At 71.0% G+C, this 230,686-nt stretch carries 173 protein-coding genes and 3 pseudogenes (1 of these 176 cut by a window edge); 84 read left to right on the forward strand and 92 right to left on the reverse strand.

What is annotated here, in order from left to right:
• Nucleotides 1-92: 92 nt before the first annotated feature.
• The 4 genes from ACFYM6_RS15975 to uxaC form a co-directional block, all read right to left on the reverse strand.
• The gene (locus ACFYM6_RS15975; RefSeq protein WP_387276043.1) at nt 93-1,043 is read right to left on the reverse strand and encodes a hypothetical protein; all 951 of its coding nucleotides are present in this window, start codon (nt 1,041-1,043) and stop codon (nt 93-95) included.
• 244 nt (nt 1,044-1,287) lie between these two features.
• A complete protein-coding gene (locus ACFYM6_RS15980; RefSeq protein WP_387276045.1) occupies nt 1,288-2,790 on the reverse strand; it encodes a glycoside hydrolase family 28 protein in 1,503 nt (500 codons plus the stop codon).
• Between the two features lie 917 nt (nt 2,791-3,707).
• Complete coding sequence (locus tag ACFYM6_RS15985) at nt 3,708-5,393, reverse strand: glycosyl hydrolase family 28-related protein (RefSeq protein ID WP_387276047.1); 1,686 nt, start codon at nt 5,391-5,393, stop codon at nt 3,708-3,710.
• Between the two features lie 430 nt (nt 5,394-5,823).
• Nucleotides 5,824-7,275, reverse strand: a complete 1,452-nt coding sequence (gene uxaC / locus ACFYM6_RS15990; protein WP_387276049.1) for a glucuronate isomerase — start codon at nt 7,273-7,275, stop codon at nt 5,824-5,826.
• Nucleotides 7,276-7,451: 176 nt separating this feature from the next.
• On the opposite strand from uxaC, the gene ACFYM6_RS15995 reads away from it, so the two are divergent.
• The 9 genes from ACFYM6_RS15995 to ACFYM6_RS16035 all read left to right on the forward strand — a co-directional run bounded on the left by ACFYM6_RS15995 (nt 7,452) and on the right by ACFYM6_RS16035 (nt 17,327).
• Nucleotides 7,452-8,441 carry a LacI family DNA-binding transcriptional regulator gene (locus ACFYM6_RS15995; RefSeq protein ID WP_387276051.1) on the forward strand — a complete coding sequence of 330 codons (990 nt, stop codon included), beginning with the start codon at nt 7,452-7,454 and terminating at the stop codon, nt 8,439-8,441.
• A gap of 65 nt (nt 8,442-8,506) precedes the next feature.
• Nucleotides 8,507-9,727, forward strand: coding sequence for an ABC transporter substrate-binding protein (locus ACFYM6_RS16000; RefSeq protein WP_387276053.1), 1,221 nt, complete (start codon nt 8,507-8,509; stop codon nt 9,725-9,727).
• A complete protein-coding gene (locus ACFYM6_RS16005; protein ID WP_387276055.1) occupies nt 9,724-10,869 on the forward strand; it encodes an ABC transporter ATP-binding protein in 1,146 nt (381 codons plus the stop codon). Before ACFYM6_RS16000 ends, ACFYM6_RS16005 begins: the two co-directional genes overlap by 4 nt.
• Nucleotides 10,866-11,792 (forward strand): ABC transporter permease, encoded by a 927-nt coding sequence (locus ACFYM6_RS16010; protein ID WP_387276057.1) that lies wholly within the window; start codon nt 10,866-10,868, stop codon nt 11,790-11,792. Before ACFYM6_RS16005 ends, ACFYM6_RS16010 begins: the two co-directional genes overlap by 4 nt.
• Nucleotides 11,789-12,679, forward strand: coding sequence for an ABC transporter permease (locus ACFYM6_RS16015; RefSeq protein WP_387276059.1), 891 nt, complete (start codon nt 11,789-11,791; stop codon nt 12,677-12,679). The genes ACFYM6_RS16010 and ACFYM6_RS16015 overlap by 4 nt, the downstream gene beginning before the upstream one ends.
• Complete coding sequence (locus ACFYM6_RS16020; RefSeq protein ID WP_387276061.1) at nt 12,676-13,290, forward strand: bifunctional 4-hydroxy-2-oxoglutarate aldolase/2-dehydro-3-deoxy-phosphogluconate aldolase; 615 nt, start codon at nt 12,676-12,678, stop codon at nt 13,288-13,290. Before ACFYM6_RS16015 ends, ACFYM6_RS16020 begins: the two co-directional genes overlap by 4 nt.
• 76 nt (nt 13,291-13,366) lie before the next feature.
• Nucleotides 13,367-14,320 carry a sugar kinase gene (locus ACFYM6_RS16025; protein WP_387276062.1) on the forward strand — a complete coding sequence of 318 codons (954 nt, stop codon included), beginning with the start codon at nt 13,367-13,369 and terminating at the stop codon, nt 14,318-14,320.
• A complete protein-coding gene (locus ACFYM6_RS16030; protein ID WP_387276064.1) occupies nt 14,317-15,837 on the forward strand; it encodes a UxaA family hydrolase in 1,521 nt (506 codons plus the stop codon). Before ACFYM6_RS16025 ends, ACFYM6_RS16030 begins: the two co-directional genes overlap by 4 nt.
• A complete protein-coding gene (locus ACFYM6_RS16035) occupies nt 15,834-17,327 on the forward strand; it encodes a mannitol dehydrogenase family protein (protein WP_387276066.1) in 1,494 nt (497 codons plus the stop codon). Before ACFYM6_RS16030 ends, ACFYM6_RS16035 begins: the two co-directional genes overlap by 4 nt.
• A gap of 70 nt (nt 17,328-17,397) precedes the next feature.
• Here ACFYM6_RS16035 and ACFYM6_RS16040 read toward each other — a convergent pair.
• Nucleotides 17,398-17,556: pseudogene (locus tag ACFYM6_RS16040) on the reverse strand (IS110 family transposase); the annotation flags it as partial.
• 219 nt (nt 17,557-17,775) lie between these two features.
• Between ACFYM6_RS16040 and ACFYM6_RS16045 the strand changes: the two are divergent.
• A complete protein-coding gene (locus ACFYM6_RS16045) occupies nt 17,776-19,629 on the forward strand; it encodes a xylan 1,4-beta-xylosidase (RefSeq protein WP_387276067.1) in 1,854 nt (617 codons plus the stop codon).
• A gap of 215 nt (nt 19,630-19,844) precedes the next feature.
• On the opposite strand, the gene ACFYM6_RS16050 is transcribed toward ACFYM6_RS16045, so the two are convergent.
• From ACFYM6_RS16050 to ACFYM6_RS16070, 5 genes are read right to left on the reverse strand one after another with little or no spacing between them, the layout of a single operon-like run.
• Nucleotides 19,845-21,389, reverse strand: coding sequence for a glucoamylase family protein (locus ACFYM6_RS16050; protein WP_387276069.1), 1,545 nt, complete (start codon nt 21,387-21,389; stop codon nt 19,845-19,847).
• A 29-nt stretch (nt 21,390-21,418) separates the two neighbouring features.
• Complete coding sequence (locus ACFYM6_RS16055; protein WP_387276071.1) at nt 21,419-22,267, reverse strand: carbohydrate ABC transporter permease; 849 nt, start codon at nt 22,265-22,267, stop codon at nt 21,419-21,421.
• Nucleotides 22,268-22,269: 2 nt separating this feature from the next.
• A complete protein-coding gene (locus tag ACFYM6_RS16060; RefSeq protein ID WP_387276073.1) occupies nt 22,270-23,232 on the reverse strand; it encodes a carbohydrate ABC transporter permease in 963 nt (320 codons plus the stop codon).
• A 1-nt stretch (nt 23,233) separates the two neighbouring features.
• Nucleotides 23,234-24,502 (reverse strand): sugar ABC transporter substrate-binding protein, encoded by a 1,269-nt coding sequence (locus tag ACFYM6_RS16065; protein WP_387276075.1) that lies wholly within the window; start codon nt 24,500-24,502, stop codon nt 23,234-23,236.
• A 44-nt stretch (nt 24,503-24,546) separates the two neighbouring features.
• Nucleotides 24,547-25,578: a LacI family DNA-binding transcriptional regulator gene (locus ACFYM6_RS16070; protein WP_387276076.1), complete on the reverse strand. Its 1,032-nt coding sequence runs from the start codon at nt 25,576-25,578 to the stop codon at nt 24,547-24,549.
• A 119-nt stretch (nt 25,579-25,697) separates the two neighbouring features.
• Here ACFYM6_RS16070 and ACFYM6_RS16075 point away from each other — a divergent pair, with 119 nt between their 5' ends.
• Nucleotides 25,698-28,118: a beta-galactosidase gene (locus ACFYM6_RS16075; protein ID WP_387276078.1), complete on the forward strand. Its 2,421-nt coding sequence runs from the start codon at nt 25,698-25,700 to the stop codon at nt 28,116-28,118.
• 480 nt (nt 28,119-28,598) lie between these two features.
• On the opposite strand, the gene ACFYM6_RS16080 is transcribed toward ACFYM6_RS16075, so the two are convergent.
• The gene (locus ACFYM6_RS16080; protein WP_387276080.1) at nt 28,599-29,870 is read right to left on the reverse strand and encodes a glycoside hydrolase family 28 protein; all 1,272 of its coding nucleotides are present in this window, start codon (nt 29,868-29,870) and stop codon (nt 28,599-28,601) included.
• 560 nt (nt 29,871-30,430) lie between these two features.
• Here ACFYM6_RS16080 and ACFYM6_RS16085 point away from each other — a divergent pair.
• Nucleotides 30,431-31,444: a LacI family DNA-binding transcriptional regulator gene (locus ACFYM6_RS16085; RefSeq protein WP_387276082.1), complete on the forward strand. Its 1,014-nt coding sequence runs from the start codon at nt 30,431-30,433 to the stop codon at nt 31,442-31,444.
• Between the two features lie 2 nt (nt 31,445-31,446).
• Here ACFYM6_RS16085 and ACFYM6_RS16090 read toward each other — a convergent pair whose 3' ends face one another.
• The 3 genes from ACFYM6_RS16090 to ACFYM6_RS16100 all read right to left on the reverse strand — a co-directional run bounded on the left by ACFYM6_RS16090 (nt 31,447) and on the right by ACFYM6_RS16100 (nt 38,441).
• Nucleotides 31,447-32,463, reverse strand: a complete 1,017-nt coding sequence (locus ACFYM6_RS16090) for a LacI family DNA-binding transcriptional regulator (RefSeq protein ID WP_387276084.1) — start codon at nt 32,461-32,463, stop codon at nt 31,447-31,449.
• Nucleotides 32,464-32,502: 39 nt separating this feature from the next.
• Entirely contained in the window at nt 32,503-33,942 is a 1,440-nt protein-coding gene (locus tag ACFYM6_RS16095; protein ID WP_387276086.1) for a glycosyl hydrolase family 28 protein, read from the reverse strand.
• A gap of 284 nt (nt 33,943-34,226) precedes the next feature.
• Nucleotides 34,227-38,441 carry a HEAT repeat domain-containing protein gene (locus tag ACFYM6_RS16100; protein ID WP_387276088.1) on the reverse strand — a complete coding sequence of 1,405 codons (4,215 nt, stop codon included), beginning with the start codon at nt 38,439-38,441 and terminating at the stop codon, nt 34,227-34,229.
• Between the two features lie 302 nt (nt 38,442-38,743).
• Here ACFYM6_RS16100 and ACFYM6_RS16105 point away from each other — a divergent pair, with 302 nt between their 5' ends.
• Nucleotides 38,744-39,700: an SCO2521 family protein gene (locus tag ACFYM6_RS16105; RefSeq protein WP_387276089.1), complete on the forward strand. Its 957-nt coding sequence runs from the start codon at nt 38,744-38,746 to the stop codon at nt 39,698-39,700.
• A 6-nt stretch (nt 39,701-39,706) separates the two neighbouring features.
• Here ACFYM6_RS16105 and ACFYM6_RS16110 read toward each other — a convergent pair whose 3' ends face one another.
• The 11 genes from ACFYM6_RS16110 to ACFYM6_RS16160 all read right to left on the reverse strand — a co-directional run bounded on the left by ACFYM6_RS16110 (nt 39,707) and on the right by ACFYM6_RS16160 (nt 54,137).
• Nucleotides 39,707-40,672 carry an SCO2522 family protein gene (locus tag ACFYM6_RS16110; protein WP_387276091.1) on the reverse strand — a complete coding sequence of 322 codons (966 nt, stop codon included), beginning with the start codon at nt 40,670-40,672 and terminating at the stop codon, nt 39,707-39,709.
• Complete coding sequence (locus ACFYM6_RS16115) at nt 40,669-41,598, reverse strand: SCO2523 family variant P-loop protein (RefSeq protein ID WP_073837225.1); 930 nt, start codon at nt 41,596-41,598, stop codon at nt 40,669-40,671. Before ACFYM6_RS16115 ends, ACFYM6_RS16110 begins: the two co-directional genes overlap by 4 nt.
• Entirely contained in the window at nt 41,599-43,440 is a 1,842-nt protein-coding gene (locus ACFYM6_RS16120; protein WP_387276094.1) for an SCO2524 family protein, read from the reverse strand.
• 376 nt (nt 43,441-43,816) lie between these two features.
• Nucleotides 43,817-44,512 carry a GntR family transcriptional regulator gene (locus ACFYM6_RS16125; protein WP_387276096.1) on the reverse strand — a complete coding sequence of 232 codons (696 nt, stop codon included), beginning with the start codon at nt 44,510-44,512 and terminating at the stop codon, nt 43,817-43,819.
• A gap of 293 nt (nt 44,513-44,805) precedes the next feature.
• Nucleotides 44,806-45,702 (reverse strand): dihydrodipicolinate synthase family protein, encoded by an 897-nt coding sequence (locus ACFYM6_RS16130; protein ID WP_387276098.1) that lies wholly within the window; start codon nt 45,700-45,702, stop codon nt 44,806-44,808.
• A 549-nt stretch (nt 45,703-46,251) separates the two neighbouring features.
• Nucleotides 46,252-48,408, reverse strand: a complete 2,157-nt coding sequence (locus tag ACFYM6_RS16135) for an alpha-galactosidase (protein WP_387276099.1) — start codon at nt 48,406-48,408, stop codon at nt 46,252-46,254.
• Nucleotides 48,398-49,507, reverse strand: a complete 1,110-nt coding sequence (locus ACFYM6_RS16140) for an ABC transporter ATP-binding protein (protein ID WP_387276101.1) — start codon at nt 49,505-49,507, stop codon at nt 48,398-48,400. Before ACFYM6_RS16140 ends, ACFYM6_RS16135 begins: the two co-directional genes overlap by 11 nt.
• The gene (locus ACFYM6_RS16145) at nt 49,504-50,523 is read right to left on the reverse strand and encodes an ABC transporter ATP-binding protein (RefSeq protein ID WP_387276103.1); all 1,020 of its coding nucleotides are present in this window, start codon (nt 50,521-50,523) and stop codon (nt 49,504-49,506) included. Before ACFYM6_RS16145 ends, ACFYM6_RS16140 begins: the two co-directional genes overlap by 4 nt.
• A 5-nt stretch (nt 50,524-50,528) precedes the next feature.
• Nucleotides 50,529-51,470: an ABC transporter permease gene (locus ACFYM6_RS16150; RefSeq protein WP_387276105.1), complete on the reverse strand. Its 942-nt coding sequence runs from the start codon at nt 51,468-51,470 to the stop codon at nt 50,529-50,531.
• Entirely contained in the window at nt 51,467-52,471 is a 1,005-nt protein-coding gene (locus ACFYM6_RS16155; RefSeq protein ID WP_387276107.1) for an ABC transporter permease, read from the reverse strand. The genes ACFYM6_RS16150 and ACFYM6_RS16155 overlap by 4 nt, the downstream gene beginning before the upstream one ends.
• A gap of 7 nt (nt 52,472-52,478) precedes the next feature.
• Entirely contained in the window at nt 52,479-54,137 is a 1,659-nt protein-coding gene (locus ACFYM6_RS16160) for an ABC transporter substrate-binding protein (protein ID WP_387276109.1), read from the reverse strand.
• Nucleotides 54,138-54,539: 402 nt separating this feature from the next.
• Here ACFYM6_RS16160 and ACFYM6_RS16165 point away from each other — a divergent pair, with 402 nt between their 5' ends.
• The 3 genes from ACFYM6_RS16165 (at nt 54,540) to ACFYM6_RS16175 (ending at nt 57,710) form a co-directional block, all read left to right on the forward strand.
• Entirely contained in the window at nt 54,540-56,639 is a 2,100-nt protein-coding gene (locus ACFYM6_RS16165) for a M6 family metalloprotease domain-containing protein (RefSeq protein WP_387276111.1), read from the forward strand.
• A 73-nt stretch (nt 56,640-56,712) separates the two neighbouring features.
• Complete coding sequence (locus ACFYM6_RS16170) at nt 56,713-57,153, forward strand: hypothetical protein (RefSeq protein ID WP_387276113.1); 441 nt, start codon at nt 56,713-56,715, stop codon at nt 57,151-57,153.
• Entirely contained in the window at nt 57,150-57,710 is a 561-nt protein-coding gene (locus ACFYM6_RS16175) for a redoxin domain-containing protein (protein WP_387276115.1), read from the forward strand. Before ACFYM6_RS16170 ends, ACFYM6_RS16175 begins: the two co-directional genes overlap by 4 nt.
• Nucleotides 57,711-57,839: 129 nt before the next feature.
• Here the strand turns inward: ACFYM6_RS16175 and ACFYM6_RS16180 are convergent, their stop codons facing one another.
• The 3 genes from ACFYM6_RS16180 to ACFYM6_RS16190 all read right to left on the reverse strand — a co-directional run bounded on the left by ACFYM6_RS16180 (nt 57,840) and on the right by ACFYM6_RS16190 (nt 63,846).
• A complete protein-coding gene (locus tag ACFYM6_RS16180; RefSeq protein ID WP_387276116.1) occupies nt 57,840-59,966 on the reverse strand; it encodes a peptidase M6 in 2,127 nt (708 codons plus the stop codon).
• A gap of 300 nt (nt 59,967-60,266) precedes the next feature.
• Nucleotides 60,267-62,354: an OmpL47-type beta-barrel domain-containing protein gene (locus tag ACFYM6_RS16185; protein WP_387276118.1), complete on the reverse strand. Its 2,088-nt coding sequence runs from the start codon at nt 62,352-62,354 to the stop codon at nt 60,267-60,269.
• 301 nt (nt 62,355-62,655) lie between these two features.
• Entirely contained in the window at nt 62,656-63,846 is a 1,191-nt protein-coding gene (locus ACFYM6_RS16190; protein ID WP_387276120.1) for a cytochrome P450, read from the reverse strand.
• Between the two features lie 728 nt (nt 63,847-64,574).
• On the opposite strand from ACFYM6_RS16190, the gene ACFYM6_RS16195 reads away from it, so the two are divergent.
• The 9 genes from ACFYM6_RS16195 (at nt 64,575) to ACFYM6_RS16235 (ending at nt 78,064) form a co-directional block, all read left to right on the forward strand.
• Nucleotides 64,575-67,610: a beta-L-arabinofuranosidase domain-containing protein gene (locus tag ACFYM6_RS16195; RefSeq protein WP_387276122.1), complete on the forward strand. Its 3,036-nt coding sequence runs from the start codon at nt 64,575-64,577 to the stop codon at nt 67,608-67,610.
• 391 nt (nt 67,611-68,001) lie between these two features.
• Nucleotides 68,002-69,699 carry a ribulokinase gene (gene araB, locus ACFYM6_RS16200; protein ID WP_387276124.1) on the forward strand — a complete coding sequence of 566 codons (1,698 nt, stop codon included), beginning with the start codon at nt 68,002-68,004 and terminating at the stop codon, nt 69,697-69,699.
• Nucleotides 69,696-70,427, forward strand: coding sequence for an L-ribulose-5-phosphate 4-epimerase (locus tag ACFYM6_RS16205; protein ID WP_387276126.1), 732 nt, complete (start codon nt 69,696-69,698; stop codon nt 70,425-70,427). The genes araB (ACFYM6_RS16200) and ACFYM6_RS16205 overlap by 4 nt, the downstream gene beginning before the upstream one ends.
• Nucleotides 70,428-70,535: 108 nt before the next feature.
• Nucleotides 70,536-71,540, forward strand: coding sequence for an ABC transporter substrate-binding protein (locus tag ACFYM6_RS16210; protein ID WP_387276128.1), 1,005 nt, complete (start codon nt 70,536-70,538; stop codon nt 71,538-71,540).
• 180 nt (nt 71,541-71,720) lie between these two features.
• On the forward strand, nt 71,721-73,265 hold the full coding sequence (locus tag ACFYM6_RS16215) for a sugar ABC transporter ATP-binding protein (RefSeq protein WP_387276130.1): 1,545 nt from the start codon (nt 71,721-71,723) through the stop codon (nt 73,263-73,265).
• On the forward strand, nt 73,262-74,332 hold the full coding sequence (locus ACFYM6_RS16220; protein WP_387276131.1) for an ABC transporter permease: 1,071 nt from the start codon (nt 73,262-73,264) through the stop codon (nt 74,330-74,332). Before ACFYM6_RS16215 ends, ACFYM6_RS16220 begins: the two co-directional genes overlap by 4 nt.
• A complete protein-coding gene (gene yjfF, locus ACFYM6_RS16225) occupies nt 74,332-75,327 on the forward strand; it encodes a galactofuranose ABC transporter, permease protein YjfF (RefSeq protein ID WP_387276133.1) in 996 nt (331 codons plus the stop codon). The genes ACFYM6_RS16220 and yjfF overlap by 1 nt, the downstream gene beginning before the upstream one ends.
• 29 nt (nt 75,328-75,356) lie before the next feature.
• A complete protein-coding gene (gene araA / locus ACFYM6_RS16230) occupies nt 75,357-76,862 on the forward strand; it encodes an L-arabinose isomerase (RefSeq protein WP_387276134.1) in 1,506 nt (501 codons plus the stop codon).
• A gap of 182 nt (nt 76,863-77,044) precedes the next feature.
• On the forward strand, nt 77,045-78,064 hold the full coding sequence (locus tag ACFYM6_RS16235) for a LacI family DNA-binding transcriptional regulator (RefSeq protein WP_387276136.1): 1,020 nt from the start codon (nt 77,045-77,047) through the stop codon (nt 78,062-78,064).
• A 141-nt stretch (nt 78,065-78,205) separates the two neighbouring features.
• Here ACFYM6_RS16235 and ACFYM6_RS16240 read toward each other — a convergent pair whose 3' ends face one another.
• The 11 genes from ACFYM6_RS16240 to ACFYM6_RS16290 all read right to left on the reverse strand — a co-directional run bounded on the left by ACFYM6_RS16240 (nt 78,206) and on the right by ACFYM6_RS16290 (nt 99,133).
• Nucleotides 78,206-81,130 carry a beta-L-arabinofuranosidase domain-containing protein gene (locus ACFYM6_RS16240; protein ID WP_387276138.1) on the reverse strand — a complete coding sequence of 975 codons (2,925 nt, stop codon included), beginning with the start codon at nt 81,128-81,130 and terminating at the stop codon, nt 78,206-78,208.
• Between the two features lie 352 nt (nt 81,131-81,482).
• Nucleotides 81,483-86,747 (reverse strand): PxKF domain-containing protein, encoded by a 5,265-nt coding sequence (locus ACFYM6_RS16245; protein ID WP_387276140.1) that lies wholly within the window; start codon nt 86,745-86,747, stop codon nt 81,483-81,485.
• Between the two features lie 508 nt (nt 86,748-87,255).
• A complete protein-coding gene (locus ACFYM6_RS16250; RefSeq protein ID WP_387276142.1) occupies nt 87,256-89,178 on the reverse strand; it encodes a glycoside hydrolase family 127 protein in 1,923 nt (640 codons plus the stop codon).
• A 2-nt stretch (nt 89,179-89,180) separates the two neighbouring features.
• The gene (locus ACFYM6_RS16255; protein WP_387276144.1) at nt 89,181-90,098 is read right to left on the reverse strand and encodes a carbohydrate ABC transporter permease; all 918 of its coding nucleotides are present in this window, start codon (nt 90,096-90,098) and stop codon (nt 89,181-89,183) included.
• A 4-nt stretch (nt 90,099-90,102) separates the two neighbouring features.
• Nucleotides 90,103-91,014, reverse strand: a complete 912-nt coding sequence (locus tag ACFYM6_RS16260; RefSeq protein ID WP_387276146.1) for a carbohydrate ABC transporter permease — start codon at nt 91,012-91,014, stop codon at nt 90,103-90,105.
• Nucleotides 91,015-91,121: 107 nt separating this feature from the next.
• Nucleotides 91,122-92,420, reverse strand: coding sequence for an ABC transporter substrate-binding protein (locus ACFYM6_RS16265; protein ID WP_387276148.1), 1,299 nt, complete (start codon nt 92,418-92,420; stop codon nt 91,122-91,124).
• A gap of 162 nt (nt 92,421-92,582) precedes the next feature.
• Nucleotides 92,583-94,091, reverse strand: coding sequence for an L-arabinose isomerase (gene araA / locus ACFYM6_RS16270; RefSeq protein ID WP_387276150.1), 1,509 nt, complete (start codon nt 94,089-94,091; stop codon nt 92,583-92,585).
• A 5-nt stretch (nt 94,092-94,096) separates the two neighbouring features.
• The gene (locus tag ACFYM6_RS16275) at nt 94,097-94,798 is read right to left on the reverse strand and encodes an L-ribulose-5-phosphate 4-epimerase (protein ID WP_387276152.1); all 702 of its coding nucleotides are present in this window, start codon (nt 94,796-94,798) and stop codon (nt 94,097-94,099) included.
• Nucleotides 94,795-96,477 carry a ribulokinase gene (gene araB / locus ACFYM6_RS16280; RefSeq protein ID WP_387276154.1) on the reverse strand — a complete coding sequence of 561 codons (1,683 nt, stop codon included), beginning with the start codon at nt 96,475-96,477 and terminating at the stop codon, nt 94,795-94,797. The genes ACFYM6_RS16275 and araB (ACFYM6_RS16280) overlap by 4 nt, the downstream gene beginning before the upstream one ends.
• 144 nt (nt 96,478-96,621) lie before the next feature.
• Entirely contained in the window at nt 96,622-97,701 is a 1,080-nt protein-coding gene (locus ACFYM6_RS16285) for a LacI family DNA-binding transcriptional regulator (protein WP_387276156.1), read from the reverse strand.
• A gap of 400 nt (nt 97,702-98,101) precedes the next feature.
• Nucleotides 98,102-99,133, reverse strand: a complete 1,032-nt coding sequence (locus tag ACFYM6_RS16290) for a LacI family DNA-binding transcriptional regulator (protein WP_387276158.1) — start codon at nt 99,131-99,133, stop codon at nt 98,102-98,104.
• A 528-nt stretch (nt 99,134-99,661) separates the two neighbouring features.
• Between ACFYM6_RS16290 and ACFYM6_RS16295 the strand changes: the two genes are divergently transcribed.
• Both ACFYM6_RS16295 and ACFYM6_RS16300 read left to right on the forward strand, forming a co-directional pair.
• Nucleotides 99,662-103,066, forward strand: coding sequence for a family 43 glycosylhydrolase (locus tag ACFYM6_RS16295; protein WP_387276160.1), 3,405 nt, complete (start codon nt 99,662-99,664; stop codon nt 103,064-103,066).
• 395 nt (nt 103,067-103,461) lie between these two features.
• Nucleotides 103,462-105,468, forward strand: coding sequence for a beta-propeller domain-containing protein (locus ACFYM6_RS16300; protein ID WP_387276162.1), 2,007 nt, complete (start codon nt 103,462-103,464; stop codon nt 105,466-105,468).
• Between the two features lie 50 nt (nt 105,469-105,518).
• Here ACFYM6_RS16300 and ACFYM6_RS16305 read toward each other — a convergent pair whose 3' ends face one another.
• A complete protein-coding gene (locus tag ACFYM6_RS16305) occupies nt 105,519-106,313 on the reverse strand; it encodes an SCO2525 family SAM-dependent methyltransferase (RefSeq protein WP_387276164.1) in 795 nt (264 codons plus the stop codon).
• 356 nt (nt 106,314-106,669) lie between these two features.
• A complete protein-coding gene (locus ACFYM6_RS16310) occupies nt 106,670-107,311 on the reverse strand; it encodes a GNAT family N-acetyltransferase (RefSeq protein WP_387276166.1) in 642 nt (213 codons plus the stop codon).
• Nucleotides 107,312-107,523: 212 nt separating this feature from the next.
• Here ACFYM6_RS16310 and ACFYM6_RS16315 point away from each other — a divergent pair, with 212 nt between their 5' ends.
• A complete protein-coding gene (locus tag ACFYM6_RS16315) occupies nt 107,524-107,814 on the forward strand; it encodes a hypothetical protein (RefSeq protein ID WP_387276168.1) in 291 nt (96 codons plus the stop codon).
• Here the strand turns inward: ACFYM6_RS16315 and tnpB are convergent.
• The 3 genes and pseudogenes from tnpB to ACFYM6_RS16330 form a co-directional block, all read right to left on the reverse strand.
• The gene (gene tnpB, locus ACFYM6_RS16320; RefSeq protein WP_387276170.1) at nt 107,794-109,110 is read right to left on the reverse strand and encodes an IS607 family element RNA-guided endonuclease TnpB; all 1,317 of its coding nucleotides are present in this window, start codon (nt 109,108-109,110) and stop codon (nt 107,794-107,796) included. The genes ACFYM6_RS16315 and tnpB overlap by 21 nt on opposite strands.
• A gap of 54 nt (nt 109,111-109,164) precedes the next feature.
• Nucleotides 109,165-109,749: an IS607 family transposase gene (locus ACFYM6_RS16325; protein WP_387276171.1), complete on the reverse strand. Its 585-nt coding sequence runs from the start codon at nt 109,747-109,749 to the stop codon at nt 109,165-109,167.
• A gap of 220 nt (nt 109,750-109,969) precedes the next feature.
• Nucleotides 109,970-110,097, reverse strand: a pseudogene (locus ACFYM6_RS16330).
• 85 nt (nt 110,098-110,182) lie between these two features.
• Between ACFYM6_RS16330 and ACFYM6_RS16335 the strand changes: the two are divergent.
• Nucleotides 110,183-110,860: a hypothetical protein gene (locus ACFYM6_RS16335; protein ID WP_387276172.1), complete on the forward strand. Its 678-nt coding sequence runs from the start codon at nt 110,183-110,185 to the stop codon at nt 110,858-110,860.
• An 8-nt stretch (nt 110,861-110,868) separates the two neighbouring features.
• On the opposite strand, the gene ACFYM6_RS16340 is transcribed toward ACFYM6_RS16335, so the two are convergent.
• Nucleotides 110,869-112,509 carry a RecQ family ATP-dependent DNA helicase gene (locus tag ACFYM6_RS16340; protein WP_387276174.1) on the reverse strand — a complete coding sequence of 547 codons (1,641 nt, stop codon included), beginning with the start codon at nt 112,507-112,509 and terminating at the stop codon, nt 110,869-110,871.
• Between the two features lie 151 nt (nt 112,510-112,660).
• Between ACFYM6_RS16340 and ACFYM6_RS16345 the strand changes: the two genes are divergently transcribed.
• Nucleotides 112,661-113,953 carry an exo-beta-N-acetylmuramidase NamZ domain-containing protein gene (locus ACFYM6_RS16345; protein WP_387276176.1) on the forward strand — a complete coding sequence of 431 codons (1,293 nt, stop codon included), beginning with the start codon at nt 112,661-112,663 and terminating at the stop codon, nt 113,951-113,953.
• Nucleotides 113,954-114,205: 252 nt separating this feature from the next.
• A complete protein-coding gene (locus ACFYM6_RS16350) occupies nt 114,206-114,424 on the forward strand; it encodes a hypothetical protein (RefSeq protein ID WP_387276178.1) in 219 nt (72 codons plus the stop codon).
• Nucleotides 114,425-114,505: 81 nt separating this feature from the next.
• Here the strand turns inward: ACFYM6_RS16350 and ACFYM6_RS16355 are convergent, their stop codons facing one another.
• Nucleotides 114,506-116,203 (reverse strand): carboxylesterase/lipase family protein, encoded by a 1,698-nt coding sequence (locus tag ACFYM6_RS16355; RefSeq protein WP_387276180.1) that lies wholly within the window; start codon nt 116,201-116,203, stop codon nt 114,506-114,508.
• Nucleotides 116,204-116,308: 105 nt separating this feature from the next.
• Here ACFYM6_RS16355 and ACFYM6_RS16360 point away from each other — a divergent pair, with 105 nt between their 5' ends.
• The 3 genes from ACFYM6_RS16360 to ACFYM6_RS16370 all read left to right on the forward strand — a co-directional run bounded on the left by ACFYM6_RS16360 (nt 116,309) and on the right by ACFYM6_RS16370 (nt 119,046).
• Nucleotides 116,309-117,085 (forward strand): aminoglycoside adenylyltransferase domain-containing protein, encoded by a 777-nt coding sequence (locus ACFYM6_RS16360; protein WP_387276181.1) that lies wholly within the window; start codon nt 116,309-116,311, stop codon nt 117,083-117,085.
• A gap of 214 nt (nt 117,086-117,299) precedes the next feature.
• Entirely contained in the window at nt 117,300-117,746 is a 447-nt protein-coding gene (locus ACFYM6_RS16365; protein ID WP_387276183.1) for a hypothetical protein, read from the forward strand.
• 13 nt (nt 117,747-117,759) lie between these two features.
• Entirely contained in the window at nt 117,760-119,046 is a 1,287-nt protein-coding gene (locus ACFYM6_RS16370; protein ID WP_387276185.1) for an MFS transporter, read from the forward strand.
• 72 nt (nt 119,047-119,118) lie between these two features.
• On the opposite strand, the gene ACFYM6_RS16375 is transcribed toward ACFYM6_RS16370, so the two are convergent.
• Nucleotides 119,119-119,493, reverse strand: a complete 375-nt coding sequence (locus tag ACFYM6_RS16375; protein ID WP_387276187.1) for a VOC family protein — start codon at nt 119,491-119,493, stop codon at nt 119,119-119,121.
• 554 nt (nt 119,494-120,047) lie between these two features.
• Here ACFYM6_RS16375 and ACFYM6_RS16380 point away from each other — a divergent pair.
• The 3 genes from ACFYM6_RS16380 (at nt 120,048) to ACFYM6_RS16390 (ending at nt 122,187) form a co-directional block, all read left to right on the forward strand.
• Nucleotides 120,048-120,437, forward strand: coding sequence for an MmcQ/YjbR family DNA-binding protein (locus tag ACFYM6_RS16380; protein ID WP_387276189.1), 390 nt, complete (start codon nt 120,048-120,050; stop codon nt 120,435-120,437).
• Nucleotides 120,438-120,492: 55 nt separating this feature from the next.
• Nucleotides 120,493-120,936 (forward strand): MmcQ/YjbR family DNA-binding protein, encoded by a 444-nt coding sequence (locus ACFYM6_RS16385; protein WP_387276191.1) that lies wholly within the window; start codon nt 120,493-120,495, stop codon nt 120,934-120,936.
• A 225-nt stretch (nt 120,937-121,161) separates the two neighbouring features.
• Nucleotides 121,162-122,187 carry an alpha/beta hydrolase gene (locus ACFYM6_RS16390; protein WP_387276193.1) on the forward strand — a complete coding sequence of 342 codons (1,026 nt, stop codon included), beginning with the start codon at nt 121,162-121,164 and terminating at the stop codon, nt 122,185-122,187.
• A 72-nt stretch (nt 122,188-122,259) separates the two neighbouring features.
• Here the strand turns inward: ACFYM6_RS16390 and ACFYM6_RS16395 are convergent, their stop codons facing one another.
• Nucleotides 122,260-124,902: a M36 family metallopeptidase gene (locus ACFYM6_RS16395; RefSeq protein WP_387276195.1), complete on the reverse strand. Its 2,643-nt coding sequence runs from the start codon at nt 124,900-124,902 to the stop codon at nt 122,260-122,262.
• A 624-nt stretch (nt 124,903-125,526) separates the two neighbouring features.
• Between ACFYM6_RS16395 and ACFYM6_RS16400 the strand changes: the two genes are divergently transcribed.
• Together ACFYM6_RS16400 and ACFYM6_RS16405 are read left to right on the forward strand one after the other, a co-directional pair.
• On the forward strand, nt 125,527-127,242 hold the full coding sequence (locus ACFYM6_RS16400; RefSeq protein ID WP_387276197.1) for an LVIVD repeat-containing protein: 1,716 nt from the start codon (nt 125,527-125,529) through the stop codon (nt 127,240-127,242).
• Nucleotides 127,243-127,515: 273 nt separating this feature from the next.
• Nucleotides 127,516-128,190, forward strand: coding sequence for a DUF305 domain-containing protein (locus ACFYM6_RS16405; protein WP_387276199.1), 675 nt, complete (start codon nt 127,516-127,518; stop codon nt 128,188-128,190).
• Between the two features lie 57 nt (nt 128,191-128,247).
• Here ACFYM6_RS16405 and ACFYM6_RS16410 read toward each other — a convergent pair whose 3' ends face one another.
• Nucleotides 128,248-128,730: a MarR family winged helix-turn-helix transcriptional regulator gene (locus ACFYM6_RS16410; protein WP_387276201.1), complete on the reverse strand. Its 483-nt coding sequence runs from the start codon at nt 128,728-128,730 to the stop codon at nt 128,248-128,250.
• Nucleotides 128,731-128,810: 80 nt separating this feature from the next.
• Here ACFYM6_RS16410 and ACFYM6_RS16415 point away from each other — a divergent pair, with 80 nt between their 5' ends.
• Complete coding sequence (locus ACFYM6_RS16415) at nt 128,811-129,215, forward strand: nuclear transport factor 2 family protein (RefSeq protein WP_387276203.1); 405 nt, start codon at nt 128,811-128,813, stop codon at nt 129,213-129,215.
• A gap of 88 nt (nt 129,216-129,303) precedes the next feature.
• Here ACFYM6_RS16415 and ACFYM6_RS16420 read toward each other — a convergent pair whose 3' ends face one another.
• Nucleotides 129,304-130,098 carry a S1 family peptidase gene (locus ACFYM6_RS16420; RefSeq protein ID WP_387276205.1) on the reverse strand — a complete coding sequence of 265 codons (795 nt, stop codon included), beginning with the start codon at nt 130,096-130,098 and terminating at the stop codon, nt 129,304-129,306.
• A gap of 118 nt (nt 130,099-130,216) precedes the next feature.
• Here ACFYM6_RS16420 and ACFYM6_RS16425 point away from each other — a divergent pair, with 118 nt between their 5' ends.
• Nucleotides 130,217-130,483 (forward strand): LysR substrate-binding domain-containing protein, encoded by a 267-nt coding sequence (locus ACFYM6_RS16425; RefSeq protein ID WP_387276207.1) that lies wholly within the window; start codon nt 130,217-130,219, stop codon nt 130,481-130,483.
• Between the two features lie 84 nt (nt 130,484-130,567).
• Nucleotides 130,568-131,956 carry an MFS transporter gene (locus ACFYM6_RS16430; RefSeq protein WP_387276209.1) on the forward strand — a complete coding sequence of 463 codons (1,389 nt, stop codon included), beginning with the start codon at nt 130,568-130,570 and terminating at the stop codon, nt 131,954-131,956.
• Here the strand turns inward: ACFYM6_RS16430 and ACFYM6_RS16435 are convergent.
• Nucleotides 131,892-133,526 carry a hypothetical protein gene (locus ACFYM6_RS16435; RefSeq protein ID WP_387276211.1) on the reverse strand — a complete coding sequence of 545 codons (1,635 nt, stop codon included), beginning with the start codon at nt 133,524-133,526 and terminating at the stop codon, nt 131,892-131,894. The two genes, ACFYM6_RS16430 and ACFYM6_RS16435, sit on opposite strands and share 65 nt — an antisense overlap.
• 584 nt (nt 133,527-134,110) lie before the next feature.
• Here ACFYM6_RS16435 and ACFYM6_RS16440 point away from each other — a divergent pair.
• Entirely contained in the window at nt 134,111-135,142 is a 1,032-nt protein-coding gene (locus tag ACFYM6_RS16440; RefSeq protein WP_387276213.1) for a hypothetical protein, read from the forward strand.
• 94 nt (nt 135,143-135,236) lie between these two features.
• On the opposite strand, the gene ACFYM6_RS16445 is transcribed toward ACFYM6_RS16440, so the two are convergent.
• Complete coding sequence (locus ACFYM6_RS16445; RefSeq protein WP_387276215.1) at nt 135,237-136,409, reverse strand: ROK family transcriptional regulator; 1,173 nt, start codon at nt 136,407-136,409, stop codon at nt 135,237-135,239.
• Between the two features lie 117 nt (nt 136,410-136,526).
• Here ACFYM6_RS16445 and ACFYM6_RS16450 point away from each other — a divergent pair, with 117 nt between their 5' ends.
• From ACFYM6_RS16450 to ACFYM6_RS16460, 3 genes are read left to right on the forward strand one after another with little or no spacing between them, the layout of a single operon-like run.
• Nucleotides 136,527-137,846, forward strand: a complete 1,320-nt coding sequence (locus tag ACFYM6_RS16450; RefSeq protein ID WP_387276217.1) for an extracellular solute-binding protein — start codon at nt 136,527-136,529, stop codon at nt 137,844-137,846.
• Nucleotides 137,843-138,820, forward strand: coding sequence for a carbohydrate ABC transporter permease (locus ACFYM6_RS16455; protein ID WP_387276219.1), 978 nt, complete (start codon nt 137,843-137,845; stop codon nt 138,818-138,820). The genes ACFYM6_RS16450 and ACFYM6_RS16455 overlap by 4 nt, the downstream gene beginning before the upstream one ends.
• The gene (locus ACFYM6_RS16460) at nt 138,817-139,665 is read left to right on the forward strand and encodes a carbohydrate ABC transporter permease (protein WP_387276221.1); all 849 of its coding nucleotides are present in this window, start codon (nt 138,817-138,819) and stop codon (nt 139,663-139,665) included. Before ACFYM6_RS16455 ends, ACFYM6_RS16460 begins: the two co-directional genes overlap by 4 nt.
• A gap of 168 nt (nt 139,666-139,833) precedes the next feature.
• On the opposite strand, the gene ACFYM6_RS16465 is transcribed toward ACFYM6_RS16460, so the two are convergent.
• The 19 genes from ACFYM6_RS16465 to ACFYM6_RS16555 form a co-directional block, all read right to left on the reverse strand.
• Nucleotides 139,834-142,512 carry a hypothetical protein gene (locus ACFYM6_RS16465; RefSeq protein WP_387276223.1) on the reverse strand — a complete coding sequence of 893 codons (2,679 nt, stop codon included), beginning with the start codon at nt 142,510-142,512 and terminating at the stop codon, nt 139,834-139,836.
• Nucleotides 142,513-142,566: 54 nt separating this feature from the next.
• On the reverse strand, nt 142,567-144,162 hold the full coding sequence (locus ACFYM6_RS16470; RefSeq protein ID WP_387276225.1) for a beta-N-acetylhexosaminidase: 1,596 nt from the start codon (nt 144,160-144,162) through the stop codon (nt 142,567-142,569).
• Between the two features lie 184 nt (nt 144,163-144,346).
• A complete protein-coding gene (locus tag ACFYM6_RS16475) occupies nt 144,347-144,757 on the reverse strand; it encodes a hypothetical protein (RefSeq protein ID WP_387276227.1) in 411 nt (136 codons plus the stop codon).
• Nucleotides 144,754-145,200 carry a hypothetical protein gene (locus ACFYM6_RS16480; RefSeq protein ID WP_387276229.1) on the reverse strand — a complete coding sequence of 149 codons (447 nt, stop codon included), beginning with the start codon at nt 145,198-145,200 and terminating at the stop codon, nt 144,754-144,756. Before ACFYM6_RS16480 ends, ACFYM6_RS16475 begins: the two co-directional genes overlap by 4 nt.
• Nucleotides 145,201-145,555: 355 nt before the next feature.
• A complete protein-coding gene (locus tag ACFYM6_RS16485; RefSeq protein ID WP_387276231.1) occupies nt 145,556-146,329 on the reverse strand; it encodes an NAD-dependent deacetylase in 774 nt (257 codons plus the stop codon).
• 132 nt (nt 146,330-146,461) lie between these two features.
• Nucleotides 146,462-148,069 (reverse strand): glycoside hydrolase family 13 protein, encoded by a 1,608-nt coding sequence (locus ACFYM6_RS16490; protein ID WP_387276233.1) that lies wholly within the window; start codon nt 148,067-148,069, stop codon nt 146,462-146,464.
• Nucleotides 148,066-150,087 carry a hypothetical protein gene (locus ACFYM6_RS16495; RefSeq protein WP_387276235.1) on the reverse strand — a complete coding sequence of 674 codons (2,022 nt, stop codon included), beginning with the start codon at nt 150,085-150,087 and terminating at the stop codon, nt 148,066-148,068. The genes ACFYM6_RS16490 and ACFYM6_RS16495 overlap by 4 nt, the downstream gene beginning before the upstream one ends.
• A gap of 14 nt (nt 150,088-150,101) precedes the next feature.
• Complete coding sequence (locus tag ACFYM6_RS16500) at nt 150,102-151,349, reverse strand: Gfo/Idh/MocA family protein (RefSeq protein WP_387276237.1); 1,248 nt, start codon at nt 151,347-151,349, stop codon at nt 150,102-150,104.
• A gap of 31 nt (nt 151,350-151,380) precedes the next feature.
• Nucleotides 151,381-152,451: a hypothetical protein gene (locus tag ACFYM6_RS16505; protein ID WP_387276238.1), complete on the reverse strand. Its 1,071-nt coding sequence runs from the start codon at nt 152,449-152,451 to the stop codon at nt 151,381-151,383.
• Between the two features lie 4 nt (nt 152,452-152,455).
• Nucleotides 152,456-153,268: a carbohydrate ABC transporter permease gene (locus tag ACFYM6_RS16510; protein WP_387276240.1), complete on the reverse strand. Its 813-nt coding sequence runs from the start codon at nt 153,266-153,268 to the stop codon at nt 152,456-152,458.
• Nucleotides 153,269-153,360: 92 nt separating this feature from the next.
• Entirely contained in the window at nt 153,361-154,287 is a 927-nt protein-coding gene (locus tag ACFYM6_RS16515) for a carbohydrate ABC transporter permease (protein ID WP_387276242.1), read from the reverse strand.
• Nucleotides 154,287-155,570 carry an extracellular solute-binding protein gene (locus ACFYM6_RS16520; protein WP_387276244.1) on the reverse strand — a complete coding sequence of 428 codons (1,284 nt, stop codon included), beginning with the start codon at nt 155,568-155,570 and terminating at the stop codon, nt 154,287-154,289. Before ACFYM6_RS16520 ends, ACFYM6_RS16515 begins: the two co-directional genes overlap by 1 nt.
• 68 nt (nt 155,571-155,638) lie before the next feature.
• Nucleotides 155,639-156,679, reverse strand: coding sequence for a LacI family DNA-binding transcriptional regulator (locus ACFYM6_RS16525; RefSeq protein ID WP_387276246.1), 1,041 nt, complete (start codon nt 156,677-156,679; stop codon nt 155,639-155,641).
• Nucleotides 156,680-156,845: 166 nt separating this feature from the next.
• The gene (locus ACFYM6_RS16530) at nt 156,846-157,523 is read right to left on the reverse strand and encodes a DedA family protein (protein WP_387276248.1); all 678 of its coding nucleotides are present in this window, start codon (nt 157,521-157,523) and stop codon (nt 156,846-156,848) included.
• 31 nt (nt 157,524-157,554) lie between these two features.
• Nucleotides 157,555-158,103, reverse strand: a complete 549-nt coding sequence (locus tag ACFYM6_RS16535) for a phosphatase PAP2 family protein (protein WP_387276250.1) — start codon at nt 158,101-158,103, stop codon at nt 157,555-157,557.
• 103 nt (nt 158,104-158,206) lie between these two features.
• Nucleotides 158,207-159,619 (reverse strand): sensor histidine kinase, encoded by a 1,413-nt coding sequence (locus tag ACFYM6_RS16540; protein ID WP_387276252.1) that lies wholly within the window; start codon nt 159,617-159,619, stop codon nt 158,207-158,209.
• Between the two features lie 61 nt (nt 159,620-159,680).
• A complete protein-coding gene (locus tag ACFYM6_RS16545; RefSeq protein WP_073835446.1) occupies nt 159,681-160,358 on the reverse strand; it encodes a response regulator transcription factor in 678 nt (225 codons plus the stop codon).
• 120 nt (nt 160,359-160,478) lie between these two features.
• The gene (locus tag ACFYM6_RS16550; protein ID WP_387276254.1) at nt 160,479-161,267 is read right to left on the reverse strand and encodes a hypothetical protein; all 789 of its coding nucleotides are present in this window, start codon (nt 161,265-161,267) and stop codon (nt 160,479-160,481) included.
• 78 nt (nt 161,268-161,345) lie between these two features.
• Nucleotides 161,346-161,891, reverse strand: a complete 546-nt coding sequence (locus ACFYM6_RS16555; protein WP_387276256.1) for a hypothetical protein — start codon at nt 161,889-161,891, stop codon at nt 161,346-161,348.
• Nucleotides 161,892-162,052: 161 nt separating this feature from the next.
• On the opposite strand from ACFYM6_RS16555, the gene ACFYM6_RS16560 reads away from it, so the two are divergent.
• Nucleotides 162,053-162,646, forward strand: a complete 594-nt coding sequence (locus ACFYM6_RS16560; RefSeq protein ID WP_387276257.1) for a nitroreductase family protein — start codon at nt 162,053-162,055, stop codon at nt 162,644-162,646.
• Between the two features lie 64 nt (nt 162,647-162,710).
• Here ACFYM6_RS16560 and ACFYM6_RS16565 read toward each other — a convergent pair whose 3' ends face one another.
• Nucleotides 162,711-162,998: a DUF1905 domain-containing protein gene (locus tag ACFYM6_RS16565; RefSeq protein ID WP_387276259.1), complete on the reverse strand. Its 288-nt coding sequence runs from the start codon at nt 162,996-162,998 to the stop codon at nt 162,711-162,713.
• Nucleotides 162,999-163,002: 4 nt separating this feature from the next.
• Complete coding sequence (locus ACFYM6_RS16570) at nt 163,003-163,656, reverse strand: DUF998 domain-containing protein (RefSeq protein WP_387276261.1); 654 nt, start codon at nt 163,654-163,656, stop codon at nt 163,003-163,005.
• A gap of 197 nt (nt 163,657-163,853) precedes the next feature.
• On the opposite strand from ACFYM6_RS16570, the gene ACFYM6_RS16575 reads away from it, so the two are divergent.
• Together ACFYM6_RS16575 and ACFYM6_RS16580 are read left to right on the forward strand one after the other, a co-directional pair.
• Nucleotides 163,854-165,080, forward strand: coding sequence for a histidine kinase (locus ACFYM6_RS16575; protein WP_387276263.1), 1,227 nt, complete (start codon nt 163,854-163,856; stop codon nt 165,078-165,080).
• On the forward strand, nt 165,077-165,745 hold the full coding sequence (locus ACFYM6_RS16580; RefSeq protein ID WP_387276265.1) for a response regulator: 669 nt from the start codon (nt 165,077-165,079) through the stop codon (nt 165,743-165,745). The genes ACFYM6_RS16575 and ACFYM6_RS16580 overlap by 4 nt, the downstream gene beginning before the upstream one ends.
• A 173-nt stretch (nt 165,746-165,918) precedes the next feature.
• On the opposite strand, the gene ACFYM6_RS16585 is transcribed toward ACFYM6_RS16580, so the two are convergent.
• Together ACFYM6_RS16585 and ACFYM6_RS16590 are read right to left on the reverse strand one after the other, a co-directional pair.
• The gene (locus ACFYM6_RS16585) at nt 165,919-166,566 is read right to left on the reverse strand and encodes a response regulator (RefSeq protein ID WP_387276267.1); all 648 of its coding nucleotides are present in this window, start codon (nt 166,564-166,566) and stop codon (nt 165,919-165,921) included.
• Complete coding sequence (locus ACFYM6_RS16590) at nt 166,563-167,759, reverse strand: sensor histidine kinase (protein WP_387276269.1); 1,197 nt, start codon at nt 167,757-167,759, stop codon at nt 166,563-166,565. The genes ACFYM6_RS16585 and ACFYM6_RS16590 overlap by 4 nt, the downstream gene beginning before the upstream one ends.
• Before the next feature lie 134 nt (nt 167,760-167,893).
• Here ACFYM6_RS16590 and ACFYM6_RS16595 point away from each other — a divergent pair, with 134 nt between their 5' ends.
• Nucleotides 167,894-168,946, forward strand: coding sequence for an FtsX-like permease family protein (locus ACFYM6_RS16595; protein ID WP_387276271.1), 1,053 nt, complete (start codon nt 167,894-167,896; stop codon nt 168,944-168,946).
• Nucleotides 168,943-169,656 carry an ABC transporter ATP-binding protein gene (locus ACFYM6_RS16600; protein ID WP_387276274.1) on the forward strand — a complete coding sequence of 238 codons (714 nt, stop codon included), beginning with the start codon at nt 168,943-168,945 and terminating at the stop codon, nt 169,654-169,656. Before ACFYM6_RS16595 ends, ACFYM6_RS16600 begins: the two co-directional genes overlap by 4 nt.
• A gap of 29 nt (nt 169,657-169,685) precedes the next feature.
• On the opposite strand, the gene ACFYM6_RS16605 is transcribed toward ACFYM6_RS16600, so the two are convergent.
• Together ACFYM6_RS16605 and ACFYM6_RS16610 are read right to left on the reverse strand one after the other, a co-directional pair.
• A complete protein-coding gene (locus ACFYM6_RS16605; protein WP_387276276.1) occupies nt 169,686-170,771 on the reverse strand; it encodes a prenyltransferase in 1,086 nt (361 codons plus the stop codon).
• A gap of 263 nt (nt 170,772-171,034) precedes the next feature.
• Complete coding sequence (locus ACFYM6_RS16610; protein WP_387276278.1) at nt 171,035-172,219, reverse strand: peptidase M23; 1,185 nt, start codon at nt 172,217-172,219, stop codon at nt 171,035-171,037.
• A 282-nt stretch (nt 172,220-172,501) separates the two neighbouring features.
• Between ACFYM6_RS16610 and ACFYM6_RS16615 the strand changes: the two genes are divergently transcribed.
• The 4 genes from ACFYM6_RS16615 (at nt 172,502) to ACFYM6_RS16630 (ending at nt 177,172) form a co-directional block, all read left to right on the forward strand.
• Entirely contained in the window at nt 172,502-175,084 is a 2,583-nt protein-coding gene (locus tag ACFYM6_RS16615; RefSeq protein WP_387276280.1) for an SDR family oxidoreductase, read from the forward strand.
• Nucleotides 175,085-175,207: 123 nt separating this feature from the next.
• Nucleotides 175,208-175,618 carry a hypothetical protein gene (locus ACFYM6_RS16620; RefSeq protein WP_387276281.1) on the forward strand — a complete coding sequence of 137 codons (411 nt, stop codon included), beginning with the start codon at nt 175,208-175,210 and terminating at the stop codon, nt 175,616-175,618.
• A 16-nt stretch (nt 175,619-175,634) separates the two neighbouring features.
• Nucleotides 175,635-176,231 carry a cell wall protein gene (locus tag ACFYM6_RS16625; protein WP_387276282.1) on the forward strand — a complete coding sequence of 199 codons (597 nt, stop codon included), beginning with the start codon at nt 175,635-175,637 and terminating at the stop codon, nt 176,229-176,231.
• Between the two features lie 74 nt (nt 176,232-176,305).
• Nucleotides 176,306-177,172: a MauE/DoxX family redox-associated membrane protein gene (locus tag ACFYM6_RS16630; RefSeq protein WP_387276284.1), complete on the forward strand. Its 867-nt coding sequence runs from the start codon at nt 176,306-176,308 to the stop codon at nt 177,170-177,172.
• 81 nt (nt 177,173-177,253) lie between these two features.
• On the opposite strand, the gene ACFYM6_RS16635 is transcribed toward ACFYM6_RS16630, so the two are convergent.
• A complete protein-coding gene (locus ACFYM6_RS16635; RefSeq protein WP_387276286.1) occupies nt 177,254-178,273 on the reverse strand; it encodes an ornithine cyclodeaminase family protein in 1,020 nt (339 codons plus the stop codon).
• Between the two features lie 57 nt (nt 178,274-178,330).
• Here ACFYM6_RS16635 and ACFYM6_RS16640 point away from each other — a divergent pair, with 57 nt between their 5' ends.
• On the forward strand, nt 178,331-179,038 hold the full coding sequence (locus tag ACFYM6_RS16640) for a histidine phosphatase family protein (RefSeq protein ID WP_387276288.1): 708 nt from the start codon (nt 178,331-178,333) through the stop codon (nt 179,036-179,038).
• Here ACFYM6_RS16640 and ACFYM6_RS16645 read toward each other — a convergent pair.
• Complete coding sequence (locus ACFYM6_RS16645; RefSeq protein ID WP_387276290.1) at nt 178,948-180,219, reverse strand: barstar family protein; 1,272 nt, start codon at nt 180,217-180,219, stop codon at nt 178,948-178,950. The genes ACFYM6_RS16640 and ACFYM6_RS16645 overlap by 91 nt on opposite strands.
• A gap of 298 nt (nt 180,220-180,517) precedes the next feature.
• Here ACFYM6_RS16645 and ACFYM6_RS16650 point away from each other — a divergent pair, with 298 nt between their 5' ends.
• A complete protein-coding gene (locus ACFYM6_RS16650) occupies nt 180,518-184,858 on the forward strand; it encodes an ExeM/NucH family extracellular endonuclease (protein WP_387276292.1) in 4,341 nt (1,446 codons plus the stop codon).
• A 159-nt stretch (nt 184,859-185,017) separates the two neighbouring features.
• Here the strand turns inward: ACFYM6_RS16650 and ACFYM6_RS16655 are convergent, their stop codons facing one another.
• Together ACFYM6_RS16655 and ACFYM6_RS16660 are read right to left on the reverse strand one after the other, a co-directional pair.
• Nucleotides 185,018-185,284 carry a GlsB/YeaQ/YmgE family stress response membrane protein gene (locus ACFYM6_RS16655; RefSeq protein WP_387276294.1) on the reverse strand — a complete coding sequence of 89 codons (267 nt, stop codon included), beginning with the start codon at nt 185,282-185,284 and terminating at the stop codon, nt 185,018-185,020.
• Nucleotides 185,285-185,413: 129 nt separating this feature from the next.
• The gene (locus tag ACFYM6_RS16660) at nt 185,414-186,481 is read right to left on the reverse strand and encodes a sporulation protein (protein WP_387276296.1); all 1,068 of its coding nucleotides are present in this window, start codon (nt 186,479-186,481) and stop codon (nt 185,414-185,416) included.
• An 832-nt stretch (nt 186,482-187,313) separates the two neighbouring features.
• Between ACFYM6_RS16660 and ACFYM6_RS16665 the strand changes: the two genes are divergently transcribed.
• From ACFYM6_RS16665 to hpnH, 11 genes are all read left to right on the forward strand, one after another.
• Nucleotides 187,314-189,755, forward strand: a complete 2,442-nt coding sequence (locus ACFYM6_RS16665; RefSeq protein ID WP_387276298.1) for a hypothetical protein — start codon at nt 187,314-187,316, stop codon at nt 189,753-189,755.
• A gap of 161 nt (nt 189,756-189,916) precedes the next feature.
• Complete coding sequence (locus ACFYM6_RS16670) at nt 189,917-190,666, forward strand: hypothetical protein (protein ID WP_387276300.1); 750 nt, start codon at nt 189,917-189,919, stop codon at nt 190,664-190,666.
• 183 nt (nt 190,667-190,849) lie between these two features.
• The gene (locus ACFYM6_RS16675) at nt 190,850-192,313 is read left to right on the forward strand and encodes an MFS transporter (protein ID WP_387276302.1); all 1,464 of its coding nucleotides are present in this window, start codon (nt 190,850-190,852) and stop codon (nt 192,311-192,313) included.
• Between the two features lie 274 nt (nt 192,314-192,587).
• A complete protein-coding gene (locus ACFYM6_RS16680; RefSeq protein WP_387276304.1) occupies nt 192,588-194,441 on the forward strand; it encodes a 1-deoxy-D-xylulose-5-phosphate synthase in 1,854 nt (617 codons plus the stop codon).
• Nucleotides 194,442-194,481: 40 nt separating this feature from the next.
• Nucleotides 194,482-195,339: a squalene synthase HpnC gene (gene hpnC / locus ACFYM6_RS16685; RefSeq protein ID WP_387276306.1), complete on the forward strand. Its 858-nt coding sequence runs from the start codon at nt 194,482-194,484 to the stop codon at nt 195,337-195,339.
• Nucleotides 195,336-196,208 carry a presqualene diphosphate synthase HpnD gene (hpnD, locus tag ACFYM6_RS16690; protein ID WP_387276308.1) on the forward strand — a complete coding sequence of 291 codons (873 nt, stop codon included), beginning with the start codon at nt 195,336-195,338 and terminating at the stop codon, nt 196,206-196,208. Before hpnC ends, hpnD begins: the two co-directional genes overlap by 4 nt.
• A complete protein-coding gene (gene hpnE, locus ACFYM6_RS16695) occupies nt 196,205-197,584 on the forward strand; it encodes a hydroxysqualene dehydroxylase HpnE (RefSeq protein ID WP_387276310.1) in 1,380 nt (459 codons plus the stop codon). Before hpnD ends, hpnE begins: the two co-directional genes overlap by 4 nt.
• Complete coding sequence (locus ACFYM6_RS16700) at nt 197,581-198,588, forward strand: polyprenyl synthetase family protein (RefSeq protein ID WP_387276312.1); 1,008 nt, start codon at nt 197,581-197,583, stop codon at nt 198,586-198,588. Before hpnE ends, ACFYM6_RS16700 begins: the two co-directional genes overlap by 4 nt.
• On the forward strand, nt 198,588-200,537 hold the full coding sequence (gene shc, locus ACFYM6_RS16705; protein WP_387276314.1) for a squalene--hopene cyclase: 1,950 nt from the start codon (nt 198,588-198,590) through the stop codon (nt 200,535-200,537). The genes ACFYM6_RS16700 and shc overlap by 1 nt, the downstream gene beginning before the upstream one ends.
• Nucleotides 200,534-202,096: a 4-hydroxy-3-methylbut-2-enyl diphosphate reductase gene (gene ispH, locus ACFYM6_RS16710; RefSeq protein ID WP_387276316.1), complete on the forward strand. Its 1,563-nt coding sequence runs from the start codon at nt 200,534-200,536 to the stop codon at nt 202,094-202,096. Before shc ends, ispH begins: the two co-directional genes overlap by 4 nt.
• A gap of 2 nt (nt 202,097-202,098) precedes the next feature.
• Nucleotides 202,099-203,097 carry an adenosyl-hopene transferase HpnH gene (gene hpnH / locus ACFYM6_RS16715; RefSeq protein ID WP_357435968.1) on the forward strand — a complete coding sequence of 333 codons (999 nt, stop codon included), beginning with the start codon at nt 202,099-202,101 and terminating at the stop codon, nt 203,095-203,097.
• Between the two features lie 19 nt (nt 203,098-203,116).
• Here the strand turns inward: hpnH and ACFYM6_RS16720 are convergent, their stop codons facing one another.
• The gene (locus ACFYM6_RS16720) at nt 203,117-203,866 is read right to left on the reverse strand and encodes an SDR family NAD(P)-dependent oxidoreductase (protein WP_387276317.1); all 750 of its coding nucleotides are present in this window, start codon (nt 203,864-203,866) and stop codon (nt 203,117-203,119) included.
• Nucleotides 203,857-206,421, reverse strand: coding sequence for a wax ester/triacylglycerol synthase domain-containing protein (locus tag ACFYM6_RS16725; RefSeq protein ID WP_387276319.1), 2,565 nt, complete (start codon nt 206,419-206,421; stop codon nt 203,857-203,859). Before ACFYM6_RS16725 ends, ACFYM6_RS16720 begins: the two co-directional genes overlap by 10 nt.
• 176 nt (nt 206,422-206,597) lie before the next feature.
• On the opposite strand from ACFYM6_RS16725, the gene ACFYM6_RS16730 reads away from it, so the two are divergent.
• The 4 genes from ACFYM6_RS16730 (at nt 206,598) to ACFYM6_RS16745 (ending at nt 210,138) form a co-directional block, all read left to right on the forward strand.
• Nucleotides 206,598-207,473: a hypothetical protein gene (locus ACFYM6_RS16730; RefSeq protein WP_387276320.1), complete on the forward strand. Its 876-nt coding sequence runs from the start codon at nt 206,598-206,600 to the stop codon at nt 207,471-207,473.
• Between the two features lie 156 nt (nt 207,474-207,629).
• Nucleotides 207,630-208,445 carry a phosphatase PAP2 family protein gene (locus tag ACFYM6_RS16735; RefSeq protein ID WP_387276321.1) on the forward strand — a complete coding sequence of 272 codons (816 nt, stop codon included), beginning with the start codon at nt 207,630-207,632 and terminating at the stop codon, nt 208,443-208,445.
• Nucleotides 208,439-209,314 (forward strand): DMT family transporter, encoded by an 876-nt coding sequence (locus ACFYM6_RS16740; RefSeq protein ID WP_387276323.1) that lies wholly within the window; start codon nt 208,439-208,441, stop codon nt 209,312-209,314. The genes ACFYM6_RS16735 and ACFYM6_RS16740 overlap by 7 nt, the downstream gene beginning before the upstream one ends.
• Before the next feature lie 77 nt (nt 209,315-209,391).
• Nucleotides 209,392-210,138 (forward strand): N-acetyltransferase, encoded by a 747-nt coding sequence (locus ACFYM6_RS16745; protein ID WP_387276325.1) that lies wholly within the window; start codon nt 209,392-209,394, stop codon nt 210,136-210,138.
• A 106-nt stretch (nt 210,139-210,244) separates the two neighbouring features.
• On the opposite strand, the gene ACFYM6_RS16750 is transcribed toward ACFYM6_RS16745, so the two are convergent.
• Both ACFYM6_RS16750 and ACFYM6_RS16755 read right to left on the reverse strand, forming a co-directional pair.
• Nucleotides 210,245-210,577, reverse strand: a complete 333-nt coding sequence (locus tag ACFYM6_RS16750) for a nuclear transport factor 2 family protein (RefSeq protein WP_387276327.1) — start codon at nt 210,575-210,577, stop codon at nt 210,245-210,247.
• 39 nt (nt 210,578-210,616) lie between these two features.
• Nucleotides 210,617-213,085, reverse strand: coding sequence for a glycoside hydrolase family 65 protein (locus tag ACFYM6_RS16755; protein WP_387276329.1), 2,469 nt, complete (start codon nt 213,083-213,085; stop codon nt 210,617-210,619).
• A 112-nt stretch (nt 213,086-213,197) separates the two neighbouring features.
• Between ACFYM6_RS16755 and ACFYM6_RS16760 the strand changes: the two genes are divergently transcribed.
• Nucleotides 213,198-213,866, forward strand: coding sequence for a spermidine synthase (locus ACFYM6_RS16760; RefSeq protein ID WP_387276331.1), 669 nt, complete (start codon nt 213,198-213,200; stop codon nt 213,864-213,866).
• 50 nt (nt 213,867-213,916) lie between these two features.
• Here ACFYM6_RS16760 and ACFYM6_RS16765 read toward each other — a convergent pair whose 3' ends face one another.
• The 4 genes and pseudogenes from ACFYM6_RS16765 to ACFYM6_RS16780 form a co-directional block, all read right to left on the reverse strand.
• The gene (locus tag ACFYM6_RS16765) at nt 213,917-215,476 is read right to left on the reverse strand and encodes an FAD-dependent monooxygenase (protein WP_387276333.1); all 1,560 of its coding nucleotides are present in this window, start codon (nt 215,474-215,476) and stop codon (nt 213,917-213,919) included.
• 294 nt (nt 215,477-215,770) lie between these two features.
• Nucleotides 215,771-215,896: pseudogene (locus ACFYM6_RS16770) on the reverse strand (transposase); the annotation flags it as partial.
• Nucleotides 215,897-216,043: 147 nt separating this feature from the next.
• Nucleotides 216,044-216,538 (reverse strand): SRPBCC family protein, encoded by a 495-nt coding sequence (locus ACFYM6_RS16775; protein ID WP_387276335.1) that lies wholly within the window; start codon nt 216,536-216,538, stop codon nt 216,044-216,046.
• A 30-nt stretch (nt 216,539-216,568) separates the two neighbouring features.
• Entirely contained in the window at nt 216,569-217,909 is a 1,341-nt protein-coding gene (locus tag ACFYM6_RS16780) for a nicotinate phosphoribosyltransferase (protein WP_387276336.1), read from the reverse strand.
• Nucleotides 217,910-218,122: 213 nt separating this feature from the next.
• Between ACFYM6_RS16780 and ACFYM6_RS16785 the strand changes: the two genes are divergently transcribed.
• The 3 genes from ACFYM6_RS16785 (at nt 218,123) to ACFYM6_RS16795 (ending at nt 220,449) form a co-directional block, all read left to right on the forward strand.
• Complete coding sequence (locus tag ACFYM6_RS16785) at nt 218,123-218,788, forward strand: hypothetical protein (protein WP_387276338.1); 666 nt, start codon at nt 218,123-218,125, stop codon at nt 218,786-218,788.
• Nucleotides 218,789-218,820: 32 nt separating this feature from the next.
• On the forward strand, nt 218,821-220,050 hold the full coding sequence (locus ACFYM6_RS16790; protein ID WP_387276340.1) for a M23 family metallopeptidase: 1,230 nt from the start codon (nt 218,821-218,823) through the stop codon (nt 220,048-220,050).
• Nucleotides 220,051-220,116: 66 nt separating this feature from the next.
• Nucleotides 220,117-220,449 carry a putative quinol monooxygenase gene (locus ACFYM6_RS16795; protein WP_387276342.1) on the forward strand — a complete coding sequence of 111 codons (333 nt, stop codon included), beginning with the start codon at nt 220,117-220,119 and terminating at the stop codon, nt 220,447-220,449.
• Between the two features lie 7 nt (nt 220,450-220,456).
• Here the strand turns inward: ACFYM6_RS16795 and ACFYM6_RS16800 are convergent, their stop codons facing one another.
• Nucleotides 220,457-222,031: a Na+/H+ antiporter gene (locus ACFYM6_RS16800; RefSeq protein ID WP_387276344.1), complete on the reverse strand. Its 1,575-nt coding sequence runs from the start codon at nt 222,029-222,031 to the stop codon at nt 220,457-220,459.
• Nucleotides 222,032-222,152: 121 nt separating this feature from the next.
• On the reverse strand, nt 222,153-222,773 hold the full coding sequence (locus ACFYM6_RS16805) for an L-threonylcarbamoyladenylate synthase (RefSeq protein WP_387276346.1): 621 nt from the start codon (nt 222,771-222,773) through the stop codon (nt 222,153-222,155).
• Between the two features lie 128 nt (nt 222,774-222,901).
• Here ACFYM6_RS16805 and ACFYM6_RS16810 point away from each other — a divergent pair, with 128 nt between their 5' ends.
• Nucleotides 222,902-223,243 carry a hypothetical protein gene (locus ACFYM6_RS16810; protein ID WP_387276348.1) on the forward strand — a complete coding sequence of 114 codons (342 nt, stop codon included), beginning with the start codon at nt 222,902-222,904 and terminating at the stop codon, nt 223,241-223,243.
• Nucleotides 223,244-223,275: 32 nt separating this feature from the next.
• On the opposite strand, the gene ACFYM6_RS16815 is transcribed toward ACFYM6_RS16810, so the two are convergent.
• Nucleotides 223,276-223,812 carry an alpha/beta hydrolase gene (locus ACFYM6_RS16815; RefSeq protein ID WP_387276350.1) on the reverse strand — a complete coding sequence of 179 codons (537 nt, stop codon included), beginning with the start codon at nt 223,810-223,812 and terminating at the stop codon, nt 223,276-223,278.
• 196 nt (nt 223,813-224,008) lie between these two features.
• Between ACFYM6_RS16815 and ACFYM6_RS16820 the strand changes: the two genes are divergently transcribed.
• The 7 genes from ACFYM6_RS16820 to ACFYM6_RS16850 all read left to right on the forward strand — a co-directional run.
• Nucleotides 224,009-224,746 carry a GntR family transcriptional regulator gene (locus tag ACFYM6_RS16820; RefSeq protein ID WP_387276352.1) on the forward strand — a complete coding sequence of 246 codons (738 nt, stop codon included), beginning with the start codon at nt 224,009-224,011 and terminating at the stop codon, nt 224,744-224,746.
• A gap of 152 nt (nt 224,747-224,898) precedes the next feature.
• Nucleotides 224,899-226,296, forward strand: coding sequence for an extracellular solute-binding protein (locus ACFYM6_RS16825; protein WP_387276354.1), 1,398 nt, complete (start codon nt 224,899-224,901; stop codon nt 226,294-226,296).
• Complete coding sequence (locus tag ACFYM6_RS16830; protein ID WP_387276356.1) at nt 226,271-227,218, forward strand: carbohydrate ABC transporter permease; 948 nt, start codon at nt 226,271-226,273, stop codon at nt 227,216-227,218. The genes ACFYM6_RS16825 and ACFYM6_RS16830 overlap by 26 nt, the downstream gene beginning before the upstream one ends.
• 114 nt (nt 227,219-227,332) lie before the next feature.
• Nucleotides 227,333-228,202: a carbohydrate ABC transporter permease gene (locus ACFYM6_RS16835; RefSeq protein ID WP_387276358.1), complete on the forward strand. Its 870-nt coding sequence runs from the start codon at nt 227,333-227,335 to the stop codon at nt 228,200-228,202.
• A complete protein-coding gene (locus ACFYM6_RS16840; protein ID WP_387276359.1) occupies nt 228,202-229,338 on the forward strand; it encodes an ABC transporter ATP-binding protein in 1,137 nt (378 codons plus the stop codon). The genes ACFYM6_RS16835 and ACFYM6_RS16840 overlap by 1 nt, the downstream gene beginning before the upstream one ends.
• Nucleotide 229,339: 1 nt before the next feature.
• Entirely contained in the window at nt 229,340-230,548 is a 1,209-nt protein-coding gene (locus tag ACFYM6_RS16845) for a CehA/McbA family metallohydrolase (RefSeq protein WP_387276361.1), read from the forward strand.
• Nucleotides 230,539-230,686 carry the 5' end (the start) of a sugar phosphate isomerase/epimerase family protein gene (locus ACFYM6_RS16850; RefSeq protein WP_387276363.1) on the forward strand. It continues 764 nt past the right edge of the window, so 148 of the gene's 912 nt are visible here — the first part of the coding sequence; the start codon lies at nt 230,539-230,541; its stop codon lies beyond the right edge, outside the window. Before ACFYM6_RS16845 ends, ACFYM6_RS16850 begins: the two co-directional genes overlap by 10 nt.

Here is a 230,686-nt window from a genome sequence, read left to right on the forward strand (position 1 = left end):
CCGAGGACCCCACGTCCACTTCCACCACTGTCCGGTCTGAACGCCTTCATCCGTGTCGCACCAATCAACACATTCGCGTTGCTGAGATCAGCTCAGTAGCCCTTCTTCCACGGTCGCCAGTTCCACATGTCCTCCTGGCCGTCAAGGGTCCCGCCGCCTGTGACCGCGATGTTCGTCTGGTTGAGCGCGTAGATCAGCGGAGAGAAGTTGTAGAAGTCGGTCCCCTCATAGCTGCTCAGGACGATCGGGTAGTACTTGTTGGTCTTGTTCCGCATGAACTTGACCACGGCACCGGTCTCGATCCGCAGGTTGACGTTGCTCAGGAGGGTTATCGCCCCCGAGTAGTAGGCGCCGTTGGCGTTGCGTGAACCCATGGCGGGGATGACGACGATACCGCCGCCGCTCTCGTGGCAGTCTCTGATCGCGGCATGAATCGCCTCGGTGTAATACCACACCTCCTGCGAGCTTGCGACCAACGGTGACGTCTTGTTCGCCGGGTTGTCGGCCTGATTTCCGACGTAGAATGTCTCGGTGGCGCGTCGCACCAGGCCGGCATACTTCGGGTCGGTGATGTCGCAATAGTTGTCTTTGAAGGTCGGCGTGTTGGCGTTGACCGTCTGGTCTATCTCGTTGTACTGGTCCTCGTTCCAGTACGCGCCGTCTCTTTTCTTGGCGTCCGGGTCGTAGATTGCCAACCGATAAGCGAATCGGTCCTCGCCGTTCTCGGCGGTAACCTGGAGCTGATCGCCGTCGGCAATAGCGCCCGACCGCTTCTCCTGATGATCTTTGTTCACCACGATGTGGCTTTGTCTCGACGTGTCCTTGGCGACGATCTGCGCCTTGAGCTGTTGAACGGTCACGCCGTTCCTGACAGTGATGGTCGAGGTCCCGACAGTTTTTATCATGCCGGATTCGTTCTGTTTGGCGACAACGACGGTCCCGGTGGAACGGAGTTCCGCCGTGCTCGCCTGAGATTCGACGGGATCTGCCCATGCCACGCGTGGCGCGCTTGCGACCACCAGCGCGGCCACCGCGACGAGCATGACCCGTCTCCTACCTCGCCTCTTCATCGGTATGACCTCCGGTGTGCGTGTCGTTACCGTTCATGTTTCGAGGAACAGCCGAACTGATGGCTGGCGCGTTCGTCCCGCGTCATCCAGTCGGCGCGGCCACCTCGCTGCGCCGGGCCCCAACAGGCCCGGCGAGCGCGACGGTCTCCGAAACCTTTCCGGAGCACCGTGGGACCGAGCACCGCAGGGCCGCTCTTCGGCTCGGGTCCGGGCCAGCTCAGATCACCAGCTCCACGCCGTTCTGGCGGACGTTCTTAAGGACGAGGTCGTCGACGTATTCGACGACGTTGGGCTGGCTGGTGGCGCCGAAGTCGATGTCGGTCAGGGTTATCCCCCTGATGTGGTCGTCCGCGTAGCCGCGGAGGTTCAGCGCCCGGGTCGCGCTCCCCACGATGACGTTGCGGACGTCGATGTCGCCGACGATCGGGTTGAAGCCATGGCCGGCACCCTCCTCATAGAAGAAGTTGATGTCAATCACGGATCCACCGACCTCCCCGATGGTCAGGTCACGGGCATGGAATGCCTCGATGAAGCCGCCGCGAACACTGTTGGTCTTGAACCGCAGCGCGATGTTGAGGTTGGGGCTGGACATCTCGCAGTCCCGGACGAATACGTTGCGGGCACCGCCGGACATTTCGCTGCCGATCGTCACGCCGCCGTGGCCGTCGCGCATCGTGCAGCCCTCGATGAGGATGTCCTCGCTCGGCACGTTGACGCGGCGACCGTCGGCGTTCCGCCCCGACTTGATCGCGATGCAGTCGTCTCCCGTGTCGAAGGTGCAGTCACGGATGACGACCATGCGGCTGGACTCCGGGTTGCAGCCGTCATTGTTCGGCCCGTGCGAGTTGACGGTTACACCCTGCACGAGCACGTTCTCGGACAGCACCGGATGTATCTCCCACATCGGTGACCCGACGATGGTGATTCCCTCGATGAGGACGTTGCGGCAGCGGTAAGGCTCGACGAAGGACGGCCGCAGGTAGCCGCCGTCGCCGAACACCCGTTGCTCGACGGGAACACCCTGCTCGGCCTGCGCGAACAGCGCATTCCTGGCCTCGGTCTGCCGCGGGTCACCCGGCTTCCAGCCGAACTTGGCCGCACCGCACCAGGGCCACCAGTTCTCCATGTCGGCCTGCCCATCGAGGACGCCGGAGCCGGTGACGGCGATGTTCTCCTGCTCGTACGCGTAGATCAGCGGCGAGTAGTTGTAGAGTTCAACCCCTTCGAACCGCGTGAGCACGGCGGGCAGATAGTCGGCGGGGCGCCGGCTGAAAAGCACCACCGCGTCGGCAGTGACGTGCAGGTCGACGTTGCTGAGCAGGTGGATCGGACCGGTCAGCCACCGACCGGCTGGCACGACCACGTGGCCGCCTCCTGCGGCGTGGCAGGTCTGGATGGCCCGCTTGAACGCTTCGGTGCAGTTGGTGACGCCGTCGCCGACGGCACCGAACTGCCGGATGTCGTACGAGCGGTCGAGGAAGTGGGGGCGGCGCACCTTGCCGCTGATGTACTCGGCCCGGGCCCACGGGTTGCCCGGCGGCAACGGGGACGCCGCGGCGCTGCCGGACTGCAGCGCATAGGCCGCCAGACCCATGGCGCCGATGCTGCGGAGAAACGTGCGGCGGCTCGGTTGGCTCGGCATGTGCAAGTCTCCTCGGTCGGTTGACAAGTGGATGGGTAAACCTTTTCCTTCGTTGGCGTCGTTTCCCTTACTCGGCAAGACCCTTCAAGAGCGGAGCGCTGCCCCGACGAGCTGCGGGGCTTCGGCAATTCACAACGCGGGCACAAGTCCCGCCCAGCGCACCACCCGGCATGGTGCCGGCAGCCTGGCCGCCCCCGTCGGTTGCCAGTGCTTTTCAGCCCGGGGCGGGCGCGCACGCCTAGCCGGTGCCCGGCTTCCGGCGCGATGGCGCAGGACGACACGTCGGGCAATCCTGCGAGCCAGAGTATCGAGCCATCGAAGCGAGTCGCTAGTATATGACCGGATGTGGCCAAATCCCTTCCTCTGGCCGGCTTCTCCGGCCATCCGCCACAGAACTGGCCCGTGTCGGCTCTCACGTCCGTTCCAGTTCCGCCGCGCAGCGGACGGCGTCCGAGGCGACCTGCAGCCCGGGAGGCAGGACGTGACACCGGCGGCTGCGATGCCCACCGCAGGCACCGCCGAGCGGGCCCCGGGCTCCGGGGCGACGGCGGTGAGTCCGGGGCCGCCGAGCAAAGTCGCCGGCTGAGGTTTCGTGGCGGGCTGAACGTCTCCTGCGTTGGAGTCCCTCTGGTCCGGCTCCCTGGCGCAGCCGCGGTACCGCGACGCCGCTGCCGTGGTTACTCGGCGTGGCCCGCAACGTGCTGCCCGAGCGCTATGGGGACGAGGTCCGGCAGGCCAGCCTCGCGTCCGAGTTGCGCGTCGCGGCCGACGGGGCGGCGGCGGACGTGACGCGGAGCGCGGGATCCAGGTGCGACGGTCCGGCCGAACACCGAATACAGCGGCACCGCGTACGAGCGCGGGAAGACCGCCTGCCACGAACTCGGGCACGTGCTCGGCCTGGGTCACAACACGTCACCCCAATAGCTGCGTGTACGCGTACCGCAGCTCGCGGCGGTATCCGAACACCGACGACTTCAACCTGTGCAGCTGCCGTATTAGCGCCGTCCGCGCTGCGCCACGTACAGGTCCTCGACCGACGGTGCTGACCCGTGGGCGGCGAGCAGCGATTCCAGGTCGCCGGAGAAATCACGGGACAACCCGCTGCTGGTGTTCTCGACGCCCTGCACGCCCACCGTGACGCTACGCGGCGCCACGTCGGCGATCGTGACCGCGTACTGGCGGCCGTTCGTGATGCGAACGTTCCAGTGCGTCATCCGCGCGCCGAAGAGGGGACCCGACGCGGCGGAGCCACCGACCCGCCCGTTGTTCTCGAGCGTGATGTTGGTCCGGACGTTCTCGAAGGGCATGGCCCGGTGGGAGTCGAAGGTCCCCTCGGCCATACGGCCGCCTCGGTAGACGTTTCCGGCCGACAGTCCCTCCAGGTTCAGCCCGTGATGGATGGCGTCGGAGGGAACGGGGACGGTGAACCGTTCGATCTCGAAGTCTTCCACCAGGTTGTCGTTGGACTGCATGCGGCAGGCGAAGCTGTGGTGGGCGGCGCGTCCGCCGACGGTGACTCCCGTGATGGTGATCGACTTGGCGGAGGTGAGTCCGAATCCGAGGTCGCAGTTCTCCACGCGGACGTCCCGCGCCCAGCAGTCATGGACCGCCTGGAAGCACACCCCGTTCGAGCCCGGATGCCTGTTGTGCGCGGTCTGCGGAACGAGTTCGTTCCTGATCGTGAGGTGCTCGACGCCGGCGTCGTGGACGGTGGGACCGATGGCGCGCAGCCGGGCCGGCCATCCGGGCCGAAGGTCGTACTTGAGTGGCTGGGCCAGCCGGACGGTCCGCTCGCCGAGCACCGCTTCGACCCGCACCGGCCACTGCAGCGTCGCGTACTGCACGTACTGCCCGCCGGATCCGGTGACGAGTTGGGGCGCCCCGCGTGGCCAGTCGTAGTCCCGGGTGCCGGGGACGTCGCCGGCGAGATGCTTCAGCAGGCTCGCGTCCGGCGGGTTCTGGCACTCCAGGACGACCACGTCTCCGGGAGTCAGCCGGCTCGTGCTGGACACCATGAGGGTCCGCTGACCGCGGGAGGCGACGCCGACCTCGGCGAGCATGTCACCGAGCAGCCACCCTTCGGTTCCTGCGTAGTCCTCGGCCTCCGAGCGGGCCCGGCGCTCGGGCGAGACGAACCAGATCTGGCCGCCGGTCCAGGACCAGCGGCTGTTTCCGTTGGGCTGGCGGTTCGGCCGGTAGCCGTCATCGAGGTGACGGGTGAAGTGCCGCACGGTGGAGTCGCTACCCGCCCCGCGCAGCACCACTGCGGACCAGTGCATCCAGACCGGCCCGGACAGCGTGTAGGTCCCCGGCGGCACGAGTACGACTCCCCCGCCGCGCTCGCCGGCGTGGCGTACGGCGGCGTTGAATGCCGCCGTGCAGTCCGTCCCGTCGGGGCGGGCGCCGAAGTCGGTGACCTTGGCGATGACCGGGGGCGTCGGTGGCCGCTCGCCGAGCCGGTAGCCGGCGGCGGACACGTCCGGCAGCAGCGGGTGGCAGCCGGGGGCGTCCCGCCACTGTTGCAGGAGTTCAATGGAGGCGTCCTTCGATGGCCCGGCGGTCTCCTCGGCCGCCGCCGGCGCCGGCCGAGCGGTGCCGGCGAGCGTCGTGGCGGCGGTGGCGGCTGCCCCCAGGCCGAACAGCCCTCGTCGCGTGATGGCGGGATGCGTGATCGGCGGCATGGCAGCTCCTCAGAACCCTGGTCGCGTACGGCAAAGGATTGCAATCGTTTGCGGTGCGAGGTTCACGACACCAAAGGGTTGGCCAGCGGTCAATGCGTAACGGGACTGAAACTTGTTTCAATATCGGTATTCCTCCGCCGTCGTCGGTCCACCCGCGGGCAGGAGTTGTTGGGGGGTGCAGGCGACAGCTCCGGACGGCAGCTGACGTCCGTCCCACCGTGGCCCCCGAATCCACGCCGGCCACCGGCATGTCACCCTCGGAGCGGCGAAACGGCGGTGGTGACGTTGCACGGCCGCAACGTCTGAGACTGCCGCCCGCGCCTCGCTCCCGTTGCCGCGAACCGGCCCGGCCCGGCCCGGCTCACCTGAATTGTCCGGGCCGGCCGGGCCGGGCCGCGTTGCGCGACTGTCAGGGCGCGGGGCAGTCCGGCTATTCCCCAGCAGCAGCGTGGGTGCCGGCTCGGCCGGCGGCGGGGGCGTACGCCTGTTGCGGCAGGCGGTATGCCAGGTCGATCGCGGTTTCCACGGCCTCGTCCTCCGACAGCCGGTGCTCCAGCACGAGCCGGGCCAGGTAGCCGGCGTCGATGCGGCGGGCGAGGTCGTGGCGGGCGGGGATCGAGAGGAACGCGCGGGTGTCGTCCACAAAGCCGGAGGTGTTGTAGAAGCCCGCGGTCTCGGTCACCAGTTCGCGGAAGCGGCGCATCCCGTCGGGGCTGTCCAGGAACCACCACGGCGCCCCGAGCCGCACGGAGGGGTACACGCCGGCGATCGGGGCGAGTTCGCGGGAGTAGACGGACTCGTCGACGGTGAACAGGATGAGCCGGAAGTTCGGGTCGCGCCCGAACGCGTTGAGCATCGGCCGCAGCGCGCGGGTGAACTCGGCGCTGACCGGGATGTCGAATCCCTTGTCGGCGCCGAAGGCGGTGTGGATGGCGGTGTCGTGGTCGCGGAGCACGCCGGGGTGGATCTGCATGACCAGGCCGTCGTCGCACGACATTCGCGCCATCTCGAACAGCATGTGACCGGCGAAGGCGGCCGCGTCGTCGTCGCGCACGCCGCCGTCGCGCGCGTCGGCGTAGATCCGCCTCGCGTCGGTCAGCGGCAGGGGCTCGGCGGCGGCGGTGAGGTGACCGTGGTCGGTGGCCCGCGCTCCGGCCTGCGCGAAGGCTTCGCGGCGGTTGCGCAGTGCGGCGAGGAAGCCGTCGTAGTCGCCGGTGTCCACTCCGGAGAGTTCCTGCAGCTGCTGGAGCCGCCGGGCCCAGCCGGTGGAGCCGACGTGGGTCAGGGCGTCCGGGCGGAACGTCGGTATCACCCGGGCGCCGAGGCCCGCCGCCGTCAGCCGGGCGTGGTCGTCGAGGGTGGAGGTGGCCGGGTCGGTGGTGGAGATCAGCTCGATGTTGAAGGTGTCGAGCAGCGCCTGGGGCCGGAAGCCGGGTTCGGCCAGGCGGGCCTCGATCAGGTCGTATAGCAGGTCGGCGGTGTCCGGGCCGGGAGCTATGTCGATCTTGAGGACCTCGACGATCTCGTGTTCGAGCCAGTAGCGGCTGGGTGTGCCGCGGAAGAGGTGCCAGTGGGCGCAGAAGCGCCGCCAGATCTGTCGAGGGTCGCTCTCGACCGCGCCCCCGTCGGCCCGGGGGACGCCGAGGCTCTCCAGCGGAACGCCCTGGGACACGAGCATCCGGGTCACGTAGTGGTCCGGCACCACCAGCAGCTGCGCCGGGTCGGCGAAAGGGTCGTCATCGGCGAAGACGGCCGCGTCGACGTGTCCGTGCATGCACAGCAGCGGCAGCGCCTGCGTCGCCTGGTAGATCCGGCGGGCGACGGTGCGGAGTTCGTCTCCGGCTGGCAGGGCTCGGTCGGGGTGCAGACGCAGCTGGGCCACGCAAATCTCCTTGCCGGCTAGGGCTGAACAACTCCTGCAAAGGATTGCATCGACCTCGCCCCACCTACAAGGGGAAGCTGGGTCCGTCTCCCGGAACATTCACGTAACCGAGTATTGACACAGAACTGCAATCGGTTTCAGACTGCGAGGCACGCCACGGAGCAGGGAGGTGAGCCGTGCGAGCGACGATCCGCGAGGTGGCCCGCGAGGCGGGCGTCTCGGCGTCGACGGTGTCGCGGGCGTTGTCGACGCCCGAGATGGTCAACGACGCCACCCGGGAGCGGGTCCTACGAGCAGCCGAACGACTGGGTTACGCGCCCAATCGGGCTGCCCGTGGTCTGATCACCGGCCGCACCGGCAACCTGGGACTGATCGTCCCAGACCTGACCAACCCGTTCTTCCCCAGCGTGGTCAAGGGGGTGCAGGCCAAGGCGCGGGAGGCGGACTACGCCGTCTTCCTCGCCGACACCGACGAGGACCCGGCCGCCGAGATCGGGCTGGTGCGGGTCCTCGCCAAGCAGGTGGACGGCCTCATCCTGTGCTCTCCGCGGGCCCGGGAGGAGGAGATCCACGAGCTGACCGAGCACACCACGCTCGTCATGGTCAACCGCCGCTTCGGCAACCTTCCGTCCGTCGTCTTCGACAACGCGGAGGGTGTGCGGCAGGCGATCGCCCATCTCCAGGCGCTCGGTCACCAGCGGGTCGCCTGGGTCGGCGGGCCGCGGACCTCGTGGTCCACCCGGGACCGGATGCGTGCCATGCGCGCCGCGACCGGCGCCGCCGGCATGGAACTGTACGTGGCCGGTCACTTCCCGCCCTACTTCGAGGGCGGGGTCGCGGCGGCCGACCTCGTCATCGCCTCCGGCGTCACGTCGGTCATCGCCTACAACGACGTCATGGCACTCGGTCTGCTCAGCCGGCTGCGGGACCGTGGCGTCGACGTGCCGCACGACATCAGCGTGATCGGCATCGACAACATCCAGATGTCGGCGATGTCCTCGCCGGCCCTCACCACCGTTTCGCTCGTCAAGGAACAGGCGGGCCGAGCCGCGGTCGACCTGTTGCTCGCCCTGCTGTTGCAGCCCGACAGCGTGCGCAACACGCGTCGGGAACTGCCCGCTCAACTTCTCGTGCGCGGCTCCACCGGGGTTGCGCGGACCACCTGACCACCACCTCCCCGACCGCCGGGCCACGGCCGCGACCTTCGGGGTGACCGAGGAAGGGATGTTTCATGGGTATCACCCGGCGCAGTGCCTTGATTGCCACCGCATCATCCGTGCTCACGTTCGCCGTCGGCTGCGGGGCGCCGAGCGGCCCCGGCTCGGGCAGCGGCGACAGCAGCGGGCCCGTGCCCGACAAGCCGAAGAAGGCCGTCACGCTCAATGTTCTGGACGTGGCGGGCAACCTGCAGCTGACGCAGGGGATGATCGACGAGTTCGTGCAGAAGAACCCCGACGTCATCTCGCGGGTCACCTACTCCAAGTCGCCTGCCCCGGAGCTGGCGGGCAAGATCAAGGCGCAGCAGAACGCCAACCGGGTCGACATCGGCCTGGTCCTGACCGGCGTCGACGGCCTCGCCGCCGGCATCGACCAGAACCTGTGGATGGACCTGCTGCCCACCTACGCGGACCGGTTGCCGGGGATGAACGACTACCAGGAACCGGCCGCCGCGATGCAGAAGTTGGCCGGCAACGTGGGCGTGACGGTCACCTACTACCCGTCCGGTCCCCTCCTGGAGTACCTGCCGGCGAAGGTGTCCAACCCGCCGACCAGCGCCGAGCAGCTCCTCGCGTTCGCGAAGGCGCACCCGGGCAAGGTCCAGTACGCCCGCCCGGCGAACTCCGGTCCGGCCCGAACCTTCCTGATGGGGCTGCCCTACATCCTCGGCGACAAGGACCCCAAGGACCCGGTGAACGGGTGGGACAAGACCTGGGCCTACCTCAAGGAGCTCAACCAGTACGTCGAGTACTACCCGAGCGGCACGACCGAGACGATGAAGAACCTCGCCAACGGGTCCGTCGAGGTGATCGCCTCGACCACCGGGTGGGACATCAACCCGCGGGTGCTCGGCACGGTGCCCAAGGAGGCGAAGGTCAGCTCGCTGCAGGGCTTCCACTGGGTGACCGACGCCCACTACGCCGTCGTCCCCAAGGGTGTCTCCACCGACACCCAGGCCGCCGTGCTGGCCCTGCTGAAGTTCATGCTCACCCCCGAGCAGCAGGCCAAGGCGTTCGACCAGGGCTACTTCTACCCGGGGCCGGCGGTGAAGGGCGTCGACCTGTCGATGGCGCCGCAGAAGAGCCAGGACGCCATCAAGGAGTTCGGCCGTCCGGAGTACGAGCAGCTCATCGCCAGCAACCCGACCGAGGTTCCGCTGGACGCGAAGGCGCTCGTCGCGGCGTTCGACCGCTGGGACCGCGAGATCGGCAGCGGAAAGGTGAAGCAGGGATGAGCACCGCGACCTCAGGCTTCTCCGAGCTGCGGCTGGACGGTGTGTCCCGCCGCTTCGGAAGCCAGGACGCGCTCAGCGACCTCGACCTGACCATCCGGGCGGGCGAGTTCATCGCCCTGCTCGGCCCCTCAGGCTGCGGCAAGTCCACCGCGTTGAACTGCCTCGCCGGGTTGCTGCCGCTGACCGCGGGCAGCATCTGGCAGGACGAGCGCCGGGTCGACACCCTGCCGCCGGAACGCCGCGGGTTCGGGATGGTGTTCCAGAGCTACGCGCTGTTCCCGCACATGTCCGTCCGCGGCAACATCGCCTTCGGGCTGCGGATGCGGCGGCTGCCGAAGGACGAGATCCGCCGGCGTACGGCAGAGGCGATCCGCCTCGTCCGCTTGGAGGAGCACGCCGACAAGCTGCCCGGTCAGCTCTCCGGCGGACAGCAGCAGCGGGTGGCGATCGCCCGCGCTGTCGTGCTCGAACCGTCGCTGGTGCTCATGGACGAGCCGCTGAGCAACCTGGACGCGAAGCTGCGCCTGGAGATGCGCACCGAGATCCGCCGGCTGCACCAGTCGCTGGGGCTGACCACCGTCTACGTGACGCACGACCAGGAGGAGGCGCTGTCACTGGCCGACCGCCTGGTCGTGCTCCGGGGTGGCCGGGTGCAGCAGATCGGGCCGCCCGAGCAGCTGCACACCCGACCGGGAAACTGGCACGTCGCGGACTTCATGGGCTACCGCAACCTGTGGCCGATGCGGGCCCAGTCCGTACGGAGCGGCCTGGTCACGGTGGAGGCCGACGGCCTGCGGCTGGTCGGCGACCCGGTCGGTGACATCTCGCCGGGTGACGCGGTGATCGCCGGGGTCCGCCCGGAGGACGTCCGGGTCGCCGAGCCGGGCGCGCCGGACGGCGTGCCCGCCGAGATCGAGGTGGTCGAGTACCAGGGCCGGGAACTCGCGGCCGAGGCCCGCACCGCCTCCGGCCTGCAGGTCCACGTCCGCACCGAGCAGCGCCTCGCCCCCGGCGACGCGGTCTCGTTGCGCGTGACACCGCACCGGCTGCTGGTCTTCCCGACCGACTCACCCGAGCAGCCCCCCACCGCCCCCGGTGACCCGGCGGACGCGGTGGTCGAGGAACCGAGGCTCGTCGGATGAGTGCCACGGCAACCCGCCCCGCGCCGCCCGCCGGTGCGCCGCAGTCTCCTCGGGCGCACTGGCGGCACCGCCTGGCCGAACGGGGCGTCGATGCGCAGTTGTGGCTGCTCGCGCCGGCAGTGCTCTTCGTCGTCCTGCTGTTCCTGTACCCGTTCTTCTACGGGCTCGGCCTGTCCTTCCAACCCACCGAGGGTGGCCCCTTCAGCGACTACGCACGCTTCTTCGGCGACGCCTACCAGCGGGACACCATGTGGATCACGCTGCGCCTCGCCCTGCCGGCAGCCCTGCTGAACGTGCTCGCCTCGGTGCCCATCGCCTACCGGATGCGGGGGCGGTTCCGAGGCAAACGGCTGGTCACCATCCTGCTGGTCGTACCCATCACGCTCGGGACCGTGCTGACCGCCCAGGGCCTGCTCAACTTCCTCGGTCCCACCGGCTGGTTCAACCGCGTGCTGCTCGCGCTGCACCTCACCGATGAGCCGGTACGGCTCGTGCACAACTACTGGGGTGTCTTCTTCTCCCTGGTCATCACCGGGTTCCCGTTCGCCTTCCTGCTCGTGCTCTCCTACCTCACCGGCATCGACCCGACGCTGGAGCGCGCGGCGGCCACGCTCGGCGCAGGTTGGTGGCGGCGGTTCCGCATGATCACCCTGCCGCTGCTGGCGCCGGGGCTCGCCACCACGTTCTGCCTGACGTTCGTGCTGGCCTTCAGCGTGTTCCCGTCCGCCGTGCTGGTCGGCAACCCGGCCGGTGAGACCCGGGTCATCTCCATCGCCGCGTACCAGGCGGCCTACGAGCAGTACGACTACCCGTACGCATCGGCGATCGCCATGATCATGGGCCTGATCGAGCTGGTCGTCATCTCGGTGGTGCTGCTGGCCCGCACGCGCCTCTACACCGGATCGACGGGAGGTAAGGGATGAGCACCGTCACCGGCATCCGCCGCGGCGACGCCATCGCCGGCAAGCCTCGGCCGCGACGGCGGATCGTCGCGCGCCCCGCCGCCTGGCTGGTCTGGGGTGTGGTGGTCTTCTTCTTCCTCAACCTGCTCGGTGTGGTCGGATCGGTCCTGGTCAGCTCCTTCGGCCAGCGCTGGTTCGACACCTGGCTCCCCGACGGCTACACCGCCAAGTGGTACGGGCAGGCGTGGCACGAGTTCGCGCTCTTCGACGTCATCGTGGTCACCCTGCAGGTCTCCCTGCTGGTCGTGGCGCTGTCGCTGGTGGTCGGGGTGCCGGCAGCGTACGTGCTGGCCCGCCGAAACTTCCCCGGCAAACGGCTGGCGTTGCTGGTCTTCCTGCTGCCGATCCTGATGCCGCCGATCACCTACGGCATTCCACTGGCGACGGTGCTCTACAAGTTCGGCCTGGCCGGTCACCTCTCCGGCGTCGTGCTGGCGAACCTCGTGCCGTCGGTGCCGTTCGTGATCCTCACGATGACGCCGTTCATCGAGCAGATCGACCCGCGGATCGAAAGTGCCGCCCGGATGTGCGGCGCCGGGCTGTGGTCGGTGTTCCTCCGGGTGCTGTCGCCGCTGCTGCTGCCCGGGATGCTCGCCTCGGCCATCCTCGTCCTGGTGCGCACCGTCGGCATGTTCGAGCTGACGTTCCTCACCGCCGGCCCGGACTCGCAGACCCTGGTGGTCGCCCTGTACTACTCCATGTCCGCGGCGGGTATCCGGGCGCAGCAGTCGGTGGACGCCATGGCCGTGATCTACACGTCCATGATGTTGGTGCTGCTCGTGGTCAGCCTGCGCTACGTCAACCCGACGCAGCTGGTCGCCCGGGTCAAGGAGGAGCCGGACTCGTGAGCGACCTGATCACGCTGCTGCGCGGGCAGCGGGTCCTGCCGGTGCTGCGGCTACCGACGGCGGCCGAGGCCACGGCCGCCACCGCCACCATGTTCGGTCACGGCCTGCGCGTGGTCGAGTTGACCGCGACGACCCCGAACTGGGCCAGCGCGGTGCGCGACGCGCGCCGCGGCGCGCCCGACGGCACGCTGGTCGGCCTCGGCACCGTCACCAGCGGGGCGCTGGCGGCGCAGGCGGTGGAGGCGGGCGCGCAGTTCCTGGTCAGCCCGTGGCCGGCGCCCGACGTGCGGGCGGTCGCGGCAAGCGCCGGGCTGCCGTTCCTGGAGGGCGCCTTCACTCCCGGCGAGGTGGCGGCCGCCGCCGCGCGGGGGCCGGTGAAGGTGTTCCCCGCCCATGTGAGTGGCCCGGCCTTCCTGGCCAGCCTGCGGCAGCTGCTTCCGGACGCGGACCTCATACCCACCGGTGGGGTCGCGCTCGAGGCGGTGCCGGACTGGCTACGGGCGGGTGCGTGTGCGGTCGGCGTCGGCAGCGACCTGCTGCGCCCGGGCGCGGCGGACCGGCTGCGGTCGCTGCTGGCAGCGTTCGAGGACGCGGGCGAGGAGACGCCATGAAGATCGTCGACGTCACCCTGAAGATCATCACCGATGAGGGTGCCACCGTCGCCCTCGAAGACAGCACGGTGCACCCGTGGTGAGCATTGCCCCGGACGTACTCGTCCTCGGCGAGATCCTCGTCGAACTGACCGCGCTCGAACCGCTGCGCGACGGCGCGGCGCTGCGGTTGGGATTCTCCGGAGACGCGCTGAACGCCGCCGCCGCGGCCGCCGCGGCAGGCGCGCACACCTGCCTGCTGGCCCGGGTGCCCGACGACGAACTCGGCGACGAACTGGTGGCCCGGGTGGCCGCGCTCGGCATCGACCCGTCGTGCCTGATCCGCACCCCGGGGCAGCACGGCCTCTACCTGCAGCACGCCGACCCGTCCGGGCAGCGGGAGTTCGTCTACGTCCGGCGCGGCAGCGCCGGCTCCTGCCTGTCCCCCGCCGACGTGCCGCCCGACGTCGCCGAACGCGCGGGCGTGGTGCTCTCCAGCGGCGTCGCCTGCGCGATCTCGACCACGACGTTCGAGGCGGTACAGGTGGCCGCACGCGCCGCGAACTGCTTCGTCTACGACCCGAACTGGCGGCCACGACTCGTCGACGCGGACACCGCCGCCGGCCACCTGCGGGCGCTGGCCCCGCACGCCCGGCTGGTCACCCCGGCGTGGCCCCGCGAGGCCGCAGCGCTGCTCGGCGCCGCGGTGACGGATCCCGCCGAGGCGTGCGCCGCGTTCCGCGCGCTCGGGGCGGCAGCGGTCGCCCTCACCCGGGGCGCCGACGGCGTGCTGCTGGACGACGGCCGGCAGCAGACCGAGCTGCCCGCGTATCCCGCCGAACGGATCGTCGACCAGACCGGCGCCGGGGACGTGCTGGCCGGCACCGTCGCCGCCCGGCTCGCCCTCGGCGACGACCTGCCCGACGCGATCCGGCTGGGCGCGGCCGCGGCGGCGCTGTCGCTGCGCGGCCACGGCGGCACCGGATACCTGCCGGCGCTCGACGAGACCCGCCGGCTGGTCGCGCAAACCGAAGTGGAGGTGTCGGGATGAGCCTGGTGGTGTTGCACGAGGGCGACGACGTCGCGGTGGCGATCACCGCGATGCCGGACGGGACGTCCGTCGCGGTCCGCGGCGGGGGCGAGGTGACGCTGCGCGGTGACCTGCCCGCCGGGCACAAGGTCGCCTTGCGGGACCTGCCCGTCGGGGCGCTGGTGCGCAAGTACGGCCAGGTGATCGGGCGTACCCTCGCCGAGGTCCGTGCCGGGGAGCATATGCACGGGCACAACCTCGGCATGCCGCAGGACACCGCCGCCCGGACGGCGCAGGGACAACCGGCGCCGGCCGCGCCGCTGCCCGCCGACCTGCGGCGGACGTTCCACGGCTACCGCCGGCCGGACGGCCGGGTGGCCACCCGCAACTACGTCGGGGTCCTGACCACCGTCAACTGTTCGGCGACCGTGGCGCGCAAGGTCGCCCGGCTCACCGAGGACGTGGCCGAGGAGGTCGACGGAGTCGACGGGGTGGTTGCCCTGACCCACGGCACCGGCTGCGGCATGGCCGCGCAGGGTGACGGCTGGGAACTGCTGCGCCGCACCCTGGCCGGCTACGCACGCAACCCGAACATCGGTGGGCTGGTCGTCGTCGGGCTCGGCTGCGAGGTCAACACGGTGACCGGCCTGATGGCGGACCTCGGCGTGGCCGAGCACGTACCGGTGTCGTCGTACACCATCCAGGAGCTGGGCGGCACGTCCTCGGCCGTGCGGCGCGGCGTGGAACTGGTCCGGGGCATGATCGACGACCTGGCCGGCGGGGCCCGCACCGAGGTCGACGTGGCGGAGCTCGTCCTCGGCCTGCAGTGCGGAGGGTCCGACGGCTGGTCCGGCCTGACCGCGAATCCGGCCCTGGGCGTCGCCTCGGACCTGCTGGTCGCCGCCGGCGCGACCAGCGTCCTGGGTGAGACGCCGGAGGTGTACGGCGCGGAGCATCTGCTGGCCGCCCGGGCCACGGACCCGGCGGTGGCCGACGCGCTGATGACGCGCATCCGCTGGTGGGAGGAGTACACCCGGCAGCAGGGCACGACGCTGGACGCGAATCCCTCACCGGGCAACAAGGCCGGCGGCATCACCACCATCCTCGAGAAGTCGCTGGGCGCGGTCGCCAAGGCGGGCCACAGCCCGCTGGCGGCCGTCCGGGAGTACGGCGAGCAGATTCCCCGGCCGGGCCTGGTGTTCATGGACACCCCCGGCTACGACCCGGTCTCGGTGACCGGCATGGTCGCCGGCGGGGCGAATCTGATCTGCTTCACCACCGGCCGCGGTTCGGTCTTCGGCAGCCGCCCCGTGCCGACGGTCAAGCTGGCCACCAACGCGGAGCTGGCCACCCGGATGGCCGACGACATCGACCTGGACTGCTCTGCGGTGGTCGAGCAGGGCGTACCGCTGCCGGAGATGGGCCGCCGGGTGTACGACCTGCTGCTCGACGTGGCGTCGGGCCGGCGCACCGCCAGCGAGGAGCTGGGCCTGGGCGGCGAGGAGATCGTGCCGTGGCAGCTGGGAGCGGTGCTGTGACCGACCGGACGGGAACCGGGCAGCGGCTGCGCCTCGACACGCTGGAGCGGCTCACCGGGCCAGGCCAGGGCTGGCGCGGCCCGGAGGTGAATCCGCGCGCGCTGCGCGTCGGGATCGTGCACCTGGGGATCGGCGCGTTCCATCGGGCCCACCAGGCCGTCTTCACCGAGCTGGCCGCCGCGGCGACGGGCCGCGACGACTGGGGCATCACCGGCGTCACCCAGCGGTCGGCGTCCGTGCGGGAGCAACTGACGCCGCAGGACGGCCTCTACACGGTGCTCGAACGGGCCGCCGACGTGGCATCGCTGCGTGTCATCGGCAGCGTCCGGGAGGTCGTCTTCGGCGGCGCCGACCCGGCGGCGGTGGTCGACCGGATCGCCGACCCGGCCGTACGCGTGGTCACGCTGACCGTGACCGAGAAGGGATACCGGCGCGACGGCGCCGGCGGCCTGGACCGGGCCGATCCGCAGGTCGCGGCCGACCTCGCCGGCCAGCCGCCCGCAACCGCCGTCGGCCAGCTGGTGCGCGGGCTGCAGCATCGCCGGTCGCGAAGCGGCGCACCGATCACCATCCTGTCCTGCGACAACCTGACCGGAAACGGGCAGGTGCTGCGCGCACTGGTGGACGACTTCGTGGACGCGCTGCCGCCGTCGCAGGCAGCGGGGCTCGCCGACTGGATCGCGACGTCGGTACGTTTCCCGTCCTGCATGGTCGACCGGATCGTGCCGGCCACGACCGAGGAGGACCGCGCGGACGCCCGCCGGATGCTCGGCCTCGAGGACCGGGGCGTGGTGGTCGCCGAACCGTTCAGCCAGTGGGTCATCGAGGACGACTTCGCCGCCGACCGACCCGCCTGGGAACGCGTCGGCGCGGTCCTGACCAGGGACGTCGCCGGGTGGGAGGCGGTGAAGCTGCGCATGCTCAACGCGAGCCACTCGCTGCTCGCCTACCTGGGCGCCCTGTCGGGATACGACACGATCGCGGGCGCGCTGTCCGACGACCGGCTCGCGGCGGCTGCCGAAGCGCTGATGGTGCAGGATGTGGCGCCCACCCTGCGGGTGCCGGACGGGCTTGATCTCGACGACTACCGGCGTCAGGTGCTGACCCGCTTCGCCAACCCGGCGCTGCGGCACCGCACGGTGCAGGTCGCGATGGACGGGTCGCAGAAACTGCCGGTGCGGCTGCTGGGCACGGTTCGGGACCGCCTGTCCGCCGGGGAGGTGCCACGGCACGCGACGCTCGCGGTCGCGGCCTGGATGGTGTACGTCGCGCGGGGCCGCGACGTGCGGGGGCGAGAGCTGCCGCTGGACGATCCCCTAGCTGACCGGCTGCGTGCCGCGGCGGCGCCGGCCGACGGTGATCCGCATCGTCTCGTCGACTCGCTGCTGGGAGTACCGGAGATCTTCGGCGCGGACCTTGCCGAGCACGACGGCTTCCGGGCGGCGCTGATCGACCACGTCGCGCGGTTGCTGAAGGGCGAGCCGGTCTGACCCGACGGTGGCGCTGTCCCCTGCGGGGTCAGCGCCACCGTCGGTTGTCTCCCGGGCGACGTAGCCCAATGAGGCAGCGCATGATCTCGAGCTTGGACATGCCTTCGGCGGTGCGGCGGGCGACGTATGCCTTGGTGCGGTCGTCGACGCGTAGTCGGGAGATGACGGCCATGTGCAGGGGCTGTTGGCGGCACGGTCGGTGGCCGGGGCGAGAAAGACCTCGCCTGCGAGGCGATCGCCGCGATCGTCGCCGCGCGACCGGCGGCACGGGTCCGTAGCGAACATGGCGTATCCGGCGCTGGCCCGGAGGAAGCCCTCGTGGGTGAGCAGGGGCCGCCGCCGCAGCCCGCGAGGGGACCACATCCGTACGTCGGCGGGATCGCGCGGGCGACGGTAACCGGTTACAGTCCTCGAAACCGGATCAACCACGACCGCCAGGAGGCACCCGGTGACGAACGCCAGCGGAACCCGGCCGTCCGACGCCCGGACCGATTGGGAAGCCCGCATAGCGCGCCGCAGCGACGAAGGCGGCACGGCCGCGCTACCCGACCTGCCCCCGCCTGCCGGGCTCACCGCCACCCCGGGCCACGGACACGTCCGCCTCTCCTGGCAGCCCGTCGACGGCGCGGTCGGCTACCTGGTGCACCGTGCACCGCTGGACGGCGACCGGGTGTCCGGGCCGTTCACCCCGGTGGACCACCTCGGCGGAGACGTGCTCTCCGTGCCCGACACCTGGTACGTCGACACCACCGGCACCCCGGGCGAACGGTACGCGTATGCGGTGGCCGCCGTACCCGAGGTGACCGTGACCGGCGCGCTGAGCGGCCCGGTCCCGGCGGCCGCCCTGCCGGCCGCCGGTGAACCGCCCACCGTCACGCTGCACCTCGACGCGGACGCCGCGGGCACCACCCTGCACCGGCCCTGGCAGCCGATGATCGGCAGCGAGCGGCTGTCCCAACTGCTCTGCCGGGACCGCTCCGGCGGCCGGGAGATCGGCGCCGAACTGCTGGCCGCGCTCCGCCGGGTACGCGACGAGATCGGCGTGACCACCGTGCGGGCGCACTCGATCCTGCACGACGACCTCGGCGTCTACCGCGAGGTCGACGGCGAGCCGGTGTACGACTTCAGCCGGGTGGACCAGGTCTACGACCTGCTGCTGAGCATCGGCATGACGCCGGTGGTGGAGATCGGGTTCATGCCCCACGACCTGGCCAGCGACCCGGACCGCACCGTCTTCACCTACCGCGGCATCATCTCCCCGCCGCGCGACTGGGACCGGTGGTCCGGGCTGGTCCGGGCGCTGGTGGCCCACCTGCTGGACCGGTACGGCGAGCAGGTGCTCGGTTGGGACTTCGAGGTGTGGAACGAGGCCAACCTGGAGGTCTTCTGGTCCGGCAGCCGCGAAGAATGGATGCGGCTGTACGACGTGACCGCCCGCGCGGTCAAGGACGTCGACCCGCGAATCCCGGTGGGCGGCCCCTCGTCGGCCGCCGCCGGTTGGGTGGACGCGTTGCTGGAGCACGCCGCCCGGTCCGGGGCGCCGGTGGACTTCGTCTCCACCCACACGTACGGCAGCCCGCCGCTGGACCTGCGGCCCACCCTGGCCCGCCTCGGCTTCCCCGACGCGCGGATCCTGTGGACCGAGTGGGGAGTCACCCCCACCCACTTCCACCCGGTCAACGACGGCACCTCGGCCGCCACCTTCCTGCTCACCGGCATGCGGTCGGCCGCCGGCCGGGTCGACGCGCTGTCCTACTGGGTAGCCAGCGACCACTTCGAGGAACTCGGCCGGCCGCCGAGGCTGCTGCACGGCGGGTTCGGCCTGCTCACCGTCGGCGGCATCGCCAAGCCGCGCTACCACGCCCTGCACATGCTCGCCCAGCTCGGCGAGACCGAACTTCCCGTGCGGGCCGCCGGCGACGGCGCCGACGGCCTGGTGCAGACCTGGGCCAGCCGGCGCGCCGATGGCAGCCTCGCGATCCTGGTCTGGGTGGCCACCCTCGACCAGGACAAGCGGGACGGTGATCCGGCGCTGGCCCGGCGGATCCGGCTGGTCATCGACCACGCTGCCGGCCGGCCCGCCGTGGTCTCCCGGCTCGACCGGGAACACGGTGACATCACCACCCTCGCGGACCGGTTGGGCGTCGCCGACTGGCCGACCGACGAGCAGTGGGCCGCGCTGCGCGCCGCTGACCAGCTCCCGGTGGAGAAGGTGCAGCCGGTCGCCGAGGCCGGGGCCGCGGTGATCGAGCTGGACCTGCCGCAGCCCGGGGCGGTGCTGGTCGAGGTCTTCGGGGCCTGAGGCGGGCCCGCCCCCGGGCCGGGTTAGGCCGTGCCGGCTCGTGCAGGTCCCCGCAAGATCATACTTCCGTGAGGTAGGCCCTCAGCCGGTGGCTGAGGGCCTACTTCCCGGATCAAACGTGACCAGGGCATTTGCTAACCGAACGACGCACGCCCCCTTTGGCACGATCCACGGGTTCGACAGGTGCTACACCTGGGCCGCGATGTCACTCGCCGTCATGAAGCGGCCCCGCGCAGCTGCGGAAGGTCCTGGTTGGCCGGAACGTTGAACGTCTCCTGTGCGATCAGTGGACGGATCCGGCGTTCGAACTGCGGCGAGACGAACGCGCGGCGGACGAGGTCGTCGGCGAGCTCGTTGCCGAGCGCCCCCATGATCATGGCCTGGTCGAGCGAGAGGTGGCGCTTGGCCACGGTGCCGCTGCCGACCGCGATCGCGTCGTAGAAGCCGCCGGGGCCGTACGAGTCGAAGTTGGCCTTGAGCCGGGCGAGGTTGTCGACGACCGCTCCCTTGGCGTACGGGAGAGCGAGGAACGCCGCGTGCGGGGTCACCACGCCGTCGCCGTAGTCGGGGTCCGGGCCGGCCGGGCGGCAGTCGCCGAACCCCGCGTCGTACTTCGAGCGCTCCATATCGGACGGGTAGCCGTCGGTGTCCATGCCCATCGCGTCGACACCCCAGGCCATGTAACCGCCGGCCGGGTCGCTGGCTGGGGAGAAGCCCCAGTAGCCGTACCCGGCGTCATTCATCCCGTGCTCGATCTGGCCCGCGACCGTCGCGGGGTGGTTGCGGCCCCAGCTGTTGGGTGCCCACCTTGCTTCGGGCACGAACAGGTCGGGCATCAGCGCCTCGAACATGTCGCCGCCCCAGCTGGGTACGAACTGGATGCCGCGGTACTGGTACGCGCCCTCGTACACCGGAACGCCCTCGTAGGTGGTGTTGAAGCCGACCGGCTGCATCTCGTGCCAGCTCCAGTCGCAGGTGGCCGGCAGGGTGCGCATCGTGTTGTAGTAGGCCTTTGGCGGGATCTGGCCCATCGCGATGCCGAGGTACGTCGCGATGCGCGGTTCGGTGACCGTGATGTCGTAGTGGTTGCAGGTGAACCAGACGCCGTCGCGCTGCCGTGAGCATCCCGGGGGCGGCGCGTCCCAGAAGCCGCCGGCGATCAGGCCGCTGGCCCCGAACGGGGTGGCCGCCGCCGGGTTGTAGTAGAAGCCGAAGTTCATCTTCCGCAGGATCGCGTCGGCCTTGCCACGCAGCTCCGGCACGGCGCCCTTGACCACGTTGAGCGCGGCCGCGAGCCAGCCGTTGTCCACACTGGACAAGAACGGGTAGACGGTGCTGCCGTTGTCGGGCCAGACCGTGACGACGGAGCCGTCCCGCGGGTCGTACCAGTTGTAGTACATGCCTGACGCGGTGTGGTGCTTGAGCCCGGCGAGCGTGTCGAGGGTCTTGGCGATCCGGTCGCGGGCTTCCGCCTTGGAGATGATGCCGAGCTCGCGGGCGACCACCGCGGACCACATGTATCCGCCGATGTTGGTGGGGGACGTGTAGGTGGAGCGGCCGCCCGCGGCCAGGTCACCGGTGATGTTGTCGGCGACCAGGCCGGTGCCGGGGTCGGTCATGGCGACCATCGACCGCCATGTGTCCTTGGCATAGCCGAGCAGGGCCCGGTCGGCGCCGCGCTCGTCGGGTGCCGCGACGGCGGCCGAGCCGCCTGCCAGCACGAGTGCCAGCGCGAGGAGTGGTGCGAGAAGGCGTCGCATGGGTCTCCTTGTCTGGTTCCGGGGATGGACTATTTGATTCCAGTGGTCGCGATGCCGCGCAGGAAGTGCCGCTGGAGGAGCAGGAACACGATGAGCACCGGAAGCACGACGACGACGGCTCCCGCGAGGAGCAGACCGTAGTTGCGTTCGTTCTCGCCGACGCTGTAGAGCGCGAGGGCGACCGGCAACGTGTACTTGTCCTCCGTGGTGGCGACCACGAGGGGCCACAGGAAGTTGTTCCAGGAAGCGAGGAACGTGAGGATCCCGAGGGTGGCCAGTGCCGGCCGGCACAGGGGCAGCACCACCCGCCAGAAGATCCGGAACTCGCCGGCGCCGTCGACCCGGGCCGCCTCGATGAGCTCGTCGGGGATCGACTGGAGGAACTGCCGCATGAGGAACACGCCGAACGGTCCGACGAGGAACGGCAGGATCAGGCCGGCGTACGTGTTGGTCAGGCCCATGTTGCTGACCAGCACGAACTGCGGGACGAAGGTCACCATGCCAGGCACCATGAGCATGCCGAGCACGGCTAGGAAGAGCGCCCGCTTGCCGGGGTACCGCAGTTTGGCCAGCGCGTACCCGACGAGCGAGCAGAACAGCAGGTTGCCGACCGTGACCAGGGTCGCGACCAGCGCGGAGTTGAAGAAGTAGAGCGGGAAGTCGAGCCGGGAGAACAGCCCGCGGAAGTTCTCCAGGGTGAGCGTCTCGGGCCACCAGGTGGCCGGCACATCGCGGATCTCCCGCTCCGGCTTGAGCGACGAGAGCGCCATCCAGACGTACGGTCCGGCCACGGCAAGCAGCCCGAGGACCAGGACGACATAGAGCACGGCCTTCGCGACCCGGTCACGGGTGCGCGGGGCGGCGTTCATCATGACCATCGTCAGTTCCTCTCCCCCAGCAGGCGGAACTGCACGACCGACAGCGCCACGATCGCCAGGAAGAGCACGTAGCTGGCGGCGGCCGCGTAGCCGTAGTTGCCGAAGCCGAACTGGTTGTAGATGTGGAACGAGACCGACAGCGTTGAGGAGAGCGGGCCGCCCTGCGTCATGACGAGCGGCTCCTCGAAGAACTGGAGGTAGCCGATACCGGTGACCACCCCGCCGAAGAGCAGCGCCGGCCGCAGCATCGGCAGGGTGACGTTGCGGAACTGCTGCCACCGCGTCGCGCCGTCGAGCGTCGCCGCCTCGTAGAGGTCGGCCGGCACCGCCTGGAGTCCGGCCAGGAAGATCACCATCAGGAAGCCGAAGTTGCGCCACGCCGCCATGACGATCAGCGACGGCAGCGCGAGCCTGGTGTCGTACAGCCAGCTCGGCCCGTCGATCCCGACCAGTCGCAGCAGGTTGTTGACCAGCCCGACCTCCGGGTCGAGCAGGAAGCGCCAGATCACCGCGAGCGCCACGATGCTGGTCACGACCGGCAGGTAGAAACCGACCCGAAACAGCACGCGGAAGCGTACGAGCCCGGAGTTGAGCGCCGTCGCTGCGGCCAGCGCCAGCACCATCGTCAGCGGCACCCCGACGACGACGAAGGCCAGCGTGTTGACCGACGACCGCAGGAACAGGTCGTCGGAGAACAGGCGGGTGTAGTTGTCGAGGCCGACGACGTTGACGGCGAGCGGGTTACGCAGGTCGGTGGAGCGCAGGTCGGTAAAGCTCATGACCAGCGACGCCACCACCGGCAGCGCCATAAACACGAGGAACAACACGGTGAAGGGCGCGGAGAAGGCCCAGCCGGTCAGCGCCCGCCGCAGGCGTTGACGCCGCCGGACCGACCCGGCGGGCCGGTCGGGGCTGGTCGCCCCGACCGGTCGCGCCGGTGCCGTCGCCGCGGAGGCGCCGGTCATGTCAGCTCCCGGTCCCGATGGCGCTCACCTGCTGCTGGATCGCCTTCGCCGTCGCGGCCGGATCAGCGTTCTGCTTGCACAGCTTCTCGGCCTCGAGGTCGAAGGCGGCCGCGATCTGCTCCCAGGTCGTGATCGTCGGCGGCGCCTTGGCACTCTTGAGCTGCTGGCCGAACGCGGTCAGGAAGGTGTCGCCAGAGAGCGTCGAGTCGGTCCAGGCCGACTGCACGGCGGGCAGGTCCTTGACCGCCTGGTACCACTTGACCTGCACCTCGGGCTTGCTCAGCCACTGCACGAACTTCCAGCCGCCGTCACGGTTCTTGGCGTCCTTGAAGACCGCGAGGTTGCTGCCGCCAATGAACGAGGTCGACGACTTCTTCATCGGCATCTGCGCGACCGCGTACTTGTCCTTGAAGCCGGGACCGCCCTGCTCCTCGACGATGCCCATGTGCCATGGGCCAGAAATGAACGCGCCGATCTCACCCTTGACGAAGCCCGGCTCGAGCGAGCCGTCCGGCAGCGCGGTCGGGGACAGGCCCTCCTTGAAGAAGGACTGGTAGTAGGCGAGCGCCTCGGTCATCTCCGGGGTGTCGAAGCTCAGCTTGTCTGCGCTGGCCACGTCGGCGCCGTTGGACCAGGCGAACGGCAGGACCGACTGCCAGCTGCCGGTCTTGCCGGGCTGGAGGTTGAGGCCCCACTTGGCGCCGGCCTTGTCCTTCATGCCCTTGGCCATGGCCTTGAGGTCGTCCCACGTCTTCGGGCCGTCCGGGAACCCGGCCTTGGCGGCCAGGTCCTTGCGGTAGTAGATCAGCCGGGTCTCGACGTACCACGGGACGCCGTAGGAGGTGCTGTCGACGATCGTGGTGTCCCAGGCGCCGGGGAAGAAGTCGTCTTTCTTGATCAGATCCGACGGGGTCGGGTCGAGCGCGCCGGTCTTGGCGAACTCGCCCTGCCAGGTGGTACCGATCATCGACACGTCCGGCGTCTGCTTCGCGGCGATGGCGCTCGCGATCTTCTGGTGCGCCGCGTCCCAGGGCACCGCCGTCACGGAGACCTTGGCGTCGGGGTTCTCGGTGGAGAACTCCTTCGCGAACTCGGCGAGCTTCTCGCCTTCGGTGCCCATCGCCCAGACGGTGATGTCCCCGCTCGCCTTGCCCGCGCCGACGGACTTCGCCTCTTCCTGGCCGCCGCCCGAGTCACGGCCACAACCGGCCAGCGCGACCGACGCGGCCAGGACGATCCCAGCCGCGGCGGCTAACCGCCTACTTCTCATGTCGTACCTCCAGGGGGTTGGTGGTTTTCCAGGGGGTGAGCTGTTCACCTGCCGGTGCCTCCGGTCGGGGGCGCCGGGCAGCCGCAACTGCGGCGCAGGACGAGTTCGGTGGGCAGCACGAGACCGCCCACAGGGGTGTCGCCGGGCTGGCCAGCGGCACGCAGGATCAGCCGGGCCGCTTCGGCGGTGAGCTCGCGGACGGGTTGCCGGACGGTGGTCAGGGCGGGGGTGACGAGAGCGGCGGCCGGCATGTCGTCGAAGCCGGTGATGATCAGGTCCTGCGGCACCCGCAGGCCCCGGCCAAGGGCGCCGACCAGCACACCGAGAGCGGTCTCGTCGTTGGCGCAGACCACCCCGGCGGGCCGGGGCGTGTCGCCGCCCAGCAACTGGTCGGCAGCGAGCACCCCGTCGGCCTGCTGCATACTGACCGCGACCGGCTCGGCGGGCGGCTCGATGCCGAGGTCGTGGTGCGCCCGCCGGAAGGCGGCCCAGCGTTCACTGACGTCGGGCGAGCCCGCCGGGTTGCCGACGAAGACCAGATCGCGCAGGTCGTGGTCGGCGAGCAGGTGTCGGGTGAGCGCCAGCATGCTGCCGGAGTTGTCGGCGCGTACCGAGGGGATGTCGCCGGGGCCCTCGCCGGCGACCACCACCACGGGGACCATCTCGGCAAGCCGGAGCAGCGTCTCGTCGGAGATGGTGCCGCCCATGACGGCGACACCGTCCACCCGGCGGCCCATCTCCAGCACCTGGTCGTCGGAGTCGGACCGCAGGTGCGTGCAGAGGATGTGCACGCTGGCCCGGGACGGCACCGCCTCGGACTCGAAGCCTTGGATCAGTTCGGTGAAGTAGGGGCCGGACAGGCCGGGGAAGACCAGGCCGAGAGCGCCGTGCCGGCCCGCGGCCAGGGCCCGACCGAGGTGGTCGGGGCGATATCCGTGCTTCTCGATCGCGTCCAGCACCCGGCGGCGCATCTCCTCGGAGACCTGGCCGGTGCCGTTGGAGACCCGGGAGACGGTGGCCACGGAGACGCCGGCGAGCTTTGCGATCTCGCGAACCGTCATGCGGCTGTTGCTCATCGCTCCCTCGATCCGTAACGTGCGGTTAACAGAAACCGGTTTCAGCCGACCATAGGCAGCCGAGACGAAGTTCACAAGCCTCTGATCCACAATCTCCCGCGTGAGGAGCTCTGCCCCATATGACAGAAGTGCTGCTCCGGGATCGCAGGATCCTCATCAACGGCCGGCCCGAGCTGCTGCTCGCCGGTGAGGTGCACTACTTCCGCCTCGCCCAGGCCGACTGGGCGGACCGGCTCGACCGGCTCCGCGACTGCGGCGCCGACACCGTCGCCACATACGTGCCGTGGCTGTGGCACGAACTGCCCGACGGCTCGGTCGACCTGACCGGGCGTACTCACGAGCAACGCGACCTGGCCGGCTTCCTCGACCTCGCGCACCAGCATGGGCTGCGGGCCGTGGTCCGCCCCGGCCCGTTCGTCATGGCCGAGGTCAAGAACGAGGGCATCCCCTACCGGGTGTACGACGAGCACCCGCACCTGCTGCCCACCACCTGGGACGGCGCGCCGATCAGCACCCGCACCATCGACTACCTGGCGCCGGAGTTCCTCGCCGCGGCCGACGGCTGGTACGCCCAGGTGATGCCGCTGGTCGCGCAGCGGCTCGCGCCGCGCGGCGGCCCCGTGGTGGCGGTCCAACTCGACAACGAGATCGGGATGCTGTCCTGGGTGACCAACTCCCCCGACCTCACCGACGGCCTCTGCGCCGACCTGGCACGATGGGCCGTCGAACGGTACGGCAAGGACACCGCCGCGGCGCGGATCGGCGCCGACCCGGCCGATCCGCCGGCGTGGGCGGCCGCCCTGCGTACCCCGGTCGAGGAACGCTCCCTGGCGCTGCACGACGACCTCGGGCGCTACATGCGGGACCGCTACCGCCGGTACGTGGCGGCGCTGCGAGCCAGCGCCGAGCGGTACGGGGTGAGCGGGGTGCCGTTCCTGGTCAACGTGCACGGCACCGGCGGCGGGCGGGGACGCACCTTCCCGATCGGGATCAGCCAGCTCATGGAGTCGTACCGCGGGCAGCCGCAGCTCACCTCCGGCTCGGACTTCTACCTCGGCGACCTCACCGTCAGCAACGTCGCCGACCTCTACGTGTGCAACGCCTTCCTGGCCGCCGCGCACGACGGCGACCAGCCACTGACCTGCCTGGAGTTCGAGGCCGGCAACGGCGACTACGGCGAGGACCTGTCGACGCGCTACCCGCCCGAGGCGATCGACCTGAAGACCCGGATCTGCGTGGCGCAAGGCAACCGGCTGCTCAACCTCTACCTGTTCGCCGGCGGCCACAACCCGCCGCTGGCCGAACCGGTCGGCGACGGCAACGACCGGATCGCGTTCACCGGCGAGCGGCACGGCTTCGCCGCCCCGGTCGGCCCGGAGGGGCAGCTAAACCCGACGTATCCCGCAGCCCGGCGAGCGCTGCACGCCGTACGCGGGGTGGCCGACCTACTCGCCGACGGCGACGAGGAACACGACGGGCTCGCCCTCGGTTTCGTACCCGACCACTACCTGACCGAGTACCACCACCCGGCGTCCACCAACCGGTCCGAGCAGGTCGCCGAGCTGGAACGGTTCCGCGGCATGGGCGCGCGGGACGTGCTGGCGCGGGCGCTGCTGCTCGCCGGGTACTCGTTCCCCGCAGTGGACCTGCAGGCTCCGGCGGGCGGCGCAGCACAGGGGCCGGCCGGCACGCCGCCGGTGCTGGTGCTGGCCACCGCCCCCACCCTTGGTTCGGACGTCCAGCAGCGGCTGGTCGACCATCTGCGGGCCGGCGGCCGGCTGTTGCTGCACGGACCACTGCCCACCCGCGACCACGACGGCACGCCGTGCACCCTGCTGGCCGACGCGCTCGGGGTGCGGGCGGACGGTTGGCTGGAGGGCGGCCCACACTACTTCCCGTCGGTGGTGGGCCACGCCTGGGCGGCCCGCGCCGCCGAGGTCCGGGTCGGCTACGCCCAACTGCTCACCGGGTCGGGTGAACGGCTGCTCACCGAGGTCGGCTCCGGCCGGGCATGCGGCGTCGAGGTGACCGTGGGCGCCGGCCGAGCCGTGCTGATCGCCACCGACTACCCGTGCCACCTGGACTTCTGGCGAGCAGCGCTGGACCGGCTCGGGGTGCGGCCCCGGCTCCGGCACGACGCAGACGAACCCGGGCTGCTCCTCACCTCGACCGTAGACCGATCCGGCCAGCGGCTGCGCCACCTGATCAACGTCGCGCCGTCAGCGATCGAGTTCACACTGTGGCACCGGGACGAACCGGTACTGTCCGGCCGGCGGCTGCGGATCGGCGCCCGCGCCGGGCTGATCCTGCCCGCCGGGGTCCGTGTCGGACCGGCCACGCTGCTGGAGAGCAGCTGCGAACTGGTGGCCCGCAACGGCTCGGAGGTACTGCTCCGGCCGACCCAGACCGAGGATGTCGCGGTCTTCGCCACCGACCGGCCGGTACACGCCGACCGGGGCGAGGTGGCCGTCGCCGACGGCCGAACCACCCTGACCGTCCGGGCCACGGATGGCGAACCGGTCCGGGTCAGAATCGGCTGACCGCCGCTCCCCGGTGGTCAGGGTGTCGATCCCGGTCGACGTGCGCAGCGTCGCCGTAGCCGCGCTGCCCACCAAGGGATCGGTGGCGGATCGGGAAGATCGTGCCGTATGTCATCTGCGACGTCGACGGCACGACGTGGCGGGACGGGCGGCGGCCCGCTCCCCAGGGGGTGGGTCGGCGGCGGACAGTGAGGATGGTGGGGTGGGTCGCCGGGTTGGTCTGACTCACCGGCAGACCGACGATCCTCATCCCGATTCGTCGGCCGGCCCGGTGGCCCCGCGAGCTGCATGTCACCGGCCAGGCGTCGTGACCTGATAGGAGCCCGTGCGAGAGGCGCCCACCAGTGTGTTGTCCGTACGGCCTGACCGGTGACGTGTCCACGTGTTGTCGACGCGGCCGAGAAGGGCGGACCTCACCAGCATCGCAACGAAGAAGCGATCGGTCATCGGTGGTGTCGACGCCCCGCCATGGTGGAGCACCTACTTCCAGTCGAGATTGCCGTCGATCCGGTCGCCGTTGATCATGAGGTTGTCGAAGCGGAGTCGCTCGACGTTCTCGAGGACGAACGGCTTGTCCGCCTTCTTCACCACGATGTCCTTGAGCAGGACGTCCCGCAGCGGCGCGGCCTGCGGACCGTGGACTTCGAGCACCTGACCGGCGGCCTCGACGGTGATGTCGGAGAACACGATGTCGCGGTACACCGGCGGGAAGTTGCCGCCCAGTTCACCGGGGTAGTTCAGCTGGAACCAGATGAGGGTGTCGAAGGACTCGACTGTCATGTTCCGCACGCGGATGTGCTCGACCGTGCCGCCCCGGTCGAGGTTGCCCTTGAACCGGATGGCGGAGGCGCCGGTGCGCAGCACGTTGTCGGTGAAGTAGACGTGGCGGATGTCGCCCGACATCTCACTGCCGAGGGCGATGCCGTCCTCGCCACCCATGTCGTTGTTGCGCACGACGATGTATTCGCTCGGCCGGCCGATGGTCCGCCCGTCGAGGTCTCGGCCCGACTTCACCACCACGGAGTCGTCGCCGGTGCGGAAGGTGTTCTTCTCGATGAGCACGTGGGTGCTCGAGTCGACGTCCACGCCGTCGTTGTTCGCCCGGTGGCTGTCCACGACGAGGTTGCGCACGATGGCGTCGTCCGTGTACACGAGGTGGTTGATCCAAAACGGGGAGTTGTGGATCGTGTAGTCCTGCAGGAGCACCCGCGTGGCGTGGAAGAACTGGACAGCGCTGGGCCTCAGGTAGGTGCCGGAGCCGAAGATCCGCTGCTCGACCGGCACGCCGGTGAAACCCATCTGACGCAGCCGCAGCTGGTCACCCTGCTGCTTCCCCGTCCAGCTGTGGAACTCGTGCTGCTCGTTGCCGTCGATGACGCCCTTGCCGGTGATTGCCACGTCGTGCACGTCATTGGCGTAAATCAGCGGTGAGTAGCCGAACAGCTCAGTGCCCTCCCAGCGGGTGCGCACGACGGGCAGGTAGTCCTTGGCGGCCGGGCTGAACAGCAGCGTGGCTCCCTCGGACACGTGCAGGTCGATTCGGCTGGCCAGATGGATCGGCCCCTTGCTGAACCAACGGCCGGCGGGCAGGACCACCCGCCCGCCACCATCCTGGGAGGCTCGCTTGATGGCGGCCATGATGGCCGGACGCGCGTCGGCGCTGCCGTCGCCCACGGCACCGAAGTCGGTGACCACATAGTCCCGCTTCGGAATGGCGGGCGTCTCGATCTTGTCGACGATCCGCTGGATCATCGCCGAGTCGGCATTGGCGCTGGCTCTGGGGCTCGCGTCGGCTCCGGCGGCCGCGGTGACTATCGAAGCGAGAGCCAGGGCCAGCAGGACGAGGACGGCACGGGGACGGCGTCGGCCTCGTGGTGCTCGCTTCGGTTCCGGCGGTTGCGTCGTCACGGCATTCCCTTTCGGTTCGGGGGAACGGACAGGTGGTGACGGTGGTGCGTTGCGTCGTACGGCGTCGGTCCGGGACTGCCCCGCAGAAACCCGGTCGGGGTCTGCTCATTGCGGGGCGTCGGGAGTTCGGAGGTGACCGTCCACCGACGATCGACCATGCAAACGTTTGCATGGATTATTTCGACCATCACCGCTCCTTGTCAACGGCTGAGGCAACAGATCCGCCGGTCAGCGCAGATCAGGGCCGACCGCCCCCGGTGCCGGGGCGTGCGACGCTCCAGACCCGCGTCGGACGCCCGAACTGCTCCGATCAAACGTTTGCATCGAATGGCGGCTGAGGTGGTCCGCGCATCGATCGCCCCGGTCGTACAGTGGCGACCAGCAATCGGAGCAGGAGGTGCGGTGTGACGGGCGGAAGGCGGGTTCGTCTCGTCGACGTCGCACGCGAAGCGGGCACGTCGGTGTCGACAGTCTCCCGGGTCCTCAACGGCTCGGAACAGATCTCGTTCGAGGTGAGCAACCACGTCCGCTCGGTCGCCGCGCGGCTGGGTTACCGGGCCGACGGCGCGGCGAAGGAGCTCAAGCTCGGCCAGGTCCGCACCATCGGCGTGACCGTGCCCGATCTGGCCAACCCGTTCTTTCCCGAGGTACTCAAGGGCCTCGGCGCCGGGGCGCGCGCGGCGGGCTACCGACTGCTGATCAGCGAGAGTGGGGAGGACCCTGACGAGGAACTGCGGCTGGCGGAGGAGTTGACCAGCCATGCGAGTGCGCTGGTGCTGTGCAGCTCGCGGCTGCGCCCGAAGCACCTCGCCAGGATCCTCGACGGGCCGATCCCGGTCGTCTGCGTCAACCGGACGGCGAAACAGGCGGGGGTGGTCTGCGTCGACTACCGCTCCGGCAGCCGGCAACTGCTGGACCACCTCGCGAACCTCGGCCACCGGCGGATCACGTACGTGGGTGGGCCGCCTGCCTCCTGGTCGGACGGGCAGCGTCGCCGCACGTTGCGCACCCTGACCCGCAAGATGGGCATGCACCTGGCGGAGATCACCGGGGGCTGGTCCGGCGACCACGGGTACAGCGCCGGGCCGGAGCTGCTGGGCACCGGCGCCACGGCGGTGATCACCTTCAACGACCTGGTCGCGATCGGGCTGCTCAGCTGGTTGCACGACACCGGTGTCGCAGTGCCCGGCGCGGTGTCGGTGACCTCGTACGACGACATCCCCATCGCGGCGTACGCGCGACCGCCGCTGACCTCGCTGCGCAACCAGCGCGCACAGCTCGGCCGGCTGGCCTGGGATCACCTGTCGGCGCGCCTGGCCGGTGACCAGTGGCCACAGCCGGTCATGCTCACCCCGACGCTGATCGTCCGCGCCAGCACCGGGCGCCCCTTTGAAAACGGCGGGGCCGATCCCGCCTGAAACTAGCTGCGCCCCCGGCGGGGTGGGGCGGTCGAGCCGCGGACGGCAAGCTCGACCGGCACGCTGGTCGCCGTCGTCGACGGTCCGGTTCCCTCGGTGGCAAGCCGCTGCCAGGCCAGCCGGCCGACGGTCCGCTTGGGCACGGCTACCGTGGTGAGCCCGGGCGGGGTGAGGGCGCTGAGCGGGATGTCGTCGAAACCGGTCACCGAGACATCGCCCGGCACCGTGACGCCGAGTTCGGTGAGCCGGCTCAGCACGCCCAGCGCGACGTAGTCGTTGAAGGCGACGATCGCGGTCGGCTTGTGCCCCAGTGCCTCCTCGGCCACCCGGTGACCGTCCGGGGCCGTCGAGCCGCACGGGATCTGCACGACGTCGAGTCCCCGGCCGGCGGCGGTGCGCAGGGCGCGCCGGCGCTGCCCGTCGGACCAGGCGTGGGGCGGCCCCTGCAGGTAGACGAGACGGCGGTGCCCGAGCGACGCGAGGTGGGCGCACAGCTGTGTCATCCCCTGGTGGTAGTCCACCAGCACCGCCGCCACCGACGGGTGTCGTACCAGGCGGTTGACCAGGACGAGGGCCGGGAGCTTGGTGGCCAGTTCCCGGAGTCGGAGAGCGCTCATCCGGGGTGAGCACAGCATCACGCCGTCCACCCAGCGGCCCAGTTCGGTGGCGGCCCGGTACTCGACCTCGGGATCCTCGTCGGTGTCGGCGACGAGGGTCCGCCAGCCGCGCTCGGCGGCCGCCGGCGTCGCGCCCTTGAGCACCTCGGCGAAGTAGGGATTCGCGAGGTCCGGGACGACGACGCCGACGGTGTGCGAGCGTCCGCTGAGCAACACCTGCGCCGCGGGGTTGGGCCGGTAGTCCAGGTGCGCCGCGGCGTCGCGTACCCGTTGGGCCAGGTCAGCCGAGACCGGCTTGGCGCCGGTCAGCACCCGGGAGACGGTCGCGGTGGACACCTGCGCGAGTCGGGCCACGTCGTGGATGGTCGACCGGGTCGGTGAGCTGCGGGGCGTTCGCTGCACCGCCACATTTGACCATGCGGCCGCCGGTGCTTCGGACACTCAGGCCGACGCGAGCACGAGCGGTTGCCCGTTCTCGACGACGTTGCGTAGCACGAGGTTGTCGACGTACTCCACCACGCCCGGCTTACCCGTGGTGCCGAAGTCCACGTTCGTGAGGGTCACGTCGGTGATGTGGTCGTCTGCGTAGCCGCGAAGATTGAGGGCGCGCCCGGCATGGCCGACGGTCAGGTCCCGGACGTCGATGTTGCGCACCACCGGGTTGAACCCGTAGCCGGGACCCTCCTCGTAGAAGAAGTTGACGTCGATGACGGCGCCGGCGACCTCGCCGATGCGGATGTCGCGGGCGTAGACGTCGGTGATGAAGCCGCCGCGGACGGAGTTCGTCTTGAACCGCAGGGCGATGTCCAGGTTGGGGCTGGACATCTCGCAGTTGCGGGCGAAGACGTTGCGCACCCCGCCGGACATCTCGCTGCCGATCGTCACTCCGCCGTGGCCGTCGCGCATCAGGCAGTCCTCGATGAGGATGTCCTCGCTCGGGGCGTTGACCCGGCGCCCGTCGGCGTTTCGCCCGGCCTTGATCGCGATGCAGTCGTCGCCGGTGTCGAAGGTGCAGCCGCGGATGACGACCATGCGGCTGGATTCGGGGTCGCAGCCGTCGTTGTTCGGGCCGTGGGAGTTGACGGTGACGTTCTGCACCAGCACGTTCTCGGACAGGGTCGGGTGGATCTCCCACATCGGGGAGCGGACGATCGTGACCCCCTCGATGAGCACGTTGCGGCAACGGTAGGGCTCGATGAAGGACGAGCGCAGATAGTCGCCCTCGCCGAACACCCGCTGCTCGACCGGCACGCCCTGCTCGGCCATGGCGAACAGCCGGGCCCGGGCGGCGTCCTGCTTCGGGTCGCCCTTCTTCCAGCCGTACTCGGCCTTGCCCTTCCACGGCCACCAGTGCTCGTTGTCCGCCTGTCCGTCGAGCACGCCGGCCCCGGTGATCCCGATGTTCTCCTGCTCGAAGGCATAGATCAGCGGTGAGTAGTTGTAAAGCTCGACGCCCTCGAACCGGGTCAGCACGGCTGGCAGGTAGTCGGCGGGGCGTTGGCTGAACAGCACCACCGCCTCGGCGGTGACGTGCAGGTCGACGTTGCTGAGCAGGTGGATCGGCCCAGTGAGGAACCGGCCGGCCGGCACCAGCACGTGCCCTCCCCCGGCGGTGTGACAGGCGGCGATCGCCTGCCTGATCGCCTCCGTGCAGTCGGTGGCGCCGTCGCCGACGGCGCCGTACTGCCGGATGTCGAACCAGCGGTTGGGGAAGTGCGGGCGGCGTACCTTCGCGCTGATGTACTCGGCGCGGGCCCAGGGGTTGCCGGGAGGCGTGGGATCGGCGCTTGCCCGGCCGGCGACCAGCGGCGCGAAGGCTGCGGCAGAGGCGGTCACCCCGGCCCATCGGAGGAAGTCACGTCTGCTGTGCTCGGTCGTCATGAAAGCTCTCCTGGTCTGGCCGGGACGGGTAGGTAAAGCTTTTCCTACCGGCCAAACGCATCGGCGTCAACGGATTGGCGGATGGGACATGCTCTGCGACGATGGTGCGGGAGAGCTTTGCCTAGGGCTGCCACGTGCGCCCGGACATCACCACACCGCCACCTTCGACCAAGGAGCGTCCTGGCGCTCACCGGAACCTTGCTGGTCACCGCCGCCCTGCTGGGATCAGATGGGTGGTTACCGCCGGCCATTGGACGCCGGGCGGGGCCCCGTACAGCGGCGGGTCACGGAAAGTCGTCGGGTTTGGTGTCGGGCAGCGCGGCGAGCAGTTGGCCGGCGAGGCGCCGTACCGTGCCGTCGTCCTCCTGGTGGGCGAGCCGGACGAGCACCTCCCGGGTCCGGCTGTCCCCCCGGTAGTGACGGGTCAACGCGAGCAGCGCGGTGCGGCGGATCTCCCAGTCGTCGTCGTCCGCCAGCCGCAGCAGCAGTTCCCGTACCCCCATCCGGTCGGCCAGCGTCGCTCCCAGCTGTTCCACGGCCCGGCGTCGGACCTCCAGGTCCGGGTCGTCGCGGACCAGCCCCACCAGCAGTACCCGAACCTCCGGATCGGCCCCGAAGTGCTCGCCGAGCGCGGCGGCGATGCGGGCGCGGATCGCCGGGTCCTGGTCGGCCAGGCGGCGCATCAGCCGCAGCGTCACCGCCATGGACGCCGAGCCCCGTTCGGTCAGGCAGCGCACCGCCGCGTCGAACACGGCCGGATCGCTGTCCGATTCGACGCATTCCAGCAGCACGTCGGTCACCACGTCGGGGCTGCCGTACGCGCACAGGGCCTGCACAGCGGCCAGCCGGATGCCGGCGTAGCTGTCTCGGCGGGCCCGCCGGCACAGCGTCTCCACCAGGCCGTCGGTGTCGCCGTGGCGGGCGAGTGCCTGCGCGGCGGCGCGCAGCACGTTCGGGTCGGGGTCGCGGCTGACCTGCTCGGCGAGGCATTCGTGCACCTCGGTCTCCGGCGGCTCGCCGAGGTGGGTCAGGCTGCGGGTGACCCGCAGCCGGACGATCGGGTCCCGCTCCTGGGAGGCCCGGCTGATGAGCAGGTCGCGGGTGGCGTGGCCGAGCAGCGGCCGGCCGGTGAGCAGGTCGACCGCGGCGAGCCGGACGCTCGCGGTCGGGTCCCGGCGGGCTCGTTCCAGCAGCAGTTCCCCGGTGCGGTGGTCGGGGTATGCCTCGGCTAGGGCACGCACCGCGGCGAGGCGCACGGTCGCGTCGTCGTCGGCGCGCGCGGCGTACGCCGCTACGGTCCATCCGGAGTCGTCCGCGCGGTCCTGGTCGAGCAGTGCGGTCACCGCCGCGGCCCGCACGGACGCGTCCTCGTCCTGCTCGATCTGGTCGACCAGCCGGGCTCGGCAGCGCCCCTCCGGATCGGGTACGAGCGCCAGCCGCTGCACGGCGACCGCGCGCAGCCGCGCGGAGGAGGCTGAGCAGGCCAGCTTCAGCAGCAGTTCGGTGCCGTCGGGGCTGGGCCCGCCGGGCAGCAGTTCGGTCACCAGGCCGCGCCGCACGTCGTCCGGGGCGTCGCTGGCGACCCGCTCCAGCGCCCGTGTGCGGGCCGTGTCGGCGTGCTCCGGCAGTGCCAGCAGGCCTTCCAGCGCGCACTGGACCACTGCGGGGTCGGTGTCGGTGTCCAGTAGTCGCTGCAGCGTCGCGGGTACGTCGGGCAGGTCGGCGCAGCGGGCGGCGAGGACTCCCACGGCGGCGCGCCGCACGGCGGTGGCTGGGTCTTCGGTGGCCCTCGCCAGCACCTGGCGGACGTCCTCGGACAGCTCGGCCCGGCCGCCGAGGGACTGCACGGCGAGCGCGCGTACCGCGGGGTCGGGTGATTCGGTGAGGTCGCGCAGCACGTCGACGAGCTCGGGGTCGGCGCTGAAGTGTGCGACCAGCGCCCGGACGGCGGCCTGCCGTACCGCGGTCGACACTTCCGCCTGTGCCTGGGCGAGGAGCAGGTCCCGGCACCGGCGGCGGCTGGGGCTGGTGGTGTCCAGCCGGCCGGCGGCCTCGGCCAGCCCGGCGACCATGGTGAGGTGGGCCTGCCGTTCGCGGCCCTGCCCGAGTTCCCGGACCAGCAGCTCCTCCAGCTGTTCCTCGGCGGTGGACAGCACCGCGGCGATCCTGGTCGCGAACGCGGAGCCGGAGCGCCAGCTGGTGCGCACTCCGCGGCGGCGGTACCAGTGCAGGAAGGCAGCCCGGCCCGGCCAGTGCGGGCCGAGCGCCCGGATGGAGGACAGCAGTTCCTGTTCGGTGAGTTCCACCAGGTTGGGGTCGTCGGCGGAGATGCCGTGTTCGACCAGCAGCACGATCTGGCCCAGCACGGCGTCACCCGCGCCGGCCAGCTCGGCCGGCTGGGGCGCTTCCGCCACGCACTGCGCGGCCAGCACCAGGTTCCATGGTGGGCCGGTGAGGTTCAGCGGCGGCCAGGGTTGGTTGACCTCGGTGGCGAGGACGGTGACCAGGTCGTTGGCGGCCGGGGCGGGCAGCGCGCTGGCGACCAGCCGGAGCACCTCCCGCCAGGACGGGTCGGCCCAGTGCTCGCGGAACAGCGCGCGCAGCTGGTCGAGGCCCCAGGCGTCCGGATCGTGCTCGAACCTGTCCACGATCTCCTCGGCGCAGAAGAACTCCAGGAACGTGCGGTGCACGAACCCGAACAGTCGCAGGCCGTACCGTTCCAGGATGAAGCTTCGCTGGCGCAACTTGTCGATCATTGAGTAGGCCATGGCGAGCGCCCGCTCGTTCTCGAATCCGTAGAAGTCGACCAGGTGGTCCCGGAAGATGCGCGCCAGTTCGTCGGATTCAATGTAGTTTCCCGCCGGTCCGGACTCCCGGAACTGCATCCGGAACGCCAGGTGGCGCAGCAGCCGCCGCTTCGCCTGCGGGTCCAGCGGCGGTACGTCGCCGTGGCTTTCCCGCAGTTGTTTGGTCACATCCCACTCGGAGATCAGCACGTCGGTGACGTGGGCGTAGAGTCGGCGCCGGTTGCGGGGCAGTGGGTGGCCCCGGCCGACGATCGCCATGAGCATCAGCAGCAGCGGGTTGCCGGCGATCTCGTGCATGGCCCGAGATCTGCGCACCACGTCGAGGATCTGCCGCCGCTGCCGGTCCGCCTCGGCCGCCGGGGTGGGCATGACGTAGCGGTACCAGTTGCCGAGGAAGCGGGCGATCCGTTCGTCGTCGAGGTCCTCGAGGGTGAAGTGGTCGAAGCCGGCGTTGGCGAAGGTGTGTCGCAGGTATCCGGCTGCCCGTGAGGTGACCACCGTCCGTACGCCGGGGTATTCGTTGGCAAACGTGGCGATCTGTGCGGCCACCTCCTCCCGCTGGGCCGGGTCGAACACCTCGTCGAGGCCGTCGAACAGGAACAGCGCCTGGCCGCCCTGGCGCAGGTACGACTCCAGCACGTCCTGGTCGATTCCGGCGAGTCCCTGCTGGTGGCGGTGGCCGACGTAGTCGAGCAGGCCGTCGCACCGGCCGTCCCCGCAGTGCACGGCGTACGAGCGCAGCTCGATCAGGACTGGCAGGTAGCGGTCCAGCGCGGCCAGTCGGGGCTCGACGCAGGCGCCGGCCAGTGCCAGCGCCAGATAGCGTGCGGTCGCTGACTTGCCGGAGCCGGGGTCGCCGAGCAGCACGATCGCCCGTCGGCTCGGATCGCACACCACGTCGAACAGGGCGAGTGCGTCCTTGGCCGCGTACTCCTCCCAGAGCCGCTCCACTTCCTCCGGGTCCACCACGCCGGGCAGGCCGCCGGTGTCCCCGTCCGGTGTGGAGCCGGCCCAGCGCCACCACGCGAGGGGCATTTCCGGCCGGGCGTCCTCGTGTACTCGCGGTTCCACGAACACCTTCGGCAGGCCGACCGTGAGGTATCCGATGGTGGGTCGTGGCGACACCCCGTCCAGGGGCACCGCCTGGTAGCGCAGCGCCAGCTGCTTGTAGTAGTGGTTGCGTACGGCCTCTGGCAGGTGGGTGTCGGGGTCGGCGGGTTCGCGGGCCGGGGAGCGGCCGCTGCGCACGTCGGCCAGCGCCACGGTGACCTTGGCGGACAGGTCGTCCACACTGGAGAAGAAGGCGCACAGGTGGCGTTCCTTGAGTTCCCGGCGCAGCGCGACGATCTGCTGCCAGTCGGCGTCCCGGTCGATCATGTCCACCGGCCACGGCGTGTCCTCGGCGAGCAGGAAGATCAGGCAGGGTTTCCCGGCCGCGAGGGCCTCACGGTATTCCAGTTCGGTGATGGAGGATTCCTGGCCGGGCGGCCGGAACCCGTACCGCCAGGCGAACAGCCCCACGTAGAGGTCGCAGCGGCGTACGTCGGCCAGGCAGCGTTCCAGGGGTGGCCTGATGTCGGCGCCGTACGCCTCCATGGCCACGTCCTCGATCTCGAGGCGGCGTGCCGCGGCGTGCACGGCAGCGCGATATTCCAGCAGGTCCTTTTGGGTGGCCGAAATGTAAACCTTCATGAACGGCAAACTCCAGGGGGTGGCTGGGGACCGCACCATTGAAAATATCAGCCGACGTCACATCCCTCTGACCCGTGAACGCCTGGCAACCCCAGCCACACATGGGATTCCCGCCAGCGGGGGGCCTATGATGGCCTCTGGACAGATTCGGGCCCGGAACGGTAGGAATCCCGTGCCCACGGGTGTTTCGGCATTTCCCGCACGGGTCCGTGTCGGTGCGGGTCACGGCGGCGTACGTCAATCACCATGGGACCGCATTCCGCGGGCGACCGCGGACCGGTGGCGGCGATGCGGAGGAAGCCATGCTCACGGTGGGTGAGGTGCACACCAGCCTGCTGCAGCACAGCACTGCGCTGGCACAGGAGCAGAGCGCCGAGGTGCTCAGCCTGGTCGAGGGCGAGGCCGTGCTGACATCGCGGCGCCCGTCGCTCTACGCGGTGTCACCCGACGTGCGCACCGGCGTGGACTGTTGGCTACCCAGCGCCAAGAAGCGCCAGCTACGCGGCGTGGGCGCGGTGGTCACCCGGGCCATCATCACCGGCGGCCGGATCGGCCAGGCGTCCTCGGTCATCCAGGTCGTCCCCGGGGAGCGCCGCCAACCGTGGTCGCACTACCTGGCCAATCCCGGCGTCCTGGAGACGGTCGGGAAGCTCGACGCCGCGGACCTGGCGGCGGGCTTCCTGCACGGCAACGCCGCCGACGTGCTGAACCTGGAGGCGATCACCGGCCGGGTGCTCGACGGCGTGCAGATGTCCGACCTGCTGGACCGACGCCCGCCACTACGCGCGGCGCGCACCCGGCTGCGCTGGACCGCGCGGGTCGCCGAGCGACCGGACCAGGTCTCCTCGGCGGTGGTCACCGTGGACTCCCCGACGCTGCGCACGGTCGAACTCGTGGTCGGCCCGCAGGACGTGCCGGCCGCCGTGGCCGGCCTCTGCGAGGATCTCGCCCTGCACGACTGGCTGCTCACCATGCTGTCCGCCGTCGTGGAGGCCGCGGTCACCCGATCGGTCTCCGGACAGGAGCACATCGAGCGGCTGCGGCCGGTGCTGGAGCACCTGCTGCACCTGTGGCTGCCCGGCGCGCGGGTGGACCCGCGGCTACGGCCGATCTGGGACCGGCTGGAGCAGGTACCCGGGTTCAGCAGGCAGTGGAAGTCGTCGGTCAACTGGATCCGGGATCAGATCAGCGTGAGCAACCAGGCCCTGCTGCGCGACCTGGCCGGCCGCGTGGCGGTCAACCAGCCGTGCCCACGCTGACCACGCTCACTCGCCGATGAACACGTAGCTCAACCGGTCGACCAGCTCGCTGGGCAGCTGCAGGCCCTCCCCGCCGGCCCGCTTGGCGACCTGCCGGGCCACCGGCGGGGGCACCGCGACCTGACCGAGGATGGTCCGCACGGCCAGCTCCACCGGCAGGTACCGGGTGTCCATCAGGGTCAGCGTGCGATACGCGCAGAACGGCGCGGCGACCGGGTTCAGCTGGACGACCGACGGCAGCTCGTCCCAGTCGGCGGGCAGTTCGCCGGCAAGCCGGCACGGCTGCGTGATCGTCTCACCCCGGTGCCGTAGCACGCCCAGCCGAGTCATCTGCCAGACCGAGGCGAGCAGCGCGCAGGCCCACACCCGCGTGTTCGGCTCGTCGGACCACAGCTCGACGTCGACGAAGATGGAATGCTGGGGATCGCCGGACTGCACCGGCGGGGACCACGGCAGTGGCAGGGTCATCGCCGGCGCGTCGACGTGCCCGGGCGAGCGCTTACCGTTGGACAGCCAGCCCGACTCGCTCAGCGGCGGGCGGCTCCCGGTGGTGTGCCGGGGCGGCTCCACCACCAGCGTGTCGACCACCAGTTGGGCCAGCTCGACCCCGTCGTGCCGGGCGAAGCTGGACTCCCGGGCCACGTAGTCCAGCGTCAGGCCGTGCTCCGCCGCGGCGCTCTGCACCTGCGGGATCACCTCGCGCGGGGTGCCGAACCGGTGGAAGTAGTCGTCCACCAGGAAGCAGGTGCTGATCCGGGGCTGCCGGTTCGGCGGCAGTCCTCGTCGGGCCAGCGCCGGGATCGCCCCCGCCCAGTCCGCGATCCGTTCGAACTTGCGCCGCAGCTCGTGGCACCCGTCGCCGAAGTCCTCCGCGTAGAAGTGCCCCAACTCCACCGACAGATGCGAGTACGCCACGCTCTCCGTACGACGCACCGCAGCCGCCTCCTGGAACCTGACATCCACGCCGATCACGCGGTCTCCCATGCCGTTTCGTCGAAGAGCTTCTCGGTCAGATCCACGAAGGCGTCCACCGTCTTGGCGTTCGCGATCTTGGTCTGCACGTCGTGGTCCGAGATGAGCTGCTCACGCCACTGCAGCAAGGGATCCAGCGGCACCGCGCCGAGCAGTGTGGTGCGCCCGACGCCCCGCCGTCGGGCCAGCTCCGACAGCTCCGCGTCGCACTTGCGCAGGAAGGCCTGCTGCGCGAGGTCGAGGTGGCCGACCTCGGGACCGCGCGAATCGATCACCGCGGTGCGGATGAACCGCAACGACTCCCGCAGCCGCTCCGGCTCGTGGCCGTACTCCTTGCCCATGGCCAGGATCCCGCCGGCCTCGAAGGCCAGGTCCGCGGCCGCCGTGACGTGCTGGGGGGTCCACCGGTGGAAGACCAACCAACGAACGGTCACCTTCCGCAGGGTGGGGGTGGCAGTCGCCGCCAGCGCGATCTGGCTGGCGTAGGACCGGCCGGCGCTGAGGTCCACCAGAGTCAGGTCGAACTCCTCCTCCAACCGGAGGAAGAGTTCGGCGCAGCGCTTGGCGATGTCGTTGGTGAAGCCGAACTCGCTGCCGTTGCGCTGCCCGGGCAGCAGCACCAGCGGACCGGACCCGATGGGCCGCTGGCGCAGGCTGGCCCGCTCCGAGGTGCCCCACACGTCCAGCTGTTCCGGCGACGGGATTTCCCCGCGCAGGTACCGATGCAGGCCGCCGCCGTTCGGCCCGGCACCCTCCACCCCGTTGACCGCCTGCGGGATCTGGAACGTGATGCCGGCCGTCGGCGAACCGAAGTCGTAGTCCAGATAGCAGGTGGGGCGGCCGGACAACGCGCTGCGGTAGGCGATGTTCGCCGCGGTCACCGAACGCCCGGTGCCGCCCTTGTGCGACGTGACGAAGACCAGCATTCAGATCCCCTCGCTGGCTTTCTGCTGCCCGGTGGTGATGTCGTTGAGCAGCAGCAGCAGGGTGTTCGCCAGAGCGGCCGCCGTGCCGGGCCGTTCGTCCACCAGCATCTGCGCCCGGCGCAGGCTGGCCCGGATGCTGCGCATGCTGCGCTGCATCGCCTCACCGGCGAACGTGCCGCGCATCAACTCCCGGTCGAACAGGTACTCGGCCTCGTCGATGAGATCCTGCGCGTACGCGGCGAGCCGCCCGGCTCGTGGGAACGGCCGCTCCCAGAGCAGCTGACCGGCGCTGACCAGAGCCTGCACCACCCGCTCGGTCAGATACCAGGAGGGTGCGTCCGGCTTCGGCGCCAGCCCGGGGAAGGCACCGCCGGCGTGGTCCCACAGCCCGCGGTGCCGGCCGTCCGGGATACGCCGCAGCAGCAGGTGCTCCCACACCTCGTCGGCAAGTTCGAGCAGCTCGCTGCGCTGCCGGGCGTTGCTCAGCAGACCGGCGACGGTGGCCGCCCGCTGCAGCAGCACCGTGGAGAATTCGTTGACGTTCCACGTCATGATCGGCTTCGACGTGTCGTCGTTCAGCGTCACCCGCTTGCCCGGCGCATGCACGATCAACGCCGGCTCGTCGGGCGAGGCACGCCGGGTGATCCGCGACCGCTGCGCCAGCTCCACGAGCACCGCGGCGATCCGCCCGAGCTCCTCGTCGGCGCCGCGCCCACCGGCGAGCAGTCCCTTCACCGCCAGCGACGTGGCCTGCAGGGTGTAGTAGTCGGTGCGGTCACCGTCAGTCGTCCGCCACGGGATGTCCTCGATGGGCCACCGCCGCCGGTTGCCGAAGGTCGCCACCGTCGCCCAGTAGGTGCGGGTCAGCTCCCAGCGCAGTTGCAGTGCCCGGGACAGCCGCTGCTGCTCCTCGTTGAGCAACCCGAGCAGGCGGGTGCGCTCGGAGTTCAGGTCTTCGATGGCGTCCATCGCGATGACCGTGAAGTAGAGGTAGGGAGCGTTCTCCGCCGAGCCCTCGCGCTGCTGGCCGATCGGTTCGGTGGTCGGGACCTCCTCGGCGCCGGCGATGGTCCCCCACGACCAGCCACACTCGAACAGCATCTCGCTGTTGTCCAGATCCTCGGTCACCCGGCCGGACCCGATCACCACGCTGCGCAGGCTGGCCATGGTGTCCCGCAGCTGTTCACGCAGCGCCGCCACGAGTTCGCGGCGGGGCAGCTCGTCCTGGTTGACCATGTCGCACAGCCGGACGCCGTACTCGTCGGTGGCGGTGAAGACGAAGGTACTGAAGCTGCGCAGCAGCCCCACCATGGCCGCCGTGAGGCGCGCGCTGGCCATCGCCTCGAGGTTGTCCAGTTGGGCCAGCAGGTCGCGCCGCTGGGTGGAGCCCCGGTAGACCTTGACGAAACCGATCGTCGCCAGGGTGAGCGTGACAGACACCGCGAACGAGTCGACGATGTCCTGGGAGCGCTGCTCGTCGGTGAGGTCCGGGCCACCCTCCAACGGGTTGAGGTAGCTGCCACCGTCGAACAGCGGGGTCCCGGTGTCGTCGGTGTACCGGGTGTAGTAGTCGATCATCACGCCGACCAGCCGACGGGGAATCTCGATCGCACCGCCGATCGGACCGAGTGCCTCGATGACCTCTTCGTCGGTGCGGTCCGGGTCGTCCAGCGACAGCACCGGGACCTTGGCCGCCGGGAGCAGCAGAGTCAGCAGTTGCTCTGCGTCGCTGATGGAGTTGCTGCCGCTGCGGCCACCCCAGTGCCATTCACCGTCCTGCCAGCAACTGCGTACCGTGGCCCGCCAGATGTCGAGGATCTCCTGGCGCGGCTGTATCCGCATGATCCACCGCCGTCTGCTGTAGTCGTCGACTCGAAACTGCTGGTGTTGCCGTGCGCACGAAGATCCACGATGGTGTGTGCCACCACATCGTATCGGTCGCGTCGAGTACCGCTAGAGCCGCTTCGATGGCCGCGTGTCGGCGACGGGAACCGGCCGTCCAGGTGCGACCCGCGCCCGGATCCGGCGGAACAGTCCACGGCAAGATGTGAGTCCACTTTCGGCGCCAGCCCCGTTGGACCCGGGATGAAAGCGAGCCAGCTTCATCGTGGGAAGTAGCCCTGAGCGGCGCAACGCAGCACATCGACCCCAGCCGCACGGACCGCCACGATGACGCCACCGTGGACGTGGATCAAACCCTCGGCCAACCCGGCCGAGATCAGTGCCCGTTCTTCTGGGCTGCCGCAGCTCGTGACCGCTGCCTGCGCGGGCGTTCCTCCCGGCCGGCCCAACTGCCGCGCACGTGGCCGATGTGCGCCTTGATCAGCCGCTCGAGGCCACGCCGGTCGTTCGCGGCGATGAGATCGAGCATCTGGAGGTGTTCTGCAGCCGAGGAGGCCAACTCGCCGTTGGCGGCGAGCCGGGTGAGGCCGTACAGCCTCGTCCGGGAGCGCAACTCGCCGACGAGCGAGACCAGGTTCGCGTTGCCCGCCAGTGCGAGCAGCTCCAGGTGGAACACCCGGTCCTGCTCGATGTACGCGATCAGATCTTTCTCCTGCGCCGCCTCGACGATCCGTTGCGCGATCGGCCGCAGGCGAGCCAGGTCATCGGCGCCTGCCACGCCAGCCGCCCGGATGGTCATCGGAACCTCGAGAAGCTGTCGGATCTCGGTGATGTTGTCCAGTTCCTCGTCGGAGAGTTCGGTCGGCCGGAAACCCTTGTTGGGCACCGTCTCGACCAGGCCCTCTTTGACCAGGTCCAGCATCGCCTCCCGCACCGGCGTGGGCGACACGCCGAACTGCGCGGCAAGGGCGGGCGCGGAGTAGATCTCCCCGGGGCGCATTTCACCGGCCACGAGGGCCGCACGCAGGGCGTGGGCGACCTGGCCCCGCACGCTGCGCCGCGCCTCGAGCATCGGCAAATGTAACGACTGCGCCATTACTGCACCCCCTCCGCTTGGAGGATAGTTGGACCGGATCCACCGCCTCGCGCCACCCGGATCGTGTCGCATCCCCAGGTCGGTGCGACCGCCATGGGGACCGGGTGCAGCGCAGTGTAGAACCCCGGCGCGGCCCGGCCCTGCTCCCGGTGGCCGATGCGGGAAACCCGCTGTCCACCGAGCGGGAGGACATCGTTCGGCATGCCCCCGGTGTGCGAGCAGATCGCGTGGAACAGCCGCTTGCCGCACACGTGTCTACCACCCTTCCACTACCGGCACCCGGCGGCGCTCGCCTTCTCGGTGGCCTCCCGCACGGCGCGCTGCTGCTCGGCGGTGAGCGGAACCCGGGGCGGCCGGCACGGCCCGCCATACCGCCCGACGACGTCCATCGACAGCTTGATCGCCTGGACGAACTCCGTCTTGGAATCCCAGCGCAGCAGCTGATGCAGCATCCGATAGAGCGGCAGGGCGGTGGCCAGGTCACCGTTGGCGGCGGCATTGAACAGCTGCACACTCGCCCGCGGCAGCGCGTTGACGTAGCCCGCGACCCAGCCCCGCGCTCCGGCGAGGCACATCTCCAATGCCACGTCGTCAGCGCCGACCAACACGTCGAGGTCCGGGGCCAGCTCGGCGATCTCGTAGCTGCGCCGGACGTCGCCGGAGAACTCCTTGACGCCCACGATCAGGCCCTCGCCGCACAGCTTGGCGAGCAGGGCCGGGGTGAGATTGACCTTGGTGTCGATCGGATTGTTGTACGCCACCACAGGTATGCCGACCTTCGCCACCTCGCGGTAGTGCTCGACAACGGCCCGCTCGTCGGCCCGGTAGGCGTTCGGGGGCAGCAGCATGACCGCCACACAACCGGCCTCAGCGGCGTCCTCGGCCCATCTGCGCGCCTCCAACGCACCGTACGCGGCAATGCCGGGCATCACGGTGAAGCCGTCCGGAGCGACGTCGACCGCCGTACGCACCACGACGCGTCGCTCCTGCTCGGTCAACGTCTGGTACTCCCCCAGCGACCCGTTCGGGGTCACGCCGTCGCAGCCCTCGGCGGCCAGCCACCGGACATGCTCCGCGAACCGATCGAGATCGACCTGCAGCCGGTCGTCGAAGGGCAGCGCCGTGGCGACCAGCACCCCGTGCCATGGCTTCAATCGCGCGTGCATCCCGTACTCCCTGTCTTGTGTCGCATCCGTCCGACCGAACCCGGCCTGAATCCCGTCGCCGTCGCTGAAGGCACCACCACGACGGAGGAGCGTACAATGTCACAGTACAACAGCGCAGGGGAAAGACTCCAGCCGTAACGTCGCATAAGGTGCACCTGCCCGATCACCGCCCCGCACCCGACGGCGGGACGGCACGCCGCCGCACGACCATCGCCGCCACCGCGACCTGGTCGTCATCAAGGGCGCGAATCGCAGGCGTCGCCGCCTATGACGTCACCGAACCGGTTTGCCGACCGGCCTGGACCGAGGACCGGACCACCGGCCGGCCAACCGGAGCCGGCAGCGAGAACCTCCTCGTCTCCGAGGCAGGGGCCCGGCGCGGAACGACCTCACGCTGCTGTCTGGTCAGCAGCGGCGCGTCCTGGCCGACCAGCCGCTCGACGATACGGCGTTCGGCCGGGTGGTGGACGACCACCACGCCGCCCGTCGCGCCGGACGCCCACGATCGTGGCCGGTTCGCGTACGCCTGGCCCACGTCGCGCCGGCGCCTCACCGTTGGCGGTGCGGCTCCCCGACGGCGTCGAGCCGTACCAGCACGGCCTGCTCGGGTGCCAGCAGTGGTGGCGGCAGCCCCAGCACGCCGAGCACCCGACCGCCCACGTCGACCGAACCCGATTCGAACCAGGCAGGGTCGGATCGACCAGCCGTGGCGGGCGGGCCGATCTGATCGAGGAGGGTGACCCGGTACGAGCGGTCCGGATCGAGGCCCGGCATCCGCCAGGGGGCGGGCACGGCGTCCACGGACGTGGCCAGCTGTACGTAGGCGAACACCGCGGCCGAGCGGTCCGCCGACACAACCCCGTGCACCCAGGCTGACGGGTCCGGGTGGTCGACGCGGACGACGGTTCCCCCGTGCAGCAGCGGGCGAAGCGCCCGATAGGTGGCGATCGCCCGGCGCAACTGCCGTCGCTCCTCATCGGTGGCGGTGGAGACGTCCCATTCCAGGCCGAGATGGCCGAAGATCGCGGTCGCCAGGCGGAAGGACAGGTCGTGGGTACGCGAGGTGGTGTGTGAACGCGACGGCCCGACATGCGAACCGATCAGTTCCGGGGGCAGGAACAGCCCCGTCCAACGCTGGATCGCCTGGCGCTCCAGCGCATCGTTGCAGTCGCTCGCCCACACCCGGTCGGTGTACTCCAGCATCTGCAGGTCGATCCGTGCCCCGCCCGAGGAGCAACTCTCTATCTCCACCCCGGGGTGTCGCCGGCGCAACTCGGCGAGCAACCGGTACACGGCGAGCGTCTGGTCGTGTACCGACGCCAGGCCGTCCTGGCCGGCGTCGACCAGGTCGCGGTTGTGATCCCACTTGAGATACCTGATGTTGTGGTCCCGCAACAAGCTGTCGAGCCGGTCGAGGATGTACCGGTACGCCGCCGGATGCGCCAGGTTGAGGACCTGCTGGCGGCGGATCGTGACCGGCAGCACGCCCGGCGCCGGGCCGAGGACCCAGTCCGGGTGCGACCGGAACAGGTCGGAGTCCGGGTTGATCATCTCCGGTTCGACCCACAGCCCGAACTCCATGCCCAACGCCTCGACGTGGTCGATCAACGGCCCCAGGCCGTCGGGCCAGACGTCCGGATCGACGAACCAGTCCCCCAGGCCGGCGCTGCTGTGCCGGCGCCCGGCGAACCAGCCGTCGTCGAGGACGAACCGTTCCACGCCGACATCGGCGGCCGCCTCCGCCAGCGCGCGCAGCCGGGCGTGGTCATGATCGAAGTAGACGGCCTCCCACGTGTTCAGCACGACCGGTCGCGGCCGGTCCGGCACCGGATGCTGCGGCCGCGACCGTAGCCACCGATGAAACACCGCGCTCAGGCCGTCGAGACCGGAGGGGCTGTAGGCGCCGTAGATCCAGGGTGACCGGTACGCCTCCCCCGCGGCCAGGATCACCTCACCGCTGAGCAACAACTCACCGCCGCCGAGCGTGGACCGGCCGTCGGGCAGACGCTGTGCGTAGGTGAGATGGTTGCCGCTCCACGCGACATGGATGCCCCACACCTCGCCGCTGCGGAACCCGAAGCCTCGGGTGCCGGCCACCAGGCCGATGGTCGCGTCATGGCCGGTACGGCCGTGTCGGCTCTCCCGAACCCACGCGCCCCGGTCGAACGCCCGACGCTGCGGGTGGCGTTCGCGAGCCCACCGGCCGGTGAAGTCGAGCAGCTCGTCGGCGTGCGGCGGCACCGGAAGGGCAACCTCGAGCCCCTCCAACACGTACGCCGTGGTGCCGCGGTTGGTCAGCTCGTGACGCACCCGCGCCAACCCCGACGGCGCCAACTCCACCTCGGTCACCAGCTCCAGGTCGGCGCGGTGATCGACTGCGGTGAACCGGCTCGTACCGGCGGTGACCGCGACGCCGGTCAGTGCGAAGGCCGACGACCAGCATGTTCCCGTGCGGTGCCCGCGCAGACCGGGTCGGCCCATGTGTCCGGTGGCCGCCTCGGGCAGCATCGCCAGTGGCACCACCGGGTCGGGCGAGTTCACCGGCAGTGATTCGCCGAAGCCGAGACCGACGATGTGGGCGTCCGCCTCGCTCAGCTCGGGGCCCCAGTACCGCAGCACCGGCAGCCCCGGTCCGCTGGCGTCGATGACGATGCTGACGGCGCCGCCGCGCAGGTGCACGACCTTCGGCTTGAGGTCACCGTCCATGGGACTGCCGGCCAGTCAGGAGCTCCGCGGTTCGCGCCGCAGCGGGCTGCGGCTGTCTCGGTGCCGCCACCCCGGACCTCGGCGTGGCGGTCGCCGCCGGCTGGATCCGGCCGGCCTCGATGTCCTTCGCGTAGTGGCAGGCAACCTGATGCCCCGGCGCGACCGTGCGCAGGGCCGGCCGCTCGTCGGCGCAGCGAGTGGGCTGGCGCCACGGGCAGCGGGTGTGAAAGCGGCACCCGGCGGGCGGATTGGCCGGCGACGGCAGGTCGCCCCGCAGCAGGATCCGGTTGCGGGCCACCTCGACCGCTGGGTCCGGCACCGGCACCGCGCCCATGAGGGCCTTGGTGTAGGGGTGGGTCGGCTTGCGGTAGAGCGCCTCGGACGGCGCCTGCTCGATGATCGATCCCAGGTACATCACCGCCACCGTGTCGCTGATGTGCCTGACCACGGCGAGGTCGTGGGCGATGACCAGATAGGTCAGCGAGAACGTCTCCTGCAGTTGCTTGAGCAGGTTGATCACCTGTGCCTGGACGGACACGTCCAGCGCCGACACCGGCTCGTCGGCGACGACCAGCTTGGGGTTCAGCACCAGGGCCCGGGCGATTCCGATCCGCTGGCGCTGACCGCCGGAGAACTCGTGCGGGTAGCGGTTGAGTGCGGCGACCGGCAGTCCCACCACGTCCAGCAGGTGCCGGATACGCCGCGCGTGTTCCGCCGATCCGCCCGGGATCTTGTAGGCGCGCAGCGGCTCGGTGAGCAGTGACTCCACGCTCTGCCGAGGGTCCAGACTGGCCATCGGATCCTGGAAGACCAGCTGGAAGTTCCGCCGCGACGAGCGCAGCCGCCGTTCGCTGAGCCCGAGGAGGTCCTCGCCGTCGAGGGTGACGGTGCCACTGGTCGGTTCGATGAGCCGGGTGACAGCGCGCGCGAGGGTGGACTTGCCGCAACCGGACTCCCCCACCAGGCCGAACGTGGTCCCGGCCGCTACGTCCAGGTCCACGCCGTCCACGGCCTTCACGGAGCCGTGCTGGCGGCGGAGGAGTGTTCCGCCGCGGATCGGAAAGTGGACCTTGAGATCGCGTACCTGAAGCAGGCTCATTCGGCGCCCCCCTCGTGACGTCCCGCAGCGGGGTGTGCCGCCGGCTGCAGCGGGCGTGGACAGCGGACCTCGCGCGGCGGGAAGAGGCTGAGCTCCTGCACCGGCGGTGCCGCGCCCAGGCACGCCTCGACGGCGTGGCCGCAGCGGGGTTGGAACGCGCAACCGCGATCCCACGGCACGACGTCCCGCACCGAGCCGCGGATGGTGTGCAACAGGCCGCCCCGCTCGCCGTCCATCCGGGGTATCGAGCGCAGCAGACCGTCGGTGTACGGGTGGGCGGGCTGCCCGAACAGGCCGCCGGCCGGGGCGGATTCCACGATCCGACCGGAGTACATCACGTGCACCCGCTCGCACAGTCCGGCCACGACCCCCAGGTCATGCGTGATCATCACCAGCGCCGAGCCGCTCTCCTCGACGAGGTCACGCAGCAGGTCAAGGATCTGCGCCTGGATGGTCACGTCGAGCGCCGTGGTGGGCTCGTCGGCGATGAGCAGCCGGGGTCGGCAGGCGATCGCCATAGCGATCATGACCCGCTGCCGCATCCCGCCGGACAGTTGGTGTGGGTACTCCCGAAGCCGGCGCGCCGGGTCCGGGATGCCGACCCGGTCGAACAGGGCCCGGGCATCCTTTCTGGCCTCGGCCGCCGACCTGTCACCGTGCCGGACGATCACCTCGACGAGCTGCCGCCCCACGGTGACCACCGGGTTGAGAGAGGTCATCGGGTCCTGAAAGATCATGGCCACGTCCCGACCCCGGACGTCGCGCATCTGCCGGGCGGACAGGGACAGCAGGTCCTGCTCGCCGAGCATGATGCTGCCGGTCACCCGCACGTTCCGCGCCGGCAGCAACCGCATGATGGCCAGCGACGTGACGGACTTGCCGGAGCCGGACTCGCCGACGATCCCCACCGACTGCCCCGCCTCGACGTCGAAGGTCACGCCGTCGACGGCCCGCACCGGCGGATGCCCGGGCCGGGTGAAGGTGACCGTGAGGTCCCGTACGCGCAGGAAGCTCATCCTGTTCACCGCCGTAGCTTGGGGTCGAGTGCTTCGCGCAGCGACTCGCCGACGAGAGTGAAGCCGAGCGCGGCGAATACGATCGCCAGCCCCGGGTATAGCGCCAGTTGCGGGGCGGAGGTCAGCGCGACCTGGGCGTCGGTCAACATGCGTCCCCATTCCGGCGCCGACGGATCGCTGCCGGACAGACCGAGGAAGGCCAGGCCCGCTGCCTCGACGATGGCCAACGCGAGGGTCAGGGTGCCCTGGACGATCACCGGGGTGAACGAGTTCGGCAGCACGTGGCGGAAGACGATGCCGGCCCGGGAGATGCCGAGTGAGCGCGCCGCCAGCACGTAGTCGGCGTTGCGTTGCCCGAGCATCTCACCGCGCAGCAGCCGCGCGAAGATCGGCACGTTGACCACCGCGATGGCGATCATCACCGAGGTCAGGCTCTGCCCGAGCAGCGCGGCGACCGCGATGGCGAAGAGCAGGCCCGGTACGGAGAGCATGATGTCGACCAGCCGCATGACCAGCACGTCGACCCAGCCGCCGAAGGCGCCCGCGAGCAGCCCCAGGAACACCCCGACGGTGGCGCCGATCGCCAGTGACACCACGCCGATCAACAGCGACTGTCGAGCCCCGTGGACGAGCCGGGAGAAGACGTCCCGGCCCAGCGGGTCGATGCCCAGCCAGTGCTCGGCCGAGGGCCCCGGGTATGCGCCGGGCCGGACCTGAGACAGCCACGAGTTGTCCTTCGGCGAGTACGGCGCGATCCACGGCGCGAAGACGGCGACCGCGACAAACACCAGGATCAGCGCGAACCCGACCATCGCCATCGGATTCCGCACCAGCCGGCGCAGGGCCTCACCGCGCAGGCCACGCGCCGGGGTGGGCTCGCCGACCACCGCGCCCACGCCCGCCGGCCCGGCCGGATCCCCGGGGCGAGCTTGCTCCGCGACGCTCACGACACCCTCACCCGCGGATCGAGCAGTCCGTAAACAAAATCGACGATCATGTTGATGAGTACGTAACTCACGGCAATCACCAAGATGAAACCCTGAATGGTCGGGAAATCGCGTGCGACGATGCCATCGGCCATGAACTTCCCGACGCCGGAGAAGGCGAACACCGTCTCGGTGAGGACGGCTCCGGCGAGCAGGACGCCCATCTGCAGGCCGATGACGGTGGTCACCGGCAGCATCGAGTTCCGCAGGACGTGCCGGCGGGTCACCGTGCCGGGCAGCAGGCCCTTCGCCTCGGCGGTGCGCACGTAGTCCTCGTGCAGGACGTTGACCACCGAGGCGCGGGTCATCCGGACGATCACGGCGAGCGGTATCGAGGCCAACGCGGTCGCTGGCAGGATCAGGTGGATCAGGGCATCCCCGCTCGCCGGCAGGTTGCCGGTGAGGATGCCGTCGAGGACGTAGAAGCCGGTGGGATGATCAGCGCTGGCGCGTGGATCCGCCCGGCCCGCCGTCGGCAGCCAGCCGAGCTGGACGGCGAAGACGAGCTTGAGCAGGTACGCCAGGAAGAAGATCGGGACGGTCACCCCGAGCAGCGAACCCGAGACCAGCACGTTGTCCAGCCAGGTCCCGTACCGGCGAGCGGCCATATAGCCCAGCGGAATGCCCACCGCGACGGCGATGACGAGCGCGGCGACGGCGAGCTCGATCGTGGCCGGGAATCGGCGTGCCATCTCCTCGATGACCGGCCGCCCGGTCTGCAGGGACGCGCCGAAGTCCAGCCGGACCGCCCGCCCGAGGAACTGGAGGTACTGTTCCCAGAGCGGGCGGTCCAGGCCGAGCTGCGCCTCGATCTGTTCGATGGCCGCCGGTGTCGCCTTCTCCCCGAGCAGCGCCTGGGCAGGCCCACCCGGGAGCGCGCGGACCCAGGCGAACAGCAGGATCGACAACCCCAGCAGGATCGGGATCAGCTGAAGCAGCCGTCGAACGACAAAGCGAAGCACGAGATCATCAGCCTTCGATCTTCACGAGCTTGAAGTACTCGAGGCTCACCGGTGACGGCTGGTAGCCGGTCACGTTCTTGCCCAGGGCCAGCAGCGGCCGGTTGTGCACGAACGGCACGCCGGGGATGTAGTCGAAGATGAGCTGGTTCGCCTCCTCGTACAGCTTCTGGCGGGCGGCCTGGTCGGTCTCCGTCAACGCCTTCTTGAGCAGCCCCTGGATGTTGGGCTCGGTCAGGTTGAACTGCGGGGTGGTCTCACGGAAGAAGGTGCCCACGAAGTTGTCCGGGTCGGCGTAGTCGCCGCTCCAACCGAGCAGGAAGAGCTGTCCCTTCCCGTCTGCCTGGATGTTCTGCAGGTAGTCCGGTGTCCACGGGACCGTCTTCGGGACGATCGTGAAGCCGACCTTCTCCAGGTCCGCGGCGAAGGACTCGTAGACCGCCTGCGGGTTCGGCATGTACGGACGCGACACGTTGGCCGGGTACCAGAACTCCAGCTTCAGGTCCTTCTCCCCCGACTCGGCGATGAGCTGCTTGGCCTTGTCCGGGTCGTACTCATAGCCCTTGATGCTCGTGTTGTAGCCCCACTGCGACGGCGGCAGGAACTGGTTGGCCACCTCGGCGCCCTCGGGGTACGCCGCGGACAGCAGGCCCTGGCGGTTCACCGCGTGCGCGATCGCCTCGCGGATCTTGTGGTTCTTCAGCAGCGGCACCTTCTGGCTCATGCCGATGTACCCGACGTTGAAGGCCGGACGCTCGACCACCTGGCCGACGTCCTTGACCGCCTGGATGTCGGCCGCCGCGACGCCCTCGTAGGCGTCGATCTCGCCAGCCTGCAGCGCCTGCATCCGCGCGGTAGCATCGGCGATCGGCCGGAAGATGATCTCGTCCAGCGGGGGCTTGCCCTCGCGGTAGTTCTCGTTGGCCGCCAGGACCAGCCGCTCGCCACGGTCCCAGCTCACGAACTTGAACGGTCCGGTACCGGCGACCACCTTGGTGCCGAAGCCGCCGGTGTAGGCGATCGAGTCACCGCTGACGGCGAGGTCGGTCCCGCCCTGCTCGATCGCCTTCGGGCTGGCGATGGAGAAGGCCGGCAGCACCAGGCCGGACAGCAGCGCCGAGGACGGCTCCTTCAGTCGCAGCGTCACCACGGAGTCCTCGGTGGCCTCGCAGGAGCCGTAGCGGCTGGTCTTCGGCGCGGCTTCGTTGTCCTGGGTGGCGAAGCCGCCGAAGATCGTCTGCCAGTAGTACGAGATGTCGCCGTTCTGCTGGGCGCCCTTGAAGTGGTACCAGCGGTCGAAGTTGTAGCAGACCGCCTTGGCGTTGAACGGCTCACCATCGTGGAACGTGACGCCCTTGGCCAGGTTGAAGGTGTAGCTCAACCCGTCGTTGCTGACCTTCCAGTCGGTGGCCAGCGACGGGACGACCTCGGTCGTGCCCGGCTTCAGCGCCACCAGCGTCTCGTAGACCTGGAAGATGACGCGGAAGGACTCGCCGTCGGACACGTACGCCGCGTCGAGGGTCTTGGGGTCCTCGGAAGCGCCGAAGACGAAGGTCTTGCGATCTCCGTCCCCGGTCGATTTGGCCCCGCTGCACGCGGTGACTGCGGCGAGCAGCCCCACGCTGGCCGACAGGGCGACTATCCGCCCGACCTTGCCGTACACACGCATTATCTCCTCCTTGGCTGTCCGTCGCGCGGGCCGCTGGGCACGCTCGGACCTCCCCTGTGGAATAGCAGAGAGCGCTCGTGCCGGGACGGTTGTCGCCCGACGCAGGACCCCGAGGTCCCGGCGGGCGTGAGGCGTGGCGGACGGGTGGTCACCGCAAACATGTCGAGGGTGCGGAGCACCTTCTGGGGCTGAGCTTTGTCAGGGAGACTAGTCACCGAATCCGGCTGGTGCAATGTACAATTGCAACCTCGTTTCTCAATCGTGACCCCGAAGTCCGGGGTCACACCCCCGTCGATCGCCACAAGCGACCAGCCCCCCGTGCGACCACTCACGTCCATCAGCGACCCCGGCCGCCAACGCTGGTGCGCCGGGACCCACCGAGCCACCGCAGGGAGGACCGCCGTGTCCTGGAGACCACGACCAACCCGACGGCGCTGGACGACCATCGTCCTGGCCGCACTCACTGCCGGCACCCTCGTCGCGCCACAGACCGCCGGTGCCACGCCACCACCGGCAGCAGCCGGCGCACCGGCCATCGTTCCGCTCGACCCGCAGAACTGGGACAACCAGTACGACCTCACCTGGGACGACTTCGCCCCCGTGCCCGGGACGGATTGGAGCGATCCCGCCCGCCAGCCCTCGGTAAAGAGGTGGAAGGCCGCACTCGTCGTCCTCGACTACCCCAACATGCCGTTCCAGATCAGCCAGGCCCCGGGCTCGACGGTCTTCGGCAATCCGATCGGCGTCGGCAACGTGCCACGCGACGACGTCGCGGCCTTCTACCGCGACCTGCTCAACAAACCCGGGCCGCTAAACCACGGGCAGACGCTGAACTCCTACTGGATGGAAGTCTCGTACGGCAAGTACGGCGTCGACCTCGATGCCTTCGGCTCCTACCGGCTGCCCCGCAACCACTTCGAGTACGGCAACTCCCCGTACGGCAACGCGAGCAGCTGCCCGCCCAAGTTCACCTGCAACGGAAACTTCACCCAGGACGCCCGCAACGCCTGGATCGCCGACGTCGGCCAGGCCGTCGCCAACTCCTACGACCAGGTCTTCTACATGGGCGCCGGCCTCGACGAGTCGACCGCCTGGCAGGTGTTCGGCGAGATGATGTTCCAGTCCCCCGAGGACGTGCCGGACGAGTTCGGGCCACCGCGGGAGTTCGACCCGGACGGCACCATGAAGAACTGGATGCCGACCCGGTACATCCCGTGGACCTCCTGGGCGGCCGGCTCGTTCACCTGGGCCAGCGCCGGCAACCGGTCCGCCAACATGGCGGAGTCGTCCGGCACCGCCGGCTACGCGCACGAGTTCAGCCACCTGCTCGGCATCGGCGACAATTACAACGGCGCGTTCGCGGTACCCACGCAGCGGACCTTCACGGGGCAATGGGACATGATGAGCCAGGGGTCCTGGAACGGCCCCACCGGCATGCACACCCGCTGGAAGGTGCCCGCCGACGGAGGATCAACCGTCGGCCCCCACCACAACCTCCGCAACAAGCTGCAACTCGGCATGATCACCACGAAGGACATCGTCGACCTCAGCCGGAACGGACTGGCGAAGTCGGGAGTCGTGATCGCCAAGGTCCGGGCCCGGGCGGTCGGCCCGCTGGCCGACGAACTACTCGGCGTACGGATCACGCTGGACGGTGCGCGTCCGGTCGACCGGACACCCTCGTGCCACCCGTCCACCGGCGGGCTGAACTGCGCGGGAAACAGCGACTACACCGCCTACACCATCGAGACGGTGCAGCAGATCGGCGTCGACTCCTTCATCCCCGGCAACGGGGTGATCATCAACAAGACGAAGCCGCAGGCCACCAACTGCGGCACCGCCACGTGCTTCGCCTGGACCGTCGACCCGAAGCCCGAGGACATCAACATGGTGGACTTCTATCAACCGGACGGCACACCACGCATGGTGGTGCCGGGTGACCCGCGGCAGCTCAACGACGCCACCTTCAACGCGGGGACCAACTCCGGTACCGAGTACGAGTGGGTCGACCGGGACAACCGGCTGCACTTCTACATCATCGACCTCTCGGTCGACGCCGACGGCATCCGAACCTACACCGTGGGCGTACGCTCCCTCGACGGCGCCGGGCCGCACCAGCGAGGCGTCCGAGTCGACGCCGGCGAGGCCGGACGGCACACCCCCGGAAAGGCCGCCACCTGCACCTTCCAGCTAAACAACACCGGCCAGGCAGCCGACATCGACCGCACGCTGCACCCCAGCGATGTCAGCGACAAGGTGCGCGGCGACGTTTACCGGCTGTCGGTCGAGTCGTCCGGGTCAGGCTGGCGCGCGGAACTCTACAACGAACTCGCCGCCGCGCAGTTCGGGCAGAGCGTGACCGTGCCGGTCTACGTCACCCGCGTCCCAGGGGCGGCGAACAACACCACCGTGACGCTGAGCGCCGTATCCGAAAGTGATCCGACCGCTCGGTCGACCAGCACCTGCACAGTCACCCCCGCGGACACCGGCCGCCACGCCTGACCGTCGGAAGCTGACAGGTGGGTGGCGGGAAGCCCACCCACCCGTCGGCCGGCCCCGCAATGAGAGGGAAGCGATGAACCCACCACGAGCGCTCCTGCTCGGCACCGCCATACTGGGCGCAACATTCGCCAGCGGCTGCTCCGACCCACCCGCCGCTCCCGTCAAGACCCAGGTCATCCGCCTGACCGTGCCCGACTGGAACCTGCGCCCGCCCGGCACCAGTTGCGCCGGGGCCGGGCCCTACCGCTTCGCCCACGCCGAGGCGCCGTTCGTCATCAAGGACGGCAACGGCCGCGAGGTCGCGCGGGGCAAGCTCCCCACGGGAACCTCGGAAAAGGCGATGGACGTCGACTTCAGCAAGGTCAAGCGCGAGCCGACGCTCTGCGTGATGCTGCTCAAGGTCGAGGCGAAGGAACAAGTCGAGGGACACGTCCTGATCCTGGAGGATCGCCCGGGCGTACCCATCAAGAAGAGCGATGCCGCGGACATCGCGGGCGAGGTGGTGGTGTCGTGAGGTCCCGCAGTTGTCTTCCGGCGTTGCTCGTCCTCACCCTGTCCCTCGCCGGCTGCACCGGCTCGACGGACCAGGCCGACCAGCCCCCGCCGGCGGCCCTCCCCGGCCCGGTACCCAAGGGCGTCACCTTCGTCGCCCCGCCGACGAACGCCCCGCGGGCACCCGGATTCACCCTGGAGCTGCTCGACGGCACGGTTCTGAACATGGCGGAACAGTGGGACCGTCGGCCGGTCGTCCTGGTTTTCCTCGAACCCTGGTGCACGCTCTGCGCCGACCAGCAGAAGGAGATCAACCGGCTCGCCGAGGAGTACCGAGATGTGGTCCTCTTCGTGGGTGTGGGCACCGACTCGACGGTCGAGCGCATGAGCCAGTACGTCCGCGACAACGGAGTCAAACATCCGGTGGGGATCGATCGGACCGGACAGGTCTGGCGGACGTACCGGGTGGAGGAGCCGCCGCTGGTCGCGTTGGTGAGCAAGGGGGGCAAGCTGCTGCGCGGCTGGCCCGGCGGCACCGACACGCTGGGCGCGCAGATCAAAGACCTCGTGACCAGGTAGCCCGTCCCCGCAGGCTCGGTGCCGAGACCTCCCTGGCGCTTCCCGACGCACCCGCAACGATCCCGGAAACACCACCGGCGGCAGCCCTATCGGGCTGCCGCCGGTCGCGTCTGGCGAGCTACCTCCGGATCATCGCCCCTCGCCCTGGCCGGCGCCGGGAGTGGTGTCCTTGACGTGCACCTGGCAGGTCACGCTCGTCGACTTGCTCGGGTCGCTCTCCGAGGTCGCCGTGAGGGTGACCGTGGCCTGGTTGGCCGATCCCGCCGTCCGGGAGGCGTAGACCGGCACCTGGACCGTGCCGCCCGCGTTCGCCGCGACGACCTCGTACGGCATCCAGGTCGTCCAGCCGGCGCCCGCGGAGTCCGCCGAGAGACGGTAGACGTCGGAGCCGACGAACTTCGTCACGTCGCGCGGGTGGCCCGCCGTGACGCCCGCCGCGCCGGTGTTACTCAGCGGGAACGTGCACTGCGCGGTCCGCGACGGCTCGACGCCCTGCTTCACCGGCTGTCCCAGCGCCACACCGCGGGCGTTGGGCCCGGATCCGTCCAGCGACCGGATGGCCACCGTGTACGACAGGATGCCGTCGGCGTCGCGCTGGACGTCCAGCACGTAGATGTGCAGCCGGTTGGCCTGGTCGACGTACTCGTACTTGGAACCGGAGTCGGTACCGGCGTGGAACAGGGCATCGTTGAGCTGCCGGTGGTCGGCGATGGTGGCCATCACCGGGGTGCCGTCCGGTGAGTAGTAGTCGACCATCTCGATGTCCTGCGGGTTGGCGTCGATCACCCAGTCGAAGCAGTTGTAGCCGCAGGTGTTGCCCTCGCGGGTCTTGTTCTTCGCGATCAGGACGCCGTTGTCCGGGGTGAACGAGTCGAAGCCCATCCGGTCCACGACCTCGACGGTGTAGTCGTCCCAGCCCGTGTTGCCGTGGCAGAACGGATCCGTGTTGATGCTGCAGTCGGGGGTGCGGTCAGGGCGCCCCGGGCCGTCCAGGGCGACCCGGATGCCGGAGACACCCTGCGCCCCCGGGTCGACCGCCCGCGCGGTCACCTTGGCGACGACGACGCCGGAGTCCGCCAGTGCCTGCCGGCTGACCCGGAGCACATTGTCCGCCGGCACGATGTTCATCGCTATCTTGTTCCGCAGCATCAGGCCGGCCGGGCTCCAGCCGCCCTGGTTCGGCGGGACCACCCAGCGCATGTGGTGGCCGCCGGGGCCGTTGAACGAACCCCGGTCCATCATGTCCCACGGGGCCGAGCCGACCCGGTGGAAGGGCGACGGGGGGTTCTCCCGGTGGGAGAACGGGTTGTTGTTGTTGTCGCCGATGCTGAAGAAGAAGTGGCCCATCTCGTGGGTGATCGTGCCGGAGCTCTCCCCCTGGCGGATCGAGGACTGGCCCCACTGCTGGGCCGCCGCCTTCCACGAGGTCCACTCGACGTAGCGGGTCGGCGCCCAGTTCGGGAGGCTGCCGTCCTTGTTGAACTCGGCCGGCGGGCCCCACTCGTCGGGGATGTCCTCCTTGTTCTGGAACATCATCTCGCCGAATTCCTGCCAGATGCTGGTCTCGTCGTAACCGGCGTAGACGCGCAGGATCACGTCGTACCCGCAGTTGCCCGTGCAGCCGCGCGCGGTCCGCCACGCGTTGGCCGCGTCGTTGTTGAGGTTGCCGTTACAGGTGTAGCCCTTCGGGCAGGCGGGTTGCTGGTTGAACTCGTTCAGCCCGTACTCGAAGAGGTTGCGCGGCATCTTGTAGGGGCCGAACGCGTCGAGCTGGGCAACCCCGAACTGGCCACGGCTCTGTTCCATCCAGTACTCGTGGATGGTGCGCCCGTGGTTGAGCTCGTTGGGCTCCATGTAGTACTGGCGGTAGAACTCGGGGACCTCATCGCGGCTGATCGGGTCGATCTGCGGGTTGCCGAACAGGTCGCTCTTCTTGGGCTGGGTGATCACGAAGGGTTGGTCGGGGAAGTCGACCGCGACCAGGGCGATCTTCAGTCCCCGCACGGACGGCTTGACGTTCGGGTCGTTCCACTTCGTGTTCGGGATGTCCTTCCAGTCCGCCCAGGTCATGTCGTACTGGTTTTTCCAGTTCTGCGGGTCGACTGGCTGGAGCTTGCCCGAACCGTCCGCGGTGGGTGCGGCGTACCCGGGTTGGATCGGGGTGGCAAGCAGGAGGGCGACGGCACCCGCCGCGGCAACCAGGTGCCGCCACTTCCGCCGCCAGGGCGTCCGTCTTGGGATGAGCTGGTCTGTCACAACGTCCCCTTTCTGTGTGACGCTCGTGCGTGACATCCGGGAGAACTTCGGATCATTGCGCCGGAGGTACAACCCGGTCGGGCACCCGAGAGCCGGGCCCGACGACCTGTGGACGGCGTAGGGCCCGAGCGAGCGAGCAGAGTGCTATTGCACTATCACACCGCAGCAGGGTGAGGTGGTCAAGAACTTAACTCCCCAGACCCTCGATTCGCGTCCATAATGGCCGGCGGCAGCGCGCGATGGACGCGGTCAGCAGCCGGGCCCACCTCGGCAAGCTGACCGAGGTGGGCCCGAAGGTGACTACTGGTACACCGGCACCTGCGGGTTGTTGAAGGTCAACGTGTTGGCCTTCTCGACATTGCCCTTGGTGTCGGTTGCCCGGTACTCGATCGTGCGCTGGCCCGGTCCCTTCACCCGGAACGGCGCCTGGTACTCCGTCCACGGCCCGCCGTCGATGCGGTACTCGATGCGAGCGACACCGACGCCCCAACCGTCGTCGGCCCTCAGGGTCACCAGCGGGTTGGCCACCGGGTCCACGTCGCTGTTGGCGTGATGGCTGAGGGCGATGGTCGAAACCGGCGCGTCGACCTCGATCATCTTGAGGGCGGCCTCCAGGTTGGGCAGCGGCCCGATCTGCTGACCCGCCGTGTTCGCACCCTGCGGCGTGCCGGTGGCCCTCAGGACCTCGACGATCTGCTGGGCGGTCCAGGGAGCCTGGCCGGTGGCCTTGAGGTACGACTGGATGGCCACGACGGCGTTCGTCACGATCGGCCCGGCGCCCGACGTGCCCCCGAACGACTGCGTGTAACGGACGTTGAGGTTGGCGGGGTTCGTGCCACCCTGCAGGTTTCCGTTACTCCCCGTGGTGGTGATGTTCTGCCCCCAGCCCTGCAGGTCGAACCGGGTGCCGTAGTTGGAGAAGCTGAGCCGCTCGTGGTCCGTGCTGCTACCCGCACCGACCATGATCGAGCCGGAGTGCTGCACGGCCGGGTCGAACCAGCGGATGCCGTTGCGGGTGTACATCGGGTCGTCGGAGTTGGTGTTGCCGTTACCGCCGGTCGAGACCACGGTGACGCCCAGCCCGGTCAGCAGCTTGATCGCGTCGAACACCGCCGGGATCCATTCCAGCGGCGCGTACCGGGTGCCGCCGAGTGGGCTGGAGGTCTGCTGCTCCAGCAGCACGACATCCCCGGGTCGCAGGCTGCCGTTGGCGGCCAGGTAGACCAGCGCCGGCCCGGGGTTCCAGGAGGTGCGACCGGAGGGCAGCCGCTCGTTCGGCGAGATGCCGTAGAACTGGGCGTCGGGAACCCCACCGGTGACCCCGTACTCGTTGTCACGCCCGGCCATGATGCCGAAAACGGCCGTGCCGTGCTCGTCGGCGAAGCCCGTGTAGCGCGGGAAGGCGTCGCCGCCCAGGTCGCTCGACCAGTCCAACTGCAGATCCTCGTGGAACGGGTTCCAGTCGTACTCAAGGTCGGCGACCGTGATCCCCGCGCCACGCAGTCGCGGGTCTCGCCGGCTGAAGTCGGCGTCGATCCCGGTCGGGGCCGGGCGGAGGTATCCCTGCCGGCCGGTGAAGTCCGGCGTGGTCGACGGCGGTGGCACCGGCTCCGGTACCGGATAGACGTGCGCGACCTCCGGCAGCGCCGCGAGCTCGGCCGTGACGGCCTCGGCGTCCACCCCGGACGGCATGGTGAGGCGGTACCACGACGACATGTCGGGCACCTCCCCGCCGGTGCGCGCCTCCGCCTCACCGACGAGTTCGGTCAGCTCCGCGGACGAGACACTCTGCACCATGGGCACGAGGTCCCGGACCTGGCCGTGCCGGTCGAGCACGCTCTCAACCCGCCCCAGGCTCTGGCCGCGCGCGCTGTGCAGGCCGGCGTTCGCACCGCGGATCGCCAGCGACTCGGCAAACTTGATCTCGAATGCGATTTCGGTGTCGACCTGGTCGGACCCGGTGATCTCGCGACCGTCGGACAACCGACCGGACAAGTTCAATTCGGTACTGTCCGGGCCGAGCCCGCCGGCGCTGGTGAGGTCCGCTTTGTCGAAATGCAGCACGAGATCTATACGGCCGTCGCCGTCGGCATCTCTTTTCGTCGCCATCACCGCACCGTCCGCCCATTTCGCGGGCGATGCACCACTGACCCCGGACGCACCGAGCAGGACGCTTCCGGCGTCCACGGCGGTGGCGTCGAAGGCCGGGGTGCTCCGCACGACCGCCGGCACCAGCCCCGTTCCGGCCAAATTGATGTGGTCGGACAGCCCGACGGCGAGGTCGACCCGCCCTGCCACCGACTCGTTCGCGTACGCTGGCTCGACGGCCAAGGCGCCGGGCACGACGAGTGCACCGAGCGCGATGGCGGCCGAGAAACGCCTGACCATAGCGGCTCCTCCGTTTCTGGACGCAGCAGACCTGCGTGGTGCCCGCCACATGACGGCCGCCACCGCGACAGGAATCTTGCTCAGAACTGTATTTCCTCATTCACTGCGATAACTATCTACAATCGTCGCGTGTTCTTGACTGTGGATCGAACCGATGTCGCAACAAACCGGTTCTCCGCTGTCTCGCAAAACGATTCCTGGCATGGTGCGACCACCGCTTGGCACGCATATTGGTGTCGGCTGTCGGGGCAGTGCCGTTGCCCCATCGAATCTGGCGTCCGGCCAGATTGAACGCCCCCCGTCAAACCTGCAGCGGCAGGCCGTCCTGATGAAGACGGAAACCGTCGAGGTCGGCAGGATCGACCGCGAGGCGGAGGCCGGGAAGCTGTTGCGCGATCCGTTCGAACATGATTCGGCTCTCCAGCCGGGCCAGGTGAGCGCCGAGACAGAAGTGGATCCCGTGCCCGAAGGCGATGTGCTTGCGAACGTCGGGTCGGTGGATGTCGAACACGTGCGGCCGGTCGAACACCGCGGGGTCGCGGTTGGCTCCCCATAACGACATCCCCACCCGATCGAACGCGGGGATCCGCCCACCGGCGATCTCCAGGTCCTGGAGGGCGAATCGCGGTGGCACGATCTCGACCGGGCCCCGGTACCTGAGGGTCTCCTCGACCACCGCCGCCGCCAGCGACGGATCGTCTCGCAGCGCCTGCCACTGTTCGGGGTGGGTGAGCAGGAGACGAATGCCGTTGACGATCAGGTCGACCGTGGTCTCCTGGCCGGCGACGAGCAGCAGCTGCACCAGCGCCACCAGCTCATCGCGGTCGAGTGGTTCACCCCGCTCCGCCAGGGCCACCAGCTGCGACATCAGGTCGTCGGCCGGAGCCGCCCGGCGCTGGGCCGCCAGCTCGTCGAGGTAGGCCGCGAATTCGACCGTCGCCGCCGGGCCGTCGATGCTGGCCGACACGATCGCGGCCGACCAGGCCCGGAACCGTGGTCGGTCCGGCTCGGGGATGCCGACCAGCTCCGCGATGACGTTGACCGGCACCGGGTCAGCGAGGTCGCTCACCCCGTCGATGCGTCCCCGCTCGCGTGCCCGTGCGACCAGCCGATCCGCGAGGTCGGTGATCCAGGGCTCCAACCGGGCCACCGCTCGCGCCGTGAAGCCGCCGCTGGCCAGCCCCCGTAGGCGGGTGTGGTCGGGCGGGTCGAGGTTGATGAGCTGGCGAGCCTCGATTCTCGCCGCCTCCGACAGTTGTCGTGGGGCCGACTGCTGCATGCCGGGGCACAGCCGGTGAACCTCGTGTCCGATCGCCGGGTGACGCAGCCCCGCCAGCACGTCGGCATGTCCGGCGATCACCCAGAAGCGGTTGCCCGCGGGATCGACCTGCAGCACCGGCCCACCACTGTCGCGTACCCGGTCGTAGAACCGGTGCGGGTCACGGCGAACCGCCGGATCCCACAGCTCCGAGATGCCGAACTCGGCGGCCACGCTGCCTCCTCGAGCAGGAAGTCCACTGTGCGCTGCCGTCGCCCTGCGCACCCCGCCGGCGCCCACCTGGCCGCCACGTCGTGAGCCACGCTGCGGCACGGCTGCCGGCGCCGGGCCAACCCAAGTTGAGCGCTAACATAGATAGGTTTCCGGCAGGTGTCAATCGTTGGGTTTACTGGTACGTAGGGATTGACGGCGCCGCGAGTTAGCGCTCACACTGCCTGTCATCAGGGGCTCCGTAGCCGATGCCCCAGCCCCCTTTCGTGGCGGCCGTGGACACCGACTCCCGCGGTCCGGCGCAATGGAGGACGATCGATGAATTAGGTCAGACCTGACGATGAGCCTCGTCCCGGCCTGAGGGCAACCGGCAGGCACTGGACCGCGCACCTCACGGGACGGCCACGGCCGGGCCGCTCCGTACACCTGCCGGCGCGGTGGCATGCCGTCGCGCCGGCGGGCGCACCCGTCGCCGGCCGAACGCCGGTCATCCCCGCCCGTGGACGGGGCGGCGTCCGGCGTGCCCGGTCCCTGCTGGTCACGGTCGGTACGGGAGGAGCAACGTCCACCTGGCCGGGCGATTCCATCCAGCGGTTCTCGATCCAGATACAGCGAGCAGGAGCCTGGCCGTGCGGTCAGCCCACACCCACGTGGAAGGACGGTCCTCAGTGACTCAATCCGACAAGCCCTCCGTCAATCGACGTCAGATTCTTCAGGCATCAGCCATCGGTGTGGCTGCGGTCGCCGGCGCCAGCGTTCTCCCGGGGACCGCTGCCGCGGCGGCGACAACCACCGAGCCGGCAACCGGCCCGACCGCGCTCGGCTCGACCCCACCGGACCTCGGTCCCGGTGGGACCGCGCCGGTCAGGCCCTTCCAGCTGCGGGAGGTGAAGCTGGGCAACGGCCTGCTGCAGGAGAAGCGCGACCGCACGAAGAACTACCTTCGCCAGTTCGACGAGCGGCGCTTCCTTGTCCTGTTCAACAACCAGGCCGGTCGGCCGAACCCGGCGGGCGTCTCGGTCCCCGGCGGCTGGGAGGACGGCGGCCTGCTCAGCGGCCACTGGGCCGGTCACTTCATGACGGCTCTCGCGCAGAGCTACGCCGACCAGGGCGAGCCGATCTTCAAGAGCAAGCTCGACTGGATGGTCAACGAGCTCGCGGCGTGCCAGGCAGCGATCGCCGCGCGGATGGGCACCGGCGGCTCCGGCGGCGGGGATCCGCAGCAACCGCAGATCGGCCGGGTGGCGGGCCGCTTCGGCAACGGGCTGCGCCTGAATGGACCGAGCAAGGCGCAGCACGTCACCCTTCCTCAGGAAGCCATCAGTCAGCTCACCAGCTTCACCATCGCCACCTGGGTGAACCTCGCCTCCGCCCAGAACTGGAGCCGGCTGTTCGACTTCGGTCAGAACACCACGGTCAACATGTTCCTCACCCCGCGTGCCGGCGTCACCGGCAACGTGCCGAGATTCGCCATCACCGTCGGCGGTTCGGGTCAGGAACAGCAGATCAACGGTAACGCGGCGCTGCCGACCAACCAGTGGGTGCACCTGGCCGTCACGCTGTCGCAGAACACCGGCACGCTGTACGTGAACGGTCAGCAGGCCGGCCAGAACACGAACATGACCCTCAGCCCGGCCAACCTCGGAAACCCCGGGAACCGGTGGATCGGGCGATCGCAGTACGGCGACCCGTTCCTCGACGCGACCATCGACGAATTCCACGTCTTCGACCGCGCCCTGAGCCAGCAGGAGGTCCAGTCCCTGCTCGACTCGCCGGCCGGGAGCACCAACGGTGGGACCATCGCCTGGTACCGGTTCGACGAGGACGGCGGCACCACCCTCAAGGACGCCTCGCCCAACGGCCGCGACGCCGGCATCGTGCCGGCCCAGGACGGCGGCAGCACCCTGTGGACCCCGACCCACCCCGGCTACCTCGGCGCGATCCCGGAGGACGCGGTGCTCCGGCTCGGGCCGCCGCGCTGGGCCGTCTACGGCGGCAACGCGAACACCAACACCTGGGCACCCTGGTACACCCAGCACAAGATCATGCGCGGCCTGCTCGACGCCTACTACCACACCGACAACGAGCAGGCGCGCGACGTCGTCGTCAAGATGGCGAACTGGGCCCACCTCGCGCTGACCGTCGGGGACAAGAACCACCCCAACTACACGGGCCCCATCACGCGGGACAACCTGAACTACATGTGGGACCTCTACATCGCCGGCGAGACGGGCGGGGCAGGCGAGGTCTTCCCCGAGATCTACGCGCTCACCGGCGACGGGAAGCACCTGGAGACCGCCAAGTTCTTCGACAACCGCGAGTCGTTGTTCGACGCCTGCGTCGAGAACCGGGACATCCTCGTGGTGACGCCGCAGAACCGGCCCGGCCGGCGCCGCCCGGACCGCCTGCACGCCAACTCGCACGTGCCGCAGTTCGTCGGGTACCTGCGCGTCTACGAGCACAGCGGCGACCGGGAGTACTTCCAGGCCGCGAAGAACTTCTTCGGCATGGTCGTCCCGCACCGCATGTTCGCCCACGGCGGGACGGGCGGCAACTACCCCGGTTCCAACAACAACATCGAGATGTTCCAGAACCGGGACAACATCGCGAACGCGATCGCCCAGGGAGGCGCGGAGACCTGCACCACCTACAACATGATCAAGCTGGCCCGTAACCTGTTCCTGCACGAGCACGACCCGGCGTACCTGGACTACTACGAGCGGGGCCTGCTCAACATGATCGTCGGCTCGCGCGCCGACAGCACGAGCGTCAGCAACCCGCAGGTCACCTACTTCCAGCCGTTGACCCCGGGCACCAGCCGCAGCTACGGCAACACCGGCACCTGCTGCGGCGGGACGGGAGTGGAGAACCACACCAAGTACCAGGAGACGATCTACTTCAAGTCGGCCGACGGCAGCACGCTGTGGGTCAACCTGTTCGTACCGTCCACGCTGACCTGGGCCGAGAAGGGCTTCACCATCACCCAGGAGACGAGCTACCCCCGCGACGATCGGACGAAGCTGGTCGTCGACGGCAGCGGCCAGCTCGACATCAAGCTGCGGGTACCGGGCTGGGTGCAGCGGGGCTTCTTCGTCACGATCAACGGAGCCGACGCCCAGGTCACCGCCAAGCCGGGGACCTACGTCACGCTGAGCCGGACCTGGCAGCCGGGCGACACCATCGAGATCAGGATGCCGTTCAGCATCCGGATCGAGCGGGCGCTGGACCGCCCCGACACCCAGGCGATCTTCTGGGGTCCCCTCGTCATGCAGATCCTCGGCAACCCGGGCGGTGGCAACTATCGCGAGTTGTCCCTCTACCGCCACCTGAAGCGGGACGGCGACTACGCCCGCTCGGCCATCACCCACGCGAGCACCACCGCGGCGGGTGACATGCTCTTCACCACCCACGGCTTCACCCTGCGGCCGTACTACATCAGCGACTCGCAGGCCGCCTCGTCGTACTTCCGCCGGGTGGAGCCGACGATCGTGTTCGGGTCCATCGACACCGGCGTGCCCAACTACAAGCGCAACGACGGCCTGCCGAACTTCGACGTTCCGGTGACGGGTATCCCCTCACCGGGCACCGACGGCCTGACGTTCCTCGACCTGGTGTGGGACCAGGCGCCCTTCACCAACCACGGCGGCTTCCAGTCGGCGGTCGCCCGTACCGCCGACGCGTTCCTCGCGGCCGGCATCTTCACTCAAGCGGAGAAGGATCTCGTCGTCTCGAGCGCGGCCCGCGCGAAGAACGAACTCGCCCCGTAGGTGACGCCCGGGGCTGTCCGCCCCACCGAGTGAACGGCCGCGGCCCGGCCGAGTTGAGTCGACCGGGCCGCGGCTGTTCCGATGGGTGCGCCGACAGCCAGCTGAGCAGGAAACGTCTGTCGCTGCCGATCTGGTCCGGCGAACCACGCGTCGGCCGGCTCGTGCACCAGCGCCAGCGCCAGGGAGCCGGCCGACGAAGCGGCGTGCCACGGCCATGAATGTGAGCGTGCACAGGGCGGCAATCACAGGCGGGTCCACCGGGCTCGCACCCCACGACGAGTCACAGGCTCCCGGGCACGGAAACAGAGTTGCGAGCAGGTTTCCGGAGAGCTCTTGACGGATCGAATGTGAGCGCTAACACTGTGGCGAGAAGGTGAACGGGGAGGATCTCATGACTGCTTCGGCTGGACCCGGCGACCAGGTCGTCGTCGGCGTCGACTTCGGCACGTTGTCCGGGCGGGCACTGGTGGTACGGGTTCGCGACGGCGCCGAACTGGGCACGGCGGTCCACGCCTACCGGCACGGCGTCATGGACTCCGTGCTGGCCGCCGACGGGCAGCCGCTGCCGGCCGACTGGGCCCTGCAGGACCCCGACGACTACCGGGACGTGCTGCGACACGCGGTGCCCGCCGCACTCGCCGCGAGCGGTGTCGCCGCGCAGCAGGTCATCGGTATCGGCATCGACTTCACGGCCTGCACCGTGCTGCCCACCCTGGCCGACGGCACCCCGCTGTGCGAGCTGCCCGACCTGCGTACCCGCCCGCACGCCTACGTCAAGCTGTGGAAGCACCACGCCGCCCAGCAGCAGGCCGACCGCATCAACGCCCTGGCCCACGAGCGCGGGGAGGCCTGGATCGGCCGTTACGGCGGCAAGATCTCCGCCGAGTGGCAGTACGCCAAGGCCCTGCAACTGCTGGAGGAAGGCCCCGAGATCTACGCCCGGGCCGAGCGGTGGATCGAGGCCGCCGACTGGATCGTCTGGCAGTTGTGCGGCGCCGAAACCCGCAACGTGTGCACCGCCGGGTACAAGGGCATCCGCCAGGACGGCCGCTACCCGTCCCGGGACTACCTAGCCGCGCTGAACCCGGGGTTCGCCGACTTCGTCGAGAAGATCGACGGCCCGCTGGCCGCCCTGGGTGCGCGCGCCGGCGGACTGACCGCTCAGGCCGCGGCGTGGACCGGCCTGCCCGCGGGCATCGCCGTGGCGGTCGGCAACGTGGACGCCCATGTCACCGCCGCCGCCGCGCAGGCCCTCGAACCGGGCCGGCTGGTCGCCATCATGGGCACCTCCACCTGCCACGTCGTCAACGGCACGGAGTTGGCCGAGGTGGCTGGCATGTGCGGCGTGGTCGACGGGGGCATCAGCGCCGGCCTCTGGGGGTACGAAGCCGGCCAGAGCGGGGTCGGCGACATCTTCGGCTGGTACGTCGAGCACGCCGCGCCCGACGGGTTCGCCTCCCACGAGCTGCTGACCGAACAGGCGGCTGCCCAGCCCGTGGGCGCCCACGGGCTGGTGGCGCTGGACTGGTGGAACGGCAACCGGTCGCTGCTGGTCAACCACGACCTGAGCGGGGTGATCGTCGGGCTGACCCTGGCCACCCGGCCGGCCGACATCTACCGTGCGCTGCTGGAATCCACCGCGTACGGGACCCGCATGATCATCGAGGCGTTCGCCGCTGCGCGGGTGCCGGTGCACGAGCTGATCGTCGCCGGTGGATTGACCAGCAACCGGCTGCTGATGCAGATCTACGCCGACGTCACCAACCGGCCGCTGGGCATCATCGGCTCGGCCCAGGGCCCGGCGCTGGGCTCGGCGATCCACGCGGCGGTCGCGGCGGGGGCCTATTCCGACGTGTTCGCGGCCGCCACGGCGATGGGCCGGGTGGACCGCGACGCCTATCTGCCCGATCCCGGTCGGGCCCGTGCCTACGACGCGCTGTACGCCGAGTACCGGCGGCTGCACGATCACTTCGGTCGCGGCGGCGACGACGTCCTGCTGCGCCTACGCGCCATCCGTAACGCCGCCCGGTCGGCGGTCAACCACGCGCGGGCCGACGAGGCCCCGCTCCCCGCGAAGGTCATGGCATGAGCAAGCAGTTCAGCACGAGCGCCGAGGTGGCACAGCTGTGCGAGACGGTGGCCGCCCTGCACGCCGAACTCGTCCGGTACGGCCTGGTGGCCTGGACGGCCGGCAACGTCTCGGCGAGGGTGCCGGGACGGAACCTGATGGTGATCAAACCGAGCGGGGTGTCCTACGACGACCTGCGGCCCGACCACATGGTCGTCTGTGACCTCGACGGAATCGTGGTGGAGGGTGACCTCTCGCCGTCGAGCGACACCGCCGCGCACGCCTACGTCTACCGGTCGATGCCGGACGTCGGTGGCGTCGTGCACACCCACAGCAGCTACGCGACCGCCTGGGCCGCGCGGGGCGAGCCCATCCCCTGCCACCTCACCGCACAGGCCGACGAGTTCGGCGGTGAGATCCCGGTCGGCCCGTTCGCCCTCATCGGCGGTGACGACATCGGCAAGGGCATCGTCGCCACCCTCTCCGGGCACCGCTCCCCCGCGGTGCTGATGGCCAACCACGGCGTCTTCACCATCGGCCCGGACGCGAGGGCGGCGGTCAAGGCCGCGGTGATGTGCGAGGACGTGGCCCGCACCGCACACCTGGCCAGGGCGCTCGGCCAGCCGGTGCCCATCGCCGCCGAGGACATCGACTCGCTCTACGAGCGCTACCAGAACGTCTACGGGCAGGCCCGGTTCCGTCCACCAACCGGTAGCACGAGCCGGTGCCAGCCGGCATCTCACGAATGACTCGCCAAACCTGAACAGCGCGCATCGTCCATGGCCCGGCCTTCCGGCACGTCCGGCGCGGCCAGGCACAGCCAGGTACCCCACCACACCCCCGTAAGGAGTCATCACATGAACACCGGCAATTCGATCAGCCGCCGCGGGTTCGCCACCATGCTGGCGGCCGGGCTGCTCGCCACCGGGCTGACCGCCTGCTCCAACAGCGACACCGGCGGCGACGGCGGCACGAAGGCCGACGGCAAGATCGTGCTCGGGTTCTCGCAGGTCGGTGCCGAGAGCGGCTGGCGCACGGCGAACACCAACTCCATCAAGGAGGCCGCCGGCGCCGCGGGCATCGAGCTGAAGTTCGACGACGCCCAGCAGAAGCAGGAGAACCAGATCAAGGCGATCCGCAACTACATCCAGCAGAAGGTCGACGTCATCGCCTTCTCGCCGGTCGTGGAGTCGGGCTGGGACACCGTGCTCAAGGAGGCCAAGGACGCCGGGATCCCGGTGATCCTGACCGACCGCGCCGTCGACTCGGCCGACAAGTCGCTCTACAAGACCTTCCTCGGCTCGGACTTCGTCAAGGAGGGCCGGCTCTCCGGCGAGTGGCTGGTCGAGCAGACCAAGTCCGCGACCGGCCCGGTGAACATCGTGGAGCTGCAGGGCACCACCGGATCGGCACCCGCCAACGACCGCAAGAAGGGCTTCGCGGAGGCGATCGCCGCCAACCCCAACCTGAAGATCATCGCGTCGCAGAGCGGTGACTTCACCCGCGCCGGCGGCAAGCAGGTCATGGAGCAGTTCCTCAAGGCCAACCCGAAGATCGACGTGCTGTTCGCGCACAACGACGACATGGGCCTGGGCGCGCTGGAAGCGATCACCGCCGCGGGCAAGGTGCCGGGCAAGGACATCACCATCATCACCGTCGACGCGGTCAAGGACGGCATGCAGGCCCTGGCCGACGGGAAGTTCAACTTCATCGCCGAATGCAGCCCGCTGCTCGGGCCCCAGCTGATGGACCTGGCGAAGAAGGTCCACGCCGGCGAGACGGTGCCGACCCGGATCGAGACCGAGGAGACCACCTTCACCCAGGAGCAGGCCAAGGAGGCCCTGCCGAACCGCAAGTACTGACGGGCCGGGGCACCGGCACAGCGCCTGCGCCGCGATGCCCGCCGGCGCACCGAACGGGCCGGCGGTGGACCACACCGCCGGCCCCGACCACTCTCCCGCACCGTGAGCCGACGGGCCGGGACCGCCGTGAACGGTCGCGGCGGCAGGGCACCTGACGACAATCACGAAAGGTCTGGTGGGATGTCGGATAGGCATCCGGTCCTGACGATGACCGCGATCAGCAAATTCTTCCCCGGAGTCCGCGCCCTCGACGGCGTCGACTTCCGGATGTTCCCTGGCGAGGTGCACGCCCTGATGGGCGAGAACGGCGCCGGCAAGTCCACCTTGATCAAGGTGTTGACCGGGGTGTATGCCAGCGACGCCGGAACCATCACGCTCGACGGCGCCCCGGTCTCCTTCACCGGCCCAAGGCAGGCCACGGCAGCCGGGGTGAGCACCGTCTACCAGGAGGTGAACCTCTGCCCGAACCTGTCCGTGGCGGAGAACATCTTCATCGGGCGCCAGCCGCGACGGTTCGGGACCGTGAACTGGCGCGAGATGCGCCGCCGCGCGAAGGCCCTGCTGGCCCGCCTCGACCTGGACATCGACGTCACCGAGCTGCTCGGCAGCTACTCCCTGGCCGTACAGCAGATGGTGGCGATCGCCCGCGCCGTCGACGTCCGCGCCCGGGTCCTGATCCTCGACGAGCCCACGTCCAGCCTCGACGCCGACGAGGTCGCGCAGCTCATGCGCATCATGCGCCAGCTGCGCGACGAGGGCATCGCGATCCTCTTCGTCACGCACTTCCTCGACCAGGTGTACGAGGTCGCCGACCGCATCACCGTCCTGCGAAACGGCCGCCTCGTCGGCGAGTACCCGACCCCGGAGCTACCGCAGTTCGCCCTGGTGGAAAAGATGATCGGCAAGGAACTCGACACCCTGGAGCGACTCGACGAGCAGGCCGGGCGGGACCTGGCGGCCGTCGAGACGGGCACCCCGGTCGTCGAGGCGACCGGGCTTGCCCGAACCGGCTCCGTGGCACCGTTCAGCCTCACCATCCACCAGGGTGAGGTGGTTGGCATGGCAGGCCTGCTCGGGTCGGGCCGCACCGAGGTCGCCCGGCTGTTCTTCGGAGCCGATCGGGCCGACCGGGGTCAGCTCGCCGTGGATGGCCGGCCCGTCACCATCCGGGGACCGGTCGCCGCCATCGAACAGAACATCGCGTTCTGTTCCGAGAACCGGCGCACCGAGGGTCTGGTGGGCGACCTGTCGGTGCGGGAGAACATCATCCTCGCTATGCAGGCGGCCCGCGGCTGGCTACGGCAGGTGCCCCGACGCCGCCAGGACGAGCTGGTCCGGCGCTACATTGAGACGTTGAGCATCCGCCCGGCCGACCCGGACATGCCGGTGCGCAACCTCTCCGGGGGCAACCAGCAGAAGGTCCTGCTCGCCCGCTGGCTGATCACCGAGCCGCGGCTGCTGATCCTCGACGAGCCGACCCGCGGAATCGACATCGGCGCGAAGACCGAGATCCAGCGCCTCGTGGTGCAACTCTCCGATGGCGGGATGGCGGTGCTGTTCATCTCCGCCGAACTGGAGGAGGTGCTGCGGCTCAGCCACAAGGTCGCCGTGATGCGCGACCGGCAGCTGGTCACCCAGCTGGCCAACGACGACAGCCTCGATGCCGAACGCGTCATGCGCGTCATCGCCAGCGGAGCCGAGCAGAAAGGGCAGGACGCGGCATGACCACCTGGAAGACACGCCTGTCGGGCGCCGCCGGTCACCGGCTGTTCTGGCCGGTCGTGGTGCTCGTGGCGTTACTGGCGGCGAACGCCGTCTACCGGCCGAGCTTCCTGGCCGTCGAGCTCAAGGACGGGCACCTCTACGGCAGCCTGATCGACATCGTCCGGCTCAGCGCCCCTCTGATCCTGGTCGCCCTGGGCATGACCCTCGTGATCGCCACCGGTGGGATCGACCTCTCCGTGGGGTCCGTGGTAGCCGTCAGCGGCGCCGTGGCCTGCCTCTACATCAGTCGCCAGCCGGACCAGAGCAGCCTCGGCACCGTACTGGCCGCCCTGCTCATCGCGTGCGGGGTCGCGCTGCTCCTCGGCGCCTGGAACGGGGTGCTGGTCGCCGTGATCGGCATCCAGCCGATCATCGCCACCCTGATCCTGATGGTCGCCGGGCGCGGCCTGGCCCAGCTGATCACCTCCGGACAGATCATCACCATCAACAGCAGTCCCTATCGGATGATCGGCGTCGGACACCTCCTCACCCTGCCGTTCGCGATCATCATCGCCCTGGCCGTGACACTGATCGTGGCGGTACTCACCCGCCGCACCGCACTCGGGATGATCATCGAGGCGGTCGGCGGCAACGCCGAGGCCAGCCGGCTGGCGGGCATCCGCGCGCGGCGCATCAAGCTCCTCGTATACGTCGTCAGCGCCGCCTGCGCCGCCGTGGCCGGGTTCATGATGACCGCGAACGTGTCCAGCGCCGACGGCAACTCCGCCGGGCTGTGGGTGGAACTCGACGCGATCCTCGCCGTGGTCATCGGCGGCACGGCGCTGACCGGCGGCCGTTTCTACCTCAGCGGCACCGTCGTCGGCGCGCTGATCATCCAGACCCTGACCACCTCCGTGTACGCCATGAACATCGACCCGCAGACCTCCCTGCTGTTCAAGGCGATGGTGGTGATCGCGGTCTGCCTCATCCAGGCACCGGCGTTCCGCGCCAGGTTCCGCCGTCGGCGAGTGCCCGGGGCGCCGCCGTCGGTCCCGGTCGAGCAGAAGAAGGAGCAGGTGGCAGCCTGATGAGCACCCCGCAACTGACCGCGCGGCTGGGCCGACCGACGTGGTGGCGCCTGCCCCGGCGGCAGGTCCCGGTACTGGTCAGCCTCGGTCTGCTGCTCGTCATGTACGGCATCGGCGTCTCGCAGTACCGTGCCTTCTCCAACATCCAGGTCATCTTCAACGTCTTCATCGACAACGGGTTCCTGCTCGTCGTCGCGGTCGGGATGACCTTCGTGATCCTCACCGGCGGCATCGACCTGTCGGTCGGCTCGGTGGTCGCGATGACCGCGATGGTGTCGGCCGCACTGCTGCGCGAGGGCCTGCCGTCCACGCTGGTGCTGCTGATCGCGCTGCTGATCGGCCCAACGCTCGGGTTCGTGATGGGCTGCATCATCCATTTCTTCGACATCCAACCGTTCATCGTCACCCTGGCCGGCATGTTCTTCGCCCGTGGCCTGTGCACCTGGATCAGTTCGGTCTCCGTACCCATCTCCGACGGCTTCTGGACCGCAGCGGCACAGGAACGGATCAGGATCGGCGACAACTTCGTGACCGTCAGCGTCCTCATCACGGTCGTGGTGGTCGCCCTGGCCGCGTACACGCTGGCGTACACCCGACTGGGCCGCGACGTGTACGCCATCGGCGGCAACCCGCAGTCGGCGCTGTTGATGGGCCTGCCGGTCGGCCGCGCCCGGATCGCCGTCTACACGATCAGTGGTCTCTGCTCGGCGATCGGGGGCATTCTGCTGTCCTTCTACACCCTGTCGGGGGCCCCGCTGATCGCCGTGGGCATGGAGCTGGACGCGATCGCCGCGGTGGTCATCGGCGGCACCCTGCTCACCGGCGGCGCCGGCTACATCGTGGGCACCGTGCTGGGTGTGCTCGTGCTCGGTGTCATCCAGACACTGATCACCTTCGACGGCACGCTCAACTCCTGGTGGACCAAGATCGTGATCGGCGGCCTGCTGTTCGCGTTCATCCTGCTCCAACGCCTCATCGCCATCGGCAAGAAGTAACCCACGATCCGCACATCGGAAGGCACCCCATGACTAGCCCATCCCCGGCCGCCGAGGTCTGGTTCCTCACCGGCAGCCAGGGCCTCTACGGCCCCGAGACCCTGCGTCAGGTGGCCGATCAGTCCCAGCAGATCGCCGCGCGACTCGACGCCGATCCCGCCATCCCCGCCCGGGTGGTCTGGAAGCCCGTACTCACCTCCAGCTCCGAGATCCTGGCCGTCTGCCGCGACGCCGCCGTACAGGGGGTCGTGGGGATCATCGCGTGGATGCACACCTTCTCCCCGGCGAAGATGTGGATCTCCGGTCTGGACGCGTTGCGTACCCCGCTGTTGCACCTGCACACCCAGGCGAACGTGGCGCTGCCGTGGTCCGAGATCGACATGGACTTCATGAACCTCAACCAGGCCGCCCACGGCGACCGGGAGTTCGGGTACGCGCAGACCCGCCTCGGCGTCGCCCGCAAGACGGTCGCCGGGCACGTCAGCAACCCGCAGGTCACCGCCCGAATCGCGGCGTGGACCCGAGCCGCGATCGGATACTCGGAGATGCGCTCGCTGCGGCTGGTCCGCTTCGGCGACAACATGCGCGACGTGGCCGTCACCGAGGGTGACAAGGTCGAGGCTGAACTGAGGTTCGGGGTCTCCGTCAACACGTACGGGGTGAACGACCTGGTCCATGCCGTCGACGCCGTCGCCGACTCGCGGATCGACGAACTGGTCAAGGAGTACGACGACAGCTACCGGCTGGACCCGACGCTGCGCCCCGGCGGTGAGCGCCACGATTCCCTGCGCTACGCCGCCCGGATCGAGGCCGGGTTGCGGGACTTCCTCGAGGCCGGCGGGTTCGGCGCCTTCACCACGAATTTCGAGGACCTCGGCGGGCTGCGGCAACTGCCCGGCATCGCCGTGCAGCGGCTGATGGCCGACGGCTACGGCTTCGGCGGGGAAGGCGACTGGAAGACCTCCGTGCTGGTGCGCACGCTCAAGGCCATGTCGGTGGGGAGCGGCGGTGGCACGTCCTTCATGGAGGACTACACCTACGACCTCACCCCTGGGCGGGAACTCGTCCTCGGCGCACACATGCTGGAGGTCTGCCCCAGCATCGCCGCCGCGACGCCGACCGTGGAGATCCACCCGTTGAGCATCGGCGGGCGCGAGGACCCCGTACGGTTGGTCTTCGACGCCACGCCCGGCCCGGCGGTGGTCCTGGGGCTGGCCGACATCGGCGAGCGGTTCCGGCTGGTGGCCAACGAGATCGACGTGGTCGCCCCACCACAGCCGCTGCCCAAGCTGCCGGTCGCCCGGGCGGTGTGGCGGCCCCGCCCGAACCTCGCCGCCTCCGCGGAGGCATGGCTCACCGCGGGCGCGCCGCACCACACGGTCCTGTCCCAGGCCATCGGGACCGAGGAACTGCACGACCTCGCCGAAATGACCGGCACCGAACTTGTCGTCATCGACGCCGACACCACCCCTCGGCGGTTCGCCCACGAGATCCGCTCGAATCAGGCCTATTTCCGACTGGCCAGAGGATTCTGAACCGGAATCACAATTCACAGGCGTCAATCGATATTCGGCGCAGCCCGGTGCCGGAAACGCGCCGGCACTCCCATCCGCAACCGAGCGCCGCACGGCCCTCCCCACCGCTATCGCCGGGGAGGGCCGTGCGCCTCTCCCCGCCGAAAGCGGCAGGACTACGATGACCTCGACAGGGAGGTGCCATGATTCAACAGCCGGCCGTGCGCGCCGCAGTCATGAGCGATGTCGCACGTCTTGCCGGCGTCTCCCATCAAACCGTCTCCCGAGTGCTGAACAATCATCCGAGCGTCCGGCAGGAAACCCGGGAACGGGTGCTCCGGGCCGTGCATCAGCTCAACTATCGACCCAACGCCCTGGCCCGCGGGCTGGCCTCACGGCGCTCCCACGTCATCGGCGTGGTCAGCTTCGACACGATCCTCTACGGCCCGGCCGCCACCCTGCTCGGCATCGAGCGCGCAGCCCGCGCCGCCGGCTACGGCATCAGCATCGTCACCCTGGAACGGCTCGACCGGTCCGGGGTGACTTCCGCCATCGACGCCCTGGCCGAGCAGTCTGTGGCCGGGGTCGTGCTCATCGCCCCGATGGTCAGTGCCGCGGTGCACGGCCTACCCACCGGCGTACCCGCGGTGGTGGTCGAGCCCGGCGGCGACGGCGAGTTGCCCACCGTCGCGGTCGACCAGGTTGCCGGCGCCCGCCTCGCCGTCGAGCACCTCCTCGAGCTCGGGCACGAGACCGTGTGGCACATTGCCGGGCCGCGCGACTGGCTGGAGGCCCGCGACCGCACCGACGGGTGGCGTCTTGCCCTGGAGACGGCCGGCCGCCGCGTCCCGCCGGTCATCGCCGGAGACTGGAGCCCGCGGTCCGGCTACGAGATCGGGCAGACCCTGGTCGACCGCCCGGACATCACCGCGATCTTCTGCGCCAACGACCACCAGGCGCTCGGCCTGCTCCGCGCCCTGCACCAGCGGGGCGTGCGGGTGCCGGACGACGTCAGTGTGGTCGGATTCGACGACATTCCGGAGGCTGCGTACTTCTCCCCGCCGCTGACCACCATCCGGCAGGACTTCGACGAAGTCGGCCGCCGGTGCGTCGCCGCACTGCTGGATCTGATGACCGCCGGCCCGTCCCTCGGGCGGGCGAACCCGCCCCCGGTCGCGCCGACGCTCGTGGTCCGGGACAGCAGCGGCAGCCGAAAGTCCTGAGCAAAGACCCCGAACGGCCCGGCGGAAGCTCCGCCGGGCCGTTCGTTTCACACGCCGCTTGAGCCACCTACCGGAGACCCCGCCAGCCATCCATGACCCGGCACGGCCCGGCCTCGATCGACCCTCGGCAGACAGGAACGGTCACGGGGCCAGATCCCGCTCGGACCTGGCGGCCGCGAGGAAGATGGCCTGCCGCTGCGATTCGGTGTGCCGCCCGGCCGTGACCCATTCGTCCGAGACCGCCATCACCCGCTGAAGGAACTGTCCGTGGTTGCGGAAGGGCGCCGTCTCCCAGACCCGGTCGAGGAACGTCTCGCCGCCCTCGTCCCGAATGCCGTCGTTCGGTACGCCGGTGGCGGCCGACCCGAAGACGACCTCGGGTTCGACCCGCTTGACGTACGAATGGTAGGCGTTGAACTGCCCAGGCACCGGGTCGGAGATGTAGTACGGCGCCAGGGTGTATCCGTGCGTCGTGAAATGCATCGGGACATTCGTCGGCTGGATGGCACTGGCCAGGTCACCGTCCAGCTTCAGATCCTTGAAGAAGGTGAACTCCCGGTAACTGGGCGTGTCGTCGCGGACGACCATGAGGGTGGGGCCGTAGAGAATGGACTGGATCGACTTGTTGTCGAGCGCCTTTTCCACGCGGAAGCTGAACGGCATCGAGATGTCGATCGTGTCGCCGCGGGACCAGTGCCGGTCGAGGGTCACGTAGCTGCCGGGTGTCGCGGTCAACTGCTGGCGGAGGCCGTTGATCCGGACCGTGTAGCCCTTCACGGCCCACGACGGCACCCGAAGGCTGATCTTCAGCCGGCCGCTGCCCTCGTCGATCCGTAGCCGGCTGGCCCCTTCGGTCGGGTACTGCGTCTCCTGGGTGATGACGAACCTGCGGCCGGGCCAGGTCAACGTCGAGGCGATGAAGAGGTTGACGTAGAGCGTCGACTCGTCCGCCGACTGGAAGTAGATCGACTCCTGGTACTTGGTGTGGCTCTCCAGGCCGGTGCCGTTGCAGCAGCTACCGTTTCCGCCGTACCGGCTGTATTCGATGGTGCTGCCGATCCTCCGCGAGCGGCCGGGCCACATGTTCTGGTGGTAGGTCACCTCGGTGGCGGTGACGCTGTCAATGTCCCGGCGTGAGCTGAGGATCTGGTTGTGCAGCGCCTTCTCGTAGAAGTCCAGGTAGGCCGGATTCTGGTCGTGGAAGAACAGATTCCGCGTCAGCCGGAGCATGTTGTAGGCGCAGCAGGTTTCGGCGTGCCGCGGGTCCGAGGACGAGGTGAATCCGGAGGTGATGATCCCGCGTACCCCGAAGTGCTCGCTGCGGCCGGCGCCGCCGTTGCTGAAGGTGCGGTGTGGGACGACCATGGCCCAGAAGTTCCTGGCGGCGGTGTGGTACTCCTCGACGCCGGTCTGCTCGAAGATCCGCAGGTAGCCGATGTTCGGGGCCATGTACTGGTTGGCGTGGCGCCCGTTCAGCTCGTCGCGCTCGGCGAGCGAGGCGTCGAACAACGTGGTGAAGGTGAACGCCTTGGCGGCCTGAAGGTACCGAGCCGAGGCTTCGGCATTCGGGGCGAGCGCCGAGAGTTCGGCCATGACCTCGTTCATCGAGCCGGCCTCGCCGGCGCTGTAGATGTTCCACATCCGATCCAGCTCGGCCTGGCTGTACCGGCTGAGCCGGTGGTAGGCCCAGTCCCCCATTCGGAAGGCGATGTCCAGCGCCTCCTCGTTTCCGGTCAGGTGGTAGGCGTTGAGCAGTCCCCTCATGATCTTGTGGCAGGTGTACCACGGCGCCCAGACCGCGTTGGCGCCGCTGTTCGGCTGGAGTGTCGGTGGTTCGAGCCGGCTGAACTGCCCCTCGGGGAAGGCGGCGAGGAAGCCGGGATAGCTCGTGCCGATGATGGTGGCGTCACGGCCGTTGCCCGAGTGGTCGACGGCGGTCTCGCCCTCCTCCTCGAAGCGGTACCAGGCCACCATGCCGGTGCGGTCCGGCGACTCCGGTGCCGGGTCGGCGGTGGCGAGTGCCTGCACCTCGGCCGCTGTCAGGGCGCGGCGGTAGACCCGGAAGTCGTCCACCGTCGCGTTGAGGTACGGGTCGTTGGCGCTCTGCGACCGCCCGATCCAGTTGTTGGTGGTCGAGCCCAGGTTGGCCGGGGTCAGTCGGATCGTGTTCGCCCCGACCTCGATCCCGTTGACGTAGAGCCGGCCAGTGCCGTCCGCGGTGGAGATCGTCACCGCCACGTGGGCCCACTCGCCGACCGGGACCGAGTTGCTCGCGCCGTCGATACGCTGCTCGTTGCCGCTGCCGCTGGTGGTGATCGCGAACCGCGGGCCCAGGTTGGCCGAGACCCACGGCGACAGCGTCAGGTAGGTGCTCGAACTGGCGCCGAAGGTGAAGATCTTGGCGTTGGTCTGGGTGGTGGCGAGCTTGATCCAGACCGCGATCGTCACGTCGCTGACGCCGGCGAGAAGTCCCGCGGGCAGCAGGATGTACTGGTTCGGGTGCGGGTCGCTGAGCCGTACCGCCTTGCCGGACCGGCCGGCGACCCGGCCGACCTCCCGCCCGTCCAGCGCGCGCTGGCACTTGCCCAGTTCCTCGACCAGGTAGTCGAGCTTGTCGAGGAAGACCTCCTCGCCGGTGGCGGCGTAGGCCTGGGACAGGAGCGTCATGTAGTGCCCGGTGAAGTGCCCGCGTAGCAGGTGGTTCGGGGTGTCCCAGCCGCCCGGCCAGGTGCCGGGGGCAGGCAGGCCGGCGTTGACCCGGAACAGGTGCAGCATCCGGTCCGGTCCGTCAAGGACGTTGGCTGTGCCCGGGTAGTTCCTGGCGTAGTTGAGCATCCGGTCGCGCTTCTGCTGGAAGATCCCCTCGTGCAGGGCCACCTGGCCGAGGTCGAACGGCTTGGCTGTGGTGCGGCCGAGCTGCACGGGAGTATTCCCGGTTCCGGCGCCGCCGCCGTTGGCGCTGGCCGCCGAGACTCCGGTGGCCGACGCGATGGTCATCGCGGCGGGGGCGGCGGAGGCCAACGCGCCCAGCCGGAGCAGATTTCGCCGGGAGAACTGCTTGCCCACTTCTCACTCCCTTGGTTTGGCCCGTGGTCGGGCCCGCTGACGAGGGATTCACCGGAAGCCGCCATCGCAGGACAGGCGCAGGCGGGTGTCCGGAGGTGGTGGCCTCGGCACGTGGTCGTCCACCGTCGCGGGCGAGCCGGGCATGTGAGCGCGCTCAAGGCCGTTGCCTGAGTACAACCTGCAGGTAACCGGGCAGGTAAGGCGGTTCAAGTGTTACCGCTCACATCAGCATTGTCAATGCAGCTGCGCGGTCCGGCGCGGCCCGCCCACCGTTTCCGGCCGACACGCCCGCTGCCGATAAAGCAGCGAAGGGGCTGCCGAAAGCAGCCCCTCCGCGTACCTCAGTTCCCCGTCATCGGAGCTTGAACAGCGCGGTCAGGCTCGACCCGTCACGGGTCGTGGCGGTGACCGCGTAGCAGGCGCCGGGGGTGGCCGGCGTCTTCCAGTTGTACTGGAACTGGCCGTCCGCGTACTTCAGCGAGGTGGCACCACTGCCGAGCACCTCGATGTCGGCCGTCGGGGCGCCAGCCGCGCAGGTGACCTGCTTGGCGTCCACCGTGACCAGTGCGGGGTCGGTCAACTCGGTGTCACCCGAGAAGACCTGGAACTTCATGGGCACGGTGCTGCCACCCTTGACGGTGTTGAGCACCCCGCCCATGTCGACCGGGCTGTTGAAGCCCTTCACCGTCCACGGCAGCACGGTGTACGTCTGGGTGGCGGTACCCACGTTGCCCGCGGCGTCGGTCGCCGTCGCGGTCAGGGTGTGCGTGCCCACATCGGTGCGGTAGCCACTGACGGCGCAACCCGCCGGACCAGAGGTGGTGTCGCTCGCGGTGCACGCGGGGGCGGCCGGAACCGCGCCGAAGTACACGATGCCGACCGTGGCGGAGAACTCCGCCCTCGGCGCGACCGTGTCGACCTTGACCGTGGCCGCCTTCAGCTCCTCGACGTTGCCGCTGGTGTCGGTCGAACGGAACTCCACCCGGTGGGTCCCCTGCTGGTCGACGAGGACCGGTGCGTCCCCGTAGGTGGTCCAGTCACCGCCGTCGAGCCGGTACTGCGTGCTGGCCACGGCGAACGCGTCCTTCACCTGAAGCGTGAAGGACGGGACCGCCTTGTACCACCCGTTGTCGCCGTTCGGCTCCGCCGGCGACCAGGTCAGGGTCGTCGTCGGGGCCACCGTGTCCGTGCCGACGGTGAGGGTCAGCGTGGTCTGCGTGGCACCGGCCTGGCTGACGTAGTCGGGCAGGATCAGATCGCCGATGACGACGTACCGGCCCGGGGTGTTGACGATGTTCCCGTCGAAGCGCCAGTCGACGCCGATGGCCTGGTTGTCCCGGGATCCGTCGTTGTAGGACACCTCCACCTTGTTGGGCAGGTAGGGCTGCTCACCCACGTCCACGGTCTGTTCGAACGTCTCGGCACCCTGGATCGAGATGCCGCCCTGGGACATCTCGGGCCGCACGTAGATGCGGGCCTCAGCGATCAGGCCGTAGGCGTCGTTCGTGCCGTAGACCACGAACGGGTCGACGTTGGGCTCCGCGACCATCGCTGGCGTGATCTCCTGCCACTTGAACCCGACCTTGCCGCGGGCGCCGCTGGCGTAGATCCCGTCGAGCTCACTCGGCAGCGTGGGCACGTCGCCCACGCCGGTCCGGATCAGCACCGGCGAACGTACCGAGTCGACCGTCTCGCCGTTGGCGCGCCAGCGCAGCACACCCGTGCCCGCGCCACTGCCCTGAACGCCCCAGATGCGGATACGCAACCGGCTCGTCGTGATCGGTTCGAAGTCGAAGTGGTTGTAGGCGTTGATGGCCACCCCGTTGGCGTACGTCGACCCCTTGGTGAGGGTGACGGGCGTCCAGGTGGTGCCGTCCGAGGATGTCTCGATGGCGTAGGTCGTGCCGTTGGGCCGGCGGGTGCCGCCGTTGTCGTCGTACCAGTAGATGTCGGTCGACGACAGCCGCACCGGCGAGGTCCAGCTGTACTGGATCCACGCCTCCCGGGCGGTGCTGGTGCCGTTCTGTGTCTGGCCCCAGTTGCCCCAGCCGTTGCCGGCGCCCGGGTTCGAGCTGCTCGGGTTGCTGGCTTCGTTGACCCGCTGGTGGTTCTCCCACGACGCCGTACCGCTGGTGGTGACCGTCGCCGAGGAGCCGAACTCCGCGGTCACCGCCCGCTTGGCGAGGGTCACCGCAACGGTTGCCTCGGACCGCTTGTCGCCGTCGTCGGCGACGAACCGGAACACATAGTCACCGGCGACCGTGCCGGTCACCCGGGTCGCCAGCGCCTTCGGGTCGGCGAAGATGACGCCCGCACCCTGCGGCGCGGAGACGGTCTCCCAGCCGAAGCTGAGCTCGTTGTCGTACGGGATGCCGTCGTCGGACGCCGTGCCGACCAGCCTGGTGGACAGGTTGCCGTCCGCCGAGCCGTCGCGCGTGGCGGTGACGACCGGCGCCTGGTTGGAGACGGCCGGCACGTCGCGCCCGGAGTTGAACACCTGGACCTCGGCGATCGCCGTGTAGTAGGTCGGGCTGTTCGTGAACGCGATGCGCACCTTGTTCGACGTGACGGTCTTGAAGAGCGCCTCGTTGAACTTGGCCGCCGGGACCGTCGGGTTCTTGAACTGGTCCGGCACCTCCTTCCAGCCGCCGCTGCCGTTGGGCACCTGAACCCACCAGCGCGCGGGCTCGTGGTAGCCGCCGGCCTGCCGGTCGCTGACGAAGGTCACCTTCACGTTGTCGAAGGACTTGGCCGACCCCAGGTCGAGCTCGACGTAGCCGTTCTTCTCGGTGGTGCCGTAGTTGCCCCAGAACGGCTCGTTCGCGGTGACGCCGTCGGTCACGGCGGCCAGCGACACCGGCCGCTCGGGCTCCGCGATCGCACCCGGCGTGTAGTTCATCGAGGTGGTGCTCCAGCCCGGCGTGTGGAACTGCCGCCACGGCGTCGGCCGCGCGCCCTGCTGGGTGTACGACGAGCTCAGCGCGGCGCCCGTCGCCAGGTTCGGCGCGTTCTGGCTGAGGTCGATGCCGGCCGTCTTGAGGTAATCGACGACGCGGTCGTCCTTGATCGTGGTGTTCACCGCGCTCGGGAAGTTGCTCCCGCTCCCCGCGGTGAAGGTGACGGTCACGCCGTCCTCGGCCTGGACCTGGTTGGTGTTCGGGTCGTAGGTGAGCTTGCCGAGCTTGTCGGTGCTGACCTTCTTCTCACCGTCCAGGAACAGGCTGTAGCCGGCGCCCAGGCCGTACTTGCTGCCGTCGGGGTCCCAGACGATCGTCACGTCGTGCCCGTGGTAGCGCAGGTTGTTGGCCATGAAGTGGTCGTAGCCGAACTTGATCGGCCACAGCTCGATCTTGTCGTCGGACCGCGGCTGGAGGCCCGCCATGTCCTCGACGAAGATGTAGTTCATGTTCCCGAGCATCACGTGGTTCGGGTTGTTGCGGTTGTAGGTCTTCGCGGTCGCGTTCCAGTTGGAGTAGTACTCCGCCTGGTTCGGGACCCGCACGTCCGCACCCGGGTAGATGCTCCAGGCCATCCAGTCCAGCAGCCGCTTGGCGTACTCGGGGGTGACGTACTTCTGCTGCGGGTCGTAGTGGCGCAGCGCCGAGCGGACACCGCGGTACTGCACGGTGAAGTTGATGTTGGAGAAGTTGTTGGAGCCGCCGATCCCGTAGGCCGCCCGGTCGTACTGGTTGGCGGTGTAGAACGGGAAGATCGGGAAGTTGTCGCCGTAGGTCAGGAAGCGGTACCCGTCGACGTAGTTCTGCCACTGGTCGAACGGGATGAGGTTCTCGGCGTAGACGTCGTAGAGGTTCGACTCCTTGGCCGGGATCAGGGCACGGGCGGACGCGGGCAGCGGGTTGGCCTTGCCGTTGGAGCTGGCCGCGCTGGTGGCTCCGTACGACGTGCGGGCCAGGAACATCCGCATGTCGGGGCTCCACAGCTGGCTGAGGATCGCGTCGCGGGTGCCGTTGGCGGCGCTTGCCATCTCGTTGACCTTCGCCTGGTCGGCGCCGGAGATCTGGTAGAGCTGCCGGGCGGCGTCGAGGGCGCCCCACACGTACGCCGACTCGGGGCGTTCGATCGTGCGCGCGCCGGGAGCGCCGGCGTTGGACTTCGGGAAACCGAAGGAGATGGCGTCGGCGTCGTTGCCCGGCATGTAGTTGGTGTCGTAGGCGATGAGCTTGTTCTTGTTGCCGTCGTAGTGCTCGAGCTGGCCGACGCCGTCGCCCTCGAAGTACTGGGCGAACTTGCGTGCGATGTCCTTGCCGCCGCCGTGCACGTTGTACGCCTCGAGGCCGGCGGTGCCGATGTACTGGGAGTAGTGGTTGTTCCAGCTGGTGTGACCGGGGCTGTCCAGGAAGGCGGAGGAGCCGGACAGCTCGCCGATGTTGAGGATCTGGCCGTACGGCAGGTAGGGCGTACGCAGCCACTTGGTGTCCTGCAGGTGCATCGGCTGGGTCAGCGCGATGGCGTTCTGGTAGAGGTTCGACCCCTCGACGGTGGTGGGGTACTGGTAGGCGTAGCCGGGCGCGTTGGCGTCGAGGCTGTTGTAGCGCTCGCCCCACCAGCGGTAGACGATGGCCTTCTCGAGCGCGGGGTCCGGGACGTTGATGTAGGGGACGTCCTGGGCCCAGCGGCGGTTGAACTCGGTGATGCCGGTGCGCACGGCCTGGGCCGGTGCCATCGCGGCGTACTCCTGGTAGCTCTCCACCGTCTTGGGCAGCGTGGCCGAGGAGACGGCGCCGACGACCGACAGCGACACCGCGCCGCCGGCGGGCACGGTGATCTGCCGGTCGAGGTTGGTGCCGCTACGGGTGAAGCCGGCACCGGTGAGGTCGATCGTGACGGTGTTCCACGGGGTGTCGACGAGGCCGTTGTTGGCGCCGCTGGTGATGGTGCGGGTGCCGGTGAGCTCGGCGGCGCTCTTGCCCGCCTGGGTGGCCAGCGGCGACGCGGCGCGGACGGTGAACGTCGCGGGCGAGCCGCCGGGGTTGGTGAAGTCGATGGCCGTGACGGCGACGTTGTCGTAGGTGATGAACTTCGTCAGGTCGGCGGTGACCCCGGTGGTGCCGATCGTGTAGCGGCCCTTGGCGTGGCTCGGCGCGTTGAACCGGTTCGCGCTGACCTCGGTGACGGTCTGCCCGGGCACGGTGACGGTGTAGAGGTTGCCGAGGTTGTTCGGGCCGCCGACGTAGGTGCTGCCGGCAAAGCCCATGGTGGTGAAGTTGTTGGTGCTCGCGCCGCGCATGTAGAGGGAGCGGCCCCTGGTCATCAGCACCGCGGATCCGAGCGTCCCACGGACGCCCAGCACGCGGTCGAGGTAGTAGTCCGTGCCGCTGGCGGCGAGGTCCTTGTCGAAGATCGACTGGTGCATGTTCGAGGCGGTGAAGGGCACCCCGGGCTTGAGCTGCGCGGCGACCTCGGCGACGTTGTTGTAGACCGGGTCCCCGATCTCCATGACGTGATTCTGCCCGTTGGTGTAGACCCCCACGTCGCCCTCGTTGCCGGGCAGGATCGGGCTGGCGGCGTGGGCCGGGGACGGCAGGCCGACGACCCCGCCCACGACCAGCGCGGCCAGCGCCGCCCAGAGGGGCGTCCTCCTCACGCGTCTACTCATCGTGCGTTTCCTCCTTGATATCGGTGCGGCCGGCCATCGGGGGCGCTACCAGCTCCGCACCTTGGTGGTGGTGGTGGTGGTGTTTCGGGGCATTGCGTGCGGCTGCCGGTATCCCGAACCGCGGCGGTCTTTCGGGCCCTGGCACCGGTCTCGTCGCCAACGAACGGCAGCGGTCGGGCGGTCGACCCGTCTCGCGGCCGCCCGAGGTGCGCTCCTGTGAGCGAGGCCACATGAGACCCGAGTGTGAGCGCTAACATTGGCGTCGTCAATCCGCGACCTGGCTTTTCTTTCTGGACCTCCACGCCCGCAGGGCACAGCGTTAGCGCTCACTTCGGCGGCCCGGGCCGAGGGCTGATCACCGGCCAGGGACGAGGCTCGCGCTGAAGCGGCGGCCCGAGCCGGCTCGGATCCGGGGACGAGCCGACCCGGCGGCCGCCCGTCGCACGAGCAGACACGCCGCGGCCGACCCGCTGATCTCCTCCGGTCCATCTCGGGCACCCGCCGACCGTCAGCCCGTGGGAAGCCAGACGCGCATCGTGGAGGGTCCCCGGTTGGCCCAGGCGTGGTACTCCACCAGGGCCACCTCGGCGAACTCCTCCCCCGCTCCGGGTGCCGACTCGGCCCCGGCGGTCCGGTAGGGCCAGTCGTGGTCCTGCGGGCGCACGCGCCGGCAGCGCACGACGACCCTGCCGTCGACCAGACGAGGCGGCTCGCTCGGGTCGACGCGCAGTTCGTCAACGGTCTCGACGCCGGCCACGTCGACGGACTCCAGGGCCAGCACAAGCGGGCCGCGCTCCACCGCGACACAGCCACGGACCGCGTCGATGCGGGCATCCGGGTACGTGAAGCGGGGTGCCATTGGCAGGTACAGGACGACCTTGTCGCCGCGTCGCCACGTCCGTCGCTCGGTGACGACGCCCGGGCCGACCGGCCGGGTGCTTCCGTCAACGGTCAGCGTCGCGCCCTCGACCGCCCAGCCGGGCACGCGCAACGACAGCGACCAGGGACGGTCGTCGTCGCTGTCGACCCGCACCCGGACATGGCCGTCGTGGGGGTAGTCGGTCGCGACGGTGACGCACAGGTCACGCCCGTCGGCCAGGCGGTGCGTGACGGTGCCGGGCAGGTACTGGTGGAGCTGCAGGCCCTCGTCGTCCGCGGTGGCGACATACGCCGCCAGGCTGGCCATGGTCCGTGCCACGTTGGTCGGGCAGCAGGACACCTCGAACCAGGGCGCGCGCAGCGAAGCGGCGGCACGAAGGCTGGGCCGGTCGGTGTCCGGGACGGTGCCGAGTGCCCGGCGGTGCAGGGTGTTGGTGTAGAAGAAGCTCCGGCCGTCGGCCGACGGCGACGTCGACACCACGTTGAACAGCGTCCGCTCGATGAGGTCGGCGTACCCGGGGTCGCCGGAGGCGAGCAGCAGCCGCCAGGCGAGCATCACCGAGCCGACGCCGGCGCAGGTCTCGGAGTACGCGCGGTCGGGCGGGAGCACCCAGTCGTCGCCGAACGCCTCATCCTGGTGGCGGGAGCCCTGCCCGCCCGTGACGTACGTGCGCCGCGCCACCGTGTTCTTCCACTGCCGGCGCACCGCGGCCAGCAGGCTCGCGTCGTCCGTCTCGACCGCGACGTCGACGGCGCCGGCGGAGAGGTAGTTCGCCCGCACCGCGTGCCCGCGCAGCACTGTCGCCTGGCGCACCGGGATCTCGTCCTGGAAGTATTCCCGGCCCCATTCCACGTCGCGGAGCCGGCCGTGGCCCCTCCGCTCGACGAAGAGAGCGGCCTGGGTGAGGTAACGGTCATCGCCGGTGACCCGGGCGAACTCGACCAGCGCGGTCTCGATCTCCGGGTGGCCGCAGACGCCGTCGATGCCGTCCGGTCCGAACGTTTCGCAGACGTTGTCGGCGGCACGGCGAGCGACCGCGAGCAGCCCGTCATCGGCGTCCGGACGGGTCCGCGCGCGGGCGACCGCCGCCTGCAGGAGGTGACCGGTGCAGTAGAGCTCATGCCCCCACTCCAGGTCGGACCAGCGGGGCGCCTGGCCCGACCGGCCGAACTTGGTGTTGAGGTACCCGTCCGGCTCCTGCGCCTCGGCCACCCGTCGAACGACGGCGCGGAACCGCGACTCCAGGCCCACGTCGCCCGTCCGGCCGATCTCCCACGCCATCGCTTCGAGGAACTTGTAGACCTCCGAGTCGGAGAACTCACGTCCGCGCCGCTCGCGGGCCAGGTCGCCCTTCTCGGCGGCCAGGTCGAAGTTTCGGATCCAGCCTTCCCGCTCGAGCCAGTGCTGGACGTGCTCGAGGGTCGCCGCCGCGTTGACCGATTGACGCTCGGCCCAGAATCCGCCCGTGATCCGGACGTCGCCCAGTCCGAGCGGCCGGAGCCGGCCGCGGCTCGCCACGACAGGTGCGGCCGTGGGTACGGTGCCGATCATGGTCATCCTTTCAGGGCGCCGGACATGAAGCCGCGCACGTAGTGTCGTTGAAGCAGCAGGAACAGGACCATGCACGGAAGCGCGAGGACGACCACGCCCGCCTCGGTCGCGCCGTAGTCGACGACGCCCTGGACCTGGCCGCGAAGGTTGGACACGGCGAGGGGCAGGGTCATCCGCTCGGAGTCGTTGATGAGGATCAGCGGCGCCATGAAGTCGTTCCACGCGGCGAGGAACGCGAAGAGCGCGACAGTGATCATGCCCGGCTTCACCGCGGGCACGAGTACGCGCCAGAGCGCGCCGAAGGACGAGCATCCGTCGACCAGCGCGGCCTCGTCGAGCTCCCGCGGCACCGCCTCGAAGGAGATGCGCATCAGGAAGGTGGAGAACGGCAGCTGGAACACCGTGAGCACGAGGGCCACGCCGACCAGGGAGTTCTGCAGTCCCACCTCGTTGAGCAGCACGTACAGCGGGATGAGCAACGTCGCGTACGGGACCATGAGGATGGCCAGCGTGATCAGGAACAGCACGTTCTTGCCGGGGAACCGGAACCGCGCGAACGCGTACCCGCCGAGCAGGGAGATCAGCAGGGTCAGGGCGACCGTCAGCGCGGACACGAACGCCGAGTTCGCGAGGTAGCGCCAGATGCCGGCCTGGTAGTTGGTCAACGTCTCGTAGTTGCCGAACCCCCAGCCGTGCGTCTGGTTCGTGCCGGCCTGCGGCGCGACGGAGGCGACGGCCGTCCAGACGAGCGGAAACAGGAAGATCAGGGCCAACGCCCCGGTCAGTACCCAGTAGGGCGTCCGCAGTGCGACGCCGGCGAGGGTGGTACCACCCGAACTGCCTGGTGCGGCCGGGGCCGCCGCAGGCGGCGACGGCCGTTCGCTGATCGCGGTGGCGGTGGACGGGGAACCGGTGGGCATCGCGTCAGCTCTCCTCGGACCGGAAGGCGCGCATCTGCAGCGCGTTGATGATGACCAGGGCCACCAGCACGATGATGGAGAGGGCCGCCGCCACCCCGAGGTCGTTCTGGCCCTGGAACGCCACCGAGTAGATGAGCTGAACCACGGAGATCGTGCTGTTGTCCGGGCCGCCCTTGGTGAGGATGTAGAACTGCTCGAAGGCGAGCAGGGAGCCGGTCACGCAGAGCACGGTGGTCAGCGCCAGCGTCGGACGCAGCAGCGGCAGGGTGACCTTCCAGAACGTCTGCCAACGGCTGGCGCCGTCCATCCGCGCAGCTTCGTACACGTCCGCCGAGATGCCCTGCAAGCCGACGAGCATGAGCACCATGTAGAAGCCGGCGTAGCGCCAGACGATGAGGAAGATGGTGGAGAAGAGCGCCGCGTTCGGTGAACCGAGGAAGGTGAAGCCCCAGCGCTCCATCACGGGTGCCACCGGGCTGGCGTACGGCGAGTAGAGCACGTAGAACAGCAGCGACGCGGAGGCCAGCCCGAGCGCGCTGGGCACCAGGAACGAGGCGCGGACCAGGTTGTTCCATCGGCTCGACTCCTGCACGAGCAGGGCCAGGCCCAGCCCGAGCAGCAGCAGCAACACGGTCGCGAGCACCGTGTACTTGACGGTGAACACCACCGATGAGGTGAAGAACCGGTGGTTCACCGCCTTCACGAAGTTGTCGGGGAAGTTGATTCCCTGGTCGCCGGCCAGAAGCGGCCATCTCGACGCCGACATCCGGATCACAAGCAGCAGCGGAACAGCGAACAGCGCCGCCACGAAGACCGCGGTCGGTGTGGCGTAGAGCCAGCCGAGCAGGGCTCGACGGCTGCTGCGACGGGCGACGCGTCGAATCGCCGCACCGGATGGAGGTGCGTTGACTCTCATGGGAACCTCTCGTTCATTGGCCGGCGGGCAGCTGCCGCGTGCCGGATCGGTGTCGTGCCGCGAGGGTGTGCCGGACCGGCGGCCCGGCACACGCCCACGGCGAACGTCTACTGCCCCAGCACGGCAGAGATCTCGTCGTTGTCCTTCTGGAGATTGCCGCCCTCACCCAGCACCTGGTTGCGCACGAGGGTCAGCCACGGGCTGTTCGGCGCGTTGAACGCCTGCTGGAAGTTCAACGCGACCGGCGTGTCACCCTTGCCGGCCACCTCGTTGATGGTGACCAGCCGCGGGTCCTGGGCGGCGTACTTGTTGTTCGCCAGGTCGGAGCGCGACACCACGTCCTTGTTCTTGGCCAGGACCTCGACCTGGGCTTCCTCGGACATCATCCAGTTCAGGAAGTTCCAGGCCTGCGCGGCCTTCTTCGAGTCCTTGGAGACACCGATGCCGTCGCCACCGACGAAGGTGGAGGCGCCACCGTTCGGGCCGGGGATGCCGGCGACCCCGACATCGAACGGCGTCGAGGAGAGCAGCGTCGCCGGGTAGAACATCAGGCCCACCTTGCCCTGGGTGAACCCGGCCGTCCAGGTCGGGCCCGCCTCGTCCTTCGACGACGGGAGCACGGCACCGGACTTCCACAGGTCCCGCCAGGTGCTGTAGACCTTCTGTGCGGTGTCGTCGGCAAGCTTGGACTTGGCGCCGTCCTCGCCGAGCACCTCACCGCCGCTGGCCCAGATGGTGGGGAACCAGGTGAAGACCAGGCACCCGCCGCAGTTCAGACCGGTTGCCGTGCCGTAGACGCCATCCTTCTTCAACGCCTGGATCGCCTTGGCGGCGGCGGCGTACTCCTCCAGCGTCGCCGGGGCCTTCTCCGGGTCCAGGCCGGCGTCCTTGAACAGCTGCTTGTTCCAGAACATCATCGACAGGTCCAGCACGAAGGGCAGCACGTACGACTTGCCCTCGCGCGTGCCGGCCGCGAGGTGCCCCTTGTTGATGGAGTCCTTGAAGCCGAGGCCGTTGATGTTCGAGCTGAGGTCCTTGAACAGCCCCTGCTGCACCCAGTTCGGCACGTAGACGATGTCCGCGGCGAACAGGTCGGGAAGCCCACCCGAGCCGGCCGCCGCACCCACCTTCGCCACGTAGTCGTCGTTCGGGACGACGGTCAGCTTGACCTTGTTCTTGTGGCTGGAGTTGTACGCCTCGACGAGGAGCTTCGCCTGCTTCTCCAGCGGTGCGCGGGTCCAGAGGGTCAGCTCACTGCCGTCATCGGTGCCATCGGGCCCGGCCTGCACCGCTGCCGACCCCTTCGAGTCGTCCTTGCCGCACGCTGCCACGCCGAGGGCCAGCGCCGCCACGAGGACTCCTGCCAGCGAGCGCAGGCCAACTCGCCCGCGCGAGGTTCGTCTCATATCCTTCTCCTAGGCTCATCGTTCGGTGAGATCCGCGCCGCGGTCCCGGCGAGGCTGGAAATTTCTACGTGTGGTGCGTCTGTCCGCACGCCCGCACGGAGTCCGTTGGCGTCGGAGGTCCCACGGGCCTGGTCCGTCCGGCCGGCCGGCAGGCAGGCGGGATTACGATCGCTGGGCCAGGCGGTGGTACGTGCTGTTCCAGCGGATACGATCGGCGAACGACCGGGGGTCGGTCGCGGCGTCGATCATGAGCAGCTCGACACCGGCCATGTCGGCGAAATCGGCGAGGGCTTCCCGGCCGACCGCGGTGCTGAGCACGGTGTGGTGCGGACCCCCCGCGAGCAGCCAGCACTCGGCCGACGTGGCGAGGTCGGGATGTGGTTTCCATACCGCGCGGGCGACGGGCAGCCGCGGCAGCGGTTCATCCGGCTCCACCAGGTCGATCTTGTTGGCGGTCAGCCGGAGCCGGCCGCCCAGATCGGCCAGGCCGACCACGAGACCGGGGCCGGGCGCGGCGGTGAAGACCAGGCGAACCGGGTCCTCGCGATCTCCGATCGACAACGGGTGGATCTGCACGCTCGGCCGGCCGTCGGCGATGCTTGGGCAGACCTCGAGCATGTGCGCGCCCAGGATCTTCGGCTCGCCCGGCCCCCAGTGGTAGGTGTAGTCCTCCATGAAGGAGGTGCCGCCGGGCTCGTCTCCGGCCACCACCTTCAGGATGCGCAGCAGCGCCGCCGTCTTCCAGTCCCCCTCACCGCCGAACCCGTAGCCGTCGGCCATCAGGCGCTGCACGGCGAGGCCGGGGAGTTGCCGCAGACCGCCCAGGTCTTCGAAGTTCGTCGTGAAGGCGTCGAAGCCACCGGCCTCGAGGAACTGGCGGAGGCCGAGTTCGATCCGGGCGCCGTAGCGCAGGGACTCGTGCCGCTCGCCGCCGCGACGCAGCTCGAGTGCCACGTCGTAGCGCTCCTCGTACTCGACGACGAGCTTGTCGACGTCAGCGTCGCCCGCCTCGTCGACGGCCGCGACGAGCGCGTTCACCCCGTAGGCGTTGACCGAGACGCCCAGGGCCGCCTGCGCCCCGACCTTGTCGCCTTCGGTGACGGCAACGTCGCGCATGTTGTCGCCGAAGCGGGCCATCCGCAGCGACCGAGCCGCCCGCCAGCCGGTCGCCGCGCGGGCCCACGCGCTGACCCGGTCCGCGACGCCCGGATCGCCGGCGTAGCCCGCGACGGTCTTGCGGGCCACCCCCAGCCGCGACTGCACGTACCCGAACTCGCGGTCGCCGTGTGCGGCCTGGTTGAGGTTCATGAAGTCCATGTCCAGCTCGGCCCACGGCAGCGACCGGTTGGCCTGGGTGTGCAGGTGCAGCAGCGGCTTGCCGAGCGCGGACAGGCCGGCGATCCAGGCCTTCGCCGGTGAGAACGTGTGCATCCAGGCGATGACGCCGACCACCGCATCGTCGGCGGTGGCGTCCAGGCAGGTGCGGCGGATCGCGTCGGCGGTCGTCAGCACGGGCTTCCACACCAGGCGCGCGTTAACGCGCAGGCCGCCGGCGAGCGCCTCGCACACCTCGCGGGACTGCGCCGCGACCTGTTCGAGCACGCTCTCGCCATACAGTGCCTGGCTTCCCGTCAGGAACCAGATCTCTCCGGGTTCATCTACTGTCGGCACGAGTGTCACTCCGTTCCATCGGACCGGCCGGGCTGGCCGTACACGTTCTGGTAGCGCGCGTAGAGCCGGTCCACGTCGACCGGGTCGATCGCCCGCGGTGTGCCGAGCTGCCGTGCGAGGTGGACGGTCCGCGCGACGTCCTCGCACATGACCGCCGCCTTCACCGCGTCGCGGGGCGTCGGCCCGATCGTGAACACGCCGTGGTTGCGCATGAGCACGGCGGGCGATCGGTGCCCGGAGAGGGTCTCCACGATGCCCCGGCCGATGGAGTCATCGCCGATCATGGCGAACGGCCCGACCGGGATCTCGCCGCCGAACTCGTCGGCCATCGCGGTGAGCACGCACGGGATGGGCTCGCCGCGAGCTGCCCACGCCGAGGCGTACGTCGAGTGGGTGTGGACGACACCGCCGACGTCGGGCCGGTGCCGGTAGACGTAGGCGTGGGCCGCGGTGTCACTCGACGGGTTGAGGTCACCCTCGACCAGGTTGCCGTCCAGGTCGCAGACGACGATCGAGTCCGCCGTCAGGTCGGCGTAGTCCACCCCGCTCGGCTTGATGACCATCAGATCGTGGCCCGGCACCCGGCCGGACACGTTGCCCGCCGTCCAAGCCACGAGGCGGTACGCGGTCAGCTGCGCATGAAGCGCCGCAACCGCCTCCCGGATCGTTCGCACCGCTTCGGTGAGCGTCGTCTCGTACGTCGTCATCGGGTCTCCGCCTCCCGCCGGATCCGGCGCAGCTCGTGCATCACGTCGTTGCCGCCGCGACCGAAGTAGTCATGCAGCGTCAGGTACTGCGCGTAGAGCGCGTCGTAGGCCGCGGCGCGCTTCTCGTCCGGCTCGTAGACCGCGACGTCGCGCCGGCCCATGGCCGCCGCCGCGTCCGGCACGCTCGGGTACGCGCCGGCGGCGACCGCGGCGTGGATCGCCGAGCCGACCGCGGGTGCGTGCACGGAGCCCACGATGCTGATCGGCAGCCTGGTCACATCGCTGTAGAGCTGCATCAGGAACCGGTTCTTGACCAGGCCCCCCGCGACGACGAGTTCGGTGACCGGCACGCGTCCCGCGCGCAGGGCGTCGACGATGGCGCGGGTGCCGAACGCGGTCGCCTCCAGCAGCGCCCGGTAGATGTCCTCGGGCCGGGTCGCCAGGGTCAGCCCGACGACGAGACCGGAGAGTTCATGGTCGACCAGGACGGAACGGTTCCCGCTGTGCCAGTCGAGCGCGACCAGGCCGTGCGCGCCGACCGGTTGCAGGGCTGCCTTCTCGGTGAGCAGGTCGTGCACCGAGATGCCTCGGGCGCGTGCCTCGTCGAGGTAAGCCGGAGGGGTGTTCCGCTCGGTGAACCAGGCGAAGATGTCCCCGACGCCGCTCTGGCCGGCCTCGTAACCCCAGAGCCCCGCGACGATTCCGCCGTGGACCACCCCGCAGATGCCGGGCACCTCGGTCAGCACCTCGGCACTGACCACGTGGCAGGTCGAGGTGCCCATGATGGCGACGAGCTGGCCGGGCTCGACGGCCCCGGCCGCGGGCGCGGTCACGTGGGCGTCGACGTTGCCGGTGCAGACGGCGATTCCCGCCGGGAGACCGGTCAGCGCCGCGGCCGCGGGCGTCAGGCTGCCGGCTCGGGTGCCGAGAGCCGCGATCGGGCCGGCGAGCTTGCGGCTGACGAAGTCGGTGAAGCCCGGGTGCAGCGCCGCGAGGAAGTCCTCGGAGGGGTAGCGGCCGTCCTGGTAGATCGCCTTGTAGCCGGTCGCGCAGGCGTTGCGGACGTAGGTGCCGGTCAGCTGCCAGACGATCCAGTCGGCGGCCTCGACCCAGCGGTCGGTCCGGGCATAGACCTCGGGGTCCTCCGCGAGGAGCTGGAGGCCCTTGGCGAACTCCCACTCCGAGGAGATCCGGCCGCCGTAGCGACTGATCCAGGGCTCACCGCGCTCGTGGGCCAACTGGTTGATCCGGTCGGCGTGGCGCTGGGCCGCGTGGTGCTTCCAGAGCTTGACGTAGGCGTGCGGCCGGCCCGTCAGCTCGGGCAGCTCGCACAGCGGTGTGCCGTCCGCGAGGGTGGGCAGCACGGTGCAGGACGTGAAGTCGGTGCCGATGCCGATGACCTCGTCGGCGGCGATGCCGGCTGCGTTGACCGCCTCGGGCACCGCGTGGCGCAGCACGTCGAGGTAGTCCGCGGGGACCTGGAGCGCCCAGTCGGGCGGCAGCCGCTCACCGCTGGCAGCCAGGAACTCGTCCATGACGCCGTGCGCGTACTCGTGGACCGCGGAGCCGACCACCGCGCCGTCGCGGACGCGGACCACCACCGCCCGGCCGGACAACGTGCCAAAGTCGACACCCACCACGTACCCGGAGGCGTGAGCGATAACGGGGCGCGGCAACATCGGGTTCCTCCAACCAGGTACGTGCGCAATCGCGGCGTAGGCGTGTGAGCGGAGTCACCCGAGATGTTAGCGTTAACTTCAGCGGCGTCAAGACTGCAAGAAGAGATTGTTTCGAGCAGGTTGCGCGCGGCCGTCGAGGGCGCCCTACCGGCGACGGTGCGATGTGCTGTTGCGAACCACGAGCTCAGGTGGGATGAGCGACGAAGCCCCGGGCTCCTCGCCCCCCTCGATCTCGCTCAACAGGATCTCGATGCTGCGCCGCCCGACATCCTGGAACGGCTGGCTGACCGTGGTCAGCGGCGGCGTCATGAACGCGGCTTCGGGGATGTCGTCAAACCCCACCACGCTGACGTCCTCCGGCACCCGCACCCCGGCCTCGTGCAGCCCCCGCAGCACGCCCAGGGCCATCGAGTCGTTGGCCGCGAACACCGCGGTGGCCCGGCGATCCCGAGCCAGCTTCTGACCGGCAACGTACCCGGACTTGGCGCTCCAGTCGCCGACGAGCTCTCGCGGCACCGTTCGCCCGTTCTCCTCGAGCGCGGCCAACCAGCCGTCGACACGCCCGTTCGCCTCGCTCCAGTCCGACGGCCCCCGCACGTGGTGAACGGTCTCATGGCCCAGGGACAGCAGGTGCTCGGTGAGCATGCGGGCACCCAGGACCTGGTCGACCGAGACACTGGTGACGTTCGGCAAGGCGTTCTCCACCGCCACGACCGGAACGTCGGTCGGCAACGCGCGGACGAACGCCATCGCCTCGGCAGCCTGCGGAGCGATCAGGACGAGCCCGTCCACCGACTGGCCCACGAGACGCTGGACGGCCTGGGTCGCCGCCTCAGCAGTGGGCCGGCGCAGGCTCGCCACGCTCACCGCGTATCCCGCGTCCTCGGCGGCGTGCTCGATGCCGTTGAGCATCGAAGCCGGACCATAGAGCGTGGTGTCGAAGCAGACGACGCCGAGCGTCTGCGAACGCCGGGTGACCAGGCTTCGCGCGGCGCTGTTGCGTCGGTAGCCGAGCTGCTCGATGGCCAGCAGGACACGCTCGCGGGTCTTCGGGCGCACCGACTCGGGCTCGTTGAGGACGCGGGACACGGTCATGTGCGACACGCCTGCCAGGCGCGCGACGTCCCCCATGACCGGCAGCCGGCGGCCCCTTGGCGCGTTCACTTCTGACGATTCCTTCACCATTTGAGGCTCATCATCCTCGGTTTCCGCGCAGGTCGTCATACGTCGTCACCCGGGCGGACGGCACCCTTGAGCCCGTCCCGCCCCTGCTGTCACCGCCCGCGCCCCACCAACTCCGGCCGGTGGAAACGCTGCCGACCCGAGCGGCGCCAGGGAGATGCTCCAGCCTGCGGCCAGCTCGATCGGACGCAACGGTCAACACCACCAACGAGTGGTCGACCCCCACCACGCCCGGCAGGACCTCATCATGCAGCCGGGCCTCGCCCGGCCCGTGCAGCCCGGCCACCTTCATGGTCGAGTCGGCCATGGAACCCCTCCCCGACGCGGGACGTTAACGATAACATTTTGGCGGAGGACCGAAATGTTGCCTCGTTTGGTGACACTCCGCAACCCCGCTTCGGTACCGCACGACGGCGTCGCGCCCCGATCCCGTCCGTACGCCTCAGCCGAAGGGCACGGTCGACTCGCGCAGCACGACGCGGCCGGGGAATTCCTCCGAGCTGGCCATGGCGACGCCGTCGATGGCCGCGAAGAGCCGCTGGCCGGCGACCGCACCGAGGCGTTGGAGGTTCATGTCGATGCTGGTCAGGCGCGGGCGGGAGTACGCGGCGATGGCTTCCCAGTTGTCAAAGCCGATCACCGAGGTGCTGCCCGGCACGTCGCGACCGAGGTCGCGCAGGGTGTCCAGGACACCGCGCGCGATCTGATCGCTGCCGCAGAATATCGCGTCGACCTCGGGGTGCTGCCCGACGACCAGGCGTGCCGCGGCGCGCCCCCAGGACTCATCCCACGACCCGAAGTACGGCCGGCCGCCGACCAGGGCCAGGCCGGCGGCGGCGAGCGCCGCGACGGCGCCCTCGGCACGGTCCCGGGCCGCCTGGAAGCTGGCTTCACCCGTGATGTGGGCGATGTTGCGCCGGCCGCAGGACAGCAGGTGGTCGACGGCGAGCCGCCCACCACCCACGTTGTCGACGGTGATCGAGATGTCGTCCGGGTTTGCGGAGGGGGCGTAGACGTAGACGACCGGGACCGGGATGTTGCCGGTCAGCGGGGAGCGGGGATCGGTGCGGGATCCCACCACGATCAGGCCGTCCACGCGCCGCGACAGCAGCGCCCGGACGTGGTGCATCTCCCGGATCGCGTCGCCGCGCGCGTCACACAGGAAGACCGAGACCTGCCCGGCGCCGAAGGCGTCCTCCGCTCCCATCAGGATGGGAATCGAGAAGCGCCCCTCCAGGTCGCTGGTCAGCAGTCCGACGGTGCCGGTCCGACCACTGAGCAGCCCGCGGGCGAGGGCGTTCGGCGCGAAGGACAGCACCTCCGCGGCCTCCAGCACGCGCGCCCTCGTGGCCGCCTTCACCTCGCCTCGCCCGTTGATCGCCTTGGACGCGGTGGCGACCGACACCCCGGCGAGCTTGGCGACATCGGTCAGCGTCGGCGCGCGGTTGGCGAGGGCCTCGCGCTCAGTGGTCATCTGGCGCTCCCTCCGCGCGATCGACACCTGCAGGCCGCACCATGACGGACCGCCGAAGGTGCCTTGACGGCCACTCCGGGCGGCAGTACATTTCTTAAACCTTTTCGTCAATGTTTCGGCACGAGCGCTGCCCGGTGACCTCTGCCAGCCGTCGGTCGCGCTGAACGTTACACCGAAAAGTCAGCCACCCCGCGCCAAGGAAGCGACCGCGACCCGCGTCCCCACGCGTTACTCGCGACGTCGACGCGCTGGCCCGCCGGTACTTACCAGCTCCAGGGAGACCATGTGAAGATCCATAACTCCATCGGCACGGCCTCGAATGTTAGCGCTAACAGCAACGGGCTTCCTTGATCGTGGACTAGGAGCCGACCTGACAGGCCCCTCCGAAAACCTTTGCGATCCGGACCGCCGACGAACCGGCGAGTGGGGTGCGCTCCTGACGCCACGATTCGACCGGTCGGGCCGCCGGCCCTCGCCCCATCGGCGCCGACACCGCTCCCCCACATCAACAGTGAGGAGATCCGAACCGTGAACACCACGCTGGGGCGCGGTGCCGCGCCACCAACCCGCCGGCCGTTACGCCGGTCCCGTCGGGCGGCCGCCGCGGCGGCGGTCGCCGGGCTCGTCGCCGGCGGCCTGGTCGGGATCGCCGCACCCGCCTACGCCGCCGACTCGTACACCTTCACCAACACCCGCAATCCCATCCTCGGCGACGGCAGCTACTACTCGGCCGACCCGGCGCCCGTCGTCGTGCCGGCGGGCGCCCCCGGCAACGACAGCGGCCGGGACCAGCTCTACATCTACACCGGCCGCGATCAGGCCGGACCGTCCACCAACGACTTCATCATGAACGAGTGGGGCGCGTTCCGGACCACCGACGTCGCGTCGGGGCAGTGGACCCACTACCCGTCGCTGATGCGCCCGGAGACGGTCTTCGCCTGGGCGACGCCAGGACGCGCGTACGCGGGCCAGATGATCCAGGGCGTGGACGGCCGCTACTACTGGTACGTTCCGGTCTCCGAGCGGAACAGCACGGCGTCGGACAAGTTCGCCATCGGGTTGGCCGTCTCCGACACGCCGACCGGGCCGTGGAGCGACTACGTGGGCGGACCGCTGATCTCCCAGCGGGTGCCCACGACGAACACCATCCAGAACATCGACCCGACGATCCTCATCGACGGCGAAGCCCCCAACCAGCGGGTGTACGTCTACTGGGGCACGTTCGGCCAGCTGCGGATGCTCGAGTTCCAGCAGGACATGAAGACGCCGGTCGGCAGCCAGCGCTCCATCACCGGCCTGACCGGCTACTTCGAGGCACCCTGGATCTTCAAGCGCAACGGCACCTACTACCTGGCGTACGCCGGGAACAACGCCGGCCCGACCTCGTCGTGCACGCCGGCGAACTACCACGCCTGCATCGCCTACGCGACGGCGTCGTCGCCCACCGGACCGTGGACCTACCGGGGCACGGTGCTCCCGCCGGTGTCATCGACCACCAGCCACCCGGGCATCCTGGAGTTCAACGGCCAGTGGTACATCGCATACCACACCGCCGACGCCGTGGGCGGCGGGCACTTCCGCCGTTCCGTGGCGCTCGACCGGGTCGAGTGGGACGACACCCAGACCCCGCCGCGGATGAAGCCGGTCACGCCGACTCCGGTCAAGGGACGCGACCTCACGCCCCGGGCGAACATCGCCCAGGAGGCGAAGGTGACCGTCTCCAACGAGCCGGTGCCCACGCAGTACTGGGTGAAGGCGCTCAACGACGAGATCGTCCGGTCGAACCCCCTGCCCCCGGACATGTGGGGGACCTGGACCGGTAACAACCCGCCCCAGCAGTGGGTGCAGTACACGTGGAACCAGCCGATGCGGATCTCCGGTTCGCAGATCGACTTCTGGAACGACCAACCGCAGGGCACCGGCGTCGGCGTCGCCGCGCCTGCCCGCTGGCGCATCCAGTACTGGAACCTCGCCACCGGCCAATGGACGGACGTGCCGAACCCGAGCGGTTACCCGACCGGCACGCAGGGCTTCCAGAACACCACGTTCGACCCGGTGACCACCACCCAGGTCCGCGCGCTGTTCGACGCGTCGACCAACGGCAGCACCTACTCGGCGGTGGCGGTCGAGGAGTGGAAGATCCTCGCCGCGCAGCCGGCATCCGTCACCGCGCCGTCGATGACGGTCGAAGTGGGTGAGGTCGAGCTGCCCGACACCCTCCCCGTGGCGTTCGGCGGCGAAACGCTGCAGATTCCGGTCTTCTGGGACCCGCTCACGCCGGAGCAGGTCGCCGAACCGGGCACGGTCACGATCCAGGGCAGCGTGCTCGGCTACGCCGGCGGCCGGGTCGCCGCGCAGGTCAACGTCATTTCGCCCGACGACACCGAGGGCGACGTGACCCCGCCGACCGTGACCCTCACGCCCAGCGGCAGCGCCGGCGCCGCCGGCTGGTTCCGGTCCGCCGTGCGGGTGCGCGTCGCCGGTGTCGACGACCGCGGCGGCCGGCTGACCATCGAGTCGCGGGTGAACGCCGGCCAGCCGGTGGTCGCCACCGACGTACGGCACGTGGACGTCAACGTCTCCGGGGACGGGCAGCACACCGTCACGGCGACCGCGACCGACCGGGCGGGCAACGCATCGGCACCCGCGAGCCTCGCCGTACGCATCGACGCGACCGCACCGGTCAGCGCCGCCACCGTGGACGGCACCACCCGAGAGATCACGGTGACCGCGAGGGACACGACCTCCGGAGTCGCCCGCATCGAGTACGCCATCGACACCGGGGCGTGGACCACCTACAGCGACGCGATCGCGGCACCCGACGCGAACAAGCACACCGTGTCGTTCCGCGCGATCGACCTGGCCGGGAACCTGGAGACCGCCAAGACAGTCACCATCCCCGCGGACCTGTACGGGCCGCTCACCGGCAACATCGGACCGATCGCGACCCCGTCCGCCTCCTACACCGCGGGCTGGAACAGCCTCACCGCGCTCAACGACAACGCCGATCCGCCCAGCCCGAGCCAGGCGCAGATCTGGGGCACCTGGTCCGGCACCCGCCCGGCCACCCAGTGGGTCCAGTACGACTGGTCCCGCCCGGTACGGCTCGTCGGCACGGAGCTGAAGTTCTGGCGGGACTCCAACCGCGGCACCGGCGACGGGGTGGCCCAGCCCGACGGGTGGGTGCTGCAGTACTGGGACGCGGCGGCCTCCGCCTGGCGCGACGTGACCGGCGCTTCCGCCTACGGCACCAGCACCACCGCGTTCAACACCGTCACCTTCGACCCTGTCACCACGCCCCGGGTACGGGCCACGGTCCAGGCCAACGGCAACGGCACCACCTACTCCGCGGTGGCGATCACGGAGTGGCGGGTCTTCGCCGACGACCCGGGGGTCGCGGCCCAGTTGCTGAAGGCGGCGCAGGACGCGGTCGCCGCCGCCGAGGCCAACCCGTCGGCGGACACGATCACGACCGCCGAAACGGCCATCGCCAAGGTCACCGACGCCACCCAGGTCACCGCGCTGCACCAACGACTGACCGTCGTGAAACACCTCGTCCACGCCCGCGACCTGCTCAACCGCATCGCCGCAACCGAACTCACCACCCCCGCCCAACTCGACGCCGCAGTCACCGACCTCACCGACACCACCACGACCCTGGAACAGATACCCACCGACCGGCAGGGCGACCTGCCACAGCAGCTCACCACAGCGAAACGCCGCATCGCCGACGCCCTCGCCGACTTCTTCGCCAAACCCGTCCAAGGCAAACCGGAACCGATCAAACGACCCTGGCTCGACCTGGTCATCTCCGACACCTACGACCAGTCCGGCACCACCGACCTGCACGACCGCGTGATGTCGATCGTGCGCAGCCACACCACCGGCCAGCAGGTCACCATCGCCATCAACGAGTTCCTCGCCACCCGCTAAACGGGGAAACAGTCCCGCCTCGGTTCGGGGCGGCGCCGGACCCACCGGCGCCGCCCCGAACCGCCCGACCGAACGCCGGGCCGTCGGCGTGGACGTCGAGGGGCAGGGTTGGTCAGACGGGCGCCCCGAAGGACACGGGCTGACGCGTGGCCCTCAAGCTCAGCCGGGCCGCCCCTCGCCGAGCCGCCCTGATCGACCTCGAGCCCCGCGCGGCCCAACGGTGAATCGACGCTTCCCGGCGTCATCGATCGGGTAAACCTCCACGCCCGGGCGGTTTCGGTAGGAACCCGGCCCGGGGCGGCCACGTCATAGGCCGCATGACGGGTAGCAGCGTCCACGTCCCCCATCGAACCGCCACCACCGGCGTCCTCCGAGGCATGGCTCAAGCCCGGGCCATGCGAGTGCTCCTGGTCGTCAGCCTGTCCCTGGCCGCCGGCTGTACGGCGGAACCGGCCGCCGCGCCACCACGTGACCGGGCAGTGCCGGCCGGCGGTTTCCGGCTCGTTGCCTTCGACTCCTGCGCGGCGGCGCTGCGGCAGCTCAAGACAGCTGCCAAGGCGTACGTCGGGCCCTGGGGGTTCGGCCCGAACGGCGACCTGCGTGCCGCGGACGGTGCGGAACGGGCCGGGGCGCCCGCCGCAGCGAAGCAGGCGAACCCGGCGCCCGGGGCTGGCGCCCCCGGCTACTCGGGCACCAACACCCACGAGGCCGGTGTCGACGAGCCGGACCTGGTCAAGACCGATGGCAAGCGGATCGTCACCGTCAACCGGGGCAAGCTGTACGTGATCGATCCGGCCGCCCGCCGGCTGACCGGCGAACTGGAGCTGGTGCCCGGCGCCGACGGGTTCGGTGACACGGAGGACAGCCTGCTGCTCCAGGGCGACCGGGCGCTGGTACTGCTCCGCGAGGGGTGGGCCTGGACGGCGAAACCCGCCGCCGCAGCGGGCGGCCGCACAGCGCCGGCGGACGGGCATCCCGTCCCGACGTCGGAGGACCTCGTCGGCCCACGGCTGATCATGGTTGACCTCTCCGGCGCGCCGAAGATCATCGGCGAATACCGGATCGACGGGAGCCTGGTGGACGCCCGCCAGGTGGGCACGACGGTTCGTGTCGTGGTCCGCTCCGCGCCTCGGCTGGCCTTCCCGTACCGCGAAAAGGTCACCGACGCGCAGCGCACCGCCGCCAACCGGGAGATCATCGACAGCGCCACCGCCGACGACTGGCTGCCCCGGTACGAGATCACCGCGGGCGGGCGGACCAGCACCGGGCGGGTCGGCTGCGACCGGGTGAGCCGGCCGGCCACCTACTCCGGCACGTCGCTGGTGACCGTGCTCAGCTTCGACCTGGGTGCGGCCACGCTCGGCGCCGGCGACCCGGTCACCGTGCTGGCCGATGGCGACACCGTCTACAGCAACGAGCAGCGGCTGTACGTCGCCAACGATCAGCGCTGGCGCGTGCTGCCGATGCTGACCAGGCGGAACGCCGCCCCCGATCCGAAGGACGAGACCACCGAGATCTACCAGTTCGACACCTCGGGCGAGGGCGCCCCACGGTACCTCGCCGCCGCGACCGTGCCGGGCTGGCTGATCAACCAGTACGCCATGTCGGAGTGGGACGGGCACCTGCGGGTGGCCACCACCAGCGGCCGCACCTGGGGCGACAAGCCCGACTCGACCTCCAGCGTGTACGTCCTGCGCGCCGACGGCACGACGTTGACCCAGGTCGGCAAGGTCACCGGACTGGGCAAGGGAGAGCGGATCCACGCGGTGAGGTTCGTCGGCGACGCCGGGTACGTCGTCACCTTCCGGCAGACCGACCCGCTCTACACCGTCGACCTGCGGGATCCGGCAGCGCCGAAGGTGAGCGGTGAACTGAAGATCAACGGATATTCGGCGTACCTGCACCCGGCCGGCGAAGGGCGCCTCCTCGGCGTCGGGCAGGAGGCGACGGACCAGGGCCGGGTCCAGGGCACCCAGCTGTCGCTGTTCGACGTCTCCGATCCGGCCAAGCCGACCCGAACCGCTCAGTACCACGTCAAGCAGGGGAACTCCGAGGCGGAGTTCGACCCGCACGCGTTCCTCTACTGGCCGCCCGAACGCCTGGTCGTGGTCCCACTGACCGTCTACGGAGGCGCCGTGCGGCCTGGCACGGCCAACGGCCAGAATGCCGCCGGAAGGCCGGGTCCGCCAACCAACGTGGCGCTGGCGCTGCGGGTCGGCGACGGCGGGTTCACCGAGGTCGGCACGGTCGACCACCCGCTGGGCACGGGGCGCCCCGAGGATCTGATGCCGATCCGCCGATCACTGATGGTCGACGGGGTGCTCTGGACCGTCTCCGACGCCGGCCTCAAGGCCACCGACATCTCCACGATGAAGACCCTCGGCTGGCTGGGGACGGCGTGACGGTCGCCGCGGCCCACGCGCTACCTCATCCGAAGCTCTGAAGCACTGCTTCAGCCGCGGGTACGACCCGTGGCCAGCAGCATGCTCAGGTACCCGTCCCGCAGCGGCGGCGTGGGCGGCACCTCGTGGACGCTCAGGTCGTACGCGCCGGCGGCGATGCTCGCCACCACGTCGACGCGCTGCAGTTCCACGGCTGGGAACCAGCCTTGGCCGACGTGGTAGCCGCGGGAGCCGAGCATGAACGCCACGGCGAACGGCGAGCCGGGCTGCAGGGCACCGAGAAACCGGCCCACGGCATGCTGGAATTCCGCCCGGTCGGCAGATATCGAGCAGGCCACGAAGAACATGGTGCCCGCGTCCCAGGTGCGCCTCGGCAGGTCGAAGACGCTCGTCTTCCGTACCCGGCCCACCTGCGCCAGCCGGCCCCGCGGGTCGGCCAGCGCGGAATACGCCGGGTGCTCCGCGCAGACCTGCCAGTACGGATCCCACAGCTCGTCGTAGCCGTCGATCTGCGTGCGCAGCCAGCCCACGTTCGACGCCGACCATTCACACAGGTCCATGGCACGCGTGAACGGCAGGAGCGACAGCGCCGGGTAGAGGTTGGCCCCCGACCCCACATCCACGCAGCGCACGTCGGAGAGTTCCGCATTGGCAAAGAAATCTCTGGTACGGCAGAGAATTTCGCGGTCATCGGCACGCAGCGCCGAGTAGTTGTGCCGAAGATAGGCGTGGGAATCGAAGCTGTCCCACTCGACCTCGGAATTGGCCGGCCGCTCGGACTGGGTTGGTGGCGGTGGGGTTGACGACGCGCCGCAGCCGCTGCCAGCTGCCGGCGTCAACGCCATGGATATGCCTCCATCGGTGTCGGCGGATCACTCTGGTCGTCGCCCCGGCGCGCTCAGCCCACCGCCCATTGTGTATCGAAGGTGGTACCGACTGGCAAGTGGACGGACGGCATCAACCACCGGGGGATGACATCCGACGAGGAATCCGATTGCCGATCGGCGGGAATCGGTCAGATTGCCGACAGCGCGAGCACCGCCGCGACGACGACGATCCCAACCGGCTCCCCGATCCGGGCTCGCACGGGCCGCCGCTGGCCGGTCGCGGCGATGCTTGTCCGGCAGGTCGTCCGACAATCCAGGCCCTCGTCCGGCCGACCGACGTCGAGCACGCGGGCGGCGGCGATGAGCGGACGCCGTCAGAGGCCGAACATGGGGCGGCAAGCTGCCATGCCGTCAACTCTTACATCGGGCCGCTCCTGCTGAAGCCACGTCTGCCTGGTGAGCCGTAGGCGGTCCGACACGACGGCCTCGCCGCCGCGGGCGTCGACCGAGATGCCGTCGGCCTCGTAGCCGAGCTTGCGGGACACTCTTTGTGAGGCGTGGTTGTCCTGGAACACCTCGGTGAGCGCCGCACGTGCGTCGAGGTGATCGAAGGCCAGCGTGAGCAGACCGACCCGGGCCTCGGTTCCGTAACCCTTGCCCTGGTGTTCGATCCCCAGCCACGAGGAGGTCGTGACCTCCCGAACAACCACGAAATCGCGCGCTCGAAGGGTGACCACGCCGAGCGGGTTCCCGTCGTGGAAGACGGAGAGCCCGAGGCGCCACGCTGCCACGCTCCACCCGGCGAGCTGGTCCCAGTGTCCCTGCAGCACGAACCGCGCCCGATCCTCGGGACTGCCGTCGGTCCACGGGGTCAGGAACGGACGCTCGTCGGCCCGGTGCACGCCGTTGGCTGCCAGCCGCGCGAGTGCCGCGAGTTCCTCCTCGTGGGGCAGGCGGAGTTCGAGTCGTGGCGTGTAGATGGCCAGGCCGTACTGGGGCCACAGGTCAGCAAGCACGGACCCGATCATGACGACTGGGCCGGCGCCACGCTACCGATATCCGCAGGCCAGTGGACGGTCCTCCGGACCACGGTGCCGGCGTAAGGGGCCCGTGAATGTTCCGAAGCTACGCTTCGCAGGTGACTACTGAGGGAACCCACCGCCCGGTTTCGCAGTCCCTCCCCAGAGCCCGCAGTGGACCGAGACGGGTTGGATGGTCGGCGCTCGCGGTGTTCCTCGTCGCGTTCGCAATCTTCGAGAGCCTCAAGTACGGGCTGGCGACAACAGCCGCTGCCCTGGCGTTCTTCGCGCTGCCCGACCTGGCGCGGCTCGCCGGCCTTCGTGCGCCCGGGCTGCTCTACCAAGCCGTGCACCGGGTGTGGATTCCACTCGTGGTGCTGGTCGCCTACACCTTCGGGCCGATCGTGTGGCCACCGATCTTCACCGCCGCTCTCGGTTGGCTCGCTCGCATCGCCGTCAATCGGGTGTTCCGTTACCTGTCAGTGCGTTCTAGCGACTGATCGGCATGTCCCGCCTTGTGGTGGGACGGTCCCGGTCTTGTCCGCCTGAGCGGGGCCGGGTTGACGCTTCATGGCCACCGGCCCGCCGGGGCGGGTCTTACGGTCGGCTCCACGTCCTGCCACCGGGCCACTCCCGGCGGTGGTTGCCTCACGCGCGAGCGCGGCGAGGTTACGTGCGGCGTTCAGGTCCCGATCGAGGGCCAAGCCGCACGAGTCGCAGAGGTAGGTTCGGACACGCAGCGGCAGCTTGGCTTTCACCGCGCCACAGTCCGAACAGGTTTTGCTGGAGGGATACCAGCGGTCGGCCACGATCCGCCGGCCGCCGTTGCGTTCAGCCTTGTACGCCACCTGTCGGCGGATCTCACCGAAGCCGGCGTCCGCGACCTGCCGGGCTAGCCGCCGGTTGCGCAGCATGCCGGCCACGTTGAGGTCTTCGACCACGATCGTGCCGTACTTGCTGGCGAGGCGGGTGGTGAGCTTGTGCAGGCCGTCACGGCGCAGGTTCGCCACCCGCGCATGCGCTCGAGCGACCTGCTGGCGGGCGCGTTCCCACCGATTCGAGGGCCGCCGGCCGGTGCGCCGCTCCGGCCCGACGCGCCGGGACATCTGCCGGGCCAGACGCCGCATCCGCTGGGCCGCCTCGTCCAGGTGCCGGGGGTTGGGCACCATCTCGCCGGTGGACAGCACCGCCAGGTGGGTGATCCCCACATCGACACCGACCACCGCCTGCGGGCGCGTCGGGATGCGCTCGGCCCGCTCGACCTCGACGCAGAACGCGACATGCCACCGCCCGCCGTCACGGCGCACCGTCGCGGACAGGATCCGAGCCCTGCCCGCCTCCAAACGGCGGGCGAGCTTGCGGGTCGACTCGTGCAGCTTCAACCGGCCCAGCCGGGGCAGCACCACATGCTTGCGGTCCGGCTCCACCCGGATCGCGCCGGTGGTGAACCGGACGCTGGGAGTGGCGCGACGGCGGGACTTGAACCGCGGAAATCCCACCCGCCGACCGGCGCGCTTGCCTGCCCGGGCCTCGGACCAGTTCTTCAAGCCGCGCGCCAGGTTGTCCAGGCCGGTGTTGTACGCCTCCTTGGAGCACTCAGCCCACCACGGCGCCACATCCGACTTGGCCGCGTTCCACGCCTTGCGCAACGCGGCGAGATTCCACCCGAGGGCCGGAGTCAGCAGTTCATCGGGCGTGCCGTAGGAGCGTTCGGCGGCGCGCTGGTCCATGACCGCCTTCACCCTGGCCAGGCCCCAGTTGTACGCCACCCTGGCCGCGCCCGCATGCGCCAGCACCGCGCTGCTGAGACGGCGTCAGGTCCAGAGCGAACCGGTACGCCTGTATCGCCTTCACGACGGCGGGTCCTGTGCGGTGGCAGCCTCGACCGCCCGGCGCGCCCGATCCGCAGCAGCCCGACGGCCGTAAAGACGCGCGCACAACGAGGTCAACATCTGCGTGACGTCCCGGACCAGGTCGTCGTCGACCTCCGCCGGGTCGACCACCAACAGCTTGCGGCCCTGCGCGGTCAGCGCCGCCTCGACGTACTCGGCACCGAAGCGGGCGAACCTGTCGCGGTGCTCCACCACGATGGTCGTCACCGTCGCGTCGCGCAGCAGGGCGAGGAACTTTTTGCGGTGCCCGCTCAGTGCGGATCCAACCTCGGTCACCACCTGCGACACCGGCAGGTTCCGCCCAGTCGCCCACGTGACAACCCGAGCGACCTGCCGGTCAAGGTCAGCGCGCCGGTCGGCGGACGACACCCCGGCGTACACCACCACCCGCTCGACGCCAGCCGAGGCAGCAGGTAGCGGCTCGCCCACCATGATCAGTCGACCCAGCCGGTAAGTAGGAACGGGCAGCGTCCCCGCCGCGTACTGCCGCCGCGCGGTGACGTACGCGATGCCCTGAGACGCCGCCCACTCCTTCAAGTTCACCCGATCACCATAGCACACAGAAGGACGCTAGAGACAGCTAGAGACCACTCAATCGCGAACAGTTGTTAACCCCCGGCACCCCACTGGCCATCGATAGTCCTCGGTAGTTGCCCTGAACTGGGCACCACCGCGGCAAGCGCTCGCACGCCGGGAAGACCGAGCGGTCTCGTCGACCACTTACGGTGGCGCTACGCCGGGTTGGCGACCGAGGAGGACGACGCGGACCGGAGGGGATTTGAACCCCCGGTGGGACATGGCACGCCAGCGGTCCCACGCACCTTCGAGTCGCCCGTGCGTGCCCGGCGTTCAACTCTGAGTGCTGCAATAACCCGGCTCTGCCACCGGCCCAGACCCAGTGTGGCTCCAATCCGCCGACCAGGCAGCCGGGTTGATCGACTGGCGTCGCGCACAATGCTTGCCATGGTGCGGGGGCATGATCGCGTGCGATGGGTGGCGGCTGGACCGGTCGTCGGGATGGCGTTGGGTGCCGTCCGACTCGGTGGTGAATCATGTGCCGATCTGGCTCGGCGAAGTCGGCACTGCGCGCGCGCAGCGTGGTGGCTGGTCCCAGACCGCAGAGTTCGCGAGTCTCGTTCTCGACGCCGGATGGGCGTGGGCCGCGACGGCGGTGCTGGTGGGCTGGCTGGTGAGCGGGCACACCCGACCAACCGCGGGGGTGCTGCGTGGGGCGGTGGCCGGGGGCCTCACGTTGGCGTTCGCCACCACCGCTTACTACGGCATGGACGTGCTGTTCGATGGCGACCCCTGGTGGGGCATGGCGACCCGGTACTGGCTGATGGGCAGCGTGGTGCTCGGCCCTGCGCTCGGGGTTGCCGGCGCGTTGATCCGGCGACCCGGTCCGGCCGGGACGCTCGCCGCCCTACTGACTCCTGCCGGCGCCGCTCTGCAGATGGTGATACTGCCTCCTCCGCCGGAGAGCCTGATGGCTCAGCCGGTGCGGCTGACCGTTTGGGCATCGGCGGCAGTAGCCACTGTGTTGATCACCCGAGCGAGGGGTCGTCGCGGGTTCTGGCGCCGTCAGTCAGGCCGCGCTGAGGCGGGTCTACCCAACGGTCAAGCCGGTTCGCTGCGGCGAACAGGCAATGGATGATTCCTACCTCAGCGGCGGCTCACCTCGAGCTCGAGCAGTCCCTGGGTCTGCACGACCGACACCGACAGAGTCTTGTAGCCGACATCGTCGAAGAGCACGGTCATGCGGTCCTTCTCGTACCCGAGCACCACGCCGGGCCCCCACTTGGCGTGCCGCACCGTGCTGTGCAGCGGGTACGGGCCGTCGTCCGGGATCACCTCTGACGTGCCGCCGGCACAGTTGTCGCAGTGCCCGCAGGGCAGGCTCAACTGCTCCCCGAAGTAGCCCAGCAGCGATTGCATCCGGCAGCCGGGAATCTCCGCGAAGCGGCGCATCATGTCGGTGCGGGAACGCTGCCCGGCCTGATAGCGGGCGTATTCGGCCAGCGCCTGCCGCGCCGCCTCATCGGGCAGAGGCGCGTACCGAGGGACGGTGAGCTGTCCCCTGGGGCCGGTAGCCACCGCGCCGACCTGCTCCAGCAGACTGAGGTGGCTGGCGAGCTTACGGGCGCCCAAGCCGGTTGCCGTCGCCAGCGCGGTGCGCGTCATCGGGCCGCCGTGCAGGGCTGCTGCGACCGCTCGTAGCTCGTGCAGGTCGGGTGCGCCGCCGGTGAAGAAGCGCTGCAGGGCGACGTCCTCAGGCCGGTAGAGCAGCAGCGCCCGGGCTGCTTCGCCGTCACGCCCTGCCCGGCCGATCTCCTGCAGGTAGCTGTCGGGTGAGTCGGGCAGCGCCACGTGTGCCACCCAACGGATGTTCTGCTTGTCGATGCCCATACCGAACGCCGAGGTGGCGACCATGATCGGCACCCGGTCGGCGAGGAAGTCCTCGTGGCGGCGGTGACGCACTCCCGCCGCCATGCCCCCGTGGTACGCCTCGGCGGGGAAACCCGCGTCGGAGAGCCGCTCGGCGAGTTCCTCGGCGGCGCGCCGGGTCGGCACGTACACGATGCCCGGCGGGTCGGCCTCCTTGAGGAGGGCGAGAAGCCTGCGCCAGCGGTAGTCCTCGCTGGGGCAGTGCGTGGCGGCCACGAAGAGGTTCGGCCGGTCCAGCCCGCCCAGAATAAGCCGCGGCTTGCGCATGCCGAGGCGCGCGGTGATGTCGTCGCGTACCGGCGGCGACGCGGTGGCGGTCAACGCCACCACCGGCGGTCGCCCCAGCTCGCGGATGAGATGGCCGATGCTCAGGTAGTCGGGGCGGAAGTCGTGTCCCCACGACGAGATGCAGTGGGCCTCGTCCACCGCCACCAGTGCCGGACGCAGCGCGCGGACCTCGGCCAGCCGCTCCGGCGAGCTGAGCTGCTCCGGCGTGATGAACAGGAAGGTCGCGGCACCCGAGCGCAGCTCCGCCAGGGCGGCGGCCTGTTTGCCGGGGCTCTCCGCGGAGCTGATCCGAACCGCGCGCAACGCCGGATCGTCGCGCTCGTTGAGGTTGCCGATCTGGTCCTGTTGCAGCGCTAGCAGCGGTGAGATCACCACGGTGGGACCGCGCAGCAGCGCCGCCGGAACCTGGTAGATGGCCGACTTTCCGCCGCCGGTGGGCAGGACGACGAGCGCGTCGCGGCCCGCCAGCAGCGCCCGCATCGCGCGTAGCTGCGCCGGGCGTAGCTTCTGCCAGCCGAAGTGCCTGCGGGCGGCGCGGCGTAGCCGCAGGGAGCGAAACATGAACATCATCGCCGGGCATGTTAGGTCGTCGATCCGCTGCGGCTGGCAGCAGGTGCACATCCGGCTACACCACGGTGGCGCAGGATTGTAGGTATCCTTCCTTGACTGACCGTGGTGCTGTAGCTAAGTTTCGATGAACTGAGCTGCTTGGAGGCACCCTATGGAGCGCAGGACCTTCCTCACCGGAGCCGGGGCGGTCGCCGGTGGCGCCCTCGCCGGGACCCTGGCCAGCGCACCCGGCAGCGCCGACCCGGGGATCCGCCGGATCGAGACGGGCCTGGACGTGCTGGTGCGCTCCGGCTTCGCGGAGCTGCGCGGGCAGCAGGTGGGAGTGATCTCCAACCCGACCGGCGTCGACTCCGCCTACCGACACCTGGTCGACCTGATGCACGCCTCAGGTCAGGTCCACGTGGTCGCCGCGTTCGGCCCGGAGCACGGCTTCCGAGGCTCGGCCCAGGCAGGCGGCAGCGAGGGCACCGGCACCGACGCGCGGACCGGTGTCACCGTCTATGACGCGTACGGCGCCTCGCAGGCCAAGTGGGAGGCCATGTTCACCCAGTCCGGGATGGACACCGTGGTGTTCGACATCCAGGATGTCGGCGCGCGCTTCTACACCTACATCTGGACCATGTACACCTCCATGCTCGCCGCGGCTCGCGTCGGCAAGCGGTACGTCGTGCTCGACCGGCCCAACCCGATCGGCGGCCGGGCATACGGCCCGATGATGACCCCCACCTACACCTCCGGTGTCGGGCTGAAGGAAATCGTCCAGCAGCACGGCATGACCGTCGGCGAACTGGCACGCTTCTTCAACGCCGAGTTCCTGCCCGCCGAGGTGGGACGGCAGGTCGACCTGCACGTGGTGCAGTGCCGGCACTGGAAGCGGAACATGCTGGCGGCCGACACCGACCTGCCCTGGGTCATGCCCAGCCCCAACATGCCCACCACGGACACGGCGCTCGTCTACCCCGGCACCTGCCTCTTCGAGGGCGTCGCGTCGATCACCGAAGGTCGCGGCACCTGCCGGCCGTTCGAACTGATCGGCGGGCTCGCCACCGACTTCGACTACCACTGGAGTGACCGCCTCAACGCCCGTGACCTGCCCGGAGTCGAGTTCCGGGAGGCATACTTCTCGCCGACCGCGGCCGGCCAGAAGCCGGCGCTGCTCAACAAGCTCTGCGCCGGCGTTGAGGTGAAGGTCGTGGACCGGGCCGCCTACGACCCGATTCGCACCGGGGTGGCGCTGCTGGTCGAGGCGCGGAAGTATCCGGCCTTCGCCTGGCGGCAGGACGCGTGGGACGCGCAACGGCCGTACTGGATCGACAAGCTCACCGGCTCGCCCCGGCTACGCACGATGATCGACGCGGGCGCTGACGTGGACGACGTGGTGGGCGCGTGGGCCGACGAGCTGGCCGCCTTCGACCGGCAGCGCCGGCCCTACCTGCTCTACTGATCGAGCCGGTCACGGTCGTCGCCCCGATTGATCGACGGGAGACAGGTCTCCACGCGGCAGCAGGGCAACCGCCATGGATGTCGCGCGCAATGACCTGGCGCAACCGCTGGCGGGCGACGTCGATGATCAGGCGTGCTACGGCGAGCGTGGCGCCTCGTGGAGCCACGGTGCGACGCGAGGGGCCGCGCACGGACCCTACACGCGGCCCAGGTCTGTCTCGGCCCGGCTGCGCTACCTGACCTCGTGTGAGAGGTGCTGCGCCGGCGGCCGGACGGCGAGTTCGAGACCGTGGCGCACGACCCGCGGCTGCTCTGGCCCGACACGATGTTCGTGGCCACGGACCGCCACCTGTACGTGACCGCCAACCAGCTGCACTGGCAGCCGAAGTACCAGCGCGGACAGGACCTGCGGCGCAAGCCGTACGCACTGTTCCGCATCCCGATCGACGCCGGACCGGTGCTGCTGTGCTGAGCCGCCCGGCCGTGGCCCGGTGCTGTCGAGCGGGTGGCGCGGGGTCGGCGAGATCGGCGCCAACCCCGCGCTTCCAGATCCTCAGCCGTACAGCGACTGCCAGAAGTCGTAGTGGTGGGCGGCTTTGGCGTCGATGGGCTCGACGGCATCCGGGCTCAGGGACAGCACATGCCGCCCGTCATACCGAGCCCAGATCGGTGCGCCCGGAGCCGTCGGGTCGCCGGTGTACGCGAATCGCGTCCAGTAGGCGATCATCTGCTCGCCCAGCGCCTGCTGGGCGACGGACAGCGGCTGGGCGTAGCCGACGGTGAACAGGTACGGCAGTTCCGCGGTGTGGAAGGCGCCGAGCGGAAAGCTGGGCGGGTTCGCCCCGACGAAGAACGGCGCGTGCCCGTCGCCGAACTCGTACACGTACGTAGGGGTGTGACGGGCCAACGCGGCAGCGGTGTCCAGGGTGGATCGGACCCAGACGGCATCGGTGAGCGCGGCGCCCAGAGCCTCGCTCGGTGACGCGTAGCTGCTGCTCGGATAGCGGGCCGTGACCTTTCCCGCGTTGCGGTGCCACTCCTGGCGGAGCTGGTCGAGGTACTGCGTGTTGGTCAGTGGGCACTCCTGCGGCCGGTCGGGCAGGGTCGGCACCCCCGGGCCGCAGTTCGCCCCGGTCACCTCCAGGCCCCACACGCGCAGCCGCTCCTCGTCCCGGTTGTAGCCGTGGATCACGGGCACCCGGTGGAACCGGCCCGTGGCCAGCGCCTCGGCCGGGTCGGTCGGCAGGATCGGGCCGCCCAGCACGGGTCCGAGGTCGGGTAGCGGCGCCGTCGCCGTCAGCAGCTCGTCGACTGGCTTTGCCCGCAGGCACGCCGCCGCGGCGGCTATGTCTGAGCAGCCGAGCGACCTTGCCAGAGCCAGCCCTTCCTGCTGCGCCACCGCCCGAGGCCGCGGCGATGACGTGGTGGCCGGGGTCCACCCTGCGGTGCACGGCCCGCTCTGCATGATCACCTTGTCGAACAGTCCCGCCGACGCCGGTGAGGCCAGGTGCGCGCAGCTGCTGAAGCTGCCAGCGGACTGCCCGAACAGGGTCACGTTGCGCGGGTCGCCACCGAAGGCCGCGGCGTTGTGGCGCACCCAGCGAAGGGCGGCCTGCTGGTCCTCCGGGCCGAAGTTGCCCGACCTGGCCGCGCCGGCGTCGAAGGCCTGATGGGCGAGGAAACCGAGTGCGCCGAGCCGGTAGTTGACGGTCACGACGACGACATCGCCGCGGGTCACCAGAGCCGTCGGGGTGTAGATGTCGCCTGCTCCGTAGGTGAGGCTGCCGCCGTGCAGCCACACCATCACCGGCAGCAGCCGGGCGCCACCGCCACGCGGTGTGGTCACGTTCAGGAACAGGCAGTCCTCTGCGGTGCTCGGCCGGCCCATCGGTATGCCGGCGGGCTGGGCGCAGGCGTTGCCCGGCTTCGTGGCGTCGCGCACCTCCGTCCACGGCGTGGGAGGCTGCGGTGAGGCCCAGCGCAGCTCGCCGACCGGCGCCGCGGCGTACGGAATCCCCTGGAAAGACCGATACCTGCCGGTGACCACGCCCCTGATCGGGCCGCTGTCTGTCACGACGACGGCGGAGGCGCCGCTGCCCGTCGTGGGGTCCGCGGTCGAGGGCGGCGCGAGCGCGACGGCAGCGGCGACCAGTGCGCTGAGGGCGGTGACCGCGATCAGCGCGCCCCGCGCCAGCCGCGATGACCGACGTCGCGCCCGAACCGGCTCAGGCGAGTGGATCATGTTCGTCATACCGTCGATCCAACCCGGCGCCGGCCGGCCGGTCAGGAGTGTCAGCACCTCAACATTGGTGGTGCCAGTACCACTGACCGCTGCGGCACCGCTACGGTCGCTTGTGTGATCGAGGAGCTGACGCAGAGGTACCTTCAGGCGGTCGACCGGGCAATGCCCGGCTACGTCCGGGGCCTGTACGTCGTCGGCTCCGCCGCGCTTGGTGCTTGGCAGTCGGGTACCAGTGACGTCGACGCGGTGATCATGACCTCCCAGCCGGCCGGCGGCGACGACCTCGCCCAGCTCGCGGCGATCCACGCCGACATGCCTCGGTCACCCCATTTCGACGGGGTCTACCTGGAGCCCGCGCTGGCGCAGTCCTGGCCGGCCGACCGGCGGGCGGTGCCGTTTGTCGTCAACGGCGAGTTCAAGACCGGCAAGCCCTGCGGGGAGCTCACGCCGGTGCTGTGGCTGACGCTGCAGCGGTACGGCATCCCGGTTCGCGGCCCGACCGTCGACGAGTTGGGGGTTCGGGTCGATCCGGAGCAGTTGCGTCGCTACAACCTGGACAACCTGCGTGAGTACTGGCAGTCGATCGTCGCGGCGTTCCCGGCGGAGCTGGCCGGCGTGGCCCCCGACGCGGTCGTGGACGCCGGGATCGTCGCCTGGTTCGTGCTCGGCCCCGCGCGCTTGCACTACACGCTCGCCCACGGTGACATCATCTCGAAGGCCGCGGCGGGCAATTACCTCGCGCAACTGCTCCCCGAATACGCCGATCTCGCGTATCGGACCGTCCGCTGGCGCGCGGGCGAAGCGGAACAGTTCACCGCCACCGACCTCGTCACCGCAGGCGACAGTGTCAACGCCGTGGCCGACGACGCGTGGCGTCGCTTCGGCAACTGACCGTTCCTATGGACTGAGCATGAGTTGCATGTGCTCAGCCGTGTGCCCCGAACGGTGATGGGCACACTGGTCTCCCGCGTTCGCTCCGTATCCGGCGGGCGCGGATCGTGCCCGCGGGTCCGGTGATACGGGGGCGGGTTCCCTCGCGCTCGGGGTTCCTGGTCCGGCCTGGGCAAGCCGATGCCTCTGCTCATCACTGCGGTGGGCAGGGGCGATGTCGTCCGTCGCCGGATCCGGTGTCCCCCAATGGGTCACCATCAACATCGTGCCGCTGTGGATGCGCTACGACCTGACGACGCTGTCGGGTTACGTGAGCAGCGCGGCGGGCAACCACCTGAACTACCCGGCCGGCGCGGCCCGTGGCAGCGCGCTCGTCGACGACTTCGACCTGCAGCTGACCGACGACACCGGGCGGGTGCTCGCCGCGTCCGACTCCGTCGAACTGGCCGACGCGATTCAGGTCCAGGTCGCCGCCGGCACGCGGCTCACGCTGCGCGCGTCCCCTACTACCAGCGCGGCTCCTACGTCGGCTACCACGACGGATACAGGCTGTTCGTCACCGGTTCCACGCCCCACCTCGCCGGCACCGACATCACCGGGGCCCACCAGCGCCCGGTCGGGGTGGTGTGATCGAGCGAGCGCGCCGTGGCACGAGGGGTGAGGAGCGAGGCCGGATGATCGTTGCCAGGAATCGTCGGTTCGGCCTGCTGTGGTGCAGCACTCTGCTGTCCAACCTGGGCAACTGGCTGATGATCGTCGCGGTGCCGGTCTACGTGTACACGATGACCGGCTCGACGATGAGCAGCGGCCTGGCCTTCGTTGCCCAGACACTCCCCGCGGTCGCCTTCGCCCCGCTGGCCGGGGTGCTGGTCGACCGGTGGGACCGCCGCCTCGTCATGGTCGGCGCGGACCTGCTGCGCATGGTCATCGTCCTGGCGCTGCTCCTGGTCGACGATCCCGGCATGCTCTGGCTGCTCTACGCGGCGATGTTCGGCGAGAGCGCCGTCGGGCACTTCTTCCAGCCCGCAGCCCGGGCCGTCGTCCCCACCATCGTGGGCCGGGGCCGGGACCTCGAGGCAGCGAACGCCTGGAATACCGTCGCGGGCGGGATCGTCCGCCTCGCCGGGGCACCTGTCGGCGGCGCGCTCTACGCGATCGTGGGCTTCGACGGGCTGGTGCTGATCGACTCCGCGACGTACCTGGTCTCCGCCGTGTTGATCTTCGGCATGGGTCGCCTGCGGGCGGACGAGCGAGACCACGAGCAGAGGGCGGTCTCGTCCTGGCTGGTCACGTTCCGGGGCCAGGTCCGGGACGGTCTGGCCTTTCTCCTCGGACACCCCGTACTATGCGCGACGCTGGTCGTCTCCAGCCTGTTCCTGCTGGCCAACGCCGCTCTGAACGTGCTCCTCGTGCCGTACGTCATCAGCGTGCTCGGCGGCGACGCCGGTGATGTCGGCGTCCTCATGGCCGCGCTGGGTGCGGGCTTCCTGGCCAGTGCGTACGCCGGGAACGTCCTGTCCCGCAGCGGGCGGCTACGGGCAGCTGTCGCCGGCTGCCTGCTGGCGATCGCCGGCTGCTTCGCCGGGCTATTCCTCATCCCCCACCTCGCCGCCGCGGTGGTGTTCATCGCGCTGGCCGGTGTGCCCGGTGGTTCGCTGCTGATGCTGGCTCAGGTGCAGGTGCAGCGGCAGACACCAGACCGGCAACTCGGCCGGGTCAGTTCGGCGTTCTCCGCGGCGGAGATGGCCGCGACGGTGGCCGGCGGCGCGATCGGCAGCATGGCCGGGCAACAGCTACCCCTCACCCTGACGGTCTGGCTGGTCATCGTCGTTCTCGCCGTCAGCGCGGTAGTGGCCGTGCGGCTACTACCGTCCCGCGTCATGACTGAGGTGGCGGATGCCAGGCAACGGGAAACGGTGGGCGGAGAGGCCGTGACCTGGCCCGAGAAAGCTGCCGGTTGAATGTTCCGGCGAAAGTTCCCGATGTGCCGCCGCCGGAGGGCGTTCGGCATTCGGCATGGTGCGGACGTTCACCTAGGTGCCGCGCTCGGCCTCGCCCCGTTCGATGCAGAACTCGTTGCCCTCAGGGTCGAGCAGAGTGACCCAGCCGCGCCCATCAGCGGTGCGGTGGTCCTCGTAGATCTTCGCCCCGAGGGCGACGACGCGCTCCACCTCCTCGTCGCGAGCCCGCTCCGTCGGCATCCAGTCGAAGTGAATCCGATTCTTCACTGTCTTGCCCTCGGGCACCCGGATGAACAGGATGCCGGGCACGGGCGAGGGCGCCTCGATGAGGACCTCGGCGTCACCCGGCTCGTCCAGGTCCGACACCGGCCACCCGGTGACGTCGCTCCAAAACGTCGCGAGGTCATACGGCTCGGCACAGTCGACGGTCACATGGCGGAGGATCATGGCGCCAACCTTAGCTGGACACGCATAGCAGGTGAGTCGGCAGCAGGCCACCATCGAGCGCAACGACACTGACCCGGCGAAAGCGCTGCTGCGGCTGCAGCTGCCCTCACGACTGGGATCCGCGGACGTATCGGGACTGGACGTGGGTCGAGTGCCGGATCGCGTTGCCGTCCACGGTTCCCGCCTCGGCGGTGCTGCACCTGCCCACCCTCCGGATAACCGGCGGGCAGGTGCGCGCCGATGTTGCATACACGCACGCCGTGCCGAAAGCCGCGCGCACCGGCCACACCGTGGCGGTCGGCGTGGACTGGGGCCTCAACACTCTCCTCAGCGCCGGAGCCCTGCGGCTACAGCCGGACGGGCGGATCACGGCGTTGGGGGCCGGTGGACAGCTCCGCGCCAAGCGAACTCCTGCACTGAGCCCCGCCTCAGCCGGGCAGCTCCCCGCATCCGCGAGCCCGCACCGCCGACGCACCACCAGGTCCCGCCTCCCCCGCCGCCCGGCCGTGCTCTCGTAAGCTGGAGCCACCCGATCCGACCGCTCCGGAGGCACCGTGGCCATCGACGAGGAAAGCCTGCTCGATGAGATCCGCCGGATCTGCGCGGCCTTCCCGAGCGTGACCGAGCGCCCCAGCCACGGCGCGCCGACCTGGTTCATCCGCGACAAGACGTCCTTCGTGATGCTGTGGGCGAACGGGCATCACCACAACGTCTTCCCCCACCTGTGGTGCGCCGCGCCGCCCGGCGCCCAACAGGAACTCATGGCCGCCAACCCGCAGGTCTACTTCCGGCCGCCCTATGTGGGGCACCGCGGCTGGATCGGGGTGCGGCTGGACCAGGACGTGGACTGGGCCGAGGTGGCGGAGGCCTGCGAGGAGGCGTACCGGGCGACCGCACCCAAGCGGCTGCTCGCCGAGCTGGGCAATCGCCCGACGACGGGCTAGCGACGCCCTTTGGCTGCGGCGGGAAGTGTCGGAGGGCGCCGTTACCGTTTCTCCCGTGACCAGCCCTGGAGACGTACCGTCCGAACTCCTCGACCGGCTGCGGCCCATCTGTCTCGCGCTGCCGGAGGCCTACGAGGAGCCGGCCTGGGTGGGAGTGCGCTGGCGCATCCGCCAGCGCACGTTCGCCCACGTGCTCACCGTCGACCCCGACCACCAGATGGCCTACGCCCGAGCGGCTGGCACCGACGAGCCCGTCTGCGTCCTGACCTTCCGGTCGCCGGTCGACGAGGTGCACGCCCTCGTCGCCCACGGCGACCCGTTCTTCAAGCCCGACTGGGGCGCCGACGTCCTCGGCATGGTCGTCGAGGAGGCGACCGACTGGGACGAGGTCGGCGAGTTGCTCACCGAGAGCTACTGCCTGCTGGCCCCCAAGAAACTGGTGGCCCAGGTGGCCATTCCGGCCGAACAGCCGGCTCCCGGCCGACCCGCTCGCGGCTGACCAAGGCGCCCGGCGATCACCCGTTCCGGGGTCGCCCGAGCGGGTCTCCCCCGGTTCTCCAGGGCCACTCGTCGCGCGAGACCGGCCGGTCACCGCTCGCGCCTGCTCCCTGACCGCTCGTCCGCGGTGAACTCCTTCGCCCCACGCCATCGACAGGCAACGATCAGGATCGGTCCGCATCGACCAGGAACGTTCGCGGACCTGTCACGGTCAGGAGGACAAGCAATGAAGAGATCATCGGCTCTCGGCATCGCCGTCGCGGTCGGGCTCGCGTTCGCCGGGCTGTCCGTGCCGGCAAACCCGGCGGTCGCGGCAGCGACACCCGGCGTCGCCGCCCCCGCCCAGCCCTCCGACGGCGCGTACGTGGCGCAGGAGACGATCGTCGGCCCGCGCCTGGTCGATCTCACGATCCAGTCGCCGGCGCTCGGCCGGGCCGCCACCGTGCGCCTGCTGACGCCGGACGGCTGGGAGCAACGGGCACGTGGGGACCACTGGCCCGTGCTCTACCTCTTGCACGGCTGCTGCGACTCGTACGTCAGCTGGACCCGCTCCACCGACGTCGCCAGCATCCCCGAGCTCAGGGACGTCCTGGTCGTCATGCCGGAAGCCGGTGCCGCCGGCTGGTACAGCGACTGGTGGAACGGTGGCCGCGGCGGCGCCCCGGCGTGGGAGACGTTCCACCTGAGCGAGGTGCGCCAGATCATCGAGCGCGGCTACGGGGCGGGCCCGAAGCGGGTGGTGGCGGGCCTGTCGATGGGCGGCTTCGGGGCGATGTCCTACGCCGCCCGCAACCCGGGCATGTTCCGGGCGGCGGCGTCCTTCAGCGGCGTCGTGCACCCGTTGCGCGACGTGTCGTCCTGGCTGCCGTTCTTCGCGCGCACCGGGCTGGACCCGTACGCGCTGTGGGGCGACCCGGTGGCGCAGCGGGACATCTGGCAGGACCACGACCCGTACTACCTCGCCAAGCGGCTGCGGCACACGGCGCTCTTCGTGGCCACCGGCGACGGCACCGCGGGCGGGCCGTTCGACGCGCCCGGGCGGACCGACGGCCTGGAGGCGCTGATCCACCAGGAGAACGTCGACTTCGTCGAGCAACTGCGCGAGCAGGGTGTGTCCGTCACGACCGACTTCTACGGTCCCGGCAGCCACAGCTGGCCGTACTGGCAGCGGGAGCTGCACCGGTCGCTCCCGATGCTGCTCGCCTCGCTGGAGACGGGGCGCGGCGTGGTGACCCACGCCCCTCAGCACTGAGGGTCGGCCTGCAACGGCCGGAGGGAGCGTTCCGATCGGAACGCTCCCTCCGGTTTCAGGGGGTGTTACCGGCTAGCTGGTGAACTTGAAGTAGGCGCGGTACTGGAATCCGTTGTCGAGGGTCAGGACGAACTCGCGGCAGGTGCCGGCCCAGGAGGGGTCGGTCTTCCACGGGTAGTTGTACTGACCGGGCGTGCTGACCGACAGCGAGGATCCGCCGGGGTTGCGGGCCGCGACCGGGGTCGGCCGCGGGGTGGTCGCCCCGCTCGGGTTGACGGTCTTGAGGGTGTCGCAGTCGACCAGCCGCGAGTACGGCGAGCCGCTGGCGAGGATGTTTAGGCCCCGGTCGGCGGCGAGCTTGAACTTCATCGGTGCCGCGTCACCGGCGACGACGGTGTTCAGCGCCGGCTGCGCCGAGCGGCCGACGAAGTCACCGCGGCAGGACGGGTGGGTGTCGAACGCCTCGGTGTTGTCGTCCCGGGCGGTGGTGCCCTGCACCGCGCTGTAGCCGAGGCCACGGCGGGCGAAGGAGCCCCAGAGGATGCAGGCGTTCTCCCCGCCGGTGAGGGCGGCGTCGGCGGCGATGATCGCGTTACGGCCGGTCACGAAGCCCGGGCCGCAGCCCTGGAGCTTCAGCCCGTCGATGACCAGCTGCAGCGCCAGGTTGTTACCGCCGGTGTTCCACCCGTCGTAGATGTTCGGGTTGAAGCCGTGGCGGTCGATCAGGTTCCAGGTCATGTCCCACAGGACGGAGGTCCAGCCGTGGCCGATGCCGTGCGGCGCGGCGAGGGAGGTGCCGTTGAGCCAGCCGCCGGTCTTGATGCTGTCGTAGGTGAACGGCTGGATGTCCATGTTCCGTGAGTACGGCCGCGGCCGGATGCCGCCGCCGTGCCGGTCGTCCTGGAACAGCACGTACGGGCCCATGCCGCGCTGCCCGTCGGCCGTGTCGAACTTCGGGTCGAGCAGCATGGTGAGCGCGACGTAGTCGCTCCAGCCCTCGCCCATCTGCTCGTTGCCGCTGAGGCAGTTGACGGTCGGGCCACCGGTGAGCCGGTTGGAGATGCCGTGGGTGTACTCGTGGATGATGACACCGGCGTCGAGGTCGCCGTCCCGGATGCCCGGGTGGTTCGGGTGCATACGCACCGAACCGGTGGCGGTGCCGGCGGCGATGGCGGCCTTGATGGTGGCGCCGTCGGCCTGGGTCACGGCGACCGCCGGGATGGTGACGGGCGCGGTCGTCATGGCGCCGGTGAGCACCGGCGCGGTACCCGTCGCGTTGTGGGCGACGACGAGCGCCTTGGCTCCGGCGGCCTGGGCGACCTGGGCGCGCTGGAGGTAGGTGCAGGCGGTGGTGCCGCCGTCGACCACGCTGATCCAGCCGCCGGAGGGCAGCGTGGCGGGGTACGCCGCGGCGGTGCAGCCGGTGCCGGCGTAGACGAGCTGGTGCCCGGCCAGGCCGGCCTTGGTGGGTGCCGGCGTGAACCGCGACCACGACGCGTCGAACGAGCCCACGCCGTCCACGACGACCTGGTTGGGGCTGCCGAACTGGGTGCCCGGCCACAGGTACATCTGCATCCGGGGGGTGCCGCCGTCCATGCCCGGGGTGGAGAAGTTGGCGTTGTTGGTGCCGCCGCCGTCGGCCGCCTCGGCGCGGACGTAGTCGCCGCCGGTGCCGCCCCGGCCGTAGTTGTTGGCCTGGAAGTTCCCCGCCGCCTCGTCGAAGCCGTAGCGGTGGGAGATGTCGTGGACGATGTTGTTCCAGTAGAAGAGGTTGGCGGTGGCCGCGTCCCGGTAGTTCTGCGCGTGCTCGCCCAGGTCCATCGGGAAGTCGAAGGTCAGGTTCGCCCCGCCGTCCGGGCTGCTGCCGACGTCCGGCGCGTTGTTGTTGTCCTGGTCCTGGTAGGCGTGGACGTTGTTGCCCTGGGTGGTGGTGTGCTCGGCGCCAGCGGCGCCGTTGGTGTCGTGCCAGCCGTGCGGGGATGCGTCCGCGTCCGCCGGGTTGGTCACCAGGGTCCGCGGGCCGTCGTTCGGGCTCTCCTTCGGGGCGTTGAACACCCGGTAGCTCGACCCGTCCTGGACGGGGTTCGGCGAGCTGGGGTTCGCGGCGCTGAGCGGCGGCGCCGACGTCGCGGTGCGGCCCAGGTTGCTGGCGATCTCCGCGGTGTTCTCGTGGGTGGTCCAGTCGTCGGCGTTGAGCAGTTTGCCGGTCTGGGCGTCGACGCTGGCGTTCCACAGGTGGGTGTCGGAGGAGTCGTCGATGACGAGTTGCCAGGCCAGGCGCAGCCCGTCGTCGGTCGGCTGCCAGCCGAGCTTGGCTGGGATGGGCTGGTCGGAGATGCCGCTGCCGGACACGACGGTGCGCTTGGCCGCGCCATCGCTGCGGCTCATCACCTTCGGGTTGGCCGGGTCGGCCAGATCGAGGCCGTCGGCGGCGGCCTGCACGGCCTCGACCGCGTCCAGGGAGGGGGCGCCGGAGGCCTTTTCCGACAGGCCGGACACCAGAGTGCCGGCGCCACCGACGAAGATGACACTGCCGTCCCGGGCGATGCTCACCGTCGTCACGGCCCCGAACACGTCGAGGTCCTTGTGCCGCTGGGCCAGGTTGACGTGGGTGACCCCGTTGTGGGGGCTGGTGGAGCTGGACGCCACCGCGAGGTCGGACAGGTCTCCGGCGGCGACACCGAAGTCGCCGGGATGAGCCCGCAGATAGGACATGGCGATGTCCTTCGCCGCGCCTTCGTTCGGGCCGGTCAGGAAGATCGGATTCTTCGGACCAGGCCCATCGGGCTCAGCCCAAGCCGGTCCCGCGGTCAACGACGTCGTAGCCGCGACCAGGGTCGTGGACAGCAACAACGCGGCGTTGCGACGACCACGGGACGGACGCCAATGCAGAGGCACCGTTGCTCCTTTCGGGGGTTGGAAAAGACAGCACGGAGCGCCGATCCACCACCGCCACCGGGCGGCCCGCCACGCCTATCCGCGGCGCTCGCCCGGCGTTCACGTTCAGTAACCAGACCCGTGCGAGGTGAATTGCATCGACGCTACGGTGCCCTTTACGGCCGATCATCCGACGAGTGGCGAAATATTGGACCGGCAGGTCCTACGCCTGTCGTGACCTGCAGGATCACGCGAAGGTAAAGACTCAAAGTCGTGGGCGCAAATATGCCCATACCTCGCGCGGGCTCCTTGACCAACGACTGATCGACGGTACGGTCCTTACTCACACGACGCGTCCTCCCAGCATTTGGACGTCGCGCGTCAGGTCCTTCGATCGGAAGGCGGCACATGACACACCAACCAACTACTAGATCACGCAGAGGCCGGCAGGCGCTCGGCCTCATGGCCGCGGGGCTGCTCATGGCCGCCTCGGTGCCCGGCACGGCGTCGGCTGCGGAGCCCGATCCGCGCGTCGGCCTCGGCGCCGGCTGGCTCGACGCGCAGTCGGCGATCAGCAACCTGGAGCACGTCGCGCACCGCGACAAGCCGGCGGGCTTCGTCGACCCGGCGAACCCGGGTAACGGCGGGTTCTACAACTCGGACCTCGCCTTCAGCGGCAAGTACGCGTTGTCGGGCAACTACAACGGATTCAACATCATCGACGTCTCCAAGCCCACCGACCCGACCGTGGTCACCAGCGTGGTGTGCCCCGGCGGGCAGGGCGACCTCTCCGCCTACGGCAACCTGGTCTTCATGTCGGTGGAGGAGTCGCGCGGGCGGGTCGACTGTGGCACCAACGCCAGCGTCGGCACCCGGTTCCAGGGCGTCCGGATCTTCGACATCAGCGACGTGCGCAACCCGGTGCAGGTCGCGGGCGTCCAGCTCTGCCGCGGCTCGCACACGCACACCGTGGTGACCGACCCCAAGGACCCCAACAACATCTACATCTACGTCTCCGGCACCGCCTCGGTGCGTCCGGCGACGACGATGGAGGGCTGCAACAACAACGCCGCGGACGGTGAGAACCCGTCGCGGTGGCGGATCGACGTCATCAAGGTGCCGCTCGCGGCGCCTCAGCAGGCCGCCGTCGTGAACCAGCCGCGGCTGTTCCAGGACCCGCAGACGGGCCGGATCGACGGCCTGCAGAACGGTCCGCAGACGCCTCGGCACCCGTCCGGCAGCACCTGGTCGCCGTCGCCGAACACCAACGCCTGCCACGACATCACCGCGTACCCGGAGATCGGGCTGGCCGCCGGCGCCTGCCAGGGCAACGGCATCCTGATCGACATCTCGGACCCGGCGAACCCCCGCCGGATCGATGAGGTGTCCGACCCGAACTTCGCGTACTGGCACTCGGCGACGTTCAACAACGACGGCACCAAGGTGATCTTCACCGACGAGTGGGGTGGCGGTAGCGGCGCCCGCTGCCGCGACACCGACCTGCCGGAGTGGGGCGCCAACGCCATCTTCGACATCGTCGACAAGAAGATGAAGTTCGCCAGCTACTACAAGCTGCCGGTTCCGCAGACGCTGCAGGAGAACTGCGTCGCGCACAACGGGTCGCTGATCCCGGTGCCGGGTCGCGACATCATGATGCAGGCCTGGTACCAGGGCGGCATCTCGGTGTTCGACTTCACCGACTCGAAGAACCCGCACGAGATCGCGTTCTTCGACCGGGGTCCGGTCAACCCGAACTCGCTCGTGCTCGGTGGGTTCTGGTCGGCGTACTGGTACAACGGCAACCTCTACGGCAACGAGATCGCCCGTGGCTTCGACGCGTTCAAGCTGACCCCCAGCCAGCACCTGTCGAAGGCGGAGATCCAGGCGGCCTCCGAGGTGCAGCTCGGCCAGTTCAACGCCCAGGGCCAGCCGAAGGTCAGCTGGACGCCGAGCTTCGCGGTCGCCCGCGCGCACTACGACCAGCTCGTCCGTGCCGAGGCCCTCGGTCACCCGCTGAAGTCCCAGGTCGACATGTTCCTCCAGCGGGCCGAGCGGTTCTCCGCCAACGGCCAGCGGGACGCCGCGGTGTCCCAGCTGCAGGAGATCGCCGGCAAGCTGACCGCTTCGGACCAGCAGAAGCTGAAGCAGGCGATCCTGGACCTGGCGGGCTCGCTCTGACCGGTCCCTGACCGAAGGGCACCTCGACTCGAAGCCTTCGAGCCGAGGTGCCCTTCACCGGTCGTGCATCGACGGCACGCTGGAGGCGCACACCAGCCATCCCAGCTCCGATGCCTCGACCCACCCCCGGCCGTGGAAGGCGCCTCCCAGCATCACTCGCAATGATCGGCCCTCGGTACAGGTAGCCGTTTCGTGATCTGGTGAGGGCGACCGACATGAGGCACCATGGCCTTCACTTATGCGCAGCTCAACCCCCGGATTGGTACGTGAATCATGCACCTCTCTCGCCGCGTGGTCATCTCCGCCGTGATCGCCACGGTCGTCGTCGGCTCGGGGGTGGGTGTCGCCCTCTGGGCGAACGGCGATGATCCGGGGTACCGCCCGCCGAGCGCGCACGTGGTGCAGCCGGGGGCACCGGGCCAACCGGGCAAGTCGCTGTCCGGGATCGACCTGTCGCAGGTCTCGCCGCCGGGATTCACCGCGGCGGACAGCCTCTTCATCCAGGGGATGATCCCGCACCACGCACAGGCCCTGGAGATGACCGCCCTCCTGCGGGGACGCACCACCAACCCGGACGTGACCCTGCTCGCCAAGCGGATCGACGTGTCGCAGCAGGACGAGATCGCGCGGATGCAGCGGTGGCTTACGGAGCGGAACGTGCCGACCACGGGGCCGAACGGAGGCCACGCCGGACACGACAAGCTCATGCCGGGGATGCTCACCGCCGAGCAGCTCGACCAGCTCAAGCAGGCGCGCGGCGCGGAGTTCGACCGGCTCTTCCTCACCTTCATGATCCGCCACCACCAGGGCGCGTTGGCGATGGTGGAGGAGCTCTACGCGACCGGCGGTGGGCTCGAACCGGCGAGCGACCAGTTCGCCCGTGAGGTCAACGCCGACCAGAGCATCGAGATCCAGCGGATGCAGGAGATGCTGGCCAAAATGGGCTGATATCCCTGCGACCTGGCTGGCGGGCATCCGCCGGCTGCCCCCGGTCGCCACCCGACGTCAGGACCTGTCGGGAGGTCGGTCCTCAACTGACCTCGAGCTCGGGACTCCGCCGTGGTGCTCGAGCACCTTTCCGAGCAACGCGACCAGGGTCCGCCGTTCGGCGACCGACAGCGGGGCGAGAAGCTCGTCCTGCGCCGTGTCGAGCGCGCGGTCCAGCCGGTGAAGCTGTTGGATGCCCGCCCTGGTGATCGTGACGGTGTTGCGTCGCCGGTCCGCCGGGTCTGCGCTGCGTTCGACGAAGCCCTCCCTCGCCAGCTCCGTCACGGCCGCGACGACGTCGCTGCGGTCCATGCGGCCGCGCCGCCCCAACTCCGCCTGGCTCGCCGGACCGAACTCCCGTAACGCCGCGAGCACCCGGTAGTGGTAACCCCGCGCGGCGGAGGTGGCGAACGCCTCGGAAACGAGCCGCCGGGCGTGTACGGCGGTCTGACTGATCAACCAGCTCGCCTTGGTGGCGAGACGACTCGGCGCTGATTCCACGGGTGACCATGGTAACGGAAACGTTGGCCGCGCCAACGTTTCGGCTTATCGTTGGTGTCGCCAACGATAAGGAGGACGAGATGTCATCTGTGGCCGACCGCGCCGAGATCGCCGAACTGGTCGCCCGGCTCGCGCGGGCACTCGACGAGCGGCGCTTCGACGACCTACGGACCGTCTACGCCCCGGACGCCGAGACCAGCAGCCCGCGCGGCGACCTGCGCGGCGTCGACGAGATCGTCGACGTCGTGCGGCGAACCAGCCCGGAGCAGGAGTCGACCCAGCACCTCAACACCGACGTGGTGGTCGACCTCGACGGCGACCGCGCCGGCGTCAGCACCCATCAGCTCGTGTACTTCTTCCACCAGGGCGAGGCGCCGCACCGGACAGCCGGCGTCCGAGCCCGTTACGCCGCCGTACGGACACCGGCCGGCTGGCGCTTCGCGCACGCAGAGATCTCCCCACTCTGGCAACGCGCCTCGGGATAGCCACCCTGCCGCCTGCCGACCGGTTCAACGCGCCGAAAGACGGCGGCCCGGCTGGTCACCAGCCGGGCCGCCCGATCGGGTCGTACGGTCAACCGCCGAGGCTCGCGGCGGCCGAGGCGATCGCCGAGGCGAAGTAGCTCACCTGGGTGTAGACGCCCGGGTAGTTGGGCCGGGCGCAGCCGTTGCCCCAGCTGACGATGCCGACCTGGATCCAGGCGTTGCTGGCGTCGCGGCGGAACATCGGGCCGCCCGAGTCGCCCTGACAGGTGTCCACGCCGCCGCTGGCATAGCCGGCGCAGATCTCCTCGGCGGTGATGATCTGACCGCCGTAGTAGGAGTTGCAGGTGGAGTCGCTGACGAATGGGACGGTCGCCTTGAGCAGGTACCGCTGCTGCGGGCCACCCTCGTACGGAGCGCCCCAGCCGGCGACCGTGAAGGTGCCGTTGTCGTACGCGGTGGTGTTGGCGATCTTCAGCGTGCTCAGCCCGGTGACCGGCGTGGCCAGTCGGATCAGGGCCCAGTCCTTACCGTTGCCGTTGTATCCCGGGGCGCGGTAGACGTAGTTCGACTTCACGGTGATCCGGCTGGGTGACTGGAGGTCGACCACGCCGAGGGTCGCGGTGATGCTGGTGTTGGTGCCCGTGGCACCGACGCAGTGCGCGGCGGTGAGCACCAGCCGCGGGCTGTACAGGGCGCCGCCGCAGCCCATCGAGAGCCGCACCATGAACGGGAACTCGCCCTGGGCGGCCCGGGTGCCGCCGACGACGTACGGCGAGACGGTGCCGTCGGACGCGGCGGCGGGTGCCGCGAGAGTGAGGCTGCCTGCGGTCACCGCGGCGAGCGCGGCGGCCAGCAGGCCGGTGAGGGTGCGCCAGCGAACCATGTGTTCCTCCGCATCAGGACTGGCACGCCTCGTGAGCGCACCTGATTCGAGATTGCGAACATCATATTGAAATCAATGGATGAGTCGCGACATACCCTCTGGGTCGTATCCGCGCGTTATGGAACCGGATCCGCCCCGGCGCCGTCCGATCGACGGGTCAGGCACCGGCTGCGACGGCCACCCCGAGGCACAACAACGCCCGGCATTGACCGCCCTACGGCACCAGCATCCCGACGCCGAGCTGTCAATCGTGGAGATCACCTCCGAGCGCGGCATCCACCTCGTCGAAGCCGGAGACCTCGACGTCGCCGTCATTTCCAGCTACCAGACCGACCTCACGCCGCCGCCAACCGTCCGCGCGCACCGGCTCCCGGTGGCCGACTGATCCGCGCCGGCCTCCGGGCACACGGCCTTCTGCCCACGGCCGATTTCGTTGGCACGAGGGCCCTGCATCGGGTCAGGTAGCGACATGCCGCCCGACACCGTGCCGCCCCGGCTCCTCCGGTCCTCGCCGTACTGGCCGGTGCTCAGCCATCCCCTGCTGCGACGCGTCCTGCCCGGACTGGCGGTGTCCGCCCTCGGCGACGGCATGTCATTAATCGCGGTGACCTGGTTGGCGATCCAGCTCGCGCCGCACGGGCAGCGCGGGACCTGGGTAGCGGTCGCGGTGGCGGCCTACACCCTGCCCAGCGCGGCCGGAACCGTGATCTTCGGCCGGCTGCTGAGCGGCCGAAACGGTGCCCAGCTCGCCGGCTGGGACGCGATCCTGCGCGCCGCCGCACTGGCGGCCATCCCCGCCGCCCACCTGTTCGGGGTGCTCAGCATCGGGTGGTACGTGATGCTGCTCGCCGCGTCGTCGCTGCTGCACTCGTGGGGCTCCGCCGGGCGCTTCACCCTGATCGCCGAACTGCTCCCCCGGCGGCACCACCTGCCCGCCAACGCGGTGCTCTCGATCATCGGCCAGGTCGCCACCATCGCCGGGCCGCCACTGGCGGCCATCCTCATCAGCTGGGCGGGCCCGGTGTGGGTCATCGCCATCGACGCGGTCAGCTTCGCCGTCCTGGCCCTCACGTACCGCCTCGCGATTCCGGCCACCGGCAGAACACGGCCGGCCGACGATGGTTTCTCGCGCACCGCCGGCTTCGCCGTCATCCGGCACGACCGGGCGCTGCTCGGCCTGCTGGCCCTGACCTTCGGGTTCTTCTTCCTCTTCGGGCCGTTCTACGTCGCCATGCCGATCCATGTCGTCGAGGATCTGCACGCCGCCGCACCGACGCTCGGGATCTACTACACCGCGTTCGGGGTCGGTGCCCTCGTCGGCGGCCTCGCCACCGGATACCTGCACCGCTGGTCGTTGTGGCCCACCACGGTCGGCATCGTCATCGGCTTCGGCGCCGCCATGCTGCCGCTGGGCCTGAACACGCCGATCGGCCTGTCGCTTCCGGCCTTCGCCCTCGCCGGTCTGGTCTGGGCTCCGTACCGGTCCACGTCGATGGCGCTGTTCCAGCGCAGCACCACCACGACCACGCTCCCTCAGGTCCTGGCGGCCAACGGCGCCGTCACCGTCCTGGCGGTGCCGCTGGGCACCATGCTCGGCGGCCCGCTGACGACCGCCGTCGGAGCCCGGCAGGCACTGCTCCTGTGCGCCGTGGCGACCATCGTCCTCGGCCTCGTCGCCGCGGGGCTCACCATCCGGGCCCGCAAACCGCGCCCATCTGGCGGCGATCCGCCGTCGGCAGGCCCCGGGGGTGGCGCCGCTCGTGACGGCGGCGCCACCCGGGGAGCGGGGACCGCTACCGGGCCCAGCCGTAACTGCCCCGACGCTCGGCGGGGATGCCGTGGCGTGGTTCGTCCTTGAGGATCCACACCGGATTCGAGAAGCCGATCACGTCGCCCTCGGCGTTCCTGACCTCCACCCGCAGGTAACAGCCGGTCCGGGTCGGAAGCACCAGATGCGCCCGTCCCTCATTCGGGTCGACGGTGATCTGCCGAGAGGTGGTGGCGGGAGCGGGGTCGGCCAGGCCGGCAAAGTCGACCTCGCCGGTGACGAGGTGCACCGTTGCCGCGTCGGGAAGCTGCGTGACCGAGATCGTCACCGGTGCCTGGGCGGCCGGTGTCACCAGCACGCCGCCCATCGGGACGGTGCTGCGGACCAGGATGTCCAGCTGGCCGCGCCACTGTTGGGGATCCCAGAACCAGGCACGCCCGGCGCGCAGGCCCGCGAACAGGTCGGCCTCGTCGGTGGAGTCGGCCCACACCGAGGTGATCCAACGCTGCTTCTGGTTGACCCAGTCCGAGCCGCCGTGATCGTCGCTGACGCCGGTCGCGGTCACGAACACCGCGTTGCGCGCCGCCGCGTCGTACGCGAAGACGGACTCCCCGAAGTCTTCCTTGCTGCCCACCTCGATCAGGTCGGCGCCGAGCGCGTTCGTCTCGATGAGCAGGCGGGCGAGTTCCGGCCCTGACGGGGCGTCCTCGAGCGGGTGGTTGAAGGCCACCAGGCCCTTGTTCGCGTGGACGAAGTCGACCATGGCCAGGGCGGCTTCGACCTTGGTGACCTTGTTCGGCGGTGCGTCCCCGTAGTCGGGGAGGGTGAAGTTCCCGCCGAAGGCGTTCAGGTGGCGCACCAGCGAGATCTCGGTCCCGTGGAACTGGCGGACGGCGGGGTAACGGCGCTCGTACTCGCGCATCATCTCGTCCTGCAGCACCACCGACTCGTCACCGTCGCGGCGGGTGCGCAGGAAGCGCAGCCGGTCGACCACGCCCGAGGCGAGGGCCCCGTTCCGCGATCGGATGCCGACGCGCAGCCGGTGGATGCCGCTGTCGGCGGCGACGACGTCGGGCCACAGCGCGGCGACGTCGGACTCCAGGTCGAGGCGGAGCCGCTGCCACGTACCGGCCGTGACCGCCAGGCCGACGACGCCGAGCAGGCCGCCGTTCTCGGTCCACCGCCCCGCCGCCTGGCCGATGCGGTACTCAAGGGTGTAGCGCCCCGCCCGGCGCCCCGCCGTGGCCGGCCGGTAGGAGGAGAGCACCCTGACCAGCAGTTCGGCGTCCGGACCGAGGTTCTCGGCGAGGACGTCGAGCTCAAGAATGGTGGCCGCCAGGCTGGTGGTGTACGTGCTGTTCCAGGCGACGCCCTCGTAGAGCAGGGCTCCCCACGCGGGCTCCGGAGCCTGCGCCTGAAGGCGCATGGCCTTCCCGGGCTCGTCCGGCGAATGCGGTTCGTTGACGAAGGTGCCCACGGCCAGGTCGGGCTTGCCTTCGACAATCTTGTTCCACGTCCACGAGCGCCCGTTCTCCGGCTCGCTGAGGCCCTCGAAGCGGACGGCCTGGCGGTAGCCGTGTGCCTGCATCCGGAAGTCGTGGTCCGTCCACCAGATGACGTCGACGCCGTGCTCGGTCGCCTGCTGGAGGTGGGCATCCATGCTCGCCGTTCCCTCACTGAAGGCGGAATGGATGTGCATCGCCATACTCACGGCACGTGTGCCACGGGGCGTGGCGAGGGGCGTGCTCTGCGCCGCGGCAGCGGGGACTGGACCGACGGCCGTGCCGATCCCGAGCGCGGCTCCCAACTTCAAGGCGCCTCGTCGCGAAATAGCGGATGTCATGAACCGACTCCTTCAGCAAAAGGGGGCTTCCTGGCACGCTAGGAATCCGAAATGATCTCCGGCGGATCCCAGTTGGTCCGCAGCTGAACAGCGCAGGAACATCGGCGAGCAGGATGAATCTCCCGACTCGGGCGCGGGAGTGGCGGCTAGCCCGAACCGGACGGCGGTGAGCTGCCTGGCCGTTACCGGGCGAGTCGGTCGCGGGATTGCGGCGGGCAATGGTGCTGCCCGCCACCTGCTGGTCGGCCTGGTGTTCACCTGCAGGAGGCCCACCAGGACGGCCGCGCCGCGGCGCGGCGGATCAGCAGGCCAAACCCCGCGGAGCTCAGGGAGCCGTCGGTCCAGGAACAGCTGACGCGCAAGAATTGACGATCATCGCTTTATTTCCTAGATTGATCGTCATGATTATCAATGTTCGGCGACTTCTGGCGATGCTGGCCGCCTTCGTGATGGCCACTGTCGTCGGCATGCCCGATGCGGTCGCCGCAGCCGTCCAGCCCATCAACGACCTCGGCACCGGCAGCTATCTCGGCTTCCAGGGCGGCCTGTATCCGGCGGGCCGGAACACCATGCCGGACACTCACCGCACGGCCGGAGTCACCAGAGCCCTGCGCGTACGCCCGCTCGACACCACCGGCGCGCCAAGCCCGAACGGCAAGTACGTCCTGCTCTCCATCGGCATGTCCAACACCACCCAGGAGTTCTGCTCGGGAGACGCCAGCGGGAAGTGCGCGCCGTTCTCCTTCATCGGTCAGGCCGCCGCGGACCCGCAGGTCAACCACGACAAGTTGGTCATCGTCGACGGCGCCGCGGGCGGCCAGACCGCCGGCACCTGGGATGCGCCGACCGATGCCAACTACGACCGCGTCCGGGACACCAGACTGGCGCCCCTCGGCCTGACCGAGCGGCAGGTCCAGGTCGCCTGGGTCAAGGTCGCCAACGCCAATCCGTCGGTGTCCCTGCCCGCGACCAACGCCGACGCTTACCAACTCGTGACCCAGCAGGGCAACATCCTCCGGGCGTTGAAGAAGCGCTATCCCAACCTGCAGCAGGTCTTCTTCTCCAGCCGGATCTACGCCGGCTACGCCACCACCGGCCTGAACCCGGAGCCGTACGCCTATGAGACGGGCTTCGGCGTCAAGTGGGTGATCCAGGCGCAGATCACCCAGATGTCGGGCGGTGGCTCCGATCCTCGGGCCGGCAACCTGGACTACAACAACACCACGGCGTGGGCGGCCTGGGGCCCCTACCTCTGGGCCAACGGCCTGCAGCCCCGCTCCGACGGGCTCGTCTGGGACCGGTCGGACTTCGGCTCGGACGGTACGCATCCGTCCAACTCGGGACGGCAGAAGGTGGGGAGCCTGCTGCTGCGCTTCTTCAAGAGCTCACCCCACACGGCCTGCTGGTTTGTCGTCGGCGGCACCTGCGGTTAGGCCCTGCCGCGTGGGCGTCGCGGCGCGGCGTCTCCCTGATCCCGGCGTATCCGGTGGCCGGTCCCGCCATCGGATACGCCGTTCGGCCCCCCGGTCAGCCACCGTCGGGGCCGCTGACGGTGCGCAGCAGTTCGGCACGCGCGGCCTCCAGCGCGACGAACAGCGCCCCCGTGAGCGATGCCGCCTCACCCAGCGCGCTGGTCTCTATCCGCGGCGGGAACGGCGCGTACGCGTTGACGGTCTCCCGGACCGTCGGCAGCAGCAGCGGGTTGCGGCCCACACCCCCACCGAGTACGACGAGTTCGGGGTCGAAGACCGCGCAGGCGCTGGCGATCGTGAGGCCGAGTTGCCGCGCCTCCGCCTCCACCAGGTCCCGCGCGGCGGGCACTCCCGTGGCGGCCTGGGCGAACAGCTCCTCCACCGACGACGGACGGGTGCCCGGCCAGGTCGGGCGGGCCTTCAGTGCCGCGAGTACGCCGTACGCCCCCGCCTCGCCCGCCAACTGCTCCCTGCCCCGCCCGCCCCGCTGCTCGGGCGGGACGGAGCCCGGCAGCGGCAGGTAGGCCACCTCACCGGCGGCGCCGTGCGCCCCGCGGACCAGTTCACCGTTGTGGACCAGCCCCATGCCGATGCCGGCACCGACGGCCAGGAACGCGAACGTGGCGACGTCGCGGGCGTGCCCCCGCCAGCGCTCGCCGAGCGCCGCGAGGTTGACGTTGTTCTCCAGGACGACGGGCGCGTCGACGCGCGCCTCGATCGGCGTGATCAGGTCGAAGGAACCCTCCTCACCGAGGTTGCGGGCGACCGACATGGTGCGACCGTCGGCGTGGATGACCCCGGGTGCCGACACACCGACCCGGCGAAGCGGCCCGAGCTGGTCGCCTACCGCCTCCGTCGCGGATCCGATCATCCGGGCCACCTTCGCGGCGACCCGGCTCGCCCCGGTGGCTCGGGTCGGCTGCCGCTGTTCGTAGCAGAGCGCCCCGCTCATGTCCGCCGCCGCGACGCGGAGGTTGTCCCCACCGACGTCGACTGCCACCACGTAACCGGCGGTCGGCGCCAGCCGGTAGTAGGTCGGCACCCGGCCGGGTCGGCCGCGCCGCACGCCGGCGTCGACGATCAGGCCACTGTCGACCAGCCGACGGACCACCTCGGAGATGGTGGGCCGGGACAGGCTGGTCAGGCGGGCGAGTTCCGGCCGGGTCATCGGCACACTGTCGAGCAGCGCGGCCAGTACCGCCCGGCCGGACGGGTCGACGGAGACCAACGGGAAACCACCCCTTCGCCGGTTGACCCGGATGCTGCGCCGACGGTCTTGACCGGTGATCGCGAACCGAGTACAAGTTTTTGTTAAGCAGCCTACCTAATGCCCAGGAGGGCGATCATGTCGGAGAACATGAGCGAGCTGTCCAGGCGAAGACTTCTCCAACTGACGGCTGTCACCGGCGCGGGTCTCCTTCTCGCCGCCTGCGACGTGGGTGGAGGCACCGACACCGGCACCGGCGCTGACAGCGGCGCGGCAGGCAATGGCGAAGGCCAGATCAAGGCCCTGTTCATGAAGCAGGCCGGCTATTCCGAAGACGACATCCGTGCGATGACCGACGAGTTCCAGAAGAAATATCCGAAGATCAAGGTCGAGCCGTCCTTCGTCGCCTACGAGGCGCTGCACGACAAGATCGTCGCGGCGGCCCCCGCCAGCACCTTCGACGTGGTCCTGATCGACGTGATCTGGCCGGCCGAGTTCGGCAGCAAACGCATCGTCACCGACGTGACCGACCAGTTCCCGGCGGAGTGGAAGAGCGACATGCTCGGCGGCGCCCTGGCCACCGCCGCCTACCGCGACCGCTACTACGGCGTGCCGTGGATCCTCGACACGAAGTACTTCTTCTACAACACCGACATGCTCAGCAAGGCCAGCGTCGACCCGGCCAGCCTGTCCACCTGGGACGGAGTCCTCACCGCCGCCCAGACCCTCAAGGCCAAGAAGATCGTCGAGCATCCGCTGATCTGGAGCTGGAAGCAGGCCGAGGCGCTGGTCTGCGACTACACCCAGCTCGTGGGCGCCTTCGGCGGCAAGTTCCTGTCCGACGACGGAAAGTCGATCGCCTTCAACACCGGCGGCGGCCTGCAGGCGCTGGAGTTCATGAAGCGGACCCTCGACACCAAGCTCACCAACCCCAACTCGGTCGAGTCGCTGGAAGAGGACGTCCGCAAGATCTTCTCCGACGGCCAGGCGGCGATGGCGCTCAACTGGACCTACATGTTCAACGCCGCCAACGACCCCCAGCAGTCGAAGATCGCCGGCAAGGTCGGTGTGGCGACCACCCCGTCGGGGCCGGCCAGCGCCCCGGGCGTCAACGGCTCGATGGCCCTGTCGGTCAGCTCCGGCAGCAGGAACCAGAAGGCGGCCTGGACGTACATCAGTTACATCACCAGCGCCGGGGTGCAGGACAAGTACGCCAAGAGCTCACTGCCCTGCTGGACGAAGTCGTACGACGACCCGGCCGTGGCGTCCACCCTGCCGCAGGTCGTACCGGTGGCCAAGAAACAGCTCGCCAACCTCATCGCCCGACCCCAGGTGCCCCGCTACAACGAGATCAGCCAGATCCTGCAGGCCGAACTGCAGAACGCCCTGCTCAACCGGAAGCCGCCGAAGAAGGCCCTGGACGACGCCGCCGAACAAGCCCGTACCTTGCTCTCGTGAGCGCCGCGCCACCGGCGCGCCCGGCACCCACGTCACCGGCCACCCGGCCAGACCAGCCGGCGCGCCGGAGGCCGTTCGCGCGGCGCGCCGGCGGCGGCCAGACCCGATTGGCGCTGCTCCTGCTCCTACCCGCGGCGCTCATCGTCTTCGGCGTGGTCCTGTACCCGGCCGGACGCGCCCTGGTCATCTCGTTCTACGACGTCGACAGCCCGTTCCCCGGCCGGTACCCGTTCGTCGGCCTCCGCAACTACACCGAGATCCTGACCGACGACCGCCTGTGGGCGGCGGTCGGACACACCACCTACTTCACCCTCGTCTCCACCGCGCTCGAGCTGGTCCTCGGGCTCGGGCTGGCCCACCTGCTCGCCGCGCCGATCCGGCTGCGCTGGCTGTTCCGCGCGATCGTGATCCTGCCCTGGGCGCTGCCGACCATCGTCAACGGCGCGATGTGGCGGTGGATCCTCAACGCCCAGTACGGCGTGGCCAACGCGCTGCTCACCCAGCTGCACCTGCAGGACGATTACCGGTCGTGGCTCGGCAACGACCCGTTCCTCGCCCTCAACATGGTGGTCGTGGCCGACGTCTGGAAGAACACCTCCCTGGTGGCGTTCTTCCTGCTGGCCGGGTTGCAGACGATCCCCCGCGGGCTCTACGAGGCGGCGCGGGTCGACGGCGCCGGACCGATCCGCGCCTTCTTCCGGATCACGCTGCCGCTGCTGGTGCCGAACATCGCACTGGTGTTGGTGCTGCGCACCATCGAGGCGTTCAAGGTCTTCGACATCGTCTACGTGATGACCGGCGGCGGGCCCGCGAGCGGCACGCAGACGATCACGTTCTTCACCTACCTTCAGGCGTTCTCCGCGCAGCGGTTCAGCTCGGGTGCGTCGCTGGCGTACCTGACCGTCGTCGCGATTCTCCTGCTGGCCCTGCTCTACCTGCGGCTGCTACGCCACAGCGAGCTGAGGTCACCGTGAGAGCGAGCCTGCGCTATCGCGTCTTCATCCACCTGGCCGCGCTCGCCACGTCCGTGGTGATCCTCGCGCCGTTCGCCTGGCTGCTCTACTCCTCGTTCGTCGGCCAGACCGACCTGGTCTCCCGGCCGATGCGCTGGCTGCCCGAGCATGTCACCCTCGACCGCTACCGGGAGATTTTCGCCGGTGGCGGCACCGGCGCCGGCGCGGCGTTCCGCAGCGCAATGGTCAACAGCTTCCTGGTGGCGGGCGGCACGGTCGTCATCTCGCTCGCCGTCGGGGTGCTGGGCGGCTACGCCCTGGCCCGGCTGCGGTTCCCGCTGCGCCGCGCGACGCTGCTGTCGTTCCTGGTCACCTACATGCTGCCGCCGATCGCGCTGATCATCCCGCTCTACCTGCTCATGTCGCGCTTCGGGCTGCTCGACACGCGCACCGGGCTGATCGTCGTCTATTGCTCCCTGGCCACCCCGTTCGCCCTGTGGAACATGAGCACCTTCTTCGGTTCGCTGCCGGTGGAGCTCGAGGAGGCGGCCCGGGTCGACGGGTGCAGCCGCCTCGGCGCCCTCGTCCGGGTGATGCTGCCGCTGTCCAAGCCCGGCATCCTGGCGACCGCCCTGTACGCGTTCCTGTTGTGCTGGGACGAGTTCCTCTACTCGCTGATCTTCACCTCGACCAGCCAGGCCAAGACGGTCCCGGTGGCGATCGCCGAGTTCACCGGGCGCAACGCCGTGGACTTCGGCCTCATCGCCGCCGGCGGCGTACTCGCCGCGTTGCCGCCGGTGGTGCTGGCGGTGGTGTTCCAGCGTTACCTCATCGGTGGCCTCGCCTCCGGGGCGGTGAAGGGTTGATCCTCCCCTACCTCGACGGCGTGCGGGCGCAGCCGGCCCGCTCGGCGCGATCGCCGGCACCGTCGTTCGTCCGCGTTGGCCGGCCAGCCGAGCTGCGGCACATGCCGGCCGATACGAAGCTCCGGCCGGATGAACGGGAGCGGGGGGTGTCCCGCTCCCGTTCGTCGTTTACGGCACCGGAATCGACGACGTGGGGATGTTGTAACCCCGAACGCGCAGGTAGGGCGCCTGCCCGCCGAGGTCGCTGGTCTGGTAGCTCGCGGTGACGGTGGTCGACTCCCCGGGCCACAGGGACACGTAGTTGTCGGTGTAGTTCACCGGCAGCACCTCGTTGCCCCCGTTGCCGGCCGTGATCTCCGGTCGCAGGAAGAACGCGATGTTCGTCGGGCTGTTGTTGGTCAGTCGGATGGTCGCGGTCTCCTGCCCGCCGGAGGCGGTCCGGGTCACGCTGGCCGCCAGGCTAGGGTTCGACGGCAGGCTGTTGAGCCCGGTGAGGTTGGCGTACGTCTTGACCGAGGTCATGTACCAGTTCTTCTTGTTGCCCAGCGCGTCGGCCTGCGTGGAATACCAGTAGAGGTTGTTGCTGACGACTGTGCCCGCCGAGTCCTTCAGCTGCAGCCGGATGAAGTAGGTCGCGGACAGGCCGGTCAGCGCGGGGAGGGTGAGGACCTGCGTGGACGCGTTCGCCGCCGCGGTGACCGGCACCGTCGTCGTGTACGCCTGTGTCAGGTTCGGGATGTTGTACACGCTGGCCGTGGCGGTCAGCCCGCTGCGTGCGCTCAGGGTGGAGTTGACCGCGTACACGTTGCGGGTCTTGTAGTCGTAGGCGATGTGGACCGGCTCGTTGGCCTTCTTGCTGCCGAAGTAGCCGCCACCGGGCTTGAAGTAGTAGTCGTACAGGTTCCAGTGCACCGCCGGCCAGGCGTTGTTGAGCATCCAGAAGATGACGCCGAACGACTGGCTGTACTCGTGCGAGTTCCACGCCTCGAAGAACGACCTCGTGTTCTCGTAGTTCTGCAGCTCCGACTTGCGGGAGTAGTCCTCGGCGCTGGTGGTGCTGCCGTACCGCTTGTTCACGCCGTCGGTGAAGACCTGGATGTTGTCGAAGACGCTCCTGGGTTTGCCGGCGTGGTAGTTCCAGGTGGTCCCGATCGGCCACAGCTCCGCGGCGGGGATGAACTTCTGCAGGCTCTCCAGCGGCGGCGGCGCTTCGGTGCCCTGCTCGGCGTTGGTGCCGAACGCGCTGCCGGACTGGGTGGGGCTGTCCCACCACAGCACCGGCGGCTCCCACTTGTACGGGCCGTCCATCTTCATGCCGGCGTTGGCGTTCGACCAGGTCGCCACGTTGTCCACCGTCGGGTTCTGCCAGTGCAGCCGGGCCGCCGTGTTTTTGTACATGGTCAGGTGGGCGGCGGTCGGCGGCTGGTCGCTGCCGTAGTTCCACATGAACGGGCTGGCGTGGGCGCGCAACGCCCGCAGTTGGCTCTCCAGCGACGCGTTGGCCACCTGCTCCTGCTCGGCCGTCCAGGTGCTGTCGTTCTCCCACGCGCTGCAGCAGACGAACCCCGGCATGATCATGACACCGGCCTGGTCGGCCAGGTCGTAGAGTTCCTCGTTGCCGAGAGTGCCCTCAAGCCGGATCGTGTTGAGGCCCATGTCCTTGACGTACTGGACGTGCGTGGCGTTGGTCCTGCTGTCCCACCGCTGCAGCATGTCCCACATGTAACCGCCACCGCGGAAGAAGATTTTCTGCCCGTTGACCTGGTAGCCGACGAACGAGGTGCCGTTGACGGTGGTCCGGTAGTCGGTGAACTGGCGGACGCCGAAGTTGATCGACTTGGTGTCCGACGTGGCACCGGCGACCGTCGCCGACGTGGCGAGCTGGTAGAGCTCCGGGCTGCCGTACTGGTAGGGCCACCACAGGGCGGGGTTGGCCACGTGCAGCTGCGGATAGCTCGCCGGGTCGAAGGTGACCTCGCGGCGCTCGTTGGCGGTCAGGGTGACGGCCTGGCTGACCGAGATGGTGGGATAGCCGGCCTTGGTGATCATGGCGCTGACCGTCGCGGTGACCGGGGCGTTGGTCGCGTTGAGGGCGTCGACGTAGACGGTGAGGTCGGCGGCGTTGGTCGCGGGCAACGGCAGCACCGTCCGGACGTACGGGTCCCGCAACGCCACCGGCCCGGTGGTGTCCAGCAGCGTTCTGCCCCAGAGCCCGGCGTTCATGTCGGGCGCCTCCGGGTTCCAGTCCACCGTGCAGAAGGACAGGTCCTTGCAGTCGTGGGCCGGCGGGGTGACCAGGATCGCCAGCGCGTTGGACGCGCCGGGCCGGATCAGGTTCGTCACGTTGTACTCGTGCACAACCATGGTGCCGACCGCGTTGGCGTCGAGCTGGGTGCCGTTGAGCCAGATCTGAGCCCGGTAGCTGATGCCCTTGAAGCGCAGCCAGTACGCCTGGTCCGGGGTCGCGGCCGAGGCGGTGAACTGCCCCCGGAACCACCAGTTCTGGCCGGTCAGGTCGGGCACCGACTGCAGGTTCCTACCGAAGTAGATGTTCTGGTAGACGTTGTTGGCGACCAGCCCGGCCAGGACGGTCGACGGGAGCGAGACCGGGCTCCAGCCCGCGGTGCTGTAGCCGACCTGGGAGATGGTCGCCCCCGGGTCGGTGACGTTGGTGGCTGACCGCAACGCCCAGCCCGTCGACAGTTCGGTCGAGCCGACGGTGGCGGCGCTTGCGCTCGGCACGTGCACGAGCCCGACGCTCGCCACGAGGGCCAGGGTCGCGAGCAGCGTGGCGAGCAGTCGGCGGTTCAGCAGGCGAGGTCGGTCGATGATGAGGCGCGATGACATGGGTGGTGGCCTCCTCGATCTGATCAAGGCGGTGTGCCGTGCGGTGCGCGGCGGCTAGGAGCCGGTGGGCCAGGACACCTGGGTGGAGTGGTAGTAGTTGATCCCCATGACGCGCCAGCGCGGGCCCTGGGCGCCGAGCCGCTGCTGGAAGGACGTCCAGTCATGGGTGCTGGCCGGCGACCAGCCCAGCTCGGCGATCGCCGGCAGGCGCGGGAAGGCCATGTATTCGACGTCGGCGAGCGTCTCGATCGTCTCCGTCCACAGCGGCGCCTCGACCCCGAGCACCGACGTCTCTCCGACTCCGGAGAGATAGGTGCCCGGGTCCCAGCCGTACGCGTCCTGCACGTCGATGAAGCCGGCCCAGCGCTGGCCCAGCCGGGTGCGGGAGTTGTACTTCATGTCGAGGTAGCTGCGGTTGGCCGGCGACATGATGATCTTGGTGCCGTTCCCGGCGGCGGTCGCCACCGCGGCGTGGGAGGTCGTGGTCCCCCAGTACTGGGCGACGGTGGACGGCAGGATCGGGGCGTTGACGACGTCGTGCCAGCCGACGACGGTCTTGCCGTGCGCGGCGACGATCTGCTGTGCCCGGTTCATGAAGGTGGCGTAGTCGGCGGCGGTGGTGGAGCTGGCCTCGTCGCCGCCGATGTGCAGGTAGGGCCCGGGAGTCAGCGCGGCGAGCTCGCCCAGGACCTGATCGATGAACGTGTACGTGAGCTCCTTGCTCACGCAGAGCGAGCTGAAGCCGACCTTCGTGCCGGTGTAGAGCTTCGGCGCCACACCGTCACAGTTCAGTTCCGCGTACGAGGCGAGCGCCGCGTTGGTGTGACCCGGCATGTCGATCTCGGGGACGACCATGACGTACCGGGCGGCGGCGTACGCGACGATCTGCCGGTATTCGTCCTGGGTGTAGGACCCGCCGGTGCCGCCGCCGACCTGGGTGCTCCCGCCGTAGACGGCGAGATTGGGCCAGCTGTTGACGGCGATGCGCCAGCCCTGGTCGTCGGAGAGGTGCAGGTGCAGCCGATTCACCTTGTAGAGGGCGATCTCGTCGATGTACCGCTTGACCACGGCGACCGGGAGGAAGTGCCGTGCGACGTCGAGCATCGCGCCGCGGTGGGCGAAGCGCGGATGGTCGACGATGCGCCCGCCGGCCACCTCCCACGGCCCGGGCTGCACCGTCGCGCTCTCGACGGCGGGGGGCAGCAGCTGACGCAGGGTCTGGACGCCGGCGAACAGACCCGCCGGCTGGTTGGCGCGTACCGCGATCGACGCCGTCGTGACGTCCAGCTGGTAGCCCTCGTCGCCGACGCTCGCCGGCGCCCCGGATAGCAGCAGCGCGATGCCGTCCGCCGGGGTGGGGCTCGATGCGTCGACGACCGGCATCGGATAGCCGGTGGAGCGGCGCAGGATGGCGGCGAGTTGGCCGGCGACGTCCGCGACCGCCGGTGAACCGGGCTCGGTGTAGATCGCCGTGGCCGCGGTGACCCGGTAGGTGACGCCGGTGGCCGGGGTGGCGGTGACCGGCGCCGGCACGACGGAGGCCAAGGAGACGGCGGCCGCGGCGGGAGCCGCGGGGGCGGCCGGAGCGACCCCGCTGCCGACCAGGGCGAGGATGACGGTGGTGAGCAGACGTACGCCGCCGATGGTCATGACTGCCTCCGGAGCCCAGCGATGCCGCAGGAAGCGCGCGCGACGCTCACCGCACATCGACCTTCGTCACTAGCAGTCAAGGTAGCCGCCATCTTTTAATAAGGCAAGCTACCTAACAAATATCGCCTCACCCCTCTCCGTGAAGACCGGCTGCCTCCTCAGTGGGCACGCGAACGGTGCATCGTCAGGGGTTGCGGCGGCGCTGGTTGCGGACCCGGCGCTCCTCCTCCGTCACGAGCGCCTGGATTCGACGCACGGTCGCGTCCGGCGCCAGGATCGCCTCCCGCCACCGGTCCAGCGTCCTGGTCAGATCCCACACCGTCGCTCGCAGCTCCTGCAGCTCCCGTTGGGATGTCGCCAGCTCCTCCCGGACGGCCAGCGCCTCGTTCTCCAGTTCGGTGACCCGGGTCCGCAACGGCTGTACCAGGGCCAGAGCGGCGTCGGTCAGCGCTCCGGCCGTGTCGGCCTTCAACTTCCGCCGTTGCACGGCGATCGTGGCGAGCACCCCGAGGCCGCTGGCGCCACCGAACAGTCCGAGCGTCGAGATCAGAACCTGCGCCCAGTAGGGAGAGCCCGGCGTCTGTGCGATGATCATGTCTTCGTCTCCGGCCACGGATCGATGCCGGCGTGGTGCATGCGGATGATCCAGCGCAGCGACCGCACGATCTCCATCGAGCGCAGCCACGAGCCGATCGCCACCGCGCCGACGAATGAGGCCGCCACCACCGCCTGCGCGCCGGCGACCACCAGGACGGAGACGACGTACATCGCGGCGATCGCGCCCAGCATCAGCACCGCGGCGAGCTCGATGCCGAGCCCGGTGCCGAGTTGCCCCGGCCAGAACATGCCGAGCAGGCCCGCGACGCCAACCACGATCAGGCCGATCTCCCAGCAGACTTTGATCACATCGGGCATCGCCACCTCCACCGACTGCGGCCGGACCCGCAGCACGACCAGCAGCACGCCACACACCGGCGCGGTGACCAGGACGGCGAACTCGTAGACCCGCTGGCTGGTCCGTTCATGGATGCTTCCCACGATGCGCTCCTATCCCGCCAGCGCGTCCGTTGCGACGCGACGGACAGCCGATGAACGTCGAATCCGGCCCGTCCCCACGACGCCGTCGGCATGAGGAACACCAGGGCTGGGATGCCGCCGAGGGCGTACCGACGGCCACGGTGCGGGCATGGAAGCGACACCGTCCGCTGTCGCGCATGGCGGCAGAGGCCCTCCATCGGACTGCCGCTCCGTGCCACACAATCAAACATATGCCCAGGTCAGGTGCACATCGATGGTCCACGTGGGCGGAACGATCACCACAGCGCTCACCCCGGCGGCTGTCGGATTGTCGACAGTGCCCGCAACGGGCCGGATCGGCGCGCGCCGGGAGGTGTCACGCCGGGTCGGCGCCGCCCCACACCGCTTCCACCAGGGCCGGAAGTACTCGGGCGGCCGGGCCGCGCAGGTTCACGTCGGCCACCGGATCCAGCGGCGTCTCCTCCGGGTTGACCTGGATCACCGCGGCGCCGAAGCGGGCCGCCACCTGGGGGATCTCCGCGGCCGGATACACCAGGCCGGAGGTGCCCACGGTCAGCAGCAGGTCGCAGGAGGACGCCGCCTCGACCGCGGCGGCCAACGCCTCCTGCGGCAACGCCTCACCGAACCACACCACGCCGGGCCGGACGGGCGCCGAGCAGTGCGCGCATCGGGGCGGTGGCACCCGCCGCCCCTCCGCCGGCTCCTCCTCGGCGGGCACCGGCGTCGGGTGGGCGCAGGCCACGCAGCGCGGCGCGAACAGACTGCCGTGCAGGTGGACCGGCGCCGGCGAGCCCGCCCGTTCGTGCAGGTCGTCGACGTTCTGGGTGACGAGGGCGCCGTCCGGGACCCGGGCCTCGATCGCGGCCACGGCCAGGTGTCCCGGGTTCGGCCGGGCCCGCCCGACGGTGCTGCGCCGCCACTCGTACCAGCCCCAGACCAGCGCCGGATCGTCGCGGAACGCCTGCGGCGTGGCGAGCGCCTGGGCGTCGAACCGCTGCCACAGTCCGGTGAGGGCGTCGCGGAAGGTCGGCACCCCGCTCTCGGCTGACATGCCCGCACCGGTGAAGATCACGACCCGCCGGGCTTGTCCCAGCAACGCCACCGCCTCGCGCGGCACCAGCTGTCCCATCGGGTCGTGCTCCTTCCCGTCCCTGCCGGCGGGGTCCGACAGTCGCACCTCCGCCCGACTGCCACGGCAACCCGTCGCCCGCCATCATGGCGGACGGTCGTGGCGGGCTCGTCGCCGGCAGGGCGGCGCGGGTCAAGCGGGGACGAACCAGACCGCGGCGTCCGGCGGCAGCAGGAGGGACCGGCCGGCCGGTGGGACCGGCGCGCTCGCCAGCAGCACCCGGCCGACCCCGGTCAGCGGCGCGGCCTGGTCGCCGACGTTGACCGCGCAGCCGAACCCGTCGCCGCGCCGGAACGCCACCACGTCCGACCCGGTGTCCCACCAGGTCAGCTCGTCGGCCGCGCCGTCGCTCAACGCTCGACGCAACCGGATCGCCGACCGGTAGAGCACCAGCGTGGACTCAGGGTCGGCGGTCTGCCGCTGCACGCTCAAGGCACCCCAGCCGTCGGGCTGCGGCAGCCACGGCGGGTCGGCGCCGTCGGGCGAGAAGCCGTACGTGCCGCCGTCGACCGTCCACGGGATCGGCACCCGCGAGCCGTCCCGCCCGCGTAGGGTCCGCCCGGAGCGTTCCCACAGCGGGTCGCGCAGCGCCTCGTCGGGCAGGTCCACCTGCGGCAACCCCAGCTCCTCGCCCTGGTAGACGTAGGCGGCGCCGGGCAACGCCAGCATCAGCAGCGCGGCGGCCCGGGCCCGCCGCAGCCCCCGCTCTCCCCCGCCGTAGCGGCTGACCGTCCGGACCGCGTCGTGGCTGTTCAGCACCCAGGCCGGGAGGGCACCGACCCGGAGGTACGCCTCGAGCGTGCGCCCGATCGTGTCCCGCAACTCCGGGGCCGACCAGTCGCACTCCAGCAACTCGAAGGTGAACGCCTGGTGCAGCTCGTCCGGGCGGACGTAGCGGGCCTGCCGGTCGGCGTCGAAGAGGCACACCTCGCCGATCAGCGCCCGCTCCCCCGGCATGGCGTCGATCATGGCCCGCCACTGCCGGTACAACGTGTGCAGTGGCGCCTGGTCGAAGAAGGGCATCAGGTGGTTGCGGCGGAACTCGGTGTGCTGACCGGGGCCGGCGTCGACCAGCTCGGGGTGCTTGAACAGGGCATGTGCCATGTCGATGCGCAGCCCGTCCACGCCCCGGTCGAGCCACCACCGGACGATGTCCGCGTACTCCGCCGGCACCTGCGGGTCGTCCCAGTTCAGGTCGGGTTGCTCGGGGCTGAACAAGTGCAGGTACCACTCGTCGGGCCCGCCGTCCGGGCTCGGCACCCGCCGCCAGGCGCTCCCGCCGAACGCCGACCGCCAGTCGTTGGGGGGCCGGTCCGGGTGGTCCTTGTCCACCGGGTGGAAGACGTACCGGCGGCGGGCTGCGCTGCCCGGCGGCGCGGCGAGCGCCGCCCGGAACCAGGGATGCCGGTCCGAGCTGTGGTTGGGTACCAGGTCGCAGACGACCCGCAGGCCGAGCCGGTGCGCCTCGGCCACGAGCGCGTCGAGGTCGGCGAGGCTGCCGAAGAGCGGGTCGACGTCGCGATGGTCCACGACGTCGTACCCGCCGTCGACCATCGGTGACGGGTAGAACGGGGTGAGCCAGACGGCGTCCACGCCGAGGGAGGCCAGGTGGGGCAGGCGGGCGGTCACCCCGGGCAGGTCACCGGTCCCGTCTCCGTCGGAGTCGGCGAAGCTGCGGACGTACACCTGGTAGCAGACACCGCCGCGCCACCACGGCCACCCCGGCGTGGACGGGGTCACCGACGGACCAGGGTGAACCCACCGGACAGGACCGTGACCCGCAATTGGGTGGCGGAGCTGGTGTGCCGCGAGCGGAGTTCGCCGGTCGCGTCGTACACCTCCACAGTGGCCGCTCCGGTGCCGCCGGCGGTGATCTCCACGGTCCGGGCGGTCCGGGCGGCGCTGCGCAGCAGCGTCGTGCGGTGCCCGTCGCCGGCCAGGGTGAGCCGGGAGACCAGCGGTTCCAGCAGGACCGCGTCGACGGTGGCCGGGCCTGCGGCGGTGGCCTGCGCGGTCAGTTCGGTGTCGTGGGCGGCCAGTTCGCGGGGCAGGGTGACCGGCAGCAGCGCGCCCGGCGCCGGGGAGGCCCCCTGGGCGCCGACCCGGGCGTGGTCGACCTCGCCGAGCGGTCCGGTGTCGCTACCCCAGACGGTCCGGGCCGGCACGCCGGGGCGCAGGTCCACCACCGGCAGCACCAGCCGGGGCTGGTCGGCCGGTGGGAGCTGCCAGCGCAGCCCAGCCCCGGCGGGCAGCTCGACGTAGCTGCCGCTGATCAGCGATTCCCCGGTCCACGCCGACGGCGGGCTGACCACGGTCGCGCCGCCCTGGCGGGCGGCGTCCTCGGCCTCCAGGGTCAGCGTGCCGACCCGTTCGACGATCTCGGTGCGGCGGGCGACGGCGGCCAGTTCCGGCCGGGCGTCCAGGGCGAGCATGCTGAGCAGGGTGTGGATCGTGGACTCGGCGCCGGAGTTCCGGTTGACCTGCCCGTCGCCGTTGATGCCGTCGATCGCCCGGCCGGTGTGCGGGTCGTAGCCGGGCGTCCCGGCCGGGTTGGCGCCGAACCACCAGGCGGCGGTCAGGGCGGCGAGCTGGGCGAAGCCGGACCGCCCGGTGGCGTCGGCGACGGCGAGCAGCGACTGCACCCGCGAGTCGACGCCGTAGGCGATCTGGGTGCGGTCGGTGCGGGTGGGCAGCCGGCCGTTGTCCGGGCCGCCGGAGGTCAGCAGCCACGGGGTGAACACGGCGGCATCGGTGACGGCGGGGCCGAGCAGGGCCCGGTCGCCGAGGGCCTGCGCGGCCCGGGCGAGCGCGGCGGGCATCTGCGCACCCCAGCCGTGCCAGACCGAGCGGGACAGCGCCCAGGGACGCACCGCACCGAACGGCCATTCCCGCACGTCACCGTCGGCGAGCGCGGCGATGCCCTCGGCGAGTTGGCGCAGCGCCCGGCGGGCGGTGGCGCCACCGCCGGCTTCGACGTAGGCGGCCAGTCCGAGGACCGCTTCGGCGGTGGCGTCCGCACCGTCGACGATCAGCCAGGCCGGGGTACGTTCCCCGTCGATGACCTGCCACTGCCGGTAGCGGACGAGCACCTGGCGCTGCACGGCGGCGACGGCCAGGTCGAGGCGGGTCCGCAGGAAACCGGCGAAGTCCGGGTCGGTGTCGCGGAACGCCGCGTACCCCTCGCCGAGCGCCCAGACGGTCCGGGCCAGCCAGTACGACGCGTCGCTGTCGGACGGGTCGGGCAGCTCCTTCGGCTCGGCGCTCGGGTTGAGCGTGCCGTCCGGCTGCATCCACAGCACCACGTTGCCGGCGTACGGGCCGTCGGCGGTCTGCAGGTAGGTCAGGCCACGCAGCAGCTGGTAGGCGGCGGCCCGGCTGGCGGCGGCCCCGGTCAGCCGCCAGTGCCGCAGGTAGACCACGGCGGCGCGGGAGATGTCGTCGGCGTTGTACGCCCCCTGCCCCCAGGTGTCGCTGTCCGGGTCGTACGCGCCCCCGCCGACCCGGCGGAAGGCGCCGTCCGGCCCGGGTTCGGCGTAGGTCCACAGCGCCCCGACCGCGGGGCTGTCGGTGAGCCGGTAGGTGGTGTGCCCGGGCTGCTGCGGCGGCGTGACGTCCTGCCGGAGGAAGTCCAGGTGGGCGAGGTTGGTCAGCGGGCTCGTGCTCGGCGCGCCGGCGGGGCGGGCGGCGCCGGCCGGGGTGGCGGCCAGCAGTGGGGTGGTGGCGGCGAGGCCGCCCAGCAGCAGCGATCGGCGTTTCACTTCGATCTCCTCGGTCAGGACGGGCAGGCGGTGGCGGTGTGTGGCAGTCCGAGATGGACGGTGCGGTCCTCGCGGGCGGAGCGGGCGGCCGCGGCGGCGACGGTGACCGCCGTGGCGCCTTCCGTGATTCCGGCGGCGGGCCGGTCGCCGGTGCGGACGCAGCGCACCAGGTCGTGCATGGCGGCGCGCACGCTCTCGGCGTAGACGTACGGTTTGGCGGCCTCGCCGCCGAGGTCGAGGGTGATCCGGCAGTGGTGCGGCAACTGACGCTGCCGGCCCCGTTCCCGGGCGGCAGCCGGGCCGGCGTGCCGGTGCACCGCCACCGTCACGGCCGGGTCCCGCAACCGGTGGCCGTCGACGGCGAGCAGTTCCTCGGCGCGGGCCGGCAGGTGCTCGACCAGCGCCGCTCCGGCGTCGTCGGTCCAGAGGTCGATGGCGGCGTGGACGGGGATCCAGCCGGTCACCCGGGCCTCGGCGGTACCGAAGTCGATCCGCATGAGTTGCCGCTCGCAGCGGTGGGCGTGGCTGAAGCCGTGCGCGAAGGTCGCCACCGCACCGTCCGGGTAGCGGGTGGTGGCGACCGCCAGGTCGACCAGGTCGCCGCCGGGGCGGTGGCCGAGCATGCCCTGCACCGACTCGGGGGTCGCGCCGACGAGGGCGTCGGCGGCGTCGAAGAAGTGCACCCCGTGCTCGACGAAGATCCCGCCGCTGACCCGCTCGTCCCAGAACCAGTGCTCCGGGCCGAGGTCCTCGTCGCTGGCGTCGTTCTCGAAGGCGAGCCGCCGGACCGGACCGAGCAGCGGGTCGGACCGGTTGCCGGGCGGCGCGGCGAACCGGGGGTCGCGCAGCCGGGCCAGCGCCCGCAGCACGGGGTTGTAGCGCAGGACGTGGTCGACGACCAGGACGCGGCCGGTGGCGGCGACCGCGTCCCGGATGGCGAGGGCCTCGTCCTCGCTGGTGGCCAGGGGTTTCTCGGAGAAGACGTGCCGGCCGGCGCGCAGCGCCGCGAGCGTGGTCTCCGCGTGCCCGGCCGGCGGGGTGGCCACCACCACGACGTCCACGTCGTCGGCGGTGACCAGCGCCCGCCAGTCCGGCACGGGCCGGGCGGCCAGGTTCGCGGCCAGCCGCCCGGCCCGGTCGGTGTCCGGGTCCGCGACCACGGTCACCGTCACGTCCGGCAGGTCCCGCAGGGCGCCGGTGAGGAAGGTGGCGAAGCCGCCGGCCCCGACGACGCCGAGGCGCAGCGCGGCCGGGCCGGTCACCGGACCCGCCCCGCCGGCACCACCAACCCGCTCACCGGACACGGTCGAGCCGGGCGACGCCGATCTTGGCGTCGGCCATGCCGTAGAAGACGTACGGAACCCCGTCCACCTCCTCGATCGCGGTCGGGAAGACCACGTTCGGGACGGTGCCGGAGCGCTCGTCCTCGGTCTCGGGCACCAGGATCGGCTCGGCGGTCCGGGCCAGCACCCGGCCCGGGTCGGCCGGGTCGAGCAGCATCGCGCCGGCCGCGTACTCGACCTGCTGGGTGCTGGGGTCGAAGGTGTCGGGGATGTGGCCGGTCACCCCGTGGTGGATGAGCAGCCAGCCCTCCTCAACCCGCACCGGCGGCGGGCCGGCGCCGATCTTCAGCTCCTCGTAGGGGAACTCGGACAGGGCGACGCAGCGGTGGTCGCGCAGCCGCACCAGCGCCCTGATGTCGGCGTGCACCTCCTCGGCAGGCACGTAGGAGATCCAGATACCGGGCCGCTCGTCGGTGATCCCGGCCGGCAGGTGCACCCCCTCACCGGGCCGGAACCAGCCCAGGTCCCACATCGGCCGGTGCAGCATCGCGTAGCAGGGGCGGCCGTCCGGACCGGGCACCGGCTCGGGGAAGAAGACCGCGTCCTTGTTCGGAAACAGGTTCAGGTCGGTGTCCAGACCCGGCTGGTACGCGAACTGCACCGGACCGAGCCGGCGCCAGGTCCGCAGGTCGGTGGAGACGGCCAGGGCCAGGCGCGGACCCAGCGGACCGTAGGCGACGTAGGTCATCAGGTGGCGGCCGAGCCCCGGCACCCAGGTGGTGCGCGGATCCTCGACGCCGGCGTTGTTCAACCCGCGCTCCCAGCCCTCGTCGGGGGCGAGGACCACGCCCCGCCGGAGCACCCCGGCCGGTACGCCGTCGTGGAACTCGACCTCGGCGAGCCCCACCCGGGAGACGTTCCCCTCGGCGACCAGCCGCGGCAACAGGTGGAGTCGTCCGTCCGGGGTACGTCCACTGGCCGGGTTGAGCACCCCCTCGGCTTCCAGCGGCTCCCCCGGTTCGGGCGCCATGACGACGCCCAGCCGGGTGAGGGTGTACGGGACGGCGGTGGAGACAGTCAACGATTCAACCCTTTACGCCAGATCCGATGTTGGTCGAGGTGAAGTGCCGTTGGAAGGCGACGAACAGCGCCACCGCCGGGGCGGCGAGGACGCAGGCGCCGGCCAGGATCGCCCCGTACGGGTTGGCGGTCCGCGCGGCGACGTTGGTCATGTAGTTGGCGAGCGACACGGCCAGCGGTTGCATGTCGGCCTGCTTGGTGATCAGGAACGGCCAGAGGAACTCGTTCCACGGCCCGATGAACGTCAGGAGCACGGCGGTCAGCAGTGCCGGGCGTACCAGCGGCAGGGCGATCGACCACAGGATGCGGACCTCACCCGCGCCGTCGGTCCGGGCGGCGGCGAACAGGTCGTCGGGCAGCTGCAGGAAGAACTGCCGGAAGACGAAGACCGCCGTGGTGTTGATGGCGTACGGCAGGATCATGCCGAGATACGAGTCGGCCAGGCCGTAGCTGCGCACGATGAGCACATAGAGCGGGATCAGCAGCAGTTGGAAGGGCACCACCTGGACCAGCAGCACCAAGCCGAACAGCGCGCCCCGTCCGCGGAAGCTGAGCCGGGCCAGGGCGTAGCCGGCCAGCACTCCGAAGACCACCGTGGCGAGGATGACGCCGCCGGTGAAGATGCCGGAGTTGACCAGCGACCGGAGCAGGTCGATCCGCTCGTTGATGTCGCGGTAGTTGCCGAGGGTGAGGTTCGCCGACGGGAGGGCGCCGGCCGGCGAGGTGTCCGGCTCGGCCTGCAGCGAACCGATGAGCATGTAGTAGAAGGGGAAGAGGAACGCCACCGCGCCGGCGGCGAGCAGGATCGACCGCAGCACGGTCCAGCTGCGGCCGGAACCCCGTCCGCCCGCCGGGGGTTTGCCACGCCTCTCGACGGGACGCGGCGCGATGTCTGGCACGACGCGTGTCATCAGGGCCTCTCCAGGATCCGCCGGTTGATCAGCGAGACGACGACGACCCCGATCACGAGCAGCACGCCGATGGCGGCCGCGACATCCGGCTGCGCCTGCTCGATGCCGCGCTGGTACATCAGCAGCACCGGCGACGTGGACGCGCCGTTCGGCCCGCCGCCGCCAGTGAGCAGGTACGGCTCGGTGAACAGGTTCGCGCCGGTGATGGTCGCCACGATCACGACGAGCGTGGTGGCGGGACGGACCGCCGGCACGGTCACCGAACGGAACCGTTGCCATCGGCTGGCCCCGTCCACCGCCGCTGATTCGTACAGTTCGTTCGGCACGTTCTGCAACGCGGCCAGGTAGAGCAGGATGAAGAAGCCGAGCTGCTTCCAGGCGACGTAGACCGCGACGGTCGGCATCGCCAGGTGCTCGCTGACCAGCCAGGACGGGTCCGGCGCCAGCGGACCGAGGAGCTTGTTGACCAGGCCGCCGGAGTTGAACAGGAACAGCCACACGCCCACCACCGCGACGCTCGCGGTCACGTACGGCACGTAGTAGGCCACCCGGAGGAAGGTGCGTCCGCGGATGGCGCCGTTGAGCGCGTTCGCCAGCAGCAGCGCCAGGACGGTGGTGAGCGGCACGTTGATCAGGAGGAACACGATGATGTTCCCGAACGCCTGCCGGACGGCCGGATCACCGAGGACGGCGGTGTAGTTCGCCAGCCCGACGAACGGGCGGTCGACCGGCACGCCCGGTGCGGTGAAGAAGTAGTCGTGGAAGCTGATCCACACCGCGAACCCGAACGGGTAGGCGAACACCAGCGCGAGGAACACCGCGTACGGCGCGACGAGAACCGCGCCGACCGGGTGGCGACCGAGAACGGCCGCCACCCAGCGCTGCGGGCCGCGCCGGGAGACATCCCGACTGAGCGGCCCGGACATCAGGACTGCCCGGCCAGCCCGGTGGCCTTCTTCGCGGCCTCGGAGAACGCATCCGGCAGCGGCCGCTTGCCGAAGATGACCGACTCGGAGTACGCGTCGCGGAAGGTCTGCCAGATCGTGATGGAGTTGGCCACGTTCGGCACCTCGACGGTGCGTCCGGCCTGCTCGGCGAAGCTCTTGTAGGCCGGGTTCTTCGTGAAGTAGTCCGGGTAGGTCGAGGGCAGGTCGGCCCGCAGCGGCATCTGACCGGTGGCCTCCAGCAGGGCGCCGTCCTGCTCCTTGCTGGTGGCGAACTTCAGCACCTCCCACGCGGTGGCGCGGTTCTTGCACGCCGAGTACATGGCGACGTTCTTGGCGTCGCTGAAGGTCTTGACCTCGGCCGCGGGCTTGCCGGTGGAGGTCGGCACCGGGGCCGCCCCCCACTTCACCTTCTCGCCGTACACCGCGATCGCCCACGGGCCGACGATGGCCATCGCGGCCTTGCCGTCGGCGAACGAGTCGCCGTTGTACTTCTCCTTGGGCGCGAGACCCTCGTTGTAGAGCTTCTTCCAGAACTCCGCGACCCGCAGCCCTTCGGGCGAGTCGAACTGGGCCTTGCCGTTCTCGACCAGCTGCTTGCCGCCGGTCTCCGCGGCGAACAGCGGGTAGTAGTCGAACCACGACTGGAAGAACTCGCTGCTCGGGGCCGGGTAGATCGCGGCCGGCGCGGCGCCGGACGACTTGATCTTACGGGCGGTGGCGAGGAAGTCGTCGTACGTGGACAGCGGCGGGTTGTCCTGGTCGACGCCGGCCTTCGCGAGGATCTCCTTGTTGTAGAAGATCATCACGGGGTTGGACTTCCACGGCATCTGGTAGAACTTGCCGTCGGCGGACTTGTACTGGTCGGCGGCGGCACCCGTGCGCTGCTTGATGTAGTCGGCGGCACCGTCGAAGCTGTCGAGCGCCACGAGCCCGCCCTGCTTCTGGAACTGCGGCACGGCGGCCGGGGCGGTGTTGAAGATCAGGCACGGCGCGTTGCCGGCGGTGATCGCGGCGCCGATGACCTCCTCGGAGGACTTGCCGGCGGGGATCTCCTGGGCGGTGATCTTCTGGTCGGCGTGCTGGCCGTTCCACGCCTCGACCATGGCCTTACCCCAGGCCAGCTCCTCCTTGTTGTTCGACAGCCAGATGGTGATGGGCCCCTTGGCCGAGGAGTCGGCCTTGGTGCCGGAGCCGCCGTCACCGCAGGCCGCGGTGAGGCCGAGGGAGAGGACGAGGAATGCGGCGGGGACGGTACGTCTCATATCGGTCTCCGATCTCGACTGCCGTGACGGGGGGCTGACCAGGCCAAGGCGATGCCCGGGCGGCGTGGTCACGGCGCTTGGTGTGGTGTGGGTGGTGGTGGAGCGGTGGAGGCCCGAACGACGAGCTGCGCGGGAGGCATCTCGACGTCCGGGCCGCCGGTGCCGTCGATGAGATCGAGCAAGGTACGGGCGGCGACGCCGCCCCAGCCGGACGGATCGGTCCGGACACTGGTCAGGGCCGGGCTGATGTGGGCGGCCAGTTCCGTGTCGTCGAAGCCGGTGACGGAGAGCTGGCCGGGTACGTCGAGGCCGCGTTCCCGGGCCACCGCCATGCCGGCCATCGCCATCACGTCGTTGGCGTAGATGATCGCGGTCGGCGGGTCGGCCAGGTCGAGCAGGTGCTGGGTGGCCCGGGCCCCACCGGCCGCCGAGAAGTCGGAGGGCACACAGGGACCGGGGGGCAACCCGGCATCCCGGAGCGCGTCCTCCCAGGCGTCCCGCCGTGCGGAACCGTGCAGGAAGTGTTCCGGACCGGCGACGTGGGCGACGTGCCGGTGCCCCAACTCGACCAGATGCCGCACGGCGGCGGCGATCCCCGGCCGGTCGTCGACGAGCACCGCCGGGAACGGGCTGGCCACGTCGGGACGGCCGAGGGTGACGGCGGGCAGCCGCAGCTCCTTCAGCAGGGCGATCCGCGGATCGGCGATCCGCAGGTCCAGCAGGAACACCCCGTCCACCCGCCCGTCGGCGGCCAGCCGCCGGTAGCCGTCCTCCTCCGCCCGTTGGCTGGTGACGACCTGGAGGACCAGCGCCTGGTTCCGCTCGGCGAGGACGCGTTCCACGCCGGCGATGAAGGCGGGGAAGAACGGGTCGGCGCCGAGCAGCTCCGGCGGGCGGGCGAGCACCAGGCCGACCGCGAACGCCCGGGAGGTGGACAGCGCTCGGGCGCGGTGGCTCGGCGTCCAGCCCAGCTCCTTCGCCACCGCCAGGATCCGCTGGCGGGTCTCCTCGGCCACCCCGGGCCGGCCGTTGAGGGCGAAGGAGACCGCGCCCTTGGAGACTCCCGCGGCACGGGCGACGTCGGTGATCGTCGGTCGACGTTGGGCCACCAACTCGGCCTCCCTCCCGTGCCGCCAGGTCCGGAGCGACCACTCGGCCGCTAAACCGGTTTGGGTGATGCTAGACCGGTTTAGCGGTCGGATCAATGGCTGGCTCCGTTACCGCTGGAGGTAAGCGGCCCGGGTTCTGGACCAGCGCGTGCGACCCTGGCCTTGGTCAGGCCTTCGGCACCCTCGCCGTATCCAGAGGATCAACCTGGGCGGCCCGGCGACGGGACCGCAGCAGTTGGATGCCGATGGGCAGGACCGAGACCACGACGATGCCGATGAGGATGATCTCGATGTTGGACCTGACGAAGGCGATCTGGCCGAGGAAGTAGCCGAGGACCGTGGCGCCCACTCCCCACAGCGTTCCGCCGATGACGTTGAAGATCAGGAACGTGCGGTAGTGCATGCGGGAGACGCCGGCGATGATCGGGGTGAAGGTGCGCACGATGGGCACGAACCGGGCCAGCACGATCGATCGGGCCCCGTAGCGGGCGAAGAACTGGTTGGCCCGCTGCACGTTCTCCTGCTTGAACAGCCGCGAGTTGGGGCGGCGGAACAGAGCCGGGCCGACCCGCTTGCCGAACAGGTAGCCCACCTGGTCACCGGCGATGGCGGCCACGGCCACCAGCAGGCAGAGCAACCACAGCGGCTGGTGCAGGTAACGGCCGTCGGCGACGAGCAGCCCGGCGGTGAACAGCAGCGAATCGCCCGGCAGGAAGAACCCGATCAGCAGCCCGGACTCGGCGAACACGATGGCCAGGATGCCGATCAGTCCGAAGGTGGAGATCAGCCACTCCGGGTTGAGGACACTTGGACCCGCAGCGAGCAACGGCTGGGGCGATGGCACGGGCACCTCCAGGACGGCGGGGGACGTGGGGCTACCGACCGACGGTCGGGCGCGGGCTCCGCTGCTGTGCCCACCGGTTGTACGCCCGCCCACCGGCGTGGACGACGGCGACGGCGGCGGCAGCGATGAACACGCCGGCGAGAATGTCCGCCGGATAGTGCACCCCCGCCCAGATACGGGCGAATCCGATGATGGTGGCCAACACCGTCAGCGCTACCCCCCACCGCCAGGACAGAAACGTCCCCACCGCGAACGCCACCGCGAACGCCGCCGTCGCGTGGTCGCTGGGCAGCGACGGCCCCGCGGCATGCGGAATCAACTGATGCACCGAATGGGTCTGGAACGGTCGCACCTCGGTGCTGACGGCGGCGACGACCTGCCCGACCACGAACGCCACCGCGAGCGCCCCCGCGACCCGCACGACGGCGGCTGGGCGCGCCCGCACGCTACGCAGCACGGGGACCGCCGCCACGACGCCGAGGACAAAGATCAGCCACATCGCCGACCACTCGAAGATGTCATCGATCGGGTCGCTGCGCCCGGCTGCGGCGTTGATCAGCTCGAACAGGTGGTAGTTCATCCCCCGACCACGCTTCCTGGTCGACCCGGCTCCCCCGTACGGCCGGCTGCCGCCAGCCTGCCCGCCAGCACCTGAGAGGACCCTGAAACGGACGAGGTCAGGGTCAGTGCGACAAGGTGCCGCAGCTGAGCGGCAGGAGGATGCGGACCCTCAGGCCCGGTCCGGGCACGACCTGCACGGTGCCGCCATGCGCGGCGACGATCTCCCGGGTGATCGGCAGCCCGAGGCCGCTCCCGCCGTCGGCGCGGGCCCGGCTGTCGTCCAACCGGACGAACCGGTCGAAGATGCGCTCCCGCTGGTCTTCGGGCACACCCGGCCCGTCGTCGCCGACCTCCACGCAGCCCCACCCGTCCCGTACCGAAACGTGCAGCACCACCTGGGAGCGCGCGTGCCGGGCGGCGTTGTCGGTCAGGTTTCGCAGCGCCCGGCTGAGGTCGTGCGCGTCGCCGCTGACCCGTACCGGGGCGAGGTGGGCACGGACGGTCAGGTCGGGCCGGCGGGCGGCGATCCGGCTCCGCTCGGTGTAGGCCAGGTCGTCCAGATCGACGTCGTCATGACCCCCGGTGGCGCCCAGCTCGTCGATGCGCGCGAGCAGCAGGAGATCGGACACGAGGCGGCCGAGGCGCTCCGACTCGAGGCGCAGCAGCCCGACCAATTCCTCGGTGGCGGCGGTCCGCGGGCTCAGCGCCAGCCGGTCCAGCCCGGCCTGCAGGGTGGCCAGCGGGCTACGCAGTTCGTGGCTTGCGTCGGCCACGAACCGCCGCTGGCTCGCCGCCGCCGTGTCCAGCCGGTCGAGCATGCTGTTCATCGTCTCCGCGAGCGCCGCCACCTCATCGTCGGCGGTCGGTACCGGAACCCGGGCATGCAGGTCGCGGGCGGTGATGCCGGCGACCCGGCGACGGATCGCCTCGACCGCGTGCAGCGACCGGCCGACGAACAGGAACACCGCCGCGCCGACCACGAGCAGCATCGGTGGCAGTCCGGCGATCAGGATGGCGGCGACCGCCTCCGTGCTCTCGTTCACCGGCCGCAAGGACTGCGCCACCAACACGGTCGTGGTGCCCGAGCCGACGGCGACCCCTTCGGCGACCACCCGGTACGGATCCTCGTCGGCGAACGGCAGCAACCGCTGCTCGCGCAGCACCTCGCCGGGGCGAGGGCGTAGCGGGGACAGCGGCGCGGCGCCGCCAAGCGCGGCCGAGGCCGCCTCAACCCGACCGGAGGGGCCGAGGACCTGCACCAGCGTCTGCTCCCCCGGGCTGGGCTTCAACGTCTGAGCGATCGCCGCCTGGTCGCCGCCGGCCACCGCCGAGGCCACCTCGGCCGCCCGCTGCCGGGCGGCGGCGTCCACGTTGCCGACCAGGTCCATCCGGGCCAGGTAGACGAAGGCCGCCGCGCCGACGGCAAAGGCCAACGCCACCACCACCGCGGCGGCCAACGCCGAGCGCAGGCGCACCCCCAGGCGCCTGCGCACCCACCGGACCGGGTCGCTGAACGACCCGCGCCTGCCTGCCATTTCCGCAGCGTAGGCACCGCCGGCCGGAGAAGGCACGGAGAGGCGAGTAGTGCGTTTTCCGTCAGCCGCCATCGGCCGCCAACCGGTACCCCATCCCCCGCTCGGTCTGGATGGCCGACCGGCCGAACGGCTGGTCGATCTTGCGGCGCAGGTAGCCGATGTACACCTCGACGATGTTGGGATCGCCGTCGAAGTGGGCGTCCCAGACGTTCTCGATGATCTGGGTCTTGGACACCACGTCCCCGCGATGGCGCATGAGGAACTCCAGCAACGCGAACTCGCGGGCGGTGACGCGGACCGGTTGTCCGGCGCGGGCGACCAGCCGCCGCGCGGGGTCCAGCGTCAGGTCACCGGCGGCCAGGACCACCGGGCGTGCGGGGGCACCCCGGCGGACCAGGGCGCGGAGCCGGGCCACCAGCACCACGAAGGAGAACGGTTTGGTCAGGTAGTCGTCGGCGCCGAGGTCGAGGGCGTCGGCCTGGTCGTACTCGCCCTCCTTCGCGGTCAGCATCAGCACCGGCGTCCACACGCCGCGCGACCGCAACTGGCGGCACACCTCGTAGCCGCTGAGACCGGGCAGCATGATGTCGAGCACGACCACGTCGTAGGCGTTCTCGCTAGCCGCCCAGAGCCCGTCCGGGCCGGTGTGCTGCACGTCGACGGCGAGACCCTCCTCGACCAGCCCCGCGCGGATCACCTCCGCCAGAGCGGTCTCGTCCTCGACGACAAGCACTCGCACCAGTTCCGCTCCCATCCTGTCTCCAGACCCGCGGTTGCCCTCGGGCCGACGTCGCCTTCCCGCCCGGCGGCACCACCGGGCGACGCCGGCCCTGGGCATGTTGGGGCAGCGACGCCTCGGTCACCGCCGCGCTGCCAGATCCCTCTCGTCGCGGTTGACGAGCGGTTGCGACGCATCCCGCCTCGTCACGCCCAGGTAGCCGACCAGAACAACGATCGTCGCCAGGAACAGACCGCTGGTGATCACCGGGCCGACACCGAGGCCACCTTCGTCACGCCCCTGCGAGAGGTAGTCACCGAGCGACGCGCCGAGCGGGCGAGTCAGCACGTAGGCGATCCAGAACGCCAGGATCGGGTTCAGCCGCGACCCAGCGTACGCCGCCCCGACCACGGCGATCAGCGCGGCGAAGATCAACCCGGAGCGCCAGTAGCCCAGGTTGAAACCCTCGGACAACAGATCGCCGGCCGCCGTGCCGAGCGCGAAGGTGAACAGGATCGCCGCCCAGTAGAAGCCCTCCCGGCGGGCGGTGACAATCGAGTGGATCGACAGAGTGCCCTCACTGCGGTACCAGATGGCGAAGGTGCCGGCGAGGGCCACGGCGAACACCGCGGTGCTCGCCTCGAGCGGGACGCCGAGGCTGTCGGTCAGATTGTCCGTGATCAGCGTGCCGACGATGCTGACCAGCACCACCGCCAGCCAGTAGATCCCCGCCACGTACCGCCGGGTCCGGAACTGCCAGACGAGCACCGCGGCCAGCGCGACGGCCATGACCAGCGTGGTGCCGGTCAGGCCGAAGTGAAGGTTGACGTTGAGAAAGTCCGCCGCCGTCTCGCCCACCGTGGTCGAGAGGACCTTGATGATCCAGAAGTAGACCGTGACCTCGGGGACCTTGTTGAGCATCTGTCGCATTTGTGGTGATTTGCTAAGGGTCATGCCCCGCAAACTTCCACGTCCATGCTGAGAGCAGGCTGAACCGGCACGGACCGGTCAGCGGGGCGACACCCGCGCTCGGAACAGCGCCATGACCGCGTAGCCGAGCAGCAGCACACCGACGCCGGTGCCGACGACCGGCCCCACCAGCGCGGACGAGCCGAGCCCGACGAACAGACCGACCAGCGCGACGAGGCACACCGCGAGGCCGAGCGGCCGCAGCAGCCGATCGCGCAGCACCGGTGCCAGCGGCAGGAAGTGCAGGCCGACGACGGCGCTGACGAGAACCGGAGTGAACGCCGACCAACCCGCGAGCGCGAGCAGCCAGGCACCGAGCCCGGCCAGGGCGAACTCCACGCCGACGATGAGCAGGTAGCGCCGGTCGGCGGCCCGGTCTCGCGGCGGTGCACCGGCGTTGCGACTACCGGCACCGGCGACGACAGCGCCGATGACCGCGGTCAGCAGGGCCGCCACACTGCCCAGGAGCAGCACCGTGTGCAGCGGCGGCTCCGCCTTCGGCACGCTGAACCAGAGGGCCGCGAAGACGCCGAGGTACAGCGCGGTCAGTCCCGCCTGCCGACGGGTTCCGGTTCGTGTCGTCATCCCGCCCCCGCAGATCGCTTCACCGCCCGACCATTCGACCGACGGCTATGATCATATGGTGCCTCACCAGCGCGTCGGTCATGAGGTGACGCGACCCAAGCAGCCGCCGGCCCGGACCGAGTGGGGCCACGTGGAGCCGACTGAGCAACTAGGTTGCGGTCATGGATTTTCAGGATGTTGTCCGGCGGCGACGTATGGTGCGCAGCTACGACCCGGACCGACCGGTACCCCCCGACGTCGTCGAGCGCATCGTCCACAACGGGCTGCGGGCGCCGTCGGCAGGTTTCGCCCAGGGCTGGGGCTTCCTGGTGCTCGACCACCCGGCCGACATCGCGCGGTTCCGGGACGCGGTACGGCCCGAGGAAGGGCCCGAGAACTGGTTCGCGGCGCGGGTCGAGTCCCCGCTGCTGATCGTTCCCCACTCGAACAAGGACGCCTACCTGGACCGCTACGCCCAGCCCGACAAGGGGTTCGCCGACCGGTCGGACGCCTGGTGGCCCGCCCCGTACTGGGACATCGACACGGGCATGGCGTCGCTGCTGATGCTGCTGACCGCGGTCGACGCCGGACTGGGCGCGTGTTTCTTCGGCATGCCGGTGGACCGGATCGACGCGTTCCGCGAGGCGTTCGGCGTGCCGCCGCAGTTCACCCCGATCGGAGCGATCTCGATCGGCTACAGCGACGAGCCGCCCCGCGACCTCCGCAACCGGCGCCGCCCGGCCGACGAGGTCGTGCACCGAGGCCGGTGGAGCTGACCGGTCGAGTGGTCGCGACGGCGGCGGAGTGCGGGCGCGGCGAACACCCCGCACTCGTCGCTGTTCACACGTCCAGGGTGAGCCGGACCGTCACCTCCTCGCCCACCTCGAGCTCTTCGGCCTTCCGCACCGACGCCTTCACCGGCACGATGTACCGCCCGTCCTTCGGGAACAGCGACGTCCGCCAACTGGTGCTCCCGATGCGCGCCGCGACCGGGATCATCCCCCAGCCGTAGGTCACGGCTGCGGAAGCCGCTTCCAGCGCACCGCACTGCTCGTCCGGAACGGTGACGAAGTGGAACGGCGCGGGGCCCCGCCAGAACCACAGCTCGCCGCTGAACTCCAGGTCCATCCGGTCAGCATAGGAGTCGCCCGGTTCCCGCCGAGGCGCGCGTGAGCCGCACCGCGACCGCGACGGTCCAGGCGAGCAGCGGGAACACGGCCACCCGTTCCATGCCGCCGACGCCGAAGCCGAGGTCGACCTGGGCCAGGAACAGGGCCGTGCCGGCCAGGCCGGCCAAGCCCAGCGCGAGACTGTCCTCACGCATCGCGCCCAGCACCGGCGACCGCCGGGCCAGCGACGCCACCAGCATCCCGACGTTGCCCAGTACGAAGATCAGCAGTGCCGCCAGGAAGTGGTTGTTCTCGTGCACGTCCGCCGGATACGCCCCGGCCAGGACGTATCCGCCCGCACTGGCGAGCGTCAGCACCTGTGCCGCCCGGGTGGCGAGCCCACGGCCGAGCGCCGACCAGGTGAGCAGCACCCCGAGCGCGAGCAGCAGGCCGGTGACGATCATGGCGCCGGTCATCGCCGCATGCCACGGCGAGCAGACCTCGCGCGGGCGGGTGGTGTCCCACACCCCGCAGGTCACATTGCCCAGGTCGCTGATGTTGTGGGTGGCCCAGCTGAAGCGCGGCTGCCGCCACGCCAGCCCGGTGATCACGTTCGCGGCCAGGAACAGCGGTGTGGCCAGCAGCCAGCTGTACGAGCCCAGGCGATGGATACGCATGCGCCCAGTCCACCGTTCTGCGCTGGACGTCGCACTGGGCCCAGTGCGTCAATGTCAGGTAGGGCTGGGCATACCCGAAGAGTGGATCCAGCCGGCTGGGCCCGCCGGTTACGCCTGGCTAGCGTCTTTCGCATGACCTTGGGCAGACCCCTTCACCTGGCGGAGGCACTTCGCCGACGCGGCTACCTGATCTCCGCATGGCCCTGGCGCGCGCTGGCGTACGCCGTCACCACCGTGCCGGTCGCCGGCGTGCTGGCGGTCGGGCTGCTCGTCGTCGGGGCGCCGTTGCTGGCGGTGGTCAACGCGGCACGGCAGGGCCGCCCCGTCGCGCTGCCCGTCGTCCTGTTCCTCACCGTCGTCGGCCTCGTCGTGCTGGCGCTCGCCCCGATCGTGAGCATCCCGGTGACCGTGCTCGAACGGTGGCGGCTCGGCGTCGTCGACCCGCGCCCACTGCCCGAGCGCAGCTTCCGGGCCTGGGGGCGCGCTACACCAGCGCCGCGGCCTGGCGGGAGGTCGCCTACGCATTCTTCCTGGGCGGCGTCGTGCCGATCGCGTACTGGCTGTTCACGCTGCTCGCCCTGCTGGACCTCACGCTGATCGCCAGCCCCTGGCTGGCCGGCGACGCCGACCATGTCGTCGTGGTCTGGAGCACGGTCGACACCGCCCGCCAGGCGATCCCGTACGCCATTGTGGGCGTCCTCCTCGTCCCGGTGCTGTGGTATCTGGCCGGGCTGCTCGTCGCCGTCCAGGCGGCGCTGGCCCGGTGGCTGCTCGGCGGGCCGCCCGACGAGCGGGCGGCGCTGCGGGAGGTCACCCGCTCCCGGGCCCGCCTGGTCGACGCGTACGAGGCGGAACGCCGCCGCATCGAACGCGACGTGCACGACGGCGCACAGCCACGGCTGACCAGCCTGACCCTGCAACTGGGGCTGGCCCGGCTCGACGTGCCCGAGGACTCACCCGCCGCCCGGCCGTTAGCCGTCGCGCACGAACAGGCCAAGGACCTGATGGTCACGCTCCGGCAGATCGTGCAGGGCATCCGCCCGCAGAACCTCACCGAGCTCGGCCTGGCCGGCGCCGTCCGGGAACTGGCCGGCGAGGCCACAATCCCCGTCGGCGTACGCGCCGACCTCACGCAGCCGGTGCCGGAACTGGTGGAGACCACCGCCTACTTCGTGGTGTCGGAGTCCCTGGGCAACGTCGCCCGGCACGCCCACGCGGCCCGCGCCGAGGTGCGGCTGACCCAGACCGATCGCCACCTCGTCGTGGAGGTCGAGGACGACGGCCGGGGCGGCGCGGACCCGGCCCGGGGCACCGGCCTGACCGGCCTCGCCGACCGGGTCGCCGCGGTCAACGGGCGGTTGCTGCTCGCCAGCCCGGCCGGCGGCCCTACCCTCGTTCGGGTGGAGCTGCCGTGCCGTCGATGACCCGGGTCGTGCTCGCCGAGGACGAGGTCCTCCTGCGCGAGGGCCTCGTCGGCCTGCTGACCCGGTTCGACTTCGAGGTGGTCGCCGCCGTCGGGTCGGCGCCGGACCTGCTGGACGCGGTCCGCGCGCACGAGCCGGACCTGCTCGTGACCGACATCCGCATGCCGCCGCACCATCGCGACGACGGCCTGCGGGCGGCCGTCGCCCTCCGTGCGGAGCGGCCGCACCTGGCCGTCGTGGTGCTGAGCCAGTACGTGCAGACCGAGTACGCCTCCGCGCTGCTCGACAGCGGCGACGGCCGACACGTCGGCTACCTGCTCAAGGACCGGGTGGCCGACGTCGCCGAGTTCGCCGACACCCTGCGCCGAGTCGTCGACGGCGGCACGGCCATCGACCCGGACGTCGTCCGGCAGCTGCTGCACCGCCCCCGCGATCCGCTCGCCGCCCTGTCCGCCCGCGAACGCGAGGTGCTCGCGCGGCTCGCCGAGGGCCATTCCAACGCGGCGATCGCGGCGAAACTCCACGTCACCGAGGCGGCGATCGGCAAGCACGTGGGAAACATCCTGACCAAGCTCGACCTGCCACCCAGCGACGACACCAACCGGCGGGTGCTGGCGGTCCTCACCTACCTGCGTACCGATCCGTCCCGGCGCGACCGGCGGTGATCGTCGCCCGCTCCGGCGCCCTCGACCGGGCGGTGCCGGCTCACCACCTAACGGCGGGCTGAGCCGGCCGTTAGGTGCTGTCACCTCACCGAGGCCCTCCCCTGCGGACGGGCCGCTGCCCGCCCTCCACCTCAGCCACCACTGATGCGGAACTGGAGCCGGCCACGTCCCGACTAGGGAATGAGCCCGCGGCGGCGGCCTTCGGCGACCGCGGCGGTGCGGTTGTCGACATTGAGCTTGCTGAACACCTGGACGAGATGGGACTTGACGGTGGCCTCGGTGATGAACGTGGCCCGGGCGATGGCGTGGTTGCTGTGGCCCTCGGCGACCATCTGCAGGATCTCGAGCTCGCGTGGGGTCAGCGCCCGCGCGGGAGCGCGTACCCGGGTGATCAGGCGGGTGGCGATGGCGGGGGCGAGCACGGTCTCGCCCGCGGCGGCGGAGCGGATGGCGGTCAGCAGGTCGTCAGGCTCGGCGTCCTTGAGCAGGTATCCCGTGGCGCCGGCGGTGATGGCGGGCAGGATGTCGGCGTCACTGTCGTAGGTGGTCAGGACCAGCACCCGTGGTGGTCGCGGGTGGGCCAGGATCCGCCGGGTGACCTCCGCGCCGTTGATGCCTGGCCCCAGGTGCAGGTCCATGAGGACCACGTCAGGAGCGCTGTCTTCGACCTGTGCGATCGCGTCGACGCCGGTGGCGGCCTCCCCGACGACCGTGATGCCCGGATCGGCATCCAGCGCCGCCCGCAGCCCGCGACGGACGATGGGGTGATCGTCGACGATGAAGACGCGGATCGGCTCGGCAGGACGGGGCGCGCGGGTCACGACGAGTCCCCTTCGATAGGGATGGCAGCGCTGATCGCGGTGCCCTGTCCGGGAGCGGATTCGACGACGAGCGTGCCACCGACGGCGGCGAGTCGGCGGCGCATGGTGGCCAGGCCCAGACCGGTGCCGGTCGTGGGGCTGAACGGCTGGTCGGGGTCGAACCCCCGCCCGTTGTCGACGACGTCGAGGCTGACCGCCCCGGGCAGGAAGGTCAGGGTGAGGTCCACCCGGTCGGCCGCGGCGTGCGCCCGGACGTTGGCGGTGGCCTCCTGTCCGACCCGGAGCAGGGCGACCTCCACCGGGGTGGGCAGTGCGTAGGGAAGGCCGTCGACGGTGATCCGGGCGTCGAGGCCGAGGCGGCGGTTGTCGTCGACCAGGTGGCCGAGCGCCTCGGTGAGCGGGCGGCCGGCCAGCGGGGCGGGGGTGAGGGCACGGAGGAGGCGCCGCGTGTCCTCCAACGCCGACTGCGCGGCCTCGACGGCGGCGTCCAGTTGGCGGTGGGCGGCCGCCGGAGCGTCCGGCCAGCGACCGGCGGCCGACTTCACCAGCAGGACGATCGTGGACAGGCTCTGGGCGACGGTGTCGTGGATCTCGCCGGCGAGCCGTTCGCGCTCGGCGAGCATGCCGGCGTGGCGCTGTGCGGCGGCGAGCTGGCCCTGCGCGGCAGTGAGGTCGGCCAGCAGCCGCGCGGCCAGCTCGTTCTGCTGTCGGAGATCCCGGTAGACCGTCATGATCACGACGGCCACACCAGCGCCGATGACCGGGCCGAGCACCGCGGGAAGAGTCAGCCTGCCCTGATGTGCCGAGAACGCGGCGACCGCCACCGCCGCCAACCCCGCGACGACCAACGGCCCGAGCACTCGCGGGAGTAGCTGCATGGCCAGCAGGAACAGGGCGAACGCCAGCCACACGAAGTCCACCGACAACGCGGCCAGCCCGATCCAGCCGGCGGTGAGCCCGGCGAACCACAGCCCGGCCACCACCGGTCGTCGAGCGCGCCGGGCGAGTACGACGCCCAGCAGGTACCACAGGGCCACCACCGCCACAGCGGTGACCAGCACGCCGACCGGTGGACGGCCGGACCCCGCGGCGCGTACGGCGTCAACCAGCAGCAGCGCGACGAACAGGACGTGCTCGGCCCGACGGAGCAGGGTCAGCGTGACCGCCGCGACACGCGGCTGCTGGTGATCCATGGCCCAGTCGACGGTAACGGCCGACGACCGGCCCGACCCCCAACTTTTGATGGGTTCACCCATGCCTCTTTCGTCTCCGCACGTCCCAGCCCCGGTCCGATGGCACCGTCGGTGCTGGCGGGAAGGCTTGTGGCATGTTCATCGCAGTACGTGACCTTCGATTCGCCCGGGGCCGGTTCGCCCTCCTGGGCACCGTCATCGCGTTGATGACGTTGATGGTGGTTCTGCTGACCGGGCTGACCGCGGGGCTGGGGGCGGCCAGCGTGTCGGCGGTGGCGGCACTCCCCGTCGACCACCTCTCGTTCCAGCAGCCAACCGACGGCCAACAGGTGTCCTTCGCCACCAGCACCCTACCGGCGGACTCGGCAGCCACCGTGGCGGCGCAGCCAGGGGTCACCGCCGCATGGCCACTCGGCGTGTCGACCACCCGCCTCCAAGCCGACGGCGGGGCCACGACGGTGACCCTGATCGGCGGCGCTCCCGAGTTGTACCCGGCAGTACGGCAGGGCCGGGCACCAAGCGGCGCCGAGGTGGCCCTCACCGCCGATCTGGCCGATGCGCAGTCGGTGTCGGTCGGCGACCTCGTCGCCGTCGCCGGGCAGCGGGTCACGGTCGCCGCGGTCGTGGCCACCACCTCGTTCAACCATCTGCCCGTCGTGTACGCCCCGATCAGCACCTGGCAGGACCTGGCCCGGACGGACAGCATCACCGCCGTCGCCTCGACCGGCGGCGATGCGGCTGGCGCCGCCGGCGTCACGACCGTCAGCCGCGACGAGGCGTTCACCGCGGTCGGCGGCTACGCCTCCGAGCAGGGCTCGCTCAACCTGATGCGGGGCCTGCTGCTGGCGGTCTCCGCCCTGGTTGTCGGCGCCTTCTTCGCCGTCTGGACCATGCAACGCGGCACCGACCTGGCGGTGGTCCGCGCGCTCGGCGGCAGCCGCGCCTACCTGCTGCGCGACGCCCTCGCCCAGGCCGGGATCGTCCTGCTGGTGGGTGCCGCCGTCGGTGCCGGCGCCGCCGCCGGCCTGGGTGCGGTGACCGCCCGGGTGGTGCCGTTCGTCCTGGATGCCACCACGATCGCCGTCCCGCTCGCGGCGATGGTCGCCGTCGGCGCGCTCGGCGCCGCCTTCTCCGTCCGCCGGGTCAGCACCGTGGACCCGCTCACCGCCCTGGGGGCAGCCCGATGACTCTCACCCTGACCGATGTCCGCCTCACCTACCCCGACGGGGACCGCCGCCTGATCGCACTCGACGCCGTCAACCTGCGGATCGCCGCGGGTGAACTGGTGGCGGTGACCGGGCCGTCCGGCTCCGGCAAGTCCAGCCTGCTGGCGGTCGCCGGCGCGCTGACCAGCCCGGAATCCGGCACGGTACGGATCGAGGACATCGACGTCACCTCGCTCGATCAGCAGGGCCGCGACCGGCTCCGGCGCGAACGCATCGGCTTCGTCTTCCAGCAGGCCAACCTGCTGGCCTCGCTCACCACCCTCGACCAGCTCCTGCTCGTCGCGCACCTGTCCGGCGGGTCCCGGCGCTCGGCCGAGGCCCGCGCCCGCGCGTTGCTCGACCGGGTAGGTCTCGGCGGCAAGGCGCACAAGCGCCCACACCAGCTGTCCGGCGGGGAACGTCAGCGCGTCGGGGTCGCCCGCGCGTTGATGGGTGCCCCCGCCCTGCTGCTGGTCGACGAACCCACCTCCGCGCTCGATCACGATCGCGGCGCGGTCGTGGTGCGGCTGCTGCGCGACATCACCCACGAGCAGCAGGTGGCTACCGTCCTGGTCACCCACGACCTGCAGTACCTGCACCTGGCCGACCGGACCGTGGCGATGCGGGACGGCCGGGTGTGCTCGCCGGCTGAAGTCAGTCCGCCCTCGCCCGCCGCCGTCCCGGGCCGCTGACGTCAGTCGTAACCCGATCCTTTTCCACCTCAGGCCGGCGCGCGGCGCGCCAACCACAGGCGGTGGGCGAACAGGGCGACGTAGCCTGCGAGGACCGCGCCGAGCACGGCCAGTGCGCCGGTGTCGGCGGACCGCCGCGCCGCGTCCAGGATCATGCCGAGCATCGCCGCCGCGACGATCAGGGACACGTGGTTGGAGGCCCAGAAGACCACCGGCGTCATCCGCCTGGCGTCGAGGTCGCGCATCGCGCCACGGCGCAGCTGCCGGACGAGCCAGATCGACAGTGGCGCGGTGGCGGCCATGACGGCCCAGACCAGCCACGGCACCCAACCGAGCAGCGCGAAGGCGGTGAGCATCGCGTACGCGATGGGCTGCGCGGCGACGATCAGGCGCACCGCCGGCTGGTAGCCGACGATGACCGGCAGGGTGCGCTTGCCGACCGCGGCGTCCGATCGGCGGTCACCCAGGTTCATCACCATCATCCGCGCCACCTGCAGCATCGCCGTGGGTGCCAGCACGGCCACCAGCAGCATCGGCACGGTGCCGGTCTGGAGCACCACGGCGACCGCGGGCCAGAGTCCGTTGAGGATCGCGGCCACCGTCAGCTCGCCCGCGCCTCGATAGTTCAGCCGCACCGGCGGTGCGGTGTAGAACCAGGCCAGCACCACGGCCGCGGTGGCGAGCAGGCGTGCCGGCCAGGACGGCATGACCGCCACCATCAGGGTGGACACGCTGAACAGTACGAACGCGGCGCCGAGCGACACCACGGGCGCGACCGACCCGTCCACCAGGGCCCGGCTGCCGCCCGTCCACGGCGTGAAGTAGACGTTCGCGCGGTCGGCCTCGAGGTCGAAATACTCGTTGCAGTAGTGGGTCATCACGTGGACGGTCCACGCGAACAGCTGGGCGACCGCGTACCAGGTGATGTCGAGCGGGTGGCCCTGGTGCACCGAGACCGCCACGGCGAGGCCCACCGGCAGGAGGTTGTAGAGCAGGAAGCGGAGCCGGGCGAGTCGGAGGAAACCCTTCCAGCTGGTCCGGTCCGGCCGGCGGTCAGGATCGGTGCCAGCGTGGTGAGTGTCCGGCAGCAGGCTCGGCTCCAGCATCGCACCCATCGACATACGCCTCCCCGTAATCAGTCCGCTACAGAACCCTATGGGGCGGGCGTCGGGAAGGGACAGGGTGTGTCAGGAAGGTAACTGTCTCCTACGTGCGCGGGCTGCGCGTCCACTCGCTCACAGCCAGGCCAGGGCGCCCTGCGCCGGCGACCCGACGGTGCGGGTGGGATGCCCCGCACCGTCGGGTCGGCTCGCGCCTGCGCCGGTCCGGCCTCTCGCGAAGCCGGCACGGTCGCCCGGCCGCGGCTGCGGAGCGACGGTCAGCAGTATCCGTTGACGGCGCCGCTGCTGCCGGTCCAGAGATAGGCGTCGGACACCCAGGTGCCGTCGGTGAGCTTGTTCCACAGTGCCGTGGTGCCCCATCGGCCGCTGTGTGTGGTGCCGTTCGCCGAGCAGGCGATGCTCACCGTCGCACCGTCGGCGACCGATCCGGCGATCCCGTAGCCGGTGCCGGGTCCGGTGCGCCGGTTGACCGAGCCGCCTCCGTTGGCGTCCACCACACCCTGGGTGAAGCCGAGCGCACCGTAGTTGTAGAGCGCCCCGCCGACGTTCACCTGGGCCGAGCCGTGCAGCGCGTACCCCTGGTAGGTGGCGCCGCCCGGGATGATGACCCACTTGCCGAGGTTGTGGCCGTGCATCGGCACGTAGGCGTTGTTCTGCCGCAGCGCGAAGTGCACGTGCCGGCCGCTCGCGGCGCCGCCGCAGGTCACGTCCGTGCCGGTGTCCCCGAGGTAGGCTCCCTCGCCGATTCCCGCGCCGTTGACGTTGATGCTGTTCCACAGGTGGTAGTAGTCGGTGGCGTAGCCGCGGTCGTGGATCACCCGGATCCAGCCCCGGCACATGGTGTACGCGGTGCCGCCGCGTGCCGCCAGCACCCGCTGGTCGCCGCCGGCCAGGTCGATCGCGCTCCACGGGCTCTCGCTGCCGCCCCAGCCGTGGGGTCCGCCGGTGAGATACCAGGACTGGCCGATTCCGTACGGCAGTCGCATGCCGGTGCGGTAGTCGCCACCGGCGTACATCGGCGTCACCGCGGTGAACACCTGCTTCTCGCGGTCGGAGACCACCGCCGCGGGTGCCGCTGCGGCCAGGTCGGCGAAGGCCGGTTCTCCGTCGAACGCGATCTGCCAGCCGCGGTCCTGCGCCCGGGCCACGAACAGCCAGCCGGCCGGGTAGGCGTCCTCCTGCTGCGGCGCGACGACGACGGCGGTGCCGAAGGCCCAGCGCTGGCCGGCTCGCCGGGTGATGTTCACCCGGGTGTCGGACGCGTCGGCGGCACGCAGCGCCGGCTCCGTCTTCAGGCTGGCCTGCTGGAGCAGCTTCGCGGTGACGGCGGTGGTCACGTCGGTCGACGGGGCCGCCTGGGCGGCGGTGGGACTGGCGGTGAGCAAGCTCGCGCCGAGCAGTGACGCGGCGGCGACACCGAGCGCGATCCGGAGATGGGGCATGGGTCCTCCTTCACCAAGGGGTGGGAGGGAGGCTAGCCATTCTATCGATGCATGTCTACGCCTGTGGTCAACTCGGGTCCGGCCCGCCCGGGTGGTCGGCTCACCCGTTGGGCCGGCATCCGCCCCGGCTCGGTCGAGCCGCCGAGCCCGTTCGGGGAGACCGCGGGCGAGCCGTTCGGCCAGGACGACTGGCAGCTGTCCGACAAGAGCGCGACTCGCCCCGCAGCCGCACCTAGCTTCGCCGGTAATCACAGACTGTTGCGGTGGGTGGGGGGATTCATCTTGAACAGAACACACATCGTCACCGGCGGCACCGGGTTCGTCGGGCTGGCGCTCGTCCTGGAGTTGCTGCGGCGTACCGACGACGACGTGGTGTGCCTGGTGCGGCCCGGTGCACAGGATCCGGACGCGCGGCTGCGCAGCCTGCTGACCGCGGCGGCGCACGCCTACGGCCAGCACATCGACCTCGACGGGCGGGTGCGTACCGTCGCCGGCGACATCACCCGGCCGGACTGCGGCCTGGCCGAGCCGGTCCGCGGCCCGATCGCGGACTTCTGGCACAGTGCCGCCTCGCTGCGCTACGAGGAGTCCGCCGCGGCGGAGATCTTCGCCACCAACGTCGACGGCACCCGGCATGCGCTCGCCCTCGCCGACCGGCTCGGCGCCGCCTCGTTCAACTACGTCAGCACGGCCTACGTCGCGGGCACCCGCGACGGGGTGATCACCGAGCGCCTCATCGCGCCCGACAGCAACAACAACGCGTACGAGCGCAGCAAGGCCACCGCCGAGGCACTGGTCCACGGCCACGCCGGCACCGCGACCCGCATCCTGCGGCCCAGCATCGTGGTCGGCCACCGCGGCACGCGAGCGGTCGTCGGCAGCTACACCGGGATGTACGGCTTCCAGCGCCGGCTCGCCGTGTTCGCGCAGAGTCTGTCGATGCGCGCGCCGCAGCGCCTGCGCCGGCCCGTGCGGATGCTGGTGGACCCGGGCACGCCGCTGAACTTCATTCCCGTCGACGCGTTGGTCGAGCAGATGATCGGCATCGCCGCGTCGGGCAGCCCGGAACGGATCTTCCATCTCACCAACTCGACCCCGCCGGCCGCCGGCGACGTGCTGCGGCGGATCTTCGCGCTGGCTGGGCTGCCCGAGCCGGAGTACGTCACCGACCCGGCCGAGCTCGACGACACGGACCGGGCGTTCGCCATGGGCATCGAGTTCTACCGCTCGTACCTGGTCGGCGAGAAGCTCTTCGACCGGGTCAACAGCGACCGGGCGCTGGGCCAGCCCGACGCGGGGACGATGCCGTTCCCCGACGACGAGATCACCGCCTACGCCCGCTGGTACCTGGACAACGTCCAGCGCCGCCGGCAGCCGGGGCGGCACCGGGCGGAGCCCGCCCGCTCCGCCCGACCCGCGCCGGGCGCCGCACCGCAGCCGGCTGATCCGGTCCGGATCGTCCTGCTCGGCGCCGGTTACACGTCGGTGTGGGCGTACAAGTCGCTGCGGCGGCGGCTGGGCCGGCAGTTGCGCCGGGGCGCGGTGGAGATCGTCTTCGTGGACCCGCTCGGCTACCACTCGTACCACGGTTTCACCGCCGAGGTGCTCGGCGGCATCATCGCCGAGGGGCATGAACGGAGCCCGCTGCGGACGACCTGCCCGCGGGCGCGGCTGGTCCGGGGCACCGCGCAGCACGTCGACCTGGCCCGCCGCGAGGTCGCCGTGGCGCTGACCGGCACCCCGGGAGAGACGCTGACCCTGCGCTACGACCACCTGGTCGTCGGCTGTGGCAGCCACGACGACCTGGCTCGGGTGGCGGGGCTCGCCGAGCACGGCTGGTCGCTGAAGAACCCGGGCGGGTCCGCTGCCGTGCGGGAGCGGTTGCTGACGCAGGTGGAGCTGGCCGACGCGAGCGCGGACGAGCAGATCCGGCGGGGCCTGCTCAGCGTGGTCGTGGTCGGGGGCGGCTTCACCGGCGTGGAGATGTCGGCCACGGTCGCCGAGATCTTCCGCAGTCTGCGCCCTCGCTACCGGGTGCTGCGCGAGGTCGAGCCGCAGGTGCACCTCGTGCACGGCGGTCCCGATCTGCTGCCGCAGCTGCGTCCCCGGTTCGGCCGGCTGGCCGGCTATGCGCACCGCCAGCTCGTGCGGGCGGGCGTGCGGGTGCACCTGGGCACCCGTGTGGCGCGGGTCGACGAGGACGGCGCGTACCTCGATGACGGGTCGGTGCTCGCCAGCCGCCTGGTGGTGTCCACGTTGGGCCAGGCGGTGGCCCCGGTGCCGGGCACGGAGTCGCTGGAGTCGCGCGACGGCCGCCTGGTCACCGACGAATACCTGCGAGTACGCGGCGACGGCGGGCGGGTCTGGTCCGGTGGCGACCATGCCCACATGGTGCACCCGGTCAAGGGGGAGCCCTGCCCGGCCAACGCATTGTGGGCGATCAAGCACGGCGGATGGATCGGCGGGAACATCGCGGCGACGCTGCGCGGCCGGACACCGCGCAGGTTCACCTACCGCGGGCTCGGGCAGGCGGCGAGCCTGGGCGTCGGCAAGGGCGCCGTCGAACTGTACGGGGTGCAGGTCACCGGCTGGCTCGGCTGGTTGATGCGGGCCGGGTTCTTCCTCTGGTTCATGCCCTCGCGGCGGCAGGCGATACGCAGCCTCGTGGACCTGCTCGGCGCGCCCGTTCTTGGCCGGCGCCTGACCGCGCTGGCGGCCTCCGAGCAGTCGGTCCGGGCGGGCAGCTCGGAGCGGCTCGCGGTGCTGAGCCAGCCGCCCCGTCCGCCCCGGCAGCGTGATGAGCAACCGCCTCGCCAGCGCGACGGCAGCGAGCACGAGCAGCTTCCCCAGCCGGAGCCGCGGTAGGACTTGCCGCGCCCGTAGGAAATCTTCCCCTAGGCCGTTGACTTCGGTGATTTTCAACACAACAATCGCCATCAATATCGACGGCTATCGTTGTCGATCGGCAACCTCGGGAAGGAGGTACCCATGGCGGCTCTGCAAGGCGAGATGTCGTGGTTCTGCTGCGGCAGCGCCTGGGGTCCCTGCGGCACCGCGGGCGGCGGCGCCTGCGGCACCTGTAAATCCGGCAACTACCAGCACGCCTGGCCCAACGCCTCGGACGCATGCTTCTCCATCACCCGCCCGGACGCCTGCGGCGTCAGCATGTCCCGCCGCACCTGCGGCTTCCGGCACTACACCACCAACCCCTGCAGCGGCAAGCGGGTCGGCACCACGATCGCCGACTGCGGCCCGCAGACCGACCTGTGGTGCGGCGAGCGCAGCTGCTGCGGCGCGTCCTGCGGCACCAACCGGATCATCGACCTGACGCCCGCGGCGTACAGCGCGATCGCCAGTCTCTCCACCGGGCTGCGGCCCTGCTCGGTCGACACGGTCTGAACGGGAGGGCAGCACGATGAAGCAGACCCTGGACCGCCGCCGACTGCTCGCCACCGCCGCGCTCGGTGGCCTGATCGGCGCCACCGGCCTCGGCTCACTCGCCCCCGAGGCAGCCTTCGCCGCCGAGGCCGCGACCGTCGAGCCCGGCGCTCCGGATCCGAACTTCGCGGAGGGCCGGATCAGCAAAATCTCCGGCAGCATGCTGCTGGTAACCGGCTCGGACACCGTCCTGCACTCGATCCGGATCACCGACGGCACGAGCATCTGGAAACTGCACCCGACCACGTTCGACCAGGTGGCCGTCGGCGACGGGCTCTACGCCCGCGGCCTGCGCCTGCCCGACGGCACCCTCGCCGCGGACTCCGTCTGGGTCAACATCGTCAACCTGCACGCACACATCGCGTCGGTCGGCCGCAACATGCTGCACCTCGACCACAAGGGCCACCGGATCGTGGGGCACGTGGTGCCGGGTCGCTCCGCCGCGGTCTACAACGGCACCCCCGCGATCAGCGACATGTCGCTGCTGCGCGTCGGCCGGCACGTCCAGGTGCTCGGCGCCTGGCACCCGGACACCAACGAGATCGACATCGCCACCGTCTACGCCGCCGCCTGACCGGCAACCCCCGGGCGGTGCGCCGCCGCGCACCGCCCGGGCGCCGCCCGCCGGCCAACCCGATGGAGGAACCCATGATCGAAGTGCTCGCGGCGCTGCAACCGCTGGTCATCGGTGCGGTGCTGATCTGGTCCGCGCGCATCAAGCTGTTCAGCCGGCACGCCGCCGCGGCCGCCAACCGGTCGGCGCTCGTCCGCCTGATCGGGCAACGCCGGGCGCTGCCCGCGTACCGGGTGCTCGGCGGCATCGAACTGACCCTCGGCGCGCTGCTCCTACTACCACCCGCGCTGCGGCTGGAGGCGATCGCCGCGACCGGACTGGCCGTCGGCTTCCTCGCCTACCTGACCTACGCCCGCCGCGTGGCACCGACCTCCTCCTGCGGCTGCCTGAGCGCGCAATCGACCCCCGTCTCCGGCCGCAGCCTCGCCCGGGCCGGCCTCCTGGTGGCGGCGGGCGCCCTCGCCGGGCTGGCCGCCGGCGGCTGGTGGACGGCACTCACCGCCCGGCCGCTGGCCGGCGCCGCCGTGCTGCTCGCCGAACTCGCGCTGGTGGTGGCGCTCTCGCCGGAGCTGGACGCGGCCTGGCTGCTACCGCTGCGCCGGCTGCGCGCCCAGCTCACCCACCCGCTGCGGGGCGGCTCCGGCGTACCGCTGCTCGCCACCGTGCAGCAGCTCCAGCTCAGCGAATCCTACCGGCGAGTAGCGCCGCTGCTCCGCTCCGACGTCCGGGAGCACTGGGACGACGGCGACTGGCGCTTCGTCGGGCACGCCGCGCTCTACCAGGGGCGTCCGGTGACCGCGGTGTTCGCCGTGCCACTGGCCGCCCCGGAGCCGGACGCGGTGCGGGTCGCCGTGGTGGACGACGCCACCGGGGAGACCCTGCTGAGCCTCGCCGGCACCCCGCAGCCCGCCGGCCCCCGGCTCGCCGTCGTCCCGGCGTAGGAGGCGGTCAGCGGCCAACTCGTGAACCAGGCGGGATCACCAGAGCTTGGTGATCCCGCCTGGTTCGGACGGGCGATCCGCTTACGCCACACCGGGGGCCGGGTCGGCGGGCCGCATCGGGGATCGCCCGGCGAGGTGGGTGCGGTAGATCTCGACGGCGACGACGAGGTCCTGCCACGGCATGCCGGTCCCCTTGAACAGCCGCGGCCCGCCGACGGGCACCCGCGCGCGGCCGGTCACCACGTCGCGCAGCGGATACAGGTCCTCGGCCCGGACTACGCCGGCGGAGAGCGGTATGACGATGTCACCCGCCTCGAGCCGGGTGCTGGCGAGCGACTCGACGACGACCCGGGAGCGGGCGACGAGCGTGTCATCCACCTCCCGGCTGTGTGGCGAGTGCGAGCCGATCGCGACGACGACGGCGTCGCCCTTGACCAGCGCGCCGTCGAAAAGCGGCGTCGCCGCACTGGTACAGCAGCAGATGACGTCCGCCCCCGTCACCGCCTCCGTGCACGAGCCGGGATCGAACGCCCGCACCGGAACCCCCCTGCCGTCCAACCGCGCCGCGAGCCGTTCGCGCCGCGGGCCGTCCCTGCCCACGATCGCGACCTCGCTGATCTCGTACAACGCGAGCATCGCTTCGACGTGGGCACGCGCCTGGGGACCGGTGCCGAAGACCGTCAGCCGCAGCGGGGCCGCAGGCGCCCCGGGCAGCAGGTGCCGCACCGCGAGCGCGGACACCGCGGGGGTACGCAGGTTCGTCAGCGCGGTGCCGTCGATGAGGGCCGCCGGCCGCTGTCCCGGGCCCTCGAAGAGGACGAACGCGCCCTGGATCAGCGGCAGGCCCCGGCGAGCGTTGTCCGGGGTGCTGGTGAGCAGCTTGCAGCCGGTGAACTCCCCTCGCGTGGCGGGCATGACCAGCAGCTCGCCGGCCTGCGTGGCCACCCGCGAGCGGGGTGTCTCCCGTTCCGGATCGAGCCCCGCGCGAAGCGCGGCCTCCAGGGCGTCCACCGCGACCCGGACCGAGGTCTCCGCAACAGCCTCCTCGGAAATCAACTGCAGGCCGCCGAAGGAGCCGGGCGGGCGGGTTGACTCGGTCACGGGGGCCTCCGGTGGCGGATGGACGACGGGACCCCAGCAGGTTAAGGCCCCGAGCGGTTGCGGCTGCCCGTCGCACGTCCCGTCCTGCCGGTAGCCTCGCCCCATGCCCACCGAGATCGTCTTCGAGACGCACTCCTGAGTGAGGACAACGACCGGGGGCTTGCCACGGGCTGGCTGCCCGGCCGGCTTTCCGGCAAGGGACGAGCACTGGCGGCTGAACTCGGCCGGCGCAGGCGGGACGACAGCATCCATGCGGTCTTCGCCTCCGACCTGCATCGGGCTGCGGAGACGGCCGCCATCGCCTTCTCGGGAACCCCGATACCGGTGCTGCATGACTGGCGCCTGCGGGAATGCGACTACGGGGAGCGCAACGGCATGCCGGCCGCCGAGCTGCACGAGCACCGCGACCGGTACCTCGACGAGCCCTACCCCGGCGGCGAGAGCTGGCGGCAGGCCGTACACCGGGTTCGGCGTTTCCTCGATGACCTGCCCCTCCGGTGGGCCGGCCGGCGGGTCCTGGTGATCGGGCACGTCGCCACCCGGTGGGGCCTCGACCACTGGATCGACGGGGTCCGGCTGGAGGACCTGATCGACGCCGATTTCGCCTGGCGGGAGGGCTGGGAGTACCGGTTGGACGAGGCTCACGACCGGCTCGACCGGACGTCGGCCCTCCCTCAACGCAGCTCCACCTCGACGCCGCCGGCGGCCAACAGCGCAAGCAGGTCGTCCAGGGTGACCGCCGGCGCCCAGCTGCGCCGGTCGTAGCCGGCGACCATGCGCGCGCGAGCCACTGCGGAGTCGTGCCAGACCAGGCGGAACGGCGGCGCGGCACCCCACCCGCCGCGCAGGCAGTCGATCAGCGCGTCGAGATTCCAGCCGAAGTAGCCGCCTGGACCGTTGACCGCCTCCCCGATCGCGCAGTAGAAGCCCTCGACGTCGGTGACGTGCCGGCCGTCGAGGTGGTATGTAATCCCGGCGGGGCGGTCCGGGGCCCGCTGCCGGTGGCACAGGGCCGCGCCCGCCCACTGGTGCCGCAACTCGCGGTCATGGCCCGCCCACTCGCCCCGCTGGCGTGGCGGGCCGACGCGCCACCGCTCCCAGATCCGCCGCGCCCCCACCGGCATCGTCTGCACACCGGTGTCGAACGAGACATCGAGCAGTCCCTCGCCCAGCGCGGAGGAACGCACGTCGGTGACCGAGCCGTGCACGCCGCCACCGAGGGTCGACACGGCCACCCCGTCGACGGCCACGCTGAAGATCGAGGCGGTGATCCGGCGGCGGTGCCGCGCCCCGCCGGGATTGCCCGCGCCCCGGCGCAACGCGTCCAACGCGGCGCGCAGCGGCGGCTCGTGCCGGCAGCCACGCAGCGTCACCGGGTGCATCGGCGGCTCCGGGCGCTGCCGGAACACCCCCACCACGTCGAGGCAGTTGCCCAACTCCTCGTCGACGTCGCCGCTGAGCCGGTAGCCGGCCCCGTCGGGCGGCTCCGCCGGGGTCCTCGGCGAGTACCTCGGTTCGCGTCGGAGCCGACCGTCAAGGTCGACGTCGACGAGCCCCGGCCCGAGGGCCGACGGCCGGTGCCCGACCACGGTCAGGTCGAGCAAGTCCTCGGTGCAGGCGCAGCAGCCGACCGGAACGGGGTCGCACCCGCCAGCCGGCGGCCGATCGGGGTGATGCACCGCGTCGAGCACCACATTGCCCAGCCACGTCTCACCGGTGCCGTCCACCGCCGTCCGGAGCCGTCCGACGGGTACGCAGCCGAGCAGCGTGTACCTTTCCGCCGGCGCCGGAGGCGGCGGGTCGACGAACAGCCCGTCGATGTCCGCACACACCGCCACGGCCGTGTCCGGCTGACCCATCGAGTACTCGTCGATCAGCAACCACCGCAGCGGCACCGGCTGCTCCCACCGCCAGCGCAGCTCCCCCGGGGCATCCTCGTCGCTCACCCCCGCGACGATAAGGGGCCGCGAGGCGACCGGCGGACCCGAGCGCTGGCGCAGCGGCCGGTGAAGGCCGTGACCTGTATCGTCCGGGCGGAGCCGGCTCAGCCCGGCGTCCAGTGCGCCCGCTTTGGCGCTTAGCACACCCTTGTCCGATCTTCGTGACAATCCGGCCGACAGGCTAACGTGCTCCGTACGTCTGGTGGCTCCTGCGCGGACACCGATTGCCGTTAGGTTGCACCAGTCCATCCCCCTATCGAAGGCCCCAGCTTTGAAGCTCCGTAGCCAACGCAGATCACTCAGTGTGCTCGGCGTAGTCGTCACAAGCGGTGCGCTGGCCCTGACCAGCAGCGCTCCAGTCCTCGCCGCCGAATCGGCGGCCCCCTTCATCAGCGAAATCCACTACGACAACGCCGGTACCGACACCGGCGAGGCCATCGAGATCGAGGCGCCGGCCGGCTTCGATCTGACCGGCTGGCAGATCATCCTCTACAACGGAGCGAACAGTGCGGCGTACAACACCCGCACGCTGAGCGGCCCGGTGCCGGCGGCCGGTGTGGTCGTCGCCAACTACCCGACCGACGGCATCCAGAACGGCTCCCCCGACGGCGTCGCGCTGGTCTCCCCCACCGGCACGGTGGCCGAGTTCCTCACCTACGAGGGGACGTTCACCGCGGTCGGCGGCCCCGCCAACGGGATGACCGGGACCGACATCGGGGTCGCGGAGACCACGAACACCCCCGTCGGCCACTCGCTGCAGAAGATCAACGGAACCTGGAACGCCGAGGCGCCGAACACCTTCGGCGCCCGCAACGGCAGCGGCAACCCCGACCCGGGCCCGGGCCCGGACCCGGGCATCGGCTGCACCGTCACCGTCGACCGCACCATCGCGGAGGTCCAGGGCACCGGCACCGCCACGCCGCTGGCGGGCACCCGGGTCACCGTCGAGGGCGTGGTGACCGCCGACCACCGCACCGGTGGCTACAACGGCATGTACGTCCAGACCGCCGGCAGCGGCGGAGACCGTGCGGTCGCCGCCGGCACCGCCTCCGACGGCATCTTCATCTACCTGACGACCAACACCGCCAACCACCCGTCGGTCGCGATCGGCGACCGGGTGCGGGTCAGCGGCACCCCGAGCGAGTTCAACGGCTTCACCCAGCTGAGCATCGCCGCCAAGAGTGACGTGCAGATCTGCGCGCACGGCGCGACCCTGCCCGCCCCGGTCCCGGTCAGCCTGCCGCTGGCCGACGACGCCCGCGAGTCGGTCGAGTCGATGCTGGTGGCGCCGGTCGGCCAGTACACCGTCTCCGAGGTGTACAACACCAACCGGTACGGCGAGGTCGTGCTCGCCGCCGGTGACCGCCCGGCCCGGAACGCGACCGATGTCGCCCGCCCGGGCTCGGACGCCGCCAAGCAGGTGATCGCCGACAACAAGCTCCGCCGGGTCCTGCTCGACGACGGCAAGACCACTAACCTGGCCACCGCCGGGCAGCTGCCGCCGTACCTGTCGAAGGAGAACCCGCTGCGGGTCGGCGACTCGGTCGAGGCGTTCGGGCCGTCGGTGCTGTCGTACGGCTTCAACGAGTGGCGGCTGCAGCCGACCACCCCGGTCAGCGCGGACACTCCGTCGGTCGGCCGGACCACCTTCAAGGCCACCAACCCGCGTACCACGGGCCCGGCGAACGTCGGCGGGGACGTGCGGGTGGCCAGCTTCAACGTCCTCAACTACTTCGTCCACTTCGGCGGGGACGCCCGTGGCGCGGCGAACGAGGCCGCGCTGGCCAAGCAGGAGGCGAAGATCGTTGCGGCGATCAGCGCCCTGGGTGCCGACGTGGTGGGGCTCGAGGAGATCGAGAACTCGGTCCGGTTCGACGCAGGCGACCCGCAGCAGGCGCTGAAGCGCCTGGTCAACGCGCTCAACGCCAAGGACGGCACGGGCACCTGGGACTACGTCCGCAGCCCGGCCGAGCTGCCCACCCCGGCCCAGCAGGACTTCATCACCACGGCGATCATCTTCAAGCCGGCGAAGGTCCAGCCGAAGGGGCCGGCGCGCTCGGTCAACGACGAGAGCGTGTGGTTCAACGCCCGCGAGCCGATCGCGCAGACGTTCACCGCGGGGAAGATCTCCTTCACCGTGATCGTCAACCACCTCAAGTCCAAGAGCGGCACCGGGACCGGCGACAACGCCGACGCCGGTGACGGCCAGGGCAGCTGGAACGGCGACCGGGTCCGGCAGGCCACGGCGCTGACCGCCTTCGTCGACCGGGTCAAGGCCGACAGCGGCAGCGACGACGTGCTGCTGCTGGGTGACTTCAACGCCTACACCCAGGAGGACCCGATGCAGGTCCTCTACCAGGCCAAGTACCAGGACCTGAACGACACCGGCAAGGCCACCTACGTTTTCGGTGGCGAGTCCGGCTCGCTCGACCACGCCCTCGCCTCGCCGTCGCTGGCGTCGCGGGTCACCGGGGTCGACGTGTGGCAGATCAACGCGGTCGAGTCGTTCGCCTTCCAGTACGACGGGCTGGCCGCCTTCTACGAGGCGAACCCGTACCGGGCCAGCGACCACAACCCGGTCGTGGTGGGCATCAGCACCAGCGCGAAGCCGGTCAACCTGCAGCTGCTGAGCATCAACGACTTCCACGGCCGGCTGGAGTCCCCGGCCACCGTCGGTGGTCAGCCGGTCGGCGGCGCCGCTCAGCTCGCCGGCCTGGTGGGTCAGCTGCGCGCGCAGAACCCGAACACGGCGTTCGTCTCCGCAGGTGACAACATCGGCGCGTCCACGTTCATCTCGGCGATCGACGGGGACACCCCGACGATCGACGCGCTGAACGCCGCCGGGCTGGCCGCCTCGGCGGTCGGTAACCACGAGTTCGACAAGGGCATCGCCGACCTCACCGGCCGGGTGTCCGATCGGGCCGACTTCCCGTACCTCGGCGCCAACGTCTACCGCGGCGACACCCGGGCGCTGCCGGCGTACTCGGTCAGCACCGTGGGTGGGGTCCGGGTCGGCTTCGTCGGCGTCGTGACCGAGCAGACCGCATCGCTGGTCAGCCCGGACGGCATCGCCGGCCTGACCTTCCGCGACCCCGTCGCGGAGGCCAACCTGGTCGCCGGGCAGCTCAAGGACGGCAACCCGGACAACGGCGAGGCCGACGTGGTGGTGCTGCTCGCGCACGAGGGCGCGGCGACGGAGAACATCAACTCCGCCGACGCGCTGGCCAACGACCCGGTCTTCGGCAAGTTCACCCGGGTCAACGCCACCATCGACGCGATCTTCAGCGGCCACACCCACCAGCCGTACGCGTTCAAGGTCCCGGTGCCGGGGTCGGACAAGCTGCGCCCGGTGGTGCAGGCCGAGGACTACGGCAAGCGGCTGGGCAAGGTGACGCTCACCTTCGACCCGAACACGGGTTCGGTGACCGACGCCGCCGCGCAGCTGGTCGACGTGGTCGGCGCGCCGCAGGACGCGGCCGTGGCCGACATCGTGGCCGCCGCCAAGACCAAGGCCACCGAGCTGGGCAAGCAGCAGCTCGGTTCGATCAACGCGGACGTCAAGCGGGCCTACACCAACGGCAACGAGGACCGGGGCAAGGAGTCGGCGCTGGGCAACCTCATCGCCGACGTGCAGCTCGCCGGCACCAAGGACGCCGGCCGGGGCGGGGCGCAGATCGCGTTCATGAACCCGGGCGGCCTGCGGGCCGACCTGCTGTACCGGACCGACGGCACGGTGACCTACGCCGACGCCTTCGCCGTCCAGCCGTTCGCCAACGACGTGGTCACCAAGAGCTACACCGGCGCCCAGATCAAGCAGGTGCTGGAGGAGCAGTGGCAGCCGGACGGCGCGTCCCGCCCGGTGCTGTGGCTGGGTGTCTCGAAGGGGTTCAGCTACACCTACAACCCCGACGCGCCCAAGGGCTCGCGGATCACCTCGATCAAGCTCAACGGCACGCCGCTGGACCCGTCGGGCACCTACCGGGTCACGGTGAACTCGTTCCTCGCCGCCGGCGGTGACAACTTCACCACCCTCGGCCAGGGCACCAACCCGGCCACCACCGGCGACAACGACCTCACCATGCTGGTGAGCTACTTCGCCGCCAACTCGCCGGTCACCGCGGACACCCAGCCGCGCTCGGCGATCGGGCAGGCCGGTCCGCAGTGCACCACGACGATCACCGGCAAGTACAGCAAGGCGCTGGTGGTCACCGCCGGCCTGACCTGCCTGGAGAACGCCACGATCTCCGGCTCCGTCACGGTCAACCCGGGTGCCTCGCTGGTGGTCACCGGCGGCACCATCAGCGGACCGGTGTCCGCCACCCGCCCGGTGCTGTTCGACCTCTCCGGCGCCACCGTGTCCGGCTCGGTGACGGTGTCCGGCGCGACCGGCGGGCTGAGCATCAGCAAGGGCAAGGTGAGCGGCTCGGTGTCGATCACCGGCAGCACCGGTGGGGTACGGATCGACACGGTCACGGTCAGCGGTCCGGTCGCCGTCAACAGCAACACCGGCAGCCAGCCGGTGGTGGTCGCCGCGAACACCATCAGCGGGTCGCTGGGCTGCTCGGGCAACACCCCGGCCCCGGTGAACGACAGCCGGCCGAACGTGATCAAGGGCTCGGCCACGGGCCAGTGCGCGCGACTGTAGTCCGGATGTGATCCCCGGTCAGCGGCCGGAGCCTGCCAGGCTCCGGCCGCTGACCCGTTAGCGGGGCTATCGCGGCCGAGGCCCGCTTCGATGTGAGCGGCGGCCCGACAGCGGGCCGCCGGCCCGCCGTGGGATGGCGGGCCAGCGGCGTCGGGTGGTTCAGCGGCGGCGGCCGTAGGCGTTGGACGCGACCGAGACGCCGATCGCCGCGAAGATGACCTGCAGGGCCAGCTCGATCCAGTCGATGCCCCGGGTCTCCGCCACGCCGAACACCGTGGCGACGAAGGTGCCGAGGACCGCGGCGACCACGCCGATGAGCACCGTGAGCCAGATCGGGATGCTCTGCCGGCCGGGTACGACCAGCCGACCCAGCGCGCCGATGATCAGACCGATGACGATCGCGGAGAGGATGCCGGTGACTTCCACGAGTGCCTGCCTTCCGACGGATTGTCGCTGGCCTCGATCATCGCCGGGGCAGTCAAGTGGCCTCACCGGCGGGCCGTCGGAGGACGACGGGTGCCCCGACCCGGCGACCGGTTCGGGGCACCACCGGGGTCAGCCCTCGTCGCCGCCTTCCTCGTCGTCGCCGAACGAGTCGAAGGCCTCCTCGGCGATCATCCCGCCGGCGAAGCCGAGCGCCGCGCCGCCGGCCAGGCCGGCGGCGACGCCACCCATGCCGGAGCCGCGCCGCTCGTGGTGGTACTCCTCCTTGTAGTGGCCGCCCGGGTGACCGTAGCCGGGCGCGCCATAGGTGGGCTGCCCGTAGCCGGGCGGCGGGGGCGGCGGGTAGCCACCCGGCGTGCCGTACCCGGTGGGCTGACCGTAGCCGTGGCCGGCGTGCCGGCTGCGGTACTGGTCCAGGGCCTGGCGGACCCATCCGTCGACCTGGGCGGTCCAGTCGACCCGGTCGGCGTCGGCGTGGGCGACCTGGTAGCGGCCGTAGGAGTCGTGTCCGCCGCTGAACAGGCCACCGCGCTTGTCGAACTCCAGCACGACGTCGACGCCGTGTTCGTTGGTGACGAAGGTCAGCTCGACCTCGTTGACGCCCTGCGCGTACTGCGGGGCGGCGAAGTACTCGATCTCCTGATAGAAGGGCAGGCTCTGGTGCAGGCCATAGATGTGGCCGCGTTCCAGGTCGGCGCCCTTGAACTGGAACCCGAGCCGACCGAACGCCTCGAGGATGCGCTCCTGGACCGGCAGCGGATGTACGTACACCGGGTCGAGGTCGCCCTTGTCCACCGCGCCGCGGATGGCCACCTCGGTGCGCAGGCCCATGGCCATGCCGTGCAGCTGCTGCCCGTACAGGCTGGTCACCGGCGTCTCCCAGGGCATCGCCAGCTGGAACGGCAGCGACAGGTGCTGCCCCTCCCGCAGCAGCAGCCCGCCGGCGACACCGACCCGGTGGAACTCGACGAACGCGTCGTACTCCTCCCCCGCGCCCTGCATCTCCACCCGGGTGACCAACCCGACGGTGATCTGGTCGATCTGCACGTCATGGCTGCCGCCGACGAGGTTCACCTGCCCGCCCAGCGTCAGTCCCGGGCGGGTGTTGGGATTGGACAGAACCGTGTCGACGCTGGGTCCGCCCACCCCGAACGCGCCCAGCATCTTCTTGAACACCACTACGTCTCCCTCATCAGGCAGCGGACGACACCGACCCGGACGTGAAACGGCCGCGTCCGAACGCTTGTGTCGCAACAGGATCACCGACGTCCATAATGGATGCCATTGGCCGAGGAAGGTAGCAGCGCCACCTGAAAAGTAGCTGAGTGTGTTCGCTAAGTTACTGCGAGGCACTCTATTGTTCATGAATCCGCACCAGCAACCCCGCTCGCCCCCCACCCGGCGGCCGGCACTGGTTCCGGTACTAATCGCTGGCCAGCCCAACGGTCGGGCGGGCCGCATCTCTGACCGACGGACCACAGAGGCTTAGACCTCCATCTATCTGCCTAATTGCCCGGTTCTGCACGGAGTACTGCCCGTCGCCCGACTTTCCCGCACCTCGCGAAAGCCCGCATGAGTGTGACGGGCGCCACGCCCGACTTTCCGTTCGGAAGTCCTTTCTACGACAGCTCCCTCGAATTGCGACCACGCATTTCCCGCCAATGCGAACGGCGTCGTCCGATGAGCGACACCGCCACGGCCGGCCGCGCGGCTGCCGAGGTCGGGCCGGCCTGCTATGAGTCGGCGCACCACTGTCCGCGGCATGACAAACGACGCCGGACGTCCGACGTACGAGCCACCGAATCAGACGTTCGGACGGAGCGCGACCGCCGGTCGGTCGAATGCGTCGTGTTTGTAAACCAGCTCTGTCCATTGTCTTCCGTCACCGTGTCACTAACCGGTCAAAGGCTTTACCGAAGGGCACGGATATATCGATGCTCACTCGGGGCCAAACAAATGGTCCGTCGACGCGGGGCCGGACAACGGCCCGGCATCAGGGAGAGGAACACGAATGTTGAGCACGAAGGCCACCAGGCCCGCACGAGCGGCGCTCGCCGTAATCGTGTCGGGCGCGATGGTGGCACTCGCGGCCGGCAGTGGTCCCGCGTACGCCGCGGACCCGAACGACGCCGCGAAGGCCCGTGCCACACCCGCCTACCAGCTGGCGCGAGGCGAGACATGTGGGCTGCGCCCGTCGGCGAGCAAGAGCCTGAAGGACGAAACGCTGAGCTGCCTCGGCGTCGAGGCCAAGCTGGACCGCACCCCCGCCGTGGGCGAGACGGCGACCCTGCGGGTCACCGTGCGCGGCCAGGGCAAGATCGGACCGAGCGAGATCAGCGTGACCCTTCCCGCCGAGCTGGAGTGGGTGCAGACGCCGGCCGAGCTGGGCGTCCAGGATCGCAAGAGCGTCCTGCCCGAACGGTCCGGAACGGTCTCCGTCGCCCGGACCACCCGCACGCTGCGAGCCGGTGACCGCTTCGCGTTCAGCGGCGTGGTCCGCGCGGTCAAGGCGGGCCCGGTGCAGATCCAGGTGCGGGCCACCGCGCCGCACGGCAAGGACGTCCAGGCCGGTCAGGACGACGTTTTCCTGACCATCGGGGAGAAGCCCGGAGTGTCCCGGCTCGGGCACGTCACGCCGGCCGGCGACAACGCCACCAAGCCGGTGCCCACCGCGGCACGCGCGCCCCGGTTGGCGGGGCAGAAGCCGCGCAGTGTCGGCGTGGACCGGGTGGCCGGCGAGGCGCGGGCGGAGGCCGCGGCCAAGGGCCTGACCTCGATCAGCCCGCTGGCGGCGTGCGACACCCGGGTCGCCGGGAACTGGAGCTACCAGGACCAGAACGGCAGCTGGCACAACCAGATGAACTTCCAGGTGCAGGTCTGGGACGACGACACCTTCGGCGACTCGCTGCTCGCCACCGGCGTGACCGACGCCAACGGCAACTACAACATCTGCTTCGACTCGCAGGTCGAGGGCTGGCCGGACAGCGGCACCGCGGACATCTACCTCCGCTTCATCAGCTCGAACTCGCTGTGGCGGGTGCAGCGTGGCGGCAACCCGCTGTCCTTCCAGACCGGCACGACCAACGACGTGCCCACCGGCAGCACGCTGAATCTCGGCTCGCTCACCGCGGGCGACGGGGCGCTGCAGCGCGGCCTGCACGCGTTCGACGCCGCGAACGACGCCTGGCTGTGGATCCCGAAGCCGAACAACCTCTGCTGGGACCAGGATGACACGAGCTGCCGGCAGGTGGTGATCAACTGGGCCCCGGACTCGACCGACGGCACCTACTACAGCACCGGCGACAACCAGGTCCACCTGGCCGCTGACGACCCGAACGCGCCGGTAACGGTCGTGCACGAGATCGGCCACGCGGTGATGGACGATCTGTACAACGACAGCTTCCCGTCCGCGCCCAACTGCAGCCCGCACAGCATCACGGGCGCCAGCTCCGCGGGCTGCGCCTGGACCGAGGGTTGGGCCGAGTGGTTCCCGGCCACGGTCTACAACGATCCGTTCTACCGCTGGCCGAACGGTGCCTCGCTGAACCTGGAGAACCCGAGCTGGGGCAACGGCTGGGGCGAGGGTGACACGACCGAGGGCCGGATCGCCGGCGCCCTGATCGACATCACCGACTACGCCAACGAGGGGACCTGGGACCGGCACGGGGAGGGCCCGCTGAACATCTGGACCACCTCCCGGCGGCACAACTCCGTCAACTTCGCGGACTTCTGGGCCCAGCGCGCCGCCGACGGGTTCAACGTGGCCGACTCCGGCGCCCTCGCGTCGGTCTACCAGAACACCATCGACTACCAGTTCCGGGACCCGCTGGGCAACTACGCCCCGCTGACCCGCCCGATGCCGACTCCGCCGCACAACTTCGGCTACTCGACCTCGTCGCCCTACTGGTCGGTGGTCGCGCTCAAGCCCAACTCGGGCGACCTCGACCTGCAGCTCTGGGACGACCGGGGGCAGGGCGCCTACCTGGTCGGCAGCGCCCAGGGCGGCACCAACGTCGACTTCGTCGCGGTGGACTCCAACCGCCGTGCGCTGGGTGACTACTACCCGCGGGTGGTCAACTACTCCGGCGGCGGTGGCTACCGGATCGAACTCGCCCAGGGCGCCGTGGTCCTGAACGCCGGCAGCAGCACGATCACCATGGGCACGAACAACGTGGCCACGGTGCGGGACACCTACCTGACCGCCGGGGTGCCGGTCACCATCTCGGTGGCGACCACCAACACCGGCCAGGACCCGGAGCTGTTCGTGCTGGACAGCGACCCGGCCAACGCCGGCACCTGGATCCGCTCGCGGTCCGCCGCGGTGGCGACCGCCACGAGCGGCGGGGCCGGCGCGACCGAGACGGTCACCTTCACCCCCACCCGCAGCGCCTGGTACGGGGTCGTCGTGATCAACAAGGCGGGCTCGGGGAACTACACCCTCACCCGGTCCTGACGGTCCGGACGACTGCCTGGAGAACCGGTCCGGGGGCGCCGACCACGGCGTCCCCGGACTACCGTCCGCACCGAGCCAAGGTCCGGCCCGCACGCCGCACGGAACCAGCGGCGCCGTTGCGGCGTCCGACCGGCACCACCGCGACCCGGGAGCCAAACGCCATGCACCGAGGCAGAGCCCTGGCGCTGCTCGCCGTGCCGGCGCTGCTCGCCACAGCGGCGACAAGCACCGGCTGCGCCGGCCGGGGCGGCACCGACCCGGAGCCGCCAACCGGTGGCGGGGCCTTGGTGCTGCGGCTGAGCGAGCTGCCCGGCATGCTGCCACCCGGCGGCACCGCTGCGGTACCCCCGGGCTTCTCGCTGTTCGGTGACGGCCGGCTGATCAGCGTCCCGGCCCAACCCTCCGCCGGCTGGCCGCAACTACGGGAGGACCGGGTCCCGCCGGACGAGGTACGCGAGCTGTTCCGGGACGCGGCCGCGCTGTCGGACCAGGCGGCGGCCGGCGGACCGGACGAGCCGGTCGTCCGGGTCGTCGTCGGCGCGCCTGGCGGGCCGCGCACCGTCACCCTCCCCCGGACCAACCCGGCAGCCGCGCGACTGCGGGCGGCACTCGCCGGTCATGCCGCCGGCTCGCCGGTGCCGTACCAGCCGGCGGCCGTGGCGATCGTCGCCGTGCCCGCCGATCCCGCCGAGCCGGCGCGGCCCTGGCCACTGCCGGCGTTGGCCGGCGAACCCCTGGGCGGCGCGGCGGCCGGCGCCACCTGCCTGGTGCTGCGGGGCGCTGACCTGGACACCGTCCGCCGGGAGGCGGCCACCGCCGGCGCCGACACCCGCTGGCGCAGTGCTGGTCAGGTGTGGCAGGTGGCACCGCGCCCGCTGCTGCCCGACGAGACCGGCTGCGCGGACCTTTAGCCGCCACGCGCTGCGCGAACGGACGGCACCGCCCCGTCGCTGGGCCGGAAGATCAGGCGTGCGGGCCGGCGGCACGCCAGGGCGTGTCGCCTGTTCGTGTGATGCGGGCGCGGACGGCCGGCTGGTCGGCCAGAGTCGGAGTGGGCGCCGACCGGGTGCCGGGCGGGGGCGGATCGAGCGATCATGGCGAGACCGGCTGAGGGCAGCCACGGCAGGCGCCTGCGCGGCGGGCCGGGGCAGGTGGTCGCGCGGGAGGCGGCCCGGCTGCTCGGCGGGCCGGGCCGGGCCCGGGTCGTGTTGCTGCTGGGCGGGGCGCTCGCGTTGAACAGTGCGGACACCGGCACCCTCGGTGCGGCCGCGAACCAGTTGGAGGCGGATCTCGGCATCAGCCATGCCCAGCTCGGTCTGCTGGCCACGGCGTCGTCGGGGGTCGGCGCCATCGCCTCCGTGCCGCTGGGTGTGCTCGCCGACCGGACCAACCGGGTACGCCTGCTGGTGATCACCACCGCGCTGTGGGCCGCTGCCATGGCCGTCGGCGGCCTCGCGCCCAGCTACGGGTGGCTGCTCCTGTCCCGGCTGCTGCTCGGTGCCGCTCTGGCCGCGGCCGGCCCCGTGGTGGTGTCGCTGACCGGCGACTACATCCCGCCCGCCGAGCGCGCGGGGGTGCTCGGCTGGATCCTCGCCGGCGAGCTCGTCGGTGCTGGCGCCGGCCTGCTGGCCGGTGGCGAGATCGCGGCGGCATACTCCTGGCGGTACGCGTTCTTTCTACTCGCGGCGGCGAGCGCGGTCCTGTCGGTGGCGCTGTGGCGGCTGCTGCCCGAGCCCGCCCGGCGTGGTGCCGGCCGGGGCGCGTTCGAGCCCGGACCGGACTCCGGGCAGCAGCCGACCGGCCGGGCGCAGGCGGTGGTGGCCGCACGCGGGGTGGCGCCGGCGAGCGACCGGGTGCTGACCGCTGATCCGGCGGGGTGGTCGCTGGGCCGCGCGGCGGCCTACCTGCTCGCGATCCCCACGAACCGGTTGCTGATCGTGGCCTCGGCGATGGGCTATTTCTTCTTCGCCGGTATGCGCACGTTCATCGTCGTCTTCGCCGTGCGTCATTTCGGCATCCCGCAGACGGCGCTGGGTGCTCTCGTGCCGGTCATCGGGGTGGTGGCGCTGGCCGGCACGGTGCTCGCCGGCCGGCTCACCGACCGGGCGCTGAGCCGCGGGCACACCAGCGTCCGCATCGTCGTGCCGGCTGTCGGTTTCGTCGCCGCCGCGGTGCTGTTCGTGCCCGGAGTGTGGTTCACGTCGGTGGCGTTGGCGCTCCCGTTGATCGCGTTCGGCGCGGGCGCGCTCGCGGTGGCCAACCCGCCGCTGGACGCGGCCCGGCTGGACATCGTTCCCGGTCGGCTGTGGGGGCGGGCGGAGAGCCTGCGGACGGTGCTGCGGCTCGCCGCCGAGGCGGTCGCCCCGGCCATTTTCGGCTGGCTGGCCGACGAGCTCGGCGGGGCGGCGGGACGGTCCAGCGGTGTCGGTCTGCGCAATGCCTTCCTGATCATGCTGGTCCCGTTGGCGGCCAACGGCCTGATCATGATCGCCGCCCGGCGTAGCTATCCGATCGACGTGGCCACCGCTGCGGAGTCGGACCGGGCGTCGAACGGCTGACCGGAGGCTCGGTGGGCGGTGCCATCGCGCTCTGGGCGAGGCATTAGAAGCGATTTCAAGCGGTAGGGGTGATCAGCATGGTTATGCTCGTTTTGCACATGTTCCAGGTGACTCCATCGCCCACGGCGCTACCCGCACCACCCACGGCCGGATCACCGCATCCGCAGCAGGCTGTGCGACGCCCCGCTGCCGTGGGGCGATCGACGCCCGGCCCGCCGCCGCGGACGGGGTTGTGGCCGCTGGGTTCGCGCACGACCGGCCGGACGGAGAGATGATGTCCCTGCTCGACACCGTCAACCAGCCCGACGACGTCAGGCGGCTCACCCACGAGCAACTGCGGCTGCTCGCCGGGGAGATCCGGGCGTTCCTGGTCGAGGCGATCTGCCGGCGTGGTGGACACCTCGGCCCGAACCTCGGCATGGTCGAGCTGACCATCGCGCTGCACCGGGTGTTCCGGTCCCCGCATGACCGGATCATCTTCGACACCGGGCACCAGGCGTACGTCCATAAGCTGCTCACCGGCCGCCGGGCCGGGTTCGCCCAGCTCCGCGGGTCGGGCGGCCTGTCCGGCTACCCCCGGCGAGCCGAGTCGCCGCACGACCTGGTGGAGAACTCGCACGCCTCCACCGCCCTGTCCTACGCCACCGGGCTGTGCCGGGCGTACGCCCTCGACGGCCCCGACCGCACCGTGGTCGCGGTGATCGGCGACGGCGCCCTCACCGGCGGCCTGGCCTGGGAGGCCCTGAACAGCCTGGCCGGGTCCCCCGGCCGGGTGGTGGTCGTGCTCAACGACAACGGCCGCTCGTACGCGCCGACCGTGGGCGGCCTGGCCGCGCATCTCGCGTCGCTACGGGCCACGGCCGGGTCACCGGGCGGGCGGTCCGGGGAGGCGACGGGCTCGGACTTCTTCCAGGCGCTGGGCCTGCGCTACCTCGGCCCCGTCGACGGGCACGACGTGGGCCAACTCGAAGCGGCGCTGCAGCAGGCCCGGGCGTCGGACCAGTCGGTCGTGGTGCACTGTGTCACCCACAAGGGTCACGGCCACCCGCCGGCCGAGGCCGACGACGCCGACCGGCTGCACACGGTGGGCGTGGTCGACCCGGGCACCGGGCAGCCGGTCGGGTCCCCCGGCCGGACCTGGACGGACGTGTTCGCCGAGGAACTCGTCGCCATCGGCGGACACCGCCCGGACCTCGTGGCGGTCTCCGCGGCGATGCTGGGCCCGACCGGACTCGCCGACTTCGCGGCGCGCTACCCCGAGCGGACCGTCGACGTGGGCATCGCCGAACAGCACGCCGTCACCTCGGCGGCCGGGCTCGCGTTCGGCGGCAAACACCCGGTGGTGGCGGTCTACGCCACCTTCCTGAACCGGGCGTTCGACCAGGTCCTGCTCGACGTGGCGCTGCACCGGCTGCCGGTCACCCTGGTGCTCGACCGGGCCGGGATCACCGGCCCGGACGGGCCGAGCCATCACGGCATGTGGGACCTGGCCATGCTCGGCACGGTGCCCGGCCTGCGGGTGGCCGCCCCGCGCGACGCGGCCTCGCTCCGCGAGGAGCTGCAGGAGGCGGTCGACGAGCGGCGGGGACCCACGGTGCTGCGGTTTCCCAAGGCCCGCGTCGACAGCGACATCCCTGCGGTGGAACGGATCGCCGGGATCGACGTCCTGCGTCGGGCGGCGGCTGCGCAGGTGCTCCTGGTGGCGGTCGGGGCGATGGCCGGGCCGACCCTGCGGGCGGCGGAACTGCTGGCGGCGGGCGGTGTCGAGTGCACCGTGGTGGACCCCCGGTGGGTGCGGCCGGTCAACCCGGAGCTCGCCGTGCTGGCCGCCGACCACGCCCTCGTCGTCACCGTCGAGGACGGGGTCCGCGACGGTGGCGTGGGTGCCGCCGTCGCCCAGAGCCTCGCCGACGCCGCCGTCGCCACGCCGGTCTGTGCCCTCGGCCTGCCGACGACGTTCGTACCGCACGGCGACCGGCCCAACCTGCTCGCCGAGTACGGCCTGGACGCCCACGGCATCTGCGCGGACGTGCTGCGCCGGTTGTCGTGGGTCGGCACCGGGAGCCGGGACGCGTCGCGGCGGGTACGGGCGAGCGTCCGCAGCCGGCTGACCCCGCTCGCCGGTTGAGCTGCCGCCGCCCGTGCCCAGAGAAAGGAGAGAACCAGGGATGAGTCCACCAGCCATCGCCCCTGACATACGTCGGGTGGAGCAGGCCCGGGCGCAGGAGAACTTCCCGGTCGCCCTCCGGGTGCTGCCCGCGCGGTACCGCCGTCACCTCCTCGCGGTGTACGGCTACGCCCGCCACGTTGACGATCTGGGCGACGAACCGCTGGCCGACGGGCTCGACCGGCTCGCCGCCCTGGACGACGTCGAGGCCGAACTGCGCGCCCTCCACGCGGGCGCCGACGTGCCGAACCCGGTGCTGCGCGCCCTCGCGCCCACCGTGGCCGAGTGCCGGCTGCCCCTGGACGCGCTCGTCCGGCTGATCGAGGCGAACCGGGTCGACCAGCACGTCACCCGCTACGCCACCTTCGAGCAGCTCGTCGGCTACTGCACCCTGTCCGCCAACCCGGTCGGCGAGCTCGTCCTGCACGTCTTCGGGCAGGCCGATCCGGCGACCGTCGCGTTGTCCGATCGGATCTGCACCGCCCTGCAACTCGTCGAGCACCTGCAGGACGTGGCCGAGGACCACCGCCGCGGCCGGGTCTACCTGCCGGCGGCCGACATGCAACGGTTCGAGGTCACCGAGGCGGACCTCGCCCGCAGCACCGCGAGCCGCCAGCTGCGGGAGCTGATCGGGTTCGAGGCGGAGCGGGCCCGTGCCTGGCTCGACGCGGGCGCCCCGCTGGTGTCGGCCCTGCACGGCTGGGGCCGGCTCGCGGTCGGCGGCTACCTGGCCGGCGGCCGGGCGACGCTCGACGCGCTGGCCGCCGCCGACCACGACCCGCTGGCGGTCACCGCCCGGCCCCGCCGCCGGCACATCCTCGGCAGCTGGCTGGCCGCCACCGTCCGGAGTGCCGGATGACCACGACCACCACCCGGACCGAGGCCGCCTACCGGCACTGCGAGCAGATCACCCGTAGCCAGGCGGCCAACTTCGCGTACGGCATCCGGCTGCTGCCGGCGCCGAAACGGCGGGCGCTGTCGGCCATCTACGCGGCCGCCCGCCGCATCGACGACATCGGGGACGGCACGCTACCTCCCGACGAGAAGTTGGACGCGCTGGCCCGGACCCGGGCGGCCCTGCACCGGCTGCCCGGCGACAGCGGCGCCGACCCGGTGCTGGCCGCCCTCGGCGACGCCGCGACGCGGATGCCGATCCCGCTGGCCGCCTTCGACGAGCTCATCGACGGGTGCGCCGCCGACGTGACCGGCCGCCGGTACGACAGCTTCGACGACCTGCTCTGGTACTGCCGCTGCGTGGCCGGGTCGATCGGCCGGCTCTCCCTCGGCGTGTTCGGGGCCACCCAGCCGGGCCGGGCCGCACCACTGGCCGACGCGCTGGGCGTGGCCCTGCAGCTGACCAACATCCTGCGCGACCTGGTCGAGGACCGGGTCGGCGGCCGCGTCTACCTGCCGGCCGAGGACCTGGACCGGTTCGGCTGCACCCTCCGCCTGGACGGGGCCGGTTTCGCCGATCCACCCGAGCGGCTGGTGGAGCTGGTGCGCTTCGAGGCCGCCCGCGCCGCCCGCTGGTACGACGTCGGCCTGCAGCTGCTGCCTCTGCTGGACCGGCGCAGCGCGGCCTGCACGGCCGCGATGGCCGGCATCTACCGCCGCCTGCTCACCCGGATCGCGGCCGATCCGCTGGCGGTCACCCGCAGTCGCGTGTCGTTGCCGGGCCGGGAGAAGGCCTGGGTCGCGGCGCGCGCTCTCGTCGGCCGTTCCGCATGACCGGGCCGGCCGCGCAGCCGGGAGGCGGATCCGGCACGGTGTGCGTGATCGGCGGCGGGCTGGCCGGGATCGCCGCGGCGGTCCGGCTCGCCGACCTCGGCCTGTCCGTGACGCTGCTGGAGACCCGGCCGGAGCTGGGTGGCGCGACGTACTCCTTCCGCCGCGACGGCCTCAGCGTGGACACCGGCCAGCACGTCTTCCTGCGCTGCTACCACACCTACCGGCGGCTGCTGGACCGGCTCGGCACGGCCGGCGGCACCGATTTGCAGCCGCGGTTCACGGTGCCGGTGCTGCTGCCGGGACAGCGGCCGCACGTGCTGGCCCGCCGCCGGCTGCCGGCCCCGGCGCACCTGCTGCCGGCCCTGGCCGGATACCGGCTGCTCAGCCCGGCCGAGCGGCTCGCCGCCGTCCGGGCCTGCGCCGCGCTGCGGCACGTCGACCCGGACCTGCCCGCCACCGACGGGCGCAGCTTCGGCGACTGGCTCGCCGCGCACGGCCAGAGCCGCCGGGCGGTCCGGCGACTCTGGGACCTGATCACCGTGGCGGCGCTGAACCTGCCCAGCACCCACGCGTCGCTGGCGCTGGCGGCGCGGGTGTTCCGCACCGGGCTGCTGGAGGCTGCGGACGCCGGTGACATCGGCCGGCCCCTGGTCCCGCTGACCGACCTGCACGGCGTGCCCGCCCGTCGGCTGCTCGACCGGCTCGGCGCCAAGGTCCACACCCGGGCGAAGGTGCGGTGGATCCGACCGGAGCCGACCGGATTCCGGATCGGCGTGGGCGACAGCGAGCTGGACGCCGACGCCGTGGTGCTGGCCGTGCCGCACCAGGCCGCCGCGTCGCTGGTGCCGCCCGCCGCCGCGCCCGCCGCCGAGCAGTGGCAACGGCTGGGCGCGGCGCCGATCGTCAACGTGCACCTGCGCTACGCCGCCCGGATCACCGACCTCGGCATGGCCGCCGCCGTGGAGTCCCCGGCACAGTGGATCTTCGATCGGTCAGTGCCGGGCATGGCCGGCGAGCAGCATCTGGTGGTGTCGCTGTCGGCCGCCGACGCGGAACTCGAGCGGCCGGCGGCGGAGCTGGTGACGGCACAACGCCAGGCTCTCGCCGACCTGTTCCCGGCCGCGCGGCACACCCCGGTACGCGACGCGTTCGTGACCCGGGAGCCGAAAGCCACCTTCCGGCAGGCGCCCGGCACGCGGGCGTACCGGCCGGGTCCGGCCACCCGCCTACCGGGGCTGGTACTGGCCGGCGCATGGACCGACACCGGCTGGCCGGACACGATGGAGGGCGCGGTGCGCAGCGGCGAGGACGCCGCCGACATCGTCGCCCGCCAACTCCTGTCCCGGCCCCGACATCACTCGGAGGCCGCATCATGACCGTCGCACGCAGCCGCAGCACGGACCAGATCCAGACCTACGTCGAGCCGGCGATCCGTGCCCTGCTGGACCGGTTGGACCCGGGCAACCGCCTGGTCGGGGGCTACCAGCTCGGCTACTGGGACGCCGACGGGTCACCCGCCGCCAGCCAGGGCAAGGGACTGCGCCCGGCGCTGGCGCTGCTGTCGGCCCGGGCCACCGGCGCCGAGCCGAGCGCCGGGGTGCCGGCCGCCGCCGCGGTGGAACTGGCGCACAACTTCTCCCTGCTGCACGACGACGTGATGGACGGCGACACCGAGCGCCGCCACCGGCCGACAGCGTGGACGGTGTTCGGTGTCGGCCCGGCCATCCTGGCCGGAGACGCCCTGGTCGGGTTGGCGTACGAGGCGCTCGTCGAGACGCCCGGGGGCTGCCCGGCCGCCCGCCGGCTCGCGGTGGACATCCGCGCGCTGGTCGCCGGGCAGGCAGCCGACCTGGACTTCGAGCGGCGCGACGACGTCACCCTCGACGAGTGCCTGCGGATGGCGGAGCAGAAGACGGCCGCGCTGCTGGCCGGCTCGTGCGCCCTCGGCGCGATCCTCTGCGGCGGCCCGCCGGGCCTGGTCGACGGGCTGTCCCGGTTCGGCCGCCACCTCGGACTGGCCTTCCAGCTCGTCGACGACCTGCTGGGCATCTGGGGGGACCCGCGACGGACCGGCAAGCCGGTCGGTTCGGACCTGCGGGCCCGCAAGCGGAGCATCCCGGTCGTACGGGCGGTGACCAGCGGTCAGGCGGCCGGCCGGGCGCTCACCGAGCGGTACCGGTCGCCGCAGCCACTGACCGACGAGGACGTGACCCGGGCGAGCGCGCTGATCGAGGCGACCGGCGCCCGGGACTGGACCGCGCAGCGGGCGTGGGAGGAGACCGAGCGGGCGCGGGCGGAACTGGACGCGCTCGACCTGCCCGACGACGTGCGCGATGAGTTCGCCGATATCGCCACCTTCACCACCGGACGGGACCACTGATGACTGAGCTGCTGTCTTCGAAGCCGAAGCCCACCACCAGCCCGGCGACCAAGGCGGGTGGGACCGCGAGCGACCCGGCCTGGGCGGCGCTACGCCGGGCGCGGGACCACCTGCTCGGGCTGCAGGACGACGCCGGCTGGTGGAAGGGAAACCTGGCCACGAACGTCACCATGGACGCCGAGGACCTGCTGTTGCGGCAGTTCCTCGGCATCCGGACCGCCGAGCAGACCGCCGAGTCGGCGCGGTGGATCCGCTCCCAGCAACGCCCGGACGGCTCGTGGGCGACCTTCCACGGCGGGCCGGGCGACCTCTCCACCACCATCGAGGCGTACCTGGCCCTGCGGCTGGCCGGCGACACGCCGGACGCCCCGCATCTCGCCACCGCCGCCCGGTTCGTCCGCGCGCACGGCGGGCTCGCGGCGAGCCGGGTGTTCACCCGGTTCTGGCTGGCCCTGTTCGGCCACTGGCCCTGGTCACAGCTGCCGGCGGTCCCGCCCGAGCTGGTGCTGCTGCCGCACTGGATGCCGTTCAACGTCTACGACTTCGCGTGCTGGGCCCGGCAGACCATCGTCCCGCTGTCCATCGTCCGGGCGCTGCGCCCGGTGCGGGAGCTCGGCTTCGGCATCGACGAACTGCGCATCCCGACGGCGGCGCCCCGCCCACCGCGGCTGCGGTCGCGGGCCGGGGTGCTGCACCGGCTGGACCGGGTCGCCAGCGGCTACGAGCGGATCGCCCGAGGACCGGTGCGCCGGCACGCGCTGCGCCGGGCCGCCGAGTGGATCGTGGCCCGCCAGGAGGCCGACGGTTCCTGGGGCGGAATCCAGCCACCGTGGGTCTACTCGCTGATGGCGCTGCACCTGCTCGGCTACCCGCTGGACCACCCGGTGCTCCGCGCCGGGCTGGACGGGCTGGAGCGGTTCACGGTGCGTGAGCAGACCGAGGACGGCCCGGTCCGCTGGCTGGAGGCGTGCCAGTCGCCGGTGTGGGACACCGCGCTCGCGGTCACCGCGCTGTCGGACGCCGGGCTGCCGGCCGGGCATGCCGCGCTGGAACGCGCCGGGAACTGGCTGCTCAAGGAGGAGATCCGGGTGCGCGGTGACTGGGCCGTCCGCCGGCCGAAGACCCCGGTGGGCGGCTGGGCCTTCGAGTTCGAGAACGACGGGTACGCCGACACCGACGACACCGCCGAGGTGATCATGGCGTTGCGGCGGACCGGCGTACCGGCGGAGGCCGCCGTGCTGCGGGGCACCCGCTGGCTGCTCGGCATGCAGTGCCGCGACGGCGGCTGGGGCGCCTTCGACGCCGACAACACCCGGGCGATCGTCGGCGACCTGCCGTTCTGCGACTTCGGCGAGGTCACCGACCCGCCCAGCGCGGACGTGACCGCGCACATCGTCGAGGCGCTGGCCGCGGAGAACTTCGCCGGCACCGCGCCGGTCCGCCGCGGCGTGCACTGGCTGCTGCGGGCCCAGGAGCCGGACGGTTCCTGGTTCGGCCGCTGGGGCGCCAACCACGTCTACGGCACCGGGGCGGTGGTGCCCGCCCTGGTCGCCGCCGGGGTCAAACCCGGCCACCCGGCGATCCGGGCGGCCGTCGACTGGCTGCACGCGCACCAGAACCCGGACGGCGGATGGGGCGAGGACATGCGCTCCTACCGGGACCCGTCCTGGATCGGGCGGGGCGAGTCCACCGCGTCGCAGACCGCCTGGGCGCTGCTCGCGCTGCACGCCGCCGGCCATGGCGCCGGTGAGCCGGCCCAACGCGGGGTGCGCTGGCTGGTCGACACCCAGCGGCCGGACGGCGGCTGGGACGAGCCGCACTACACCGGGACCGGCTTCCCCGGCGACTTCTACATCAACTACGGCATGTACCGGCTGGTCTTCCCGATCAGCGCGCTCGGCCGGATCCTGAACGCGCGGGGCGGCCTGACCGCCGAGGTGGTGCCGTGACCGAGCCAGCAGCGCCCGCCGTTGCGGCGTGGACCCTGTGCGCGCCGATGCGGCCCGAGGCGGCGGCGCTGCGGCGGGGGCTGACCGGCCTCGATCCGGGCCGGTGGCCGGCGCTACGGCGTACCGGCGCAGGATCCCGGCGCGCCCGGTCGGTCGCCGCCGGCCGGCCGACCGGGACGACCCCGGTGGCCGTCGCCGGAATCGGCGGCGGGCTGGCTCCCGGGCTGGCCCCGGGCGACGTCGTGGTGGCCACCGAGGTACGCACCGACCCGCGGGCCGGGCACCCGGGGCCGGAGGTCGTGCCGATGCCGTCCGCCGCCCTGCTCGCCGCCGCACTGCGTCGCCGTGGGCTGCGGGTACACCTCGGACCGGTGGTGACCACGACCCGGCTGGTCGACGGCGCGACCCGGGCCCGGCTGGCCGCGACCGGAGCGCTGGTCGCCGACCTGGAGTCGGCGTGGCTGCTGGCCGGCTGCGCCGACCGTCCGACCGCCTGCGTCCGGGTGGTCGCCGACACCGCGACCGGACCGCTGTACCGACCGGCCACGCTCCGCCGGATCCGCACCGCGCTGCGGGTGCTGCCCACGGTGGCGGCGGCGCTGGCCGAGTGGGCGGCGGCCGCCGGCAGCGTCCAGCAGGTCCTGCTGGCCTCGCCCCGCTCGTTCTGCGCCGGGGTGGAACGGGCGATCGCGGTGGTGGAGCAGGCGCTGCGCCGGCACGGCCCGCCCGTCTACGTCCGCAAGCAGATCGTGCACAACGCCCGGGTCGTGGCCGACCTGCGCTCCCGCGGCGCGGTCTTCGTGGACGAACTCGACGAGGTCCCCGACGGCGCGCTCACCATCTTCTCCGCGCACGGGGTGTCGCCCGCGGTACGCCAGGAGGCCGCCGACCGGCAACTGCCGGTCATCGACGCCACCTGCCCCCTGGTGACCAAGGTGCACGCCGAGGCACGCCGGTTCGCCGGCCGGGGCGACACGGTGCTGCTAATCGGGCACGCCGGCCACGAGGAGACCGAGGGCACCCTCGGCGAGGCACCCGAGCGGATCCGGCTGGTGCCCGACGCGGCCGCCGCCGAGACGGTGCAGGTGACCGACCCGTCCCGGGTGTCCTACCTGGTACAGACCACGCTGGCGGTGGACGAGGCGGCGGGCGTCGTCGACGCGCTGCGCCGGCGCTTCCCGGCGCTGACCGGCCCCGGCTCCGACGACATCTGCTACGCCACCACCAACCGGCAGCGGGCGATCACGGTCGTCGCCGAACGGGCCGACGTCGTGCTGGTGGTCGGGTCGACCAACTCCTCCAACTCCCGCCGGCTGGTCGAGGTGGCCGAGCGGGCCGGCGCGCGGGCCCACCTGGTCGACGACGTGGGCAGCGTGGACCCGCGCTGGCTGGCCGGCGCCACGACGGTCGGGGTGACCGCCGGCGCGTCGGCGCCGCCCGGCCTGGTCGACGAACTCGTCGCGGCACTCACCGCGCTCGGTGCCAGGGAGGTGAGCGAGCACACCGCAGCCGTCGAGGACGTCAGCTTCACCCTTCCCAAGGAGGTACGTCAGCCGTGAGCATGCCCATGCGCCAGAGCCTGCGGATCGCCAGGTACCTGGTCGAACAGAAACTGCGCCGACGGCAGCGGTTCCCGCTGTTGCTGGAACTGGAGCCGTTGTTCGCCTGCAATCTCAAGTGCGCCGGGTGCGGCAAGATCCAACAGCCGGCGCACCTGCTGAAGCGCCGGATGCCGGTGGACCAGGCCCTGGCCGCCGTGGAGGAGTGCGGCGCACCGATGATCTCCATCGCCGGCGGCGAGCCCCTGATGCACCCCGAGATCGACACCCTGGTCGCCGAACTGGTGCGCCGGAAGAAGTACGTCTTCCTCTGCACCAACGCGGTCCTGCTGCCCAAGAAGATCGACAAGTTCCGGCCGTCGCCGTACTTCGCCTTCACCGTGCACATCGACGGGCTGCGCGAGCGGCACGACGCATCGGTGTGCAAGGACGGGGTCTTCGACGCCGCGGTGGCGGCCGTGCGGGACGCCCAGCAGCGCGGCTTCCGGGTCACCACCAACACCACGTTCTTCAACACCGACACCCCGCAGACCGTGATCGAGGTGCTCGACTACCTCAACGACGACCTGCGGGTGGACGAGATGATGCTCTCGCCCGCGTACGCCTACGAGAAGGCGCCGGACCAGGACCACTTCCTGGGCGTCACGGAGACCAGGGAGCTGTTCCGCAAGGCCTTCGCCGGAGGCCGGCGGGCCCGCTGGCGGCTCAACCACTCGCCGCTGTTCCTGGACTTCCTGGAAGGCCGGGTGGACTTCCCCTGCACCGCGTGGGCCATCCCGTCGTACTCGCTGCTCGGCTGGCAGCGGCCCTGTTACCTGATGGCCGACGGGTACGCCGCCAGCTACCGCGAGCTGCTCGACTCCACCGACTGGGACAGCTACGGCCGGGGACGCGACGACCGCTGCGCGAACTGCATGGCGCACTGCGGCCACGAACCGACCGCCGTGCTGGCGACGATGTCCTCGCTGCGGCAGTCGCTGCGCGCGGTACGCGGCCGCTGAGGCCCGGCGCCGGCCCGGTTCACCCGAACCGGGTGGCCAGCCAACGGTACAGCGCGGGCAGCAGCCCGCGTACCGCCACCGGCAGGCGCAACCACCCCGGGACGTACACCTCGGCCCGGTCCCGGGCGATCGCGTCGGCCAGCGCGTCGGCAACCCGCTCCGGTGGCAGCGGGCGGGGACGGCGACGGCGGTACGGCTGGCCCCGACGGACGAAGAACGGGGTGTCCACCACCCCGGGCACGATCGTGCTGACGGTCACGCCGCTGCCGACCAGCTCCAGGCGCAGGCTCTCGGCGAAGACGTCCAGCCCGGCCTTGCTGGCCGCGTAGACGGCTTCCCCGCCCACCCCGAGCCGCCCGGCGATCGAGCCGACGAAGACCAGATGGCCGCCGTGGTGGCACATGCCGGGCAGCAGCGCCCGGGTCAGCTCGATCGGTGCGCGCAGGTTCACCGCGAGCAGCTCGTCGGCGAGCGCGTCGGCCATCCCGGCGAACGGGCCGGCCCAGCCGGTGCCGGCGTTGTTGACCAGCACGTCCACCCGGGTGTGGTGGGCCAGCGCCCGCTCGGCCAGCTCCCGGCCGGCGCCGGGCCGGGTCAGGTCGGTCAGCAGTGTGGTGGCGCCGGTCTCGGCGGCGAGCCGGGCCAGCCGGTCGGCGTCCCGGCCGGCGGCGACGACCTGACTTCCGGCGTCGGCCAGCCGCCGGACGAGGGCGGCGCCGATGCCCGACGAGGCACCGGTGACCAGCACCACCGCGCCGGTCAGCCGCACCGCGGCAGCTCCGGCGGCGCCGAACCCCGCCGGGGCGGGCCGGATGTCGCCGGCGCGTCGGCCGGCCGGTCGTCGGCGACCGGCGCGCGGTCGGCCTCGGCGAGCAGGTGGGCCAGTTCGGCGTGCAGGGCGGCGACGAAGGCGGGGCCGACGTCGGCCAGCGACCCGTCCATCAGCGCACCGACCTCGAAGGTGTCGCCGCAGCGCAGCACGCCGATCCCGACGGGCACCCCCGCGGCGAGCGCGACCACCGGGGTGGCCGTCCTGAGCGGCGCGCCGGCCAGCGCCTGCGGACGCAACGGCGCCGGGACGTAGGAGACGATCACGTTGAGGTGCCGGCTGCTGTAGAACCGTCGCGCGAGGGCGGCGTGCACCGGCGCGGGCAGGTTGCCCATCGCCCGCATGACCAGGCCGGCCGCTTCGGGTTCCCCGCTCCGCAGCGCGGTCCGCAGCGACTGCCGGACCAGGGCGACCCGGAACCGGGGCGGGATGCGCCGCACCGGGAGGTCGAGGTTGACCGCACCGGTCCAGTTTCCCTGCGTCGGCGCCCGCCGCCGGGGGTCGCGGGAGACCGCGAACATGGCCCGCAACCGGGGCGGCGCCGGCGCGGGATGGACCCGACCCAGCGCCCCGGCGGTCAACGCCAGCATGAGTTCGCTGGCGTGCGCCCCGCAGGCGCGTGCCGCGCGGAACACCTCGGCGGCGGGCACGGTGGCGGTGACCAGGACCCGGCGCGGTGAGCCGAGCGGACGGTTAAGCACGGTGGCCGGCGCTGGCCCCTGGGCGGCCAGGCGGGCCAGCCCGCGGGCGGTGAGCGCGACCTGGCGGGCGGTGTCCCGGACCCGGCCGCCCAGCCTCGCGGTGTCCCGCCCTGGCCGGGCCGGCGCCTGCCCTGCCGGCTTCGCCGGCCGGGTGGTGGCCGGGTCGAGCAGCCGTTGCAGGACGCCAATCGCCGACAGACCGTCGCCGAGGCAGTGGTGCAGTTTGACCGCGACCCGGGTACGCCCGTCGGGGAGCCCGCCGAGCAGCAGGATCTGCCACGGTGGCCGGTCCAGGGCCAGCGGCTGGGACCAGAACCGGTCCACCGCGGCGCTGCCGTCGTCGCCCGGCGCGAGCCGCACCTCGGTCAGGTGGGCGGCGGGGTCGACGTACCGGTCGACCACCCAGCCGGGCCGGCGCCCGGGCCCCCGGCTGACCAGCCGGCGACGCAGGGTGGTGATCGTGGGTAGCCGCCGCGCCAGCAGCGCGGCCAGATCCTCGCGGGTGAGGGCGGTGCCGTCGGGTCGGGGATCGAGCTCCAGCACCACACCGATCTGTTGCGCCACCGTGGCCGACTGCACGTACCGGAAGAACGCGTCCTGTGGGCGTAGCGGCCAGCTGGCCGGCTGTTCGCCGGCCGGCCCGGCGGGAGACCCCCAGCGGGCCGGGTCGGTCGGACGTGCCCCGTCCGGTGACGGTGCCTCGACCGGGGAGCGCGCACCGGCGACGGCCGGCAGCCCGAGGTCCGGCAGGTGCGGGTGGGCCGACGCCTGCACCGGGTGGGGCGGGTGCGGACCCACCAGCCGGGAGCGGACGAGCGCGACCAGCGCGGCCGGGTCGCGGACCGTCTCGGCCAGCCCCGCGGCGGTCATCAACGCCGCATTGGCCGCGCCGTGCGCGGCGATCGGCCGGTACATCACCACCGGCGTGCCGGTGGCCCACGCCTCGAGTGCGGTCGCTCCGCCGGCGTTGGTGACCAGCACGTGCGCGGCCCGCAGCAGCGTGGGCATGTCGTCGACCCAGGCGCGCACCAGCAGCCGCCCGTCGGGGGTGGCCAGGCGCGCCAGCCGGTCGGCCAACTGCTGGTTGCGTCCGCAGACCGCGACGACCTGCACCGCGTCGCCGATGCCGACCAGCGGGGCGATCGCCTCTTCGACCGAGCCCAGGCTGTAGGAGCCGCAGGCGACCACCACCGCCTTCCGGTCCGGGTCGAGACCGCAGCGCCGGGCGGCCTCGGCCCGGTCACCCGGCCGGAACCGCTCGAGCACCGGGGGCGCGCAGACCCCGAGCGCCGCGCCCGGGGCGGCGACCGCCGCCACCGGCAGCGCCGCCGGGTGCACCACCATCCCCAGATCCAGCTGGGAATACACCCAGAACGGGTGCGGGGCGAAATCGGACACCCAGGCCCCGACCGGTACGCCGAGACCGCGGTGCCGGCGTAGCCAGGCCAGCCCGGCACTGCCCAGCGGGTAGGTGGAGAGGATCACGTCCGGGTCGAACGCCTCGATGACCGGGGCGAGCCGCCGCCCGGCCCAGGAGCCGGTGAACCACTTCGAGGCGTCGGCGAACCACCGGTGCCGCCACAGCGAGGACCAGAAGTACTCGTACAACCAGGGCGTCGCCCCGACATTGGTGAGGTAGGTGCGACGAAAGGTCGGGCCGACCCCCGGGCCCATCGCGTCGAGGGTGTCCACCCAGCCCACCCGGCTGCCCGGCCAGAGCGCGTGGACGCGTTCCTCGAGCGCCCGGCCGGTGGCGTCGTGCCCGCCGCCGATGTCGGCGGAGACGATCAGCACGCGCCGCGCGATCGACTCGGCGGGCGGCCGGATCGGGTGACCCGGCCTGTTGTCGGGCGCGATCACCGGAGGCCCGCCGGATTCGGGCGGCACCGGGTGCGAGACCCGCGCGCTGGTGGGTATGCCAGGCGGGCATCGACCGGCCGATTCGGCGCCGACGATCTCGGGACTTCTCCATGGCCTTCGGTTTTCTGCTGGCGCTCCTCGCCGCACTGTGCAGCGCCACCGCGGCGATCCTGCAGTCGATCGGAGCGCGCCGGGTGGCGGCCATGGCACACCTCGACCCGAGGCTGCTGTGGCGGCTGGTGCGCACCGGGCCGTACGCGGCCGGCCTGGCCCTGGACGGCGCGTCCTCCGGGTTCACCTTCACCGCGCTGCGTACCGTGCCGCTTTTCGCGGTGCAGGCGGTCGGGGCGGCCAACCTCAGCCTGGTGGCGCTGATCGCCATGCTGGTGCTGCGCGTCCGGCTGGCCCCCCGGGACTGGGTGGCCATCGGTGGCGTGGTCGCCGGCCTGCTGCTGCTGGTTTTCTCGGCCGGCACCAGCCCGCCGGCCGAGGCCTCGCCGAACGACGGCTGGTGGCTGCTCGGCGCGGTGCTCGCGCTGGCCGTCGGCGCGTACCTGGGCAGCCCCCGGATGCGGGGCCCCGCCCTGCCCGGCTTGCTGGCCGGGCTCTCCTTCGGCGCCGCGGCGGTCGGTGCCCGGCTGCTCGGCCGGGCCAGCAGTCCGGGCATGGTGCTGGCCAGCCCGGTCAGCTACACGCTGGTGCTGGCCGGGATGACCGGCGTGCTGCTCTACGCCACCGCCCTGCAGCGCGGCTCTGTCACGGTCGCTTCCGCCTCCACCATCCTCGGCCAGACCGTGGCCCCGGCGGTGGCCGGCTGGCTGGTGCTCGGCGACCGGGTGCGGCCCGGCGCCGAGTCGGTTGCGGTGCTGGGCTTCCTGCTCGCCGTGAGCGGCGCGGTCGCGCTCGCCCGGCACGCCCAGCCACACCGGGTGGGAACCGACAGACCGGCGGACCGTGGGCGCCGGGCACCGGGTCGCGGTCGTTGACATGTCGTACGCCTCCAGCGACGAAAGGCGGAGCGCGCCACCAGCCGCCGCCCCTCGGGATGAATAGCAGCTTACCGGCGGATTTCTCCCCATCTAAGGTACTTTCAGGCTCTCGGCAGCACGAGTGCCGGTTCGACCAGACGAGGGAGGAGGCGGATGGCAGCGGGAAGGTCCGCCGGGAAGCCCGACGTTCGTCCGCCTCGCCCGCTCGGTGAACCCGCCCTGGCTCCGGTACCGGCCGGCTGGTGGCTCGACGGCCTGCTGGTCGCCGCGCTCGCCGCGCTCACCGCCGCGCTGGTGTGGTGGTCGCCGCTGCTCGACGTCGACATCGCCGTACGGGACTGGTGCGACCAGCACCGGCCACCACCGGTCGCCAAGCTCATGCTGGCCTTCGACTACCTGGGCCAAGGCGGTCCGCTGACCACCCTGACCGTGGCGGTGTCGTTCTGGCTCGCCTGGCGGCACCGGACGATCCGGCCGATCATCCCGGCCGGACTGGCCCCGATCGTGAGCACCATCCTGATCGTGGGCCTGAAGAAGTGGACCTCGCGCGGCGCCCCGCACCACGGTTCCGTGCGGTTGTTCAGCCAGGGATGGGAGGAGTTCTACCCGTCCGGGCACGTGAGCAACGGCATCGTCTACTACGGGGTGCTGGCCATGCTGCTCGCGCCGTACCTGGCGGTGCCGGTCCGGCGCGTGCTGCAGTGGCTGCCCGGTGTGCTGGTGGTCATCGGCACCACCTACCTCGGCTACCACTGGCTCACCGACAGCATCGGCGGCTACCTGCTCGGGCTGCTGATCATCCGGTTCCTGCTGCGGGTGCCGTGGCGGACCCTCCGCCTGCCCCGCCGACTCGACCGGCCACCCCCCAGCGACCACCAGGTCTACTCGCACGCGCACCGGGAAGGGCCGCAAGGCTCGCACCACCGTTGGGGGCAGGTACGCATGATCGAGCCGGAACGCCCATGCTGACCGCCGACGTGCTGGCCGGAACCCCACTCGCCCTCGGTGCCGCCGCGGCGTTCGGGGCATCCTCGGTGCTGCAGTTCCGCGCCTCCCACCGCGCTCCCGAGAGTCCGGCCGGGCGACCCACCCTGCTGCTGCACCTGATACGCCAACCCGAATGGCGCTGGTCGGTGGTGCTCGCCGCCGGCGCCTTCGGCCTGCAGGTCGGCGCGCTCAGCCTGATGCCGCTGATCCTGGTGCAGCCGCTGCTGATCACCGGACTGGTCTGGTACATCCTGCTGCACTCGCTCACCGAGCGCAGGCGCCCGGACCTCAGGATCATGCTGGAAGCGGTCCTCTGCCTGGTCGCGCTCTCGGCGTTCCTGCTGATCGCCCGGCCGACCGCCGGACAGGGCAAGGGGCTGGGAACGCTCTCGTCGGCCCTGCTGCTGGGCGTCGCGGTGGTCGGGGCGGTCGCGTTGTGCCTGGCGGCCGCCGTCGGGCTGGGCCGCAAGTGGCGCCCGCTGCCGCTGGCCCTGGCCGCCGGCGTCTGCTACGGCGTCACCGCCGGCCTGATCAGCAGCCTCGCCTTCCACTACAACGGCAGCCCGCTGAGCGTGTTCGGGCACTGGCAGACGTACGGGCTCATGATCCTGGGTCCGTTCGGCGTGCTGCTGAGCCAGAACGCCTACCAGGCCGGCCCGCTGGGTGCGCCGGCCCTGGCCACGATCATCGTGGCCGACCCACTGGTGTCACTCGCCGTCGGCCTGCTCTGGCTGGACGAGCGGATCCAGACGGGACCGGGGGACCTGATCGGCGAGATCCTGGCCCTGGCCGTGCTGGCCGGCGCCGTCTTCCTGCTCGCCCGGCGGGCCCCCCACGTGGACAAGGAGTAGCCGACGGCCGGTGGCGGGCCGAGCCGAAGCGCGAAATTGAGGTGCCCGGTCGCGGCCCGGCGCTCTAGGTTTCCGCCGTGACCCTCGACATCGTGAGCCTCGCCGAGCGGCCCGACCTCGCCCCGCTGCTGGACGAGGACTTCGACGGGGCGTGGCCCCAGTTCATGCTCTGGGACCCGATGGCTTCCGTGTACTACAGCGTCGCCCACGACCGGTACCCGGAGTTCGTCTTCGCCGCCATCGACTCCACCGACCCGGGGCGTGCCGTCGCCCGGGCGTACGCCGTGCCGCTGCGTTGGACGGAGGCGGAGTTGCCCGACGGCGGCTGGGACCGGGTCATCCAGCGGGCCACCATCACCCGCCTCACCGGGGCCACCCCGAACATCGTCTCGGCCCTGGAGATCTGCATCCGGCCGGACCAGCGCGGACGCGGCCTGTCCGCGCTGATGCTCACCGCCATGCGGGAGGCCGTCGCGAAGCTCGGCTACGACACGCTGGTCGCCCCGGTCCGCCCCAGCGGTAAGCACGCCCACCCCGACCTGCCGATGACCGAGTACGCGGCGCAGGTCCGCGCCGACGGCCTGCCGGTCGACCCGTGGCTGCGGGTGCACGTCCGCGCGGGCGGGCGCATCGAGCGGGTCGCCACCCGGTCCATGATGATCAGCGGGACGCTCGCCGACTGGCGCTCCTGGACGGGCCTGCCGTTCGACACCAGCGGCCCGGTGCACGTGCCGGGCGCGCTCGTGCCGGTGCACTGCGACGTGACGCACGACCATGCCGTCTACGTCGAGCCCAACGTCTGGGTCCGGCACCGGCTCCAGTGAGCCGGCGCGGTCCCGGAGGGCGAGCACGGGAGCGATGTGGTGACGGGGTGTGACGATTCCGGGGGCCGCACCATCCTGCCCCTCGCCGACCGCTGACCGGCGCTGCTCACGGCCGGATGTCCAGGGCGCCGATCAGACCGTCCCGCAGCGTGAAGCGGTGCCGCAGCCGGACCGGGCTGCCCGGGAACGTCCCCGAGACCAGGGTCCTGACCACCACGTTGCCACCGGCCTCCTCCTCGACCGCCTCGGGAATCGCGTTGTAGTCGAACTCGGCCGTGGTCCGCTCGCGCCAGGCCCGGATCGCCGCCGGGCCCTGGTAGGTCCGGTCCTCGTCGGCCACGATCGCGTCGTCGGTGAAGCAGGAGACGAAGGCGTCGATGTCGGGTTCGGCGCTCAGCTGGTAGTAGCGGACGATCACCTCGGGAACCGTGACGGTCATGCTGCTCTCCTCAGGTCGTGACCCGTTGGTCGTGGCTGACTACCACGAACGCGCGTTGGTAGGCGTCGCGGCGTCGTGCAGCGCGACCTCGACGGTCGTCCCGGGCGGCAGGGGGAAAGACTCCCCCCGTACGGCCATCGGAACGGGCTGGCCCGCCCCCGGGGCGGCGGAGATCCGCAGCCCCTCGTGGTCCACGTGCAGGAAGATCAACTGGTTGCGGTACCGGATCACGCAGTCGAGTTCGTCGAGGCCGTCGGGCAGCAGCGGGTTGAGCCGCAGGACGTCGCCGCGGACCTCCAGGCCGGTGTAGCACCGTTGCAGGATGTCCAGCGTGCCGGCGGCGGCGCCGAGATGGATGCCGTTGCGGGTCGAGCTGTGCTGCGGATCGGTGAGGTCGGTGCCGAGGGCGGTGGTCAACATCTCGTACGAGCGGCGACGGTCCGTGCGGGCCAGCACCCACGCGTGGGCGACCCGGCTGAGCGTGGAACCGTGGGTGGTGCGGGACAGGTAGTAGTCGACGACGGCGGGGATCCGGGTCGGGTCGAACTCGTACCCCAGGCCGCGCACCAGCCCGGTGAGCTCCTCGGCACTGAACAGGTACAGCAGCATCAGCACGTCGGCCTGCTTGGAGATCTTGTAGCGGTTCGCGTCGTCGCCCTCGGCCTGCAGCAGCGAACCCAGCTGCCGCAGGTCGCCGTACCGCCGCCGGTACCGGTCCCAGTCCAGCTCCGCCAGGTCGCCGTAGCCCTCGAACTGGGCGAGGATGCCGTCGTCGAGGAAGGCCAGCCGTAGCCGGGCCCGGATGTGCGCCCACCGGCGCCGCTCGTCGTCCGCCGGGGCGACCTTCCGCCACGGCGCCACCCCCGGATGCCGGCTGAGGATCGCGCAGGCCTCCTCGGCGCGGCCGAGCACCCAGGCGACCATCACGTTGACGTACGCGGAGTTGTCCAGCCCCTGCCCCGGCCGACCCGGGTAGCCGTCATGGAACTCGTCCGGACCCATCACTCCGCGGATGTCGTACCGGTCGTCGGCCGGGTCGTAGGTGGCCAGGCCGGCCCAGAACCGTGCCGTCTCGACCAGCATTTCCAGCCCGGAGTGGGCGAGGAACGGCAGGTCGCCCGTCGTCTCCCAGTACCGCCACACGCAGTAGGCCACGGCCAGGTTGACATGCTGCTGCCGGCCGCTGTGGTCCGCCACCCACTCCCCGGTCACCGGCGAACGCGACCGGGAAGGACTGTCGTCCCGGCCGCTGTCGCCGCTCTGCCAGGGAAACAGCGCGCCGGCCATGCCCGCCGCGGCCGCCTGCCGCCGGGCCGCCGGCAACCGCCGGTACCGGTAGGCCAGCAGTGCCCGGGTCAGCTCCGGCATCCGCAGATTCAGGTACGGGTAGACGAACAGCTCGTCCCAGAAGATGTGCCCGTGGTAGCCCTCGCCGTGCAGTCCCCGGGCGGGCACCCCCGCGTCCAGGTCGATCACGTGCGGTGACAGCGTCTGCAGCAGATGGAACGTCTGCACCCGGATCGGCACCTGCCAGGCATGCTCCTCTCCGACGTCCAGCCGGAACCGCTCCCACAACTGGGTCCACGCCGTGGCGTGGTCGGCCAGCACCATGTCGAACGTCCCCGCGTGCCGCAGTTCCCCGCGGGCGGCCGTCAACGGCTCCGAGACCACCCGGTCGCGGTTGGAGAAGATCGTCACGGTCTTCTCCACGACCACCCGGTCTCCGGGAGTCACGTCGACGCCGATCACCTGGCTCACGTCGTTCGGTCCGTGGACCGCCGCCAGCCTGAGCTGAGCGACGCCGGCGCCGCTGACCCTGGTACGCGCCGCCACGGCCACCTGGTGTCGGGACGTGGTCGTCACCGCCGTCAACCAAACGGTCTCGGCGTCGTCCCCGCCGGTGACCACGTCCGTAAGGTGCCGACCGCAGCTACCCGCCTCCGCCGGCGAGTTCGCGTTGACCACCCCACCGTCGAGGCCCGACCTGATCTCCAACCGGCCGGACCAGTTCTCCGCGACGATGCTCGTCTCCAGGGCCGCCAGGTGGGGACTCGCCAGCGACACCAGCCGTCGCTGCCGGACCCGGGTACGCCGCTCGTCCCGGTCGACCACCAGCAACTCCCGCAGGTACACCCCGCGCCGCAGATCCAGCATCTGATGCTCGTGCTCCCGCCGCCCCTGCCCCGGCGCGAACCAGTCCCCGCCGGCGGGACGGAACGTCAACGGGAGCCAGTTCGGCAGGTTGACGATGCCCTCGTCGCTGTCCGGCCGATCGGCCCCGTACAGCCGGTTGTGGAAACCGGCGAGGTAGGTGCCGGGATAGTGCACGCCGTCGGCGGAGGCCTCCGGGGCCGCCCCGCGGGTGGCCAGGTACCCGTTGCCGAGGGTCAGCATCGTCTCCCGGGTACCTTCCTCGGCCGGTGCCGCACCGTCCTGGTACGCCAATACCCAGCCGGCCGGCGGAGGCCGGCTGCACAGCTCACACCCAGGGTCCACGTTCGCCGGCACCCCGCACTCCCCTTCCACGGCGCGGTGCCGTTTCCCCGTTTCCCGCGCGCCAAACTCCCGGACGCCCGTAAATCGGGCGCTGAGGCACATCCCGCCGGCATAGGTTGGCCGGGTGAAACAAGCGGTAGCGGTGGTTGATCGGGTGGTGACCGAGCGGGGCGAGCTCGTCCTGCGACAGTGCGGCGGGCACTTCGAGATCGTCAGCAACGGGGTGTTCCTGATGGACACCCGCGCCGGCGCGTCGGAGCGGCTGCTCGTCCGGAAGGCACTCGAGCTGGTACGGCCGGGGGCGCGGATGCTGATCGGCGGGCTCGGGGTGGGGTTCTCGCTGGCCGAAGCGACCGCCTCGGCCGTGCCGGCGGAGATCGTGGTCCTGGAGATCGAGGAGACGCTCATCGGGTGGCACCGCGACCGGCTGGCCGCCTACAGCGGGCACGCCCTGCACGACGCCCGGGTGCGGATCGTGAACCGGGACATGCTGGCCTGGCTGCGGAGCACCGACGAGGCCTTCGACGCCATCTGCCTCGACATCGACAACGGCCCGGACTGGACCGTGTTCCCCGGCAACGCCACCCTGTACGACGCGGACGGCACGGCACTGCTGCGCGACCGGCTCGCCGCCGACGGCGTACTGGCCGTCTGGAGCGCCTCGGCCGCACCGGCGTACGCCGAACGGCTGGCGGAGGTGATCGGTCCGGTCACCACGCACCTGGTCGAGGTGCCGCGCGGCGAACCGGACGTGGTCTACCTGGCCCGCCGCACCGGCCCGGACCGCCGCTGACCGCCCCGCGGCCCCGGCTGCCCGAGCCGGAATGGATGATCCGCCGGCGGTCAGCCGACCCAGCGGCGCAGGTACGCCGCCAGCCCAGTCAGGTCACCCCCGCCGGAGCGGTAGCCGAGGTGCCCGTCCGGGCGTACCAGCAGCAGGCCGGCCACGCCCGGGGCGAGCCCGAGCCGGCGCAGCGCCACCCGGTCCTCGGCGACGCCGGGCAGCCGGTGCACGGTGACCTGACCGGCCCGGCGCAGCGGCGCGACGACCTCCACCGGCCAGGCCGCCGGCGGACCGCCCAGCAGCAGGTGCCAGCCGGGCGGGGCGGTGAGCCGGTGCAGCGTGGTGCCACCGACCGGGGCGTCAGGCAGCCGGTCCCCTGCCCGCGGACCCCGGCGCGGCGCGCCCGGGCCCTGCACCGACAGCGGGCTGCGCCGGTAGCCGATGTTCAGCTCCGCCACCGTGCGGAAGGCGGTGGCGCGCACACCCCGGGCGGCGAGCACGGCAGGCAGCACGGCGGGCGCGATCCGGGTCCGGGCGAAGCGGGCCAGCGGGCTGGTGGAGGTGACGGCGGTGAACGCCCGGTCGGTGAGGCGCAGCACCAGCCGGCCGACCGGCCCCCGTTCCGCCTCGTAGCTGTCCAGCAGCGCCGGGTCCGGGCTGCTCTGCAGCGCGTGGGCGAGCTTCCATCCGAGGTTGACTGCGTCCTGGATGCCGGTGTTCATGCCCTGGCCTCCGGCCGGGCTGTGGATGTGCGCGGCGTCGCCGGCCAGGAAGAACGGCCCGGACCGGTAGCGGGTGGCGGCGCGGTGGTGCAGCCGGAAGTTGGTCATCCAGACCGGGTCGCGCAGCCGTACCGCCCCGCCGGTGTAGGTGTCGGCGAGGGCCTGCACCTCGGCGAGGGTCAGCGGGGCGTCCGGTGGGGTCCGGTCGCCGGGTGGGCGGATGGCCAGCAGCCGCCAGGTGGCCGGGTGTCCGAGCGGGAAGAGGAGGAACAGCCCCCGCTCGGCGAGGAAGGCGTGCGCCGGGCCGGCGGCCACGCCGTCGGCCTCGAGGTCGGCCAGGACGAACGTCTGCGGGTACGCGGCGCCCTCGAACCCGATCCCGGCCAGGTGACGGACGGTGCTGTGCGCGCCGTCGCAGCCCACCACGTACCGGGCGGACATCTGTTCGGCAGGGCCGTCCCGGTGCCGCAGCGTCGCCACGGCGCCGTCACCGGTACGGTCCAGCCCGACCAGCTCGATTCCCCGCTCCACACCGATCCCCGCCGCCGTCAGGTGCTCGCCCAGGATCCGCTCCGTCTCGGCCTGCGACAGGAACAGCAGATAGGGGTACGCGGTGTCGTGCAGGCCGAGGTCGAACAGCGGCACCATCCGCTGCCGACCGGGTACGTGCAGGCACAGGCGCACCGCCCGGTTGCCCAGGGAGACCAGCTCGTCGGTCACTCCGAGCCCGGCGAGGACCTCCAGCGTGCGCGGCTGGATGCCCAGTGCCCGGGACTCGTGCACCCGGTCGAGCGCCCGGTCGATGACCCGGGCCCGTACGCCGAACGTGGCCAGTTGCCCGGCCATGGCGAGGCCGGTGGGTCCTGCCCCGACCACCAGCACCTCGACGGAGTCCATCGGCACCCCCTGGCTCGGATCGCGGGACCGCCCCCTCTGGGCATGACGATATCGAGGCGCCTCCAGCAGTTCACGCCGCTGATGGCGGCAGGGCGGTAACGAGCTGCGCGAACAGGTCGGCGGCGGCGTCCAGAACGTCCCGGTCACCGGTGATCAGCAGGTCCAGCAGCAGGCCGCGGGCCGCGGCGAGGCTCAGCCGAGCCCGCCGGCGGGCCTCCGCGCGGTCGTATCCGAGCTGGACGAACAGCTCCTCGACGGGGCCCGCCCAGGCGGCGATGACCGAGGCCCGGAACCGATGAGCTGCTTCAACCGCTCCTCGATCCGGCCGCCGAGCACCCGGCGTCGGTACTTCGGGCACCACACGACATTGAGAGCGCACTGGAACACGACGTTGCTGTTCGACCGCAGGGCAACGGACACCCGTGCAATACACAGCATTGCGCTATCTACTGTCCGTCCTAAATCGACACCCTATCCCCACGGCTAAAGCCGGGGGACGCTGAGCTGGCTGAACCCGCCCTCTCCTTCAGGAAGCTGACGCACCGGTCGAGCAGCGCTTCGCGGGCGTCACCGGCCACCGGTGGACGCCGCGTTGTCGTCCGTCGCCGCGCCAGCCGCACCGGCGGACGAGGCCGCCGTGGCTGCGGCCTCGGCGGCGGCTCGGAGCCCGGCCGCCTCCATCCGCAGGTACCGTCGCGTCCGCGCCGCGGTCAGCAACGCGACCAGCCAGGCGAGGGCGCCGGTCTGCCGGATGCCGATGTCGATGCGGCTTGTCCCGTCCGGCTCGGGCTCCACCCGGTGGTAGGCGACGGTGTGCACCCCGGGGACGTGTGAATCCCAGGCGAACGAGGCGCCCGGCCGTAGCTCGTCGACCCGCCACACGGTCGGTGGCAGGCCGGGCTGCCGGATGCGGAACCGGTTGCCCATCGCCAGGGCGGGGCTGTCGAGCGGCTCCACCGCCGACATGGAGGCCGTCCACCGGGGATAGGTCGTCACGTTCGCCAGCGCGGCCCAGGCGTGCTCGGGGGCCGCCGTGGTGGTGATCGTCTCCGCGTAGTTCATGTACCAGATGGTATGCAGCGGCGGCGATCGTTAATAGCTGCCGCCTAGGCCCAGCTGCGTGGTGACCCGCTCCTGTAGCGCGGTCAGCGCCGGGCTGACCGCGACGGCGAGCGGCGTGGGATCGGCCAGCCGCCGCGCCCCCGCCGGCAGCCAGGCGAGGTCGGCGTCGAACCGGCGGCGGGCGGCTCGCACCTCGCCGGCGGGGTCGGCGTTCTCGAGGCGCCGGCCATCGCGCATGACCGGCGCCAGCAGCGGCTCGCGATCCGCTGGGGGCGGCTCGTCGCGCAGCCCGACCAGATCCCCGTCGGCGCCGGTGGGATCGCGGAAGACCTGCTTGGGGCCGGGCAGCGTGGCCTTGCCGGGCGACAGCTTGAGCACCGGCCGGTCGCCGTAGGCGACCAGTTTGTAGGCGCTGTCCAGCGACGGCGCGTCGTAGGAGACGCCCATCTTCGTGCCCACGCCGTACCCGTCGATCGGGGCGCCCTGGGCGACGAGCGCCGCGATGACGTCCTCGTCCAGGCTGCCGCTGGCCACGATCCGGGCCTGCCGCAGCCCGGCCTCGTCGAGGATCGCGCGGGCCTGCCGGGCCAGCGCCGCCAGGTCGCCGGAGTCGAGCCGCACGGCCATCGGGCCGGTCAGCCCGAGTTCGGTGACGACGTCCACGGCGGCCCGGACGCCGGCGGGCGTGTCGTAGGTGTCCACGAGGAAGATCGGGTTCGTCGGGAAGTCCACGGCGAACGCGCGGAACGCCGCCCGCTCGTCGGGGAACGCCTCGACGTAGGAGTGGGCCATCGTCCCGGACGGGGTGAGCCCGTACCGCCGGGCGGCCTCGACATGGCTGGTCGCGGTGAAGCCGGCGATGGCCGACGCCCGCGCCACACCCGCCCCGGCCTCGATGCCGTGCGTGCGCCGGAACGCGAAGTCGATCAGCTGCGCGTCGCCGGCGGCCAGCCGGCAGCGGGCCGCCTTGGTGGCCACCGTCGTGTGGAAGGTGATCAGGTTCAGCACCCCGGTCTCCACCAGCTGCGCCTCCGCGATCGGCGCGGTCACCTCCAGCAGCGGCTCGTCGGCGAAGACCACGCGACCCTCGGGTACGGCCCAGACGTCGCCGGTGAACCGCAGCCCGGCGAGCGCCGCCAGGGTCGCCGGGTCGAGCCCGGCCACCTCGCGCAGGTAGCCCAGCTCGTCGTCGTCGAAGCTGAAGCTCTCGAGGAAGTCGAGCACCTCGGCCAGGCCGGCCGCGACTAGGAAACCGCGCCGGTGCGGCAGGCGGCGCACGAAGAGGCTGAAGGTGGCCGGCTCGGTCATGCCGCGACGCAGGTAGCTGGCCGCCATCCGCAGCTCGTACAGGTCGGTCCGCAGTCCGCTCATGCCACCCCCTCGACCACGCCACCACTGTGGTGGACGCGGCGGCGGCGCGTACGGGAAACGGAGATCCTGCGGCAGCCCAGCACCGCGTCGAAGGTGCCGACGGATCCACCGGTTGACGGCCAGGCGGGATCTCCCGCATCGCGTTGACGACTTCATCGGGACGTGGGTCCGGTTCGGCGGGCGGGCGGGCGCCGGCGGGCCTAGAGTGTGGGAATGGGGGAAGCGGTTGCCGCGTCCGCGGTGGCCATCATGGCTGCCGTGATGGGTGGCGTCCCGACGCCGACACCGACGCCCAGCCTGCGGGTGGACGCGACCCCCGTGCTGACCTCGACCCCGTTCGGTGCGCTGCCCGGGCAGCAGGTCACCCACACCGTCACGATCGCCGGCACGGCGACGCTCGTCGCCGCGCGGATCACCTTCACCACCACCGCAGATCTGGAGACGGTCACGGCGCGTGCCCAGCCGGGTTGGTGCGCGGTGACCGCCCGCGAGGTGGTCTGCGACCTCGGTGACGTACGGCTGGCCAGCGGCTCGCCGGCGCCGCGGATCACGATCACCGGCCGGGTCCGTCCCGGTGCGGCGCCCGGCACCGTGGTCCGTAACCGGGTCAGCCTCACCTCCGAGCAGGTGCCGGAGAACGAGGCCCAGATCGCCAGCAACGCCTACCTGGTGCCCGGCTCGACCACGACGCCCACCGACCCGCCGGTCGAGCCGCAGGCGGCGACGGTCGACCCGACGCCGGCCCGGTCGATGCGGGTGCCCACCGTGCTGGCGGTGGTGGTGGCGGGCTTGGCCGCGGCCGGGGCGGTGGTGACCCGTCGACGGTTGCGGCAGCGTCGCGCGGAAGGTGTTACGACCGGGCGGCCGGATCCGATGTAGCAGGCGGAGGCAGGCGACGTCAGGAGTACGGCATGAACCGACGGTGGTGGCGGCGGGCAACGCTGGCGGCGGTCGCCGGGACGGCGACTGTGGTCACGACGTCCACCTGGCTGGACGCCGGGACCGGCACCGCAGCGGCGCAGGGACCGCTGCCTCTGCCGACCCTCTCCCTGCCCGTGCCGCTGCCCTCCGTGTCGCTGCCGCCCCTGCCGCTGCCGTCGGTCACGCTGCCCCCGCTCACGCCACCGTCGACGAAGCCACCCACCGTCCGACCGACGACCTCCACGTCGGCCGGCCCGCCAATTGGGCACACCCCCGGGCCGGCGCCGGCCTCGCCGGCCGCGCCGCCCCGGGCCGGCGGGCCGGCCGCCCCAGCCGCCGCCCCGCCGATGGCCGACCCCGGGTCCGCCCCGGCGCTCATCGCCGCCGACCCCGGCGCCGACCTGTACCCGCAGCCACCGGTGGACGCCGCCACCACGCCCGACGCCCGTCAGGTCGCCGCGCTCACCGACGTCGAGCGCCGGATCCAGTACCTGCACAACATCCTGGCCCGCACCCGCGACGACCTGGCCACGGTGCAGCGCCAACCCGATCCGGTGCTGCAACTGCTGACCGCCTGGACCGGCGGCCCCGCGCCAGCGGGTGACCCGGCGCCACCGCTGGCCGTGGTCGACGCCGCGGACCTGCTCGACACGCCCACCGGCCGCGCCGCCGCCCTGTCCGCCGCGATCACCTCCGGCCAGGCCGAACTCACCGGCCAGCAGCGGGAGGAGACTGCGCTCCGGCGGGAGATCGACCGGCGGGCCCGCGCCGCCGCCGTGACCGCCGCCGCGGCGGCACCGACCACCCGGGTCGTCGCAACCGGCGGGAGCCGGCTGGGCCGGCCGCTGGCGGGCCGGCTCACCAGCAGGTTCGGCGTCCGCTTCGACCCGTACTACCACGTCTGGCAGCGGCATCCCGGGATCGATCTCGCCGCACCGATCGGCACCCCGATCATGGCGGCGGCCGACGGACGGGTCACCCGCGCCGGATGGTACGGCGGATACGGCAACTACATCTGCGTCGACCACGGCCGGGTGTCCGGGCAGCGGCTGTCCACCTGCTACGGCCACCAGTCCCGCCTGCTGGTGTCGCCCGGACAGCGGGTCCGCGCCGGCCAGGTGATCGGCCTGGTCGGCTCGACCGGCGCCTCCACCGGACCACACCTGCACTTCGAGGTGCGTCTCGGTGGCCGGGCCGTGGACCCGCTGCCCTGGATCTGAGCCGCGCCGTCCCCTCGCTCCGGGCCGTTGGTGTCCTCGCGCGCCCGGGCGGATAGCCTGATCGCCATGATCTTCATTACTGCCAAGTTCCGGGTGAGGCCGGAGGACGCCGACCGCTGGCCGCAGATCGTCGCGGAGTTCACCGAGGCCACCCGCGCCGAGCCGGGCTGCCTGTGGTTCGACTGGTCGCGCAGCGTGGCCGACCCCACGGAGTACGTGCTGGTCGAGGCGTTCCGCGACGACGAGGCCGGCGCCGCGCACGTGCAGTCGGAGCACTTCCGCACGGCGCAGCGGACGCTGCCGCCGCACCTGGCCGAGACGCCCCGGATCGTCAACGTGACCGTCCCGCAGCAGGACTGGTCGCTGCTCGGCGAGATGGCCGTCCCCGAGAGCAGGTAGTCGGCCGTCAGTCCTCGACGGTCGGGCCGAGCAGCCTGATCTCCTCGATGTCCAGGGCTGCCTGCACCTCGCGCAGCACGGCGTCGTCGATCTGGTTGGTCCGCCGCAGCCGGGTGAGCTCCTGCCGCTTGCGGTCGAGGACGCCCAGCCGCAGCCGCCGGGCGAGCTCCCGCTCCTCCTCGGCCTGCTCGTCCCCCGGGGACCGGATGTCGTCGAGGTGCTCCTGGTAGTCGGAGCGGAGCCGCTCGACGGCGTCCGGTGCTGCGCCCACGTCGGCGGCCACCTGGGGCAGGGCGTCGAGCGCGGCCTCGGTGGCCCGGATGCGCGCCCAGCGGACCTCGTCCTCCCGTTCCTGGTCGCCGCTGAGGCCGGCCCAGTTCACCACGGCCGGCAGCGTGGTGCCCTGGACCAGCATGGTCAGCACGATGACCGTGACGGTCACGAAGATGATCAGGTCGCGTTCGTGGATCGGGGTGCCGGCGCTGGTGGCGACCGGCACGGCGAGGGCGGCGGCCAGTGAGACCGCTCCCCGGAACCCGGCCCAGCCGGCCGCGGTGCGGACCCGCCAGTCGAACCCGCGGCCGCGCCGGGACTCACGCCGGTCGAGGTTCTGCAGCGTGGATACGCCCAGGTGCACCCAGACCATCCGGGTCACCACGACGACGACGGTCACCACCACCGCGATGCCCAGCGACTGCGCCGGTGAGTGGCTGGTGATGCCGCGTAGGGATCGCGGGATCTGCATGCCGAGCAGCACGAAGAGGCTGCCGTTGACCATGAAGGTGGACAGGTCCCAGAACGCGAACGCGGTGATCCGCGAGCGGGCCCGGATGATCCGGGGCGCGGCCCAGGAGATGAGCAGCCCGGCGACCACCACCGCGAGGACGCCGCTGGCGTGCACGACGTCCGCGAGCAGGAACGCCACGAACGGGGTGAGGATGCTGATCCCGCCCTCGCGCAGCGGGTCGTCGACGTGGCTACGGATCAGGACGGCGACCCCGCCGACCAGCAGGCCGGCGGCAACTCCGGCGGCGGCCGAGCCGACGAACCGCCCGAGCAGTCCGGCTGCCCCGGGGAGTGCTCCCCCGGCGATCACTCCGACCGCGACGGCGAAGATCACCAGCGCCGTTCCGTCGTTGATCAGGCTCTCCGCGCGCAGGGTGGTGAGGATGCCGCGCGGCATCCGCTTGGCCAGGCCGGCGACGGCGGCGGCGTCAGTCGGCGCGAGCACCGCGCCGAGCACCCAGGCCGCCGGCGACTCGACGCCGAGGGCCTTAGCGGCGTACGCGACCGCGACCGTCGTCAGGAGCACCAGCGCCACGGCCAGCAGGGCGATCACCGCGAGGTTGGCCCGGACCTCGCGGATGCTGATCACGAGGCTCTCCCGGTAGAGGATCGCCGGGAGGAAGAGCACCAGCACCACCTCGGGTGGGAGCACCACGTGCGAGAACGGCGGGAGCAGCCCGAGCAGCGCGCCCATGCCGATCAGCAGGACCGGGGGCGCGACACTGTAGCGTCCACCGATCGTCGTGCCGATCAGCACCGTCGCGCCCAGCACCGCGATCAGCACGAGCGGTTCCACGTCCTACCCCCGTCACCTGATCGGCGTGGTGCGGCGGCGGGCGGACCGCGGGCACGCCGCCCCAACATGGTGGTACGGCCGACCGAGGATGTGCGGACAAACCGGCTAATTTGGGCGGCGGCTACTCGAAGCGTGAGGGATCCCCGGCGCCGCGGCGCAGGATCTCCGGTTCGGGCCCGGACAGGTCTACCACGGTGGTCGGCTCGGTCCCGCACTCCCCCGCGTCGACGACGGCGTCGAGCTGGTGGTCGAGCCGTTCCTTGATCTCCCAGCCCTGGGTCAGCGGTTCGTCCTCGTCGGGCAGCAGCAGCGTGCTGGACAGCAGCGGCTCGCCGAGCTCGGCCAGCAGCGCCTGGGTGACCGTGTGGTTCGGTACCCGCACCCCGACGGTGCGCTTGCGCGGCTCCTGGAGCCGGCGTGGCACCTCGTGGGTGGCCGGCAGGATGAACGTGTAGCGGCCCGGGATGGCGGCCTTCACCAGGCGGAAGACCGAGTTGCTGACCTTGACGAACTGGCCGAGCTGCGCGAAGTCGCGGCAGACCAGGGTGAAGTGGTGCCGGTCGTCGAGCCGGCGGATCTCCCGGATCCGGTCCAGGCCGCCTCGGTTGCCGATCCGGCAGCCGAAGGCGTAGCAGGAGTCGGTGGGGTAGGCGATCAACCCGTCGTCCCGGATCAGGTCGACCACCTGCCGCAGGGTCCGCGGCTGCGGATTGTCCGGGTGCAGGTCGTAGTACCTTGCCACGGCGCCCAGCCTATGCCTCGCCGCGCGGACCTGCGCGGGGTGGGGCGCGGCACAAATTTGCAGCTCGCAGGTTTGGCGGAGGATCGGACCGGAAAGGATGAGGCCCGCTTGAAGAGGGGGACCCGACCATGTCCGATGCCAGCACAGACCGCGACGACCGTCCGGCCGAGGTGACCGACCCGCTGCTGTGGCGGCTCGCCGCCGCGGTGGCCGACACCCACCAGCCGGACGAGCACAGCGCCTGCGACAACGGCAGCTGCTTCGGCGCGGCCTGGCCCTGCGCCCCGTGGCACAGCGCGCAGATGGGGCTGCGAGCGGCACAGGCCGCACCTCGTACCGGCACTGCCGAGCCGGCCGCCCACCAGGACGGACCGGAGACGTCGGCTGGACGGTCCGCCGAGTCGTCCCCGCCACCGCCGTGGCAGCCGCAGCCCGACCAGTCGCCGTTGGCGATCACGTCCGCGGCCTGACCCGGCACACCCGGGATGCTTGATCAAGCTGGTCAGCCTGGCCAGCCGATCACGTCGAGGAACTCTTCCACGGCGACCACGACTCGGCTGAGCACCGCGATGGATTCCGTGAGCGGGCCGGGTACGTACATCCCGTGATCCGCTCCTTCCACCTCCAGCACGTGGGGTGACAGCCGGCGGGCGAGGTCACCGTCCCACACCTTGTCGGCGGTGCCACCCACGAGGAGGAACGGTGCGGTCGCACGGCCCAACGCGTCAGCCACCCACGGCAGGGCGAGCAAGGGCGTGAGCCACACGGCGGGCAGGGATCTTTCGGCGGCAATCGCTGCCGCATTCGTGCCGAGGGACTTGGCGACCAGCAGTGGGCGACCGCCAACAGTGTCGATCAGCGGGGCGACCTCGCCGCTGACCCACCCCTCGATTGCTGGCTCATCTGGCCTCCGATACTCCTGGGACCAGGAGTATCGGTGCACCGTTGCGCCCCGCTGCTCCGCCACGTCGCCGGCATACATGAGCAGGGGCGCACCCGGTCCGAACATACCGCCGGGAATCACGACTGCGTCAGCCATGCGGACGACCTTACCCAGACCCGTGATGGGGACGGGGTCAGCGATCGTCGGCTCGCTCCTGGTCATTGACTGGTAACCGTGACCGCGAGTTGTGTCAATGTATTGTCCTGACATCCGCCGGCTTCACCGGGTGACCGCTTCGGTACAGTGGCGCCCATCCCCGGACCCCTGGACAGCCGTGACGAGGAGGTCCCCCGTGACCAGCCCCGAGATCGTCGTCGACCGGAGCAGCCCGATCCCGCTCTACTTCCAGGTCGCCGAGCAGTTCGCCGCCGCGATTCAGCGTGGTGACCTGGCACCGGGCGACCGGCTGGACAGCGAGTTGCAGCTCGCCGACCGGCTGGGGCTGTCCCGGCCCACCGTCCGGCAGGCCATCCAGCACCTGGTGGACAAGGGGTTGATCGTGCGTCGGCGGGGCGTGGGCACCCAGGTCGTCCGGGGCGAGGTCCGCCGGGCGGTGGAGCTGACCAGCTTGCACGACGACCTCGCCCGGGCCGGGCGGCAACCGTCCACGTCGGTGTTGGAACTTTCGACTGTGGGCTGCCCGGCCAAGGTGGCGGCGGCGCTCGGGGTGGATGCCGACAGCCCGGTGCAGCACCTGCGCCGGCTTCGCTTCGCCGACGGGGAACCCCTGGCGGTGATGGAGAACTGGCTTCCCCTCGACCCGGTCCGGCTCACTCTGGACGTCCTGCAGGCCCGGGGCCTCTACGCCATCCTGCGCGCGGCCGGGGTGCGGATCCGCAGTGCCCAGCAGCGGATCGGGGCCCGGGCGGCGACGGCCGCGGAGGCGCAGATGATCGGCGAGCGGCGCGGCGCCCCGCTGCTGACCATGACCCGCACCGCGTACGACGACCAGGGCCGGCACGTCGAGTACGGCGAGCACCTCTACCGGGCCTCCCGGTATGCGCTGGAGGTGACTGTCGCCGAGCGGTGAACCCCGGGTTTCTCGTTCATTTCCAGTGATAGGTATTTACGTCGTCAGGCTGTCATGACATTGTGGCCGACATGCACCGCCGGCATGGACCTGCGGCCGGCGGGGCGACCCGCGAGTCTCTTCGAAGTCACTTCTTGCGAAGGGAACAGCCCATGTCAGTCACGCCGAGACGCGTCCCGGCCGTGCTCGCCACGCTCACCGCGATCACCCTCGCCGCCACGGCCTGCGGTGGCGGCTCGGAGCCCGCCGGCAAGGACGCCAAGAACATCACCCTCACCATCGCCGCCAATGCCATCGCCGGCGGCAAGAACGCCACCGGTGCGGAGTGGATCGAGAAGTGGGTCATCCCCCGGTTCATCGAGGCCCAGAAGGCCAAGGGCGTCACCGCCAAGGTGTCGTTCGTGCCCAGCGGCGTCGATGACGAGCAGTACAAGACCAAACTGGCCCTGGACCTGCGGTCCAAGGGCGGTGCCGACGTCATCTCGGTCGACGGCATCTGGGTCGGCGAGTTCGTGCAGGCCGGCTACCTCAAGCCGCTGTCCGAGGTGGCCGGTGGCCAGGCCGACTCGTGGGACGGCTGGTCGCAGATCCCGGAGAGCGTGCAGGGCCTGGGCACGTTCGAGGACAAGCGCTACGGCATTCCACAGGGCACCGACGGCCGGGTGCTCTACTTCAACAAGAAGCTGTTCGCCCAGGCCGGCCTGCCCGCCGACTGGCAGCCGAAGAGCTGGCAGGAGATCCTGGACGCCGGCACGAAGCTCAAGGCGCTGCCCGGGGTGACCCCGATCCAGATCAACGCCGGCACGGCGATGGGCGAGGCGACCACCATGCAGGGCGCGCTGCCGCTGCTGGTCGGCGCCGGCGGGGAGATCTGGAAGGACGGCAAGTGGGCCGGCGCCAACCAGCCGGTCAAGGACGTGCTCGACTTCTACGCCAAGGTCTACGGTGGCGGTCTCGGCGACCCGAAGCTCCAGCAGGAGGCCAAGGGGCGGGACAAGTCCTTCGAGGAGTTCGCCGCCGGAAAGATCGGCATCCTGGCCGAGGGCGACTACTTCTGGCGCAGCGTCATCAACCCGAAGGACGGCACCGCGAAGATGCCCGACCGGGACAGCACCGTCGGGTACGCGATGATCCCGGCGAAGCAGCCCGGCGCGGGCATCCGGGGGCAGGACTTCGTCAGCATGTCCGGCGGCGGCGTCGACGTGCTCAACCCGAACTCGAAGTACCCGTCGCAGGCGTTCGAGCTGCTCGCGTTCATGCACTCGGCCGAGGCCACCAAGGCCCAGCTCGCCGGCGCGGCGCGGATCACCTCCCGGGCCGACGTCAACAAGGAGGTGCTGGCCGGCGACCCGATGCTCAACTTCGTCGCCGAGAAGGTGCTGCCGTTGACCGCGTACCGGCCGCCGCTGGCGGTCTACCCGCAGGTGTCGGTGGCGCTGCAGGAGGCGACCGCGGCCGCGGCGTCGGGCAAGACTGCCGACGAGGCGGCCTCGGCGTACCGAAAAAAGGTCGAGGGGATCGTCGGTGGTCCGGGTAACGTCTCGTCCTGACGAGACGGTCGAGGGAGCGCGCCCGGCGACGGGCGCCTCCCCCGCCCCCGACGCCGCCGGGCTGGGCCGTGCCCGCGCCGCCGGGTTCCTCGTCCCGAGCATGGTGCTGATCCTGCTCTTCCTCGTGGTGCCGGCCGCCTGGACGATCTACCTCGGCGTCACCAACTACCGGCTCACCGGGTTGGCCGCGGCCCATCCGGAGGTCGTCGGTCTGGACAACTACACCAAGGCGCTGACCGACGAGCGCTTCCGCACGTCGCTGCTGCTGACCCTGCAGTTCGTGCTCGGCTCGGCGGTGCTCGGTCAGGCCGGCCTCGGCTTCGCGATCGCCTTCGCGCTGCGCGACCGGCGCGGTCCACTGCGTCGGGTGGTCGAGGCGTTCATCCTGCTGTCCTGGATCCTGCCCAGCTCGGTCGTCGCGTTCCTCTGGATCGCCCTGCTCGACCGGGACGCCGGCACCCTCAACGCCCTGATGGGCACGCCCGGCATGGCCTGGTTGCTCGACCACCCGATGCTGTCGATCATCATCTTCAACACCTGGCGCGGTACCGCGTTCTCGATGATGCTCTACGCCGCCGCGCTGGAGAACGTGCCCCGCTCGCACCTGGAGACCGCCCGGCTGGCCGGCGCGTCCACCTGGCAGCAGCTGCGCGACGTGGTGTTCCCGCGCATCCGCGGCCACGTGCTGACCAACCTGCTGCTGATCAGCCTCTGGACGTTCAACGACTTCACCCCGTTCCTGATCACCGCCGGCGGGCCCGAGCAGCGCTCCGAGATCCTGGCGGTCTACGTCTACAAGGTGGCGCTCTCCGGCGGCGAGCTGGGCTTCGGCGCCGCGATCTCGTTCATCATGCTGCTGATCAACCTGGTCATCGCGCTGATCTACCTGCGCATGCTGGGCCGGCGAAGGGAGCGGGCGTGAGCGCGAGGAGTGAGCCGGTTCTGCGAGCCCCGCAGTCGCGAACGAAGGTGCTGCTGTGAGCGCGAGGAGTGAGCCGGTTCTGCGAGCCCCGCAGTCGCGAACGAAGGTGCTGCTGTGAGCGCGGACCTGGCGGACGAGGCCCGGACCGACCTCGCGGCGCGGGCGGCGGTGCGGCACCTGGTGGCCCGCGTCGGGCGCTACGTCTTCCTCTGCCTCGTGCTCGCCTTCTTCGCCCTGCCGCTGCTCTGGCTGGCCACCGCCCCGTTCGACGACACCCCGACCATCGGCACCTCGCTGCCGCGGTTCACCCTCGACAACTTCCGCACCCTGCTGGACAACCCGTACGCGCTGACCTCGCTGGTCAACTCGGTGTGGCTGGCCGGCGGCACCGCCGTGCTGGTGGTGGTCTTCGCCGCGCTGGCCGCGTACGCGCTGAGCCGGGTCCGGGTGCCGGGGCGCGACGCGCTGCTCTACGGCCTGCTGCTGCTGTCGTCCATCGTGACCGGCACGGCCACCATGGTGCCGCTGTTCGAGCTGGCGTTCCGGCTCAACCTGATCGACTCCCGGCTCGGGGTGATCCTGGTCCTCACCGGCGGCCTGCTGCCCGCGGCGATCTTCATCCTCAAGGACTTCATGGACGCCACGCCGATGTCGTACGAGGAGTCGGCGCGGGTCTTCGGCGCCAGCGCCCTGCAGATCATGCGGCACATCGTGGTGCCGGTCGTCCGCCCCGGGCTGGCCACCGTCGGCGTATGGGCGGTGGCGAACGTGTGGGGCAACTTCCTCGTGCCGTTCCTGCTGCTGCGCGGCCCGGACAAGGCCCCCGCCGCAGTGATCATGTACACCCTCTACACGGAGGGCGGGCAGGCCGACCTGCGGCTGCTCTCCACCTTCTCGCTGCTCTACTCGCTGCCGGTGGCGCTGATGTTCGTCTTCGTGAGCAGCAGGTACGGGTTCCGCTTCCACGGAGGGATCAAGCGCTGATGTCCGCCATCACCCTGCGCGAGCTGACCAAGGTCTACCCCAACGGGGTACGCGCCCTGGACGCCCTCGACCTGGAGATCGCCGACGGCGAGTTCTTCGCCCTGCTCGGCCCGTCCGGCTGCGGAAAGACCACCCTGCTGCGCACCATCGCCGGCCTGGAGCTCGCCTCCGCCGGCAGCGTACGCATCGGCGACCGGGTGGTGACCAACCTGCCTCCGGGGCAGCGGGACGTGGCGATGGTCTTCCAGGACTACGCGCTCTTCCCGCACATGACCGTGCGGGACAACATCGCGTATCCGCTGCGGATCAAGAAGGTCGGCCGGGCCGCCCGGCACGACAAGGCGGCGGGCACCGCCGAGGAACTGGGCCTGTCGGCGCTGCTCGACCGCCGGCCCGGGCAGCTCTCCGGCGGCCAGCAGCAGCGGGTCGCCCTCGCTCGGGCGATGGCCTGCCACCCGCAGGTGTTCCTGCTCGACGAGCCGCTGTCCAACCTGGACGCGCGGCTGCGGCTGGAGGCGCGGACGTTCCTCAAGCGGCTGCAACGGGAACTCGGCGTCACCACCGTCTTCGTCACCCACGACCAGGCCGAGGCCCTCGCCCTCGCGGACCGGATCGCGGTGATGGAAGGCGGCCGGATCCGGCAGGTCGGCACCCCGACCGAGGTGTTCCGCCGGCCGGCCAACACCTTCGTCGCCGGGTTCATCGGCTCCACCCCGATGAACCTGGTCCCGGCCCGGGTGCACGGCGACGAGCTGGCCGTCGCCGGGGTGCGGCTGCCGGTGCCCGAGGACGTCCGTGGCCGGCTGACCGACGGCGAACAGGTGGTCTACGGGGTCCGCCCCGAATACCTCGACCACTCCCCCGAGCCCGTCCCCGACGCCCTCACCGGCCAGGTCGTGGTGGTGGAGAACCTGGGCAGCTTCTCCCTGGTGTCGCTGGACGTGCCGGCCGGGGACGGCGGGGCGACCAGCGTGCAGGTCGTGGTGCCGGAGGGGCGGGAACCGGCGCCCGGCGACACCGGCTGGGTGGTGCCGCGCCCCGGGCGCACCCTGGTCTACCGGGACGGCGAGCTGGTCACCGGCGCGGCGGCGCCACCGGTGCCGGTGCCGCGTACCGGCGTCGCGGCGGACGCCTGACATGGTGACGCACCGGGGCAGGTGGACGCTGCGGGACCGCGCCGAGAGCATCATGCGCGCCCTTCCGGTCACCGTGGCCCCGGGCACCGCCGCGCTGACCGTACGCCTCGACCACCCCCGCGACGCGGGCGTGCTGGACCTCGGCTGCCTCGGGCCGGCCGGCTTCCGCGGCTGGTCGGGCGGCGCCCGCGACGGCTGGACCATCACCGCCGACTGGGCCACCCCCGGCTATCTGCCCGGCGAGCTGGAGCCCGGCGAATGGCAGGTGCTGCTCCGGCTGCACCGCATCCCGCCCGACGGGCTGCCCTACGAGGTCACCGCCACCACCAGCACCCGCTCCCCAGCCCCGCCGGCCGCGCCCGCGCCGCCGCCCCGGCCGGAACGCCCGCCCCGCCCCGCGCTGCCCGAGGTGGACGGGCGGCGGTGGCTCGCCGGGGACCTGCACGCGCACACCGTGCACAGCGACGGCGCGTACACCGTCGACGAACTGGCCGCCCTATCCACCGCGCGGGGCCTGGACTTCCTCGCCGTCACCGACCACAACACCGTCAGCCACCACCCCTGGCTGCCCGCCGCCTCGGCCCGCTACGGCATCACGCTCGTGCCCGGGCAGGAGGTGACCACCGACCGGGGGCACGCCAACGTCTTCGGCCCGGTCGGCTGGGTCGACTTCCGGCAGCCGCCGGACGAGTGGCTGGCCACCGCGGAGCGGGCCGGCGGGCTGATGTCGGTCAACCACCCGCTCGGCGGCGACTGCGCCTGGCGGCAGCCGCTCACCACCCGGACCCGGCTCGCCGAGGTGTGGCACTCCGGCTGGTGGGACCGCACCTGGGGCGCCCCGCTCGCCTGGGCGCAGGCGTGGCGGCCGGACGTCGTACCGGTCGGGGGCAGCGACTTCCACCGGCCCGGCGCGGACGCGCTGCCCGGTGCGCCGACCACCTGGGTGCTCGTCGACGGCGACCCCACCGACGAGGCGGCCGTCCGCGCCGCGCTGGCCGCCGGTCGCACCGCCGTCTCCGCCGGGCCCGACGCGCCCCGGCTGCTGCGCCTGGGCGACGAGCTGCTGGCGCTCGACGCGGACGGCGCGCTGCTCGGCTACCCGGACGGCCGGCACCGGGTCGTCCGCGGTGACCGGTGCCTGCTGCCGGCCGCGGACGGGCTGCACGTCCTGGAATCCCACCGCATGGAGGTGATCGCACTGTGCAGCTGACCGGACGCACCAGAGTGGCCGGAGCCCCGGTCAACTACGGCATCTACCAGGCGACCGACCCGGACGTCGGTCCGGAGGACCTGCTCGCGTCGCTGGCCACCGACGGCTATACCGGCGTGGACTCCGGGCCGATCGGCT

Origin of the sequence: Micromonospora sp. NPDC006431, from assembly GCF_042870725.1 — a bacterium.
Classification (GTDB): domain Bacteria; phylum Actinomycetota; class Actinomycetes; order Mycobacteriales; family Micromonosporaceae; genus Micromonospora.

Coding starts and splice junctions, on each gene's coding strand:
- ACFYM6_RS15975 (WP_387276043.1), bottom strand. CDS start 1,043: ATGCTCGTCGCGGTGGCCGCGCTGGTGGTCGCAAGCGCGCCACGCGTG.
- ACFYM6_RS15985 (WP_387276047.1), bottom strand. CDS start 5,393: ATGCCGCCGATCACGCATCCCGCCATCACGCGACGAGGGCTGTTCGGC.
- ACFYM6_RS16000 (WP_387276053.1), top strand. CDS start 8,507: ATGGGTATCACCCGGCGCAGTGCCTTGATTGCCACCGCATCATCCGTG.
- ACFYM6_RS16005 (WP_387276055.1), top strand. CDS start 9,724: ATGAGCACCGCGACCTCAGGCTTCTCCGAGCTGCGGCTGGACGGTGTG.
- ACFYM6_RS16010 (WP_387276057.1), top strand. CDS start 10,866: ATGAGTGCCACGGCAACCCGCCCCGCGCCGCCCGCCGGTGCGCCGCAG.
- ACFYM6_RS16015 (WP_387276059.1), top strand. CDS start 11,789: ATGAGCACCGTCACCGGCATCCGCCGCGGCGACGCCATCGCCGGCAAG.
- ACFYM6_RS16030 (WP_387276064.1), top strand. CDS start 14,317: ATGAGCCTGGTGGTGTTGCACGAGGGCGACGACGTCGCGGTGGCGATC.
- ACFYM6_RS16050 (WP_387276069.1), bottom strand. CDS start 21,389: ATGCGACGCCTTCTCGCACCACTCCTCGCGCTGGCACTCGTGCTGGCA.
- ACFYM6_RS16055 (WP_387276071.1), bottom strand. CDS start 22,267: ATGGTCATGATGAACGCCGCCCCGCGCACCCGTGACCGGGTCGCGAAG.
- ACFYM6_RS16060 (WP_387276073.1), bottom strand. CDS start 23,232: ATGACCGGCGCCTCCGCGGCGACGGCACCGGCGCGACCGGTCGGGGCG.
- ACFYM6_RS16065 (WP_387276075.1), bottom strand. CDS start 24,502: ATGAGAAGTAGGCGGTTAGCCGCCGCGGCTGGGATCGTCCTGGCCGCG.
- ACFYM6_RS16070 (WP_387276076.1), bottom strand. CDS start 25,578: ATGAGCAACAGCCGCATGACGGTTCGCGAGATCGCAAAGCTCGCCGGC.
- ACFYM6_RS16075 (WP_387276078.1), top strand. CDS start 25,698: ATGACAGAAGTGCTGCTCCGGGATCGCAGGATCCTCATCAACGGCCGG.
- ACFYM6_RS16080 (WP_387276080.1), bottom strand. CDS start 29,870: ATGATCCAGCGGATCGTCGACAAGATCGAGACGCCCGCCATTCCGAAG.
- ACFYM6_RS16095 (WP_387276086.1), bottom strand. CDS start 33,942: ATGACGACCGAGCACAGCAGACGTGACTTCCTCCGATGGGCCGGGGTG.
- ACFYM6_RS16100 (WP_387276088.1), bottom strand. CDS start 38,441: ATGAAGGTTTACATTTCGGCCACCCAAAAGGACCTGCTGGAATATCGC.
- ACFYM6_RS16105 (WP_387276089.1), top strand. CDS start 38,744: ATGCTCACGGTGGGTGAGGTGCACACCAGCCTGCTGCAGCACAGCACT.
- ACFYM6_RS16115 (WP_073837225.1), bottom strand. CDS start 41,598: ATGCTGGTCTTCGTCACGTCGCACAAGGGCGGCACCGGGCGTTCGGTG.
- ACFYM6_RS16120 (WP_387276094.1), bottom strand. CDS start 43,440: ATGCGGATACAGCCGCGCCAGGAGATCCTCGACATCTGGCGGGCCACG.
- ACFYM6_RS16125 (WP_387276096.1), bottom strand. CDS start 44,512: ATGCTCGAGGCGCGGCGCAGCGTGCGGGGCCAGGTCGCCCACGCCCTG.
- ACFYM6_RS16130 (WP_387276098.1), bottom strand. CDS start 45,702: ATGCACGCGCGATTGAAGCCATGGCACGGGGTGCTGGTCGCCACGGCG.
- ACFYM6_RS16135 (WP_387276099.1), bottom strand. CDS start 48,408: ATGGACGGTGACCTCAAGCCGAAGGTCGTGCACCTGCGCGGCGGCGCC.
- ACFYM6_RS16140 (WP_387276101.1), bottom strand. CDS start 49,507: ATGAGCCTGCTTCAGGTACGCGATCTCAAGGTCCACTTTCCGATCCGC.
- ACFYM6_RS16145 (WP_387276103.1), bottom strand. CDS start 50,523: ATGAGCTTCCTGCGCGTACGGGACCTCACGGTCACCTTCACCCGGCCC.
- ACFYM6_RS16160 (WP_387276109.1), bottom strand. CDS start 54,137: ATGCGTGTGTACGGCAAGGTCGGGCGGATAGTCGCCCTGTCGGCCAGC.
- ACFYM6_RS16170 (WP_387276113.1), top strand. CDS start 56,713: ATGAACCCACCACGAGCGCTCCTGCTCGGCACCGCCATACTGGGCGCA.
- ACFYM6_RS16185 (WP_387276118.1), bottom strand. CDS start 62,354: ATGGTCAGGCGTTTCTCGGCCGCCATCGCGCTCGGTGCACTCGTCGTG.
- araB (WP_387276124.1), top strand. CDS start 68,002: ATGACTGCTTCGGCTGGACCCGGCGACCAGGTCGTCGTCGGCGTCGAC.
- ACFYM6_RS16205 (WP_387276126.1), top strand. CDS start 69,696: ATGAGCAAGCAGTTCAGCACGAGCGCCGAGGTGGCACAGCTGTGCGAG.
- ACFYM6_RS16210 (WP_387276128.1), top strand. CDS start 70,536: ATGAACACCGGCAATTCGATCAGCCGCCGCGGGTTCGCCACCATGCTG.
- ACFYM6_RS16215 (WP_387276130.1), top strand. CDS start 71,721: ATGTCGGATAGGCATCCGGTCCTGACGATGACCGCGATCAGCAAATTC.
- ACFYM6_RS16220 (WP_387276131.1), top strand. CDS start 73,262: ATGACCACCTGGAAGACACGCCTGTCGGGCGCCGCCGGTCACCGGCTG.
- yjfF (WP_387276133.1), top strand. CDS start 74,332: ATGAGCACCCCGCAACTGACCGCGCGGCTGGGCCGACCGACGTGGTGG.
- araA (WP_387276134.1), top strand. CDS start 75,357: ATGACTAGCCCATCCCCGGCCGCCGAGGTCTGGTTCCTCACCGGCAGC.
- ACFYM6_RS16235 (WP_387276136.1), top strand. CDS start 77,045: ATGATTCAACAGCCGGCCGTGCGCGCCGCAGTCATGAGCGATGTCGCA.
- ACFYM6_RS16245 (WP_387276140.1), bottom strand. CDS start 86,747: ATGAGTAGACGCGTGAGGAGGACGCCCCTCTGGGCGGCGCTGGCCGCG.
- ACFYM6_RS16250 (WP_387276142.1), bottom strand. CDS start 89,178: ATGATCGGCACCGTACCCACGGCCGCACCTGTCGTGGCGAGCCGCGGC.
- ACFYM6_RS16255 (WP_387276144.1), bottom strand. CDS start 90,098: ATGCCCACCGGTTCCCCGTCCACCGCCACCGCGATCAGCGAACGGCCG.
- ACFYM6_RS16260 (WP_387276146.1), bottom strand. CDS start 91,014: ATGAGAGTCAACGCACCTCCATCCGGTGCGGCGATTCGACGCGTCGCC.
- ACFYM6_RS16265 (WP_387276148.1), bottom strand. CDS start 92,420: ATGAGACGAACCTCGCGCGGGCGAGTTGGCCTGCGCTCGCTGGCAGGA.
- ACFYM6_RS16275 (WP_387276152.1), bottom strand. CDS start 94,798: ATGACGACGTACGAGACGACGCTCACCGAAGCGGTGCGAACGATCCGG.
- araB (WP_387276154.1), bottom strand. CDS start 96,477: ATGTTGCCGCGCCCCGTTATCGCTCACGCCTCCGGGTACGTGGTGGGT.
- ACFYM6_RS16285 (WP_387276156.1), bottom strand. CDS start 97,701: ATGACGACCTGCGCGGAAACCGAGGATGATGAGCCTCAAATGGTGAAG.
- ACFYM6_RS16290 (WP_387276158.1), bottom strand. CDS start 99,133: ATGACCACTGAGCGCGAGGCCCTCGCCAACCGCGCGCCGACGCTGACC.
- ACFYM6_RS16300 (WP_387276162.1), top strand. CDS start 103,462: ATGCGAGTGCTCCTGGTCGTCAGCCTGTCCCTGGCCGCCGGCTGTACG.
- ACFYM6_RS16305 (WP_387276164.1), bottom strand. CDS start 106,313: ATGGCGTTGACGCCGGCAGCTGGCAGCGGCTGCGGCGCGTCGTCAACC.
- ACFYM6_RS16335 (WP_387276172.1), top strand. CDS start 110,183: ATGATCGCGTGCGATGGGTGGCGGCTGGACCGGTCGTCGGGATGGCGT.
- ACFYM6_RS16340 (WP_387276174.1), bottom strand. CDS start 112,509: ATGATGTTCATGTTTCGCTCCCTGCGGCTACGCCGCGCCGCCCGCAGG.
- ACFYM6_RS16345 (WP_387276176.1), top strand. CDS start 112,661: ATGGAGCGCAGGACCTTCCTCACCGGAGCCGGGGCGGTCGCCGGTGGC.
- ACFYM6_RS16355 (WP_387276180.1), bottom strand. CDS start 116,203: ATGACGAACATGATCCACTCGCCTGAGCCGGTTCGGGCGCGACGTCGG.
- ACFYM6_RS16365 (WP_387276183.1), top strand. CDS start 117,300: ATGTCGTCCGTCGCCGGATCCGGTGTCCCCCAATGGGTCACCATCAAC.
- ACFYM6_RS16370 (WP_387276185.1), top strand. CDS start 117,760: ATGATCGTTGCCAGGAATCGTCGGTTCGGCCTGCTGTGGTGCAGCACT.
- ACFYM6_RS16375 (WP_387276187.1), bottom strand. CDS start 119,493: ATGATCCTCCGCCATGTGACCGTCGACTGTGCCGAGCCGTATGACCTC.
- ACFYM6_RS16390 (WP_387276193.1), top strand. CDS start 121,162: ATGAAGAGATCATCGGCTCTCGGCATCGCCGTCGCGGTCGGGCTCGCG.
- ACFYM6_RS16395 (WP_387276195.1), bottom strand. CDS start 124,902: ATGTCCTATCTGCGGGCTCATCCCGGCGACTTCGGTGTCGCCGCCGGA.
- ACFYM6_RS16400 (WP_387276197.1), top strand. CDS start 125,527: ATGGCCGCGGGGCTGCTCATGGCCGCCTCGGTGCCCGGCACGGCGTCG.
- ACFYM6_RS16405 (WP_387276199.1), top strand. CDS start 127,516: ATGCACCTCTCTCGCCGCGTGGTCATCTCCGCCGTGATCGCCACGGTC.
- ACFYM6_RS16415 (WP_387276203.1), top strand. CDS start 128,811: ATGTCATCTGTGGCCGACCGCGCCGAGATCGCCGAACTGGTCGCCCGG.
- ACFYM6_RS16420 (WP_387276205.1), bottom strand. CDS start 130,098: ATGGTTCGCTGGCGCACCCTCACCGGCCTGCTGGCCGCCGCGCTCGCC.
- ACFYM6_RS16425 (WP_387276207.1), top strand. CDS start 130,217: ATGGAACCGGATCCGCCCCGGCGCCGTCCGATCGACGGGTCAGGCACC.
- ACFYM6_RS16430 (WP_387276209.1), top strand. CDS start 130,568: ATGCCGCCCGACACCGTGCCGCCCCGGCTCCTCCGGTCCTCGCCGTAC.
- ACFYM6_RS16435 (WP_387276211.1), bottom strand. CDS start 133,526: ATGGATGCCCACCTCCAGCAGGCGACCGAGCACGGCGTCGACGTCATC.
- ACFYM6_RS16440 (WP_387276213.1), top strand. CDS start 134,111: ATGATTATCAATGTTCGGCGACTTCTGGCGATGCTGGCCGCCTTCGTG.
- ACFYM6_RS16450 (WP_387276217.1), top strand. CDS start 136,527: ATGTCGGAGAACATGAGCGAGCTGTCCAGGCGAAGACTTCTCCAACTG.
- ACFYM6_RS16465 (WP_387276223.1), bottom strand. CDS start 142,512: ATGTCATCGCGCCTCATCATCGACCGACCTCGCCTGCTGAACCGCCGA.
- ACFYM6_RS16470 (WP_387276225.1), bottom strand. CDS start 144,162: ATGACCATCGGCGGCGTACGTCTGCTCACCACCGTCATCCTCGCCCTG.
- ACFYM6_RS16475 (WP_387276227.1), bottom strand. CDS start 144,757: ATGATCATCGCACAGACGCCGGGCTCTCCCTACTGGGCGCAGGTTCTG.
- ACFYM6_RS16485 (WP_387276231.1), bottom strand. CDS start 146,329: ATGGGACAGCTGGTGCCGCGCGAGGCGGTGGCGTTGCTGGGACAAGCC.
- ACFYM6_RS16515 (WP_387276242.1), bottom strand. CDS start 154,287: ATGTCCGGGCCGCTCAGTCGGGATGTCTCCCGGCGCGGCCCGCAGCGC.
- ACFYM6_RS16520 (WP_387276244.1), bottom strand. CDS start 155,570: ATGAGACGTACCGTCCCCGCCGCATTCCTCGTCCTCTCCCTCGGCCTC.
- ACFYM6_RS16535 (WP_387276250.1), bottom strand. CDS start 158,103: ATGAACTACCACCTGTTCGAGCTGATCAACGCCGCAGCCGGGCGCAGC.
- ACFYM6_RS16540 (WP_387276252.1), bottom strand. CDS start 159,619: ATGGCAGGCAGGCGCGGGTCGTTCAGCGACCCGGTCCGGTGGGTGCGC.
- ACFYM6_RS16550 (WP_387276254.1), bottom strand. CDS start 161,267: ATGCGACAGATGCTCAACAAGGTCCCCGAGGTCACGGTCTACTTCTGG.
- ACFYM6_RS16555 (WP_387276256.1), bottom strand. CDS start 161,891: ATGACGACACGAACCGGAACCCGTCGGCAGGCGGGACTGACCGCGCTG.
- ACFYM6_RS16560 (WP_387276257.1), top strand. CDS start 162,053: ATGGATTTTCAGGATGTTGTCCGGCGGCGACGTATGGTGCGCAGCTAC.
- ACFYM6_RS16565 (WP_387276259.1), bottom strand. CDS start 162,998: ATGGACCTGGAGTTCAGCGGCGAGCTGTGGTTCTGGCGGGGCCCCGCG.
- ACFYM6_RS16570 (WP_387276261.1), bottom strand. CDS start 163,656: ATGCGTATCCATCGCCTGGGCTCGTACAGCTGGCTGCTGGCCACACCG.
- ACFYM6_RS16575 (WP_387276263.1), top strand. CDS start 163,854: ATGGCCCTGGCGCGCGCTGGCGTACGCCGTCACCACCGTGCCGGTCGC.
- ACFYM6_RS16580 (WP_387276265.1), top strand. CDS start 165,077: ATGACCCGGGTCGTGCTCGCCGAGGACGAGGTCCTCCTGCGCGAGGGC.
- ACFYM6_RS16590 (WP_387276269.1), bottom strand. CDS start 167,759: ATGGATCACCAGCAGCCGCGTGTCGCGGCGGTCACGCTGACCCTGCTC.
- ACFYM6_RS16595 (WP_387276271.1), top strand. CDS start 167,894: ATGTTCATCGCAGTACGTGACCTTCGATTCGCCCGGGGCCGGTTCGCC.
- ACFYM6_RS16600 (WP_387276274.1), top strand. CDS start 168,943: ATGACTCTCACCCTGACCGATGTCCGCCTCACCTACCCCGACGGGGAC.
- ACFYM6_RS16605 (WP_387276276.1), bottom strand. CDS start 170,771: ATGGGTGCGATGCTGGAGCCGAGCCTGCTGCCGGACACTCACCACGCT.
- ACFYM6_RS16610 (WP_387276278.1), bottom strand. CDS start 172,219: ATGCCCCATCTCCGGATCGCGCTCGGTGTCGCCGCCGCGTCACTGCTC.
- ACFYM6_RS16620 (WP_387276281.1), top strand. CDS start 175,208: ATGGCGGCTCTGCAAGGCGAGATGTCGTGGTTCTGCTGCGGCAGCGCC.
- ACFYM6_RS16625 (WP_387276282.1), top strand. CDS start 175,635: ATGAAGCAGACCCTGGACCGCCGCCGACTGCTCGCCACCGCCGCGCTC.
- ACFYM6_RS16630 (WP_387276284.1), top strand. CDS start 176,306: ATGATCGAAGTGCTCGCGGCGCTGCAACCGCTGGTCATCGGTGCGGTG.
- ACFYM6_RS16665 (WP_387276298.1), top strand. CDS start 187,314: ATGTTGAGCACGAAGGCCACCAGGCCCGCACGAGCGGCGCTCGCCGTA.
- ACFYM6_RS16670 (WP_387276300.1), top strand. CDS start 189,917: ATGCACCGAGGCAGAGCCCTGGCGCTGCTCGCCGTGCCGGCGCTGCTC.
- ACFYM6_RS16675 (WP_387276302.1), top strand. CDS start 190,850: ATGGCGAGACCGGCTGAGGGCAGCCACGGCAGGCGCCTGCGCGGCGGG.
- ACFYM6_RS16680 (WP_387276304.1), top strand. CDS start 192,588: ATGTCCCTGCTCGACACCGTCAACCAGCCCGACGACGTCAGGCGGCTC.
- hpnC (WP_387276306.1), top strand. CDS start 194,482: ATGAGTCCACCAGCCATCGCCCCTGACATACGTCGGGTGGAGCAGGCC.
- hpnD (WP_387276308.1), top strand. CDS start 195,336: ATGACCACGACCACCACCCGGACCGAGGCCGCCTACCGGCACTGCGAG.
- hpnE (WP_387276310.1), top strand. CDS start 196,205: ATGACCGGGCCGGCCGCGCAGCCGGGAGGCGGATCCGGCACGGTGTGC.
- ACFYM6_RS16700 (WP_387276312.1), top strand. CDS start 197,581: ATGACCGTCGCACGCAGCCGCAGCACGGACCAGATCCAGACCTACGTC.
- shc (WP_387276314.1), top strand. CDS start 198,588: ATGACTGAGCTGCTGTCTTCGAAGCCGAAGCCCACCACCAGCCCGGCG.
- hpnH (WP_357435968.1), top strand. CDS start 202,099: ATGCCCATGCGCCAGAGCCTGCGGATCGCCAGGTACCTGGTCGAACAG.
- ACFYM6_RS16730 (WP_387276320.1), top strand. CDS start 206,598: ATGGCCTTCGGTTTTCTGCTGGCGCTCCTCGCCGCACTGTGCAGCGCC.
- ACFYM6_RS16735 (WP_387276321.1), top strand. CDS start 207,630: ATGGCAGCGGGAAGGTCCGCCGGGAAGCCCGACGTTCGTCCGCCTCGC.
- ACFYM6_RS16740 (WP_387276323.1), top strand. CDS start 208,439: ATGCTGACCGCCGACGTGCTGGCCGGAACCCCACTCGCCCTCGGTGCC.
- ACFYM6_RS16750 (WP_387276327.1), bottom strand. CDS start 210,577: ATGACCGTCACGGTTCCCGAGGTGATCGTCCGCTACTACCAGCTGAGC.
- ACFYM6_RS16765 (WP_387276333.1), bottom strand. CDS start 215,476: ATGGACTCCGTCGAGGTGCTGGTGGTCGGGGCAGGACCCACCGGCCTC.
- ACFYM6_RS16775 (WP_387276335.1), bottom strand. CDS start 216,538: ATGAACTACGCGGAGACGATCACCACCACGGCGGCCCCCGAGCACGCC.
- ACFYM6_RS16780 (WP_387276336.1), bottom strand. CDS start 217,909: ATGAGCGGACTGCGGACCGACCTGTACGAGCTGCGGATGGCGGCCAGC.
- ACFYM6_RS16785 (WP_387276338.1), top strand. CDS start 218,123: ATGGGGGAAGCGGTTGCCGCGTCCGCGGTGGCCATCATGGCTGCCGTG.
- ACFYM6_RS16790 (WP_387276340.1), top strand. CDS start 218,821: ATGAACCGACGGTGGTGGCGGCGGGCAACGCTGGCGGCGGTCGCCGGG.
- ACFYM6_RS16795 (WP_387276342.1), top strand. CDS start 220,117: ATGATCTTCATTACTGCCAAGTTCCGGGTGAGGCCGGAGGACGCCGAC.
- ACFYM6_RS16810 (WP_387276348.1), top strand. CDS start 222,902: ATGTCCGATGCCAGCACAGACCGCGACGACCGTCCGGCCGAGGTGACC.
- ACFYM6_RS16815 (WP_387276350.1), bottom strand. CDS start 223,812: ATGGCTGACGCAGTCGTGATTCCCGGCGGTATGTTCGGACCGGGTGCG.
- ACFYM6_RS16825 (WP_387276354.1), top strand. CDS start 224,899: ATGTCAGTCACGCCGAGACGCGTCCCGGCCGTGCTCGCCACGCTCACC.
- ACFYM6_RS16840 (WP_387276359.1), top strand. CDS start 228,202: ATGTCCGCCATCACCCTGCGCGAGCTGACCAAGGTCTACCCCAACGGG.
- ACFYM6_RS16845 (WP_387276361.1), top strand. CDS start 229,340: ATGGTGACGCACCGGGGCAGGTGGACGCTGCGGGACCGCGCCGAGAGC.